The sequence below is a fragment of the Mycobacterium sp. SMC-13 genome (genome assembly GCF_045311035.1).
GTDB lineage: Bacteria > Actinomycetota > Actinomycetes > Mycobacteriales > Mycobacteriaceae > Mycobacterium.
Map to the genome: position 1 here is coordinate 1 of NZ_JBJIAI010000012.1, position 201,834 is coordinate 201,834.

General features: G+C 66.7%; 173 protein-coding genes, 1 tRNA gene and 1 pseudogene. 92 read left to right on the forward strand and 83 right to left on the reverse strand.

Going from position 1 to position 201,834, the window contains the following annotated elements; all coding sequences use genetic code 11:
• Window positions 1–349 precede the first annotated feature (349 nt).
• The 6 genes from ACJH6I_RS18310 to ACJH6I_RS18335 all read left to right on the forward strand — a co-directional run bounded on the left by ACJH6I_RS18310 (window position 350) and on the right by ACJH6I_RS18335 (window position 8,326).
• Window positions 350–1,609 (forward strand): WcaI family glycosyltransferase, encoded by a 1,260-nt coding sequence (locus tag ACJH6I_RS18310; RefSeq protein ID WP_135357711.1) that lies wholly within the window; start codon window positions 350–352, stop codon window positions 1,607–1,609.
• A gap of 66 nt (window positions 1,610–1,675) precedes the next feature.
• Complete coding sequence (locus ACJH6I_RS18315; RefSeq protein ID WP_406784357.1) at window positions 1,676–3,190, forward strand: sugar transferase; 1,515 nt, start codon at window positions 1,676–1,678, stop codon at window positions 3,188–3,190.
• A gap of 617 nt (window positions 3,191–3,807) precedes the next feature.
• Window positions 3,808–5,022 carry an acyltransferase family protein gene (locus ACJH6I_RS18320; RefSeq protein WP_406784358.1) on the forward strand — a complete coding sequence of 405 codons (1,215 nt, stop codon included), beginning with the start codon at window positions 3,808–3,810 and terminating at the stop codon, window positions 5,020–5,022.
• Between the two features lie 216 nt (window positions 5,023–5,238).
• Window positions 5,239–6,453, forward strand: coding sequence for a putative sugar O-methyltransferase (locus ACJH6I_RS18325; protein WP_135357708.1), 1,215 nt, complete (start codon window positions 5,239–5,241; stop codon window positions 6,451–6,453).
• A gap of 66 nt (window positions 6,454–6,519) precedes the next feature.
• The gene (locus tag ACJH6I_RS18330) at window positions 6,520–7,263 is read left to right on the forward strand and encodes a methyltransferase domain-containing protein (protein WP_406784359.1); all 744 of its coding nucleotides are present in this window, start codon (window positions 6,520–6,522) and stop codon (window positions 7,261–7,263) included.
• A 97-nt stretch (window positions 7,264–7,360) separates the two neighbouring features.
• Complete coding sequence (locus tag ACJH6I_RS18335; RefSeq protein WP_135357706.1) at window positions 7,361–8,326, forward strand: NAD(P)-dependent oxidoreductase; 966 nt, start codon at window positions 7,361–7,363, stop codon at window positions 8,324–8,326.
• A 13-nt stretch (window positions 8,327–8,339) separates the two neighbouring features.
• Here ACJH6I_RS18335 and ACJH6I_RS18340 read toward each other — a convergent pair whose 3' ends face one another.
• Entirely contained in the window at window positions 8,340–9,254 is a 915-nt protein-coding gene (locus ACJH6I_RS18340) for a glycosyltransferase family 4 protein (RefSeq protein WP_406784360.1), read from the reverse strand.
• A 453-nt stretch (window positions 9,255–9,707) separates the two neighbouring features.
• Here ACJH6I_RS18340 and ACJH6I_RS18345 point away from each other — a divergent pair, with 453 nt between their 5' ends.
• From ACJH6I_RS18345 to ACJH6I_RS18390, 10 genes are all read left to right on the forward strand, one after another.
• Entirely contained in the window at window positions 9,708–10,508 is an 801-nt protein-coding gene (locus ACJH6I_RS18345; protein ID WP_209841184.1) for an FkbM family methyltransferase, read from the forward strand.
• Window positions 10,509–10,580: 72 nt separating this feature from the next.
• Window positions 10,581–12,101: a glycoside hydrolase family 71 protein gene (locus tag ACJH6I_RS18350; RefSeq protein WP_406784361.1), complete on the forward strand. Its 1,521-nt coding sequence runs from the start codon at window positions 10,581–10,583 to the stop codon at window positions 12,099–12,101.
• A 332-nt stretch (window positions 12,102–12,433) separates the two neighbouring features.
• Window positions 12,434–13,756, forward strand: coding sequence for an oligosaccharide repeat unit polymerase (locus ACJH6I_RS18355; RefSeq protein ID WP_406784362.1), 1,323 nt, complete (start codon window positions 12,434–12,436; stop codon window positions 13,754–13,756).
• The gene (locus ACJH6I_RS18360; RefSeq protein WP_406784363.1) at window positions 13,753–14,529 is read left to right on the forward strand and encodes an SGNH/GDSL hydrolase family protein; all 777 of its coding nucleotides are present in this window, start codon (window positions 13,753–13,755) and stop codon (window positions 14,527–14,529) included. Before ACJH6I_RS18355 ends, ACJH6I_RS18360 begins: the two co-directional genes overlap by 4 nt.
• 23 nt (window positions 14,530–14,552) lie before the next feature.
• Entirely contained in the window at window positions 14,553–15,914 is a 1,362-nt protein-coding gene (locus tag ACJH6I_RS18365; protein ID WP_135356787.1) for a hypothetical protein, read from the forward strand.
• Entirely contained in the window at window positions 15,911–17,230 is a 1,320-nt protein-coding gene (locus tag ACJH6I_RS18370; protein ID WP_406784364.1) for a Wzz/FepE/Etk N-terminal domain-containing protein, read from the forward strand. The genes ACJH6I_RS18365 and ACJH6I_RS18370 overlap by 4 nt, the downstream gene beginning before the upstream one ends.
• Window positions 17,231–17,272: 42 nt before the next feature.
• Entirely contained in the window at window positions 17,273–18,538 is a 1,266-nt protein-coding gene (locus tag ACJH6I_RS18375; RefSeq protein ID WP_406784365.1) for a hypothetical protein, read from the forward strand.
• A 125-nt stretch (window positions 18,539–18,663) separates the two neighbouring features.
• A complete protein-coding gene (locus tag ACJH6I_RS18380; RefSeq protein ID WP_406784366.1) occupies window positions 18,664–19,143 on the forward strand; it encodes a hypothetical protein in 480 nt (159 codons plus the stop codon).
• 48 nt (window positions 19,144–19,191) lie between these two features.
• The gene (locus ACJH6I_RS18385; protein ID WP_406784367.1) at window positions 19,192–20,034 is read left to right on the forward strand and encodes a class I SAM-dependent methyltransferase; all 843 of its coding nucleotides are present in this window, start codon (window positions 19,192–19,194) and stop codon (window positions 20,032–20,034) included.
• Between the two features lie 75 nt (window positions 20,035–20,109).
• Window positions 20,110–21,096 (forward strand): endonuclease/exonuclease/phosphatase family protein, encoded by a 987-nt coding sequence (locus ACJH6I_RS18390; protein ID WP_406784368.1) that lies wholly within the window; start codon window positions 20,110–20,112, stop codon window positions 21,094–21,096.
• A 74-nt stretch (window positions 21,097–21,170) separates the two neighbouring features.
• On the opposite strand, the gene ACJH6I_RS18395 is transcribed toward ACJH6I_RS18390, so the two are convergent.
• The 3 genes from ACJH6I_RS18395 to ACJH6I_RS18405 form a co-directional block, all read right to left on the reverse strand.
• On the reverse strand, window positions 21,171–22,862 hold the full coding sequence (locus ACJH6I_RS18395; protein ID WP_135356797.1) for a DUF4012 domain-containing protein: 1,692 nt from the start codon (window positions 22,860–22,862) through the stop codon (window positions 21,171–21,173).
• 212 nt (window positions 22,863–23,074) lie between these two features.
• Window positions 23,075–23,509, reverse strand: a complete 435-nt coding sequence (locus ACJH6I_RS18400; protein ID WP_244602299.1) for a hypothetical protein — start codon at window positions 23,507–23,509, stop codon at window positions 23,075–23,077.
• Window positions 23,510–23,667: 158 nt separating this feature from the next.
• Complete coding sequence (locus ACJH6I_RS18405; protein WP_406784369.1) at window positions 23,668–34,683, reverse strand: type I polyketide synthase; 11,016 nt, start codon at window positions 34,681–34,683, stop codon at window positions 23,668–23,670.
• A 343-nt stretch (window positions 34,684–35,026) separates the two neighbouring features.
• Here ACJH6I_RS18405 and ACJH6I_RS18410 point away from each other — a divergent pair, with 343 nt between their 5' ends.
• The 4 genes from ACJH6I_RS18410 to ACJH6I_RS18425 all read left to right on the forward strand — a co-directional run bounded on the left by ACJH6I_RS18410 (window position 35,027) and on the right by ACJH6I_RS18425 (window position 41,757).
• Window positions 35,027–36,436, forward strand: coding sequence for a condensation domain-containing protein (locus ACJH6I_RS18410; RefSeq protein WP_212807993.1), 1,410 nt, complete (start codon window positions 35,027–35,029; stop codon window positions 36,434–36,436).
• Between the two features lie 31 nt (window positions 36,437–36,467).
• Window positions 36,468–39,443, forward strand: coding sequence for an RND family transporter (locus tag ACJH6I_RS18415; RefSeq protein WP_212807994.1), 2,976 nt, complete (start codon window positions 36,468–36,470; stop codon window positions 39,441–39,443).
• A complete protein-coding gene (gene pe / locus ACJH6I_RS18420) occupies window positions 39,440–40,603 on the forward strand; it encodes an acyltransferase PE (protein ID WP_212807995.1) in 1,164 nt (387 codons plus the stop codon). The genes ACJH6I_RS18415 and pe overlap by 4 nt, the downstream gene beginning before the upstream one ends.
• A 257-nt stretch (window positions 40,604–40,860) precedes the next feature.
• Entirely contained in the window at window positions 40,861–41,757 is an 897-nt protein-coding gene (locus tag ACJH6I_RS18425; RefSeq protein ID WP_346415507.1) for a hypothetical protein, read from the forward strand.
• A gap of 115 nt (window positions 41,758–41,872) precedes the next feature.
• On the opposite strand, the gene ACJH6I_RS18430 is transcribed toward ACJH6I_RS18425, so the two are convergent.
• Both ACJH6I_RS18430 and ACJH6I_RS18435 read right to left on the reverse strand, forming a co-directional pair.
• Entirely contained in the window at window positions 41,873–42,514 is a 642-nt protein-coding gene (locus tag ACJH6I_RS18430) for a GAP family protein (RefSeq protein WP_346415506.1), read from the reverse strand.
• Window positions 42,515–42,523: 9 nt separating this feature from the next.
• Window positions 42,524–44,236: an AMP-binding protein gene (locus ACJH6I_RS18435; protein ID WP_346415505.1), complete on the reverse strand. Its 1,713-nt coding sequence runs from the start codon at window positions 44,234–44,236 to the stop codon at window positions 42,524–42,526.
• 263 nt (window positions 44,237–44,499) lie between these two features.
• On the opposite strand from ACJH6I_RS18435, the gene ACJH6I_RS18440 reads away from it, so the two are divergent.
• The 7 genes from ACJH6I_RS18440 to ACJH6I_RS18470 all read left to right on the forward strand — a co-directional run bounded on the left by ACJH6I_RS18440 (window position 44,500) and on the right by ACJH6I_RS18470 (window position 51,841).
• A complete protein-coding gene (locus ACJH6I_RS18440) occupies window positions 44,500–45,429 on the forward strand; it encodes a hypothetical protein (protein ID WP_346415504.1) in 930 nt (309 codons plus the stop codon).
• Window positions 45,430–45,495: 66 nt separating this feature from the next.
• A complete protein-coding gene (locus ACJH6I_RS18445) occupies window positions 45,496–46,368 on the forward strand; it encodes a CDP-diacylglycerol diphosphatase (RefSeq protein WP_346415503.1) in 873 nt (290 codons plus the stop codon).
• Window positions 46,369–46,446: 78 nt separating this feature from the next.
• Window positions 46,447–47,961: a serine/threonine-protein kinase gene (locus ACJH6I_RS18450; RefSeq protein ID WP_406784370.1), complete on the forward strand. Its 1,515-nt coding sequence runs from the start codon at window positions 46,447–46,449 to the stop codon at window positions 47,959–47,961.
• A 36-nt stretch (window positions 47,962–47,997) separates the two neighbouring features.
• Window positions 47,998–48,867, forward strand: a complete 870-nt coding sequence (rfbA, locus tag ACJH6I_RS18455; protein ID WP_406784371.1) for a glucose-1-phosphate thymidylyltransferase RfbA — start codon at window positions 47,998–48,000, stop codon at window positions 48,865–48,867.
• Complete coding sequence (gene rfbB, locus ACJH6I_RS18460) at window positions 48,867–49,865, forward strand: dTDP-glucose 4,6-dehydratase (RefSeq protein WP_406775414.1); 999 nt, start codon at window positions 48,867–48,869, stop codon at window positions 49,863–49,865. The genes rfbA and rfbB overlap by 1 nt, the downstream gene beginning before the upstream one ends.
• Before the next feature lie 14 nt (window positions 49,866–49,879).
• Complete coding sequence (locus ACJH6I_RS18465) at window positions 49,880–51,286, forward strand: sugar nucleotide-binding protein (protein WP_406784372.1); 1,407 nt, start codon at window positions 49,880–49,882, stop codon at window positions 51,284–51,286.
• Between the two features lie 69 nt (window positions 51,287–51,355).
• The gene (locus ACJH6I_RS18470) at window positions 51,356–51,841 is read left to right on the forward strand and encodes a flavin reductase family protein (protein ID WP_406784373.1); all 486 of its coding nucleotides are present in this window, start codon (window positions 51,356–51,358) and stop codon (window positions 51,839–51,841) included.
• A gap of 3 nt (window positions 51,842–51,844) precedes the next feature.
• Here ACJH6I_RS18470 and ACJH6I_RS18475 read toward each other — a convergent pair whose 3' ends face one another.
• The gene (locus ACJH6I_RS18475) at window positions 51,845–52,333 is read right to left on the reverse strand and encodes a CGNR zinc finger domain-containing protein (RefSeq protein WP_406775411.1); all 489 of its coding nucleotides are present in this window, start codon (window positions 52,331–52,333) and stop codon (window positions 51,845–51,847) included.
• Window positions 52,334–52,397: 64 nt separating this feature from the next.
• Between ACJH6I_RS18475 and ACJH6I_RS18480 the strand changes: the two genes are divergently transcribed.
• The gene (locus ACJH6I_RS18480) at window positions 52,398–53,795 is read left to right on the forward strand and encodes an MFS transporter (RefSeq protein WP_406775410.1); all 1,398 of its coding nucleotides are present in this window, start codon (window positions 52,398–52,400) and stop codon (window positions 53,793–53,795) included.
• A gap of 8 nt (window positions 53,796–53,803) precedes the next feature.
• Here the strand turns inward: ACJH6I_RS18480 and ACJH6I_RS18485 are convergent, their stop codons facing one another.
• From ACJH6I_RS18485 to ACJH6I_RS18505, 5 genes are all read right to left on the reverse strand, one after another.
• On the reverse strand, window positions 53,804–53,965 hold the full coding sequence (locus ACJH6I_RS18485; RefSeq protein ID WP_166427982.1) for a hypothetical protein: 162 nt from the start codon (window positions 53,963–53,965) through the stop codon (window positions 53,804–53,806).
• A gap of 77 nt (window positions 53,966–54,042) precedes the next feature.
• Entirely contained in the window at window positions 54,043–54,795 is a 753-nt protein-coding gene (locus tag ACJH6I_RS18490; protein WP_029121197.1) for a succinate dehydrogenase/fumarate reductase iron-sulfur subunit, read from the reverse strand.
• Window positions 54,792–56,702 carry a fumarate reductase/succinate dehydrogenase flavoprotein subunit gene (locus ACJH6I_RS18495; protein ID WP_406784374.1) on the reverse strand — a complete coding sequence of 637 codons (1,911 nt, stop codon included), beginning with the start codon at window positions 56,700–56,702 and terminating at the stop codon, window positions 54,792–54,794. The genes ACJH6I_RS18490 and ACJH6I_RS18495 overlap by 4 nt, the downstream gene beginning before the upstream one ends.
• Window positions 56,703–56,752: 50 nt before the next feature.
• On the reverse strand, window positions 56,753–57,580 hold the full coding sequence (locus ACJH6I_RS18500; protein ID WP_406784375.1) for a hypothetical protein: 828 nt from the start codon (window positions 57,578–57,580) through the stop codon (window positions 56,753–56,755).
• Window positions 57,581–57,674: 94 nt separating this feature from the next.
• Window positions 57,675–57,962 (reverse strand): hypothetical protein, encoded by a 288-nt coding sequence (locus ACJH6I_RS18505; protein WP_293015136.1) that lies wholly within the window; start codon window positions 57,960–57,962, stop codon window positions 57,675–57,677.
• Between the two features lie 145 nt (window positions 57,963–58,107).
• On the opposite strand from ACJH6I_RS18505, the gene ACJH6I_RS18510 reads away from it, so the two are divergent.
• From ACJH6I_RS18510 to nirD, 4 genes are all read left to right on the forward strand, one after another.
• Window positions 58,108–58,866, forward strand: a complete 759-nt coding sequence (locus tag ACJH6I_RS18510) for an isocitrate lyase/phosphoenolpyruvate mutase family protein (protein WP_406784376.1) — start codon at window positions 58,108–58,110, stop codon at window positions 58,864–58,866.
• Entirely contained in the window at window positions 58,857–59,267 is a 411-nt protein-coding gene (locus tag ACJH6I_RS18515) for a hypothetical protein (RefSeq protein WP_406784377.1), read from the forward strand. Before ACJH6I_RS18510 ends, ACJH6I_RS18515 begins: the two co-directional genes overlap by 10 nt.
• A 130-nt stretch (window positions 59,268–59,397) precedes the next feature.
• Window positions 59,398–61,914, forward strand: coding sequence for a nitrite reductase large subunit NirB (gene nirB, locus ACJH6I_RS18520; protein ID WP_318984750.1), 2,517 nt, complete (start codon window positions 59,398–59,400; stop codon window positions 61,912–61,914).
• 13 nt (window positions 61,915–61,927) lie between these two features.
• A complete protein-coding gene (gene nirD / locus ACJH6I_RS18525) occupies window positions 61,928–62,317 on the forward strand; it encodes a nitrite reductase small subunit NirD (RefSeq protein WP_212808008.1) in 390 nt (129 codons plus the stop codon).
• A gap of 13 nt (window positions 62,318–62,330) precedes the next feature.
• Here the strand turns inward: nirD and ACJH6I_RS18530 are convergent, their stop codons facing one another.
• The 8 genes from ACJH6I_RS18530 to ACJH6I_RS18565 all read right to left on the reverse strand — a co-directional run bounded on the left by ACJH6I_RS18530 (window position 62,331) and on the right by ACJH6I_RS18565 (window position 69,145).
• Complete coding sequence (locus ACJH6I_RS18530; protein WP_406784378.1) at window positions 62,331–63,143, reverse strand: hypothetical protein; 813 nt, start codon at window positions 63,141–63,143, stop codon at window positions 62,331–62,333.
• A gap of 65 nt (window positions 63,144–63,208) precedes the next feature.
• Window positions 63,209–63,892 carry a sirohydrochlorin chelatase gene (locus ACJH6I_RS18535; RefSeq protein WP_133425856.1) on the reverse strand — a complete coding sequence of 228 codons (684 nt, stop codon included), beginning with the start codon at window positions 63,890–63,892 and terminating at the stop codon, window positions 63,209–63,211.
• Window positions 63,889–65,037: a uroporphyrinogen-III synthase gene (locus ACJH6I_RS18540; protein WP_318984749.1), complete on the reverse strand. Its 1,149-nt coding sequence runs from the start codon at window positions 65,035–65,037 to the stop codon at window positions 63,889–63,891. The genes ACJH6I_RS18535 and ACJH6I_RS18540 overlap by 4 nt, the downstream gene beginning before the upstream one ends.
• A gap of 137 nt (window positions 65,038–65,174) precedes the next feature.
• On the reverse strand, window positions 65,175–65,741 hold the full coding sequence (locus tag ACJH6I_RS18545; RefSeq protein ID WP_133425858.1) for a GNAT family N-acetyltransferase: 567 nt from the start codon (window positions 65,739–65,741) through the stop codon (window positions 65,175–65,177).
• 49 nt (window positions 65,742–65,790) lie between these two features.
• On the reverse strand, window positions 65,791–66,684 hold the full coding sequence (locus tag ACJH6I_RS18550) for a 5-oxoprolinase/urea amidolyase family protein (protein ID WP_133425859.1): 894 nt from the start codon (window positions 66,682–66,684) through the stop codon (window positions 65,791–65,793).
• Between the two features lie 10 nt (window positions 66,685–66,694).
• On the reverse strand, window positions 66,695–67,357 hold the full coding sequence (locus tag ACJH6I_RS18555) for an allophanate hydrolase subunit 1 (protein ID WP_133425860.1): 663 nt from the start codon (window positions 67,355–67,357) through the stop codon (window positions 66,695–66,697).
• Window positions 67,358–67,431: 74 nt separating this feature from the next.
• Window positions 67,432–68,127 (reverse strand): queuosine precursor transporter, encoded by a 696-nt coding sequence (locus tag ACJH6I_RS18560; protein ID WP_133425861.1) that lies wholly within the window; start codon window positions 68,125–68,127, stop codon window positions 67,432–67,434.
• Between the two features lie 28 nt (window positions 68,128–68,155).
• Window positions 68,156–69,145: an ABC transporter substrate-binding protein gene (locus ACJH6I_RS18565; protein WP_406784379.1), complete on the reverse strand. Its 990-nt coding sequence runs from the start codon at window positions 69,143–69,145 to the stop codon at window positions 68,156–68,158.
• 477 nt (window positions 69,146–69,622) lie between these two features.
• On the opposite strand from ACJH6I_RS18565, the gene ACJH6I_RS18570 reads away from it, so the two are divergent.
• Together ACJH6I_RS18570 and ACJH6I_RS18575 are read left to right on the forward strand one after the other, a co-directional pair.
• Window positions 69,623–70,294, forward strand: a complete 672-nt coding sequence (locus ACJH6I_RS18570) for a hypothetical protein (RefSeq protein ID WP_133425863.1) — start codon at window positions 69,623–69,625, stop codon at window positions 70,292–70,294.
• A 163-nt stretch (window positions 70,295–70,457) separates the two neighbouring features.
• Window positions 70,458–70,874: a DUF732 domain-containing protein gene (locus ACJH6I_RS18575; protein ID WP_166427984.1), complete on the forward strand. Its 417-nt coding sequence runs from the start codon at window positions 70,458–70,460 to the stop codon at window positions 70,872–70,874.
• A 13-nt stretch (window positions 70,875–70,887) separates the two neighbouring features.
• On the opposite strand, the gene ACJH6I_RS18580 is transcribed toward ACJH6I_RS18575, so the two are convergent.
• Window positions 70,888–71,946, reverse strand: coding sequence for a patatin-like phospholipase family protein (locus ACJH6I_RS18580; RefSeq protein WP_406784380.1), 1,059 nt, complete (start codon window positions 71,944–71,946; stop codon window positions 70,888–70,890).
• Window positions 71,947–72,250: 304 nt separating this feature from the next.
• On the opposite strand from ACJH6I_RS18580, the pseudogene ACJH6I_RS18585 reads away from it, so the two are divergent.
• A pseudogene (locus tag ACJH6I_RS18585) lies at window positions 72,251–73,009 on the forward strand (L,D-transpeptidase); the annotation flags it as partial.
• Window positions 73,010–73,170: 161 nt separating this feature from the next.
• A complete protein-coding gene (locus tag ACJH6I_RS18590) occupies window positions 73,171–73,392 on the forward strand; it encodes a hypothetical protein (protein ID WP_346415499.1) in 222 nt (73 codons plus the stop codon).
• 386 nt (window positions 73,393–73,778) lie between these two features.
• Here the strand turns inward: ACJH6I_RS18590 and ACJH6I_RS18595 are convergent, their stop codons facing one another.
• Together ACJH6I_RS18595 and ACJH6I_RS18600 are read right to left on the reverse strand one after the other, a co-directional pair.
• Window positions 73,779–76,673: an RND family transporter gene (locus ACJH6I_RS18595; protein WP_133425867.1), complete on the reverse strand. Its 2,895-nt coding sequence runs from the start codon at window positions 76,671–76,673 to the stop codon at window positions 73,779–73,781.
• The gene (locus ACJH6I_RS18600; protein WP_133425868.1) at window positions 76,670–77,101 is read right to left on the reverse strand and encodes an MmpS family transport accessory protein; all 432 of its coding nucleotides are present in this window, start codon (window positions 77,099–77,101) and stop codon (window positions 76,670–76,672) included. Before ACJH6I_RS18600 ends, ACJH6I_RS18595 begins: the two co-directional genes overlap by 4 nt.
• A 304-nt stretch (window positions 77,102–77,405) precedes the next feature.
• On the opposite strand from ACJH6I_RS18600, the gene ACJH6I_RS18605 reads away from it, so the two are divergent.
• The gene (locus tag ACJH6I_RS18605; protein ID WP_166427985.1) at window positions 77,406–77,987 is read left to right on the forward strand and encodes a TetR/AcrR family transcriptional regulator; all 582 of its coding nucleotides are present in this window, start codon (window positions 77,406–77,408) and stop codon (window positions 77,985–77,987) included.
• Here ACJH6I_RS18605 and ACJH6I_RS18610 read toward each other — a convergent pair.
• Complete coding sequence (locus tag ACJH6I_RS18610; RefSeq protein ID WP_133425869.1) at window positions 77,974–78,393, reverse strand: nitroreductase family deazaflavin-dependent oxidoreductase; 420 nt, start codon at window positions 78,391–78,393, stop codon at window positions 77,974–77,976. The genes ACJH6I_RS18605 and ACJH6I_RS18610 overlap by 14 nt on opposite strands.
• Before the next feature lie 148 nt (window positions 78,394–78,541).
• Between ACJH6I_RS18610 and ACJH6I_RS18615 the strand changes: the two genes are divergently transcribed.
• Window positions 78,542–79,951, forward strand: coding sequence for a PPE family protein (locus tag ACJH6I_RS18615; RefSeq protein ID WP_318984745.1), 1,410 nt, complete (start codon window positions 78,542–78,544; stop codon window positions 79,949–79,951).
• Here the strand turns inward: ACJH6I_RS18615 and ACJH6I_RS18620 are convergent.
• The gene (locus ACJH6I_RS18620) at window positions 79,948–81,120 is read right to left on the reverse strand and encodes a hypothetical protein (protein WP_318984744.1); all 1,173 of its coding nucleotides are present in this window, start codon (window positions 81,118–81,120) and stop codon (window positions 79,948–79,950) included. The two genes, ACJH6I_RS18615 and ACJH6I_RS18620, sit on opposite strands and share 4 nt — an antisense overlap.
• A 427-nt stretch (window positions 81,121–81,547) precedes the next feature.
• Between ACJH6I_RS18620 and ACJH6I_RS18625 the strand changes: the two genes are divergently transcribed.
• Window positions 81,548–82,405, forward strand: coding sequence for a hypothetical protein (locus ACJH6I_RS18625; protein WP_318984743.1), 858 nt, complete (start codon window positions 81,548–81,550; stop codon window positions 82,403–82,405).
• Window positions 82,406–82,483: 78 nt separating this feature from the next.
• On the opposite strand, the gene ACJH6I_RS18630 is transcribed toward ACJH6I_RS18625, so the two are convergent.
• Complete coding sequence (locus ACJH6I_RS18630; RefSeq protein WP_318984742.1) at window positions 82,484–83,806, reverse strand: hypothetical protein; 1,323 nt, start codon at window positions 83,804–83,806, stop codon at window positions 82,484–82,486.
• Window positions 83,807–84,069: 263 nt separating this feature from the next.
• Between ACJH6I_RS18630 and ACJH6I_RS18635 the strand changes: the two genes are divergently transcribed.
• Window positions 84,070–84,636 (forward strand): hypothetical protein, encoded by a 567-nt coding sequence (locus ACJH6I_RS18635; protein ID WP_318984741.1) that lies wholly within the window; start codon window positions 84,070–84,072, stop codon window positions 84,634–84,636.
• Window positions 84,637–84,645: 9 nt separating this feature from the next.
• Here ACJH6I_RS18635 and ACJH6I_RS18640 read toward each other — a convergent pair whose 3' ends face one another.
• Complete coding sequence (locus ACJH6I_RS18640; protein WP_318984740.1) at window positions 84,646–85,047, reverse strand: MerR family transcriptional regulator; 402 nt, start codon at window positions 85,045–85,047, stop codon at window positions 84,646–84,648.
• 55 nt (window positions 85,048–85,102) lie between these two features.
• Here ACJH6I_RS18640 and ACJH6I_RS18645 point away from each other — a divergent pair, with 55 nt between their 5' ends.
• Complete coding sequence (locus ACJH6I_RS18645; protein ID WP_318984739.1) at window positions 85,103–85,564, forward strand: PPOX class F420-dependent oxidoreductase; 462 nt, start codon at window positions 85,103–85,105, stop codon at window positions 85,562–85,564.
• A 186-nt stretch (window positions 85,565–85,750) separates the two neighbouring features.
• Here ACJH6I_RS18645 and ACJH6I_RS18650 read toward each other — a convergent pair whose 3' ends face one another.
• Together ACJH6I_RS18650 and ligD are read right to left on the reverse strand one after the other, a co-directional pair.
• Window positions 85,751–86,221 carry an STAS domain-containing protein gene (locus tag ACJH6I_RS18650; RefSeq protein WP_073694664.1) on the reverse strand — a complete coding sequence of 157 codons (471 nt, stop codon included), beginning with the start codon at window positions 86,219–86,221 and terminating at the stop codon, window positions 85,751–85,753.
• Between the two features lie 165 nt (window positions 86,222–86,386).
• Window positions 86,387–87,625 carry a non-homologous end-joining DNA ligase gene (gene ligD, locus ACJH6I_RS18655; RefSeq protein WP_133425879.1) on the reverse strand — a complete coding sequence of 413 codons (1,239 nt, stop codon included), beginning with the start codon at window positions 87,623–87,625 and terminating at the stop codon, window positions 86,387–86,389.
• A 77-nt stretch (window positions 87,626–87,702) separates the two neighbouring features.
• On the opposite strand from ligD, the gene fadD2 reads away from it, so the two are divergent.
• On the forward strand, window positions 87,703–89,403 hold the full coding sequence (fadD2, locus tag ACJH6I_RS18660; RefSeq protein ID WP_318984738.1) for a long-chain-fatty-acid--CoA ligase FadD2: 1,701 nt from the start codon (window positions 87,703–87,705) through the stop codon (window positions 89,401–89,403).
• A gap of 4 nt (window positions 89,404–89,407) precedes the next feature.
• Here fadD2 and ACJH6I_RS18665 read toward each other — a convergent pair whose 3' ends face one another.
• The 5 genes from ACJH6I_RS18665 to ACJH6I_RS18685 form a co-directional block, all read right to left on the reverse strand.
• Window positions 89,408–89,701, reverse strand: a complete 294-nt coding sequence (locus ACJH6I_RS18665) for a hypothetical protein (RefSeq protein ID WP_318984737.1) — start codon at window positions 89,699–89,701, stop codon at window positions 89,408–89,410.
• A 125-nt stretch (window positions 89,702–89,826) separates the two neighbouring features.
• Window positions 89,827–92,007: an acyl-CoA dehydrogenase gene (locus ACJH6I_RS18670; protein ID WP_406784381.1), complete on the reverse strand. Its 2,181-nt coding sequence runs from the start codon at window positions 92,005–92,007 to the stop codon at window positions 89,827–89,829.
• Between the two features lie 93 nt (window positions 92,008–92,100).
• Window positions 92,101–93,084 carry a 2-hydroxyacid dehydrogenase gene (locus ACJH6I_RS18675; protein ID WP_406784382.1) on the reverse strand — a complete coding sequence of 328 codons (984 nt, stop codon included), beginning with the start codon at window positions 93,082–93,084 and terminating at the stop codon, window positions 92,101–92,103.
• Entirely contained in the window at window positions 93,060–94,199 is a 1,140-nt protein-coding gene (locus ACJH6I_RS18680; protein WP_406784383.1) for an alpha/beta hydrolase, read from the reverse strand. The genes ACJH6I_RS18675 and ACJH6I_RS18680 overlap by 25 nt, the downstream gene beginning before the upstream one ends.
• On the reverse strand, window positions 94,196–94,825 hold the full coding sequence (locus ACJH6I_RS18685; protein WP_226520444.1) for a TetR/AcrR family transcriptional regulator: 630 nt from the start codon (window positions 94,823–94,825) through the stop codon (window positions 94,196–94,198). Before ACJH6I_RS18685 ends, ACJH6I_RS18680 begins: the two co-directional genes overlap by 4 nt.
• A gap of 95 nt (window positions 94,826–94,920) precedes the next feature.
• On the opposite strand from ACJH6I_RS18685, the gene ACJH6I_RS18690 reads away from it, so the two are divergent.
• Entirely contained in the window at window positions 94,921–95,499 is a 579-nt protein-coding gene (locus tag ACJH6I_RS18690) for a VOC family protein (protein WP_138247732.1), read from the forward strand.
• 284 nt (window positions 95,500–95,783) lie between these two features.
• Here ACJH6I_RS18690 and ACJH6I_RS18695 read toward each other — a convergent pair whose 3' ends face one another.
• From ACJH6I_RS18695 to ACJH6I_RS18705, 3 genes are read right to left on the reverse strand one after another with little or no spacing between them, the layout of a single operon-like run.
• The gene (locus ACJH6I_RS18695) at window positions 95,784–96,605 is read right to left on the reverse strand and encodes an SAM-dependent methyltransferase (protein WP_064860570.1); all 822 of its coding nucleotides are present in this window, start codon (window positions 96,603–96,605) and stop codon (window positions 95,784–95,786) included.
• A gap of 58 nt (window positions 96,606–96,663) precedes the next feature.
• Window positions 96,664–97,473 carry a helix-turn-helix domain-containing protein gene (locus tag ACJH6I_RS18700; RefSeq protein WP_406784384.1) on the reverse strand — a complete coding sequence of 270 codons (810 nt, stop codon included), beginning with the start codon at window positions 97,471–97,473 and terminating at the stop codon, window positions 96,664–96,666.
• Entirely contained in the window at window positions 97,470–98,087 is a 618-nt protein-coding gene (locus ACJH6I_RS18705) for a TetR/AcrR family transcriptional regulator (RefSeq protein WP_406784385.1), read from the reverse strand. The genes ACJH6I_RS18700 and ACJH6I_RS18705 overlap by 4 nt, the downstream gene beginning before the upstream one ends.
• Before the next feature lie 77 nt (window positions 98,088–98,164).
• Here ACJH6I_RS18705 and ACJH6I_RS18710 point away from each other — a divergent pair, with 77 nt between their 5' ends.
• From ACJH6I_RS18710 to eccE, 13 genes are all read left to right on the forward strand, one after another.
• A complete protein-coding gene (locus ACJH6I_RS18710; RefSeq protein WP_061003145.1) occupies window positions 98,165–99,043 on the forward strand; it encodes an oxygenase MpaB family protein in 879 nt (292 codons plus the stop codon).
• A 46-nt stretch (window positions 99,044–99,089) separates the two neighbouring features.
• Window positions 99,090–99,977: a class I SAM-dependent methyltransferase gene (locus tag ACJH6I_RS18715; protein ID WP_061003143.1), complete on the forward strand. Its 888-nt coding sequence runs from the start codon at window positions 99,090–99,092 to the stop codon at window positions 99,975–99,977.
• 347 nt (window positions 99,978–100,324) lie between these two features.
• Complete coding sequence (eccA, locus tag ACJH6I_RS18720) at window positions 100,325–102,145, forward strand: type VII secretion AAA-ATPase EccA (protein WP_406784405.1); 1,821 nt, start codon at window positions 100,325–100,327, stop codon at window positions 102,143–102,145.
• Window positions 102,142–103,725, forward strand: coding sequence for a type VII secretion protein EccB (gene eccB / locus ACJH6I_RS18725; protein WP_406784386.1), 1,584 nt, complete (start codon window positions 102,142–102,144; stop codon window positions 103,723–103,725). The genes eccA and eccB overlap by 4 nt, the downstream gene beginning before the upstream one ends.
• Window positions 103,722–107,711 carry a type VII secretion protein EccCa gene (gene eccCa, locus ACJH6I_RS18730; protein WP_406775403.1) on the forward strand — a complete coding sequence of 1,330 codons (3,990 nt, stop codon included), beginning with the start codon at window positions 103,722–103,724 and terminating at the stop codon, window positions 107,709–107,711. Before eccB ends, eccCa begins: the two co-directional genes overlap by 4 nt.
• Entirely contained in the window at window positions 107,711–108,019 is a 309-nt protein-coding gene (locus ACJH6I_RS18735) for a PE family protein (protein ID WP_318984728.1), read from the forward strand. Before eccCa ends, ACJH6I_RS18735 begins: the two co-directional genes overlap by 1 nt.
• A 1-nt stretch (window position 108,020) precedes the next feature.
• On the forward strand, window positions 108,021–109,577 hold the full coding sequence (locus tag ACJH6I_RS18740) for a PPE family protein (protein WP_318984727.1): 1,557 nt from the start codon (window positions 108,021–108,023) through the stop codon (window positions 109,575–109,577).
• Window positions 109,578–109,638: 61 nt separating this feature from the next.
• Window positions 109,639–109,932: a WXG100 family type VII secretion target gene (locus tag ACJH6I_RS18745; RefSeq protein WP_212808036.1), complete on the forward strand. Its 294-nt coding sequence runs from the start codon at window positions 109,639–109,641 to the stop codon at window positions 109,930–109,932.
• Between the two features lie 42 nt (window positions 109,933–109,974).
• A complete protein-coding gene (locus tag ACJH6I_RS18750; RefSeq protein WP_020103897.1) occupies window positions 109,975–110,262 on the forward strand; it encodes a WXG100 family type VII secretion target in 288 nt (95 codons plus the stop codon).
• A 53-nt stretch (window positions 110,263–110,315) separates the two neighbouring features.
• Window positions 110,316–111,188 carry an ESX secretion-associated protein EspG gene (locus ACJH6I_RS18755; protein ID WP_406784406.1) on the forward strand — a complete coding sequence of 291 codons (873 nt, stop codon included), beginning with the start codon at window positions 110,316–110,318 and terminating at the stop codon, window positions 111,186–111,188.
• Window positions 111,166–112,587, forward strand: a complete 1,422-nt coding sequence (eccD, locus tag ACJH6I_RS18760) for a type VII secretion integral membrane protein EccD (protein ID WP_406784387.1) — start codon at window positions 111,166–111,168, stop codon at window positions 112,585–112,587. The genes ACJH6I_RS18755 and eccD overlap by 23 nt, the downstream gene beginning before the upstream one ends.
• Window positions 112,587–113,966, forward strand: coding sequence for a type VII secretion-associated serine protease mycosin (gene mycP, locus ACJH6I_RS18765; protein WP_406784388.1), 1,380 nt, complete (start codon window positions 112,587–112,589; stop codon window positions 113,964–113,966). The genes eccD and mycP overlap by 1 nt, the downstream gene beginning before the upstream one ends.
• The gene (gene eccE / locus ACJH6I_RS18770; protein WP_318984724.1) at window positions 113,963–114,868 is read left to right on the forward strand and encodes a type VII secretion protein EccE; all 906 of its coding nucleotides are present in this window, start codon (window positions 113,963–113,965) and stop codon (window positions 114,866–114,868) included. Before mycP ends, eccE begins: the two co-directional genes overlap by 4 nt.
• 20 nt (window positions 114,869–114,888) lie before the next feature.
• On the opposite strand, the gene ACJH6I_RS18775 is transcribed toward eccE, so the two are convergent.
• Together ACJH6I_RS18775 and ACJH6I_RS18780 are read right to left on the reverse strand one after the other, a co-directional pair.
• On the reverse strand, window positions 114,889–116,124 hold the full coding sequence (locus ACJH6I_RS18775; protein ID WP_318984723.1) for an alpha/beta fold hydrolase: 1,236 nt from the start codon (window positions 116,122–116,124) through the stop codon (window positions 114,889–114,891).
• A gap of 9 nt (window positions 116,125–116,133) precedes the next feature.
• Window positions 116,134–117,033, reverse strand: a complete 900-nt coding sequence (locus ACJH6I_RS18780) for an amidohydrolase family protein (protein WP_318984722.1) — start codon at window positions 117,031–117,033, stop codon at window positions 116,134–116,136.
• A 51-nt stretch (window positions 117,034–117,084) separates the two neighbouring features.
• On the opposite strand from ACJH6I_RS18780, the gene ACJH6I_RS18785 reads away from it, so the two are divergent.
• A complete protein-coding gene (locus tag ACJH6I_RS18785; RefSeq protein ID WP_318984721.1) occupies window positions 117,085–117,852 on the forward strand; it encodes a trans-aconitate 2-methyltransferase in 768 nt (255 codons plus the stop codon).
• Here ACJH6I_RS18785 and ACJH6I_RS18790 read toward each other — a convergent pair.
• The 8 genes from ACJH6I_RS18790 to ACJH6I_RS18825 form a co-directional block, all read right to left on the reverse strand.
• Window positions 117,846–118,052, reverse strand: a complete 207-nt coding sequence (locus tag ACJH6I_RS18790; protein ID WP_318984720.1) for a hypothetical protein — start codon at window positions 118,050–118,052, stop codon at window positions 117,846–117,848. The genes ACJH6I_RS18785 and ACJH6I_RS18790 overlap by 7 nt on opposite strands.
• 209 nt (window positions 118,053–118,261) lie before the next feature.
• A complete protein-coding gene (gene cysC / locus ACJH6I_RS18795; protein WP_318984719.1) occupies window positions 118,262–120,121 on the reverse strand; it encodes an adenylyl-sulfate kinase in 1,860 nt (619 codons plus the stop codon).
• Window positions 120,121–121,032 carry a sulfate adenylyltransferase subunit CysD gene (gene cysD, locus ACJH6I_RS18800; protein ID WP_064986140.1) on the reverse strand — a complete coding sequence of 304 codons (912 nt, stop codon included), beginning with the start codon at window positions 121,030–121,032 and terminating at the stop codon, window positions 120,121–120,123. The genes cysC and cysD overlap by 1 nt, the downstream gene beginning before the upstream one ends.
• The gene (gene stf0 / locus ACJH6I_RS18805; protein WP_020103908.1) at window positions 121,029–121,829 is read right to left on the reverse strand and encodes a trehalose 2-sulfotransferase; all 801 of its coding nucleotides are present in this window, start codon (window positions 121,827–121,829) and stop codon (window positions 121,029–121,031) included. The genes cysD and stf0 overlap by 4 nt, the downstream gene beginning before the upstream one ends.
• Window positions 121,830–121,891: 62 nt before the next feature.
• Window positions 121,892–123,265 (reverse strand): sulfatase, encoded by a 1,374-nt coding sequence (locus tag ACJH6I_RS18810; protein ID WP_318984718.1) that lies wholly within the window; start codon window positions 123,263–123,265, stop codon window positions 121,892–121,894.
• Window positions 123,266–123,365: 100 nt separating this feature from the next.
• Window positions 123,366–124,085 carry a CoA pyrophosphatase gene (locus tag ACJH6I_RS18815; protein WP_212808044.1) on the reverse strand — a complete coding sequence of 240 codons (720 nt, stop codon included), beginning with the start codon at window positions 124,083–124,085 and terminating at the stop codon, window positions 123,366–123,368.
• A 26-nt stretch (window positions 124,086–124,111) separates the two neighbouring features.
• Complete coding sequence (locus ACJH6I_RS18820; RefSeq protein ID WP_318984717.1) at window positions 124,112–124,597, reverse strand: hypothetical protein; 486 nt, start codon at window positions 124,595–124,597, stop codon at window positions 124,112–124,114.
• A 99-nt stretch (window positions 124,598–124,696) separates the two neighbouring features.
• Window positions 124,697–126,361 (reverse strand): hypothetical protein, encoded by a 1,665-nt coding sequence (locus ACJH6I_RS18825; protein ID WP_318984716.1) that lies wholly within the window; start codon window positions 126,359–126,361, stop codon window positions 124,697–124,699.
• A gap of 99 nt (window positions 126,362–126,460) precedes the next feature.
• On the opposite strand from ACJH6I_RS18825, the gene ACJH6I_RS18830 reads away from it, so the two are divergent.
• The 5 genes from ACJH6I_RS18830 to ACJH6I_RS18850 all read left to right on the forward strand — a co-directional run bounded on the left by ACJH6I_RS18830 (window position 126,461) and on the right by ACJH6I_RS18850 (window position 131,968).
• Window positions 126,461–127,120 carry a phosphatase PAP2 family protein gene (locus ACJH6I_RS18830; protein ID WP_318984715.1) on the forward strand — a complete coding sequence of 220 codons (660 nt, stop codon included), beginning with the start codon at window positions 126,461–126,463 and terminating at the stop codon, window positions 127,118–127,120.
• A gap of 47 nt (window positions 127,121–127,167) precedes the next feature.
• Window positions 127,168–127,818 (forward strand): L,D-transpeptidase family protein, encoded by a 651-nt coding sequence (locus ACJH6I_RS18835; RefSeq protein ID WP_318984714.1) that lies wholly within the window; start codon window positions 127,168–127,170, stop codon window positions 127,816–127,818.
• A gap of 239 nt (window positions 127,819–128,057) precedes the next feature.
• Complete coding sequence (locus ACJH6I_RS18840; protein WP_318984713.1) at window positions 128,058–129,992, forward strand: Hsp70 family protein; 1,935 nt, start codon at window positions 128,058–128,060, stop codon at window positions 129,990–129,992.
• Between the two features lie 380 nt (window positions 129,993–130,372).
• Window positions 130,373–130,849 (forward strand): PASTA domain-containing protein, encoded by a 477-nt coding sequence (locus ACJH6I_RS18845; RefSeq protein WP_244872704.1) that lies wholly within the window; start codon window positions 130,373–130,375, stop codon window positions 130,847–130,849.
• A gap of 270 nt (window positions 130,850–131,119) precedes the next feature.
• Window positions 131,120–131,968, forward strand: coding sequence for a family 16 glycosylhydrolase (locus ACJH6I_RS18850; protein WP_212808050.1), 849 nt, complete (start codon window positions 131,120–131,122; stop codon window positions 131,966–131,968).
• 45 nt (window positions 131,969–132,013) lie between these two features.
• Here the strand turns inward: ACJH6I_RS18850 and ACJH6I_RS18855 are convergent, their stop codons facing one another.
• Both ACJH6I_RS18855 and ACJH6I_RS18860 read right to left on the reverse strand, forming a co-directional pair.
• Entirely contained in the window at window positions 132,014–132,877 is an 864-nt protein-coding gene (locus ACJH6I_RS18855; RefSeq protein WP_212808051.1) for an MT-A70 family methyltransferase, read from the reverse strand.
• Window positions 132,878–132,956: 79 nt separating this feature from the next.
• A complete protein-coding gene (locus tag ACJH6I_RS18860; protein WP_212808052.1) occupies window positions 132,957–133,697 on the reverse strand; it encodes a BglII/BstYI family type II restriction endonuclease in 741 nt (246 codons plus the stop codon).
• Between the two features lie 120 nt (window positions 133,698–133,817).
• Between ACJH6I_RS18860 and ACJH6I_RS18865 the strand changes: the two genes are divergently transcribed.
• Window positions 133,818–134,660: an oxidoreductase gene (locus ACJH6I_RS18865; protein ID WP_318984711.1), complete on the forward strand. Its 843-nt coding sequence runs from the start codon at window positions 133,818–133,820 to the stop codon at window positions 134,658–134,660.
• The gene (locus ACJH6I_RS18870; protein WP_318984710.1) at window positions 134,650–135,261 is read left to right on the forward strand and encodes a TetR/AcrR family transcriptional regulator; all 612 of its coding nucleotides are present in this window, start codon (window positions 134,650–134,652) and stop codon (window positions 135,259–135,261) included. The genes ACJH6I_RS18865 and ACJH6I_RS18870 overlap by 11 nt, the downstream gene beginning before the upstream one ends.
• Window positions 135,262–135,270: 9 nt before the next feature.
• Here ACJH6I_RS18870 and ACJH6I_RS18875 read toward each other — a convergent pair whose 3' ends face one another.
• The gene (locus ACJH6I_RS18875) at window positions 135,271–135,714 is read right to left on the reverse strand and encodes an SRPBCC domain-containing protein (protein ID WP_318984709.1); all 444 of its coding nucleotides are present in this window, start codon (window positions 135,712–135,714) and stop codon (window positions 135,271–135,273) included.
• Window positions 135,711–136,043, reverse strand: coding sequence for a helix-turn-helix transcriptional regulator (locus ACJH6I_RS18880; protein WP_212808055.1), 333 nt, complete (start codon window positions 136,041–136,043; stop codon window positions 135,711–135,713). Before ACJH6I_RS18880 ends, ACJH6I_RS18875 begins: the two co-directional genes overlap by 4 nt.
• 86 nt (window positions 136,044–136,129) lie before the next feature.
• On the opposite strand from ACJH6I_RS18880, the gene ACJH6I_RS18885 reads away from it, so the two are divergent.
• Both ACJH6I_RS18885 and ACJH6I_RS18890 read left to right on the forward strand, forming a co-directional pair.
• Window positions 136,130–136,888 carry a DUF899 domain-containing protein gene (locus tag ACJH6I_RS18885; protein WP_318984708.1) on the forward strand — a complete coding sequence of 253 codons (759 nt, stop codon included), beginning with the start codon at window positions 136,130–136,132 and terminating at the stop codon, window positions 136,886–136,888.
• Window positions 136,878–137,534, forward strand: coding sequence for a maleylpyruvate isomerase N-terminal domain-containing protein (locus tag ACJH6I_RS18890; RefSeq protein WP_318984707.1), 657 nt, complete (start codon window positions 136,878–136,880; stop codon window positions 137,532–137,534). Before ACJH6I_RS18885 ends, ACJH6I_RS18890 begins: the two co-directional genes overlap by 11 nt.
• Here ACJH6I_RS18890 and ACJH6I_RS18895 read toward each other — a convergent pair whose 3' ends face one another.
• The 4 genes from ACJH6I_RS18895 to ACJH6I_RS18910 form a co-directional block, all read right to left on the reverse strand.
• Entirely contained in the window at window positions 137,535–138,224 is a 690-nt protein-coding gene (locus tag ACJH6I_RS18895; RefSeq protein ID WP_318984706.1) for a TetR/AcrR family transcriptional regulator, read from the reverse strand. It lies immediately after the preceding gene.
• Entirely contained in the window at window positions 138,217–139,308 is a 1,092-nt protein-coding gene (locus ACJH6I_RS18900; protein ID WP_318984705.1) for a TIGR03857 family LLM class F420-dependent oxidoreductase, read from the reverse strand. Before ACJH6I_RS18900 ends, ACJH6I_RS18895 begins: the two co-directional genes overlap by 8 nt.
• A 67-nt stretch (window positions 139,309–139,375) precedes the next feature.
• Window positions 139,376–139,639 carry a hypothetical protein gene (locus ACJH6I_RS18905; RefSeq protein ID WP_318984704.1) on the reverse strand — a complete coding sequence of 88 codons (264 nt, stop codon included), beginning with the start codon at window positions 139,637–139,639 and terminating at the stop codon, window positions 139,376–139,378.
• Window positions 139,640–139,707: 68 nt separating this feature from the next.
• Entirely contained in the window at window positions 139,708–140,265 is a 558-nt protein-coding gene (locus tag ACJH6I_RS18910) for a sugar O-acetyltransferase (RefSeq protein WP_318984703.1), read from the reverse strand.
• 62 nt (window positions 140,266–140,327) lie between these two features.
• Between ACJH6I_RS18910 and ACJH6I_RS18915 the strand changes: the two genes are divergently transcribed.
• Both ACJH6I_RS18915 and ACJH6I_RS18920 read left to right on the forward strand, forming a co-directional pair.
• The gene (locus tag ACJH6I_RS18915) at window positions 140,328–140,576 is read left to right on the forward strand and encodes a hypothetical protein (protein WP_073696691.1); all 249 of its coding nucleotides are present in this window, start codon (window positions 140,328–140,330) and stop codon (window positions 140,574–140,576) included.
• Window positions 140,577–140,620: 44 nt separating this feature from the next.
• On the forward strand, window positions 140,621–141,070 hold the full coding sequence (locus tag ACJH6I_RS18920) for a cupin domain-containing protein (RefSeq protein WP_318984702.1): 450 nt from the start codon (window positions 140,621–140,623) through the stop codon (window positions 141,068–141,070).
• Between the two features lie 2 nt (window positions 141,071–141,072).
• Here ACJH6I_RS18920 and ACJH6I_RS18925 read toward each other — a convergent pair whose 3' ends face one another.
• Together ACJH6I_RS18925 and ACJH6I_RS18930 are read right to left on the reverse strand one after the other, a co-directional pair.
• Window positions 141,073–141,618, reverse strand: a complete 546-nt coding sequence (locus ACJH6I_RS18925) for a pyridoxamine 5'-phosphate oxidase family protein (RefSeq protein WP_318984701.1) — start codon at window positions 141,616–141,618, stop codon at window positions 141,073–141,075.
• A gap of 76 nt (window positions 141,619–141,694) precedes the next feature.
• Window positions 141,695–142,315, reverse strand: a complete 621-nt coding sequence (locus ACJH6I_RS18930) for a TetR/AcrR family transcriptional regulator (RefSeq protein ID WP_318984700.1) — start codon at window positions 142,313–142,315, stop codon at window positions 141,695–141,697.
• Window positions 142,316–142,426: 111 nt separating this feature from the next.
• Here ACJH6I_RS18930 and ACJH6I_RS18935 point away from each other — a divergent pair, with 111 nt between their 5' ends.
• Together ACJH6I_RS18935 and ACJH6I_RS18940 are read left to right on the forward strand one after the other, a co-directional pair.
• Window positions 142,427–143,599 (forward strand): SRPBCC family protein, encoded by a 1,173-nt coding sequence (locus tag ACJH6I_RS18935; RefSeq protein WP_318984699.1) that lies wholly within the window; start codon window positions 142,427–142,429, stop codon window positions 143,597–143,599.
• 73 nt (window positions 143,600–143,672) lie between these two features.
• Window positions 143,673–145,406, forward strand: coding sequence for an acyl-CoA dehydrogenase family protein (locus ACJH6I_RS18940; RefSeq protein ID WP_318984698.1), 1,734 nt, complete (start codon window positions 143,673–143,675; stop codon window positions 145,404–145,406).
• A gap of 172 nt (window positions 145,407–145,578) precedes the next feature.
• Here ACJH6I_RS18940 and ACJH6I_RS18945 read toward each other — a convergent pair whose 3' ends face one another.
• From ACJH6I_RS18945 to ACJH6I_RS18960, 4 genes are all read right to left on the reverse strand, one after another.
• Window positions 145,579–146,091 carry a hypothetical protein gene (locus ACJH6I_RS18945; protein ID WP_212808069.1) on the reverse strand — a complete coding sequence of 171 codons (513 nt, stop codon included), beginning with the start codon at window positions 146,089–146,091 and terminating at the stop codon, window positions 145,579–145,581.
• A gap of 25 nt (window positions 146,092–146,116) precedes the next feature.
• Window positions 146,117–146,830, reverse strand: a complete 714-nt coding sequence (locus ACJH6I_RS18950) for a hypothetical protein (RefSeq protein ID WP_212808070.1) — start codon at window positions 146,828–146,830, stop codon at window positions 146,117–146,119.
• Between the two features lie 178 nt (window positions 146,831–147,008).
• A complete protein-coding gene (locus ACJH6I_RS18955; protein WP_212808072.1) occupies window positions 147,009–148,472 on the reverse strand; it encodes a bifunctional phosphatase PAP2/diacylglycerol kinase family protein in 1,464 nt (487 codons plus the stop codon).
• 40 nt (window positions 148,473–148,512) lie between these two features.
• A tRNA-Gly gene (locus tag ACJH6I_RS18960) sits at window positions 148,513–148,586 on the reverse strand.
• Between the two features lie 45 nt (window positions 148,587–148,631).
• Between ACJH6I_RS18960 and dcd the strand changes: the two genes are divergently transcribed.
• On the forward strand, window positions 148,632–149,201 hold the full coding sequence (gene dcd, locus ACJH6I_RS18965) for a dCTP deaminase (RefSeq protein ID WP_053854696.1): 570 nt from the start codon (window positions 148,632–148,634) through the stop codon (window positions 149,199–149,201).
• 234 nt (window positions 149,202–149,435) lie between these two features.
• Here dcd and ACJH6I_RS18970 read toward each other — a convergent pair whose 3' ends face one another.
• Window positions 149,436–150,281: a superoxide dismutase family protein gene (locus ACJH6I_RS18970; RefSeq protein WP_318984697.1), complete on the reverse strand. Its 846-nt coding sequence runs from the start codon at window positions 150,279–150,281 to the stop codon at window positions 149,436–149,438.
• A 166-nt stretch (window positions 150,282–150,447) separates the two neighbouring features.
• Here ACJH6I_RS18970 and ACJH6I_RS18975 point away from each other — a divergent pair, with 166 nt between their 5' ends.
• From ACJH6I_RS18975 to ACJH6I_RS19000, 6 genes are all read left to right on the forward strand, one after another.
• Window positions 150,448–151,758, forward strand: coding sequence for an ammonium transporter (locus tag ACJH6I_RS18975; RefSeq protein ID WP_318984696.1), 1,311 nt, complete (start codon window positions 150,448–150,450; stop codon window positions 151,756–151,758).
• 248 nt (window positions 151,759–152,006) lie between these two features.
• On the forward strand, window positions 152,007–153,545 hold the full coding sequence (locus tag ACJH6I_RS18980; protein WP_244872697.1) for a hypothetical protein: 1,539 nt from the start codon (window positions 152,007–152,009) through the stop codon (window positions 153,543–153,545).
• 95 nt (window positions 153,546–153,640) lie between these two features.
• A complete protein-coding gene (locus tag ACJH6I_RS18985) occupies window positions 153,641–154,969 on the forward strand; it encodes a UDP-glucose/GDP-mannose dehydrogenase family protein (protein ID WP_212808108.1) in 1,329 nt (442 codons plus the stop codon).
• A gap of 60 nt (window positions 154,970–155,029) precedes the next feature.
• A complete protein-coding gene (locus tag ACJH6I_RS18990; protein WP_212814994.1) occupies window positions 155,030–156,337 on the forward strand; it encodes a cytochrome P450 in 1,308 nt (435 codons plus the stop codon).
• A gap of 1 nt (window position 156,338) precedes the next feature.
• Window positions 156,339–157,088 carry a maleylpyruvate isomerase family mycothiol-dependent enzyme gene (locus ACJH6I_RS18995; RefSeq protein WP_212808109.1) on the forward strand — a complete coding sequence of 250 codons (750 nt, stop codon included), beginning with the start codon at window positions 156,339–156,341 and terminating at the stop codon, window positions 157,086–157,088.
• 20 nt (window positions 157,089–157,108) lie between these two features.
• Window positions 157,109–157,471 carry a nuclear transport factor 2 family protein gene (locus tag ACJH6I_RS19000; RefSeq protein WP_064859798.1) on the forward strand — a complete coding sequence of 121 codons (363 nt, stop codon included), beginning with the start codon at window positions 157,109–157,111 and terminating at the stop codon, window positions 157,469–157,471.
• Here ACJH6I_RS19000 and ACJH6I_RS19005 read toward each other — a convergent pair.
• The gene (locus ACJH6I_RS19005; RefSeq protein ID WP_318984695.1) at window positions 157,449–158,672 is read right to left on the reverse strand and encodes a YibE/F family protein; all 1,224 of its coding nucleotides are present in this window, start codon (window positions 158,670–158,672) and stop codon (window positions 157,449–157,451) included. The two genes, ACJH6I_RS19000 and ACJH6I_RS19005, sit on opposite strands and share 23 nt — an antisense overlap.
• Before the next feature lie 10 nt (window positions 158,673–158,682).
• The gene (locus ACJH6I_RS19010; RefSeq protein ID WP_406784389.1) at window positions 158,683–159,147 is read right to left on the reverse strand and encodes an SRPBCC family protein; all 465 of its coding nucleotides are present in this window, start codon (window positions 159,145–159,147) and stop codon (window positions 158,683–158,685) included.
• Window positions 159,148–159,183: 36 nt separating this feature from the next.
• Between ACJH6I_RS19010 and ACJH6I_RS19015 the strand changes: the two genes are divergently transcribed.
• Window positions 159,184–159,810 carry a TetR family transcriptional regulator gene (locus ACJH6I_RS19015; RefSeq protein ID WP_406784390.1) on the forward strand — a complete coding sequence of 209 codons (627 nt, stop codon included), beginning with the start codon at window positions 159,184–159,186 and terminating at the stop codon, window positions 159,808–159,810.
• Between the two features lie 55 nt (window positions 159,811–159,865).
• On the opposite strand, the gene ACJH6I_RS19020 is transcribed toward ACJH6I_RS19015, so the two are convergent.
• The 4 genes from ACJH6I_RS19020 to ACJH6I_RS19035 form a co-directional block, all read right to left on the reverse strand.
• On the reverse strand, window positions 159,866–161,149 hold the full coding sequence (locus ACJH6I_RS19020) for a pyridoxal phosphate-dependent aminotransferase (RefSeq protein ID WP_226520493.1): 1,284 nt from the start codon (window positions 161,147–161,149) through the stop codon (window positions 159,866–159,868).
• 115 nt (window positions 161,150–161,264) lie between these two features.
• Window positions 161,265–164,147, reverse strand: coding sequence for a heterodisulfide reductase-related iron-sulfur binding cluster (locus ACJH6I_RS19025; RefSeq protein ID WP_406784391.1), 2,883 nt, complete (start codon window positions 164,145–164,147; stop codon window positions 161,265–161,267).
• A gap of 212 nt (window positions 164,148–164,359) precedes the next feature.
• Window positions 164,360–166,852 (reverse strand): isoniazid response ATPase/transcriptional regulator IniR, encoded by a 2,493-nt coding sequence (iniR, locus tag ACJH6I_RS19030; RefSeq protein WP_406784392.1) that lies wholly within the window; start codon window positions 166,850–166,852, stop codon window positions 164,360–164,362.
• On the reverse strand, window positions 166,852–168,819 hold the full coding sequence (locus tag ACJH6I_RS19035) for an Hsp70 family protein (RefSeq protein WP_406784393.1): 1,968 nt from the start codon (window positions 168,817–168,819) through the stop codon (window positions 166,852–166,854). Before ACJH6I_RS19035 ends, iniR begins: the two co-directional genes overlap by 1 nt.
• 231 nt (window positions 168,820–169,050) lie before the next feature.
• Here ACJH6I_RS19035 and ACJH6I_RS19040 point away from each other — a divergent pair, with 231 nt between their 5' ends.
• From ACJH6I_RS19040 to ACJH6I_RS19065, 6 genes are all read left to right on the forward strand, one after another.
• Window positions 169,051–169,587 (forward strand): Rv0340 family IniB-related protein, encoded by a 537-nt coding sequence (locus ACJH6I_RS19040; protein WP_293011955.1) that lies wholly within the window; start codon window positions 169,051–169,053, stop codon window positions 169,585–169,587.
• A gap of 254 nt (window positions 169,588–169,841) precedes the next feature.
• Entirely contained in the window at window positions 169,842–170,954 is a 1,113-nt protein-coding gene (locus tag ACJH6I_RS19045; RefSeq protein WP_406784394.1) for an IniB N-terminal domain-containing protein, read from the forward strand.
• A 96-nt stretch (window positions 170,955–171,050) separates the two neighbouring features.
• Window positions 171,051–172,892, forward strand: coding sequence for a dynamin family protein (locus ACJH6I_RS19050; RefSeq protein WP_406784395.1), 1,842 nt, complete (start codon window positions 171,051–171,053; stop codon window positions 172,890–172,892).
• The gene (locus ACJH6I_RS19055) at window positions 172,889–174,403 is read left to right on the forward strand and encodes a dynamin-like GTPase family protein (RefSeq protein WP_135357228.1); all 1,515 of its coding nucleotides are present in this window, start codon (window positions 172,889–172,891) and stop codon (window positions 174,401–174,403) included. Before ACJH6I_RS19050 ends, ACJH6I_RS19055 begins: the two co-directional genes overlap by 4 nt.
• 51 nt (window positions 174,404–174,454) lie before the next feature.
• The gene (locus ACJH6I_RS19060; RefSeq protein ID WP_406784396.1) at window positions 174,455–175,138 is read left to right on the forward strand and encodes an Abi-alpha family protein; all 684 of its coding nucleotides are present in this window, start codon (window positions 174,455–174,457) and stop codon (window positions 175,136–175,138) included.
• Window positions 175,138–176,379, forward strand: coding sequence for a DUF445 domain-containing protein (locus ACJH6I_RS19065; RefSeq protein ID WP_064857548.1), 1,242 nt, complete (start codon window positions 175,138–175,140; stop codon window positions 176,377–176,379). The genes ACJH6I_RS19060 and ACJH6I_RS19065 overlap by 1 nt, the downstream gene beginning before the upstream one ends.
• Here the strand turns inward: ACJH6I_RS19065 and ACJH6I_RS19070 are convergent.
• From ACJH6I_RS19070 to ACJH6I_RS19080, 3 genes are read right to left on the reverse strand one after another with little or no spacing between them, the layout of a single operon-like run.
• Complete coding sequence (locus ACJH6I_RS19070; protein ID WP_064857505.1) at window positions 176,376–176,762, reverse strand: hypothetical protein; 387 nt, start codon at window positions 176,760–176,762, stop codon at window positions 176,376–176,378. The genes ACJH6I_RS19065 and ACJH6I_RS19070 overlap by 4 nt on opposite strands.
• A gap of 6 nt (window positions 176,763–176,768) precedes the next feature.
• Entirely contained in the window at window positions 176,769–177,698 is a 930-nt protein-coding gene (locus ACJH6I_RS19075; RefSeq protein ID WP_226520498.1) for an LLM class F420-dependent oxidoreductase, read from the reverse strand.
• Between the two features lie 18 nt (window positions 177,699–177,716).
• On the reverse strand, window positions 177,717–178,262 hold the full coding sequence (locus ACJH6I_RS19080) for a hypothetical protein (RefSeq protein ID WP_406784397.1): 546 nt from the start codon (window positions 178,260–178,262) through the stop codon (window positions 177,717–177,719).
• Window positions 178,263–178,363: 101 nt separating this feature from the next.
• On the opposite strand from ACJH6I_RS19080, the gene ACJH6I_RS19085 reads away from it, so the two are divergent.
• A complete protein-coding gene (locus tag ACJH6I_RS19085; protein WP_406784398.1) occupies window positions 178,364–179,413 on the forward strand; it encodes a sulfate ABC transporter substrate-binding protein in 1,050 nt (349 codons plus the stop codon).
• A complete protein-coding gene (locus tag ACJH6I_RS19090; protein WP_406784399.1) occupies window positions 179,410–181,167 on the forward strand; it encodes a SulP family inorganic anion transporter in 1,758 nt (585 codons plus the stop codon). The genes ACJH6I_RS19085 and ACJH6I_RS19090 overlap by 4 nt, the downstream gene beginning before the upstream one ends.
• Window positions 181,168–181,172: 5 nt before the next feature.
• On the opposite strand, the gene ACJH6I_RS19095 is transcribed toward ACJH6I_RS19090, so the two are convergent.
• From ACJH6I_RS19095 to ACJH6I_RS19115, 5 genes are read right to left on the reverse strand one after another with little or no spacing between them, the layout of a single operon-like run.
• Window positions 181,173–181,469 (reverse strand): hypothetical protein, encoded by a 297-nt coding sequence (locus ACJH6I_RS19095; protein WP_020103971.1) that lies wholly within the window; start codon window positions 181,467–181,469, stop codon window positions 181,173–181,175.
• A 19-nt stretch (window positions 181,470–181,488) separates the two neighbouring features.
• On the reverse strand, window positions 181,489–181,755 hold the full coding sequence (locus ACJH6I_RS19100; protein WP_060999003.1) for a hypothetical protein: 267 nt from the start codon (window positions 181,753–181,755) through the stop codon (window positions 181,489–181,491).
• Window positions 181,756–181,788: 33 nt separating this feature from the next.
• The gene (locus ACJH6I_RS19105; RefSeq protein ID WP_226520500.1) at window positions 181,789–184,638 is read right to left on the reverse strand and encodes an AMP-binding protein; all 2,850 of its coding nucleotides are present in this window, start codon (window positions 184,636–184,638) and stop codon (window positions 181,789–181,791) included.
• Window positions 184,639–184,689: 51 nt separating this feature from the next.
• A complete protein-coding gene (locus ACJH6I_RS19110) occupies window positions 184,690–185,667 on the reverse strand; it encodes an alpha/beta hydrolase (RefSeq protein WP_318984682.1) in 978 nt (325 codons plus the stop codon).
• 14 nt (window positions 185,668–185,681) lie between these two features.
• Window positions 185,682–187,157, reverse strand: a complete 1,476-nt coding sequence (locus ACJH6I_RS19115; protein ID WP_318984681.1) for an NAD(P)/FAD-dependent oxidoreductase — start codon at window positions 187,155–187,157, stop codon at window positions 185,682–185,684.
• Between the two features lie 582 nt (window positions 187,158–187,739).
• Between ACJH6I_RS19115 and ACJH6I_RS19120 the strand changes: the two genes are divergently transcribed.
• Window positions 187,740–189,200, forward strand: a complete 1,461-nt coding sequence (locus ACJH6I_RS19120; protein ID WP_318984680.1) for a DUF222 domain-containing protein — start codon at window positions 187,740–187,742, stop codon at window positions 189,198–189,200.
• Here the strand turns inward: ACJH6I_RS19120 and ACJH6I_RS19125 are convergent.
• Together ACJH6I_RS19125 and ACJH6I_RS19130 are read right to left on the reverse strand one after the other, a co-directional pair.
• Entirely contained in the window at window positions 189,197–189,925 is a 729-nt protein-coding gene (locus tag ACJH6I_RS19125; protein ID WP_318984679.1) for an MBL fold metallo-hydrolase, read from the reverse strand. The two genes, ACJH6I_RS19120 and ACJH6I_RS19125, sit on opposite strands and share 4 nt — an antisense overlap.
• Window position 189,926: 1 nt before the next feature.
• Window positions 189,927–191,351, reverse strand: a complete 1,425-nt coding sequence (locus ACJH6I_RS19130) for a PLP-dependent aminotransferase family protein (protein ID WP_318984678.1) — start codon at window positions 191,349–191,351, stop codon at window positions 189,927–189,929.
• Window positions 191,352–191,428: 77 nt separating this feature from the next.
• On the opposite strand from ACJH6I_RS19130, the gene ACJH6I_RS19135 reads away from it, so the two are divergent.
• From ACJH6I_RS19135 to ACJH6I_RS19155, 5 genes are all read left to right on the forward strand, one after another.
• Window positions 191,429–192,076, forward strand: coding sequence for a pyridoxamine 5'-phosphate oxidase family protein (locus ACJH6I_RS19135; RefSeq protein ID WP_226520506.1), 648 nt, complete (start codon window positions 191,429–191,431; stop codon window positions 192,074–192,076).
• 191 nt (window positions 192,077–192,267) lie between these two features.
• Window positions 192,268–194,130 (forward strand): molecular chaperone DnaK, encoded by a 1,863-nt coding sequence (gene dnaK, locus ACJH6I_RS19140; RefSeq protein WP_226520507.1) that lies wholly within the window; start codon window positions 192,268–192,270, stop codon window positions 194,128–194,130.
• Complete coding sequence (grpE, locus tag ACJH6I_RS19145; protein ID WP_133428482.1) at window positions 194,127–194,774, forward strand: nucleotide exchange factor GrpE; 648 nt, start codon at window positions 194,127–194,129, stop codon at window positions 194,772–194,774. Before dnaK ends, grpE begins: the two co-directional genes overlap by 4 nt.
• Before the next feature lie 28 nt (window positions 194,775–194,802).
• A complete protein-coding gene (gene dnaJ / locus ACJH6I_RS19150) occupies window positions 194,803–195,987 on the forward strand; it encodes a molecular chaperone DnaJ (RefSeq protein WP_133428483.1) in 1,185 nt (394 codons plus the stop codon).
• On the forward strand, window positions 195,984–196,355 hold the full coding sequence (locus tag ACJH6I_RS19155; protein WP_226520508.1) for a heat shock protein transcriptional repressor HspR: 372 nt from the start codon (window positions 195,984–195,986) through the stop codon (window positions 196,353–196,355). Before dnaJ ends, ACJH6I_RS19155 begins: the two co-directional genes overlap by 4 nt.
• An 11-nt stretch (window positions 196,356–196,366) precedes the next feature.
• Here the strand turns inward: ACJH6I_RS19155 and ACJH6I_RS19160 are convergent, their stop codons facing one another.
• The 5 genes from ACJH6I_RS19160 to ACJH6I_RS19180 all read right to left on the reverse strand — a co-directional run.
• Window positions 196,367–197,113 carry a hypothetical protein gene (locus ACJH6I_RS19160; RefSeq protein ID WP_406784400.1) on the reverse strand — a complete coding sequence of 249 codons (747 nt, stop codon included), beginning with the start codon at window positions 197,111–197,113 and terminating at the stop codon, window positions 196,367–196,369.
• Complete coding sequence (locus ACJH6I_RS19165) at window positions 197,110–197,928, reverse strand: secretion protein EccK (protein WP_406784401.1); 819 nt, start codon at window positions 197,926–197,928, stop codon at window positions 197,110–197,112. Before ACJH6I_RS19165 ends, ACJH6I_RS19160 begins: the two co-directional genes overlap by 4 nt.
• Window positions 197,929–199,479: 1,551 nt before the next feature.
• Window positions 199,480–200,637 (reverse strand): hypothetical protein, encoded by a 1,158-nt coding sequence (locus ACJH6I_RS19170; RefSeq protein WP_406784402.1) that lies wholly within the window; start codon window positions 200,635–200,637, stop codon window positions 199,480–199,482.
• Complete coding sequence (locus ACJH6I_RS19175) at window positions 200,634–201,482, reverse strand: hypothetical protein (protein WP_406784403.1); 849 nt, start codon at window positions 201,480–201,482, stop codon at window positions 200,634–200,636. Before ACJH6I_RS19175 ends, ACJH6I_RS19170 begins: the two co-directional genes overlap by 4 nt.
• Before the next feature lie 72 nt (window positions 201,483–201,554).
• Window positions 201,555–201,834, reverse strand: a 280-nt coding sequence (locus tag ACJH6I_RS19180; RefSeq protein ID WP_406784404.1) for a WXG100 family type VII secretion target, incomplete at its 5' end; no start/stop codon positions are given.

Consider the following 201,834-nt stretch of genomic DNA (forward strand, 5'->3'; position numbering starts at 1 on the left):
GAATTCGAAGCAATCATGACCACACCGGCCAGTCAGGCCGCGTGACCGAAACTGTCACCTGATCGTGCAGCAGACCCCAACGCCGGCCAGTGACGGTGGCTTGTGAGTAGCATGCAAGCCCAGCGGAAATCACTGCCGAGATGTAAGTGACGCTTTCGATGTTCACGCTCACGCGGCATCCGCGTTCGCGCACAGCGTGACACTCGTTTTCGTTCATCGAGTGGTGGTTGGTTGCCGTGGCAACGGTGTTCGAGCAAACGGGTGTTCAGTGGTGAGAGCTACTGCAACACTGCGTGTTACAGATGCGTGTTGATTTCTGTGGTGTTATGACGCTCCGAAAGCGGCTCCTATGAAGATTCTCATTGTTGGTCTCAACTACTGGCCCGAAACGACCGGCATCGCGCCGTATACCACGGGTTTGGCAGAGGGATTGGCAGCCAGAGGCCATGACGTGAAGGTGTTGACGGGGTTGCCGCACTATCCAGCGTGGCGGGTCGCCGACGAGTACCGGGGTAGCCGCGGCGAAACAGCCATCATCCGCAATGTCGCGGTCCAACGTGTGCCGCACTACGTGCCTGGCCAGCTGACTCCCGGCGCGCGGGTACGCATGGAATTGTCATTTTCTCGAATGGTCATGGCGAATCATTGGGACCGCCCGAATGTCGTTATCGCGGTGAGTCCCGCGTTGCTGTCCGCGGCCGCTGTTGTCGCCAAGGCACGTGCGGCCCGGATCCCGGCGGGAGTGATCGTCCAGGACATCTATAGCCACGCTGTCGTCGAAACAGCTCAGATGGGTGGCCGTGGAGCCAAGCTCACGACACAACTTGAAGCTGCCGTGCTGCGAAACGCCAATGGTGTCAGTGTGATTCATGACCGGTTCGCTCAGTCGGTACAAAAGTTGGGTATCAGCGGGGAGAAGACTACGGTTATCCGTAACTGGAGTCATGTGGACAACAACGTCACCGCCCATCGTGCTGCCGATATCCGGCGCGAATTCGGCTGGCGCGACGACGACGTCATCGTCATGCACGCGGGGAACATGGGTGTTAAGCAGGGTTTGGAGTCGGTGATATCGGCCGGTCGCCTGGTGCATCAGCAAGCGGCGCACCGGTCGCCCCATTTTGTCCTTGTCGGCGACGGTAATCGTCGGGCGGCGTTGCAGGAGATGGCTTGCGACGTGCCCACGGTGCAGTTCATCCCGCCGGTGTCTGATGAGAAATTTGGCGCGATGTTGAGCGCGGCAGATATCCTGTTGGTCAACGAACTGCCGGGCATTGCCGAGATGGCGGTGCCGAGCAAGCTGACATCGTATTTCGCTGCAGGCAAGCCGGTTCTGGCGGCCACAGCCGCGCGAAGCGCCACGGCATGCGAGGTGAAGTCGTCGTCGGGTGGCGTCGTGGTCAACGGGGGTGATCCCGAGGCTCTGGTACACGGAATCGAGATGCTCGCAGCGGACCCCGCGCTTCGCGCTCAACTCGGCGCGGCCGGCCAGGAGTTCGCCCGCCGCACTCTGCAGCCTGAAGCGGCGATCGATGCATATGAGTCGTGGTGCGGAGCACTGATGAGCGGACCGCGGCGTCACCGGCTCATCAGCGCCGCGGCTGGGTGAGGCGTAGTCCGTTCAACTTACTGCAGTACCACAGGGCATCGGGGAGTTGAATATGTGGAGTTGTCGATGACGCTCTCGACGTTCGCGCTCACGCGACTTCCGAATACGCGCACCCGCGTGCTGAATTCGACTCCACGACAAGTCAATTCACGCGCGGTGTGGCAGCCGTCTCTTGCCCGGCGCGTGCTAGTCACAGATACCGCGACGGTCGTCTTGGCCCTGTTCTTGGCGCAATGGGTCCGATTCGGGCGAGAGAGCCTTAACGCCCCGGTGACCGCGATGTATTTCACGGGTTACTCCGTGCTGTTGGCGGGCATCTGGCTCGGCGCCTTGAGCCTGTATCACGCCCGTTCGGCTCCCATTCTGGGACGAGGGATCGAAGAATATCGCCGAGTCGCTGCGGCGTCCTTCTGGACATTCGGTGCACTCGCGATTGTGTCCTTGCTCACGCGAGCGGAAATTGCGCGGGGTTATCTGGCTTTAGCCTTCCCGCTGGGTACGTGTGGACTGCTGGCAGGACGCCAGTTGTGGCGGCGACAGGTACGCGCCCGCCGACTGGCCGGCGATTGTCAGACTTCGGTTCTCGCGATCGGCGACAGGGAAGCGGTCGCGGTCCTGGCCGGCGCACTCATGAACGATCCCGGTGACGGCTACGTCGTGATCGGTGCCGGTATACCCGGCGACGCGGATGCGCGCGGCGATGTCATCACGATCGGCGACACTGTGATACCGGTTCTCGGTGACGAGAATGACGCGCTTGACGCGCTGGGCGACAACTGTCCTGCCGATACTGTCGCCCTTACCGACGCAGAACATTTCGGTTGCACCGGTATCCAGCGGCTCACCTGGCGTCTCGAGGCATCCGATGTCGACCTAGTAGTGTCTCCAGGGCTGCTCGATGTCGCCGGAGCGCGTCTTGCGATGGCGCCCGTGGCGGGTATGCCCCTGCTGCACGTCGAGAAACCGCAGTACCGCGGTGCCAAGCGTTTCCAGAAGAAGGCTTTTGATTTCGGGTTCGCCCTCGCAGCGTTGATCGGGACGTCGCCGGTCTTCTTGCTTGCCGCGCTTGCCATCAAGATGACGAGTAGGGGCCCGGTGTTCTACCGAGCGGAACGAATTGGCTTGGACGGTAAGCCTTTCACCATGATCAAGTTCCGCAGCATGGTGGTTGACGCAGACGCACGCCTGGAGGAGTACCTGTCATCGAACGAAATCGATGGCGGTGTGATGTTCAAGATGCGACAGGATCCCCGTGTCACATCGGTGGGACGGGTACTGCGTCGCTACAGCATCGACGAACTTCCACAATTCCTCAATGTGCTGAAGCAGGACATGAGCGTCGTCGGGCCCAGGCCACCGCTGCGCCGCGAGGTCGAGACCTACAACGGAGATGTCAGGAGGAAGCTTCTGGTCAAACCGGGAGTGACTGGCCTCTGGCAGATCAGCGGCCGGTCGAACCTCTCCTGGGACAAGTCAGTACGGCTCGATCTGTCATACGTCGACAACTGGTCGATGGTCACCGATCTCGGGATCATCCTCAAGACCATCACCGCCGTGGCACGTGGCGAGGGTGCGTATTGATGCGGCAAGCGGATTCCGCTGGCGCTTAACATCTTCGGAGCTATCGGGTGAGTTCATGGCGATCGGGGTAAACCGGTGAAACCCGCCGGGACACAACCGAGCCTCCACTGTCGAGTGGTACCGCCAGAACCTGCAGCAACTGCGCGCTTGAGTACCGGCTATGTCCGTCGAGCGTGAACACGAGCAGTGCATACGGCACGCGAATGTCCTCACTCAAAACCGGCCAAGACAACCGCAATGACGTTATGGTAAATACCACCAGTGACCACGACGGATGTGCCCTGGGGCCGGCTCTAGCTCCAGGTGCATTCAGGAGGAAGGTAGGGGCTGCATCGGAGGCAGTTAAAGGTGGAGATCCTGATGCGCTGGTTGACCGGGTCAGATTGCTGGCTGCCGATCGCAGGTTATGTGCGCGACAGTGCAGCCCCGAGCAGCAATTCATGCCTGCGAATCTTGGTGCATCGGGATGGCCCGCGGGCGGCGCACACCTCGGATCGCAGCTCGGCTCACGACCGTCACCGCCAGATGGCGCCTGTGAGTCGTTCGGCGGTAGAGGTCATCGATACGCGGGATGAACGATCCCTGGCTGTCGATGACCTTCTATTTCAACGGATTCCATGCCAGCATTTGCTGGACTCAGCACCTGGGGGGCGATGGCCGTGGTTACGATTCACGAACCGACCAAAGTGACCCGACCACCAATAATCGAATCTCTGGTTGGCATTCGTGGTTTCGCCGCGGCGTGGGTGCTGATCGAGCACTTTCGATTTGCAATTTACGGGTTGTTTCCGGGTGTGATGCCACTCGACTGGTGGATTGCAGGCGGCAGCCTTGGCATTGAGATCTTCTTTCCATTGAGCGGCTTCATCATCAGTTACATGTACGCTGAGCGGCTTCGGACCGGTGGCAGTTACGCCGACTATCTGCTCAAACGGTTTGCCCGCATCTACCCGGTGTACATAACGACGTTTCTGGCCATGGCGGCCCTCGTCAGCGCAGCCGCCGTGGCGAAGGTGCAACTGAACTCCGCGACCAACTACACACCGTTTACTTTCTTCGGCAACTTGTTGCTCCTTCAGGCGGCGCCTGGCATCCCGGCATGGAATCCGCCCGCCTGGTCCGTGTCCGCCGAGGCATTGGCCTACGTGACGTTTCCGCTTACCGCCGGGCTGCTGGCACGATTGACACGCGTGCGTTCTGCGTTGTTCGCGACGACCGCGTGGCTCGTTGTTGGCACCGCTGCCATGGTGGCGAATCATTTCGTTAACCCTCTGATGACATCGCCGACGATGGCGCTGCTGCGCATCGCGACCGAATTCGTCGCCGGCGCCATGCTATGGAAGGCCTGGTCGTTGGCGGGCGAACCTCGATCGCTGGGCTGGGATGCCTTGGCCTTCAGCATCGTCGTACTGATCGTCGTGGGTTTATGGCTTCTGCCTCACCGCAGTAGCCTGATGCTGCTGTTGGCCCCGATGGCGGCCTTACTCGTCGTGGCCTGCGCAAGCGCGCGAGGCCCCGTCGCTTGGCTGTTGTCGACGCGACCGGTCGTCTTCGGCGGGAAAATCTCATACTCGCTCTACATGGTGCATTTCGTCGTGTTCGCCGCGGTTAGTAAGGCCTTTCGCTGGGATGCCTATGCCGGAGATTCGCTGGTGACCCGGCTCGGTCTGCTTGGCTTCTACCTCGTCACGTGTTTTGTGCTCGCCATTGCGGCCTACTATCTTGTCGAAGAACCCGCCCGACGAGCGATTGCCCGATTCGTGGAGCGTCGGAGATTGAAGCGGGCGACTCGGCTTTTGCCGGAGGCAGCCACCATTGGCCGTGACCTATAACCGCTCATTGGGGCGCACCGTGACTCTTGTCCATTGCGTCCGTCGCGGCAAATTCGACAAGTTATCGAGTTCTTTGTTTGCTGCGTGTAACGAAGCCGGCAAGCGTTCCGGCCGGAGGGATGGCCCTGAGTGGGAACGTGAATCTCGGACTTTCCTGAGCGGTGGTCCGGTATTTCTGCTAGGAATTCCTGATGTGCCTTGGGATCGGAAGAATAGATGAATCGTATTGATCACTACCGCAAAAAGATACGCGCTGCGCGGGCCAATGGATCATTGACGACGCGGACCAGACGCTTTCTGGTGATCAGCGTCATGCGCCCGATTGAGACGCTAGTGGGGTACGCCCGGCTGTCACGCGAAGATCAGCGACTGAACGTCGGCGACGGATTTGCCGACCACCGTGGCAATCCGCGCGAACACCGCGCCGATCCGGACCACCTCAAGCGAATAGTGGCGGCCTACAGGGCGGCGAAGTCTGCACAGGGTGACGCGGATGAACCATTCGCGGTGCGAGGTATTTGGGCCGAATGGATATCCGTTCACTACGAGAAGCTCATAGAGGCACTTCAGGATGACGATCTGGGTGCACTCAGTGAGCTCCTCGAAAATGTCTTCCGAGAACGTTGCACGGCCGGCATCGGCGGTTACGACACTTACGTCCGCTATCGGTCGCCGCTAGGGCCTATGTACATCAAGTACGTTTGGTCGCGATATCGAAACATGTTGGCGAACTTGGGATTCGATCCGCAGAACGTTGAATTCCCCAACATCGGCAACCAGGTGGGCGTCCTGGTTGGTGACCGTGTGATCTCGATTGACACGCTTCGTCACGCCTACCACGCCGTGGAAATGCGTGATCTGCTGACAGATGTGAGTAACGCAGTCTGCGTAGAGATTGGCGCAGGCGTCGGCGGGCAGCCCTACCAAGCCGTTCGGATAGGTGGCGATTCGATAGCGAAGTACCTTGTGTTCGACATCCCCGAGGTCGCAGTGCTAAGCGGGTACTTCCTGCTCGCTGCACTGCCGGACCGCCGGGTGCGCCTGTACGGCGAGGGACCGGTATCTGTCGCTGAGGACGAAGAGTACGATATCGCCGTTTTTCCACATTTCGCCGTCAGTCAATTACCGGATTCGTCGATTGACCTGTTCTACAATTCGTGCAGCTTTTCGGAGATGGATGGGACGTCGTCGCGCGCATATCTATCCGTGATCGAACGCACGTGCCGCAAGTACTTTCTCCATGACAATCACGACATCGTGTTTACATTCACGAATCCGGACGGCTCCACTTCGACGAACATTATCGGATCTGAACTTGTACCGAACCCAGCTAAATTCAAACGAGTATTCAAGAAACCACGAGTACACGGCTTACCAGAAGATCGTGCCTTCACCCAGTACCAGTATCTTTACCAAAGAATCGCGACGTGAAGCCGTACCGTATCTGCTGCTTAATCTCGCTCTGCCAGCGCGGTCGATGATAAGAGGAGTAAATCAATGGATAACAACTCACTTATTCGCAGATTTTACCCCGAGTCTAGAATAAGTGGATTCAGTCATGTCGATGGCACCGTGGCGTTCTTTACTCAGATCGCATCGGTCCTGCGCCCTACCGATAACGTGCTAGATTTCGGGGCCGGCCGAGGAGAACTTCTGGTCGATGACGATAACGACTTCCGACGGGGTCTTGCCACCTTCAAAGGACGATGCGCACACGTTGAGGGATGCGATGTCGATAGGGCTGTGCTCGACAATCCGTACCTGGACCACGCCGAAGTCGTGGAACCCGGCGCCGACCTGCCGTACCCGAATGATTGGTTCGACGTCGTCGTCTCGCGATACGTCTTCGAACACATCGACAATCCCGAACATGTCGCCAGGGAATTGCTGCGTGTTGTGAAACCGGGCGGTCTAATAGCCGCCACGACGCCAAACCGCTACGGCTACATTGCAATCGGCGCGACGCTGATGCCCAATCGCACGCATGTCAGAGCTCTTACCAGTATCCAGCCATGGCGAAAGGCCGAAGACGTCTTTCCCACCCGGTACCGCATGAATACGTCACGAGCACTTCACAAGCTGTTCGCCGAGAATGCAGCCGTCACCGTGACCTCCTGGTCGGCCGAACCGGCGTACCACCTCGGGAATCCAGTCGTTTATGCGGCCATCAAATGGTTGAACAAACACCTTCCTGCGGCACTTCAGCCGACGCTGCACGTCTACATCACAAAGACGATGTAGCGGCCTTGAACACCGCTCCCCGCGAACGCCGTCGGTGTCACCTGGAACATGCCTGAGGTCGCGCCTCAACGGTGCTAGCTTGCTGTAGCGTCGCGGCATGCGAACACTTGTCACGGGTGCATCTGGATTCATCGGGACCAATATCGTAGAGGCCTTCCTGCAGCAAGGGCGTCCCGTGCTCGGTATCGACATCGCGGCGCCCAAGATTGACACACATCGCGACGTCTACCGAAACGTCGACATCATGGATAGCAATGCTCTTGGCAGGGTGTTCGATGATTTTCGCCCCGAAGCGGTTCTGCATTTCGCTGCCCACGCCGAGCTAGAAGAACGCAAAGGCTTAGCGCACTTTGATGCGAACATCGCCGGCGTCCAGAACGTCATCAATGCGGTGCGAGTCACAGGAGGGGTGAAACGTAGCATTTTTGCGTCCACCCGCTTGGTGTTCGATATCGGCTACGTGCCTCGGAGTGAGACCGATTACCACGCGTCTACTCTTTACGGTGTTAGCAAGGCCAAAGGCGAAGACCTTGTGCGCGCCGCGAGCGATGACCTAGGTACATGGACCATTGTTAGGCCGACGGGTATATGGGGGCCCTGGTTCGGCGAGCCCTACCGTAATTTCTTCGAAATGGTCGAACGGGGGTGGTACGTGAATCCATCCAGGCGTCCAGCGTTTAAGGGTTACGGCTACGTGGAAAACTCCGTATACCAGTTACAGAAGATGTTAGAGGCCCCGAAAGAGAACGTGCATGGTGAGACTTTCTGGCTTGCGGACTACGAGCCGGTGCTCGTCGCCGATTGGGCGGCGCGCATCGCGGATGAGTGGGGATCAGGACCGATTCGCGACGTACCGTTCCCCTTGCTGCGTGCCGCCAGTGTCCTAGGGGATGGGCTGGCGAGAATCGGAGTCCGCTTCCCCATGACGAGTTTCCGGCTGAATAACCTCACGACGGACATGACCTTCGACATGTCCGCCACGGAGGCGGTGGCGGGCCCGCTCCCGTTCTCGCTCGAGGAGGGAACGAGCAGAACGATCGATTGGCTTCGATCGCAGCGGTGATAGTAGAGGGAAATCAGCCCCGGCCAGGACGGCTGGCGAGTTGGCTGATAAGCGATTCGCGCTGAGCCGTCGATATGGCGCACTGATTCCGCATCCATTCTTTGATGGCGGCTGCCCGGCCCGCTCGCGCTTCCTCCGTCCAGCTTTCGCTGTTCAGATAGGTGAGGACGCATTCGGCGAAAGGACCGTCGCGCTCGCATACTGCGCCGCCGAACTCGGGGACGATTTCGGCAATCAAGCCCCGATCGGTTGCGATCACCGCTGTGCCTGCCGCAAGCGCCTCGTAGATGACGAGAGGAGCGGCCTCCTGCTTGAAGGCGGTAGGGAAGACGAAGAGATCGATATTGCGATAGAAGTCGAGCTTGGCTTGGCCGGCGAGTTCCCCCCGATACCGCACCGCTTCGCCGTGCTCCGCCACCAATGCATCGATTCTCTCTTGTACTGCCTGCTCGAGAATCGGCCCCGCTAGCTCGAGAGTGGCGTCGAAGCCCGCCGCGCGCACTGCATCGAATGTGTCTGCGGCGACGAAGAATCCCTTATCAGCACAGAGGTTGCTCAAGTGACCGATCCGTATTGGACCGCCGAGTCGGGGCCCCGATGAGCGCACGGCTTCCGCGGTCACGAATCCCGCATTCGTCACAACGCGAAACGCAATGTCTCCGTACTGACGTCGAAATGCTTCTGCCATTCCGTCGGTGAGGAATACATGAGTCGCAATGTCCCTCGCGACTGTCGTCACTGCCGCGATCGCGCTGTCGTACTCCTCGATATAGCGGCAGGAGTGGTGATGAATGACGACAGCGCCGAATCGTCGGGCTGCGGCGGTCATGTGTGCGCGGGTGTACCAAGCACCCAGTCCGGCATCCGGAACGATGTACAACGTCGTGTCGCGGGTTGCCAACTTACGCGCACGAATGAGGCCGAGCATGTTCCGCAACGCTCGCCGGGCGTGGTACGCCAGTCCGCGGCTGTGCGCCAAGGACGGACCAGCTAGATCCACTCGCGCTACCCCCGCGCCAACGGCCATCAAGTCGTCGTGTACACGCGCATTGATGAGTGCTGCTCCACCGACGGGGGGCGGGAAAGCACCCATCATCACTACCTGAACATGGCTCATGAGTCTGCTTACGGTTCGACGAGGGGGCTGCGTCATGACACGGCCGGGCGGGCTGCCCGGTGTTGATCACTGTGCCGACCGCACCTTACCGCCGATTCCGGCCTGCGGCCGCGGAAACCGCGGCGATTCTCGTACCACCCGTCGTGCTAACCCGTATGTTGGCTTCTGCGAGGGCAGGACTGGCCTCGACGGCATAGACAGAAAGACACCCATGCGCTTCGGGACCCACCCAATAGACTGTGGGGCATCGCCACACTGTGCGCGTTGTTTAACCGGCATCTCGTGTGCCACAACGTCGGTCTGGAACGTTCGATGAGTTCGGCGAGCGGGGTGAGCGGCAGAATCCGGGAGGCAGCCCGCAAGGCGCGCAAGCTCGGCGCCCTATCGTCGCAGGCGGAATGGCGACGCGGCCTTCGGTCTGCCGTTGCCGCCACGGTTGAGCACGATGCTCTGCCCTTACGCCGTGACACGCGAACGGTGTTAGACGTGGGCGCGAATCGCGGACAGTTCGCGCTGTACTCCCTGTCAAGGTTTCCCCGTGCGAAAATCCTTGCGTTCGAGCCGCTCCCCGACGCCAGGCGAGACATGGTGAAGCTCTTTGGCGGAACGGATCGGGTGGAAGTATCTGAGTTCGCGCTCGGTGACGCCGAGAGCGAGATCGACATCCACGTCAGTGCTCGGGCCGACTCTTCCTCGCTCCTTCCTATCGGTGGACTCCAAGTCGAAATGTTTCCCGGTACAGAGGAAGTCGGCACTATCCGTGCCTCGGTGCGGACGCTCGACAGTGTTCTCGCCGCCCGTGAGCTGGCTCGCCCGGCATTGCTGAAAATCGATGTACAAGGGTATGAGCTACCGGTACTTCACGGCGCAGAGAACACCCTTCGATCCCTCGATCAGGTACTCGTCGAGGCCTCATTCGTGGAGTTGTACGAGGGCCAGGCGCTCTTTCCGGAGGTCTCGCAATATCTCGAGGGTCGCGGGTTCCGCCTGATATCTGGCCGGATATCCACAACGGATGGGTCTGGGCGCTGGCTGCAGGGTGATTTTCTTTACGAGCGCGTGTAATCCGACGAGAGTGTTCGACGGGAGTTTCGGTGCAAGGCCGTGGATTGCAGCACTGGGCCATGATGTTGCGCGATGAGTGAGGGCCGAGCGCGAATATTCTCGAAGTTCGACGTTGTCTGCGCCATCGTCTGCATTGTGGTCGTGGTCGGGGTATCGGGCGTGGTCGATACCAGCAGTCGGCTGCGGAACCGGGACACCGCACTGCCATTCGACGAATTAACTCAACAGGTCCTCAAAGCCTCGGACAAGAAAGTGTTCGCGGTGTATACGCCGGTCTTCCCCTTGTCGTTCGACAATCTCGACAGCGGTGTCGACTACTACACCGAGCAGTATCTGAACCTCAATGGTGAGAACAGTAATTACGCTCCCGAGGGCGCGCTGCTCCGGGAACGGCCGCTGCCTCGGGCCATCGACCCGTCTCCGGACTGGCAACTCAACGACATGAGGACCGAAGTCGAACGGGCGTCCAACGCTGGACTCGACGGATTCATTTACGACCTGCTCACGACAGATGGTGTTCTTTGGGACAGGCTGCACCTTCTTCTCGAGGCGGCGAAACTGGCCGACCCAAAATTCAAAATCATGTTGATGCCCGATGTGGGTGCCGGTCACCCGTCAACGGAAGATGTCGATAGACTGACCGCCAAGATCGCAAGTATCGCGAATGACGCGGCTCTGTTCAGGCTCCCCGATGGCCGGTTGGTCGTCTCCCCTTTCGCGCCCGAGATTCAAGGTGTGAACTGGTGGCAAAATTTCATCACGATTCTCGAGAGCGTATACCGCATTCCGGTCGCGTTTGTGCCGACGTTTCTGGACTACAAGGCCAATGCTACGGCTTTTGCTCCGCTAAGTTTTGGAATGTCGAATTGGGGTCCTCGCAGCAGCGCGGGTGGAAACCCCGGCATGAGGGCATCCGAGTTGGGTGGATTCCGCGACGACGCGCATAACAAGGGCAAAATCTGGATGCAGCCCGTTGCTGTCCAGGACAATCGCCCGAGCGCAGGGATCTACTGGGAGGCGAACAACACGGACAACCTTCGCGACACTTGGTCGGCAGCGATCGAGGGTGCGGACTGGGTCCAGATCGCGACGTGGAACGATTACACCGAGAATACCCAGATCAGCCCGTCCACCCATATCGGATGGAGCCCACTCGATATCAACTCGTACTACTTGACCCAATTCAAGCAAGGGTTTGCGCCATCTATAGTCCGAGATGTCCTCTACGTGTCGCACAGAGTGCAGCCGTTCGGCTTGATCCCGACGAACCAGACAAAGGTCATGACCCTAGGCCCGTTCTCGGCACCGGCGCGGGACGCCTTCGAGATCCTGTCCTTTCTGAAGGAGCCAGCGACAATAACCGTGGCTGTTGGCGACAATCATTACAGCTATGACGCGCCTGCCGGCGTCAGCGCGAGAACATTCCCCCTCGCATTCGGACACATCAACGCGCAGGCGCGCGTCGGTGACCGCGTGATAGCGCACGTCGTGAGTAAATTCCCCGTCGGGTCCAGGCGCGCGACTCAAGATCTTCAGTATTACTTCACCAGTAGTAGTCGAGATCATCCGGAACCTCCGGCGCATGTGCCTTGACTTTTGTTGGCGATGTTGTCAAGTGCCGGCGAGGGCGGTCGCGGTAACCCGCGCGCCGCAGATTCCAGAAAAAACCGACAACGGGATTGCTAGACTCCCGTGGAAACGTCATCCAAAGGGGGTCACGTGAGCTTGGCCTGCGGCCACGGCCATTGGCGTACTTGTAGCGATGATCGGGCTGCTTGGCGTCGTTCCGGTGGAGGCCACGGCTAGTGGTGCAGACTCCCGCAGCCGACCTCGTTAACCGCGGGAGTGGCTCTGCGGCAGATGGCTCCGACGGAGCTCAACAAACCGTCGGTTCGTGGACTCTGGCAGTATGGGGCGGCGTCGGAATGGTCGTTCTGTTGCCATTGATTCTGTCCGTAGTGACGCCGACTCCAGTCGGTTCATCGTGGCTTCTCGCATTGGTCGTCACCACCATCGCCGGCACCAGGTATATGTGGATCGTGGCCATGGGGCTACGGCGTCTGTACGAACTTACTTTTTGGGTGTTCGTCTATGTGTTTCTCGGCCTTGCCCCGCTAGTGCAACTGAGGACGCAGAGAACTCCGGGAACTGCCCCGCGGATCGACACCACGCTCAATCAGCCGGCAATGTTGCTCGTCATCTTGGGGATCGTCGTAACGCTGGCCGGACTCTCGGTTTCATTCGAGGGACGCGGCTCTCGGAGATTGGGCTTCACAGTTGACGGCGTGCATCCGCTGCGTACCATATTGTTTGCGCTATTCGCCTTAGTCGTGTGCGCTTATTACGTGGCCAAGGTTGGCCTCGGTACCTTCTTCACGAGTCGCTATGAGTGGCTCGACGCCGTGGCTGCGGTATGGGGCCAGGGTAGCTTCGCGCCGTTGGCCACACCACTGATCGCCGGCGGCGGTCTTCTTGTCGCGTTCATTGCGCTGATCAAGTGCAGGATGCAGGCCCAGCATCGGGGATGGCCGATATTGCTCCTGACGGTATGTGTCGCATTGTGCCTCGCGTTGACAATGCTGAATCCGTTCACTAGTCCGAGAACCTACTTTGGCGTAGCCGCGATGGCGATAGCTGCTGTATTCGGCGTGTTCGCTAGCCAGAAGCTCTTCCGCGTTACCGCAGTAATCTGGGTTCTTGCACTCATTTTCGTTTTCCCGCTTGCGGACTATTTTAGGACGCCGGATCCGGCCTTCAAATCCAGCACTCCGATCGAAGGTCTGATCACTCCGGATTTCTCGAGCTTCGCCGAAATCAATAACACTTTGCTTTACGTCAATAGATATGGAATCACCGATGGCAGGCAAGCCGCGGGCGTTGTGCTGTTCTGGTACCCGCGGAGATTTTGGCCCGATAAGCCGGTTGACACGACTGAACTCGTAGCTGCCAGTCGCGGATATACTTTCCAGAATCTTGGCGCACCCATCTGGTCGGAGTTATACATAAACGGTGGTTGGGCTCTGCTCGTCGTAGGGATGTTCATCCTGGGCGTGGCCATGCGATCTCTGGACAACCGGATTGAGATTAGCCTTCGCCGCGCTCGCGCACCCGGTGTGCTCGGCTGTATAGCACCCTTTTACTTCGGATTGCTGATCAGGGGCTCGTTACTCCAAGCGATGGGTTTTCTTTTCGTGCTGATCGCTTGTTCGGCCTTCGTGACCCGCTGGAGAAGGAGTGGCGTGCGGTGATTATTCAGCAGCGGAGAAAGCGGGCATTGCCCCTTCTGGTTATTGTGGCATTAGCTGTGGTGGTCGTGTTAGGTGTGTTGAATTGGGTCAAGTTGTCGCGAGCTGGCCATTCCGTTTCAGCGTTACATCGCGCGACAGACCGCACGGACATCCAGGCGCCAATGGAGACCTCGTCATGGCGGACTGCGCTGTTTGTCGGAGATGACTTCCTAGCGTGGGGGCGAGGGTACTACACATATCCTTATGTCGTGTGCGACACATTCAAATTGAATTGCAATGTCGATGCCCAAACTGGCACTGGATTTCTCAGCAATGGGCAGAATTACTCGAGCGCGAATCGGCCTTTGATCGACCGACTGCCGACAGACAAAGAAGTGTACAACGCCCCAGATATCGTCATAGTCGACGCGGGTCGAAATGATATTCCGGCCGAACCGGAGGTATTCGGCGGCGCGGTCGAATCGTACCTACGTGAGGTGAAACAATCCTGGCCCCAAGCCGAGATCGTGGTGATCGCTCCCTGGGTCATGGCGCCGGAACAGGATCCGACCTACGCCGCGACGGCATCCATCATCTGTGAGCGTACTGAAGTCGTTGGTGCCATGTGTATTGACCCGGTTGCTGAGGGATGGTTCACCGGTGTCGACGTATCTACGTCGTCCATGGACGACAATCGCCATCCGAATCAGTCCGGCCACACTTTCGTTGGCAGAAAGCTTGCTGAGTTCCTGCAATCGCATGGACGCATGGCTGGGGAGGCACCGCCGCAATGACTCCTTGGTCGTATGCCCTCTGGATGCTCAGGAACTGGGCGGTGATCGCGATCTTTACGTTGGTCGGCGTTGCGGTCGCCCTTGCGCTTTCGCTTTCTGCTAGGACAATGTTCACCGCCACATCGGAGTTGTTCTTGTCCACCCCGCGATTCGGTAATATCAGCCTTCCGCCAGACAGCCCCTTTCTCGCAGACGGCTTCGCACAGCAACGGGCTCGCAGCTATGTGCGGCTAGCGTCACGCGTCGATCTCGCTCGTCGTGTGGTGCAGAAGCTGGGGATCGATCTTGCGCCGGAGAAACTGGCCGCTGCCACTACCGCTTGGACTCCGCCGGATACGGTGATGATCGACCTTGCAGTGAGCGCGAGTTCGCCGGAAGACGCGAAAATTCTCACCGACGCCGTTACCGCCGAGCTGGCGGCCGACATTCGTTCTCTCGAGAGTCGTTCGGGACAGGTCATTCCCGTCGTGGAGCCTGTCGTGACCAACTCGGCGCAGACCCCGTCGAAGCCGAGTTCGCCCAACATCATCGTCTACCTGCTGTTCGGCACCTCGATGGGTTTCCTGGCGGGAGTGACTGCTGCGGCGTTCCTTCATTGGCGGCGGCTCGACACCAATGAGCTCGAACGGATCACACGCAGGCCCGTCCTGGGCGTGGTCGTCGTTGATCAGGGTTCCTCGGGTTCGCGTTCGGTGGACCCGTCTCCGACGAACAGCGCAAAATGGCAATGGACCGACGTATTGCGGAAACTGGCAGTCGAAACGGACCGGGCCGGCGATCGAGTTCTCGCCGTCACCTCCGAGAATGGTTCCGAGACAAGCTCTTTCGTGGCGGCGGGCTTAGCGTCCGCGTGCGCGAGGGCCGGTTCGCGGGCCGTCTTGGTGTTGGGTCGGCCGCTTGCGGGTGAGGAGTCGGGCAACAACCCCACACCGACGCGGTCGGTACACAGTAAGTCTTCAGAGATCGGGCTCGCGGACTTGATCGTTGGTACGTCTCCGGTAGACGACGCACTTTTACGCACGGACAATGACAATCTGTACTGTCTTCCCCGAGCCGACCTTGACAGTGTCGCCCCGATCGTGGCGTCCGAGCGATTTCAGACGATCGTTGGCGAACTGCGGGAGTCCTTCGATGTCGTCATTCTCGACGTACCACGATTGTTCGAGCTGATCCCGTGCACGCCGATATCAGGCTGCATTGACTCGGTTGTTCTCGTCGTACCTGAGACGGCATTGGCCAAGGGTGATATCGAATCCGGGCTGCGCGTCCTGCGGGACAAGAAGGTCAGACTGCTCGGATCGATATCGATCGCGAATTCGTTCAGAAGCGTTCACGCGCTCGATAGTGCTTCTGCTTTTCAATCACGTGAAGGGACCGGTCGGTGAAGGTGCGAGGACTTGCGCGACGGTGGTGGCCGATCGGCCTACTGGCAGTGATCGGTTTGGCCGGTGGCCTCGCTTTGGCGGCAGCGACACCGAAGGCCTATACAGCGACCGCGACCCTTTTCGTCGGGTCGGCGGTGAGTCCCGACTCTGCGGCCGCGTACAACCTCGATTTGTTCTCACAACAGCGCACATTGACGTATTCGCGGCTCATCCAGAATCGCGATATCGCGACCAGAACGATCAAGGACCTCGGTCTGGACATGTCGCCCGAGGAGTTGTCGGCCAAGATCTCCGCTACGCCGGTGCCCAAGACGGTTCTCATGAGGCTGTCGGCGACAGCTCGCACACCGTCGGGTGCAAGCGATATCGCGAATATGTTCACGAACGAGTTCGCGCTATACGTGAGTCAGCTGGAAACACCCAAGGGGGCGAAGTACCCGAGTGCGGTCGTCACCGTTGTCGAGAGGGCAGCGCCGCCGACGTCACCCACATCGCCGAATGCCACGCTGTACGGTCTCGCCGGTCTTGGGGTAGGTGTAGTCCTGGGCTTACTGGTCTCCTATGTGCTGCGATTCCTCGATCGTGGCGTACGAACTTCGAAAGAAGTCTCCGACGTGCTCAAGTCACCGGTCCTAGCCGAACTACCTCGTGAACCAAGTTCTGGCAACCGAAAGTTGAACGTCGCTGACACAGAAGCCACCGCGTACGGGGAGGCGATTCGCAAACTGCGGGCCAAACTCCTCTACGCGACCGTTGACTCGCCGCCGCGCGCGATCGCTCTTGTAGCGGCTGAGTCGACCATGGCGACCACAGCCACCGCAGCCAACCTGGCGGTAGTCATGGACCGAGTCGGACGCCAGGTGGTCCTTGTCGAAGGCGATATGCGCGAACCGCGCCTCGGCGGTTATCTCGGTGAGCTCACTTCGACCCGTTCCAGTGCCGGCAGCGAGGGCAGTAGTCTTTGCGCGGTGCTGACCGGTGACGTGTCCACGGCTGATGCACTGCTTCAGATTCCTGATACGGGTGTCGATGTGCTCTTGGCGGGAGCGCCGTCGAATTCGGGGAGCGACGCGCTGGCAACGGACGCACTGGCAAAACTGTTCACCGAGTTGCGAAGTAGCCACGACGTCGTGCTCTGCGATACTCCGGGGCTACTCAGTGTCGTGGATGCGATTGACATCGGGCGCGTATGTGATGGGGTCCTGTTTGTCGTGCCGCAGGGCAAAATACAAAAGGAACAGCTGTCCGCGGCCGCAGACGCCTTGCGTAGCGTCGGCGTTAACGTGATCGGAGCCGTGCTGACCGATGTGCGGTGAATCGATTCCGATGTGTCGTACCGCATTACACCGTGAGCCGACATGCCGGTCAAACCGGCGCGCGCCACGCGTGTGGCCGTAGTAGGTACGTTGCGGCTCGCTCGGGCGACCTCAGGTCGCAATCTCGTGACGAGGGCGGCGCAGCCGCTGTTTCTTGCTCAGGTTTTCTCGAGTGCCTCGGGCGCGCTGGGCATGGTCATGGCGGCATCGGCGATGCTGCCCGGCCAGTTCACGACCTTCTCGCTGCTCGTGCTTGCCCTGCAATTTTGTAGCGGTGCAACTCGGTCCTACCTCTTTCAACCTGCGTTGGTGGAAACACGCAACAATCCCGAGGCGCATATTCACGTCCGAATCGCCTTGATAGGCGCGCTCTGCGCAGGAACCGCATTCCTGATCGCCATCGCGGTGCTGGGTATTCACGACCGTGCTTGGCTGGCAACGCTTTCGGTCGCGACCTTGTTCCCGGTGATGACGGAATGGTTGCGCCTGCGCGGAATGGCACTGGACGAACGGCGGAGCGTCGCAAACGGAGACGCGATCAGGTTGGTGGTCACTCCGCTCGGCTATCCGATCCTGTGGTTCACGACCGACCCAAAGGTGTTCTACCTGTTCGTCTGCCTCACGTATGTGAGCACGGTCGCGTACTTGGCAGTTCGTCTTCCGCGGGTCGCCACGCATTTGTCACCACGGAGCTTCCGGCGATCGGCGTCATCACAGCTGGCTGATTTCGTGCTGGCGCAACTCGTATCGACGATCCCGCTACTAGTGCTGGGGGGCATGGGACATTCGGGCTTCATCGGCGGCATACGAATGGCGCAGTCTTTGCTCGGTCCGATAAACCTGGTGATCTGGGCGTCGGCGATGAACTTGATGGCGGATGGAGCAACACAGAAGTCCCATGCGAATCCTTCGGATTTGATTCGGCAAGCACGCAGGCTAGCTGCGATCCTCGCACTGTTCTGTTTGTTTACCATCGCAGTTGTTCTCGTTGCGCTGATTGCCACGGACTTCAGTTTCCGGGGCGCGGACAATCATTCGATGATGATTGGCGTACTGCTTGCTGGTAGCTATCTGTTGACAGCCGCTTGGACATACCCTGACACCATTGTCATGCGTCTGTTGGGACATCATTCGACTGCGACGTGGGGCCGGGCGGGTGTTGTCCTAGTAACCGCAGTCGGCTACGGACTGGGCTATCTGGTTGGCGGCCCAGACATGAGCTTGATTTTTGCGTTCATCGGTTCTGCGGTCGCAAATCTCGTGGCGTTCATGCTTCCGGCCGCCATCATCTATCGACGCTACCCGTGATTGCACGGACGAGCTGAACGGTAGGTTTCGCCGTTTCCGGCGCAGGGGGAGGCGAAAGGCGGTATGTTTCGCTGACACGCTGCGGGAGACAGTTTGGCACGGCTACGGACAGAGGGAATTGCAGGGTGAGATCCATTGTCCCAAATGTTTTCGCGCTCTCGGTTGCCGCGTTTCTCCTGACCGTGCCCGGAGTTGCGGGCGCAGATGATCCGCTTCAGGGTATGACGTACAAGGACGCATCCGCAGCGCTGGCCAAAGACAAAAACGCGAAGGTGGTCGTCTCTTCTGTTTCGGGCGATCGCTTAGCTCGAGACGAATGCCTCGTTGCACACTGGAAGAAAGCGGTGATGAAAGACGGAACCGGGAAGTACGTCGGGGTGCAGTACCAGCTCGATCTGAATTGTAATGGTCCACTCGCTGCGGCAGGAACGCCAGGGAACTCGTTGAACAGTGAAGTGGGGAAGGCGGAAAAGCAGCGGTTGGACACTATCGACGCGTTGAACGCGAACCCCGAATACTGCAATACCAGTGCGCAGATCCACGCCAACTGTGTGACCTTGTGCGAGAAGTACAAGGGTAAGTGCACTTTTCAGTTGACATCGTGAGTACCGAGTAGTTCCTGTCGCCGACTCGTCGGAGTAGGGGAGAACCAAGTGGCGGAAGGCGGCCAACAACGTGGCGTTGTCGAGCGTTCGCAGGATATCGCTCATGGGCATGGCCACGACTACACGATCGGCAGTCCTCACCTGAGACATGCAGCCCTTCGGAAACGAATCGATGAGCGAATCGAGGCTGTCGTCAGGCGGGTCGTACAGCGAAAAGGCACATGCGCGGTCCTGGAGATCGGAGCAGGACACGGTTCGTTTACTGACGTCGCTCTTGCAGCGGGTGGCGCGGTGACTGTGACCGAAATGTCGCGGGCTAGCTACGACTATCTTTCCGCGAAGTTCAGCGGTGTGGCGGATGTCAAGGTTGTCTACGACGCGGACGGCAACGCTCCTTTCGACGGACAGAGACAGTACGATGTCATTCTGTTGATCTCTGTGATCCACCACATCCCCGACTACTTCGGTGTCATTGAGAGGCTGTGCGACGAGGTCCTCCATCCCGGCGGGGTGATTGTCACCTTCCAGGACCCCGTCTGGTATCCACGCCAAACGCGCTGGGCGAGAGTGGCGTCGTCGGGCTCGTACCTCGCCTGGCGACTGACTCAAGGTGAGTTTCGCAGAGGCCTGAGGACCCGGTGGCGCCGGCTGCGGGGCGTTTACTCCGAGTCGGAGCCTTCAGACCTTGTCGAGTATCACGTTGTGCGCCAAGGCGTGGATGATAAGGCACTAGGCGATCTGCTCGGTGATCGATTCGAGTCGGTCGAGTTCGATACCTACTTCTCCACTCAGTCGTCGTATCTTCAGGCTATTGGCGAGAAGCTGCTTCCTCATAACACATTCGGTGTGGTCGCCAGTGGCTACCGCTCTTCCGCAATCAAGCCGGAGTGAGTTGGGACCGTCATTGAATGCTCGTCGGCGACTTCCGCGGTGCGTGTCGTCCGGCCAACGTGGCTCTCGAATTCGATGAGTCGTAGTGCAGTGCTGTCTGGCCTGGGGGTAATTGGGCTGCTGGTCGCCATCGTGAGTTTGATCGCGCGTTTTACTCCGATTGCTAACATCGCTCAACTCGTAGTGGCCATAGCCACGCCTTACACACCCCTGGTGCTGTTGTCGAGCCTCACGATCGCGGCGATCCACCGGCAGGTCCTGGCATCCGTAGCCTCCACTGTGGTACTGGCGTTGGCTCTCGCGATACAGGTGCCTTGGTACTGCCTTGGGCTTCCAGAAAGTGCTGGACGGCATACACAACTCAGGGTGCTGTCCTCGAATGTCCACGATGGCGACGCCGATGCGCCATTTCTGGTCAAGCTCGCGGCGGAGTCCGCCGATGTGATCTGTGTATCGGAACTGACACCCGAGGAACTCGTTCGGTTCCGTGCGGCGGGTATTGATGAGAACTTTCCATTCTCGGTCCTCAAACCGGCGCCGCTTGCCGAGGGTATCGGCCTCTGGAGTCGCTATCCGCTAAGCGAATTCGTGTGGGCGAACAGCCGCACCACCGGCGCGTCGGCGCGTATGCGGATCGCCGGCGTGCGCCAGGACGTGGTGGTCGCCAGCGTGCACGTGATTTCTCCGATCGCCTTTGGGCCCAGCTCGATTGGCGAATGGAGACGGCACATCGACGCCACGCGGGCTCAGCTCTCGCTGCTCGCTGGGAGTGCGGGCTCAGCTGCGGTGATCGTGGCGGGTGATTTCAACAGTACGGTAGACATGCGCCAGTTTCGTGACCTGCTTACAGACGGCTATCGTGACGCCGCCGAACAGACACGAGCCGGCTTCGCGCCGACCTTTCCTTCCAACCGTACGTGGATGCCCCCAGTGATCGAAATCGACCATGTGCTGACGCGCATGGCGCCTGCGGTCTCTTTCCGGACGGTGGATGTACCGGGTTCAGATCACCGAGCTCTGTTGGTCTCTGTCGCCGTTCCGGCGGAATCTACTGTGCCGTAGTGTTTCTGGTTCAGCTGGCAACTGTGGTCGTCGCTGGCGGCTTGTGCATTTGAGGCGCGTCACCCTCCCGAGAGCTAATGGCACTCGGGTACGCGCACTTCGGGTACGACTTGGTCGATAAGTGGCTGAATCGGAACCCTTGCGGCACCTGGGGTTGTCGGCTCGGACAGGTGAAAGGTCAGAACACCCGACTGCCTTGGGGGGATGACCACCTGGATCTCGAACGTCGGATGCCCGCGCTCCATGCCGGTGAAGACCGGTGCTAGTTGGCCATTCGCGAACACGGTTTGTATTTGCGCATCTTTCGTCGCGATCAGTCGGACGGAAGTCAGCATTGAACCCTTCGGTATCTTGAGGTTCACGTTGGGACTGAGACCGCCGGTACCTGCAACATAATCCGGCAGCAACGCGTCTGGTGCGCCATTAGTCAACTTCAAAGTAACGGTGGAGTTCCGAGTGGCCTCGCCGCATTGATCTGCCGTGTAGGTGATCTCTCTCTTCAGGTAGTAGTCCATCTTATTTCCGGCCAGGTTGTTGACAACGACTTCAGCGTAAGGGGCTGCGTCATCTGGAATCTCATGTGCCAGGGGAGTCTGCTCCAGCAGCTTTTGGGATGCCTCGGAGGCACTCCAGACAGCGATCCTGCGTTCGCCTACGGCTCTTCCTAGGGCAGTCAATAATTCATGAGGAGAGCGTATGGAATGGGTCATTTTCTTCACTATTTGCGCGGCAATGTCCTGCAGAAACTGTTTGCGAGCACGTTGGTCCAAAGGAAAGCGGCTATACGCGGTCGACTCAGTCAACTCGACGACGTTGTCTTTGGTGATTTCTTCACCATCCGGCATCGTGACGTTGCCGATAGCGCCGAGGATGTAACTCAGTGCGACGGGGTCGATGGCGATTGCGCCGTCGACGTTCGTACCCGATTTCTGTGCCCACATCGATCTCCATATCTGTGCCGCGTATGGAAAGTGTGAACTCAGATTGCTATTGCGAATATCGGTACTGGCGTTGGCCCAGGCATATCCAGCGGAGTACTCGGGCCCAAGGTCGATTGGCTCGAATCGGGCGGAAAGATCGTCGTCAGGGCCGAGAGTGCTGACGGTTGGCGCGCCGTTATCGAAATGCAAGATGCCAAAACCGCCCGTGATACCGCCTGTGCCGCGCGCCTCTGCATTCGTCTGGAAACCCATGAAATAGCTGATGGGCCCATCCGCACCCATCAGTTGCGGCGCTATCCGCGCAGCGAGCGCTGTAGTGTCCAGAATTTTAGCGACGCTGGAGATTTGAGTTTGTAACTTGGCCCGAGCGTCGGAAACTTCGGAGAGGTACGCGGGCTTCGGGATGGCTGCGGCCTCGGCGTCAAGTCGCTTGGCTTCGTCCGACAATTTCGTGAGTGCGGGTTCCTCGTTCCGAAGCATGTGCACGTCAAGGCGACTGCCACTGAACAACTTGTCTGGCGACAGTGCCAGTCCGATGCGCGCGGCAGGCCCCAAAACGTCGTCAGCGAATCCGAGGACCACCTTCGACATCTGCTGGCCGGCTTCGAAAGGACTGCCAAGCCACGGCAGCGTGGCAGCTAACGACCAAGGGATCGACTCGGTGGCATCGCTGGCTCTCTGGGCGTGAGAGTGCACGGCGTCGGCGTGGCGCACAGCTGCGTCTGCCTGGCCTTTTGACAGGGCTTCCTTTGCCTGCAACGCCTCTGAACGTGCTTGCTGCAAATCTTGTTTGGCCGAGAGGGCTTCGAATGCCAACCAACCCATGAGGCCTAGTAGCAAGCCGAGAGGTAACGCCGTCAGGATAAGGGCGCGACGATGTCGTCGTAACCAGTTCCTGTTTTCGGGTTCATTCGCGACATCCTCGACCGAGCGGTCAGCGTCGTCCGGCACTCAATGACGCTTTCCTCGGTGAAGTACCAACCAGTTGCCGCACGGCATCTTTGCCCGCGCTACCGTTGCTTAGCGATCCGCTGCGTCTAGCAGCCTCGAGTCAGCGAGAGAGTGATCGCACCATAGGGTCCGACCTTCAATCCAGCACCGAGGAAGCAGGCGGAGAAATTGATGTTGGCTGTCAGGCGCTTCCACGGGTCCTGGAGGAAACCGGGGATGATTGACAACGGGGTGAACGTCGCTACAAGAATGGGGGCAGGGTGCGATGGGTTGGACCCCGGCCCCAGCCACCACCAGGGATCGTTCTGCCACCAAGTGTTGACGTCCTGGGGCGCGAACACTAGAGGTGCTTGTGCCACATTGTCGAGGACGTGGGTGATCGGCGCGAGCGGAACCGGCGCGGCAATATCGGCCTGCGCCATTGCCGGAGTCAGAATCGCTGCACCGGCGACTGCACAGGCAGCTGCACCGGCCTGCACTTTTGCTTTGGCGTCTGAAACACGCGTCATGAGAACAGACATTGCGCTCAACCTTCCGCCGATGAGATCGATCCACATAGGAGCTTGACAGGTTTGCCAACGTACGTCAACTGCTCATTAGCGCCGCTGCTGTAGCTGTAGGCGGGTGAGTCGGGTGTGCCCGCGGTCGCATTAGACAGCGGGCACACCCGTCACAGTCGTCACTCCTGTGGGGCCGCTGCCTCGGGTTCTCCCTCGCCAGCAGCCTCGGCCGGCGCCGCTGCCGGTGCCTCCGCCGGTGCCGCGGCGGCAGCCGATTCCACAACCGCCACCTCCGGCGCATCCGACGGCGGCAACTGCGACGCCAGGTGCCCGGCGAGTTCGCCGAGGGTCGGGTAGTCGAAGATCGCCGTCGGGCTGATGTCGAACTTGCCGCCGAACTGACCGAACAACCGGTTGCGAAGCTCGACCGCCATCAGCGAGTCGGTGCCCAGATCGAGGAACCGACTCGTGGCCGCGGGCGGCTGTGCCAGGCGCAGGAAGCCCTGCACCTCCTTCTGCAGGAACTCGGTGATGAAGCCGGCGCGCTGGGCGTCCGGGATTTCCTGCAGCTGCCGCAGCAGCTCGCTGTCGCCGGTGGCCGCGGCGTCGCTGGTGGGCAACACCTGGTCGAGCAGCGGCGGACGGATGCCACCGAGCATCTTGGCGGCCCGCTGCCAGTTGGCCTTGAGGACGGTCGCCTGCGCGGCGCCGTGGCGGATCACCTCACCGAGGGCCGCCAGGGCGGCCGACGGCTCGAGCGGCATCATGCCCTGCGCACTCAGGTTTGCGGTGGCGGCCTGCGAGCTGGCCATGCCGCCCCGGCCCCACGGACCGAAGTTGACGGCCGTCGCCGGCAGGCCGAGGGCCCGGCGGTGCGCGACGAGGCCGTCGAGCAGCGCGTTGGCGGTGGCGTAGTTCGCCTGCGCCGGTGAACCCAGCACCGCGGAGGCCGACGAGTAGACGATGAAGAAGTCGAGATCGTCGTCCTGCGTCAGCTTGTGCAGGTGCAGCGCGCCGAAGGCCTTGGGGCCCAGGGTCTTCCGGAAGCGCTCCAGATCCTGCTGGGGCAGCAGCGCGTCGTCGAGCACACCCGCCAGGTGGGCCACGCCGGCCAGCGGCGGCAGTTCCGTGCGGATCCGGTCGAGCAACGCCGCAACCGAGGCCTCGTCACCGACGTCGCCGGAGAAGACATGCACCCGGCAGTGGAAGCGCTCCATCATGGCGTCGATGGCGCGCTGCGCGTCGGCATCCGGCTCGCGCCGGCTGGTCAGCACGATGTCGCCGGCACCCAGCTGGGCCAGGTACGCCGCGGTGTGCAGACCCAGCGCTCCGAGGCCACCGGTGACCAGGTAGGTCCGATCCCCGTGCGGCTGCAGCGGTTTCGGCATCTGCACCACGATCTTGCCGATGTGCCGCGCCTGCTGCATCCGGCGGAACGCCGTCTTGGCCTCGGTCAACGGGTAGACCTCGGCGGGCACCGGCGTCCACTCACCCTTGGCCAGTCCGTCGGCCACCTCTTCCATGAGGCGCTGGATGTGCGCGGGATCGGTCATCATCGTCACGTCCAGCGCGACGATCTCATAGTTGATGTCCGGCCGCGCCTCTGCCATGCGCTCGGGGGTCCAGATGTCGCGCTTGGCGATCTCGGCGAACCGGCCACCCTGGGCGGTCGCCCGCACCGTGGCCTCGACGAAGCCCTCGTTGGTCAGGCTGTTGAGCACCACGTCCACGCCCTCGCCGTTGGTGTCGGCGAGAATCTGGTCCGCGAAATCGGTTGTCCGCGAGTCGTAGACGTACTCCACACCCATCTTGCGCAGCGTCGCACGCTTGTAGGTGCTGGCGGTGGCGAAGACGGTCGCACCCTGCTGACGGGCCATCTGCACCGCCGCGAGTCCGACACCACCGCTGGCGGCGTGGATCAGCACGCGGTCGCCCGGCTTGAGCTGCGCCCAGTCGAACGCCAACCGGACCGTCAGTGCAGCCGCCGGCAGGGTCGCCGCATCGACGGGGCTGATGCCCTCGGGGACCACGGCGAGCAACTGCTCCGGCACGTTGAGCCGGCTGGAGAAGGCGCCCTGCATGGAGCCGAAGACGCGCTGCCCGACCTCGAATCGGGTGACCTCCGAACCCAATTCGGTGATGACACCACACAGGTCGCCACCGATGGGTCCCGGATCGCCGGGGTAGAGACCCAGCACGTTGAGCACATCGCGGAAGTTGAGGCCGGCGGCCTCGATCCGGACCTGCACCTCGTGCGGCGCCGGCGGCGTCACGTCCTTCTCGGTCAGCCGCAGGTTGTCGATCGCGCCGCGCTCGGTGGGGGCCAGCACGTAGTCGTCGGACCGTGGCATCGGCAGGTGGCCGCTGCGCGCCCAGTGCATGAGCCGCGGCACGAGGAACTTTCCTTGCCGCAGCGCGAATTCCGACTCGGTCACCGGAGTGCCCAGCACACCGGTCAGCCAGTTGGTGGCGTTGTCGTCGGCGCCGTCGAGGTCGACGAGCTTCAGCCGCAGCGTCGGCTGCTCGTTGATGACGGTGCGTCCCAGGCCCCACAGCGCGGCCTGCACGGGGTCGACGGGCTCACCGGGTTCGGTGGCCACCGCGCGCTCGGTGACGATCCAGAGGCCGCCCGTGAGGTTCAGCTTCTCCTCGGCGAGCGCGGTCTTTATCGCGCTGAGCACGGTGCCGACCTCGGTCTCCAGGCGTGCCGCGACGTCGGCGTCCTCGTAGCCTGAAGCGCGCCAGACGATTCCGGTGACGGGTGCGCCGCTTTCGGCGGCCGTCGTGATCGCCTGCTGCCAGGCGGCGGCGTCCAGCGTCTGGTCGAGCTTGACGGCGCCGGGGAGGCCGGCGGCCAACTCGTCGAAGCCGGCCACCAGCCAGGTGCCCGCGGGCTTGGCCTCGGCCTCGTCCGCCGCGGCCGGCGCGGCACCTTCCTGCCAGCCCAGCGTGTAGAGCAGGCGGGTGGTGTCGCCACCGAGTCCGCGCAGCAGCGCCTCACGGGGTGCCCGCTTCACGGTGAACTCGGTGATACCGCCGAGACGTTTGCCGTCGCGATCGAGGAAGTCGATGTCGAAGACCTGCGTCTCGTTGGTCAGCTCACTGGTGTGCCAGCGGGCCCGGGCGTAGAAGCGCCGTGGCATCTTCTCGCGCAACTCGACCTGGCCGTACCGCAGCGGCAGGAACAGGTCGTGCATGCCGTGTTCGGCGGCCAGCAGCGCCGGGAACGCCGGGAAGGCGACACCGGTGCAGAGGTCCAGCAGGACGGGGTGGATGGGCTCGCTGCTGAGGTGCTCGGCGAGCTCGTCGCCGACCGACACATCACCGATGGCCATGCCGTCGCGGACCCACAGCGACTTGAGCGACGTGGACCACGTTGGGCCCCAGGCCAGTTCCATGTCGTTGAAGGTCTCGAAGAGCTGCTGCGGGCGCAGCCGCTCCATGCGCTCGACGACGTCCTCCATCGAACCGGCGACGTTGTCGGACGCGTCGGCCTCGTCGGCGCCGGCCAGCAGGGTGCCGTCGGCGTTGAGCGACCACTCGGCTTCCCGCACGCCGTTCGGGCGGCTGTGGACCTGGAACTTCCAGCCTTCGCCGCCCTCGAGGGTGCGGATGGTCAGCTGGGTCTCACGAGACGCCTTGTCGGGCAGGATGATCGGCTCGTAGAAGAAGACTTCCTTCACCCGCGCCGGTGCGCCGACCGAGGCCAGCGCCATGGCCGCGTACGTCGCGCCCGGCACCACGACGGTGCCGTAGATGACGTGGTGCGACAGCCACGGCTGCGTCTTGACCGACAGCACATTGCTGTAGATCGTGTCGCCGGTGGCCAGATCCTTGGCACTGCCCAGGATTCCGGACGTGGCGGCGGCCCCGCCGGAGCTCATTCCCACGACGTTGGCGGTCTTGGGCCAGAAGCGGCGCCGCTGGAACGGGTACGTCGGCAGCTCGACACGGTGTCCGCGGTTCTTGACCGAGAAGTCCGGCCGGTGCCCGCAGATGTACGTCGTGGCAAGCGCTTCGGTGATCTGACGCTGCGCGTTGGCACCCTTGCGCAGGGACACGATGGCGCGCGGGGTCTCGGCGCCCTCGGGCCAGCACTGCAGCGCGGCCGCGGTCAGGATCGGCTGCGGCCCGATCTCCATCAGCACCGAGCACCCCAGCGCGGCGACGGTCTTGACGCTCTCGGTGAACTGCACGGGCTGACGTGAATGCCGCCGCCAGTACTGCGCGTCGATCGGCGTCTCGGCGTTGAGGACGGCGCCGGTGCGGTTGCAGATCAGCGGCAGCGTGGGCGTCGCGAACTGGAACTGCGTTGCGAAGGACTCGAATTCGTCGAGCACCGGGTCCAGCAGCTCCGAGTGGAACGCGTGGCTGGTCTCGAGCCAGGTGCAGCGCGTGGCGTCCTCGCTGCAGGCGGCGACGATCTGCTCCAGATCCTCAGCCGGACCCGACAACACGGTGTTGCGGCCGTTGTAGGCGCCGACCGACACCCGCGGAAACGCCTCGGCGGCGTGCTCGACGTATTCGGGATCGGCGAACACCGCCACCATGCGCCCACCGGCGGGCAGGCTGGCGAACAACCGGCCGCGCTCGGCAATCAGCCGGGCGCCGTCCTCGAGGCTGAACACCCCGGCCACACAGGCCGCCGCGTACTGACCGACGCTGTGGCCCAGCACCGCGTCGGGCTCGATGCCCCACGACTGCCACAACCGGGCCAGGCCCATCTCGACGGCGAAGATCGCGGGTTGCGCGAACGCGGTGTTGCGCAACGTTTCTGCTGCCTCGCGGTCGTTGCCGAACATGACCTCCAGCAGCGGCCGCGGCAGGATCGGGTCGACGGCCTGTGCGCACCGGCGCACCACGTCGGCGAAAACCGGCTCGGTCTCGAACAATTCGCGCGCCATGCCCGGGTACTGGCTGCCCTGGCCGGGGAAGAACCACGCGGTGGTCGGCGGGTCGGTGCACTCACCCTTGAGCACGCCCGGCCGCAGCTTGTTCGCCACCAGGTCTTCCAGCAGGTTCTTGGCGTCGTGGACGGTGTTCGCGACCACCGCGGCGCGGTGCTCGAAGTGCGAACGTCCCGAACCGGCGGTGAAGCAGACGTCGGCGATCGACGCGTCGGGGTGCTCGTCGAGCCAGTCGCGGTACTTCTGCGCCAGCGCCGTCAGACCCTGAGCCGAGCGGGCTGAGAGCGGCAGCACACTGATGGGTTCGGAGACAGGCGTTTCCGGAGCTGCGTCGTCCGCGGCGTCCTCGTCGGCGACGAGGATCGGGGCCTCTTCCAACAGCACGTGCGCGTTGGTGCCGGTGAAGCCGAAGGAGCTGACGCCGGCGCGGCGCGGACGGCCATCGGTGTGCCACGGCGTCGGCTTGTCCACCACCTGCACGGGCAGCGAATCCCACGGGATGTGTGGCGACGGCTTGTGGAAATGCAGGGTCTGCGGGAGCATCTCGTGCTCCAGCGACAACACGACCTTGACCAGACCGGCGACGCCGGCCGCGGACTCCAGGTGCCCGATGTTGGTCTTCGCGGTGCCCATCAGCAGCGGCCGGTTCGGGTCGCGGCCCGCGCCGTACGCGGCCGCCGCGGCCTGGACCTCGATCGGGTCACCCAGCGGGGTGCCGGTGCCGTGCGCCTCCAGGTAGTCGACGTCGCCGCCGGTGAGGCCGGCCCGGCTGAGGGCGGTGTTGATAAGGCGTTGCTGCGCACCACCATTCGGTACGGTCAGGCCGCTGGACGCGCCGTCCTGGTTGACGGCGCTGCTGCGGATGACCGCCGCGATGCGGTCGCCATCGCGCTGCGCATCGCTGAGCCGCTTGAGCACCAGGACACCGCAGCCCTCACCACGGACGTAGCCGTCGGCAGCGGCATCGAAGGTCTTGCAGCGGCCGTCGGGCGCCAGCATGCGGGCACGGGACGCGGCGACGATGGACGCGGGGCTCAGCAGCACGTTGACGCCACCGGCCAGGGCCATGTCGCAGTCACCCGAGTGCAGGGCCTGCGTGGCCTGGTGCACCGCCACCAGCGACGAGCTGCAGGCAGTGTCGACCGCCATGGCCGGGCCCTCCAGGCCCAGCGTGAACGACACGCGGCCGGCGATGGCGTTGAGTGCGTTACCGGTGATGAAGTGCGGTTCAAGGTTCTCGACTGAGCCGCCCGACAACAGGTGCGAGTACTCGTTGGCGCCGACGCCGATGAACACGCCGGTGCGGCTGCCACGCAGAGATGCCGGCGCGTAGCCCGCCCTTTCCAAGCCCTCCCAGGCGATTTCGAGCATCAGGCGCTGCTGCGGGTCGATCCACACGGCCTCGCGCGGCGAGATGCCGAAGAATTCCGGATCGAAGGTGTCAACGCTCTCGAGATAACCACCCGAGCGGGTGTAGATCTTGCCCGGCGTCATGGCGTCGGGGTCGTAGAACTCGTCGACGTCGAAGCGGTCCTCGGGGATTTCGCTGATCGCGTCGACACCCTGGGACAGCACCCGCCAGAACGCATCCGGGTCGGGCGAGCCGGGGAAGCGGCACGCCACCGCGATGATGGCGATGGGCTCGTCGGCCGCGGCGAGCGACTTGACCTCGGTGACAGCCTTGGCGCCGGCCTTCTCGCTGAGGTTCAGGATGTCGCTGAGCAGGTAGTCCGCAACATCGGTGAGCCGCGGGTGGTCCATGGCGAGGGTCGCCGGAAGTTCCTTGCCGACACCCTGTTCCAGGCGACGACGCAGTTCGACGGCCATCAGCGAGTCCATACCCAGGTCGAAGAATCCGGTCTCCTCGCGGATCTCGGAGGCCTCGATGCGCGTCACCTCGGCGACGGCGTCGCGCAGGTACTCCAGCACCAGCTTCTTGCGCTGCTGCACCGGCGCGGCGATCAGCTGCTCGACCAGGCGGGTGTTCCCGGACGCGCCGACGGCGCCGGCGGTCGCGGATTCGGGCACCTCGCGCGCGACCTCGGCGAGCAGGGCCCGGGACCCGGCCTGCGAGTAGATGGGCAGGAACTTGGCCCAATCCATGCGCGCGACAACGGCTTCCGCGGGGTTGCCGCCGGCCACCATGACGTCCGCCATGCCGGTGAGGGCATCGGCGGGGGACAGGGTGCGGACGCCGCGGCGCTCCAGCTGGGCGCGGGCATCGGGGTCGGCCATGCCGGCGGACCACGGGCCGAAGTTGACGCTCATGCCGGGCACGCCCTGCTCACGCAGGCGCCAGGTCAGGCCGTCCAGGAACGCGTTGGCCGCGCTGTAGGCGGTCTGGCCGTAGCTGCCCCACACCGCCGAGATCGACGAGGTCGACAGGAAGAAGTCGAGCTTCAGGTCGGCGACCGCTTCACTGAGATACCATGCGCCCCAGACCTTTCCGGAGAAGACGCGTTCCAGCTCGGCGTCTTCCAGCGTGGCCAGCGGGGTGGTGCTGTTCTCACCGGCGGCATGCACGACACCGGCCAGCGGCGGCAGCTCGGCGCGCAGGGTGGACATCAGGCGGGCGACGTCGTGCGGATTCGCGACGTCGGCGGTGATGACGCGGGTCTCACAGCCGTGCTGCTCGCGCAGTGCGTCAATGCGCTGCTGCGTGGCCTCATTCGGCGTGCGCCGGCTGGTCAGCACCAGGGTCCGGGCGCCGTGCGCGGCCAGGTAACCCGCGATCTCCAGGCCGAGCGAACCGAGGCCACCGGTCACCAGATACGTTACGTCAGCGCGCAATTCCAGCTGTGTGGGGTTCGGCTGCCCGGTACGACGGACCAGCCGCGGCACGTGTACACCCTCGGCGCGCAGCGCGATCTGGTCTTCGCCACGCGGCGCGGCGATCACCTGGGCGAGCAACCGCGACCATTCGTCGGTGCTGCCCTCGGCCAGGTCGGCCAGACCGCCCCACACCTGGGGGTACTCCAGCGCCGCCGAGCGGCCGAAGCCCCACAGGCCGGTCTGCTCCGGTGCGACGGTGTCGGTGTCGGTAACGCGTTGTGCGCCACGGGTGATCACCCAGATGGGTTCCCGCAGCTCGGCGGCGGCCGCCGAGCGGAACAGGCGCTGCGTGCCGCTGAGGACGCGGTGCTGCACCCGCAGCAAGGCCTGCATGGAAGCCCGGTCGGCGTCGAGTCCGGCGACGTGCAGGATGCGCAGCGTCGGCTCCTCCTCGACAGCCGCGCGCAGGTCGGCTTCCAGCTGCTGCTCATCGGCGTCGGACGCCGGCAACCCGAGGACCCGGTGCCGGTGGCCGGCGCGGGTCAGGGCGTCGGTCAGGGGCTCGGGTACCGCGTCACCGATGAGGACCCACGCGGCGCCTTCGCCGAGTTCCGCAGCAGGCTGGGCCGTCGCTTTCTCCCAGCGGATTTCGTACCGGGCATCGGAGACGGACTGTGCGGTGCGCTGCCGGTTGTGTTGCGCGGCAAGCTTGTTCAGTACGTCGGTGGTCGCCTGATCGCTGCCGCCCAGCAAGGTGGCGAGCTCATCGATGCGGCCGTCTTCCAGCAGCCGGACGGCTTCGGTGGTCGCGCCGCCGCCCTGGTGCGCCAGCGCGGACGGTGCCACCCGCTCGTCGCGGAACCAGTAGGCCTTGCGCTGGAACGGGTAGGTCGGCAGGTCGAACGTGTGGGTGGAGCCGGGACGGACCGCCGCGAAGTCCGGCAGGTGGCCGGCCGTGTAGGTGGTGGCGAGCGCCTCGGTGATCTGGCGGTGGTCAGCGCCCTTGCGGCGCAACGACGCAATGGCCCGCGGCGCGGTGGCCGGGTCGGGCCAGGCGCGCAGGGCCGCGGCGGTCAGGATGGGCTGCGTGCCGACTTCGAGCAGCACTGCGCAACCGAGCTTGGCCAGGGTCTCCACACCCTTGGAGAACTCGACGGGCTGGCGCGCGTGCCGGCGCCAGTACTGCCCGTCCAGCTTGGCGGTGCGGCCCAGGGTGTCGCCGGTGCGGTTGCACACCAGGATCCGCTGCGGCGCGTTGAACGTGAATTGGTTTGCGTACGTCTCGAATTCGTCGAGTGCAGGGTCCAGCAGTGCCGAGTGGAAGGCGTGGCTGGTCTCCAGCCAGTCGCAGCGGACACCGTCGCCGGTCAGCCCCGCGACGGCCTTTTCGAGGTCGGCGCCCGGACCGGAGAGCACGGTGTTGGCGCCGTTGTATGCCGCGACCGACAGGCTCGGGTATTCATCGGTGAGTCGTTCGACGCGCTCGGGCGCGGCGAAGATCGCCGCCATCCGGCCGCCCGCGGGCAGGTTCCCGAACAGGCGGCCGCGCTCAGCGAGCAGGCGCATGCCGTCTTCCAGACTGAACACCCCGGCGACACAGGCCGCCGTGTACTGGCCGACGCTGTGGCCCAGCACGACGTCGGGCTCGAAGCCCCACGACTGCCACAGCCGCGCCAGGCCCATCTCGACGGCGAAGATCGCCGGCTGGGCGTAGCTGGTCTGCCGCAGCGCGTCATCCGGACCATCGAAAATGACGTCCAGCAACGGCTTTTCGAGCATATCGGCGACCGCGGCAGCACACTGCTTCACCGTCTCGGCGAACACCGGCTCGGTCTCGAACAGCTCCTTGGCCATGCCGGCGAACTGGCTGCCCTGTCCGGGAAACAGCCACGCGGTCTTGGGCTTGTCGGCGGACGTGCCGCGCACCAGGCCGGGTGCCGGACGGTCGTCGGCCAGCGCACCGAGCAATTCGCGCGCGGAATCCAGAGAATTCACCACCAGCGCGGCGCGGTGCTCGAAGTGGGCGCGGCCCGCGCCCGCGGTGATGCAGACGTCGGACAGCGTGGCTTCGGGGTGCGCGGCCAGCCAGGCGCGGTAGTCCTCGGCGGACTGCAGCAGCGCGGCCGGGGTCCGGGCTGACAGCGGCAGGACCATGAAGCGGCGGTCGTCGGGCTCCTCGGCCGGAGCCTCCGCGGGCAGGACGGCAGGTGCTTCTTCAAGCAGCACATGGGCATTGGTGCCGGAGAAGCCGAATGAGCTGATGCCCGCGACGCGCGGCCGGTCGCCGCGTTCCCAGGTGGTGGCCTCGTCGACGACCTTCACCGGGATGCGGTCCCACGGGATGTGCGGCGACGGATTCTTGAAGTGCAGGTGCTTCGGCAGTTCCTGATGCTCGAGCGACAGGATCACCTTGATGATCCCGGCGACGCCGGCGGCGGCCTCCAGGTGGCCGATGTTGGTCTTCACCGAGCCGATCAGCAGCGGATCGGTCGCATCGCGTCCGGTGCCGTAGGCCGCGGCCGCGGCCTGCACCTCGATCGGGTCACCCAGCGACGTGCCGGTGCCGTGCGCCTCCAGGTACCCGACGTCATTCGGCGTCAGCCCCGCGCGCTCCAGCGCTTCAGCGATAACACGTTGTTGCGCAACACCATTGGGGACCGTCAGGCCACCCGAGGCGCCGTCCTGGTTGATGGCGCTGCCGCGGATGACGGCCCGGATCCGGTCGCCGTCGCGCACCGCGTCTTCGAGTCGCTTCACGACGATGACGCCACAGCCCTCGCCGCGCACATAACCGTCGGCGGCGGCATCGAACGTCTTGCACTTGCCGTCCGGCGCCAACATGCGCGACTGCGAGAAGGTGATCATGGTCGCCGGGCTCAGGATGACGTTCGCGCCACCGGCCAGCGCGAGATCGCACTCGCCGAGCTGCAGGGCCTGGCACGCCTGGTGGATGGCCACCAGCGACGAGCTGCAGGCGGTGTCGACGGTGACGGCCGGACCCTGCAGGCCCAGGCGGTAGCTGATGCGGCCCGCTGCCGCGGCGCCCGAGGTACCGATGGCCATGTAGGCCTCGATCTCCGGGTAGGTCAGTTCGCCCGAGGCCATGCCCAGGTAGTCGTGCGTGGCCAGGCCGATGAACACACCGGTCTGCGTGTTGGCCAGGGCGGACGGTGCGGTACCCGAGTGTTCGACGGCGCGCCACGCCATCTCCAGCAGCAGCCGCTGCTGCGGGTCCATCATCTTGGCTTCGCGGGTGGACACTCCGAAGAAGGGGGCGTCGAACCCGACGGCGTCATCGAGGAAGCCGGCGCGGCGCGTGATGATCTTGCCGCGGGCGTCCGGGTCGGCATCGAAGAACTCGTCGACGTCCCACCGGTCTTGTGGCACCTCGGATACGGCGTCCCGGCCTTCGCGCAGCATCTCCCAGAAGGATTCGGCGTCGGTGGCTCCGGGGAAGCGCGCGGCGTACCCGACGATCGCGAAGCTGGACGTTTCCGGACCTTCGATCGTTGCCATGAAAAAGCTGTCCTCCCGCGTTTGCCGGTGACGTCCGATCCCACGCAGGAGACCGTGTTCAGCGCCAGATTTAATGTGCGAACGGCCGGCCTTGTCGGGTGCCCAGCAGACCCACCGAACGGCGTCGGCCAGTTGATCTTCCGAACGGCCACGGCCAGCTCATCTTCTGCGGGCCAGTATTACATGTAGGTTGCTGAAGCACGAGGATTATGTGCCGCGGTGGTAGTTGGTCATCGACGACCGCGCCACCAGGCGTAACGGTGCCGGCAAAGGTTGCCGGGGTATGTTGATGACGCCAACAGTGTGCCGGGCCTCTGTGTGCCCAAACCTGGGAGGAAAGTAATTGCGAATCGGGAAGATCACGATCGGAAAGATCGATGATTGGACGCCGATCCCAGGAGTCCTGACGTCTTGGCATCCGACCGAAACGGCAAGGGAAGTGGCGCGGCAGGCGCCCGTCAGCCCGGTGCCGGTCAGCTACATGCAGGGCCAGCACATCCGGGGTGTCGTCGAGCGCACCGGCTCGGGCCTCGAGTACTCCCGGCAGATCATCGCGACATGCGAAGTGCCTGGTCAGTGCGACATCGCGGCCATGAACGAGGCGCTCAACTCCTATCTGCGCAGGCACGACACCTACCGCAGCTGGTTCGAGTACACCGACGACGGCGAGATTCTCCGGCACACCCTCAGCAACCCCGACGACCTCGAATTCGAGCCCGTCAACCATGGCGAGCTGGCGGTCGAGGACGTCCGCAAGCACCTCGTCGACATCCCGACGCCGCTGGAGTGGGGCTGCTTCTCCTTCGGCATCGTCCAGAGCGAAGACAGCTTCAACTTCTATGCGGCCATCGACCACGTCCACGGCGACGCGGCGCTCATCGGCATCACCATGCTGGAGGCTCATGGCCGGTACACAGCATTGACAACAGGGGGCTCAGCGTTTGCTCTGCCCGACGCCGGAAGCTTCGACGAATGGTGCGTCCAGGAGCACGAGCGCACCTCGGCGCTGACCGTCGATTCCCCCGAGGTCCAGGCCTGGATCGAGTTTGCCGAGAACAACAACAACAGCATGCCGGAGTTCCCGTTGCCGCTGGGGAACGCCATGGAGCCCTCGGTCGGCGACATGGTCGGCGAATCGCTCCTCGATCCGGACCAGACGGCGCGGTTCGAGGCCGCTTGTGAGGCGGCCGGCGCGCGCTTCGTCGGTGGCCTGTTCGCCTGCATGGCCCAGGTTGAGCACGAATTGACCGGTGCGGCAACGTATTACGGCCTCACCCCGCGCGACACCCGGCGGACGTCGGACAACTTCATGACGCAGGGCTGGTTCACCGGACTGGTGCCCATCACCGTGCCGATCGCCGCGGCGACCTTCAACGAAGCCGCCTGGGCGGCGCAGGAGTCGTTCGACGGCAACCTCAACATGGCGCGGGTCCCGTACTACCGCGTCCTGGAACTCGCGCCGTGGCTGGACTGGCCGCGGCCCAACTTCCCGGTGTCGAACTTCCTGCACGGCGGCGCGGCGCCGCTCAACACCATCCTCGCGGCCACCGAGATGGGGTACGCCAACAACATCGGCATCTACTCCGACGGCCGGTACTCCTACCAGCTGACCATCTACGTCTTCCGCTACGAAGGCGGCACGGTCATGGAGGTCATGTACCCCGACAACCCCATCGCCAAGAAGTCCGTCACCCGGTACCTCGAGGCGATGAAGTCGGTCTGCACGCGGATCGCCGACGGCGGGAACTGGTGACCCGTCGGGTGGGGTCGGCAAGGGGCTTCAGTTGCGACGGCTAGCCGATTTCGTGGTGCGGTGGCCTTGGGCGGTGATCGGCCTGTGGATCACGCTGGCCGTGGCGCTGCCCCTGGCCGTGCCGAGCCTCAACGACATGGCCCAGAAGCATCCGCTGGCCATGCTGCCCGCCGATGCGCCGTCGAACGTCGCGGCCCGGCACATGACCGAGGCGTTCAAGGAACCCGGTACTGACGACCTGCTGCTCGTCGTCCTCATCAACGACCGCGGCCTGGATCGCAACGACGAAGCCACCTACCGCAAGTTGGTGGACGCCCTGCGCGACGACCCGCGCGACGTCGTCATGATGCAGGACTTCATCAGCACGCCGCCCCTGCGCAACTTCATGACCAGCAAGGACAAGAAGGCCTGGGTCCTGCCCGTCGGCCTCGCCGGCGCGCTGGGCACGCCGCAGTCGTACGCCGCCTACAACCGCGTGGCCGACATCGTCCGGCACAGCACCGCCGGCAGCCCGCTGAAGATCCACTTGTCCGGACCGGCGGCCACCGTCGCCGACCTCACCGTCGCCGGTGAGAAGGACCGGATGCCCATCGAGATCGCCATCGCGGTCCTCGTGCTCCTGGTGCTGCTGATCGTCTACCGCAATCCCGTCACCATGATGCTGCCGCTCGCCGGCATCGGCATGTCGCTGGTGATCGCGCAGGCGACGGTCGCCGGACTGTCCCAGCTGACCGGGCTGGGGGTGTCGAACCAGGCCATCATCCTGTTGAGCGCCATGATCTTCGGCGCCGGCACCGACTACGCGGTGTTCCTGATCAGCCGCTACCACGACTACGTGCGGCAGGGCCTGGACTCCACCGACGCCGTCCGGCGGGCGCTGGGCTCCGTCGGCAAGGTCATCACCGCGTCGGCCGCGACCGTCGGCGTCACCTTCCTCGGCATCAGCTTCGCCAAGATGGGCGTCTTCTCCACCGTCGGCGTCTCATCGGCCATCGGCATCCTCGTGGCGTTCCTCGCCGCGGTCACGCTGCTGCCCGCGATCATCACGCTCGTCGGGCCGAAGGGCTGGATCAAGCCGCGCAACGAGATCACCGCGCAGCTGTGGCGCCGGTCCGGCGCGCGCATCGTCCGCCGGCCGCGACTGCACCTGGTGGTCAGCCTGCTGGTGCTGCTCCTGCTGGCCAGCGCCGCGGTCTTCGCGAAGTTCAACTACGACGACCGCAAGGCCGTGGCGGCGTCGGCCCCGAGCTCCATCGGGTACGCCGCGCTCGAGAGCCACTTCAACGTCAACCAGTCGGTGCCCTCGTACGTCCTCGTCCAGTCGCCACGCGACCTGCGCTCCCCGCAGGCCCTCGCCGACCTCGAGCAGATGGCATCGCGCATCAGCCAACTGCCGGACGTCGCCATGGTCAGTGGCATCACCCGTCCGCTCGGCGAGGTGCCGCCCGAGTTCCGGGCCACCTTCCAGGCCGGTCTGGTCGGTGACCGGCTGACCGAGGGCGCCGGCATGATCGGCCAGCGCACCAACGACATCAACCGGCTCGCCAAGGGCGCCGACACGCTCGCGACCAACCTCGCCGACGTGCGCGGCCAGGTCGGCCAGATCGCCACCAGCCTCCAGACGACGCTGGATGCCTTCACCGCGATCCGCAGCCAGTACGGCGGCAACAAGCTCGTGCAGAACGTGGAAGTCGCGGCCAAGCTCGTCAACAGCGTCAGCAAGCTGGGCAACACCCTCGGGCTGAATTACACGGCGGCCAAAGACATGTTCGGCTGGGTCGGTCCGGTGCTCGCGGCGCTGCAGAACAACGCGGTGTGCGACCTCGACGTGTCGTGCGCCGAAACCCGCGGCCATTTCCAGCGGCTCGAACAAGCGCGCCAGGACGGCACCATCGACGAGATCAACAAGCTCGCCGGGCAGCTGCAGACCATGCAGGACCAGAAGACGCTCAACGCGTCGGTGCAGCAGCTCCAGAGTGCGATGACCAACCTGACCAAGGTGATGCGCAGCATGGGCATGGACAGCCCCGCCGGCGCGCAGGCCAACCTGACCAAACTGCGCCAGGGCGCCGATCGGTCGGCGACCGGCAGCCGGGAGGTCGCCAACGGGGTCGACGAGGTCGTCGAGCAGATCAAGCTGATGCGTTCAGGCCTCGACCAGGCCGGGGCCTTCCTGCTGTCGATGAAACAGAACGCGGCCGGCCCGACCCAGGCGGGCTTCAACATCCCGCCCGAGGTGCTGCAGCTCGAGGCCTTCAAGTCGGCGTCCAAGATGTTCATCTCGCCCGACGGCCACTCGGTGCGCTACCTCGTGCTCACCAAACTCGACCCGTTCAGCGCCGCAGCGATGGACCAGGTCAACACCATCCGCGACACCGCGCGCGGCGCTCAGCCGAACACGTCGCTGTCGGATGCCACGGTCTCGATGGGTGGATATCCCGTGGCGCTCAAGGACACTCGCGATTACTACCAGAACGACATCCGGTTCATCATCATCGTCACCGTCGCGGTGGTGCTGCTGATCCTGATGCTGTTGCTGCGGTCGCTGATCGCGCCGCTGTATCTGGTCGGCTCCGTGGTGCTTTCGTACTTCGCGGCGCTCGGCATCGGCGTCGTGGTGTTCCAGTACCTGTTCCACCAGCCGCTGCACTGGACCGTGCCACCACTGGCATTCGTGGTGCTGGTCGCGGTGGGCGCCGACTACAACATGCTGTTCGTCTCGCGCATGCGTGACGAATCACCACATGGCATGCGCTACGGCATCATTCGCACACTGTCGTCGACCGGTGGCGTGATCACCGCGGCCGGCCTGATCTTCGCGGCCTCGATGTGGGGTCTGCTGTTCTCCAGCATCGGTACCGTTATCCAGGGCGGCTTCGTCATCGGCGCCGGCATCCTGCTGGACACCTTCCTGGTGCGGACCATCACCGTGCCCGCCATGGCCACGCTCGTCGGAGAAGCGAACTGGTGGCCGTCCCGACCGAAACCGCAAGGGAGCGAAGTATGAACAAGCGACTTGCCAGCTCGTTGGCGATTGCCGCCACGCTGTTGACGGTCGGTGCCTCTGGGCCCCTTGCGGATTGGATCGCGACGGCCGACGAACCCTGGGCCGGGTCCGGTTCGGGCTCCGGCGCGGGCGGGCCCATCGTGCCCGCCATCCCGCCGATCGGTACCCCCGGCCGCGGCTACGCGCTCGGTGGTGCGCACGTCATGGGTATTCCGTACGACGAGTACATCCGTCGCACCGGCGCCGACTGGTTCCCCGGCCTCAATCGCGAGATCGTCGACTACCCCGCCGGCCAGGTGCAGGGCCACGTCCTCAGCTTCATCCCGGGCGTTGACGAACTGCACCAGAAGATGCCCGAGATCGGGTTGAACGGCCCGAGCATCGGCGAATCCGTCGAGGTCGGCAAGAACAACGTCATCAACCGCGTCCGCGAGGGCGGCCCCGGCACCGTGATCGGCCTGTCCGAGGGCGCCATGGTCGTGCACGCCGTGCAGGACCGGCTGGCCTACGACCCGGCCGCGCCGCCACCGAACGAGCTGTCGTTCGCCACCTACGGCGACCCGCTCGCCATCAACCCGTGGACGCAGAGCTTCCTGCGGCAGACGTATCCCGTCGGCAGCACGGTGCCCGCGCTCGACTTCCTGATGCCGCCGGTGGTCGACAGTCAGTACGACACTTACCAATTCATCTCGGCCTACGACAGCATCGCCGACTGGCCCGACCGCCCGGACAACCTGATGGCGCTCGCGAACGCGGTCGTCGGCCTGGCCACCGGCCACACCGCGGTGGCGTTCACCAACCCGAAGAACGTGCCGCCGCAGAACGTCATCAAGACCGTGAACTCCCGTGGCGCGACGACCACGACGTACATGATCCCCGAGCAGCACCTGCCGCTCGTCGTGCCGTTCAAGTACCTCGGCATGTCCGAAGCGGACATGAATCACCTTGACGCCGTGATGAAACCCATGGTGGATGCGGGATATTCGCGCAACGACGACCCGGCGACCGCGCCCGTCACCGTCGATCCCGTCAACGGCTACGACCCCGCTGCCGCCACCGCCCCGGCCACGCAGGCCGCCTTCGGTGGTGCCGCCGACCCGGTGTCCCAGCTGATGTCGGGTATCAACTACGTGCTCAGCCACGGGCCGAGCGCGCACTAGGGGTTGCGCGTCCTCGCTCGGTCCGCGAGTGTGCGTTCAGATCGCGGATCCGGCGTGTGGGGCGCGCTGGCTGCACATTCGCGGCTTTGTCTCCCTTGGTGATTCCGCGAGTGTGCGTGTAGATCGCGAGAATCGCGTTTGGGGCGCGCTGGCTGCACTTTCGCGGAACTGAGCGGGCTATCCACAGTGCGCGATCCATCCACAGATCGTGCCTTCGCGGTTCCCGCGATACCTGCGATGCCGCAATGTGAGTGCTTGTGCAGACCCCGTTCATCGGTAGCGAGGCGGTTGCCGCCGGGCGAGTGCGGAAGCATCAATTGCGCTCCCGGTACATCGCGATGTTCCCCGACGTCTACACCGACAAGTCGGGTGACGACCTCACGATCTACCACCGAGCCACGGCGGCCTGGTTGTGGTCACGGCGCGGTGGGGTGATTGCCGGCCTTACCGCCTCGCGCCTGCATGGCGCCGATTACATCGAAGATCGCCTCCCGATCGAACTGGCCTGGTCGGGCCGCCGGCCACCAGCTGGAATCGTCACGCACAAGGTTCAGTTGGCGGCAGACGACGTCGTTGTTCGCGGCGGACTTCCCTTCACCAGCGTTGAGCGGACGGCCTTCGACATCGGCCGCCGCGGCACCCTCGATGAGTCGATCGCTCGGCTCGACGCACTCGGCAACGCAACCGGTTGCACGGCGGATGCCGTCCGCCGGCTTGCGCTCGAACATCACGGCGCGCGCGGCATGCGGCAATTGGTCGCCGCCCTCGACCTCTATGACGCGGGTGCCGAGTCGCCACCCGAGACCTGGTTACGGCTATTGCTCATTCGAGCCGGGTACCCGAGACCGGCCACGCAAATTCCGGTGCGGAGCGCCGACGGCAAGCGGCAGTACTACCTCGACATGGGGTGGGGGGATTACAAGCTGGCGGTCGAGTACGACGGTGACCATCACCGCAACGACCCGCGCCAGTTCGCTCACGACATCCTTCGGTCAGAAGACCTCGATGAGTTGGGCTGGACCCGGATACGTGTCGTCAAGCGGCACGCCGAAAGTGATGTGCTGGCCCGGGTGGCTCGAGCCTGGGCCGCAACTGGTGAACCCGCACCGGCATCCCTCGTCGAGCGTGCATACAGATCGTGGAATATTGCGTAGGGATGCGCTGTCTGCACATTCGCGACGATGCGCGGCCCGGCGGTTCGCGAGCGTGCACACAGATCGCGGATCCGGGGTTCGGGAAGCGCTGGCTGCACGCTCGCGCAACGGCGCTCTAGATCCCCACCGCACCCGCGGCGACGAGCACAACACCCACCGCCGCCAGCAGGCCCGCGACCTCGTGGCGCTGCCGCGCGCGAATCCAGTTGTGCAGGTTACTCATTGCGGTGCGCGTGCGTTGCGGTGCGATGAGGTAGGCCAGCAGCGGGATTTCGACCAGCGAGAACGCCACCACGTTGAAGGTCACCAGCGCACCCATTCGCACCCCGGCATCGAGGTGCGCGGCGGCGATCACGGCCAGCGCCGCGAGATAGTCGACCGAGGGCAGCGCGATGCCCAGGCCCGCCACGCCGGCGACCCACAGCGACCGGCCGGTGAGCAGCCGGGTCAGCCAGTCCGGGACGGTCCGCTCGCGCCCCTTCGTCACGGCCAGCAGCACCGCGGCCGCCAACGCCAATACGCCGATCACGATCTGGACCGTCGGCAGGTTGAAATGCGCTGAGGCCCAAGCGGGTAGCCGGGCCTCGAGGACGAACAGCACCACCGCGCCGACGGACAGGCCCATCAGGAAACCGCCGCACAGGAATGCCGCCAGCTGCAGGTGCGGGCGCGGCCGGTTCAGCATGACAACGGACATGCCGATGCGGAACGGCTCCAGGCTGACCGCGACCGCCATCACCAACAGGGTGATCCACATGCGGTGCGGTTACGCGTCCAACCGGATGAACTGTCCCTGCCGATACTGCTCGACACACGCCGACCGCCGCATCTTGCCGCTCGTGGTGGTCGGGATGGACCCGGCTTCCACCAGAACGACGTCGGCGACCTGCAACCCGTGTGCCCGCGAAATCGCCGCCACCACATCGTTTTTCAGCCCGTCGAGCGTCGCGGCGTCGGCGCGCGCCTTGAGCTCGATGATCGTGACGAGCTGGTCGGTGTGGTCGTCGGTCACGGCGATCGCCGCCACCCGTCCCCGGCTGATCTTCTGTACCGTCGCTTCGATGTCGTCGGAGTAGTGGTTGCGGCCGCGCACGATCAGCATGTCCTTGATGCGGCCGACGATGAACAGGTCGCCATCTGAGATGAAGCCCTGGTCTCCGGTGCGCAGCCAGCCGGTCTCGGGGGTGCCCTCGGGGGCGTTCACCAGCGTCGCGTCGAAGGCGGACCCGGTCTGCTCCGGCTTGCGCCAGTACCCGGCGGACACGTTGTCGCCACGGACCCAGATTTCGCCGACGACGCCGTCGGGGCATACCTGGCAGGTGTCGGCATCGACGATCTCGAGGAGCGGCGAGGGCGCCCGCCCGTACCGCATGAGCGGCGTCCCACCGGGTTTGCGCAAGGCGATGCCCTGCGTCAGTTCTTCGGCGGCGAACTCGACGACCTCGGGCGGTCGGCCGTGCGCACCGCTGGCCACATAGAGCGTGGCCTCGGCCAGGCCGTAGGACGGCACCATCATCTCGGGCCGGAAGCCGACGGCCGCGAAACGCTCGTCGAACTTGATCAGGGTGGGCGGGTGGATGCGCTCGGCGCCGTTGTTGATGCCGATGACGCCGCTGAGGTCGAGCTCGGCCATCTCTTCGTCGGTGACGCGGCGCGTAGCGAGATCGAACGCGAAGTTCGGCGCCGCCGACCACGCCGGGTTGTTTCGCGACAGCGCCTGCAGCCAGCGGACCGGGCGCGTCAGGAAGGCGATCGGACTCATGAGGTCGGCCTTGTGGCCGGAGAAGATGGGCACTGCGATCCCGAGCACCAGGCCCATGTCGTGGTAGAAGGGTAGCCACGAGACCAGCGTCGACCCCGGCGGCAGCTCGCCGCCGTGCTGCGACAGCAGATCGGCGAGCAACTGCTCGATGTTCGTCCGCAGGTTCTTGTGCGAGATCATCACGCCGGCCGGCAACCGCGTCGACCCCGACGTGTACTGCAGGTAGGCGATGTCCGGGCCGGCCGGCACTTCTTCATCGAAGTCCCGCTCGGCATCCAGATCGAGGGTGTCGACGGCGATCACGGCGACCATCGAGGCACCGTCGTCCACGTTCTGCGCGGCGATGTCGAACGCGGCCGCGGTGGTCAGTACGACGGTCGGCGACGTGTCGGTGATGACGGCGCTCACCCGCTCGTCGTGCGAACCCGGTAGCGGGACCGACAGCGGCACCGCGATGAAACCCGCCTGCATGGCGCCCAGGAACCCGACGATGTAGGCCAGCCCCTGCGGCGCGATGATCAGCGCGCGGTCGCCGGGGACGCCGTGCATGCGGAGCTCGTGCGCCACGTTGAGGGTGCGACGGTACAGCTGGGCCCAGGTCAGGCTCTCGGTGACGCCGTCCCAGTCGTGGTCGTAGTCGGTGAAGGTGTAGGCCACGTCGTCGGGAGTCGCGCCGGCGCGCTCGCGCAGCACGGACAGGATCGACGCATCGGACATGGCGCCAGGTTACTCAACTCACATGTGACCGGTGGTACCTGGTTTGCCGGTCAGGTGCTGCATGCGATGCGCGGTGCTACGACGAGTGTGCAGGTTTGGCCCGCAAAACCGCGAAATCTCAATCCGAACATGCACATTCGCTGTAGCAACGCGGTCCGGATGGTTGTGGAGACCGGCAGCGCCAGGGGGCAACAGCTCCTGCCCTGTGGATAACCACTGGTCGAAGAATCGGATCTGTCGGTGGTCACAGCGATGCTCGCCGCATGAACAGACCGTTTCTCGGCAGCGCCGCCGTGCAGACCGGACTCCTGACCAGACAAGCGCTCCGCACCGGCTACCGTGCCGTCTACCGGGGTGTCTACCTTGCGAACGAGGTGGCATTGACGGCGAGGCTGCGCGCCGAGGCGGCGTGGTTGTTCGCCGGGCCGGATGCGGTGTTGTGCGGGTTGTCAGCGGCGGCCGTCCACGGGACCGAGTGGCTCGATGCGGACGCGCCGGCAGAGGTCGTGCGGTCCAACCGGCACTCGCCGGCCGGACTCACGGTGCATTCATATGCGCTCGCTCCCGACGACGTCTGCATGGCCGGCGGCATGCGGGTGACATCTGCGGCGCGGACGGCATTCGATCTGGGCCGGCTCCTACCCGAAAACCAGGCGATACCGACGCTGGATGCATTGTTGAACGTGACCGGCTTGGACCCGGCACACGTGTGGGCGCTGGCCGAAGCCAATCGGGGTATTCGGGGTGTGGACCGACTGCGGATTGCGCTGGCGCAGGCCGATGGCGGTTCAGAGTCTCCGTTGCAGACGCAGACCCGGCTGTTGCTGCGCCGCACGGGCATTCCAGGACTGCGAACGCAGATCCCGTTCTACGACGAGTGGGGATTGGTCTGCACTCGGGCGGCATTGGGTTGGCCGCGGTGGCAGGTAGCCGTCGAGTGTGACGAGGACGCCGATATGCCGGGATATCGCGAATGGGTGCACAGCCACACCGCCGAGCTCGAATCGCGGGGATGGAGCGTCATCTGGGTGACGAAGTCGACGGCGGAGGGTCGAGGAAGCCCCGGACTCGTGGTGCTGCGGGCACAGGAGAAGTTGTGGGCCGCCCAGCGGCGGCGAGCGAGCCGAGCGGTGCGTGTCCCCCGATCGGGGGACGCCGATTTCGTCCGGTCGAGGGCCCGATCAGCGGACTGACCTGGGCCGTCGGTTCCGCGAAGGTTGTTTCAACGCCAAAACGGCCCACAACCTTCAGGAGACGATATGACCACCACGACCGTGACCACCCGCTCCCGCTTCACCCGCCGCATCGCGGCCGCCGCCGCCCTGGTGGCAGCGCCGGCGCTGGCGTTCGGTCTCTCGCCCGCCGCCCACGCCGAGACGGGCACGCAGCATTTCATGGAGTGCGACCTCACCCACAAGGACGACAAGATCTGGGACGGCGTGAAGCCGCCGGCGCACGGCGTGGGAGAGCACTCGCCGAAGAACCCGGGTCACAACTTGCAGGTCCAGTGGCCGGGCAATGACTCGACCCGTGGCTTCGCTGTGCACCCGGGCAAGCACGACATCAAGGCGGTCCAGGATCTGCTGGTGGTGCCGACGGTCCGGGAGACCGGGATCGAATGCCCCAACCTGCTGCGCTCGGACGCCCCCAACTACTTCAAGGACGCCTACGACTCGATCCACTTCGGGAGCTCGCCGGACTGGGCCCTCGGCATCAACTCGCAGGACGGCCGCGGATACGACCAACTGCACATCCACCTGACCCGGCTCTACGGCCCCGCCCGCGAAGACATCGACCGGGCCGTCAAGGCCGGCAAGGTCAGCAAGGACGAGCACAAGTGGGTCGACCAGGTCATCGAGGTCACCGACCACGACAAGACCTTCGTCCAGAACAGCAAGCATCAGTACCGGGCCTGGAACGCGAACGGCATCGACACCAACTTCTTCGCCAAGCTGAACGAGGACGTCGTCACGCCGCTCTACAACCACGGCAACAAGCACGCCGCGATGGCGCACGAGACCATGCTGGTCACGCTCAACCACGAGGGCAACGGGCTCATCGTCCTGGCCAGCGATACGAACAGCGGCATCCACGGTGTCGACCAGATCGAGGGCATCATGGACAAGCGGTAAGGCGATGCGTCGGCCGGCGGCCACTCGGGCGAGTCTCGAGTGGCCGCCGATTCGCGTTCTGGCAGTTACGATCCGACCATGTCGCTGCCCGATGGATCGGTTTTCGCCGGTTTCACCGTGGTCAGGAAATTGGGTGCCGGCGGCATGGGTGAGGTGTATCTGGTCCAGCATCCGCGGCTGCCCCGCACCGACGCGCTGAAGGTTCTGCCGGCCTCCCTGTCCGCCGATGCCGAATACCGGCGGCGCTTCGAACGCGAGGCCGACGCCGCGGCGACGTTGTGGCATCAGCACATCGTCGGAGTGCACGACCGCGGCGAATACGACGGGCGCCTGTGGATCTCGATGGACTACGTCGAGGGCTCCGACGCCGGCAACGTGCTCCGGACGCAGTGCCCCGGCGGGATGCCGCGGGACCAGGTGATCGCGATCGTCACCGCGATCGCCGACGCGCTGGATCATGCGCACAGCCGAGGACTGCTGCACCGCGACGTCAAACCCGCGAACATCCTGTTGGGCGCGGGCGGCCCGGGTCGCGGGCGGGTACTGCTCGCCGATTTCGGGATCGCCCGGCGCGTCGACGATTTCGACGGCCTGACGTCGACGAACATGACGCTCGGCACGCCGAACTATGCCGCGCCGGAGCAGTTGCTCGGTGAGCCGCTTGACGGTCGATCCGACCAATACGCTTTGGCCGCCACCGCTTTTCAGTTGCTGACCGGCCAGCCCCCAGGCGGCGATTCGACGCCTGTCGTGCTCATCAGCCAGCGTGTCAGTGGTGTGGTGCTACGACTGGCCGACGTCCGCCCGGACCTCGCCGACCTGGACCCCGTGATGGCCATTGCGATGGCCCGCCGGCCCGCTGACCGCTTCCGTTCGTGCGGGGATTTCGCCGCGGCGCTGGCGCGTGGTGCGGCGGCGACGCTGCCCCCGGTCGCCGCCGCACACGCGGTACCCGGTGTGCCGACTGTCGCATCCGCGCCGCCGCCCGCACCCATGGGCCTTGTGCGCCAAGCAGATCCGTCGCCGACGCCGCGGTCCGGAATGAGTCCCACGGCCTGGGCGCTGATCGGTGTGGGCATCCTGCTGGTGGTGGCGTTGGTCTTCGTCGGCGTCGTGCTGATGCGCGGACATGACGGACGCAGCGGCCCAACGACTTCGGCGGAGGCCACGACGACCATGTCCGAGCCGACGGGCGTGACCGTGACGTCGGTCGATTCCACCGAGCCGGAGCCCCCGACCTCACTGGTGCCCACCACCGCGCGAATGGTGCTGCCCGACGCCGACACCCGCGGCTTCACCACCTACAACGGCGCCGCCCGGTGCACGGGAGCCGACGAGGCCGCGATGATCCTGCGCACCGCGCAGTCGGCGGTCGTGATCTGCCGCAGCAGCGTCGGGGTGCTGTATTACCTGGGCTATCGAATCTCCGACGGTGCGACGATCCGCTTGGGCACCGTGAACGAGTCCGGCGACGGCTTCGTCGCCTTCAACGATCCCGATGCCGCCGAGTACCACGTCTCGTCGTCAGGCCTCGAAATCGTGCAGAACGGCAAGACGCTGGCATCCGAGCCTGCGGTTGAGTCTGCTCGGTGAGCACCTGACGCGGTGCGCGTATGTCAGGATGGCCGGGTGAAAGGCATCATCCTGGCCGGGGGCGCGGGCACGCGACTACACCCCGTCACCGCCGGGGTGTCCAAGCAGCTGATCCCGGTCTACGACAAGCCGATGATCTATTACCCGCTGTCCACGTTGATGCTGGCGGGGATCACCGACATCCTCGTGATTACGACGCCGCTCGACGCGCCGAGTTTCGAACGGCTGCTCGGCGACGGTTCGCAGTACGGCATCTCGATCAGCTATGCCCAGCAGCCGTCGCCCGATGGGCTGGCGCAGGCCTTCACCATCGGCGCGGACTTCCTCGGCGGCGACAGCGTGGCGCTCGTCCTCGGCGACAACCTGCTGTACGGCCCAGGCCTGGGCACGCAGCTGCAGCGGTTCAACAACGTCGACGGCGGCGCGATCTTCGGCTACTGGGTCGCCGAACCGTCGGCCTACGGCGTCATCGAATTCGACGATGCCGGGCAGGCGGTTTCGCTCGAGGAAAAGCCCGCGGTGCCGAAGAGCAACTACGCCGTGCCGGGGCTGTACTTCTACAGCAACGACGTGGTGTCGATCGCCCGTGAGTTGAAGCCCAGTGCCCGCGGCGAGTACGAGATCACCGACATCAACCGAACGTATCTGGCGCAGAACCGATTACGTGTGCAGGTGCTGCCGCGCGGCACGGCGTGGCTCGACACCGGGACGTTCGATCAGATGACCGACGCCGCCGAGTTCGTGCGGACCATCGAGCGCCGCACCGGTCTGAAAATCGGGGTGCCCGAGGAAATCGCTTGGCGGCGTGGCTATCTCAGCAGCGATGAGCTGCGCGAGCGCGCCGAGCCGTTGGTGAAGTCCGGCTACGGCACATACCTGCTGGACCTGCTGAGCAGGGGGTACTGATGGCACGGCTGCTGGTCACCGGCGGCGCCGGATTCATCGGCGCCAACTTCGTCCGATACGTCCTGGCCCACACCGACCATCACGTCACGGTGCTGGACAAGCTGACCTACGCGGGCAACCGGGAATCCCTTGCCGGCCTGCCCGAACAGCGGATGACGTTCGTCCTGGGTGACGTGGCCGACGCCGCGCTGGTCGACGAGCTGATGGCGACGACGGACATCGTGGTGCACTTCGCCGCCGAATCGCACAACGACAACTCGCTGCGCGATCCGGAACCGTTCCTGCACACCAATGTGGTCGGGACGTTCACGCTGCTGGAGTCGGTCCGCAAGCACGGCACCCGACTGCACCACATCTCGACCGACGAGGTCTACGGCGACCTCGAACTCGACGACCCCGCCAAGTTCACCGAACGCACGGCCTACAACCCGTCGTCGCCCTATTCGTCGACCAAGGCCGGCAGTGACCTGCTGGTCCGGGCCTGGGTGCGCTCGTTCGGTGTCCGCGCCACAATCTCCAACTGCTCCAACAACTATGGGTCCTACCAGCACGTCGAGAAGTTCATTCCGCGGCAGATCACCAACGTGCTGTGCGGTATCCGGCCGAAGCTGTACGGCGCGGGCCGCAATGTGCGGGACTGGATCCACGTGGACGACCACTCGTCCGCCGTGCTGACGATCATCGAGAAGGGCCGCCTCGGCGAGACCTATCTGATCGGCGCCAACGGCGAAAAGGACAACAAGACCGTCATCGAGATGATCCTGACGCAGATGGGCCGGCCGTCCGACGGCTACGACCACGTGACGGACCGCGCCGGACACGACCTGCGTTACGCCATCGATTCGACCAAGCTGCGCACCGAACTCGGTTGGCGGCCAAAATATGTCGACTTCGCCGACGGGCTGAGCGCCACCATCGCCTGGTATCGCGACAACGAGGCATGGTGGCGTCCGGTCAAGGACGCCACCGAAGCGCGCTACGCGAGCCAGGGTCAGTGAGCGATGGGCAACCCGTGACCGAATACGGAAAACCGTTGTCCGCCAATGCCACACCGATTCCGGGCCTGACCGTCTGGGACCTGCCCGTGCACGGCGACAACCGCGGCTGGTTCAAGGAGAACTGGCAGCGCGAGAAGATGACGGCACTCGGGCTGCCGGATTTCGGACCCGTGCAGAACAACATCTCCTTCAACGACGCGGCGGGCACGACCCGCGGCATCCACGCCGAACCGTGGGACAAGTTCGTCTCGGTGGCGACGGGCCGGATCTTCGGCGCCTGGGTCGACCTGCGCGACGGCCCGACGTTCGGGGCGGTGTTCACGGCCGAGCTGGACCCGTCGCGGGCGGTGTTCGTGCCCCGTGGGGTCGGCAACGCGTTCCAGACCCTTGCGCCCGACACCGCGTACGTCTACCTCGTCAACGACCACTATTCGCCTGACGCGCAGTATGTTTCGGTGAACCTGGCCGACGAGACGCTGGCCATCGACTGGCCGATTCCGCTCGAACGCGCCGAGCTCTCGGCCAAGGACCGGACGCATCCGCCGCTGGCGGACATCCAGCCGGTCGCACCGCGAAAGACCTTGGTACTGGGCGCCGATGGCCAAGTCGGCCGGGCCCTGCGCGCCGAATACGGTGACGACCCCAGCGTCGAGTTCGTCACCCGCGAGCAGGTGGACCTGGCCGGTGACCTCGAGTCGGTGCTGCGGTGGCAGGACTACGACACCGTCATCAACGCCGCCGCGTACACCGCCGTGGACGCGGCCGAGACCCCGAGCGGGCGAGCCGACGCCTGGGCCGTCAACGTCACCGGCGTTGCGGCGTTGGCCCGTGTCGCGACCGCCCGCGGCCTCACGCTGGTGCATCTCTCCAGTGACTACGTGTTCGACGGCACCTCCGACTCGCCCTACCGGGAGGACGACCCGATCGCCCCGCTCGGCGTGTACGGCCAGACCAAGGCGGCCGGCGACCAGATCATCGCGACGGTGCCGCGGCACTACATCCTGCGGACGTCGTGGGTGATCGGGGACGGCCGCAACTTCGTGCGGACCATGGCGTCGCTGGCCGGGCGCGGCGTCGACCCGTCCGTGGTCGACGATCAGGTCGGGCGGCTGACGTTCACCCCCGAGCTGGCCCGGGCGATCCGGCACCTGACCACGACCGGCGCGCCGTACGGGACGTACAACGTCACCGGTTCGGGTCCGGCGATGTCGTGGGCGGACATCGCCCGCCGGGTGTTCGAGCTCTCCGGCCACGATCCGGCGCGGGTGACAGGCGTCAGCACCGAGGCCTACTTCGCCTCGGCGACCGGCGCGGTGGCCCCGCGGCCGCGCAACAGCGTGCTCGACACGCAGAAGCTGGAATCAACGGGATTCATACCCGAGGCGGCCGAAGACTCGCTGGCGCGCTACCTCGGCCGGTAGCAGGGCGTTCCCGCCAAGCGGACGCTTGCTCGGGTGCCTCGGGGAGTGCCATGTGAAGATGGACGGACTATGAGCTCTACAGATCTCAGCCCGGCATCCCTGCGCGCGGCGTTCGGCCACTTCCCGATCGGTGTCGTCGCCATCGCAGCCCACGTCAACGGCGAGAAGATCGGCCTGGCCGCCAGCACCTTCGTGCCCGTGTCGCTGGAGCCGCCGCTGGTGTCGTTCTGTGTGCAGAACACGTCGACCACCTGGCCGAAGCTCAAGGACCTGCCGGCCCTGGGTATCAGCGTGCTGGGCCAGCAGCACGACGCCGCGGCGCGCACCCTGGCCGCCAAGACCGGCGACCGCTTCGCGGGCATGGAAACCGAGGCGCGCGACAACGGTGCGCTGTTCATCCACGGCACCAGCGTGTGGCTCGAGACGTCGATCGATCAGCTGGTTCCCGCGGGCGATCACACCATCGTGGTCCTGGCGATCAGTGACATCGTCATCAACCCCGACGTCGAGCCGATGGTCTTCCACCGCAGCGCATTCCGCCGCTTGGAGGCCTGAGACTCAACCACTGCGCCGTGATGATGCCCGATGCCGCCGCACGGCGTCGCGGTTGGCGCAAGGGTGGCTGCAGTATTTCTGCGTCCCCGGTCGAGTGAAGTCGACGAAGGCGTTCGAGCAGCCGGCCCGTGCACATCTGCGTATCCGGTGCAGGCCCCGGTCAGTGAGGTACTGGGCCGCAGCGGCGCTGGTAGCGCCGGCCAGGGTGGCGGCGAATCCAGCGTCGGGAGCGCGGTAGTGCAGGTGCCAGCCGCTGCCGTCGTGATTGGTGATCGACGGACTGGTCGTATAGCGGTCCAGCAGTTCATTGAGAACGCTCACCCGGTCTTCATCGGTGCGTGCCTCGACCAGCTTTTCCCACTGCTGTAAGAACTCTCGCACGTGACGCAGGTCTTCGGCCGTCGCATCTTGGTCGGTCGGCATCGCCCGGGCGGTCCATCGATCCTGGAGCTCGGCGGGCGTGGATGCGGGCCGGTTGAGCAGGTCGGTCACGTTCTGCAACAGTGGCGCGGTGTAAGGGTTTACACGCACAAGGGCATTACATCAACGTGGCACTGTGCCGTCAACATCCTCCGCATCGAAGTCCAGTCAACGTATCGCCGTGGTCAACCGGCCGGCAGACCGACGCCCGCTGTTGGCATGTTGCGCCGCAACGTTTCTTCTCCTCGTCTACACCACGGTGGTAACGGTCAGTGCCACCACCATCGCTGACGACTTCGGGACCGGATTCACTGTCGCGCAGTGGATCGTCGACGTCTACACGCTCGCCCTCGCCGCCCTGGTCTTGGCCATGGGAACTCTGGGTGACCGGATCGGGCACCGCCGGCTGTTCCTGCTCGCCTTGGCCGCATTTGGCGCCGCGTCATCGGTCTGCGCGCTCGCGGGCTCCGGCGGTCAATTGGTTGCCGCCCGTGCCGCCCAAGGTGTCGGCGGCGCAGCGATATTCGCGACTGCAGTGCCGCTGCTGGCACAGTGCTATGCCGGGCGCGCCCGCGGAATCGCGTTTGCAGTATGGGGCGCGGTGGCCGGCGCGGGCAGCACGGTCGGCACCCTCGCCGGGGGTGCCGTCACCGAATTCGTCAGCTGGCGTTGGTTGTTCGCCGCCGCAGTGCCCGTGTGTGGCATCGCGTTACTCCTCGGCGTTGTCTCACTACCGCGTGAGCACCACCGCGGTGGCCGAGTGGACCTCGCAGGCGCAGCGCTGATCACGGTGGCGATGACCGGGCTCACCTACGCCATGATCAACGCCGGAGAACACGGATGGACCTCGACCGGCACGGCCGCCGGCGCTGCGACAGGTCTGGTGTCTGCCGGCGTGTTCGTCGTGGTTCAACGCCGCGTTGCCAATCCGGTCTTGCCTGCCGGCCTCTTCGCCACCCGCGGCTTCACCGGCGCGCTCGCCGCCTCGTTTGCGTACTATTTCGCCGGTTTCGCGGTATTGCCCGCGCTGTCTCGCTGGCTGCAGGGCACCGCAGGCATGAGCGCACTGCAGGCGGCGCTCATCCTGACCATTCAGCTGGTGGCCTTCATCGCGGTATCGCTAGCCCTCAGCGCCCGTCTGCACGACGCCCCGCCAAGTTGGGTGCTCGGAGGCGGCACGGTCCTGACCGGACTGGCATGTCTGTCGGGCGGCGCCGTCGTCACCCGGCCGGAGTGGACGACGTTCATCGGCGCGCTGGTGGTGTCCGGCGTCGGAGCGGGGATCGTGTCACCCGTGCTGCCCGCCGTCGCCGCAACCTCGGTACCACCGGTTCGTGCCGGAACCGCGGCCGCCGCGGTCAACGCGGCTCGTCAGCTCGGTCTGACCATCGGCGTTGCGCTGTGCGGCGCGCTGGCCGCAACCGGTGACCCGGCCGCCGGCATCTCGACACCTGGCCTGAGCGCGGCGTTCATCGTCGCGGGGCTGGTTGCGATCTGTGGTGGAGCAGTGAGCTTCGGATTGCTCTCCGCCTAGCGCCCGCGTCAGGGCCGGGAGGCCAGCTCCTGGCGATACCCCGCGACCCGCGCCTCGAGTTCGGCGGCGTCGTCAGGCCGCCCTTCCTTCCGAGCCAGTTCGGCGCGCAAGGAAAGCTCGCGGATCGCGGTCCGAATGTCGTTGACGCTGTGCGTTTCTGATTGGCCCATCTGGCTGCCTTTCGTCACGGATTGGCTGCCCTTCCGAGCCTACGCCGAAACATCGCCGGCCCCGCCGGATCGGCAACCTACCGCCGGAAGAGCTTGTTCCCCAGCCAGACGATCGGGTCGTACTTGCGGTCGGCGACGCGCTCCTTCATCGGGATCAGCGCGTTGTCGGTGATCTTGATGTGCTCGGGGCAGACCTCGGTGCAGCACTTGGTGATATTGCAGTAGCCCAGGCCGAACTCGTCCTGCGCCATGTCCTTGCGGTCGAGGGTGTCCAGAGGATGCATGTCCAGCTCGGCCACCCGCATCAGGAAGCGCGGCCCGGCGAACGCCTGCTTGTTCTCCTCGTGGTCGCGCACGACGTGGCAGGTGTTCTGGCACAGGAAGCACTCGATGCACTTGCGGAACTCCTGCGACCGCTCGACGTCTTCCTGCTGCATCCGGTACTCGCCGGGCTTGAGGTCCTTCGGCGGCGCGAAAGACGGGATCTGGCGCGCCTTTTCGTAGTTGAACGACACGTCGGTAACCAGATCGCGCATGATCGGGAACGCCCGCAGCGGGGTGATGGTGACGGTCTCGGCCGGATCGAACGTCGACATCCGCGTCATGCACATCAGCCGGGGCCGGCCGTTGACCTCCGCCGAACACGACCCGCACTTGCCGGCCTTGCAGTTCCACCGCACCGCCAGGTCCGGGGCCTGCGTGGCCTGGATGCGGTGGATGATGTCGAGCACCACCTCACCGTCGTTGACCTCGACCTTGAAGTCGTCGAGGCCGCCGCCGGTGTCGTCCCCACGCCAGACCCGCAGATTGGCTTGGTAGCTGTTGCTCATCGCTGGCTCCGTTCCGGATGGGCGGCCAATTCGGCGTCGGTGTAGTACTTCTCCAGCTCGGACAGCTCGAAGCAGGCGAGCAGTTCGGCCGGCATGGGCACCTGCTGCTCCGGGGTGACGGTGACGTCGGGGACGATCGGGTCGCCGCCGCCGGCACTGCACACCAGCAGGATGTTGCGCCAGTCGGCGCTCATCTCGGGGTAGTCGTCACGGGTGTGGCCGCCACGGCTCTCGGTGCGGGCCAGCGCGGCCTTGGCGACGCACTCGCTGACCAGCAGCATGTTGCGCATGTCGATGGCCAGGTGCCAACCGGGGTTGAACTGCCGGTGGCCCTCGACGGTGACGTTGTGCATCCGGCGCTTGAGGTCATCGAGCTTGAGCAGCGCCTGCTCGATCTCTTCCTTGGTGCGGATGATGCCGACGAGGTCGTTCATGGACTGCTGCAACTCGGTGTGCAGGGTGTACGGGTTCTCGGCGCCGACGTGCTCGTCGAACGGCTCCAGCGCCTCCCGCGCGGCGGTGGTCAGCGCCTCATCGGAGACGACCGGCCGCGCGGGCAGCGCCTTCACGTACTGGGCGGCACCGAGGCCGGCCCGGCGGCCGAACACCAGCAGGTCGCTCAGGGAGTTACCGCCGAGCCGGTTGGAGCCGTGCATGCCGCCCGAGCACTCGCCCGCGGCGAACAGGCCGGGCGTCCGGGCCGCGCCGGTGTCGGGGTCGACCTCGATGCCACCCATGACGTAGTGACAGGTCGGGCCGACCTCCATCTCGTCCTTGGTGATGTCGACCTCGGCCAGCTCCATGAACTGGTGGTACATCGACGGCAGGCGCTTCTTGATCTCCTCGGTGGGGATACGCGAGGCGATGTCGAGGTAGACGCCGCCGTGCGGGGTGCCGCGCCCGGCCTTGACCTCGGAGTTGATGGCGCGCGCCACCTCGTCGCGCGGCAGCAGGTCAGGGGTGCGTCGCGCGGAGTCGTTGTCCTTGAGCCACTGGTCGGCTTCTTCCTCGGTCTCGGCGTACTGGCCTTTGAACACCGAGGGGATGTAGTCGAACATGAAGCGCTTGCCCTCGGAGTTCTTGAGCACTCCGCCGTCGCCGCGCACACCCTCGGTGACGAGGATGCCCTTCACCGATGGCGGCCAGATCATGCCCGTCGGGTGGAACTGGATGAACTCCATGTTGATGAGCGTCGCGCCGGCCCGCAGCGCCAGGGCGTGCCCGTCGCCGGTGTACTCCCAGGAGTTCGACGACACCTTGAACGACTTGCCGATGCCGCCGGTGGCCAGCACCACGGCGGGCGCCTCGAACAGCACGAATCGGCCCGACTCGCGCCAGTAGCCGAACGCGCCGGCGATCCGGTCACCATCTTTGACCAGCTCCGTGATGGTGCATTCGTGGAAGACCTTGATACGGGCCTCGTAGTCACCGGTCTCTTTGAAGTCCTCCTGCTGCAGCGAGACGATCTTCTGCTGCATGGTGCGGATGATCTCCAGGCCGGTGCGGTCACCGACGTGTGCCAGGCGCGGGTAGGTGTGGCCACCGAAGTTGCGCTGGCTGATCCGGCCGTCTTTGGTCCGATCGAACAGCGCGCCGTAGGTCTCCAGCTCCCACACGCGGTCCGGTGCTTCCCGGGCATGCAGCTCGGCCATGCGCCAGTTGTTCAGGAACTTGCCGCCGCGCATGGTGTCTCCGAAGTGCACCTGCCAGCTGTCCTTGGAGTTCGCGTTGCGCATCGAGGCGGCGCACCCGCCCTCGGCCATGACGGTGTGGGCCTTGCCGAACAACGACTTACACACCACCGCGACCCGCAGGCCCTGCTCGCGGGCCTCGATGACCGCACGCAACCCCGCCCCGCCGGCTCCGATTACGACGACGTCGTATTCGTGCCGTTCGAGTTCAGCCATGAAATAACTCCAAATTGTCGTGAATAGCGTTGAAAATCAGAACGTTTGACTCAGCCCACAAAGCGCAGGTCGTTGAACCACCCGGCCGACACCGCCATCACGTAGAAGTCCGTGAACATCAGGGTGCCGAGAGTGATCCACGCGTACAGCTTGTGGCGGGTGTTCAGCTTGCTGACCTGGGTCCAGATCCAGTAGCGCACAGGGTGTTTCGAGAAGTGCTTGAGCCGGCCGCCGGTGACGTGCCGGCAGGAGTGGCAGGACACCGTGTAAACCCACAGCATGATGACGTTGCCCAGCAGGATGATGTTGCCGAGCCCGAAGCCGAAACCGCTGGGCGAGTGGAACGCGACGATGGCGTCATAGGTGTTGATCACCGAGATGATGACCGCGATGTAGAAGAAGTACCGGTGGGTGTTCTGGATGATCAGCGGGAACCGCGTCTCACCGGTGTACTTGGCGTGCGGTTCGGCGACGGCGCAGGCCGTCGGGGACTGCCACACCGTGCGGTAGTAGGCGCCGCGGTAGTAGTAGCACGTCAGCCGGAACAGCAGCAGGAACGGCAGGGACAGCGCCGCAAAGGGAATCAGCGACAGCGGTCCGTCGGCCGGCAGGATCTGGGGCCAGAACTCGCTGGCCGCACCGCACTTGACGCTCAGACACGGTGAGTAGAACGGCGTCAGGTAGTGATAGTCCGCGACGTAGAAGTTGGCCCGCTGGAAGGCGCGCACCGTCGCGTAGATGACGAACGCGGCGAAACCCAGGTCGATGAGAATCGGGGATTTGAGCCAGTTATCGGTCCGCAGGGTGCGCTGCGGTATCTGCGCACGCGTGGGGGAGAAGACGCCGGTCCCGGGACGGTTGGCGGCGGGTGCGCTCACGAAAGCATCCTCGATTTCGGTTGGGGGCAGGGTCTACCTATGAAGTTGTGAGACGAGCCGGTGTTGGGCACGACGACGGTCGTGCCCATGTCGGTCAGCCGCCGACGCCACCGTCGTGGTCGTTCCAGAATTCGCTGGAGTAGTCGTGGTCTGGGATCACGATCTTTTCCTTGGCCGGGCCCTGCTGCTTGATGCCGCGGCTGAATTCCAGCTCTTCGATGTCGATGTCCAGCCGCTCGATGTCGACGGCCAGGCGCTCGGCGTCATTCGCGATGCGGCGGGTGGCGGGGGAGTCCCCGTATTTGGCGGCCAGCGAGCTGACGGACCGGCGCAAACTGCCGATCAACTCGTGCAGTTCGGTGAGCTCAGTGGTGGTGGACATCGGGCGACCTCCTTGGGCTGAAGGGTGTCATAAATCACAGTACGACACCGGATGCTAGTCAGATCCGGAGATGAAAGTGAGACAGGTCACGTTTGTCGCGACGGTGTCGGCATGTCCCGGCAGTGGCTGTCGGTACGGTATGACCATGTCCGACGCGGTTCTGGCGCAGCGCGCCGAAGCACTATTGGCCCTGCACCAGCCGGGAAATCCGGTCGTCCTCCCGACTGTGTGGGACGCCTGGTCGGCGAAGCTCGCGGTGTCGGCCGGGTTCGTCGCACTGACGGTCGGTAGCCACCCCGTCGCCGACTCGGTGGGCAAGCCCGACGGCGAAGGCATGTCGTTCGACGACCTCACCACGCGCGTCAGCCAGATCACCGCGGCCGTCGACGTGCCGGTGTCGGTCGACATCGAATCCGGTTACGGCGAGGCCCCGAGCCGCCTCATCTCCGGGCTGCTCGCCGCGGGCGCGGTGGGTCTGAACATCGAGGACACCGTGCACAAGGACGGCGGCCGCATCCGCGACGCGCAGGAGCACGCCGACCTGGTCGGCGAATTGCGCAGGACGGCAGACGCTTCCGGGGTCCACGTCGTGATCAACGCGCGCACCGACCTGTTCCTGCGCCAGATCGGTGACGAGGCCGACCGGTACGAGCGCGCGGTGCAGCGGTTGCAGCTGTGCGCGGCGGCCGGCGCGGATTCCCTGTACCCGGTGGGCCGCCACGATGACGACACCTATCGCCGCCTTTCCGCCGACCTGCCGTTGCCCATCAACGCCATCGCGATCCCGGAGTCCGACGATCCCGCGTCCTTCGGTCCGCTGGGCGTCGGCCGCATCAGCTTCGGGCCGTTCCTGCAGCGCGCTCTGGGTACGGTGGCCGCCGATATTCTGGCGCGGTGGCAGTGAGCGAGCCCGACGGCGCCGAGGAGAACTACGGGTTGTGGTGGGCCGCAGGCGTTGCCGCCGCGATCCTGCTGATCATCCTGATCTACCAGGTGATCCAGACCTCCGAGGAGTCCGAGCAGCCGTCCGGTCCCGTCGGTGACTCCACGGTCTTGACGACGTATCCGACCACCACCAAGCGGACGACGACCCGGACCACCACGACGACGACCACCACCACGACCACAACGACGACCACGACGACGGAAAGCACGTCGGAAACGTCGACGACGGACGACACGACGACGTCCACCAGCACCTACACGCCGTCGAGCACCTCCGGTTACGGGACGACGACCACCACGACCACGATCTACAACCCGTACACCACCCCGACCACCGTCCCGCCTGCCGGCGTCGGGTAGCTCGGAAGCCCAGGTCTGTGACCGGGGCCACTCACTTCACCGGCGTTTGCCGAGGCCTGTGAGAAGAGCGTGACGGTCGATTCACACGCGGCAACACAATCCGCAATATCGGCTTCCTACCTTTTGGGGCATGGACGCGAAGAACCTTGTGGTCGTCGGCCACGGAATGGTCGGGCATCGCCTGGTCGAGGCGCTGCGCTCGCGGGATACCGCGGGTCAATGGCGCATCACCGTGCTGTCCGAAGAAGCGGACGCGGCATATGACCGCGTCGGGCTGACGGGTTACACCGAGCACTGGGACCGGTCGAAGCTGGCGTTGCCGGGCAACGGGTATGACGGCGACGGGCTGGTCGACCTCGTGCTGGCCGACAAGGTCGGCGGTATCGACCGCGCCACCAAGACGGTGGTGACCGAGTCGGGCCGCGGCATCTCGTACGACAAGTTGGTCCTCGCCACGGGCTCTTACGCTTTCGTGCCGCCGGTGCCCGGCCACCAGCTCGACGGCTGCTTCGTCTACCGCACCCTGGACGACCTGGACGGCATCCGCGCCGCCATGCAGCGGTCGGCCGAACACGGCAACAACACCGGCGTGGTCATCGGTGGTGGTCTGCTCGGTCTGGAAGCGGCGAATGCGTTGCGCCAGTTCGGCATGCAGGCCCACATCGTCGAGCGGGCGCCCCGTCCGATGAACCAGCAGCTCGACGACGCCGGCGGTGCGCTGCTGGCCCGCATGATCGGCAAGCTGGGCATCTCGGTGCACCTGGATGTCGGCACCGACGCCATCGAGCCGCTCGACGAGGGCGTGCGCGTGCTGCTCAGCGACGGCACCCTGATCGACGCCGGCCTGGTCATCTTCGCCGCCGGTGTGCGTCCGCGAGACGAACTGGCCCGCGACGCCGGTCTGGACATGGCCGAGCGCGGCGGCGTCCTGACGGACCTGTCGTGCGTGACAAGCGATCCGGACATCTACGCCGTCGGTGAGGTGGCCGCGGTCGAGGGCCGGTGCTACGGCCTGGTCGGTCCCGGTTACACCACGGCAGAGGTGGTCGCCGACCGCCTGCTCGGGGGTGCCGCAGAGTTCCCCGAGGCCGACATGTCGACCAAGCTGAAGCTGCTCGGCGTCGACGTCGCGAGTTTCGGTGACGCGCAGGGCGTTACGCCCGACTGCCTGCAGGTCGTGGTCAACGACCCGGTGAAGCAGACCTACGCCAAGCTGGTGCTGTCCGACGATGCCAAGACCCTGCTGGGTGGCATCCTGGTCGGCGATGCCTCGGCGTACGGCGTGCTGCGCCCGATGGTCGGCGAGGAGCTGCCCGGTGACCCGCTGGCGCTCATCGCCCCCGCCGGATCCGGTGACGGCGCAAGCGCTCTCGGTGTGGGCGCCCTGCCGGACGCCGCGCAGATCTGCTCGTGCAACAACGTCACCAAGGGCGACCTCTGCGGTGCGATCGAAGGCGGCTGCAGCGACGTCGCCGGCCTCAAGGCCTGCACCAAGGCCGGCACCTCCTGCGGCTCCTGCGTCCCGCTGCTCAAGCAGCTGCTGGAAGCCCAGGGCGTCGAGCAGTCCAAGGCGCTGTGCGAGCACTTCCCGCAGTCGCGCGCCGAGCTCTTCGAGATCATCTCGGCCACCGAGATCCGGAAGTTCTCCGGGCTGATCGAGAAGTTCGGCACCGGAAAGGGTTGCGACATCTGCAAACCCGCCATCGCCTCGATCCTGGCGTCGACCAGCAGTGGCCACATTCTCGACGGCGAACAGGCCGCCCTGCAGGACTCCAACGACCACTTCCTGGCCAACATCCAGAAGAACGGCAGCTACTCGGTGGTGCCGCGCGTCCCGGGTGGTGACATCACGCCGGAGCAGTTGATCCTGATCGGTGAGATCGCCAGGGACTTCGGGCTTTACACCAAGATCACCGGTGGTCAGCGGATCGACATGTTCGGTGCGCGGGTGGACCAGCTGCCGGAAATCTGGCGGCGCCTGGTCGACGGCGGCATGGAGTCCGGGCAGGCGTACGGCAAGTCGCTGCGCACCGTCAAGAGCTGCGTCGGCAGCGACTGGTGCCGCTACGGACAACAGGATTCGGTGCAGATGGCCATCGATCTGGAGCTGCGCTACCGCGGACTGCGGTCGCCGCACAAGATCAAGATGGGTGTTTCCGGCTGCGCCCGGGAGTGCGCCGAGGCCCGCGGCAAGGACGTCGGCGTCATCGCCACCGAGACCGGCTGGAACCTGTACGTCGGCGGCAACGGCGGCATGACGCCCGCCCACGCGCAGCTGCTGGCCGGTGATCTCGACGATGAGACCCTGGTCCGCTACATCGACCGGTTCCTGATGTTCTACATCCGCACCGCGGACCGGCTGCAGCGCACGGCGCCGTGGGTCGACCAGATGGGTCTCGACCACGTCCGCGACGTCGTGTGCAACGACTCTCTCGGCCTGGCAAGCGAATTCGAAGCCGCCATGGAACGGCACGTCGACGGCTACTCCTGTGAGTGGAAGGGCGTGCTGGACGACAAGGCCAAGCTGACCCAGTTCGTCTCGTTCGTCAACGCGCCTGACGTCGCCGACCCGACCATCGCGTTCACCGAACGCAACGGCCGCAAGGTGCCGATCGGCATGCCCACCGTCCCGCCCGCCAAGAGTTGATCAGGAGGCCACGATGACGCTCAACGACCTTTCCGAAGTTGCTCAGTACCAGGACCGTTCGGAGTGGACCGCGGTCTGCTCGTACCACCGGCTGGTGCCCGGCCGCGGTGCCGGCGTGCTGCTGCCCGACGGCTCGCAGGCCGCGCTGTTCCGCCTGCACGACGGATCGCTGTACGCCGTCGGCAACATCGACCCGTTCTCCGGTGCGGCCGTGATGTCCCGTGGGCTCGTCGGTGACCGGGCCGGCCGGGTCTGCGTGCAGAGCCCCATCAAGAAGCAGGCCTTCGCCCTGGATGACGGTGTCTGCCTTGATGATCCCTCGGTGCGCCTGCCCGTCTACCCGATCCGGGTGTGGGCCGGGCTGGTCGAGATCGGCCCGCTGGGCGTCGACGTAGCGGCCTGATTGCCGCTGGGCGTCAGTGCGAGCAGCTGTTGTCCTCGATGGTCTGCAACACCCAGTACGCCGTGAACTCCATGATCAGCGCGATCTCGGCGATCAGCACGGCATGATTGAAGCCGTCGAGACTCAGGTGCAGCACCACCGCGGTCAGCAAGCTGGCGGCCATCAACAGTGAGATCGTCTGGTACGCGCCACGGTAACGACTTCCACACGCCGGCGCGGTGCCGAAAGCCGAGCTGAACACCGTCAGCACGATGGCGCCGAACATGACGGCCGCGGCAATGCCGTGGGCGTTGATCCGGAACCAGTCCGGGGCCACGATCAGCACCACGACGCCGGTCCCGAGCACCGCGCGCTGCAGCCACCTCGCGGCGGCACCCAGCACGGTGCCGGGCCGCTTGGGCCGGAACAACAACCACGACGCGGCGCGTGAACCGGCGAGCACCACCGTGACCGTCCAGGCGTTGAACAGTACGGCCGACCCCGTCTGCACTGCCACGGGATCAGCTGTGCCGCACTGCAGTACCGGCCGCGTGGTGGGGACGACGGCGATCACGAAGGCCAACACCCCGGCCAGGTTGAGCAGCGTGTTCTCGGTGTCGCTGGCGCCCTGGTAAACGATCAGCATGGCGCCGATGGCGAACAGCACGCCCACGAACACGGCATGCGCGGTGGTGAAGTAGTAGGCGCTGATCGACGTCTGCCAGCACGTGGCGTGCGCGCGCTCGACGGCCAGCGCGGCACCCAACAGCACGGCCATGACCACCATGCCGCCACGGAGAAACCGGTAGGTGTCCAGCGCTACGTCATTGCCCGTCCGCTTGGCCATGTCTCCAGTATGGGCCGCGATATCCCCCACAAATGGGCGGTACCCCTTGCGTTTCCGCCGAAAACCTAGGCGGCCAGCGACAACCGGGCCGTCCGGAACCGGTGTGCCACCAGCTTGGCGACGCCCGGGTGCCGGCCCAGCGGGTCGGTCACCACGTCGGCTCCGCAGGTGTACAGCCGGTCCTGGAAGAGTCCGTCGGCCAAGAGGTATGACGCGACGGCGACGCGTTCGGCGCCGTGCTTCCGCAGCCGGGCCACCACGTCGCCCACCCAGTGCGTGCCACTGATCGCGAATGCGAGCTCGACGCGGCTGCCCAGCGTCGCCGACAGCATGGCGCAAGTCCGGCGCAGGTCACCGGCAGCACGCGGGTCCGAGGTTCCGGCAGCCGCCAGCACCACGGAATCCGATGGGCGCCAGCCCGATTCGATCAGCCGGTCGGCGAGCACCCGGACCATTGCGGTCGAGGGCCCGAGTGCCGGCGTCACCGTGACGTCCCGGTGGCCACTTTCGGCGATGCCGGCGGGGATGTCCTTGTGGACGTGGTAGCCCGACGACAAGAAGGCCGGGACGACGACGGCGGGGCCGGGCGGCAGCGTCGACAGCACCTCGGCCGGTGTGGGCCCGAGGACGTCGACGAACGCGGTGTGCACGCGACGGTCCAGCAGTCCGCTCACCTGCTCGGCCAGCTCGCCGATCATCGCGACGCCCGAGCCCTTGCGGGTGCCGTGGGCGACCAGGACGGGGTTCATCGTGCACCTACCGAGTAGTCGTCGACCGCCAGCCGGTAGCCGCGCTTCACCACGGTCGCGACGATCTCCTTGTCGCCCAATGTGGTTCGTAGCCGCAGCACCGCGGTCTCGACGGCATGGGTGTCCGAACCGCTACCCGGCAACGCGGCCAGCAGTTCCTGCCGCGACACCACCGCACCGGGCCGCAGCGCCAGCGCCCGCACGATGGACATCCCGGCCGGGGAGAGGTCTTTGACCACCCCGTCGACCACGACGCAGGTACCGCGGATCTCGAGATCGTGTCCGGCGGCCCGCAGCTTTCGGGTCTGCAGCACGGGGAGCTCATCGGCGATGTGGCGCGCGAGCGCACCCAGGCGCATGCGCTCGGGGGCTGATGTCGGCACCCCGAGCCGGGCCAGCGGCCGCGCTGTCACCGGCCCGACGCACATGGCGTGCACCGGGCCCCGAAATGCTTCCAGCACTTGGTCATTGATGCCGAGCTCGGTCGCGCGCATCAGGGTCGCCGCCACCGCGGGCGCCGAGGTGAAGCTGACGGCATCGAGCCGGCGCTCGGCGATATCGCTGACCAGCGAGTCGAACGCACCGCCGGACGGCACCGGCTGCCACCGGTACACCCGGATCGGGACGACGTCTGCACCCGCCCGACGCAGCTCGTCGAGGAACTCGGGGAACGGGTCCCACTCATCGGTGGCGCCGTGCAGCTGCACGGCGATCCGCATGCCGGCGATACCGCCCTGCAGCAGGTAGCCCAGCACCTCGCGGGACGACTCGGAATCGGGTGACCACTCCTCGGGCAGGCCTGCCGCCCGCAGCGCACCGGTGGCCTTGGGGCCGCGGGAGACGATCCGGGCGCGGCTGAGGGCATCGGTCAGCTCGCCCGACACGCCCCAGTCGTCGGCGGCGGACATCCAGCCGCGGAAGCCGATGCCGGTCGTGGCGATCAGGACGTCGGGCGGCACTTCGAGCAGCGCCTGGGTGTTGGTGCGGAGCTCGTCGTCGTCGGGCAGCGGGACCATCGAGATGGCGGGGGCAGCGATCACCGTCGCGCCGCGGCGGCGCAGCAGGGTGCACAGCTCATCGGCACGTCGTGCGGAGGTCACCGCCACCCGAAATCCGGTGAGCGGGGCCCGTTCGGGATCACTCATGCGTTCAGTGAAGGGACAGCGTGTTTCCGGCTGGTTACCCGGCCATTGCTCAGCGGTGTCGGCGCCCCGGAAACGGTGACGTTTATGTCACATGCGGTGCTGAACTGGGCTTTTGCGGGCAAAAACCTCACAAGGCCTCACCAGACGTCGCCCTCGCGCCAGTCACAGGTGATGTCGGCGGTGGTGTCGACCTCAACCGAGACCGGCAGCACGAACAGCGAATGGTCGTCTTCGGGCGTGCGATTGACACCGGCGGGCGCCAGCACGGACGTCGTGCCCCGCCACGGCAGCCAGCCGCGTGCGGTGTAGATCGGCCGTCCCGCATCCGAGGAACTGAGCGCCCCGATCTCGTAGGCGCCGCGGATCACCTGCTCGACGGCGTCGAGCACCGCCGTGGCCAGGCCCTGGCCCCGCCAGTCCTCGCGAACCGCAACGGCTTCGACGTAGCCACACCGCAGCGCGGTGTTGCGGTACATCAGCCGGCGTTGGACGACCGCACCGTGCGCGATGATCGCGCCGTGGCGGCAGACCAGCGCATGCATGCCGCCCAGTGAGTGCTCCCAGTCGGCATCCGAGAAATCGCCGTCGTAGGCGTCGATGACCATCTGCCGTGCGCCCTCGCGGGTCTCGGCATCCAGATCAGCGGTGTGGACCAGTCGCGCCGTGTGAACGTTGTGGACGCGGGAGAGATCCGTGGGGTGCACCCCCTCGTTCTACCAGGATTGCGCAGCCTGCGCTGGTGCCTGTGCGGGTTCAGGCGCCAAACGGATGACGCGGCCTGGACCAGTGCATGCGCACGTGCTGACCGGGCCGGATCTGCCCCACTTTGTCGATGTCGTGGTCGGCGACGACACCGATCACCGGGTACCCGCCGGTGACCGGATGGTCGGGGCCGAGGATCACCGGTAAACCGTTGGGCGGCACCTGAATTGCGCCCCGTGTCGCGCCCTCGCTGGGCAGCTGGCGGTCCGGCCAGCGGTGCTGCAGGGGCCGGCCGTTCAGCCGCATGCCGACGCGGTCGCTGCGATCGGTGACGATCCACTCCGTGTGCACCAGGGCGTCGGGGTCGACGAACCAGTCATCACGCGGGCCGGGCACCACCAGCAGCTCCAGCAGGTCCTCGGCGATGGCCGCCACGGGCGCCTGATCCAGCTCCGGGAACTCCGCGGTGTGCGCACCGATGGTCAGCATGTCGCCGACCTGCAGCGGCCGCGGGCCGATCGCGGACATCACGTCGTAGCTGCGGGAGCCGAGCACGGGGTCGACGACGAAGCCGCCGCGGACCGCGACGTAACTGCGCAGACCGGTGTGGGGCGCACCCAGGGAGATCACTTCGCCGTCGTGCGCGTAGTGGATGCTGTTGGTGCCGAACGGGATTCCGTTCGCGGAGGGATCGGCGTCGGCGCCGGTGACGGCCACCGCCACGCCCTCTTTCCCGCCGCCATGGACCCGGGCAGAAAAGCCACCGAACGTCACCTCGATGGTGGCGCGGTCGTTGGGGTTGGCCACCAGCCGGTTGGCCAGCGTGTGTGAGCGGCGATCGGCCGCGCCCGAGCGGCTGACGCCCATGTGGGCCAGGCCGGGCCGGCCCAGGTCCTCGACGAGCGCGAGCGGGCCGGTCTTGAGGATTTCGAGTGTTGCGGTCATGGTCGCGCTCCTAACCGATAGCCCGGAACTGCACGTGCATGCCCGGAATCAGCAACGCCGGCTGCTCCCGTTCGAGGTCCCACAACGTGGCGTCGGTACGGCCGATCAACTGCCAGCCGCCCGGGGTCTCGCGCGGGTAGACGCCGCCGAACTCACCGGCGAGGGCCACCGAGCCCGCCGGTACGCGCGTGCGCGGCTCGCTGCGGCGCGGCACCTGGAGTCGCTCGTCGCCACCGACCAGATAGGCGAAGCCCGGCGTGAACCCGCCGAATGCGACGCGCCACAGCGACCCGGTATGGGCGGCGATCACCTCGTCGGCGGTCAGCCCGGTCAGCTTGGCGACCTCGTCGAGATCGGTGCCGTCGTACACGACGTCGATGGTCACGTCGGCCTGCTGCGGGGCGCTGGCCTCGGTGTTGTCGATTTCGCCGAGGCGGAGCTTGGACAGCCGCTGTGCGGTGGGAATCTGATATCGCGGTGCGGCGAGCTTGATCAGGATGGTCCGCGACGCCGGCACGATGTCGAGCACGCCGGGCAAACCCGCTGCGCGCAGCGTGTCGGTCCACGCCAGGACCTCGGCGGTGCTGTTGAATTCCAGGAGCAGCGCCTGGTCGCCATAGTCGCGGACGGTGCCGAGCATCGTCATGTCAACTTTGTCCACTGTGACGGTCATCACTCCAACCTATCCGCGAGTAGCCGGTAATTAACGCGTCCTTACGCACTCGCCAGAAGAGCCTTAACAACCGCTCAGACAGCAAATTCGTACGTCGGTTCGTGCCGCTTGATGTAGCTGATCACCCGGTACGTCACCGGCAGGAAGATCACCTCGACGGCGGTCTTGTACAGCCAGCCCTGGCCGGTGTAGACGACGAAGTCGTGGAGCGTGCTGATGCCGATGGCGTTGGCGGCGATGGCGCAGAACACCAGCGTGTCACCGAGCTGCCCGGCGAACGTCGAGCCGACCAGGCGCGCCCACAGGTGCTTCTCCTTGGTGCGTTCCTTGATAGCCACCACGACCCACGCATTGATCGTCTGCCCGACGATGAAGCCGGCGAGCCCGGCAATGATCAGCTGCGTATAGGAGTGCACGACGTTCTCGAAGTGCGCTTGGTTCGGGTAGAAGTCCGCGGCCGGCAGGTAGATCGTCGCCCAGAAGGTCAGGGCGGCAAGGATGTTCATGGCGAAGCCGAGATAGATCGCCCGCCGCGCGGCCTTGAAGCCGTAGACCTCGGACAGCACGTCACCGATGATGTAGGTGAGCGGAAAGACGATGAAGCCGCCGTCGGTGATGATCGGCCCAAAGGCCACGCCCTTGGTGGCGGTGACGTTCGAAATGATCACCAGGGCCGTGAACACCGCGATCAGGATCGGATAGTAGGCCGATCCGACCTGCGCGAAGCGGGCGTGCTGGTCGGGGCGCTCGGCGACGGTCACGTCGAACATCTTGGCAGGCAGAGCTGCGAGTGCAACCTCAGGCCAGCGCGGCGGTCAGCAGGGGTGGCAGCTGATCGGCCACGGCGGGGTAGGACAGCACCGAGGCGAATGTGATGGCCGCGGACAAATCCTTGTTGGGGAAGACGATCCGGTTGGACTTGGCCTGGCTCAGTTGTGCGATGGCCGGGTCGGCCAGCACCGCGGGCCGCTGTTCGTCGGCGTCGAGCGTCCAGATCAGCACGTCGGCGTCGCGGAACGCCGTGGCGATCTGGTCGCGGGGCACGAAGGCGTGTTGCCCCTTGGTGAACGAGTCGAGTCCGCCCGGCAGGGCGATGCCCATCTCGGTGAGGAAGTCGGTGCGCCAGCCTGCCGGTGTGATCTCGACGCCGTCCGCAGTCGGAAGACCGTTGACGATCAACATCTTTCGGCCACCGAGCCGCGGGTTGGCCTGCCCTGCGCCGGCGAACTTCGCATCGACGCCGTCGATGAGTCGCTTCATGTCGTCGGCCTTGAAGACGGCCTGCCCGATGACGGTGGCCTGTTCTTTCCAGGGCTCGAAGAAGGCGTCCTGGCCGGACTGGGCGATAGTCGGGGCGACCGCCGAGAGCTTCTTGTAGGTGTCGGCGTCCAGTCCCGCGTTGGTGGCGATGATGAGGTCGGGCTTCAGCGCGGAGATCTTGTCCACCTGGATGCCGTCGTTGAGGTTCAGGACGACCGGCTGGGCCGGGCCGAGCGCGGGCTGCGCCCACGGCCACACGGCGAATGGCTGATTCCCGAACCACTCGGTCACCGCGATCGGGACGACGCCGACGGCCAGCAGTTCGTCCTGCCCGGTGAGGCCCGCGCACACGACACTCTTCGGCGGCGCCGGAATGCGGGTGGATCCGAACGCGTGATTGATCGTCACCGACCCGTCGCCGGCGACGGTGCCCGAGGCCGGCGGCTTGGAGCATGCGGCGACCATCGCGGCACCGGCCGCACCGACGGCCAGTGCCAGGAAATTACGGCGCGAGCGGTTCGGGTACACGTCGTGAGTCTTGCATCTGCCTCGCGGAATGGCTCTGCTAACACGCGAACGCACCCGGGGCGGCTCGTGTGTGACGCGCCAGGATGCCGTTACCGACCGAATTCCCGGGATGGTTTGCCGACAACGTAAATATCGATGGCGGGGAAGCTGCGTGCCGATGGGGAAGGGTAAACATACCCTAGGTATGTACCTTATTGGACTATTAGCTGGACGCGCGTGTGCCGTGGCCCGCCAAACTTTCGGTGGCCAGGTGCTTTCGCGGGCGGGTATCCCAAAAATGGCAGGTAAATGCCGATATGTAACACACGTTTCCCCTGGGGCAGGTGGTCCAGTCGTTACCCGTGGTTTGGCGCATTGGGTTAGCGAGAACCGCGCAATGTCAGTCGTTTGACGTATCGTCGGGCCGCCTGTGGTCATGCTCTAATGGGAACGGACGTCGTTCTTCGGCGGACAAGAGGAATTTGCTGGGAGGCTGCTATGACGATCGATTCGAGCGGGCTGCGCGGCTCGCGGCGACATAGTCGGGCCGAGGTGCGTCAGGGGCTCGGTTCGAAGCGACCGGAGCGCGTCGTCACCCGGCATCTCCCCGAATTGCTCATCGGTATGCGGTGGTTGTTCGACACGGCCCAACCGGACGGCGCGATGGTGAGCGCGGGCGGTCAGATCGTGCGTTCCGGCCGTCGGACGTTGCGGTTCCGGCCGGTCGACTGGCAGGGCCACGCCGTGATCGAGATCGTCGGCCCGGCCGCCGCCGGCGACCCGTCGCCGCGCGCCGAGTTGGAGGCGTACGTCCAGGCCCTCGACGACATGGGTGAAGACGTGGTGGCCAGTTGGATCGGGCGCCGCGGCCAGGTGCGCAGCATCGCTTTGGCCCGTCCCGTGCATCCGACGCTTCGTGCCGCGGTCGACCGTTATGTGGCCGGCTGCGCCGAGCATCCCGGCCAGCAGTGCGCGTGTGGCCGCAGGGCCCGTGACTGCAGTGTGTCGCTGCGCGCGGTGGAGCGGGCGGTGGGCCGTCATCAGGTGGAGTTCGACGCCCTCGCCGGGCCGTGGCCCGATGCGCTGGACCCGTCGGGAGAGCTCGGTCTGGTCGCCGCCGGAATGGTGCCGCAGGTCGCCGAACAAAAAGTGGCCGGAAGCGCCGTCTGACCGTTTCGCCGGTATTACGGCCATAGGTCGTTAAAGCTTCATTTCCCGTTCGGTTATCGCAATGCCCGAACAATCTTTATTATTCCGTTACGGACACTGCGGGGGCGGTGCCCGGCATTAATTGACGGAAGCGTCTTATATGGCGGCGGGAGGTGTCGTTGCGATGACTGCGCGTGTGATCACCGGTCAGTTGTTGGCGGCTCTGGCGGTGGCTGCGTCAGGCATTTCTGCCCCCGCATCGGCTGACGTCGGAACGGGCCAGATGGCGGCCTGCGCCGAACGCGGCAACCCGCTCGACTGCGTGCCGACGAATGCCGCCGCCAACGCAGCGGAGCTCGCCTATCTCACCGAGCTGCACGGCCGCATGCAGAGCAGCGACGCCGATCTGCTCAAAACCGGGCGCCTGACCTGCAACATGTTCGTGTACGCCGGTCAGCCGACCGGCGACGCCGTCAACGACATCTCCAAGTCCCTGAAGGTGAACAAGGCCTCCGCGACTTTCGTGATGGATATGGCGATGGTGCATCTGTGCCCCGGTTTGAACATCGGTGCCGACGGAGTGCCGCGCCCTCGCTATTGAGATGGCAGTGAATTCACGCCGAACCGGCGTGAAATCGATGTAGGTAAGCGGGCCAGTCCCAGGTATTCAGGAATTCGTTTGCGGCGGAGTAGCCGTTGTCATATAGCCGCTTCCGGTCGGCCTGGGAAATGTCGAAATTCAGGTATCCGATGCCGGCGGCGTCGACCACTATCGTGCGCGCCGCGACGGATGGCTGCCGGAGATAAGTCTGGTCGTGACCGAGCAATGCGGTGTTGATGAGGTTCTCCAGGAGATGCGGGGCTCCGGGCAGATCGATCACCGGTGCCAGACCCGGGCTCGGGTCGCCGTCACCCTGGGCGGGTCGCTGTGCCGTCACAGTGATGCCGAAGCTGGGCCAGCGCGGGACCTTGCCGTCGGTGCGATCCAGCGAGTACATCGGAAAGTTCGACAGCAGCCCGCCGTCGATCAGCGTCGACGTCGTCCCCGTGGCGCTCGTGATCGTCACCGGCCGGAAGAAGAACGGGATGGCCATGGACGCGCTGACAGCGTCCGCGACGGACTGTTCGTCGGGGTCGAGGCCGTACATCCGGCGGTAGTCCCACGGCAGCCGGACCAGCGTGCCGCGGGTGATGTCGGCGACCGTGACGACCAGGCGGTAGCGCTGCTCCGGCGGCAGCTCGCGGTCGTCGAGCGCCAGATCGCCGAAGGTCCGTACGCCCAGATTGCGCAGCTCGCCGTCGACCCAGTCGTGAATGGCGTCGCCGCGGTACATCCCCTGGCCGCGGAAAGCCGTCCAGTACTTGCCGAGCACCGGGATTCGGCTGGTGCCAACGGGATCCAGGAATTTGCGATAGGGCAGGGACATCGCCAGTTCCCGGAGTTGGGCACCGGTGAGTTGGCACCCGGCCGGCTGATGACGGTTCGCGGCGGCGATGACGGCCCCCACGAGGGAGCCGGCCGACGTCCCGGACACCCGGCCGACGCGGTAGCCCGCGTCGCCCAGAGCGACGACGGCCCCGACCAAGCCGATTGCCTTGACGCCGCCACCCGACAGCACCAGATCGGCGGTCTTGACCGGGACCGCAGGGGAGTCGTCGGGCCTGTGCTCCATCGATGACGATGCTAGGTGAACGCCCGCGGTTCGCCTTGGACGGCAACGGATTGTGACGGCGGAGCGGGCGCTCGTGGCGGTGTGGCGGGCGTTACTCGGCCACTCAGCCGATTCTTAGGCGCAGACTAAGCCGCCCTCAGTACCCGTCCCTAATGTTGCTGGCACAACGAGGGATTCACCGGAGAGGGGGTGGCGAATGGAGCATCGGTACTGTGACCGCATGTTGGCGGCACGCGCGTTTGTATTGGCAATGTCCACGATTCTTCTCGTCCCCACCGCGGTGGCATCCGCAGACGACGATGTGCCCCCGCCCGGGCCACCGCCGGTCTCGTTCACGATGACCTCCGGGGCACCGATTCGGGACGGCGCCACCTACGGCGTCGGCACGGTGATCGTCGCGCACTTCGCCGCTCCGGTCGATGAGGCCGCTGCCGCGCGAGACTTGGTGGTGACCGCGAACCCGCCGGTGACCGGGTCGTGGCACTGGGTGAACAACACCACCGCGCACTGGCGCCCGCCGCAGTACTGGGCGCCGGGCACCGTGGTGTCGGTGGCCGGGGGCCCGACGTTCAACATCGGCGCGTCCCACGTGTCGATCGCCGATGACAAGACCAAGAAGGTCACCGTCTACGACGGCGGCGCACTGGTGAAGACCATGCCGACCTCGATGGGGCGCGGCGGCACCGAAACCGTCAACGGCAAGACGCTGAGTTTCTGGACCCAGCCGGGGGTTTACACCGTGCTCGACAAGAGCAATCCGGTGGTCATGGATTCGTCGACGTACGGCCTGCCGATCAACAACCACCTCGGGTACAAGGAGACCATCCCGTACGCCGTGCGCGTCAGCACCGATGGTGTGTACCTGCATCAGCTCGACGCGACGGTGTGGGCCCAGGGCAACACCAACACCAGTCACGGTTGTCTGAACCTGAACCATGACAACGCGCAGTGGTTCTACAACTTCTCCGTACCCGGCGACGTGGTCGAGGTGCGGAACACCGGCGGCAAGCCTTTGGAGCTGTGGCAGAACGGCGACTGGAGTGTGCCGTGGGACCAGTGGTGATAACGATGCGATCAAAGTTGAATCTCGGTCGCGTCGTTGTGACGCACGCCACAACGCATTAGGTACACTGGTCAGTGTCACGGCAAAAGGCCTAGTCACGACCGGTACTTAGCCGATAAAATTAGATAGCTGGAAATATCAGTTTGAGGTCAGGAGTGGTCGTGGGAGCAGTAGCGCATTTGCCGAACCAGTTCGAGTCGGCGCAGCCGGCGGCGGACGCATCGTTGATGGAACTGCTGTCGACGTGTTCGGGCATCATCGAGTCGACCTTCGCCGACCGCATCCGCGAACTCGGTGGCACGGAAGCCGAAATCCACCAGCTGTCGGGTTCGGCGGCCTACGCGGTGTTCGCGTGGTCCACGGGCCGCGGCTTCGGCGCCTGATTCCGTAGCCCGGCAGCGCCGCGGTGCTGCCAGGGCCCGGCCGGCCCGCCATTCCAACCCCTACTCACGCTTGTGCCCGTCTCCGAGCGACAACCTCGTCGCGCGGAGGCGGGCATTTTGCGTGCCCGGGTCCGTGGCGCTGCTCCCGTACCGGCCGGCCTCGCGAATGAGTGCGTGAGTGCAATCGTGACGGCGATCTGACGCGGCGATCGAACCCAGGGACCGTCGGCGGCCCGAGAAAGTCCCTGGCTTCAGTCGGGATGGCCGTCGGTGCCTCGTGACTGAAACGACGTATCTCGCTGTTGGACGCGGCGGGCGAATTGTCCGCAGAACAAAAGCGCCGCGCTGAGAGGCGATCTCAGCGCGGCGCTTTTCGGTACGACGGGTCAGACGGTCGCGTCGACCTTCTCGGCGGGGGTCGGCCACGGCACCGGCTTCGGCCGCTGACGCACGATCTGCGGCCACCAGAACCACTTGCCCATGAGGGCGGCGATCGACGGCATCATGAACGACCGGACGACCAGGGTGTCGAACAGCAGGCCCAGGCCGATCGTGGTGCCCACCTGGCCGATGATGCGCAGCTCGCTGATGATCATCGACGACATGGTGAAGGCGAAGACCAGGCCGGCGTTGGTGACCACGGAGCCGGTGCTGCCCATCGCGCGGATGATGCCGGTGTTGAGGCCGGCCTGAATCTCTTCCTTGAAGCGGGCGACCAGTAGCAGGTTGTAGTCCGCGCCGACGGCCAACAGGATGATCACCGACATCGGGATCACCATCCAGTGCAGCGGTAGCCCGATGAGGTACTGCCAGATGAGGATCGACATACCCAGCGACGCGCCGAGCGAGATCGCCACCGTCGCCACGATCACCGCCGCCGCCACCACCGCCCGGGTGATGAGCAGCATGATGACGAAAATCAGTGCGAGAGCGGAGATTCCGGCGATCATCAGGTCGTAGTCGGAACCCTCGGCCATGTCACGGAAGGTCGCCGCGCTGCCGGCCAGGTAGATCTTCGAGCCCTCGAGCGGGGTGCCCTTGATCGCTTCCTTGGCGGCCAGCTTGATGGCGTCGATGTGCGAGATGCCTTCGGGCGTAAGCGGATTGCCCTCGTGCTGCACGATGAACCGCACCGACTTGCCGTCCGGCGAGATGAAGTTCTTCATGCCGCGCTTGAAGTCGGCGCTGTCGAAGGCCTCCGGCGGCAGGTAGAACGAGTCGTCGTTCTTCGACTTGTCGAAGGCCTCACCCATGGCGCTGGAGTTCTTCTGGCCCTCGGCCTGCTGATCCAGCTGCCCCTTCTGGGTGGCGTACATCATCTGCATGTACTTCTTCATGTTCTTCATGGTCTCGATCTGCGGAGGCATGACCGTGACCATCTGCTTCGTCAGCGCGGACATCTTGTCCATGTCCGGGATGACGGACTGGAAGTCATCCGTCATGGTGTCGATGCCGTCGAGGGTGTCGAACACCGACCGCATGGACCAGCAGACCGGGATGTCGTAGCAGTGCGGTTCCCAGTACAGGTAGTTGCGGATCGGCCGGAAGAAGTCGTCGAAATCGGAGATGTGGTTTCGCAGATCTTCGATGTCGTACAACATGCCGTGCATCTTGCCGACCATGCTGTCCATGACGGTCGACATCTGGACCGTGATGCCCTGCATCTTGGTCATGGTGTCGATGCTCACCTGGATGTCACCGATCTGCTTCTGCATATCGTTCATCATGTCCTGCTGGTACTTCTGGTTCATGACCTGCGTGGTGCTCTGCATGCCCAACTGGAACGGGATGGTCGAGTGCTCGATCGGCGTGCCCTCGGGCCGCGTGATGGCCTGCACCTGAGCGATACCGGGAACGGCCACAATGGCTTTCGCGATCTTGTTGATCACGAGGAAGTCCGCCGGGTTGCGCAGGTCGTGGTCGGTCTGGACCAGCAGTAGGTCGGGATTCATGCGGGCCGGGGAGAAGTGCCGGGTGGCGGCCGCATAACCCTCGTTGGACGTGAGGTCCGCGGGCATGTACTGACGGTCGTCGTAGCTCGTCTTGTAGCCGGGGATCGCCACCAGGCCGACCAGCGCCACCGCGATGGTGGCGACGAGGATCGGGCCCGGCCAGCGGGTGATCGCCGCACCGATCTTGCGCCAGCCCCGCACTCGCATCGCGCGCTTGGGTTCGAGCGTCTTGCCCCACTTGGTGACCACGGTGATGAGCGCCGGGCCGAGGGACAGCGCGGCGAACACCACGGTGACCATGCCGATGGCCAGGGGGATGCCCAGTGTCTGGAAGTACGGCAGTCGAGTGAAGTGCAGGCAGTACGTCGCGCCGGCGATCGTCAGACCCGAACCGAGAATGACGTGCGCGGTGCCGTGATACATGTCGTAGTAGGCGTCCTCTTTGGACATGCCCGCGGTGCGCGCTTCCTGATACCGGCCGATCAGGAAGATGGCGTAGTCGGTCGCCGCCGCGATGGCCAGCATCGGCAGCAGGTTGGTGGCGAACGTCGAGAGGCCGATGATCTTGTAGTAGCCGAGCACGGCCACCAGGCCGCGTGCCGCGCCCACCAGCACCATGACGATGAACAGCTCGATCAGCACCGTGATGATCGACCGGTACACCAGCAACAGCATGATGATGATGACCGCGAACGAGACGGCCTCCATGATCTTCAGGCTGCGGTCGCCGGCGACGTTCATGTCGGACGCCTGGGCGGCCGCGCCGGTGACGTAGCTCTTGACGCCCGGCGGCGCGGGGACGCTCTTGAGGATCTTGTCGACGGTCTCGACGGACTCGTTGGCGAGCGATTCGCCCTGATTACCGCGCAGGTAGACCTGCACGTATGCGGACTTGCCGTCGGCGCTCTGCGAGCCCGACGCGGTCAGCGGGTCGCTCCAGAAATCCTGGACGTGCTCGACGTGCGCGGTGTCGGCCTGGAGCTTGGCGACGATCTGGTCGTAGTACGCGTGGGCGGCGGCGTCCAGCGGCTGCTCGCCCTCGAGCACCACCATGGCCGAGCTGTCGGAGTCGAATTCCTTGAAGTCGGAACCGATCTGCTTCATGGCGATCATCGACGGCGCGTCGTGCGGCGACATGGAGACCGAGCGCATCTTGCCGACCTCGTCGAGCGGCGGGACGATCGTGCTCAGCACCACGACGATGCCGATCCAGGCCAGGATGACCGGGACGGCAAGCGTGCGGATGACCCGCGGGATCAGCGGCCGGTGCGGTGCCTGCCCGGCCTTGGGAAACGAGTCGGTCGGGGTATCGAGGCTGTGGTTGCTCATGCAGATTTCACCAGGCAGAAGGTCTGGGCGTGCACGCCCGTGGAGGTGCGGGTGTCTTTGAGTTCGTCGTCGACGTGGACGGTGCAGGTGATGGAGTCACCGTCGCCCTGGGCGACGATGTTCGGCGACGCTGCCGGTGCGGTGGTGGACAGGGTGAGCTTCCAGGGCAGCGGCGCGTGGTCGATGCGCTGGGGCTTGGCGTCCAGGTCGAGGTAGTTGATGTCGGCGTAGCTGCCGGTGCCGGTGATCTCGTAGGTGACGACCTTGGGCTTGAACGGTTTGGCATCGTCGGCGAAGTTGCGCGGGGTGACGATGACGGGGTTCTGGCCGAAGTAGGTGCGTACGCGCTGCACGGTGAAGCCGGCGACGAGGGCCACGGCGAGGATGAGCAACGGGATCCACGCCTTCTTGAGCGCATTGCCGATCACGCTGCGATCTCCTTGGTCACGCTGACCTCCCCGTCCTTGTTGCTCGACATGCCTTGGCGGACTGTGTGAGCTGGGGCGTTGCGCACCGCTTGTGCGGCACCTCCAGCTGTGTCACATTTCAATCTGCCGATCGGCAGACTCAGCGTATCCACCACGGTAAACTTAGACAAGTTAAGCGAATCAATTGATGCAGGTCGGTGCCCACATCGGGGTTTCCCGTGTGACGCAGGTGACGTCGCCGCAACAGCGGTGACCGCCGCTACACGACGACCGGTTCGGGTCGGCGTTGAACAGGGAGCGAGGATTGGCCAAATCGGTGGGGCCACGCGGATCGGCGCGGGCACGGGTGATCGAAGCCGCCCTGGCGTTGTTTGCGGACCACGGCGTGAACGGCACATCGCTGCAGATGATCGCCGATCACCTCGGGGTCAGCAAGGCTTCCGTGTACTACCAGTTCCACTCGAAGGACGACATCGTGCTCGCCGTGATCCGTCCGGTGTTCGCCGAACTTGATCAGCTGGCCACGGCGATCGAGGCCGCGGAGAGCGCGGCGGCGCGCCAGGAGGCCGCGATCACGGGTTTCGTCGAGCTCGCGGTCCGGCACCGGCGCGTGACGGCAGTCTTCTATCGCGACCCGGCCATCGACACCCTGGTCAAAACCCACGAGGAGTGCAGTGCCATCAACCAGCGCCTGCGCAAGGTGCTGGGCATGGACAGTGCGGATACCGAGACCCGGGTGACCATGTCGCTGGTCACCTCGGGCGTCTACGGCAGCGCGATGGATCCCGACTTGCAGGACATCCCCGACGACGAACTCCACCGCATCTTGTTGCAGTCCGCGCGGCGGCTGCTTGCGGTGGAGGAGCGGGACGCTATTCGGCGATGAAGACCGGGATCAGCCGGTCGGTCTTGGTCTGGTACTCGGCGTAGGGCGGGTAGGCCTCGACGGCCCGGTCCCACCATTCCTGGCGTTCCTCACCCTCGAGCTCACGTGTCGTCAGCTCGTAGACCTTGTCGCCGTCCTGCGCGGTGATCTGCGGGTGGGCCTTGACGTTGTGGTACCACGACGGGTGCTCGGGGGCGCCGCCCTTGGATGCCACGAGGGCGTAGCGGCCGTTGTGCTCGACGCGCATCAACGGCACGAGACGCTTCTTGCCGGACTTGGCTCCGGTGGTGGTGAACAGGACCACCGGCCGATCGAGGATCTGCACACCATCGGTGGTGCCCTGCGCGAGAATCTGTTCGGTCTGCTTGCGCACCCAGTCGGTGGGGCTCAGTTCATGTTCGGTCACGTCGATTCCCAACGGATTGAGGAAGCCGGGTTATTCCGGTCACGACCGATTCTTCCCGGTCGGCGGGCATCGGGGGAGTCCTCGGCCGAAATCCTTGGCCGCTGACGTAGCCAACCTCGATATCGTTACTTAGGTTAGCCTAAGTTGCGTGTCGACGATATGGGAGACGCTGCCGCCGGAGGTGAGCTCGGCACTGCTCTCGACTGGGCCGGGGCCAGGCTCGTTGTTGGCGGCGGGCGCGGCATGGCGGGCGTTGGCTGCCCAATATGCCGACGCTGCAACGCAATTGGCAGGCATCCTGGCGACGGTCCAGGGTGGGGCGTGGGAAGGTCCGACCGCCCTGCAGTATGTGGCCGCGCACGGGCCGTTCCTCGACTGGCTCACCTCGATGAGCGCCGTCGCCGAGATGATCGCCCAGCGGCACGACACCGTCGTCGCCGCCTATTCGGCGGCCGTCGCGGCGATGCCGACGTTGGCCGAACTCGCCGCCAACCATGCCGTGCACACCGGCCTGCTCGCGACAAATTTCCTTGGCATCAACACCATCCCGCTAGCGCTGAATGAGGCCGACTACGGCCGGATGTGGCTGCAGGCGGCTGCGACCATGCGGGTCTACGAGGGCGTGTCCACCGTGAGTGTCGAGTCGGCGCCGACCGCATCGCCGGCGCCGGCCATCACGTCGGCGGAAGCCGGTGTCTCCGCCCGGGCAGCCTCGCCGGGCCCCGGTCAATTCACGTTCCGCGATCCCGCGGGCATCGTCGTCGAACAGATACGAAAGCTCGTCAACGGGCTGGCCGAGTGGGCCCGCGAGCTACCGGAACCGTTGCGCAGCATGGTGACTCAGGTGTTGGACGGCGCGGCGGCGGCGGTGAACGCCAAACTGTTCAGCATCCTGACCTACTCGGTGCTGGATCCACTCATCTACTTCGGCCCGTTCGCCGCGATACCCGCACCCGCGGCCGCTGCCGCGGCGGCCGCGGCAGCGAGCGCCGCAGCCCCGGCCGAGCCGGCTCCGGAGCTGACGGCGGGTCCAGTTGCCGAATCAATTGCTCTGGGCGACAACCATGTTCAGGATCACAGCGAATTGCCGACGCCAGGAGCGCCTGCCCCGACGGCCGCGGCGCCCGCACCGGCGCCGCAATCGGGTTCGGCGCCGATGCCGTCGTCGCCCGCCGCACCGATGGTTCCTGTCGCCGACGTGCCGTACCTGTACGCCGTCGGTGTCGGCCCGGGCGGGGAAGGTTCCGCGCCGACCGTGCGCGATTCGGCCGGCCAGGCGGTGTCCACCCCGGTTCAGGAGCCGGTGGCGGCAAGCGCGGCCGTGGCCGAGCGCCGCGCGGCCCGCCGGCGCCGGAAAACGCGGCAATACCGGCATGAATCGATGGCAGCCGACGGTCGGGTGACGCTGCCCGGCACACCTGCCGAACCCGAGGTCAGTGCTTCTGGCAGCCGTGCCGGACTCGACGCCACAGCACGTGGTCTGGTGGGTTCACGTGCGACGGTGCCGAGCGATGTGGTGCGGAAGCCGATGCTGCCGTCGACCTGGGCCAGGACCTAGTTGACGAATCGCTGGGCGCGAGCGGGTGCCGACGAGGTGGCGCGCGCCTGCCGGTAGCCGACCAACCCGCCGGCGGCGGTGAGCGTGATGATGCCGGCGAATCCGGGGACGGCGACCGCCGCCACCTCGCTGAGGCCGGCGGCCCGCAGGTAGTCCGGATAACCCGGCCGGAAGTCCTTCGACGCGACGAGGTGCGACTCGGCAGCGAAGACGCTCCGGGGCTGGACCGGCGGGACCGGCTTGTCGGTGGTGCCCGGAGCGCCCGGCGAGATGTCGCGTGGCAACGAATCAGTGCTTGCGGCAAAGGTTTTCGGCAGCTGGGGCGCGCTCTGCGGGAAGGACCGGCTGTCCGGTGGCAACTGGATGGCGGGCATGCCCGGCGTGTATTGCAGGAACGGCAGGTTGGACGCGGCCGTCGCCAACTCGCGGACGGTGGTCTCGATGGGGTTGATCAGGGCGTCGGCGAAGACGGGTAGTGCCGCGAGACCCGGAATCGGGACCGCGTCGACGACCGTCGGGATGGTGGTCTTGACGAGGTCGAGTGCGGTCAACGGAACCTGGGCCGCGGCCAGCGGCAGCTGCGCCAGCGGGGGCTTGGACTCGGTCGCGGGGCCGGTGTCCTGGCTGTTCTTCGTCGGTTCCGGCGTCAGAGCCGCCGACGGCTGCGGTGCCCCGGTGTTCGCCGGCGCGGGCGCGGAGAACGTCGACGAGCCGCCGGGGGTGAGCAGCGGAGCGTTCTGACCGGGCTTGGGCTTGACGCCCGGCACGAGGCCCGTCAGCGGTGCACCGCCGATGACGCTGGTCGGGTGCTGGATGATGCGGGTGAACTGGCCGACCATGCCGCCCAAGGTGGTTTGCAGGTTCGGTGACGAGCTGCCGCCGGTCGTGGAGCCGGTGGTGGTCGACGATCCCGTGGTCGTGGAGCCGGTAGTGGTGCTGCCACCGGTCGTCGACGAGGTGTCCGAGCCGGTGGTGGTGCCGCCGGTGGTCGTGCCCGTCGTGGTGCCTGTGGTGCCCGTGGTGCCGCCGGTGGTCGAGCCGCCCGAGGTCCCTGTGCTGGAGCTGCCGCTGTCGGTGTCGGCCAATGCCACGACGGCTGCGGGGCCCAGCGCCAGCAAACCCGCTGTTACGAGGCTGGAGGCGGCGAGCAGCCGCGCGTGGGGCATCACGCGGAGATCACCTCCCCTTTTCTGACCAAAGTGCAGTATGTCACACGCGTCTGACCATTACCTATGAACAAAGTAAGGCCTACTCCGGCGTCAATTGATGCGGGGTTTTCTCGACGTCCGACGGCGGGTCGAGTTGGTGATGACAGGGCTCGAAACGGCCGATCTTCGGCCAGGTATTGACGCCACATTCAATTTGTGTCAAAAGGTGCAAATGGGGCGAATGTGACTAATGGTGTTATTGAGTTGAAGCTCCGGTAAGAAAAGGAGACAGAATTTCAGCCCGGTCTCAGAGATCAAGGTAGCGAAACGCATAGGGTTCGAACGGTTATCGGTCCGTGTTGTTTTTGTGACTTTTGTAGCCCACCGTTACCGAAGTGAAACCAGGGCCCAGTGTGGCGCCGAGCACTCAGGAACAGGGAGCGTGCTGATGACCGCAACTACTGAAGTGACGTACCGCAGACGACCGGTGGCCGCCCGCCCGGGCCGGCCGAAGACCGGAAGGACCCAGGTCGGCTCGGTGGATGTCATCGCGACGTCCGCCGCGGTGCTGCGACCTGTCGTGGTGGCCGGCGCCATCGTGGCCGCCGCCCTCATGTGGGGACCGCGCGCGCAGGCCGACGTCGTCCATGACGCGCTCAATGATGTCGGCATCGGCAACAACGGACCCGTCAGCAATGCGATCGCCGAGGTGGGTACCTCGATCTGCCCGCTGCTGGTGCAGCCGGGTAGTCAGATGGCCAGCACGGCAACCCAGATGAGCGGCAACGGCGGCATCGCCCCGCCGCTGGCCGGGTTCGCCACGCAGGTCGCGATCCAGACTCAGTGCCCCGCATTCATGACGGCGCTCGCCAACGGCAACATCCCGGCCCTGATGAACGGCGGCCTGCCGGTGACGCCGCCGGGGCTGCCCTCTGTGCCGTCGGTCGGCCTGCCGAACCTGTCGGGCGCGACGGCCGCGGTTCCGGGCACGCTGGGCGCGGCGACGACCCCGGTGTCGAGCGTCGTGGGCGCGGCGACGGCCCCGCTGCCGGGCACCTTGGGGGCCGCGACGGCACCACTGCCGGGCACGCTGGGCGCTGTTACGGCACCCCTGCCGGGCACGCTGGGGGCCGCGACGGCTCCGGTCTCCGGTGCGCTCGGTGCGGCGAGCGCCCCGGTGGCTTCGGCGCCGGGCCTCACCGCCCCGGCGGTAACGGTGCCCACACCGGGTCTGCTGGCTCCCGCGACGCAGGCGCCGCTGCAGCTGGCGTCCTCGCCGGTCGTTCCGGCGATACCCGGCTACTGAGTCTGACCCCGCCTACGGGAACGCATTGAGGGCTGTGGCTTCGAAAAGCCACAGCCCTCAATGTTGTTGCGCTAGTTGTCAGCTGTCGTGGCTGCTGCTGCTGCTGCTCGACGCGTGCGACGCGCTGCCGCCCTCGGGGGCGCGGTGCTTGCCGCCGGTCGAACCCGCGGGAACGGAGACCGAACCGCTCGCGCCCTCGGGAGCGCTGTGCTTGCCGCCCTTCGCGGACTTGTCGGTCTTCTTGGACTTGCCCGAGGTGGCCTTCGCGGACTTGTCGTCGGTCGACTTGTCGGCACCGGCCTTGTCGTCGGACTTGCTGTCGGACTTGGTGTCCGGCTTGTCGGCGCCCTTGGTCTCGGTGTCCTTGGCGCCCGAGTCCTTGGCATCGGTGCCCTTGGTCTCGGTGCCCTTGGTGTCGGTCGACTTGGTGTCGGTGCCCTTGGTCTCGGCCTTCTCGTCGGTCTTGCCGGCGGTCTTGCTGGTGTCCTTGGCGTCCGTCTGGCTGTCCGTGGGGGTGCCGGCGGTTTCCGTCGTCTTACCGGTGTCGGTGCTCGTGGGCGTCGTGCCCGGTGTGCCGGATTCGGGCGACGTCGCACCGGTGGCCTTCGGCGTCTCCGCCTCGGCGGCGGCGGGCTTGGCCGTCAGCGACAGCGTCTGGGTGGTCGGCAGCGTCGTGGTCGAGGCCAGCGTCTTCAGCGACGTGGTGGCGGCCAACGGCGTTGCGGCCAACGGGAATCCGGACAGGATGGCGCCCGGCAGCGCCTGCAGTCCGGCGATGAGGGCACCCGGCAAGGCGCTGATCCCCTTGATGATGGTGGCCGGCAGCGTGCTGAGGTTCTGCAACGCGGCGATCGCGGTGTTGATCGCGGTGGTGATGAGCACCGGGATCTTCGCGGTCGTGCCGTTGAAGAAGGTGGCGTTGATCGCGTTGATGCCCTTGATGATGGCGTTCGGCGCCGCGATCAGGGTGTTGACGATCGGCAGGAGCGTCTGGTTGTAGATCGCCTTGTTGATGGTGTTCAGGCCGGTGATGATGGCGTTCGGGCCCTGGATCAACTGCGCGACGAACGGCCCGACGGTCTGGTTGTAGATCGCGGCGTTGAGCGTGTTGATGGCCTTGATGAACTCATTCGGGCCGGCGATGAGGTTGTTCAGGAACGTCTGGTATGCCGTGAACGGCAGCGAGATCAGCTGGAGCAGATCGGCCGGGAAGGCGGTCAGGTAGTACTTCTCCGCGTAGGTGGACACGTGGGACACGGTGGCCACAGCGGAATGTGCCGCCTGCAGGGAGTGCGGCGCGGGCAGCGGTGCCGCGGCTCCTACCGAGGCGACGACGCACACCGAGCACATGCCGGCAACGAGAGACGAAGGCAGTGCGTTGTGCCGAACAGCGATTTGCATGATGGACCCCGGATTCAGTGAGGCAGAGCGGAATTAGGCGGTCTGAAAGTAGCGGAAAGACGGAGGTGCCTCTAGCCGAGCAAAAAGCCCCATCGGCCGCCTGACCAGGCAATACGTGCACTATTTCCCTGCCCGGGTAAATAAATCAAGCTGAAGTTTTCCAAGAATTCATCCAGGCCCGGCCGCTGTGACGGCCACATCATTTGCCGGCGGTGCGGTGTGGGCGCTCGCCGAACCGGTCAGGGTGTGATGTGGTGGTGACGATGTCCGACTTCAGATTCCGTGCTGCGGGGCTGGCTGCCGCGACGCTGACGGGTGCGGTGTTGGCGCTGGCCGGAAGCCCGTTGGTGGTGGCCGAGCCCGCGACGGACGCCCAGGGGTTCCTCGACTCGACGGCGCGGTGTCCGACGGGCGATACCGCGGTCGCGTTCGGCAGTACCGCATCGTCACGGGTCGCCATCTGCAGGAGCGCCGGCGGAGAGTACCAATATCGCGGCGTCCGGATCAGCGACGGCGCGAAGCTGATCGTCGCCGCGAGCGCGGACGGCCGCGGCGGCTACACCGCGACGAGCGATGGCATCACCTATACCGTCAGCGCGAAATCACTTGATATCAGCGCGGGTTCGCAGTCCATCCGGTCCGAGCCCATGACCTTCTTCCGCAGCGGCGGGCCCCTGCCCGGAGCCGCGGCCGCCACGCCTGCGCCGGCTGCGTCACCGGTGGGTGCGCCGCCCACACCGGTCACCGGAGCTCCCGCGCCCGTACCGACCACGCCGCTGCCGCCGCCGTTGCCGGCGGAGGTCGGCGGTTCCCGCGCGGGCGGGCACTGACAGCAGGCCTCAGGCCGTCCGGGCGTCCCCGGGCTTGGCGGGGTGAATACCGCAGCTGCACGCGCTGATCGATGGACAGGTGCACTGCATGCCCCATTCGACGACCGCGCGCGCGAGGTGCAGTTCGGCGATCTTGGCGTCGATCTCGGCAAGCTTGGTCTCCGCCAATGCGCGGCTGGCCGGGCGCCCGGGCGCGTCGTCGGCGAACAGCAGTTGGATCTCATCGAGAGAGAACCCCGCCGTCTTGCACACCCGGATGACGTTGAGGCGATCGATGACGGTGTCGTCGTAGCGGCGCTGCCCCCCGGTGCGTGCCGGCGCCGGGATGAGGCCGATCTGTTCGTAGTAGCGCAGCGTCGTCGCGGCGACGTCGGTGCGCGCCGACACTTCGCCGATGGTGAACGTGGCCATGACACTCCTGGTTCGGCCTTGACTTGAAGCCAACTCTAAGTCGTTGACTGTCTGCATGGCTACCAACACACAGCGATCAGACATCAGTGAATTGGGCACGACCCGCTACGCAATGCTCCGGAGCTACCGACGCGACGGCGAGCCGGTCGATACGCCGATCTGGTTCGCCGTCGAGCAGGATTCGATCGTGTTCCGGACCAAGCGCGGTCCGAAAACCGCACGGCTGCGCGCACATCCGCAAGTCGAACTGACGGCGTGCGACTACCGCGGCCGAAAGCGCAGCGGCGCAACCGTATTCACTGGCACGGCGACGATCCTCGAGGATGGGGCCGCAGCCGAGGCCAACCGGGTGTTGCACCGGCGCTACGGGTGGCAGTGGAATCTGGTGCCGCTGATCAGGATTCCGGGAGTGACCCAGGTGCACGCCGGGCTGCCGTGGCGGGAAAAGTGGCAGAAGGCGCGGAACCGCGGTGTCTGGGACGACAGCGCGATCGTGCGCATCGACTTCGGCGCCTGACGTTCGATCCTGTGCCCAGGCAGGAGGCGACACCGACAAAAAGCACGGTGCCGACACCAGATTGGTGTCGGCACCGTGTTGGAGGTCGAAGTGGTCAGAAGGCCGGCGTCGCCATCTGCGTCTTACGACGGTGGTGGAGCAGGGCACTCAGCCAGCGGAGATCGATCAACATATTCAGTTCCTGTCTTACGCGGACTTCTTGGTGAGGAACGGCAGCAACCGGCGACGCTCGTACATGCTGTCCGAGAAGTGGTGCAGCGCTTCCGAGACGGAGGTTGCGGTCGGGAAGGCGGACTCTGCGCCGCAGGCCAGCAGTGCGGTCGAAACCGGCTGGGATGCGATGAGAGACCACTCGTTGCCTGCTGCGATGCAGCTGTCGTTGACCTTGTCGAGCAGTTCGACGCAGGACACTGCGAACGAGGTGACCCCGCTCAGGTCCAGGATGAACGGCTTCTCTGGGAGTACGCAGCGCCGTGCCTGCGCTGCAACCAGGTCCACATCGGTTTCGTCGATGACTCCGGTGACGGTGAGCACCGTCGCCAGTTGACGGCACTGGGCGCGCACCTCGGCGTCGCCGCAGGCGACCGCCGGATTGCCATAGCGGAAAGCGGCAGACGTTGTTGCGTCGCCGGTGGCCTTGCCTGTCACTACAGCCATGTGATGCCTCCCTTCGATGTTGCCGGACGCCCGACAGCTGTGTCGTTTCTCCGGCTCGAGATCGAAGTTATGTGGCCAAGTTAAGGTACCGGGGAGTAAGTCCTAAATCATCGCTAAGAAGTGTGATTGCTCCAGCTAGCAAACATGGTCTCAGCGGGGTAACGGTCACGGACGGCGCATCTGATGGCCGTGGTACCCGACCCACGGCGAATAGTCGGCGATGAGAGGCTCCTGCGGCGGCCGCAATTCCTCCGGCACGTGCTGCAAATTGATCCTGATGCGGTACCAGATCGAGCTGGGACCGCGCATGCCGTCGACCAGAACATCTATGGCTTCCAGCGCAGATGCCGCTTCCGGATGCTTCGCCCGCCATTCGTCGAGCGCGGCCATCGCCTCGTCGCGCGTCTTTGTCCGGGCCACCTCGATGAGCGGCATCTGCGACGCCCGGCGTCCGTCGGCCGACGTGCTGCCCCCGGATTTCTCGGTTTTGGGCATCGGACCCAGTTCTTCGGCCAGCGCCAGCAACCCCTCCAGACCGCCGGCGGCGTCGTCCATCCCGGCCCAGGGGTCACCGAATTGCGCGTACCGGCCGGGCACCGTCGCCACGGTGAACTCCTCGGGACGGCAGCCCGGGACCTCGTCCCAGAACAGCGGTGTCGAGACGCGGGCGTCGGGCCGCGACCGCACCGAGTAGGCCGACGCCACCGTCCGGTCCTTGGCGTTCTGGTTGAAGTCGACGAACACGCCCTGGCGTTCCTCTTTCCACCAGCGACTCGTCGCCAGGTCGGGTGCCCGTCGCTCCACCTCACGGGCCACGGTCTGGGCCGCCAGCCGCACCTGCTTGTACGGCCAGTTCCGCTCGATCCGGGCGTAGATGTGGAAGCCCCGCGAGCCGGACGTCTTGGGCCAGGCCGTCAGCCCGTAGTCGGTGAGCACGTCGCGGACGACGGCTGCGACGTCGAGGATCTGCGGCCACTCGACACCCGGCATCGGATCGAGATCGACGCGCAGCTCGTCGGGGTGTTCCAGGTCGTCGGCCCGGACCGGGTGGGGATTGAAGTCGATGCAGCCCAGGCCGACGGCCCACACCAGCCCGGCGGCCTCGTCGATGACGGCTTCCTTCGCGGAGGTGCCCGACGCGTATTTCAGCTCGGCGACGTCGATCCAGTCCGGCCGCTTCTCCGGTGCCCGCTTCTGAAAGATCGCTTCCTGGGCAATGCCTTTCACGAACCGCTTCAGAATCATGGGCCGCCGGGCCACGCCGCGCAGCGCGCCGTCGGCGACGGCGAGGTAGTAGTTGACCAGGTCGAGCTTGGTCACGCCCGGTTCGGGAAAGATCACCTTGCCGGGGTTGCTCACGACAACCTCGCGCCCACCCACCTCGAGGGACCGCGAGTCACCCATGAAGTCATCGTAATTGGCCCGAGAATTGGGGCCGGAGTTCTGGCCGCGTTACCCGCGGTGTCACCTATGGTTGGCTCATGGCGAAGCTGACCGACCTCCCGTCACAGGTGGCAAACAAGGTTCAGGAAACTTTGGAGAAGTCGGTCGGTAAATATGTCGACCGCGGCGCCGCCGAATTGCACTACGCCCGGAAGATGTTCGAAGCGGGTGCGCTCAAACTCGAATCGCCACAGCACATCGCGGCGATGCTGGCCGACATCGTCCGCTGGGGTGAGATCGGCATGGTCCCGGCGCTCAACGCGCGCCGCACCCCGCACCGCACCGCCGTCATCGACGACGACGGCGACATCACCTTCCAGGAGTTCGACGACGCCGTGAACGCGACGGCCAACGCGTTGCGCGCCAAGGGTGTTCAGGCCGGCGAAGGTGTGGCCATCCTGGCCCGCAACCATCGGTGGTTCCTGATCTCGGTGTACGGCGCGGCGCGGGTCGGCGCGCGAATCATCCTCATGAACACCGAATTCTCGGGTCCGCAGATCAAGGAGGTCTCCGAACGCGAGGGCGCGCAGCTCATCATCTACGACGACGAGTACGCCGACGCCGTCGCGCTGTCCGAGCCGCCGCTGGGCAAGCTGCGGGCCCTGGGACACAACCCCGACAAGGCGGAACCGTCGGGCAGCCTCGATGAATCCCTGGCCGACGTCATCGCCCGGACCAGCAGCCTCGCGCCGCCGAAGGTCGCGAAGCCCGCGTCCATCATCATCCTGACCAGCGGCACCACGGGAACGCCCAAGGGCGCCAACCGAAGTGCCCCGCCGTCGCTGGCCCCGGTGGGTGGCGTGCTGTCGTCGGTGCCGTTCAAATCGGGTGAGGTCACCAGCCTGCCCGCGCCGATGTTCCACGCGCTGGGCTACCTGCATTCGACCATCGCCATGCTGCTGGGCAGCACGTTGGTGTTGCGGCGCCGGTTCAAGCCGGCGACCGTACTCGCCGACATCGAGCGGCACCGGGTCACCGCCATGGTCGTCGTGCCGGTGATGCTGTCGCGCATCCTCGACGAACTGGACAAGACGTCACCGAAGCCGAACCTATCGAGTCTGCGCATCGTGTTCGTGTCGGGGTCGCAGCTGGGATCCGAATTGGCGACGCGCGCGCTCAAGGATCTGGGCCCGGTGATCTACAACCTGTACGGGTCAACCGAGATCTCGTTCGCCACCATCGCGCGTCCGCAGGACCTGTCGATCAACCCGGCGACGGTCGGCCCGGTGGTCAAGGGCGTCCGCGTGAAGATCTTCGACGACAACGGCAAGGAAGTGCCGCAGGGCAGCGTCGGTCGCATCTTCGTCGGCACCACGTTCCCGTTCGAGGGGTACACCGGCGGCGGTGGCAAGGAGATCATCGACGGGATGTTGTCGTCGGGCGACGTCGGCTACTTCGACGAGCGCGGACTCCTGTACGTCAGCGGCCGTGACGACGAGATGATCGTCTCCGGCGGCGAGAACGTGTTCCCCGCCGAGGTCGAGGACCTGATCAGCGGACACCCCGACGTGGTGGAGGCGACCGCGATCGGCGTCGACGACAAGGACTTCGGCGCGCGGCTGCGGGCCTTCGTCGTCAAGGTCGACGGGGCGACGGTCACCGAGGACGACATCAAGGCCTACGTGCGAGATCACCTGGCGCGCTACAAGGTTCCGCGCGAGGTCATCTTCCTCGACGAGTTGCCGCGGAACCCCACGGGCAAGATCCTCAAGCGCGCGCTGCGCGACATGGACGTCTAGTCGCCTAGTTGTTGACGTACCAGGACAGGCAACCGGGCTTGTCGTGGCACGCGATGATGGCGCCCGCGTCGGGAGCCGCGCCGCGCACCTTGGGGGTGTTGCGCGCCGGCAGGTTGCAGTTCACGACGTAGGGGTTCCACGGGACGACACCGTCGACGCACGGTTCCCCGGTCGCATGCAGCGTGACGGTCGGGTTGCGCAGCGCCGTCGGCAGGATCGTGAACGCGATCGCGACGGCGCCGATGAACACCAGTCGCAGCGCGCGCGACGCTCGTGTCGCCAGTACTCGTGTGGTCATGATCATCACCACCAAAAATGTTTCCGTCTACGTCAACGGTACACCTGGGTGGATGCCCGCAGACAGTAGGGAAAACCCCCATTTCTGCACTGAAATGGGGGTTTTCGACCGTCGGCAAGTGCCGGCTACGGATCGCGGGGCAGGCCCAGCAGCCGCTCGGCGATGATGTTCAGCTGCACCTCGGAGGTGCCGCCGTAGATGGTCGTCGCGCGGCCGGCCAACAGGTATTCGTCCCACCGGCCGGAGGGCTGCTGCGGGTCACCGACGACGGCGTCGCTGCCGAATGACGCGACCCCGAATTCGGCGTAGCCCTGGCCGGTCTTCATGGACAGCAGCTTGGAGATCGCGGCGGCCGGCATCGGATCGCCACCGGCGAGGGTCAGCAGCGTCGAGCGCATGTTGAGCAGCTTGGCGGCGTGCCCCTCGGCGATCAGCTTGCCCGCTTCGTGGCGCTGCAGTTCGTCGAATTCGCCGTCCCGCAGGAACTCCACGAACTGGTCCAGGCTGGCCAGGAACGGCGGCTCGCTGCTGCCGATCGACACCCGCTCGTTGGTCAGGGTGTTGCGGCTGACCTCCCAGCCGCGGTTCACCTCGCCGAGCACCATGTCGTCGGGGACGAAGACGTCGTCGATGAACACGGTGTTGAACATCGCGTTGCCGGTGAGCTCACGCAGCGGCTTGACCTCGACCCCGGGGCTCTTCATGTCGAGCAGGAAGTACGTGATGCCTTGATGTTTCGGCGCATCGGGGTCGGTGCGGGCCAGCAGCGCACCCCACGCGGAGAACTGCGCGCCGGTGGTCCAGATCTTCTGGCCGGTGATGCGCCAGCCGCCGTCGACCTTGACGGCCTTGGTGGTCAGGCTGGCGAGGTCGCTGCCGGCACCGGGCTCGGAGAACAGCTGGCACCAGATCATGTCGCCGCGGAACGTCGGCGGCAGGAAGTCCTGCTGCTGCTTGTCGGTGCCGAACGCCACGATCGACGGGATGATCCACGCCGCGATGCCCATCTGCGGCCTGCGCACCTTTCCGGTGCTGAACTCCTGGGCGATGATGATCTGCTCGATCGGCTCCGCGGCCCGGCCCCACGGCGTCGGCAGGTGCGGCTGCACCCAGCCGCCTTCGGCGATCGCGGTGTTGCGCTCCGGTCCGCTCGGAAGTGCTTTCAGCGCAGCCACTTCCGCCCGGATCTCGGCGCGCAGCTTCTCGGTGTCCGGGTCCAGGTCGATGTCGATGGACCGCATGCCCGAGGTTGTGGCGAGGTCCACGACCTGGCGCGGGTGGTCGGCGGCCCGGCCGAATCCGGCGACCAGCGCGATGGCGTGCCGGTAGTACACGTTGGTGTCGTGTTCCCAGGTGAAGCCGATGCCGCCGTGCACCTGGATGCAGTCCTGCGCACAGTGCTGCGCGGCGACGGGCGCCAGGGTGGCGGCCACCGCGGCGGCGAACAGGTAGTCGGAGCCGGCGTCACCGGAAGCGTGCTCGTCGAGGGCGCGGGCGGCATCCCAGACGGCGCCCGTGGCCCGCTCGGTCTCGGCAATCATGTTGGCGCACTTGTGCTTGATGGCCTGGAACTGGCCGATGGGCCGGCCGAACTGTTCGCGGATCTTGGCGTACGCGGCGGCGGTGTCGGTGGCCCACCGCGCGACGCCGACGCATGCGGCCGCCAGCAGTGTCGTGATCAGGGCCCGGGCGTGCGACTGGTCCAGGCCGGTGAGGATGCGATCGGCGGCGACCGGCACGGCGTCGGCGCGGACGTGGGCGACGGGGTGCAGTGGGTCGACGCTCTGCACCGGGTCGATCTGCAGGCTTGCGGTGTCGAGGGCCACCCACCGGCCGTCGACGGGCACCACCAGAAGCTCGGCTTGCGCGGCCGCGGGGACGGCGCGGATCTCACCGCTGACGACGAGTCCATCGCCCTGGGTGGTGGCGGTCAGGCCCGAGTTCAAGGCGTACGCGGCGATGATCTCGCCGGAGGCCAGGCCGGGTAGCAGGGCTGACTTGGGGTCGTGCGCGGCGATCAGCGCACTGGCGATGGCCGACGGGACGAACGGGCCGGGGACGGCGCCGTAGCCGAACTCGGCCAGGGTGATCGCGAGTTCGAGGATGCCGAAGCCTTGTCCGCCAACGGCTTCCGACAGGTGCAGGCCCTGCAGGCCTTGGTCGGCGGCCGCGGCCCAATACGGCGGCGGGTTGCTGATCGGGGTCTCGAGGGCCTCGTGCAAGACCTCGGACGGCGCGACCCGCGCCACCAGGGATCGGACCGAATCGGCCAGATCGTTGTGCTCGGACGTGATCGCGATGGGCATCGTTGCCTCCTGTGACCGGCTGTGGGCTGTGCAGGGCGCACCCAACCAAATAACTGGTCGGTTGGTTCCGAGAGTAACCCACTTGACGGGTGTTTAGAGGTTCACTTCGTTCACTACGTTGGCCAGCTGCTGTCCAGCGGCGAGTCGCTCGCAGTTACCGACCGCTTCGGCCAGGTAGCGGTGCATGGTGTCGGCGGTGTACCACGTGGTGTGCGGGCTGGCGACGACGTTGTCGAGCTTGAGCAGTGGATTGGCGGCGTCGACGGGCTCGGTGGCGAAGACGTCGAGGCCCGCGGCCTGTAGGGGCCCGTGCTGTAGTGCGGAGACCAGCGCGGGTTCGTCGATGACGGCGCCGCGTGAGGTGTTGACCAGGACCGCACCGGGTTTCATGAGGCCCAGCGCCTCGGTGTCGAGCAGCCCTTCGGTGTGTTCGGTGAGCGGCAGGTGCAGCGAGACGACGTCGCTGGCGGCGAGCAGGTCGGGGAGCGTCCGCCAGCCGGGGTGGCCCTGCGCGCCACGGGTATTGGTGTGCACGACGGTGGCGCCCATGGCGGTGACGATGGTCTCGACCCGCTTGGCGATGTTGCCGTACCCGATGAGGCCGACGGTGCAGCTGCCGATGTCCCGGACCGTTTCGCCGAGTGTCGGGTCGGTGGGCCAGCCGGCGCCGGCGCGCGTGGCGCGGTCGAGTTCCGGCAGCCGTCGCAACGCGGCCAGCATCAGCATGACGGCGCCCTCGGCGACCGACGGCGCGTTGGCGCCCGGCATGTTGGCGACCGCGATCCCGAGCCGCGTCGCGGCGGCGACCTCGATGGTGTTGACGCCCGCGCCCATCTTGTGGACCAGCTTGAGGCGCCCGCCCGATTCCAGATCCGCGGCGCTGACCGGCCGCAGGACGTGCCACAGCACCTCGGCGTCCGGCAGCTCCCGGTAGAACGTCGTGTCGTCGTCCGCCGCGCAGAACCGCACATCGACCAGATCCTCCAGCGGAGCAAGGAATTCGATGACCCGCGGGCCGGGCGTGAAATGCGCCAACACCCGCACGGGCCGGCTCACCGCCACCGCTTGGCGATCCATTTGGCGATCAGATCGGCCTGCTCGCTGCGGGCGCCCGGGGTGGTGAAGTAGTGGTCGGAGTCGATGGCGTGCAGCGTCTTGTCGGTGGTGGCCAGCGCGTCGTAGATGCGTTGCGCGTCAGAGGGATACACGCCCGAATCCTGTTCGGCGTTGATCACCAGCGCCGGGTTGTCGATGAGGGCCAGGTGCGGCTCGGCGCGGGTCTGGGCGTGCCGCAGGCTCCACATCGTCAGCCAGCTGCGCAGTGTGCAGGCCGCGGCGATGCCGTTGGCCGAGCGGTTGGCCTGGACGGGGGTACCCGCATAGCACTGATTGGCCGGGCGCTTGGTGGGTTCGAGCGTGGGGTCGATCATGCGCAGGTCGGCCCAGGTGCGCATGACGGTGAACGGGCGGTCCCGGAAGCCCGCGGCGCGGACGCGCGCGTATTCGGCCTCCACCCAGTCGGTGATCGCGTGGTTTCGGGCGACCTGCGCGTCGCGGTACCGCTGGACGAATTCCGGCGCGAAGGGCGGGCCGTTGTGCTCGGCGAACGGGTCGAGATCGGGATCGGTTGCCAGTGCGTCGGATTCGTCGGTCACCGAGCCGTCCATCCAATTGGTGAGCACATCAGGTCGGCCGGGGTGGGCGGCGCTGGAGACGTAGCCGTCCGCCGGCAGCAGGTCGTAGACGCCGGCCGCCGGGCGCATCCCTTCCAGCGGCGTGATGTGCGGTGACAGCGCCTGGGCCTGATAGGCGGCCATCAGCGAGCCGCCACCCGAATTGCCAAGCAGAATAACGGTTTCCACGCCGGCGACCTCGCGCAGCCAGCGCACCCCGACGCCGATGTCCACGAGCGCGTGATCGAGCAGGAAGCTGGATTCGTAACCGCGGAATCGGGTGTTCCAGCCGAGGAACCCGATACCGCGGGTTGCCATGTAGTCGGCGAGATAGTGTTCGGCGAAGTCGATCTGGTAGTGCGTGGCGATCATCGCCACCTTGGGTTTCCGGCCCATGCCGCGGTAGTAGATGCCCTGGCAGGGGTGACCACCGGACCCGGCACGCAGCGCGGTCGGCGAGTCCATCCCGATGAACTCTCGGGTGACTCCCGCGGCGGACGAACTTCCGGGTTTGTTCATGTACGCGGATTCCCCTCGTGGTAGATGGTCCGGTAGAAGATGTTGGCCAGGGTGGTGACGCAGGCGTCGTCGTCTGCGGTGGTGGCGCCATCGCCTGACAATTGGGTATAGCAGAACTGGTTCAGCATCGATACCAATGCCACGGCAACGAGTCGTGGATTGTCGTCCGGGCAGAAGCCTTGCTGCTGAGCGTGTTTGACCATCGACACGATCAGCGAGATGGGCAGCTCGCAGATTTCGGACCAATACTGGGCGAAATCGTCGTTGATCATGGCCAACTGGGAAATGGCGATGACCTCGGCAAGCCGGTGCCGGTAGGTCTCCCAGTGTGCGGCGGCTGCCTGGTGGGAGCGTTCCCAGTTGGTCAGCTCGGCGCTGATGGCCGGGAGCGCCCGCTCGCGGGCTTCGTCGCGGAAGCGTTGTGCCCATTCATGGACCATCGCCTCCTTGGAGTCGTAGTAGTTGTAGAACGACGCGGTGGAGCGGCCGGCCTCGGCCGCGATGTCCGAAATGGTGGTCGCCAGAATGCCTTTGCGGGCTATGACGGCGCGAGCGGCGCTGTCGATCGCCGCTTGCGTCTGGCGCCCCCGCACGGTGGGCAGCTGCTCGCGGGGCGCGACGGTCACAGTGGCGTCCTTTCGAGGTGTCATTGATCAAACCTGAACCTGATGTTAGATTCAGATTAGGTGATTGACCAGACCCTGTCGTCAGGAGTGGCACGATGATCAAGCCCGACAACCGCAACGCCGAATTCGAGCTGGGCGGCATCAACCACGTCGCCCTGGTCTGTGCGGACATGGCGCGGACCGTCGACTTCTACTCGGGCGTGCTGGGCATGCCGCTGGTGAAGTCGCTGGACCTGCCAGGCGGCATGGGGCAGCACTTCTTCTTCGACGCCGGCAACGGCGACTGCGTGGCGTTCTTCTGGTTCGCCCAGGCTCCCGACGGAGCGCCCGGTATCTCGCAACCGGCGGCATTGCCCGGTATCGGGGAGTTCATGAGCGCCGTCGGGTCGTTGAACCACTTGGCCTTTCATGTGCCCGCTGAGAAGTTCGACGAGTACCGCAAGCGGCTCAAGGAAAAGGGCGTGCGCGTCGGGCCGGTGCTCAACCACGACGAGAGCCCCATGCAGGCGTCGCCGACGGTGCACCCCGGCGTGTACGTACGGTCGTTCTACTTCCAGGACCCCGACGGCATCACACTGGAGTTCGCCTGCTGGACCAAGGAATTCACCGAGGCCGACACCGTGACGGAACCGCGGACCGCGGCGGACCGGCGGCCGGCGGTGGCTCCCGCCTGACGGCTGGAATGCCGGGTTTGTCTCGACCGTGCAATCAGACCGCTTGAATCTGCCGCGAAATCGACGATCTGGTGGCACGGTCGCGAGCCTCCGCGTGCTGGGCACTTGACAAGCAAATGTCTTGCGGACGTCGACCCTGCGCTGACGCTCACAAAGCTCGAGTCATGGGGACCCGGGCTGCAGGATCAACGTGAGACCGTCATTGATTCCGCGGCTACGGCGCAAAAAGCTGAGTGCGCGAGACCATGAGTGCAGGATCAGTACCCGCCACGCTCGGCGCCAACCTATTTCGTCGCTTCGACGAAGTAACCGCGCGGGACGTCGGGCACATCCATCGGCACCGCGGGGGCGAACCAACGGCCCCACTCATTTCCCGGCACGGCGACGTCGGTGACCACCGCAGACCAGCCGTGGCGCTCCGCGAGTTCAGCGGGCTGGTCGGTGCCGAACAGCCACGGTGCCCCGTTGCGCGCCATCGACTGGCGCACCGCCGCCAACAGTTGCGCGTCGAGCAGCGTCTTGCCGACGACGTCGTACAGCAGCACCGAACCAGTCGCGGAAAGGGCGTCGACGCGCTCGAAGACCGTGCCGACCGCGGCTTCGTCGAGGTACTGCAGTAGTCCCTCGGCCAACCACGCCGTAGGTCGGCGGTCGTCAAAGCCGTTGGCGCGCAAAGCTGCTGTCCAGTCGCCGGTGAGGTCGACGCCGACCGCCACCCGCGTGCACAACGCCTGCTCGCCCTCCAGCGCCGCGGCCTTGGCGGCGATCACCTCGGGCTGGTCCAATTCGTACACCGTGGTGCCGTCCGGCCAGGACAGCCGGTAGGCGCGGGCATCCATACCCGCGGCGAGAATCACGACCTGGCGGACGGACCGGGTGGCGCGCAGCAGGGCCTCGTCCCAGAACCGGGTGCGCACCACGATCTGCCGGGTCGGCCGGTCCCCGGCTTCGGCGACGGCTTCGGCGAGCAGCCGGCGGCCCGTCTCTCCGGCAAGGCGGTCGGCGAACGGATCGGTGAAAAGGCGGTCAGGGCGGCGTGATTCGTCGGCGCGGATGGCGGCGACCAGAAGGCCGGTGTTCGCGACGGCCTGTGCTCCTTGGTGCATGCCCCCATGGTGCCGGTCTGATGCGCGCGACGCTTGGATATTTTTGCCCGTTGACTGATTACCCCGGCAGCCCCACATGGCTGGGCAGCGCGCTGCGCCGCTGGGCATATTGGGTCGGCGTGACCGAGGTGAAGCCGCGGAACTCGCGCACGAAGTGCGGTTGATCGAAGTACCCGAGAGTGGCCGCGACGTCGGCGCCGTCGCGGCTGCCGGCATCGAGCAGACGCAGTGCCGCCTGGAGCCGTCGCACGCGCAGATAGGCCTTCGGGGTGAGTCCGATCTCGTTGCGGAACGTCGCGATCAAGCGCTTGGGGGACAGGCCCGTCAGCTCGGCGGCCTCGGAAACCCGGAGTGACGGTTGGCGTTCGGCGGTGTGCAGTACCGGCATGAGGGTGTGGGAAATCGGCCGCAACCGGGCGATGAGGAAGTCCTCGACGATCTCGATGCGTCGGGGCCAGTCCGGTGTCGCGATCAGTTGCTCGCGCAGCAGGGTGGCTCCGGCGCCCCAGAGGTCGGTGAGGTTGGCGCAGGAATTCTCCAGGTCCGCCAACGGAATTCCGAAGAATGGCAGTGCGCCGCCGGGCCGGAAATGAATGGTGAGCACCGCTTCGCCCGGATCGATCCGGGTGACGTACGACAGCGTGCCCGGCCCGGTGAGGAATGCCGGCTCCACCGGCATCCGGGTGGCGCCGTCGGCGGAGAAGATGTCGACGCGATCCCGGCCGCCCACGTCGATGACCACGGTCGCGGCGCCGCGCGGCAGTGCTCGGCTCCGGTCGGTGGCCACGCCACCGTGCGCCCAATAGCCGAAGAAGTCGATGTGCTGGTGCAGCGGCGACCGGGGCCGGCGCAACCGGGGTCCGTTCACCGGCGGACGGCCCGCTTGCCGAGCGTGTCCAGCAGCAACGCCAGATGATCGATCAATTCGTCTGGGGTGAAAGTGATTTCGCCCGACAGCCAGGCGCTCAGCGTCTGTCCGACGCCGCCGACCGCGAAATGGGTGCTGGCCCGGCGACGATCGCCGGCGGGTAGTTGAAGGGCGTCGCCCGCGTGCTGGCCGAGCAGCATGGCGAAGAAGACGGTCGATTCGTTGCGCTTGCGTGCCACCACTTCGTTGGACAGCTGCGCGCTGAACAGCAGCCGGCCGACCCTGGGGTCGTCGGCGATGGCGTGCACGATGTTGGCCATACCGGCGCGGCTCTGCTCATCGAGCGGCGCGGCGGCGACCGCCGCCTGCGTCGTGGTGGCCAGGCCGGCGATCACGTGGTCGAACACCGCCTCGACGAAAACGTCCTTGTCGGAGAAGCTTTCGTAGAAGTAGCGCATCGCCACGCCGGCTCCGCCGCAGATGGTCCGCACCGTGAGTTCCGGTGCCGGCGGCGCGCCACCCAGAATCTCCAGTCCGGCGTCGATCAGCCGGGCCCGTCGTTGGGCCAGGCGTTCTGCCGCGTCGATCCCGCGGTACGGGCGTACCTGAGGCACCCCGCCATCTTGACACCCGCACCGTGCCGCGGGCAATATCAGGAATCAATCGTTCTCACTTTTGCTAGGAGTGACCAATGACGGTCGATCTCGTCGAGATGCCGGTCAACGCATGCGCGCCCGGCCGTCGGGTGCGTCGTGATGTCCAGTACGCCGACGGATTGGTTGGTGCGGCACTACTGGCGGGCCCGGCCAACGTGATCATGCAGCTGGCGCGTCCGGGCGTCGGCTACGGCGTCGTCGAGAGCCGGGTGGAAAGTGGCCGCACCGACCTGCACCCGATCAAGCGCGCCCGGACCACGTTCACGTACCTCGCGGTCGCAATCCTGGGATCCGACGAACAGAAGGCGGCGTACCGCAGCGCGGTGAACACGGCGCACCGGCAGGTGTACTCCACCGCCGACAGCCCGGTGAAGTACAGCGCCATGGACAAGAACCTGCAGCTCTGGGTGGCGGCGTGCCTGTTCAAGGGCGCGCTCGACGTGTACCGCCTGGTGGTCGGCGAGTTGGATGACGAGACTGCCGAGGAGTTCTATCGGCAGGGCATGACGATGGGCACCACCTTGCAGGTGACGCCGGAGATGTGGCCGGCCGACCGGGCTGCCTTCGACAAGTACTGGCAAGAGTCGCTGGACCAGGTGCACATCGACGACACGGTGCGCGAGTACCTGTTTCCGATTGCGGCGGCGCGGTTGAAGGGGCTGCAGCTTCCTGGCCCGCTGCAGCGCTGGTCCGAGGCGTTTGCCTTGCTGCTCACCACCGGCTTCCTGCCGCAGCGCTTCCGCGACGAGATGCAGCTGCCGTGGGATACCAAGCGGCAGAAGCGCTTCAACGCGGTGATGAAACTCGTGAAAGCGGTCAACCGCGTGCTGCCCGGGCCGCTGCGGCGGTTCCCCTTCAATTGGATGCTCATGGATCTGAACTGGCGCATCCGCACCGGGCGCCCGCTGGTCTGAGGCTCGTCCCAGTCGGCGTCCACGTTGTCGGCGTACCCTCGCGCGGGTGCGGACCGACAATGACAGCTGGGACATCAACTCGAGTGTTGGATCGACTGCGGTGATGGTTGCCGCGGCGCGGGCATTGGAAGCGGCCAAGCCCAATCCGCTTGCGGTGGACCGATATGCGGAGGTGTTCACCCGCGCGGTCGGCGGTGTCTGGGCCGACGTGTTGGACGGTGAGGCGCCGGAACATCCGTTGGCGACGCCCGAATTCGGCGAACCGTTCATCAACTTTCAGGCCTCGCGGACCAAATACTTCGACACCTACTTCCAGCGCGCCGCGGCGGCCGGTGTGCGCCAGATCGTGCTACTGGCCGCAGGGCTCGACTCGCGCGCCTACCGCCTGGACTGGCCCGACGGCACCGTCATCTACGAGCTCGATCAACCGCAGGTGCTCGAGTTCAAGCGGGAAGTGCTGGCCGGCAACGAAGCCGAACCGAAGGTCGAGCGCCGGGAGATCGCCGTCGACCTGCGCGACGACTGGCGGACGGCACTCACGGCCGCCGGTTTCGATCCCTCCCGCCCGTCGGCGTGGATCGCCGAGGGGCTGCTGATCTATCTGCCCGCGACGGCACAGGACGATTTGTTCACCGGAATCGATGCCCTGGCGGCACCTGGCAGTTGGGTGGCGGTCGAAGAGGGCAAGCCCATGCCGGCTGAGGTGTTCGCGGCCAAGCGTGCCGCCGGGGACGACATGGCGGAAGGCTTCTTCAAGCTGATCTACAACGAGCAGATCGCCCCGGCGGCGGACTGGTTCGGCGCGCGCGGTTGGCGGGCGGAGGCCACGGGGCTGGCCGACTACTTCCGCTCGGTGGGCCGTCCGGTGCCGACGAATCCGGAAGCCGCGACCATGATCGCCTCGAACACCCTGGTCACTGCCGTTAAGGAGTGAGCGTCGTCACCTGCTCCGACGGAGGGGTGCGTCTCGACAACTTAAGTTATGCAATGCTAACTTCGCAGGGGTTAGCTTAGGCATACTTAAGGAGATATGCGGGGACTCTAATATCCCGCGAACATCGACATGGGCACTGACACATTTGCGGTATCCGCCGCGGCGCACTTCCAGCAAGGCGCGCCCGCGCGGCGGCACAGTGCCCGTTCCTCGGCCCGTCGGGAACCAACCCGTTCCGGATGCCGACTCCTTCTTAGGGCGGCCGCCAGATGAGCGGTGGTTCGTCCTCTGGCGTGTCGACGACGGAAAGGACCCACGTGCGACCGAGCACCGCGGGCAGTAACACAGTGGTCGCCGATGTTGATGCGGCGCAGCGGGTATCGCGGGTCGACCGTGATGTGCTGACCCGGTTCGCCACCGGCTGCCTGGCGCTCGGCCTGAGCGTCGACGGTCGTCGTCGCCCGGCCGACCTCGACGCCGCCCTGGGCGGCTTCCTGACTTTGACGCGCATCGCCGGCGAGCACTGCGACGCCTGGACCGGGTTGGCCGCCGCTGGTGCTACAACGCCCGACGTGGTGGAGGCGATCTGGCGGACGGTGGCTTCGGCCGGCGTGTTGCAGCGGGCGCTCGACCTCGCCGACGGCGACCTGGGCTTCACCTACGACAGTGGTCTGTACCTGCAGTTCCGCGCCGCCGACCGGGACGGCTTCCAACTCGCTTACGCCGCAACACTCGCCGGTGCCGGGGCGTACGAAGAGGCCGATCAGCTGGTGGGCGAGCTGCTCGACCGCAAGCCGGGCTGGCTGCCGGCGCGCTGGGTGCGAGTGGCCATGCACCACCGCACCCGCCGTTGGTCCGACGTGGTCCGGCAGCTGACCCCGATCGTCAACGACCCCAACCTGGATCCGAACTACGCGCACGCCGCGCGGGTCGCGCTGGGTATCGCCCTGGCACACCTGGGGATGTTCGCGCCGGCGCTGTCGCACCTCGAGGACCCCGAGGGACCGGTCGCGGTCGCCGCCGTGGACGGCACGTTCGTCAAGGCGTTGTCGCTGCGGGCGCAGGGCGAGGACGACGAGGCCACCGACGTGCTGGCCGAGCTGTACGCCGCCCACCCCGACAACACTGACGCCGAGCATGCGTTGACCGACACCAGCTTCGGCCTCGATCCGACGACCGCGGCCCGGATCGAGGCCCGGCACAATCCGTGGGATCCCGAGACCGAGCCGACCGAGGCCGACTTCGTCGACCCGGATGCCAAGTCGCGCAAGGCTCATCTGCTCGTCGAAGCGGAGGCCGAGCTGGCCGAGTTCATCGGCCTGGAAGAGGTCAAGTACCAGGTGGCCCGGCTGAAAAGCTCTGTGGCGATGTCGATTCGGCGCCAGGAGCGCGGCCTGGCCGTGGCCCAGCGCACCAATCACCTGGTCTTCGCCGGACCTCCCGGAACCGGTAAGACGACCATCGCCCGCGTTGTCGCCAAGATCTACTGCGGCCTCGGCCTGCTGCGCAAAGAGACGGTGCGCGAAGTGCATCGTGCCGACCTGATCGGCCAGCACATCGGTGAAACCGAAGCCAAGACCAACGCGATCATCGACAGCGCGCTCGACGGCGTGCTGTTCCTCGACGAGGCCTACGCGCTGGTGTCCACCGGCGCAAAGAACGACTTCGGTCTGGTCGCCATCGACACTCTGTTGGCCCGCATGGAGAACGACCGCAGCCGTCTGGTCGTGATCATCGCCGGCTACCGCAAAGACCTGGACATGTTCCTGGACACCAACGAAGGTCTGCGCTCGCGCTTCACCCGCAGCATCGACTTCCCGTCCTACTCGGCGACCGAACTCACCGAGATCGCGATGCGCATGGCCGAAAAACGCGACAGCGTCTTCGAACCCGCTGCGCAGCAGGAGATGGAGCAGCTGTTCGGACACCTCGCGACGGCGACGACGCCCGACGCGGCGGGTGTCGCGCGCCGCAGCCTGGACATCGCGGGTAACGGCCGCTTCGTCCGAAATCTGGTGGAGCGCTCCGAAGAAGAACGTGAGTACCGGCTGGATCACCTTGCCGCGCACGACTTCACCGACGACGAACTCATGACGATCACCGCGAGTGACGTCAGCAACTCTGCCGCCCCACTGCTGCGGGGCCTTGGACTGGTGGTGCCCCAGTGACCGACCGTAAGAGCTTCAGTTCGCGTACCCCGGTCAACGAGAACCCGGATCAGATCCACTACCGCCGCGGATTCGTCACGCGGCACCAGGTGTCGGGTTGGCGATTCCTCATGCGCCGCATCGCATCTGGTGTGGCCATGCACGATACCCGGATGCTGGTCGACCCGTTGCGGACGCAGAGCCGCTCCGTTCTGGTCGGTGGCCTGGTGCTCGTCACCGCGCTGGCGGGCTGCTTCGTCTTCTCCCTGATCCGGCCCGCCGGCGTCGCGGGTAACGACGTGATCCTGGCCGACCGCGAGACCTCCGCGCTGTATGCCCGGGTGGGCGACCAGCTGCACCCCGTCCTGAACCTGACGTCGGCCCGGCTCATCGCCGGGCGGCCCGACAACCCGACCCTGGTTCCGAGCGCGGAGCTGGACAAGTTCGCGCGCGGCAGCCTCATCGGTATCCCGGGTGCACCGGAACGTATGGTGCCCAACACTTCTCGTGACGCCGACTGGACCGTGTGTGACGCGGCCACGGGCGAGGTCGTGGGGGCCACCCTGATCACCGGCCCGCTCGCCGAAGGCGGATCCCGCGCGGCCGCGCTGGGTGCCAACGATGCCGTGCTGGTGCGCAACGACGGTGTCGGGTCCGCCGGCGTCAACGGCGGCAGCTGGCTGCTGTGGAACGGCAAGCGCAGCGCGGTCGACCTCAACAACCGCGCGGTGACGGCAGCACTCGGCCTGGGCGCCAACGGAACTGCCCTGCCCGCGCCCCGTGCCATCGCCGACGGCCTGTTCAACGCGATCCCCGAGTCGGCCCCGCTGGCCGCACCGGTGATCGTCAACGCGGGCCAGCCGACGCCGTACCCCATGCCGGTCGCGGCACCCGTCGGCGCCGTGGTCACCGCCGTCACCACCGAGGCCGCCACCGACAACGCGGTGCGGTACTACGCGGTCCTCGACGATGGCCTGCAACCGATTTCACAGGTCGTCGCCGCGATTCTGCGCAACACCGACTCGTACGGTCTGGAGCAGCCGCCGCGGCTGAGCGCCGACCAGGTCGCTCGCATCCCGGTCTCCACCGCGATCAACACCGCGGCGTACCCGGAGCGCCCGCTGACCGTCGTCGACGCCACCAAGGCACCGCTGACCTGCGCCCGCTGGACCAAACACGATGGTGCCACGACGAATTCGCTCACCCTCCTGGCGGGAGCGACGCTGCCACTGCCCGCCGATGCACACACCGTGGCCCTGGCGGGCCCGGCCGGCACCGCGCAGCGCGTCGCGGTGACTCCGGGCACCGGTTACTTCGTCCAGGCCACCGGCCAGGGGGGAACCCCGGCGCTGTCGGGCTACTGGATCAGCGACACCGGCGTCCGCTACGGCATCTCCACCGAGGGTGACGCCACCAATGCCAACCGGAAAACCCCTGCCGCGCTGGGACTGACCGCATCACCGCTGCCGGTGCCGTGGTCGATCCTCAGCCAGTTCACGCCCGGCCCGACGTTGTCGCGCAGTGAGGCGTTGCAGGTCCCGGCGCTCGTACCTACCCGGACGAGCCCGGCAGTCGAAATCGCCGTGAGGGAGAACCCGTGAGCCGTCTGATCTTCGAAGCGCGGCGCCGGCTGCCCATCCCGGCAACCCGCGCGAGCGTCATCACCATCGAGCCGCCGCCGGAGCTGCCGCGGCTGGTGCCGCCGTCGTTGTTGCGCCGGGTGCTGCCCTACCTGATCGTCATCCTGATCGTCGGGATGATCGTGGCCCTGGTGGCCACCGGCATGCGCGTCATCTCGCCGCAGACGCTGTTCTTCCCATTCGTACTCCTGTTGGCGGCCACCGCGTTCTACCGCGGCTCGGACAACAAGACCCGGACCGAGGAGGTCGACGCCGAACGCGCCGACTACCTGCGCTACCTGTCGGTGGTGCGGGACAACGTGCGGGCGCAGGCGGCCGAGCAGCGCGCTGCCCGCGAGTGGTCCCACCCGGCGCCCGACCAGCTGGCCGCAGTCGCCGGCACCCGTCGCCAGTGGGAGCGCGACCCGCACGACGCCGACTACCTGGTGGTGCGTGCCGGTCTGCACGACGCCCGCCTGGAGACGGTGCTGCAGGTCAAGGACACCGCGGCCGAGATCGATCTGGAACCGGTGTCGCACAGCGCACTACGCGGACTGCTCGACGTGCAGCGGACGGTGCCCGCGGTGCCCGGCGGTATCGACCTGGCCAAGGTTTCGCGGATCACCGTGCTCGGTGATGCCGATGAGGTGCGCGGCGCGCTGCGGGCCTGGATCGCGCAAGCGGTGACGTGGCACGACCCGGCCCTGCTGGGGATCGCCCTGGCCGCGGCGGACGCCGAGGCGCTGGAATCGGAATCGTGGTCGTGGCTGAAGTGGCTGCCGCACAGTGACATCCCGGGCCAGATCGACGGTGTCGGCCCGGCTCGCTACCTCGCCGCCGGCGTCCCCGAGCTCGCCGCCCTCATGTCCGGTGAGCTCGCCGACCGGCAACCGTTCGGCGGCGCCGACAGCACGCCGCTGCGGCACCTGCTGATCGTCGTGGACGACCCGGACGCCGACCTCGGTGAGCTGCTGCCGCGGACCGGCCTGGCCGGTGTCACGGTGCTGCAGCGCGGCACCGAACAGCCCGAGTACCCGGACCCCGACCGCCCGGTGCTGCGCGTGTCCGGTGGCCGCATCGAGCGGTGGGCCGCGTCCGGCTGGCAGCCGTACTTCGATGTCGCCGACGACTTTTCGCCGCACGCCGCGGCGCACCTGGCCCGCGGCCTCGCGCGCTGGGACTCCAACCCGAACCGGGCCCGGAGCACGGGCGCCGGCCTGGCCACCTTCGGCACCCTGCTGGGCATCCCGGATGCGGCAGCGCTCGACGTCGCCGGCCTGTGGGCGCCGCGCTCGCGGGCCGAGGAGCTGCGCGTGCCCATCGGTGTCACCGCCACCGGTGAACCGCTGATGTTCGACCTGAAGGACGAGGCCGAAGGCGGCATGGGTCCGCACGGTCTGATGATCGGTATGACGGGCTCGGGCAAGTCGCAGACCCTGATGTCGATCCTGTTGTCGCTGTTGACGACTCACTCGGCCGACCGCCTCATCGTCATCTACGCCGACTTCAAGGGCGAGGCTGGCGCCGACATCTTCCGGGACTTCCCGCAGGTGGTGGCCGTCATCTCGAACATGGCCGAGAAGCGCTCGCTGGCCGACCGGTTCGCGGACACCCTCCGCGGTGAGGTGGCCCGGCGTGAGCAGTTGCTGATGGAGGCCGGTCGCCGCGTGCAGGGCAGCGCCTTCAACTCGGTGCTGGAGTACGAGGCGGCGCAGGCAGCCGGACACGACCTGCCGCCGATCCCGACGCTGCTGGTCGTCGCCGACGAGTTCTCCCTGATGCTCGCCGACCATCCCGAGTACGCCGAGCTGTTCGACTACGTTGCCCGCAAGGGCCGTTCGTTCCGCATCCACATCCTGTTCGCGTCGCAGACGCTGGACGTGGGCCGGATCAAGGACATCGACAAGAACACCTCCTACCGCATCGGTCTGAAGGTCGCGAGCCCGTCGATCAGCCGGCAGATCATCGGCGTCGAGGACGCGTACCACATCGAGGCCGGTCCGGAACACAAGGGCGAGGGCTTCCTGGTCCCCACCCCGGGCGCGGTGCCGGTGAAGTTCCGCAGCACCTACGTGGACGGCATCTATGACCCGCCACGTGCCGAGAAAGCGGTTGTGGTGCATGCGGTTCCGCAGCCGCAGCTCTTCCCGGCGGGTCATGTCACGCCGGCTCCCGACACGGTGATCGTCACCGACACGGCACCGGATCTGCGTCCGCCCCGCAAGCTGGTCGCCACCATCGGCGAGCAGTTGGCGCAGTACGGTCCGCAGGCGCCGCGCCTGTGGCTGGCTCCGCTGGACGAGCCGATCGCGCTGCCGGAGCTGTTGGCCGGTACCGAGATTCCCGCGGGCCACGGCCGGTGGCCGCTGGGCGAGATCGACCGGCCGTTCCAGATGCGCCGCGACCCGCTGGTCTTCGATGCCACGTCGGCGGCCGCCAACCTGGTCATCCACGGTGGGCCGAAGTCCGGCAAATCGACTGCGCTGCAGACGTTCATCCTGTCGGCGGCCGCGACCCACTCGCCGCGTGCGGTCACGTTCTACTGCCTCGACTACGGCGGCGGCGGACTGCGCTCGCTCAAGCCGCTGGCCCACGTCGGCAGCGTCGCGTCACCGCTGGAACCCGAGCGCATCCGTCGGACCTTCGGCGAGCTGGAGCAGCTGCTGGCGTCCCGCCAGGCCCGCGCCGCCGCCGGTGACGGCGACCTGCGTGATGACGGCTACGGCGACGTGTTCCTGGTGATCGACAACCTGTACGCGTTCAGCCGCGACAACACCGACACGTTCAACACCCGGAACCCGTTGCTGTCCAAGGTGACCGAACTGGTCAACACCGGCATGGCCTACGGCATCCACGTGGTGATCACGACGCCCAACTGGCTCGAGGTGCCGCTGGCGATGCGCGACGGCCTGGGCCTGCGGCTCGAGCTCAAGCTGGCCGACTCGCGCGACAGCAATGTGCGGTCCGCGGGTAATCCGGGAGTGGCGGCCCTGTCCCGCCCCGCCGACGGCGTCCCGGCCGACCAGCCGGGCCGCGGCCTGACCATGGCAGCCGAGCACTTCCTGTTCGCCGAACCGGATCTCGGTGCCATCGCCGCCATCAACGACCGGTACCCGGGGCAGACGGCGCCGCCCGTGCGCCTGCTGCCGACGGACCTGGCCCCGGAAACCCTTGCGCCGCTGTACCACAGCCCCGAGACGATCGTCATCGGTCAGCGCGAGCAGGACCTGGCCCCGGTCACGGTCGACTTCGCGGCGAACCCGCTGCTGATGGTGCTGGGCGACGCCAAGTCCGGCAAGACCACGCTGCTGCGGCACGTGATCCGTACGGTCCGCGACAACGCCACGCCGGAGTCGGTCGCGTTCACCGTGATCGATCGCCGGCTGCACCTGGTGGACGAGCCGTTGTTCCCGGACAACGAGTACACGCCCAATATCGACCGCGTGACCCCGGCGATGCTCGGTCTGGCCGCGCTGCTCGAAAAGCGCAGGCCCCCAGCGGGTCTGACGGCCGCCGAGCTGAGCGGCTGGACATACCGGAACGGGCAGGGCAACCACCTGCACTACCTGATCATCGACGACGTCGACCAGATCCCGGATGCCCCCGCGGTCAGTGGTCCGTTCGTCGGCCAGCGGCCCTGGACGGCGCTGCTGGGGCTGCTGTCCCAGGCGTCCGAACTGGGTCTGCGGGTGATCGTCACCGCCCGGGCCGCCGGCTCCGCCCACGCGGTGATGACGGCTCCGTTGCTGCGCAGGCTCAACGAGCTGCAGGCCACCACCGTGATGCTGTCCGGCAACCCGCAGGACAGCGGCCGCATCCGCGGCCACCGGTTCAACCGGCTGCCGGCCGGTCGGGCCATGGTGCTCGGCGACAGCGACGAGGCCACGTATGTCCAGTTGATCAATCCGCTGGTGGCAGACCCGATCACCGGGCGGCCCACCGGAACACAACGAGGGGAGTTCCACTGATGACCTTGCGCGTCGTTCCCGAAGGACTGACCGCAGCCGGTGCCGCCGTCGAGGCGCTCACCGCTCGGCTCGCCGCCGCCCACGCCGCGGCCGCTCCCGCGGTCACCGCGGTGATCCCGCCCGCCGCGGATCCGGTTTCGCTGCAGACGGCGATCAGCCTCAGCGCCCACGGCGCACAGCACGAGGCGGTCGCGACGCAGGGCGTCACCGAACTCGGCCGCGCCGGCGGCGGTGTCACCGAAGCCGGAATCAGCTACGCGACGGGCGACGCCGAAGCCGCCGCCACCTACGTCACGGTCCTGGGCTGACATGACCGCCCCCATCTGGATGGCGTTGCCGCCGGAGGTCCATTCGACGCTGCTGTCCAGTGGGCCCGGTCCGGGCTCCCTGCTGGCCGCGGCGGCTGCGTGGCAGTCGCTGAGCGCCGAATATGCCTCGGCCGCAGCTGAACTCACCGCGTTGCTGGGTGAGGTCCAGGCGGGGGCCTGGGAGGGGCCGAGCGCCGAGCAGTACATCGCCTCCCACGCGCCGTATCTGACGTGGCTGGCACAGGCCAGTGCCAACAGCGCCGCCAACGCGGTCCAGCACGAGACCGCCGCGGCGGCCTACACCACCGCCCTGGCCGCGATGCCGACGCTTCCCGAACTGGCCCTCAACCACGTCGTGAACGCCGCGCTGATCGCGACGAACTTCTTCGGTATCAACACGATTCCGATCGCGCTCAACGAAGCCGACTACGCCCGCATGTGGCTGCAGGCCGCGACCGTGATGAGCACCTACCAGGCGGTGTCGGGCGCGGCGGTGGCGGCGGCCCCGACGACGACGCCGGCACCGATGATGCTGGCGGCGGGCATCGGTGAGGCCGGCACCGCGTCGGCGAGCGCGACGCAGGCGGGCGCCCAACTACAGGCAGCGGATGCCGGTACGTCGCTGGACACGTCGAACGCGATCACCGACTACCTGTACAACTACATCAAGACGCTGCCCGGCGGCGATCTGATCTGGAAGTTCCTGCAGGATCCGCTGGGCCAGATCCAGCAGATGATCTTCGACTTCCTGACCAACCCCTCGCAGGCGTTGGTCACCTGGGGGCCACTGCTTTTCGCGCTCGGCTATCAGGCGTTCTTCCAGCCCGTGGGCTGGGGCACCTGGGGCGCGATGCTGTCGGCACCGCTGTGGGGGCCGGCGCTGATCGCCGTCGGCCTGTCGAGCCTCGGGTTGTTGGCCCTGCTGGAACCCGACTACGTGCCGGATCCCGAAGTCGCCGACGCGTTCCCGCCGCCGCCGCAATTGCAGGCCGTCGACCACCAGATGCCGGTCGTCAGCGTCGCCCCGACGGTGCCGGCCACCCCCGCCTCCCCGGCGAGTGCGCCCGCACCCGCTCCGGCCGCGTCGGCAGCGGCTCCCGCGCCGGCAGCGCCGGCACCGCTGATGGCATACGCGGTGGCCGTCGACGATCCGGGACCGGGCTTCACCCCGACCGTGCGGGACGGCGCCACCGCGCCGGCACCGGCGTCCGGCATCGCTGCCGCCGCAGCAGCAGCCGCGGCAGCAGCAGCGGCCGAGCGTCGCCGCGCCCGTCGCCGCCGCGCAGCGAAAGAGCGCGGTGTCCGCGACGAGTACATGGACATGAACTCGGAGGTCGATCCGGACTTCGGGGATGACGCCGGTTCAGACCGGGCTCCCCGTGCCGATGTTCTCGCTTCGGCCCGCGGTGCCGGACCGATCGGTTTCAGCGGCACGGTGACCCGCCAGGACCAGCAGGCAACAGGCCTGAACCGCCTGACCGGCAACGGTTACGGGGGCGGTGTCACCGAACCCATGCTGCCCGGCAGCTGGGACACGGAAGGCGGTGCCAACCGCTGATCCTGCGGACGAAAAGACTTGACCACCAACAGAATCCGGACGAATCCCGAGAGGAATCACTATGAGCATGCTCGACGCACACATCCCCCAGCTGGTCGCTTCCGAGTCGGCCTTCTCCGCCAAGGCCGCACTGATGCGCAGCACCATCGCCCAGGCGGAGCAGGCCGCGCAGTCGGCCCAGGGCTTCCACCAGGGTGACTCGGCCGTCGCGTTCCAGGCCGCACACGTCCGCTTCATGGCGGTCGCCGCCAAGGTCAACGCCCTGCTCGACATCGCGCAGGCCAACCTCGGCGACGCGGCCGGCACCTACGTCGCGCAGGACACCGCCGCGGCCGGCACCTACACCTCGGTCTGACCGCCGCACCCACACCCAGACACCTAGCAGCGAGGAGATCTCATGTCCCAGATCATGTACAACTACCCGGCGATGCTGGCCCACGCCGGTGAGATGACCGGTTACGCCGGTGCCCTGCACGCCGTCGGACTCGACATCGCCAGCGAGCAGGCCGCGCTGGCCGGCGCCTGGCAGGGTGACACCGGAACCAGCTACCAGGCGTGGCAGGCCCAGTGGAACACCGCGATGGAAGAACTCGTCCACGCCTACCGGGCGATGGCGAGCACCCACGAGACGAACACGCTGTCGATGAGCGCACGCGACAGCGCCGAAGGCGCCAAGTGGGTTTAGGTCCAACGGTTTCGGCGCGCTCCGGGTCACTCGGTGACCCGGAACGCGCCGGAATCCCGGTCTCCGCGGTCGAACTCACCGCGGAGCAAGCTTGGTTCCTCGCGGACCGTCTCGGCGCCGGGGGCTTTCCGTGGGTGCTGGCCATCACGCAGCCCTACAGCGACCCCGCCGCCAAGGACGGCTTCGACGCCGACCAGGTCACCGCGCTGACGCGGATGGGGGTGCTGTCCGCCGATGGCTCCGTGCATCCCGCTGTCGCGCAATGGATTCGGGCCGTATGCCGGCCCCGGCGCTGGCTGGAACTGCGATGGGTGTCCGGAGCCGGCGCCATGCTGCGCGGCATCCTCGTGCGCAACGGCGACCTGACCGTGGCGGTCTTGCGCAGCGAGCACCTGATGACCTGCACCGAACTGACCGTCGCGTCGCCGGATGCACTGGTACCGGTGCTCACGGCAGGATTGTCCGGCCGGGCGCCGGCCCGGTTCGACGAATTCGCGATGCCCGCCCACATCGGGGCCAAGGCCGACGAACGACTGCGCCGCGGCGACTCGCTGGACGACGTGATGGAGCACCTCGGCATCCCGGTGTCCGCGCATGCTGTCGTACGGGCCGCCTTCGCACCCGGCCGCAGCTACGTGGAGATCGTCGCGGGGGACCACCGAGACGGACACCGGATCAGCACCGACGTCGGCGTCAGCATCGTCGACACCGCCGCCGGCCGCGTCGTCGTCGCACCGATGAAAGCCGCTGACGGCACCTGGATTTCAAACTTCACCCCGGGCACCGACCTCGCCGTCACCGCTGCGGTGCAGCGGCTGACCGCGACACTGCCCGACGGTCCCTGGTTCCCCACGGCGAACCTGACCCGAGACTTCGAGACCTCGACTGGAGAACGGAAAGAACATGTCCCCCAACACGTCTGGTAGTACCGCGATGCCGATTGTGCGGGTCGCGGTGCTCGCCGCGGGCGACGAGCAGGGTGGTCGCGGGCGACTCACCGACGTCGCCCTGCCGGCCGGCCTGCCCCTGCGCGAGATCGTGCCTGCCGTGCGGCGCATCGTCGGAGTCAACGGGGCACCCGACTCCGCAGCCCCCGCCGAGCTGTCACTCGCGCCGCTGGGCGGTGCGGCGTACAGCCTCGACGCCACCCTCGACACAGTCGGTGTGGTCGACGGTGACCTGCTGGCGCTGCAGCCCGTGCCTGCCGGTCCGCCGGCGCCGCGCATCGTCGAGGACATCGCCGATGCCGCCGCGATCTTCTCCGCTGCCCGCGAAAACCCCTGGGGTAACGCGCATATCCGGCGTTTCGCGGCGTGGGCCGTCGTGGCCCTGACGGTGCTCGCCACCGCGCTGGCGACGCTGGTGCGTGTGCGTACCGGCCAGCCGGCCGGGCTGTTCACCGTCATCGGCGTGGCGGTGCTGACCGTCGCGGCTGCGCTGTTGACCCGTCCGGCCATGCCGCGGCTCGCGACCGCCCTGAGCCTGGCGGCACTGCTGCCGGTCGGTGCCGCCTTCGCGCTGGCGGTCCCCGGCCCGACCGGTCCGGCCGCCCTGCTCCTCGGTGCGGCGGCGGTCGCGGCCTGGTCGATCGTCAGCATCACCGTCGGCGGCCAGGCCATCGCGGCCTTCACCGCCACGACCGTCCTCGGTATCGCGGGCGTGATCGTCGGTGGCGCTGCGTCGATCTGGCAGTTGGGCAACGCCGTGATCGGTGCTGTGCTCATCGTTTTCGCGCTGCTGGTCATGGTCCAGGCCGCGCAGCTGTCGACGCTGTGGGCGCGCTTCCCGGTGCCGAACATCCCGGCACCGGGCGACCCGACGCCGTCGGCCCTGCCGCGGTCGGTGCTGGCTGATCTGCCGCGCCGGGTCCGCGTGTGTGACGCACACCAGACGGGCTTCCTCGCCGGTGCCGTGCTGACCATGACCACGGGCTCGGTGGTCCTGGTGGCCGGGGCCCACCCGTCGCCGTGGGCGTGGTACGTGGTCGTGGCCGCGGCACTGGCGACGGCGCTGCGGGCCCGCATCTGGGACTCGGTGCCGTGCAAGGTGTGGCTGCTCGGCCAGCCGTATCTCGTTGCGGCCGTGCTTCTCACGATGTTCGCGATCGGTGGCCACTACGCCAACGCATGGTGGTCGCTGGGCGTGCTCGCGGTGCTCGTCGCGGTCGGCGTGGTGGCCGCACTGAACCCCCAGGTCGCCGACCCGCAGACCTATTCGCTGCCGATGCGTCGCCTGGTCGGCTTCGCGGCGACGGCCTTGGACGCTTCGCTGATCCCGGTGCTGGCCTACCTGGTGGGTCTGTTCGCCTGGGTCATCAACCGGTGATGGTGGCCATCCGGCGCGGAATCTCCGTCCTGACAGCCGCTTTCGCCGCCACCGCCGCAGTGGTGCCGACGGCGCTGGTGCCGACCGCCGGTGCCGTCGTGCCGCCGCACGTCGACGAACACGCGGCGCCGCCATCGGGCAGCGTCGGCCCCGTCGCGGCGATGGGGCAGCGCGGACAGTGCGTCACCGCCGGCGTGCTGCCCGGCACCGATCCGGGCGCACCGGGTCCGGGCCACACCCTGCTCAATGTGCCGGGTGCCTGGGCCTTCAGCCGCGGTGACGGACAGACGGTGGCGGTCATCGACACCGGCGTGCATCCCGGTCCGCGGTTGCCCAATGTGGACGCCGGCGGCGACTATGTGGAGAACACCGACGGGCTCACCGATTGCGATGGCCACGGCACGCTCGTGGCCGGACTGATCGCCGGTCAGCCGGGCGCGGACGGGTTCTCCGGCGTCGCGCCGGGCGCCCGCATCCTGGCCATCCGTCAGACGTCGGAGCGGTACGCGCCCCGCGGTAACGGGGGAGATCCGGCCGCGGCGTATGCGACCATCGCGGTCGCGTCACTGGCCCGGGCCGTGGTGCATGCCGCCGACCGCGGCGCCAAGGTCATCGCCATCACGGCGGTCACCTGCCTGCCCGCCGACCGGCCTGTCGATCAGACCGAACTGGGCGCGGCCCTGAAATACGCTGCGCAGGAAAAGGATGCGGTGATCGTCGCCGCCGCAGGCAATGATCGGGCCGGCCTGGCCGGTGGCCCGTCCTGCGAGGCCAACCCCCTGGACAATCCCGGGAACACGGCCGACCCGCGCAACTGGGCCGGCGTCAAGTCGGTGTCCATCCCGTCCTGGTGGCAGCCGTACGTGCTGTCGGTCGGGTCGCTCGACGCCACCGGACAACCGTCGGACTTCACCACACCCGGGCCGTGGGTCGGCATCTCGGCACCAGGGGAGAACGTCGCGTCGACCGGCGTGAACGGCCTGGCCAACGCACTGCCCAACGAACGCGGTGACCTGTTCCCGTTGCGCAGCAGCAGCTACGCCGCCGCGTACGTCGCCGGCGTCGCGGCCCTGGTGCGCAGTCGATTTCCCGCACTCAACGCGGCGGATGTGACGCACCGGCTGACCGCCACCGCGCACGGTGCCGCGCGCATGCCGTCGAACCTGGTGGGCGCCGGCGTCGTCGACCCCGTTGCGGCACTGACCTGGGACCTGCCGGCGACAGCCCCGGCACCGAAATCTGTTGCGGTGGCGATGCCGCCGGAGCCGGCGCCGAAGGACACCACGCCCCGGACCATCGCGTTCACCGGTGCGGCAGTGCTGGCCGTCGCCGCACTGATCGCCCTGGTCGCGTACCGAAGAAAGGACGACGCCCGATGACGGCCCGAATCACGTTGGCACTGCTGGTGATAATCCCGGCGGTTATGACGTACCCGTGGCACACGACGCCGCACAAGTGGATCCTGGGTGTCGCGGTCGCCGTGGTGCTGCTGGTGTTCGCCTGGTGGCGCGGCATGTTCCTGACCACGATGGTGGCCCGGCGGTTCGCGGTGTGGCGCCGGAACCGGCGCGGTGCCGCGCGGCCGCCGGCCGGCCAGGTCACTGTCGTGCTGGAAGCCGACGAATTCCCTTACGACGCATTGCCTCTCGTCGCGTCCTACGTCGACCGGTACGGCGTGCGGTGTGACTCGGTGCGCGTCACCGAACGCCGATTGGACGGCACGCGCAGCGCATGGGTCAGCGTGACCGTGACGGCCGCATCCAATCTGGCTGCGCTGCAGGCGCGCTCGTCGGAGCTGCCGCTCGCGGACACCGCGGAGAAGGTGGCCCGACGGCTGGCCGACCAGCTGCGCGAAGCCGGCGTCCCGGTCGCGGTCACCGAGGCCGCCCCCGCGCCCCGGTCAGACGGCGCGCGCGAGACGTGGCGTGCGGTCCGTGACGAGGACGGCTACCTGACGGCATACGGGCTGCCCGCCGATCAGCGGCTGCCCGGTTGTCTGGCCGAGCTGGCCTCGACGACCGAACTCTGGACCGTGCTCGAGTTCGCGCCCGGCGCAACCATTTCCGCAGCCTGCGCGGTACGCACGGCCAACGCTCCCGCCGCGGCGGCTGTCGCGGGCCTGGCGCGCGAGTCGGGCCGGCAGGGGCCGCTGCTCGCGGCGATGGCCCCGGCGTCGGCCGGCGGCCTCGGCACGCGGCCGGGTGCGCTGACGAGCGAGTTACTCGCGGAGCTGTCGGGGCGCGGCGCTGACACTGCCGTTGCGCCTGCGGCGCGGGCGTAACGCCGAGTCGGACTCCAGGGTCAACGGGCCGAACGGGCCCGGTCGGCTTGACGGTCGCTGCCGTCGAACATGAACGGGCTCATGAACTTGGTCATGCGGCGCAGGTAGTCGGGCTGGCTGACATGCAGGATGTGGTTGCCGGGGAACCAGTGGAACGCGCAGCGATCCCAGTGTTCCCACAGCAGTTCGGCCTGCTGCGGCGGCGCCAGGCGGTCACCCAGACCCGCGATGATCAGCCGGCGGTCGCGCGGCACCAGCGGCCGGTAGTTCAGCGGTGAGTGGTACTGCCCGGCGGTGGCGATCAGGTCGTCGTCGGTGTGCGCCAACCGGTTGCTCAGCTTGACCAGCAGATTGGCCGGGAACCATTCGTCGACCGTGCGGTCCGGTGTCACCACCGGGACGTTAGGGATGACGGCCTGGATGCGGTCGTCGACCGAGGCGATCAGCGACGAGGTGTAGCCGCCCAGCGACATTCCGGTCAGGGCAACGCGGTCGACCCCGGTGTGCTCCAGATAGTCGAGCACGGAACGGAAGTCGTGCACCGCTTGCGCCATGGCCTCGGCGAAGCCGGGGACGCCGTCCATGAAGAAGCCGTAGCCGCTGTACGGAGAGCCCTTCTCGGCCCGCGGCCCGTGGAACGGCAGGGTGTACAGCAGGACGTCGTACCCGGAGCGGAAGAACCACGGCAGCGAGAAGAACAAGCCGTTGAACAGGTAGGGCGAGCCCATGAACCCGTGGATCACGCACAGTGTGGGACGCGGACCGTCGTCGTGCCGCCAATGCTGGGCATGCACCACGTTGTTGCGCGCATAGCCGCGTCGCCGGTCCCGCATGCCGGGATACACGGCGTCGTAACTGCTCTGGAACCAGATGTTCTGCACCTGGCCGCGCGCGACCCACTGCGCGATGGCGCCGGCGGGGCGCGTGGACACCTGCGGCGGACCGCTGGGCGCCGGGAAACACTGCCCGGGGTCCTTGGTGGCGGCGAGTTCGGCATAGAACCGCAGGGCGTCGGGGTCGTCGCCGGCCCGGTTGCGCACCGCCGACGCTGCCATCCGCGGAAACATGCCGGCGCCGATCACCGAGGCCAGCGCCGTACGAAGGCCCAGGTCAGCCACGGCCGAGGAGTCGACGATCAGCTTCTGTTGCCACGTCAGGTCGGACCGGCGCGGCAGTCCGCGGGCGGTGGCGTCCGCGCCCGGTACGTCTGGGACCGGGACGGGTGGGTTGAACGCATCGCCGTGCGGATTGTTCACGTTCGGATGCTAACCCCGGTTCTCGGCGCCCGTCAGCCGATCTTCGAGATCGAACAGCCTGGCGGCGTTGTGGTACAGCACTTTTCGCAGCCAGTCGTCGTCCGGGGCCACCTTGCTGAGCACCTCGAGGGACTCGCCGTACCGGTACGGGATGTTGGGGAAATCGCTGCCGAACAGGACGCGGTCACCGAGCGCAGCCAGGCGCGGCAATTCGGCAGGCGGGAACGGCATGGACTCCTCGATGAACGGGGTGAACGCCATGGTGGTGTCCAGGTGTACGCCGTCGAATCGTTCGCAGAGGTCCAGGAAGTCGGTGTATTCGGGCATGCCCAGGTGCGCGATGATCAGCTTCAGACCCGGATGCCGGTCCAGCACGGTGCGGATCTGGCCTGGGCCGGTGTGCGCGCCGGGCGTCGGGCCGGAACCACAGTGGATGATCACCGGGACGCCGGCCTCGTCGATGGCGGCCCACACGTCGTCGAGCAGCGGGTCGGCGGGGTGATAGGCGCCGACCTGGACGTGCGCCTTGAAAACCTCGGCGCCGCCGGCGATGGCCTCGGCCACGTAGTCGGCTGCGCCGGGCTCCGGGAAGAACGTCGCCGTCGACAGACAGTCGGGGGTCTGCGCGGCGAACTGCGCGGCCCACTGGTTCAGCCAGGCGGCCATGTCGGGCTTGTGCGGATAGACCAGCGACGTGAACGCCAGCACCCCGAAACCACGCAGCGTCTCCAGCCGGTGCTGCTCCTCGGTGCGGTAGGTGATGGGCCAGGTGCGGCCCGTGAGCGGCCCGGCGCTGTCGAAGTACTTCCACACTTTGTCCATCACGTTCTTGGGCATGAAATGGGTGTGCACGTCGATCAGGCCGGGAAGGCCCAGCGACTGCCAGAAGTCGCGTACTGAATCGTCCATCACTCAACAGAATGGCAGGCGCGCGCCAGGACCCGGCGGCAGGATGGGGATGTGTGGAATCCGGACACCTACCTCGCCTTCGCCGACCACCGCGGCCGGCCCTTCTACGACCTGCTCGCGCGCGTCGGTGCCCAGGCACCCCGGCGCGTGGCGGACGTGGGCTGCGGCCCCGGGAATCTGACTGCGACGCTGTCGGAGCGCTGGCCCGGCGCGGTGATCGAAGCGGTGGACAACTCACCGGAGATGGTCGAGGCGGCCCAGGCACGCGGCGTCGACGCCCGGGTGGTGGCGGCCGCCGACTGGGCGCCTGCGGCGGACACCGATGTGATGGTGAGTAACGCTGTGCTGCAATGGGTTCCGGAGCACCGCGACCTGTTGCGACGGTGGGCCGCCGAACTGCCGAAGGGTGCCTGGCTGGCCTTTCAGGTGCCCGGCAACTTCGACTCGCCGTCACATCAGGCGGTGCGGGAGGTGGCCCGGTATCCGGAGTTCGCCGAAGCGCTGGCCGACATCCGGTTCCGCGAGACGAACGTGGTCGACGACCCGGCGGGCTACGCCGCGCTGCTGACCGGCGCGGGGTGCACCGTCGACGCCTGGGAGACGACGTATCTGCATCAATTGACCGGTGCCACACCGGTGCTGGACTGGATCACCGGAACCGCGCTGACCGACGTCCGCTCCCGGCTGACCGACGACGCCTGGGAGCGGTACCGACAGGCGATCATCCCGCTGCTGGCACAGGCGTATCCACCCCAGCCCGACGGCACGACGTTCTTCCCGTTCCGCCGGATCTTCGTGGTCGGCCAGACGAATCAGTGAATCTGCTGGTACTGGTGCTGAATCGGGGTCCCCGGCTGGGGCGCGTTGTTCTGGTGCGCGAACACCTGGTGCACTGAGCTCGAGGTGGTGGACGGCGCGGCGTGAGCGGACGTGGCCAGGCCGATCGCGATGAGGCCGGGCGCGACGGTCAGACCGATGACGATGATGAAGTAGCTGACCCAGCGGGTGACGATGCTCATCTGAATTCTCCTGCTGCTGTGGGCTTTTGATGTCGTATCCGGGGTGATCCGGTGTTGACTCAAGAGTCGCGCAGCGGGGCCCGGCCGTCTGTCCACCAGCCGGGCCCTCAACAGGATGAATTCACTGTCCCCCGATCGGGGGACACCGCCACGGGGATTTGTGCACGTTTTTCCGCGCCGACCGCGGAAAAACGTGCACAAATCCCTGGTCAGCGGAGGGGGTTGAGAGCGCCCAGCACCTGGGCGACCAGGGTGTCGATGTCGGCGCCGGTGGTATCGACGACGAGATCCGGGTTCTCCGGCGGCTCGTAGGGGGCGTCGACGCCGGTCAGGCCGCGCAGCTCACCGGCCTTGGCGCGGGCGTACAGGCCCTTGGGGTCGCGGCGCTCGCACTCGCTGCGCGGGGTGGACACGTAGACCTCGATGAACGGCAACTTGGCGACGGTGCTCAGCTCGCGTGCGGTGTCGCGGTCCGACTTCAGCGGCGACACCAGCGAGGCCAGCGCCACCACACCCGAGTCGGCCAGCAGCCGGGCCAGGTGACCCACCCGGCGGATGTTCTCGGCCCGGTCACCGGCCGAGAATCCCAGGTCGTCGGACAGCCCGTGCCGGATGTTGTCGCCGTCGAGCAGATAGGCCACCTGCCCGCTTTCGACCAGCGCCCGCTCGACCGCGACGGCCAGCGTCGACTTCCCCGATGCCGGCAGCCCGGTGAACCAGATGGTCGCGCCCCGCTGCCCGGTCCGCGCCCACCGGTAGGACCGGTCCAATGACGAATGGTGCCAACGGATGTCGCTGCGCGAGTGGGTGCCGAGCTTCACCTCGCGCGGCTCGGTGATGGTGCCGGCGCCGACGGTGTCGTTGGACGTCTCGTCGATCAGGATGAACGCGCCGCTCTCCCGGTTGTCGCGGTACGGGTCGGCGATGACGGTCGAACTGGTCCGCAGCGTGACGGCGCCGATGTCGTTGAGTACCAACTCGACCGGCTGATCGATGTCGTCCAGCGTCTCGGGGTCGAGCCGCGTGTGCAGCGCCTGCACCGTGGCGCGGACGGTGCGGGTGCCCTGCTTGAGCGCCAGTCGGTCACCGGCCCGCAGCGGGGTCTCGGCGAACCAGCACACCGTCGCGTCGAGTTCGCGGGCCAGCACTGGGACCGACGCGTTCTCGGCACTGCTGACGAGCACGTCGCCGCGGCCGACGTCGATGTCGTCGGCCAGCTCGATCGAAACCGACAGTGGGGCAACGGCTGTGGTGCGGTCGTCATCGAGCGTGTCCACAGCCGTGACGGTCGAGCTGGTGCCGGCCGGCAGGCTGAGCACGGTGTCGCCGACCTTCAGGGTGCCGGCGGTCAGCCGGCCGGTGTAGCGACGGCGCAGCTCGGCGGTGGGGCGGGACACCCACTGGATGGGCAGCCGCAGCTTCGCCGGTTCGGGTTGTGGCGCACTGAGTTCGATGCCCTCGAGGTACTCCAGCAGCGTCGGTCCCTCGTACCACGGGGCGTTCTCCGAACGGTGCACGACGTTGTCGCCGAGCTTGGCCGCGAGCGGAATCACGGTCAGGTCCACCGCGCCCAGCCGGGCCGCGACCTTGCCGAGCTCGTCGTGTACCGCGTCGAACCGGGCCTGGTCGAAGTCGACGAGGTCGATCTTGTTGACCGCCGCCGCGAAATGCTTGATGCCCAACAGCTTTGCGATCCGGGCGTGGCGCAGGGTCTGGCGCAGCACGCCGGCGCGGGCGTCGACCAGCAGGATCGCCACGTGCGCGTTGGAGGCGCCGGTGAACATGTTGCGGGTGTAGCGCTCATGGCCCGGGGTGTCGGCCAGGATGTAGCTGCGGGACTCGGTGGAGAAGAAGCGGTAGGCCACGTCGATGGTGATGCCCTGTTCGCGTTCGGCGCGCAGGCCGTCGGAAAGGGCTGCCAGGTCGGCCACACCGTCGTCGTCGGTGACGGCGTCGAGGTGGTCGAGCGGCAGGCTGTCGGTGTCGTGCAGCAGCCGGCCGATCAGGGTGCTCTTGCCGTCGTCGACCGAGCCCGCGGTGGCAATGCGCAGAAGTTGCCTGGTGCTCATCAGAAGTAGCCCTCTCGCTTACGGTCTTCCATCGCCGCCACCGACGTGCGGTCGTCGGCCCGGGTCTCGCCGCGTTCCGACACGGTCGCAGCGGAGATCTCGGTGATCACGCTCGCGATGTCGACGGCTTTCGACCGCACCGCGCCGGTGATGGTGAGGTCGCCGACGGTGCGGTAGCGCACCCACTCGACTGCCGCCGATTCGCCGGGACCGGGTTGGGTGTACTCCGACACGGCGAGCAGGATGCCGTCGCGCTCGAACACCTCGCGTTCATGTGCGAAGTAGATCGACGGCAGCTCAAGGTTTTCCAGCTCGATGTAGCGCCAGATGTCGAGCTCGGTCCAGTTGGACAGCGGGAACACGCGGACCTGCTCGCCCTTGCGGATGCGGCCGTTGTACAGCGACCAGGGCTCGGGCCGCTGGGCCCGCGGGTCCCACTGGCCGAACTCGTCGCGGAAGCTCAGGATGCGTTCCTTGGCGCGGGCGCGTTCCTCGTCGCGGCGGGCGCCGCCGAATGCGGCGTCGAAGCCGCCGGCCTCCAGCGCATCCAGCAGCGTGCGGGTCTGCTGCCGGTTGCGCGAGGCACCCGGTCCCGGATCGGCCACCCGGCCGGTGTCGATGCTCTCCTGCACCGACCCGACGATCAGCTTGTGCCCCTGGCCCGTCGTACGGCGATCCCGGAAGTCGATGACCTCCGGGAAGTTGTGGCCGGTGTCGACGTGCAGCACCGGGAACGGCAGCGGACCGGGCCGAAATGCCTTCTCCGCCAGGCGAAGCAGGACGATCGAGTCCTTGCCCGCGGAGAACAGCAGCACCGGGCGTTCCAGCTCGGCCACGACCTCGCGGATGATGTGCACGGCCTCGGCTTCGAGCAGCCGGAGTTCGTCGACCTGGGTATCTGTGGTGCTCATACCGGCAGCCCCTCCTTTTCGGCTTCGGCGCGGTAGCGCTCCACCCATTCGTCTGAACGCTGATCGGCCTGACGTTCCAGCACCGGTTTCGGTGCGAGCCTGCGGTCCTGGCCGAGCGCCTCCAGCACATCGCCGACGACCTCGGTCAGGTTGCGCCACAACACCGGATACGGCACTTCGATCCGGTTCACGTTCTCCTCGGCGAACCAGTTCTGCCAGCCCTCTTCCTGGGCCCGCAGCATCTTCACGACGTGGGCGATGGCACCGGCGTGGTACTCGGCGCGGGCGTCGCGCACCGGGTCCGGGCGGCCCCGCCACACCCGCGTCTGCACCGCGCGCCAGAACGAAACCGCCTGGGACACAACGTCGGGCCGGTGGATGTGGATGAGCACCGGATCGGAGCCGATGACGTCGCGGATGGCGGCCAGCAGCCCGTCACCGGAACGGTCCGGCAGGTCCTTGGCTCGTCGTTGCAGCTGCGCGGTCTGGTTCCACATGAGCTTGCCGCCCCAGATCCCGTTGGGTGTGCGGCCGGCGGTCTGGATGTAGTCCCGCCAGATGGTCGCAGGCGCCAGTTCGGGCCTGCCGTCGATCAGCGGGTCGAGGAGCCGCAGGATCGACTCGTCCTCGGTGTCGGCGAACCACTCGCGCGGCTGCGGCGACATGCTGCTGTGTGGCAGGTACTGGAAGAACTCCTGCGGTTCGCCGGCCACACCGGTGGCGCGCAGCGACTCGACCAGAAGCGTGCTGCCGCTGCGCTGTGATGCGAGGACCAGATAGGCCGTCGGTGCTGTCATGGCGCAAGAGCCTAGCCTGCACCGAAATCCCTTGCAGAAGGGGATTTTTCGCACAATGAGTATTAGTCTTGCGACGTCGAATCCGCGTTGATTCCGCGGTCGGAGGCCGCCGCCGAGCGGCTCCGTGCGGGGCGTCCGTGGATGCTCAGATACGTCCCGGTGTAGCGGTCCGAGATCTGAGTCCCGGTGAAATCCGAGGGTATGACATCGCCCGTCTGCTGTCGCCACGTGTTGAGCTTGAGGGCCAATTGCGCTGCCACCGCGTGATATTCGGGCTGCACGTCGAGGAGCAGATTGTGCCGCTCAGTGGGGTCGGCGTGCAGGTCGTACAGTTCGCGGGCGGGGCGCGGGTCGCCGATGGCCGACTGCACCGCGCGGCCCGGTGGACTGTCGGCGATGTCCCACGGCAGGTCCAGCAACGGGCGCGAGGCATAGTTCTCGATGTAACTGAAGTCTTTTGTTCGCACTGCGCGAATGGGGTCGAACGAGTCGTGATAGGTCTTGGCGGTGTAGACCTCCTCGCGTACCACGGGCTGGGCCCCGGCCCCGGTCAGCGCCTCCGCATGCGACAGCCCCTCGACGGCGGCCGGAACGGGTACCCCGAGCAAGTCCAGCAGCGTCGGCAGCAGATCCACCCCGCTGAACAGTTCGTCGTAAACCCGTGGCTCGATGCCGGTATCGCGCGGTGGCCGCACGATCACGGCGATGCCGGTCCCGGCGTCGTACAGCGTCGACTTGGCCCGCGGCAGCGCCGGACCGTGATCGGTGAGGAACACCACCCACGTGTTGCGATCCAGTCCGCCGGCCTCGAGTGCGTCGAGCAGCTGCCCCACCGCCGCGTCGGCGACGGCGATGGACCCGTAGAACTCCGCCAGGTCGTCCCGCACACTGTCGGTGTCGGGCAGGTAGTCCGGGACGCTGACGGTGTCGCTGGCCGCGGGTTCGTAGCGTTCCCGCGGGTACGGCCGGTGCGTCTCGAAGAACCCGGTGGTGAGCAGGAACGGCTTCTGTGGTGGTTCCTCGAGCCATTGCACCGCCCGTTCGACGACGTACTCGCAGAAGGAGTTCGACACGTCGAACTCGTCGAACCCCAGCCGGGACGGGAACGACGTCTCGTGTTGCATTCCGAACAGTGCTGTGTGCCAACCGTATTCGGACAGCAGTTGGGGTAGCGTCTGGACGCCCGCGTAGTACTCCCACCCGTGGTGCGCGAGCCCGACGAGCCCGTTGCTCTGCGGGTAGCGCCCGGTGAAGATCGAACCGCGCGACGGTGAACACAGCGGGGCGGTGGCGTGGGCCCGGGTGAAGCGGATGCCTTCGGCGGCCAGTTGGTCCAGCCGCGGGCTGCTGACGTCGTGGTGACCGTACGCCCCGAGGTAGCGCCCGAGGTCGTGCCAGTGCACGAACAGCACGTTCTGGCCCGGCGTGTGGGGCATGGGTCGGCTACCTCCTGGCGATCATGGTCACGAAATCAGCCATGAAACCGCGAATTGCTTTACTGTTCAACGGTTTCGTGCGGCATGATTCGTGCCCGCCTCAGCGCCACGCGAACACCGGCTGCTCCAGCTCGTCGACCGGGTCCGGCCGGCCTTCCAGCCCGAGCCAGCGCATCTGCAGCAGGACCGCGCCCGTGGGCGCGTGGATGAGGTCGTTGCCCAGCGGAATCTGGACCACCGGACGGTCGCTCTCGGGAATGGAGATGAACCGCGGCGAGTCCGGCCGCTGCAACTGGTGCAGCCCGACGCGGTACACGGCCAGCACCTCGTCGGGTGACGGCTGCGGGTCCAGCCGGCCGCCGCCCCACACCACCACGGGCGTGATGACGTATCCGGAGCGCGTCGCGTAGTCGTCGAGCAGCCCCAGCACGGATTCCTCCGCCAGCTTGATGCCGACCTCTTCGTGCAGCTCGCGCAGTGCGGCGTCCACGACCGTCTCGCCGGGATCGAGGCGCCCGCCGGGCAGCGCCCACTGCGCGGAATGCGAGTTCAGCCGGGACGTCCTGCGGCACAACAGGAACGCCGCGCCGCCGGCGACGTCGACCATGCGGCCGTCCAGATTCTGGTCGGGCAGCGGCCGGCCACCGATCCATTCGTCGACCGGGGCGGGGTCGATCCGGTCCTCACCGCGCTCGGAGTCCACCAGCACGATGGCCACCGCGGCGTGGCGCTTGGTGGGGTCGTCGACCACCCGCCGGCGGTGGCCGGCCAGGTGCGTCCCGATCTGCTCGCGCAGTGCGTCGTCGTACCGGATCGTCATCGGCCCGACGCTACGCGCCGGCTGATTCAGGTGGTGGGCGGCATCCCACAGGCCAGGTACACGTATTTGTTGGGCACGTCGAATGTGAATGCCCGGGCCGGCAGCGCGGCCAGCAGGTCGGCGGGTAGCGGCGTCTTGTAGCGCAGCGACATCGAACCCTCGAAACTCGGGTCGACCGCGGAGAGATCGGGGGCGTCCAGCAGCAGACCGGACTCGTCCAGCTCGGCACGGACCATGGTGCCGGCGGGCGCGTCCCACAGGTGGTTGACGGTCTTGGCGCCCTTCTTCGGCACCGACGACAGCGTGCCGAGCAGCCGCTTCTCGGTGATCACCAATGCGCCCACCAGGCTGCGGAGGGTGCTCTTGGCGACCTTGCCGGGGACGTGGCCGGAGAACCGGAACGTCACCGGGACGAACTCGGCCACGTGCAGCAGCCCCTCGGCCTGGAGCTGCTCACGGATGTCATCGGGCAGATTGCCGATGCCGAGCAGCTTGCGCAGCAGTACAGCCATGCCTTCAGCGTAGGCCCCGGGGGTGAATGCACCACGAGAAACGGCGCCGAGCGTGGACGTGTTGTCTCACACTCGGCGCCGCGTCGGTGGTGACGGCCGTCAGTTCTGCGCGGGCAGGACGTGCTCTCCGGTCTTGTCCGTGGCCAGGCACAGCGAGCAGATGTAGCCGCCCTCGGCCGAGGCCAGCATGTCGGGCCGCTCGTACTCGTGGTGGCACTTCTGGCACAGCAGGTGCGCGTCGGACGGGTTGCCGTGCTCGTCGTACATCGGCAGGTCGATGCCGTCGTCGGTGCGGCGCAGGTAGTACTTGCCCTTGGTGGCGATGGCGATGATCGGCGGCAGCACCACACCGAGCCCGATCGCCACCAGCGGCGAGTAGGGCGTCAGCGCGGAGCCGAGTCCACCGAAGAACGCCACCACCGACAGGCCCGCCGCGATCAGCATCGAGCCGAAGCCCACCGGATTGAAGGCGCACAGCATGCCGCGACGGAACTCGGGCTCCTTGGGCGACAGCTTCAGCAGGTACTTGTTGAAGACGATGTCGCTGGCCACCACCACAACCCAGGCCATGCCGCAGTTGGCGTAGAAGCCGAGGATGGTGCTGAGGAAGTCGAACATGTTGGCTTCCATCAGGATCAGCGCGATCAGCAGATTCACGCCGAGGAACACCAGGCGGCCGGGGTAGTGGTTGGTGATGCGGGTGTAGGAGTTGGTCCAGGCCAGCGAGCCCGAGTAGGCGTTGGTGACGTTGATCTTGATCTGGCTGATCACCACGAGCACCACGGCCAGGGTCATGGCGAGCCAGCCCGGCAGGAAGTTTTCGTAGATCGACAGGAACTGGTGCACCGGCTGGTTGGCGATGCCCGCGCTGTCGGCGACATTGGCGATCAGGTAGACGGCGAGGAACAGGCCGACGACCTGCTTGATGGCGCCGAAGAACACCCAGCCCGGGCCGGCCAGGAACATCCAGGTCCACCAGGAGCGCTTGTTCTCCGGGGTCTTCGGCGGCATGAACCGCAGGTAGTCGTTCTGCTCGGCGATCTGCGCGATCAGCGACAGACACACACCGGCGGCCAGCAGCGTCGAGCCCATGTCGAAGCCCTGGATGTGGTCCTTGCCCTGGTAGGCGAAGAACTGCCCGACCGATTCGGGGTGGCTGATCAGCAGGTAGACGAACGGCGCGACCATCAGGATCAGCCACAGCGGGGTGGTCCAGACCTGCAGCGTCGAGAGCACCTTCATGCCGTAGATGACCAGCGGGAAGATGATCAGCGTCGACACCGCGTAGCCGAGCCACAACGGCAGGCCCAGACCCAATTTGAGGCCCTGGGCCATGATCGACCCCTCCAGCGCGAAGAAGATGAAGGTGAACGTCGCGAAGATGACGTTCGTGACCACCGAGCCGTAGTAGCCGAAGCCACTGCCGCGCGTCACCAGATCGAGGTCGATGTTGTAGCGGGCCGAGTAGTAGGCCACCGGGAACCCGGTCAGCAGGATGACGACCGCGAAGATCGCGATGCCCGCCAGTGCATTGGTGGTGCCGTACGAGATGCCGATGTTGGCGCCGATCGCGAAGTCGGCCAGGTAGGCGATACCGCCCAGTGCCGAGATGCCGACCACGCGCGTCGACCATTTCCGGTAACTGCGCGGCGCAAAGCGGAGGGTGTAGTCCTCCAAGGTTTCGCGTGTCGCGGTCAACCGGTCCTGATCGACGTCCGGTACAGCGGCAGGCGACAGCGGCTCCTGGCTGAGGTCTTGGGTCATGGTTAGCGAAGCTATGGTCAGTTTGTTTCGTGCCCGTGACAGTTATGTTCCGGGCGGTAGCGAATTTCCGGCGCGCGAGCGCATCCGAAAGGAGACCGGGTGACGAACCGCAACCGCTGGCTGATCGGGACCGCGGCCGTGATCGGTTACGCCCTGCTGTGGGTGGGCTGGGCAGCGTCATGGCCCTGGGTGACGGCTTTCGACACGTCGCTGCTCGCGCCCTTGCACCGGTACGGTGCGGCGCATCCCGGCTGGGTGGTCGGCTGGCAGTGGTTCTCCTTCATCTTCGGACCCTGGACCTTCCGGATCATCGGGGTGGTGGTCGCGTTCGTCGCGCTCGCACGACGACAGCGCCGCACCGCGCTCTTCCTCTTGATCGGCGTCGCCGCGACCGGTCTGGTCACCGAGCTCGCCAAGGACATCGCCCAACGGGCGCGGCCGCTGACGGCGCTGGCGCACGAACCCTCGTGGTCGTTCCCCTCGGGGCACGCGCTGGGCACCATGGCCGGTGCGCTGGGGCTGTGTGCGGTGTTCCGGCTGTGGGGGGTCGCGCGGCAGCGGCTGATCGAGGTGCTCTGTGCCGTCATCGTCGTGACCGTCGGGGCGAGCCGGGTGGTACTCAACGTGCACAACCCGACCGACGTCCTGGCGGGGTGGTTGCTGGGTGCGTTGTGGTTCCTGATCTGCGTGCCCTTGCTCGCGCCAGTGCCTGCGTCGGCCGGGTCTCAAAGCCGAAGCCCTATCGTGCCCAAACCTTGACCCGCCCTGGCTTGACCTTCCAGAGGGCGGTTCTTGACCATGGACGGGTGCGCCGACTGTTCGCTTTGCTGTGTGCTGCCGCGCTGGCGGTGGCACTGGCGCCCGTCGGCAACGCGGTGGTCACTCCGTGGTTCGCCAACTCGGTGGGATCGGCCACGCAGGTGATTTCGATTGTGGGCGTTGGTGGTTCGTCGGCCAAGATGGACGTGTATCAGCGAGGGCCCGCAGGGTGGGACGCCGTCGCGGTCGGGATTCCGGCGCACGTCGGTTCCCGGGGCATGGTCCCGCAGAGCCACGACGGCAACCTGCAGACCCCGATGGGCATCTTCACGCTGCCGTTCGCGTTCGGCACCGCCGCCAATCCCGGTACGGGTCTGCAATACGTCCAGACCACACCCGATCACTGGTGGGACGGCGACATGAAGAGCCCCACCTACAACACCATGCAGGTGTGCAAGAAGGCGCAGTGCCGCTTCGACACCGATCCCGCGAGTGGCACCGAGAACCTCGACATCGCACCCTACAAGTACGCCGTGGTCATGGGCGTCAACCCGCAACGGACGCCCGGCAACGGCGGCGCCTTCTTCGTCCACATCGGTGACGGCCCGACGGCCGGATGTGTGGCGATCGACGAGGGCACCCTGGTGAAGATCATGCGATGGCTGCAACCGGGAGCGCTGATCGCCGTTGCCAAGTAATCAGATATGAAGGGCAGCACCGAGTTTCGGCTTGAGCGGCATCGTCGCGTCGTGAGTGCGGTCGTGGCTGTGGATTTCGTCGATGCCGCCCCTGTCGGGCGTTGCAGCACACCGGGCGCACAGGCTCGGCAGGTTTCGTCCACAGGGCGGACACAGCGGACGAAAAGCAATCTGCGAGAACGCCGTTCGCACGTGTCCCGAGCTGCGGCAATGCGTTCGCACGTTAGGGTGGTGGGGTTATGAGCCACCAGCTGGGGTTGTCGATCGGGACGACCAACCTGGTCGCAGCGCGCGTCGGTGAACCGCCCATGGTGCGGCGCGCGGTGCTGCGCCTGTACCGTGACCGCGCGCCCCAGATCGGGTTGGCCGCGGATGCCGTCGACGACGGCGTGACACTCACCGGCTTCGTCGAACGCGTCGGTGACCCGGTGCCGATGGTGGCGCCCGACGGCACGGCGTATCACGCCGACCAGTTGGTGGCCGAGGCGTTGGACGCCCTGATCGAGGCCGCGGGCGGCGAGCCGCCGACAGGACAGCTGGCGATATCCGTTCCGGCGCATTGGGATACCGCGACGCTGCGGGCGATGCGGACCGTCATGCGATCCAATCCCAGCCTGGCGCCCAACGGGGTTCCGGCGCGGCTGGTGTCCGACGCGGTCGCGGCACTGACCGCACTGCACGCCAATCCGGGTCTGCCCGCCACCGGCACCGCGGCGCTGCTCGATTTCGGCGGTGGTGGCACCAGCATCACGCTGGCTGCCGCGGACACGTCGTTCGAGCCCATCGAGACCGTGCGGTACACCGAATTCTCCGGGGAGGCCGTCGACCAGGCGCTGCTGGCGCACGTGCTCGACCGCGTCGGTGGTGCCGGGGGAGTGGACACCGCAGGCACCGCGGCTGTGAGTTCACTGGAGAAACTCCGTGAATCCTGCTGTGCGGCAAAGGAAGCACTGTCGGAGGCCGAGACGGCGACGGTGCCGGTGGACATTCCGGGCCACCAGGGCGATGTCGAGGTCACCCGCGCCGAGTTGGCCGAACTGCTCGACGAACCGCTGACCGGGGTGCTGGCGGAGCTCGATGAGCTGTTGCAGCGCAACAACATTGCGTGGCGATCCGTCAGCTCGCTGGTTGCGGTCGGTGGTGGCGCGCGGATCCCCGTGATCAGTACGCGGCTCGCCGCACATCTCGAGGCACGTGGCGCCGCGGGCATTCTCGTCACGACCCCGCAGCCGGCGCTCGATGCCGCGGTGGGTGCGGCACTGTTCGCGGTGTACGGCGCCGACGCCGACGCCAAGACCGGCATGGCGCCGGCCGCATTGCTGGGCACCGCACCGACCGCGGCGGTCGACGGCGGCCCTGCCACCGCGCCCGCGGCCATCCCCGAACTCGACGTGCTCACCGACACCGCGGCCGCCCGGGTGGTCAAAACCACCGGACCGTCCCTGGCCTGGTCCGAGGACTCCGACGGCGGCGGTGACCTGCTGCCCTACACCGGCGACGACGTCTTCGGTGACACCACGACCACTCGCGCCATCGCGCAGTACGTGCCGCCGGCCGCGGCGGTGGCCACCGAGCCGTCCAAGGCCTGGCAGCGGCTCCCGCTGGTGGTGTTCGGCGTCGCGATCTTCGCCGCGATCGCGGCCGTCGGTGGCGTGACGATCGCGCTCACCGGTGACCGCAAACCCGTCGCGCCGCCGACCACCCCGCCGCCGTCGCTGAGCGAATCTCCGACGCCACCCCCGGCGCCGCCGGCCGAACCGGCGCCGCCCAGCACTGTCACCGTCACCAACGAGGTCCCCGCACCGCCACCCCCGCAGCCCAGCCCGACGTACCAACCGCCGGTCACCCACGCACCGGCGCCGACGCACACCACCACGACGCACGCGCAGACGACGACTCCACCGCCGGCGACCACCACCGCCACCACCACGAGCGAGCCGCCGCCTCCGCCGCCACCCCCGCCGACATCGGAGACGCCGACCTCGACGACGCCGACCATGACGACGAGCTACATCCGGCTGCCGTTCGTGCCGGTGCCGATCCCGATTCAGGTCCCCAAAGGCCCGGACCAACCGGTCGAATCCCAGCCGCCGGCCAATCCGTACTACCCGGGACAGCAGCAGTACCCGTACGGGCAGTACCCACAGCAGTATCCGCAGCAATACCCCTATTGATGGGCGGAATTGCATCGGGTCTCGCTGATTTGAATCCCGTATTGACTATTGACGCAGGCGTCGGAACGTCAGTGTGAACAGGAAATTTACTTGCCCGCATACCACAGATGCGGCAATCTTGTTCTATGAATTCGACAAGAACACGCGTCGGGTTGGCGGCCGCTGCGGCCATGGTTGCGCTGGGCACTCTGGGTGCGATCTCCGCTGGAGTGACCGATGGAGGCGCCGTCGCCGGCTCCGACCACGCCCCGACCAACAGCGTTTTCAACAGCCCGGAAGTCCCGGAATTCAACAACGGGGCCACCCAAACCTGGTCTCCGGCGGCATCAACTGCTTCAACGATGAGCGCAGCGCCGGGAGTTAAGGCAGGATAGGGCCCCATGAAGACTGCATGGGGTGTTGCTGCGGCAACTTCGCTGGGTGCTGTGGCCTTGATGTGTAGTGGTGTGGCGTCCGCCGGTTCTGCGCCCAATGTGGTCGGCCAGAAGTTCAGCGACGCGCGGTCGGCGCTGTCCAGTGCTGGATTCAAGCCGCTGGTCTCGACGACGGTGGGCGACCAGCTGCAGTGGCCGAACTGCGTTGTGACCAACCAGGTTGCCCGCACGGTGGCAGCGCCGGCGAACAGCGGTGGTTCGAGCAGCAGTCAGGTTTTGCTGTCGCTGAACTGTGAGGCGGCGTTCGCCACCGCGGGTAGCCCCGGTAACTCGCTGGGTAGCCCGGCGGGTTCGCAGGCTTACGCCTCGGCGTCGGCATCGGCCGCAGCGGCTGCCTCGTCGGCGTCCGCCGCAGCCGCGGCTGAGGCGGCAGCGGCCGGCGAAGCGGGCCAGGTCTGGGAGGGCCAGAACTCCGACCGCTGAACCTGAACCGGTATTGCTGGACGGTTTCGGTTTCTCGGTGGTGCCGAATGCGCGGCTGTCTGCACACCTGCGCGTGCGGTATTGCTGTTCTCAATGCTCGGGTAGGGATTCGCTGGCTGGCATAGAGATTTGGACAAGCGTACGTTTTGCTGACTGCTGGTTAGCGCTCCTGCGCCCGTGATGAGAATGCCGCTCTGACAGGTGATTTCAAGCGTGTCGTAAGTTGCGCCAAGTCTGTCTGAGCGGCTTGTATATCCCCTTGTGCCGGAAATGGATCGTCGAAACATGATGCGCGCGTCGGGGCTTGGCCTGCTGGCCGCCGCCGCGATGCCGTCCCCCGCCGCTCTGGCGGATCCCCAACCGGGCAGTTCGCCCACTGCGCCGCTGGCCCCGCAGCCCGCCGCGCAAACGCCCACCTACATCTTCCACGATGAGTTCGACGGCCCCGCCGGGTCGCGGCCCGACCCGGCCAAGTGGAACATCTCGCCGCGGCGCGAGACCATCAAGAACCCGGTGTTCTGGGACCGCCCGGAGAACATGGGTCAGTACCGCGACGACCGGGAGCACGTCTTCCTCGACGGCAAGGGCAACCTCGTCATCCGCGCCACGCGCGATGCCAACGGGAAATACACCAGCGGCAAGGTCTTCGGCACTTTCTGGGGTGGCATCAACACCACCTGGGAAGCCCGGATCAAGTTCAACTGCCTGACCAACGGCTGCTGGCCGGCCTGGTGGCTGTCCAACGACCACCCCGTCGTCGGCGGCGAGATCGACCTGGCCGAGTGGTACGGCAATGGTGAGTGGCCGTCGGGCACCACGGTGCACGCCCGGTCGGACGGCACGTCGTTCGACACGCACCCGCACCCGATCGACGGTGGCTGGCACACCTGGCGCGTCACCTGGAACGACGCCGGTATGTCGTTCTGGCAGGACTACACCGAAGGCATGCAGCCGTACTTCTACGTGCCGGCGAACTCTCTGGACGACTGGCCGTTCAACCTGCCCGGCTACTCGGTGTTCCCGGTTCTGAACCTGGCGGTGTCCGGTTCCGGTGGCGGCGACCCCAAGGGTGGCAGCTACCCGGCCGAGATGCTCGTCGACTACGTGCGCGTCTGGTAAACCTCCGACAACTGTCGATGGGCCCCGCTTCGGCGGGGCCCATTCTCATTGGGGGCCGCGACCGCGGAACGTGGTGCCGGCCCGCTCCAGCAGTCCGCGTACGCGGGTGATTCCGTAGCCGGTCTCCTCGGCGAGCTGGCGGATGCTCTCGCCGTTCTCGTAGCGGATGCGCAGTTCCTTGCCGATGCGTTCGGCCGTCGTCGGGTCCAGCCGGACGTGCTTGGTCACCGGCGGCACGTCGATGGCGCCCCCGGCGTAACCCTTGTGGACCTGGCCGCGCGGCGTGACATCGGCGGCGGACTCGTCGCCCCACGCCGTCCAACCCGGCTGCGGATGCCGGGCAAACAGCTCCAGATACGGGCCGGGCGAGCAGGCCTCGATGAATCCGTACTGCTCGTCGGGCTTGCGGGAATGCTCCCGCTTGCGGGTCTCGATCATGTTGACCTGGCTGCGGGCGTGCGGCAGCGTGCGCATGCTGCCGCGCACGCCGAACAGGATGATCTCGGTGACGTTGCGGAAATAGAAGCCGACACCGCGGCCGTCGGGCCCGCCGTCCTTGCGCCGCTTGGCCCAGATGACGTTGGAGACGTAGCGGTAGCCCCACGCCTCCATGACGCGCAGCCCCTCGGGCAGCAGCGCGTTGGGCACCCACAGGTACAGGTGCGAGTCACGCGCGGCGACGGTGGACACCGGGATGTCGCAGATGGCCTCGAGATCGAGCGTGGAGTACCGGTCAAGGCGCCGGTGCTCCGGTGCCACCTTGCCGGTTCGATTGGTGAAACGCCAAGGCGGATCGGCCAATACGGTCTTCCAGCCGCCATCGATGGTGGGCAGCGGCGGCGGCGCGGCGATATCGCGCAGGGGGGCGGCCTTCGACTCGGCGCCGGCCTGATCGCTGCGTTTCGCCACGTTGTCACTCCTACCTTCGAATTAGATCTTTTCGAACGGAGAAGATCTTCACGAAATCGTAGGCGATGGCACCGACAGGTCAGGCTTCCCAGAGGCCGATGTCGTCTGCGGGTTGCCGGTCGTCTCGAACCGGGGCGTGGTCGGCCCAGGTGCGGGCGCAGATCGCGACGGCCAGCAGCGGGCAGCCGCCGCTGTCGCCGCGCTGCATGCGGGGCCGCAGCTTCTCGGTGTTGGTGGTGGTCGTGGTGGCCAGGATGCGGCGGGCGCGCTCGTCGTCCATGCCGGCCTCGATGCCCAGGCGGTAGCCGAGCGTGCGCAGGTCGGTCTGCGTGCGGGTGATGATGACGGCGACGTCGATCAGCGCCGCGTCATACAGCGCGCGGTACGCGCTCAGGTCGCGATCGAGGTTGCCGTCCTTGGCATTCCACTCCACATCGAGGGCCAGCCGGTCGACGAAGTTGTCGACCTTGTAGCCCTCGTTGAAGACCTCGGTGTCTTCCAGCGTGGGGTGCATCTCGCCCGCCGGCTTGTGCGGCATCTTGCGCAGTTCCAAGCGGATTCGGGTGTCCACGCGTGCCTCACGCCAGCCCTTGTTGCGGAAGGCGGTGTTGAGGCGGGCGGCGAGTTCGGTCTCCTGGCCGCCGGGCTGGACGAGATCGTCGGTACGGAGCTGGAATTCGTGCAGGGCGGTGAGGAGCTCGTCGAACCGCTGCGGGTTGGTGGCGGCGAGGATCGCGGCGGCGTTGCGGGTTTCGATGAACTCGTACCGGTCGCGGATGTGCGGCGGCAGCACGCGGGTGTACGAGTCCGTCAGATCCACGGGGCGACGGTAGCAGTGCGCCGGGCGGTGGAATAACCCGCGGAAGTCCGCCGTTGCATCGTGCGTCCATCAAAACTAAACTGATCGTACAGTTCAGTTGAACCTCGGAGAGGTCACATCATGAGCGTTTGGTTCGTCACCGGAGCGTCCCGCGGATTCGGCCTGGAGATCGCCCGCGAAGCGCTGTCGCGCGGGCACGATGTCGTCGCCACGGCCCGTGATGCCGCGGCCGTCACCGCGGCGCTGCCCGACGCCGGCGATCATCTGCTGGCTGTCCCGCTGGATGTCACCGACGAGGCGCAGGCGCGTGCCGCCGCACAGGCCGCGGTCGAGCGGTTCGGCCGCATCGATGTGTTGATCAACAACGCCGGCCGCGGGCTGCTGGGTGCGGTCGAGGAAGCCGGCGACGCCGAGGTGCGCGCGGTGTACGAGACCAACGTTTTCGGGTTGCTCACCGTGACCCGTGCGGTGACGCCGGTGCTGCGGGCACAGCGCTCTGGCACGATCGTCAACATCTCGTCGGTCGGCGGCTTCGTCAGCTCGCCCGGCTGGGGCGTCTACGCCTCGACCAAGTTCGCCGTCGAGGCGCTGTCGGAAGCGCTGCATGCCGAACTGAAACCCCTTGGCGTGCATGCCATGGTCGTCGAGCCCGGCTACTTCCGCACCGATTTCCTGGACTCGTCGAGCCTGCACACGCAGCAGCACGTCATCGACGACTACGCCGACGGCCCCGCCGGCCAGATGCGCATCACCGCCGGGGAGCGCAACCACGACCAGCCCGGCGACCCGGTGAAGGCCGCGAACGCGATCATCGACGTCGTCGAGTCGGAGCAGCCGCCGGTGCGGCTGCAGCTGGGTCGCGACACCATTGCCGCCGTGGAGGCCAAAATCGCCCACGTGCAGGCTGAACTGGCGCAGTGGCGCGCCGTCGCCGAGTCCACCGACCACGACGATGTCGCCTGAAACCCGTTCCGGGGCGGACGAAGTCACCTTCGCCCGCCCCACCGGTGCGCGCAGCGACCGTATCCATCAGGCCATCCTCGACGCGACATCGGAGCTGCTCGACGAGGGCGGCTTCCCTGCCGCGACGGTCGACGCCATCGCCGCTCGGTCCGGTGCCAGCAAGGCCACCATCTACAAGCACTGGCCGTCGCGGACCGCGGTGGCCGCCGAGGCGTTCGGCACCATGATGGCGCAGGCCCTGCCGCTGCCTGATACCGGCGGCGCGGCAGGCGATCTCACCGAACAGGTCGTGCGCGTCTCGGCGTTCTATGCCAGCGCGCGCGGCGAGGTGTTCGCCCAACTGCTCGCGGCATGCGTCGACGATCCCGCCGGCGCGACGTATTTCCGGGAGTACTTCCTCAGCGGCCGGCGAGCGGCCATCACCACGCTGTGGCAGCGGGCCGCGGATCGTGGCGAGGTCGATGCGACAGTGGACATCAACGATGTCATCGACATCCTGTTCGGGCCCTTGATCTTTCGTCGCATGACCGGGCACTACACGCTGACCGAGGAACACGCCCGGCGGCTGGCTGCGACGGCGTTGCGGGGACTTCTGACCTAGCCGTCCCGGTCAGCGCTTACGCAGCACGACCTCCAACTGCTCGGCGGTGCGCGCCCAGCCGTTGTGGAAGTTGCCGTACTCGTGCGAGGGCAGCAGAGAGTGTTCGATCTTCATCAGCGTCTCGCCCTCGCCGTGGGGTTCGAAGGTGACGTTGACGACGCTGGCCATCGTCGGGTCGGGCCAGTTCGAATTGCTCCACGTGAAACGCAGCAGTCGCGGGCGGTCGATCTCCAGGAAGTGGCCGATGATCAGGACGATGGTGCCCGTGGCGTCGTGGTCGACGTCGAACCGCAGCTTGCCGCCGACATGGGGTTCGACGGTGATGGCGACGCACCGGGACGGGCGTGGGCACATCCAGTCCATCAGCGACTCGACATCGAGCCACTCGCCGAACACCACGTCGGGGACTGCCGGCATGACGCGCTGCACGCGCACGGTGACGGGTTCTGTCATTGACCGTTTCCTTTGCGTCGCAAGCGGTCTGCGAGGGCATCCGCCCGCACCGACCAGAAGTTGGATTGTTCGTTGATCCACTGCTGCGCCATGGTCAGCCCCTCGGGGCGCAGGGACACCCAGCGTTCGCGGCCGCGGACATCGCGTTGTACCAGGCCCGCCGATTCCAGCACGCCGATATGCCGGGAGACGCCGGCGAACGTCATCGGCAGCGGGGCGGCCAGGTCGGTGATGCGCGCATCGCCTTGCCGCAGCGTCTCCAATAGCCGGCGGCGCGTCGGATCTGCCAGGGCGGCGTAGGCCCGGTCTAGCAGCTGATCTTCAACCATCTTGTTGACTATAGCGGCGGATCGTGCTCTCCTGGAACGGTGACGTTCAACAAGTTTGTTTAATGATTCTGTGGAGGAGAGACGCCGTGCAGAAACCCGACATCGTGTCCGCGGCCGAATGGGACGCCGCGCTGGAGAAGATGCTCGTCGCCGAGAAGGAATGGACCCGCCAGCGGGACCAGTTGGCGGCGATGCGCCGCCGCATGCCGTGGACGCCGGTCACCAAGGACTACACCTTCGTCGGTCCGGACGGCGAGCTCAGCCTGGCCGACTTGTTCAGTGGGCGAAGGCAACTCGTGATCTACCGGGCGTTCTTCGAGGAGGGCGTACAGGGCTGGCCCGAGCACGCCTGCCGGGGTTGTTCGATGATCGCCGACAACGTCGGCCATGTGGCCCACCTGAACGCGCGCGACACGACGCTGGCGTTCGCCTCACGCGCGCCGCAGCCCGACATCGCGCGGATGACGGCCCGGATGGGCTGGAAGATGCCCTGGTACACAATCACCGACGACTTCGACGTCGACTTCGGCGTACACGAGTGGCACGGCACCAACGCCTTCATCCGCGACGGTGACGCCATCTACCGCACCTACTTCATCAACAACCGCGGCGACGAGGCGCTCGGCACCTCGTGGAGCTATCTCGACATGACGGCGCTCGGCCGGCAGGAGACCTGGGAGGACTCGCCGCCCGGATACCCGCAGGACCCACCCTACGAATGGTGGGACTGGCATGACACCTACGGCGAGCATCAACCCTCGCGATGGTTCGGCGACCCCGATCCCAGCAAGCCCGACGATCCCCGCCCGCCCCGCACGGAAGGGTGCGCCTCCTGTGAGCGATGAAGCCCATCTCGCGGATCTCTACCAGCAGGCCATGGACCGCATCGTCGAGTTGGTCAGTGCGCCAGATGTTTCCGTCGATACTGCGGTCGCTGCCTGTCCCGGCTGGTCGGTGCGGGATGTGCTGGCACACATGGCCGGCGTCGCGCAGGACTGGGCCGCGGGGCGCCGGGTCGCCCCACCCAACGATGCCCAGACGGCAGCGCAAGTGGCTCGGTTCGATGGCTGCGGCCGCGACGACATCCTGCGGGCCTGGGGCGATGCGGCCGCCGAGCTGCCGCGGCTCGCACGGGAGGGCATCGCGCCGCCGCTCGGCGACATCGTCGTCCACGAACATGACATCCGGGATGCGATCGGCCGACCGGGCGCGCGTGATTCCGCTGCCCTGCAGCAGGTTTCGGATCAGCTCCTGCGTATGCTGGTCACGCCGGTGCCGATGCGTGTGTTCGTCGAGGATGGTGAGTACCGGTGCGGTCCGGACGCGGAACCTGCGGTCGATCTGAAGACGACGCGATTCGAAGCGGTGCGCTGGCGCACCGGGCGGCGCAGCCGTCGTCAGATGGCGGCCATGGCGTGGTCCGGGGACGCGGCGCCGGTGCTCGATCACCTGTACCTGTTCGGACCCGCGACCGCCGATCTCGTTGAGTGACTACGGCCGCGGCGGGGTCAGCAACGCGACGACGGCATCGGTCAGCGCCGCGCGGGCGACATCGAGATCCGACGTGAACCCGATCTGCCGTTCGTTGCTGAGACCGCGGATCGCCGCGGGAAGCAGGCACCGCACCCGGTGCAACTGATGCGGGTCGACGTCGAGCCCTTCCATCAGATAATCGAAACCCTGAATCCAGTCGAGTTCGCGGGCCGCGAAAGCCGCTGCGGTGCGCGGGTATTCGGCGGCGATGTCAGAGCGTCGCGCGGGCAGTGACGTGCGCAGCGCGGTGAGGGCGCGGCCCTCGGTGGTGTCCAGGTAGCGCCACACGGATTCGATGGCGCCCTCCACCCGTTCGCGCAGGGTGCCGCTGCGCGGCGTCTCCGGGCCCGAGGCCCAACTGCGGGAGTGGATTTCGGTGATGACCGCGACCCAGAGCCCGTCCAGGTCGGCGAACTGGTGTTGCACCGTGCCCCAGGTGACGCCCGCATCCTTGGCGATGCGGTTCGCCGACACCGGCTCGCCACCGCTGTCGGCCAGACAGCGGATGGCGACGTCGAGCAGGCGGGCCCGGGTTTCCAGCCCGCGCTTGTTCAGCTTGGTGCCGGCGCCCGACTCCGTGACGACAGCCTGCCACTGCTCGCGGGCGAGGGCCGCCTGCGGGGAGTCGCGGGCCGGACGGTCAGGCAAATCGGCCCGGATTCGCCGCGACGGCCCGGTGCAGCGTCGGCCGGTTGGCCCGGTAGGCCTCGACGACGGGCGCCAGTTCGTGCGGACTGGCCCCGTGCATGATCACCGAATGCACGCCCAGATCATACTGGCGAGCAATGGTTTTCGCGCAGTCCTGCGGCGAGCCCTTGGCGACGGCGTCCAGCCACTCGGTAGGGATCAGCTCGGCGATCCGCTGCAGCGTCTCGAACGACGCGCTGGCATCGATCGGTCCGGCGGTCGCCGCATCCGTGAACAGGTCGGACTGCCGGATGCGATCCCACGTCGCCCGGTCCCAGCCGTTGGCCGAGACCAGGACATCTGGGTACGCCTGCAGGTACGTCGCGAGCCGTCCGACGCCACGCCGGATCTGGTCGTCCTCGGACAACGCATCGGGGACCGTCGCCAAGCAGGCCCAGATGCGGACACTGTCCGGATCCCGGCCGGCCTTCTCCGCGCCGCGGCGTACCGCGGCGACAGACTTCTCCGTCGCCTCGTCGGAGAAGAACGTATGCAGCACAACGAAATCCGCAATCTCGCCGGCCAGTTCCATGGTCTTCGGGCCAACCGCCACCAGGCCGATCGGCGGCCCGTCTTCCAGGCCGTTCACGTGGCGCAGCATGGGCCACTTCCCGGCTGGGCCGTCGTGATCGAGGATCATCTCGCCGGCCCAGAGGCGGCGCAGGATGCCGAAGAAATCGCGCAGCCGCGCCTCGGTCACGACCGGCAGGCCGATCGCCTGCCAGTAGGGCCCCATCCCGCGGCCGAAGGCCATGGCGAACCGGCCCTCGGTCAGGGCATGCATCGTCGACCCGATGGTCGCGGTGACCGTGGGGTGCCGGGTGTGGTGATTGGTCGACGGCGCGATGCCCAGCGTCGTGCTGGCGCCTGCCACCGCGCCGCTGAGGACGCCCGCGTCCTTCACGGTGAAGCGCTCACCGATGTGGCAGGAGCCCAACCCGAGCGCCTCGGCATCCCGAGCTTCGGGTAGCACCACGCGGGTGTCCGCGGGATGCCGGGTGACGGCGTAGTAGCCGAGCTCGTTGAGCTGGTCCTGCGTGCTCATGGTGCGCCTTTCATCGGAGACGCTTAGCACTGTTAACCATCTAGTGGGTAATTGTCAATGAGGGTTCTCAATAACTTGGAGCGTCTGCCGATGTACCCGCCGCGTCGATGCTCGGGAACCGGGCATGCAATCGGTCGATCAGGAACCTGGCCTCGTCGAGGTCGCGCCGCAGCTCTCGGGCGCGCCGGCGCATCGATCGCGCCCGCTCTGACCAGGCCGTCGCATCGGGCAGGGACTCGACCCGGGCCAGCCTGGATGCGAGGTCCCAGGCATGCCTACGCAGCTCGGCGCGCAATGCCCGAGCTTGTGCCACATCGGCATCTTCAGTCACGCCGCCATATTTACATGACGGTCAATTGGCCGCATGGTCAAATGATTAGATTGACTTTGAATCGTGGTCTACAGCGGGCGCACCACCCGGGCCGGCGACCCGACGGCCAGCACACGCGGCGGCAGGTCGCGGGTGACGACCGAACCGGCACCCACGACGGTGCCGGCACCGATCGTGACGCCGGGGCACACGATGACGCCGCCGCCGAGCCACACGTTGTCACCGATCGTGATGGGCTCGGCTGCTTCCCACTTGTCTCTCCGGGGCCCCGGCTCGAGCGGGTGAGTGGCCGTCAACAGCTGCACGTTGGGTCCGATCTGGACGTCGTCGCCGATGCTGATCCGCGCGACATCGAGCAGGATGAGCCCCCAGTTCGCGAAAGTGCGTGCACCGATGGTCGTTTGGTAGCCGTAGTCGCACTGCAGCGGCGGCCGGATCTCACTGCCGTCCCCGAAAGCGCCGAGGAGTTCTCGGAGTAGACGGTTGCGTTCCTCGAGGTCGGTGGGATCGAGCGCGTTGATCCGGTGGGTGAGCCGCTGTGCGTGTTTGGACTCGCGGATCAATTCGGGATCATCGGCGAGGTACAGGTCACCAGCGAGCATGCGGTCGCGCATCGAACGAGCCATGACTCCACGTTAGGTGCGCCCAGCCGGGTGAACCTTTTTGACGGCTGATTCGTTCAATTGATATGAGCATCATCGACTTCCGCCGTCGGCGCCCCGCCGCGCCGACCTTCGTGGTGGTCGACCGTCTGCACGGCCGGCGTGCCGAAGAGGTGCCCGGAGAACAGATCGCCGCCACCGTGTCGTCGTGGCTGGCCGAACTGGGGGTGGACAGCCCTCTCATCGATGCACTGGAATCGGCCGCGCAGAACCAGGACTGGCCGACCGTCTACGCCCTCGGGGAGCGGCTGTCGGTCGACGTCATGGTCGCGTAGCCGAAACCCGCACGCGGTCGTCGGACATCGCGCACAGTGGGTGCATGACAAAGTTGCGCGTTGGGAATGCCTGTGCCGCACTCGGCTTGGTCATGTTGTCGGCGCCCGTCGCAGCGGCGACGCCGCCCGAGGGTGACGTCGTGCGGACCGACCTGGCGCGCGGCGACACCACGGCTCCGGTGGACATCGACACCGGGGGCGCGCCGTCGACCCTCATCATTCAGGGACTGAAGTTGGCGCCGGGCGCCAGCAGCGGCTGGCACACGCACCCCGGCACCGAATATTCGGTGATCAACACCGGTGGGGTCGTGCTGCAGACCGCGGGCGATTGCGCGGGAACTGAGTTTGGCAGTGGCCAAGCGGTTTTCATTCCCGCTGGGGTACCGCACCGGGTTGCCAACGAGAACACCGGTGCCGCCGACGTCGTCGTCACCTATACGGTGCCCGTCGATGTCCCGCTGCGGGTCGATGCCCCCGACGCCTGCGCCGGCTGAGCTCAGCCCAGCGCCAGCTTGGTCGGCGCGCCGTCCATGCTCGACAGGTTCTTCTGCTGCCAGTAGTCGGCGACACCCTCCGGCCCCTTCTTCTCGGCCCAGGTGTCGAGCAGCACGCGCTCGGACTCGACCGACATGAGCGGCACGCCGAAACCACATGAGGTCTGGACGATGTCCACGCTCAGGTCATAGATCTGACGGGCACTGATGTGCGGCGGGAACTGGCTGTAGAGCTCATCCCAGTCCGCGTCGCCGGGCGCGACCTCACGGGCGGTGCCATACAGCCGCAGGATCATCGGCTCACGCTCGAACGAGCAGAACATCAACGTCATTCGCGGGTTGTCGAGCAGGTGCGCCGAGGTCTCGTTGCCGCTGCCGGTCAGATTGAGCCAGGCCACCCGATGTGGCCCGAGGACGCGAAGCGAGTCCAAGCCCTTCGGCGACAGGTTGACCCGGCCGTCGCGCGCTGCGGTCGCCACGAAGTAGATGCTCTGCGCGGCGATGAACGTGCGGAACCGGTCGTTGATCTCCGGGAACTGCTTGGCCATGTGGGCATGCTTGCACGCGGGACAGGCCGGGGGCGAGCGAGTTTCAGATGCCGGGATGGGTCGCCCGTCCGCGCGGCTACGGAGCTGCGTGGGTGGCTGTGTCGTGATGCAGCTGGACGGCGGGCGCGACCCAACGACGGAGGAACGCGCGTAACTCCTTGCCGTGGCGGTCAGGGCCGCCGGGATCCAGGATGAACGACTGCAGTGTGCGCAGCATGAACTCGACGAGCTCATCGAGTTGCCGGCCACTGAATCCGGCTGCAGGCCAATCGACTTGGAAACGTTCGAGGATGGAGCGGCCGAAGGAAATCGCCGTCTCGGAGGTGACGCCCGCGGCGAACGCACTCGCCCTGCCGGGATGCATGACCAGGCTCAGGTACCGGTCGTTGGGGAGCTGTTCCAAGGTGTAGGCGATGCCTTCGATCACGGCGTCGGTGGGGTCGGTGATCGACTGCAGGTCGTCGGCCAAGCGGTCCAGAAAGCCTTCGACGGCCGACAGCGCGGTGCCCGCCATCAGCGCGTCGAGCGTCGGGAAATAGCGGTACACGGTCTGCCGGGTGATCCCGAGTTCGGTGGCCACATCGGACACGCTCACCGAACCACGCGCGTCGATCGACGAGCGGGCCGCGCTGACAATGCGGCGAACCGCCTCCGCGTCGTCGACGGGAATGTCACCAGACCAGCCGTGTCTGCGCATCACCGCATACTTCCATCCCGCCGCTCATCGCTGAACGTCACCGACTCTTGACCATACATAGTGCCACTGATGTATGGTCCGAATATTGCCGAACGTGAAATGAGGTCAGCAATGACGGCGATCACCGAAGGACCGGTCAGCAATCAGGACGAGGCACTGACCAGGCGCGCCTTGCGTCATGCGGTCGACAAGACGACGGACATGGCTGACCGTGAACTCCGGGTGCCGTTGCACTACTACCGAGATCCGAAGATCACGGAAATCGAGGAGTCGCAGGTGCTGCGCCGGGTGCCGCTGGCGATCGTGCCGTCGGCCCAGATTCCCAACGTCAACGACTACGTCGTGCGCTCGGTGTTGGGCGACTCGCTCCTGGTGACCCGCGACCGTGACGGTGTCAGTCACGTCTTGCTGAACTACTGCCGGCATCGCGGCGCGAAGCCGGCCTGCGGCGCCGGTAACGCCGCCCGGTTCACGTGCCCGTACCACGCGTGGAGCTACAAGAACACCGGCGAGCTGTTCACGGTTCCCGGCAGGGCGGGGTTCGATTCGATGGACAAGGCCGATTACGGACTTGTTGAGCTGCCGAGCCAGGAGCGACATGGCTTCATCTGGGCCGTGCTGACTGCCGGCGCCGACATCGACGTCGATGGCCATCTCGGGTCCATCGGGCCGGAACTCGAACTAATGAACTATGCCGCATACGGCTACCACACGGAGAAGGAGTTCCAGTCCCAAGTGTCGTGGAAGGGCGCCCTGGAAGCGTTCGCCGAGGGGTATCACTTCCCATTTGTCCACGGCGAGAGCGTGATTGGGCAGAACACCCTGCCCAACACCGGGGTTTACGACGAGTACGGCAAGCACCATCGCATCGGCTTTCCCTTCACCTGGGTTGCCACCCTGGCCGAGGACCCGTCGGGGTCGTGGGACCCGCATCAGAACATGGGCGTCATCTACTGGATCTATCCCAATCTGATCCTGGCGAACAGCCCGGTCGGCGTCGAGATCATCGACATCCTGCCGGCCGGCGAACCGACCCGGTGCACGGTCCGGCACAGCTGGATGGGACGCGTGCCGGCCACCACTGATGAGATGCGCGCGGTCTACGACCAGGTGTACGACAACGTCCACGCCGCGGTCGTCGACGAGGACTTCGCCATGCTGCCCCAGTGCGGGGAAGGCGTCAGGCACGGCCAGCACGACCACATGATCATCGGCCGCAACGAGATTGGCGTGCAGCACATGATCAGGGTGTTCGCCGAGGAGCTCGGCGTGGCCCTCGGGTAAGTACGCGCAATCCGCGGTCCCACGAGCGTCCGGGCGCTAGATTCGTGCCAAACCCGGACCGAAGAAGGTACCCATGCCGAACTCTCGCGGCCTGTTGCTCAACCCGAACGATTTCGACCCTCAGCAATTCGATCCCGAGACGCGGCGTCAGTTGCGAGCGCTGATCGATTGGTTCGAGGATCGCGGCAAGGCGCGGTTGCTGCAGGACGATCTGGACGCGACCTGGGTCGCCGACTTTCTCGAATTCATCAAGCGGGAGCGCGTTTTCGCGACGTTCCTGACGCCGTCGGAGTTCGCCGACGGTGATCCGAACAAGCGCTGGGACACCTCGCGCAATGCCGTGCTCAGCGAGATCCTCGGGTTCTACGGGCTCGCGTACTGGTACGCGGAACAGGTCACCATCCTCGGCCTCGGCCCGATCTGGCAGAGCGACAACATCAAGGCCAAGGAGCGGGCCGCCGCCCAGCTCGAGGCGGGCGGGGTCATGGCGTTCGCGCTGTCCGAACGCGAGCACGGCGCCGACATCTACAACACCGACATGCTGCTGACGCCGACGTCCGACGAGGGCGTCGTGTTCCGGGCGTCGGGGGAGAAGTACTACATCGGCAACGGCAACGTCGCGGGCATGGTGTCGGTGTTCTCGCGCCGCACCGACGTCGACGGGCCCGACGGCTACGTGTGGTTCGTCGCGGACAGCGGCCATCAGGACTATCAACTGATCGACAACGTCGTGCACGGCCAGATGTTCGTCAGTACGTTCCGGCTCAACGACTATCCGGTGCACGAGGAGGACATCCTGTGCACCGGGCCGGAGGCGTTCTCGGCGGCGCTCAACACCGTCAACGTCGGCAAGTTCAACCTGTGCAGCGGCTCGATCGGTATGTGCGAGCACGCCTTCTACGAGGCGATCACGCACGCCAACAACCGGATCCTCTATGGCAACCCGGTGACCGACTTCCCGCACGTGCGTGCGTCATTCGTCGACGTCTACGCCCGGTTGATCGCGATGAAGCTGTTCAGCGATCGCGCCATCGACTACTTCCGCAGCGCCGGTCTCGACGACCGTCGCTACCTGCTGTTCAACCCCGTCACCAAGTCCAAGGTCACCTCCGAGGGTGAGCGCGTCATCACCCTGCTTTGGGATGTGCTGGCCGCCAAGGGATTCGAGAAGAACACCTACTTCAACGAGGTCAACCGCCTCATCGGTGCGCTGCCCCGGCTCGAGGGCACGGTGCACGTCAACGTCGCGCAGATCCTGAAGTTCATGCCGAACTACATGTTCAACCCGGCGAGCTACCCGGAGATCGGCACCCGCGACGACGCGGCCGATGACGTGTTCTTCTGGGCGCAGGGGCCCGCGCGCGGTGCCTCCAAGGTGCAGTTCGCGGACTGGGCGCCGGTGTACGAGCGGAACCTCGCGGTGCCGAACGTGGCCCGCTTCTACGAGCAGGTGCAGGCCTTCAAGGACCTGCTGCTGACCGCGGCGCCCGACGCCGACCAGCAGCGCGACCTCGACTTCGTTCTGGTCGTCGGGCATCTGTTCACGCTCGTCGTCTACGGGCAGTTGATCCTGGAACAGGCCGAACTGACCGGTCTCGACCACGACCTGCTGGATCAGATCTTCGACTTCCAGATCCGTGACTTCTCGTCGTATGCCGTTGCGCTGCACGGCAAGCCGAGTTCAACGGTGGCGCAACAGGAGTGGGCCTTGGCGGCGATCCGCAAACCGATTGCCGATGTGGGTCGTTTCGACCGGGTCTGGGAACAGGTGGCGGCGTACGACGGTGCGTACGAGATGCGGCCCTAGGGGCCTCTCAGGGGCGGAACTGGTCGGCCAGCCGCCGGACGCAAATGCCTTGCGCGCGTTGGCTTGACAACGGAGTCGGTGTCCGTAATTGCTGGTCGACCCATTGTTGGACTGTGCATTCGGACTTGACTGGTGCTCGGGAGACCCACAAGCCCGATGGAGGCTGACTCCGCTAGAAGAGCGTTGGCGGCCCGCTACTCCTGTGGGGATTGCGATCACCAGGCTGCTGACGTCCGTCGCGGATCTTTCCGATTGCCGCGTCAATGTTGATGTAGCGGAGTGACGTGCGGGTCGCGCCCAGTATCATCGGCCCTTGTCGCTGATGGATCTCCTCAATCTTGCGCCAATGGGGCATGAGAATCTCCAACTGTTCCCATGGAGCGACCGCCTCCTTGCCTGACAACGTGACCAGCCTCAGTCCGTACTCCTTGACGAGCTGCAGCAAACTCAGATGCGTTTGAATATCGGCATCCCGTGTGATTGCGACCCAACCACGTTCGGCGACCGCAGGGATCCATTCGCGATCTTTAGCGCGCTGAGGAATTTCGCACGGCGGACGTGCGTGTCGTTTGATCGTCCGCCCTGGGTCGGCAGGATAAGTGCAGTCCGCGCGGAGTCGGCAGACGACGTGCGCCAGCCCGAGGATATCTGCGTCGAAATAGAAGCGGACTTCAGCATTCTTCACGGGCAAATGGCTCTTTGTTAGTCGCCTATGCCGACTTGACTTCAAGCTCGTACGCGACGGCAAGTTCCACATCGCGAATATCTAGATTGAACTCCTCAGCGATCTCGTCATAGCCGTAACCGTCGTCGGAGTACTCCTTGATGATCGATGTGCTGATGCCATTTACGGACGGACGACCAAACCGCGAATCGGGGTCAATGACCACAGGAGAATCCGTGCCCGCGGGCCGCCATAAGACGGCTTCATCGCTTTCGAAGGTCACTCGATCAAGAAAGCTCTGAGCGGCCGGAGTCCGTAGGAGGAGCTGACCATCGGTCGGCGCGTAGAGCCAGTACTCCGGGGGGAGCTCGCTTTCCTGTTGAGCCTCCACCAAAAGGCGCCCGTTCAGAGCCCACGGACGCTCGGACGCTAGAGGGTAGGGGTGACCCGTTTTCTCACGTAGGACGGCGATGAAACGACGGACCTCGTCGAGGTCAACGTTTCGCTGGCGGTACTGACTGAGTAGTCCAGCCTCAACAAACTCTGCCCATGTCACCGTCCGCCGCTTCGTTGGTTCGGGGCGGATCACGGGCTGATATATGTGACCGTCTCGGGTGGTCTTGCCTTCCAACCAGTAGTGCAATGTCCCCTGTGCGACCCGCAGTAGGCGAGCAGCTTCGGCCTCCGAATACATCTCTCGGTCTAATACCGATAGTGGGGGAGCCATGCCGAGATTGTGGCAGACATCGGTATCTGCCACCCCAAGACCGTTGAAGCTGTCTCTATTCTGCACTTCTATCGATACCTCACCCCGAACCTGCTGTTGGAGGCGCTGCGGCTACGTCTTCGATCATACATTCGAATGCGATGGGTGTGTGGAACCAGTTGGTTGGCTTTGCATGGCGCAACCGTCCATGAGTTGCCGTGCGCGCCAATGGTCAGTGCAGAGGACGAAACACCGGCAGCGCCCGGTACCGCACGGTGAAGCTGGCCTCGCTCAGCGCTTCTCCCACCTCGCCGTCGTAGGCGACGGTGGTGGGTCCGTCGACCGCGACGAACCGGAACTCCGGCACCTGCAGTTCGTGATACAGCGGACTGCGTTCCAGCCGGCCCAACAGAACCGCCGTCGCGATGCGCAGCCGGCTGAACCGGCGCCCGGTTTCCAGGATTCGGACGTCGATCAGGCCGTCATCGAGGCGCGGCCGCACCGACGGGGCGAAGCCGGACGGGAAGTACGTCGAGTTGCCCAGGAAGAACAGTTCGGTCTCAAGTGTCTTGTCGTCGTAGCTGATTCGTACCGGGGCTTCCTTGCGCAGCGTCAGGTACAACGCGTACATGCCGGCCAGGCGTTTGCCCATCCGCCGTTCGAGCTTCTCGCGCGTGCGCACGTAGTTCGGGTAGGCGCCGATGCTGGCGGTGTTGATCACCATGCGTTTCTCGTTGAGGCACACCAGATCCACGTAGGCCGCGGAGCCTTCGGCGATGGCCTCCACGGTGCGGGCCACCGAATCGCAACCGATGTCCTTGGCGAAGTGGTTGAACGTGCCGCCCGGGAACACCGCCAGCGGCACGCCGGCCTCGACGGCGATGCCCGCCGCGCATGCCACCGTCCCGTCGCCGCCACCGACCGCGAGCACCTCGGTGCGTGCGGCCGTCTCCCGCAACACTTTCTCGATGTCGTTGTCTTTTTGGAGCTCCACGATTTCCATGCGCGGTAAGGCTTTTCGGGCTTCATCGATGACCCGCTTGCCCGTCCCGTCGCCGGACGCCGGGTTGATCACCAGTGCCACGCCTTCGCCCTCCGGCCTGGGCTCGGTGCGGAACCGCAATGGCTCCGACGTCGGCAGGGTGGTGGCCGGAATGGTCGGGACGATGCGCGCGCCCAGGACCGCGATGGCGGCGCCGATGCCGAAGCCGGCGAACACGTCACCGGGATAGTGCGCGCCGGTGGCCACCCGCGACAGTCCGACCAGGCCGGCGAGCAGTGCCAGCGGCAGACCGGCCGGCGCGGATTCGAGGCCGACGCCCACCGCGAACGCCGCGGCGCTCGCGGAGTGCCCTGATGGCAGGGAATTGGAGGTGGGCACACGCTTGCTCCGCCGGACCAGCGGGATAAGGGTGCGGTCCGGGCGCGGCCGGACCCAGATTCGTTTGGCGAGCTGGTTGGTCACCAGGCTGGTCACCGCGAGGCTGACGACGCCGCGTGCGGCGCCACGTCGCACCGACTGGCTGCCGAACGCGCCCATACCGGCCGCGATGGCGAACCACAGCTTGGAATGGTCGGCGGCCCTGGTCAGGCGGGGCATAGTGGCGTCCAGGAGTGGGCTCGGCGACTCGGCTACTGCTTCGAAGACCTCACGGTCCAAGCTGCCCAGGCCCTTGCCGATCGCGCGCACATCCATGGGGCACAAAGTATCCGTTGTGACGGAGATTCAACCTTCGTGGAGCCGATGACGGGAATCGAACCCGCGTATTCAGCTTGGGAAGCTGATGTTCTGCCATTGAACTACATCGGCATGGTGCCGCTGCAGGATATCAACCCAGCCCGATAGGCTCCCCGCGTGCTCCTCTCAGATCGCGATCTTCGGGCTGAAATCGCTGCTGGACGTCTCGGCATCGACCCGTTCGATGACGCCATGGTGCAACCCTCCAGCGTCGACGTCCGGTTGGACAGCCTGTTCCGGGTCTTCAATAACACCCGCTACACGCACATCGACCCGGCGCAGCAGCAGGACGAGTTGACCACCCTGGTCGAGCCCGCCGAAGGCGAACCCTTCGTGCTGCACCCGGGCGAGTTCGTACTCGGCTCGACACTCGAAACCTGCACGCTGCCACACGATCTGGCGGGCCGTCTCGAAGGCAAGAGCTCACTGGGCCGACTCGGTCTGCTGACGCACTCCACCGCGGGCTTCATCGATCCGGGCTTCTCCGGGCACATCACGCTGGAGCTGTCGAACGTAGCCAATCTGCCGATCACCCTGTGGCCAGGTATGAAGATCGGTCAGCTCTGCCTGCTCCGCCTGACCAGCCCCGCCGAGCACCCCTACGGCAGCGACAAGGTCGGCTCCAAGTACCAGGGTCAGCGTGGCCCGACGCCTTCGCGGTCGTACCTGAACTTCGTCAAGCCCTAGCTTCGTTGACTGCGAACTGACGCAGAACTTTTGCGAGTAGCAGGCTGCCTCGATTCGCAGTCAACGCCACCTGAGTGCTGAGTCCGCGGTGAGGGTGCTCGCTCGTCGGCGTTTCACGCCGTAGGCACAGGCTCAACGCGCAGGGGCCGCCTAAGTGCCGTTGACCCTGTAACCAGGCCAGGGCCTACTCGTACTTCTGCGCCCTCACGTCAGGGTCAACGAAAACCCCAGAACTCAGCCACCCGGCATCGGGTTCACCGGCGCGACCGGGCTGGTGGGAATCGTCGTGGTCGTGGTCGGCACCGTCGAGGAAGTAGTGGTCGTGGTCGACGGAGTAGTAGACGTCGGGGAAGTGGACGTCGAAGTCGCGCTCGATGACGTCACCGGCGGCGCCACCGGCACGCCCGTCGTCTCGGTGACGGTCGCGGTCGACGTCGAAGTAGACGGCGACGAAGACGAAGTAGAACCAGCGGGGGCAAGCACCGCACACGCCACGCGTCCGCCGGCATCGCCCGTCGCCAACGTCTCAGCGTCCGGCCCAGGTGTGCCGCTGTGCGTGTAGCGCGGCGGGATGTTGGCGAAGTTGTCCGGCCCCTGGTGGATGATCAGCGCACTGCCTTCGGGCCCCTTCAGACCCGCTTCGGTGAAGGCGTCGGTCGTGGCGACGACCTTGCCGGTGCCGTCACCGCGGATGTTCAGCGGCGTCAGGTCACCGCTCGCCGGATGCCCGGTATGCCCGGCGACCTGCAGATGGCCGCCGGCTGAGGTGAAGTCGCCCTCGCACTTGCCGACGGAGTGAATGTGCATGCCGTGGCTACCGGGGGCGAGGATGCCGCCGCCGGTGGTCTCCACGGTCACGGTGGCGTAGCCGTCGGTGAAGTCGATCGAGGCATTGGCGACGGGTCTGCCGTCGGATGTCTTCAGCACGACGTTCAGCGCGGACGGATTGGCCTGGGTCCAGGTCGTGGGCGGCGCCGAGGTCGATGATTTCGACGTGTTCTGGTTGGAGGAGTTGCAGGCGGCCAGCACAAAAACGGGTGCAGTGAGCAGGGCGGCAGCTGCAGTTGTGCGCTTCAACATGAACACCCTGATACCCGGAACCACCAGCGTCTAACCGCCACTTGTTTCACGGGGAACCACGGCCCAAACACCCATGTGAGGCTGGTGTAACACGTCGGAAACGCAGTCGCCGCGCGCCGGAAACGCCGCCGATACATCCTCGTCAAGATTGTCGAAGGAGTCTCACGTGCAAGGCATCGATCCCGCCGCCACCGCTTGGCTGCTCGCCAGCACCGCTCTCGTCCTGCTGATGACGCCGGGCCTGGCCATCTTCTACGGCGGCATGGTCCGCACGACCGGCGTGCTCAACATGATCATGATGAGCTTCATCTCGATTCCGCTGGTCACGGTGGCGTGGCTGGTGCTCGGGTACACGCTGGCCTTCTCCGACGGCGACGGTTTCCTCGGCAACCTCGAACACTTCGGCATGCTCGGCATCAGCCCCAGCACCACGCACGGCGCCGTCCCGGAGCTGCTGTTCGCCACCTTCCAGCTGACATTCGCCGTCATCACCGCCGCCCTGATCAGCGGCGCCATTGCCGACCGCGCCAAGTTCTCGGCGTGGATGGTCTTCGTGCCGATCTGGGCGATCGTCGTCTACAGCGTCATCGCGCACTGGGTCTGGGGTCCGGACGGCTGGCTCGCCAAGATGGGCGCGCTGGACTACGCGGGCGGCCTGGTCGTCGAGATCGCGTCGGGCGCCTCGGCGCTGGCGCTCGCCATCGTCCTGGGCCCGCGCATCGGCTTCAAGCAGGACGCCATGCGCCCGCACAACCTGCCGTTCGTTCTGCTCGGTGTCGGTCTGCTGTGGTTCGGCTGGTTCGGATTCAATGCGGGCTCGGCGCTGGCCGCGAACGGCACCGCCGCCGCGATCTTCCTCAACACCCTGGTCGCCGGCTGTCTCGGCATGCTGGGCTGGCTCACCGTCGAGCAGGTGCGTGACGGTAAGCCGACGACGTTCGGCGCGGCGTCCGGCGTCGTCGCCGGCCTGGTCGCGATCACCCCGTCGTGCGGTACGGTCAACACGCTGGGCGCGCTCATCGTCGGCCTGCTGGCCGGTGTGGTCTGCTCGTTCGCGGTCGGCCTCAAGTTCAAGCTCAATTACGACGACTCGCTCGACGTCGTCGGCGTGCACTTCGTCGGCGGTGTCGTCGGCGTCGTGCTGATCGGCCTGCTGGCGACGGATGTCATGACCGGCGGCGTCCGCGGCCTCTTCTACGGCGGCGGATTCGCCCAGCTCGGTAAGCAGTTGCTCGCGATGGCCGTCGTCGCGGCGTATGCCTTCACGGCGACGTTCGTCCTCGGCAAGATCATCGACAGGGTCATGGGTTTCCGGCTCAGCGCCGAGGACGAGACCGCCGGCGTCGACTTCACCCAGCACGCCGAAACGGCCTACGCGGAGGGCGTGCACGGCCACCTGGGCACCCGCCGGCCGACGGGTTCCAGCTCGCTGACCGATCTGTTGAAGCAGCCTCGCCCGGACGCCGAGGACGCCTGAAACTGCTTAGGTCATCTACGCCGAACGCGGGTAGGGTTGAACCACCGGCATTGGCGGGACCATGTGAGCCAGCGCCGCGGCAAGAACTGCATCGTGGCTCCATGAGCTGGGGGAATCGGTAACGACTCCGCCGTTCGCTGCGATGAAGTATCTGGTTGTGGCCTGCGCGGCAGGGGATTCTCGGTGTCGGCCTAGATAGCGTAGCGAACACTATTGGAGGGTCAGTGGACATCGTTCTGGGTGTGTCTATGACGCCAACCACGGTGCGTATGGCGCTGGTTGAGGGTGAAAAGGCCGACGGCGAGATCGTCGACCACGATATTTTCGAAACGCAGACGGCCGACGGTTCAGCAACGCCGGTTGAGCAGGTTGTCAGCGCGATCCTGGGGACCCGGGAGAGCGCCGAGGAAGGCGGCCACCACCTGAAATCGGTGGGCGTCGCCTGGAGTGACCACGACGCCGCCGCGCAGTTGCGCGACGCATTGGACGCCGCCGGCGTCAAGGACGTCATGATGGTCTCGGAGCTGCACGCCGCGGGGTCGCTGGCACAGGCTGCGGGCCGGGCGGTCGGCTACTCGAGCACCGGTCTGCTGTTCGTGGACCGTGACACCGCCACCATGTCCGTCGTCGATGCCGACGGTGCCATCTCGAAGGTGCTGAGCCGCAGCCTGCACAGCACCGACGCCATGGCCGTCCTCGGCGACATGGCAGCCGCCGTCGCCACTGCCGACACCCCGCCGCAGGGCATGTTCGTCGTCGGATCCGGCGTCGACGTCACCGCGGTGCAGGCGCACCTGGCCGAGCTGCTCGACATCCCGGTGAACGCCCCGGGTGACGCCGACCTGGCGCTGGCTCGCGGTGCCGCCCTCGCCTCGGCCAGCGCGCCGATGTTCGACGCGGCCACCGCCGGCCTGGCCTACTCGGCCGCACCGGGTGGTGTCGCTGCCGCGGCTCCGCTGGCGGCGCCGCTGTTGACGGCCGACGAGTTCGGTTTCGACGAGCTGGGCGACGCCCCCGTGGTCGCCGATCAGGGCCGCAAGCCCTTCCTGCTGGTCGGTAGCGCGCTCACCTCGATCTTCGTTGTCGGCGTTGTGGCCCTTGCCATTTCGCTTGCGGTGAGCATCCGGCCGACGGTCGATCAACGGCCCGCGCCCGCACAGGCCGCCATCGTGCCCAGCGCTCCGGTCGTCGCTCCCGCGCCGCCGCCGGCCGCCGTCCCGCCGCCCGCCCCGGCACCGGCAGCTGCCCCCGAGCCGGCGCCCGAGGCGCAGGTTCAGGCTCCGCGCCACGTCGACGCGCCGCAGGTCGTCAAGGAATCCGCGCCGCAGGTGCACGTCTCCGCGCCCGCACCGGAAGCCCCCGCTCCGGCTCCGGCACCCGTCCCGGTGTCGATGCCCGACGTGCCGGCCGCTCCCGTCGAGCCCCCGCCCGCGGCGGTTCCGGCCCCGGCTCCGGCAGTGCTGCCGCCGCCGGTCTACGTGATGCCCGGTCAGCAGCCGCCGGCCTGGAATCCGTGGGTGCCGCGTCCGCAGCAGCCGCAGTGGATCCCGGGCAACAATTACCCGGACTACCCGAGTCGCGGCGGCCGCGGTCACGACGAGGACTACCCCGGCAACTACCCGGGCAATGGCTACCCGGGAAACCAGTACCCCGGCAACGGGTACCCGGGCAACCAGTACCCGGGCGGCTCGAACGGGTACCCGGGCGACTACCCCGGTGACTCCGGCAAGAAGCCGAAGCAGCCCAAGCAGACCTGCTTCCTGATCTTCTGCCAGAAGAACAACTGACGTCCGTCAGGCCGGCGGCTGTTTGTCATCTGCCGTTGGCCTGACGCTCAGTGTCACTTCGCGCCGCGCTCATCACGGCTGCCTATCAAGGCACTATGAGATGCACCGTGTTCGGTACCGGCTACCTCGGGGCGACGCACGCCGCCGGCATGGCGGAGCTCGGCCATGAGGTCCTCGGCGTCGATGTAGACCCCGGCAAGATCGCGAAGCTGGCGGCCGGTGACATCCCGTTCTACGAGCCCGGGCTGCGGAAGATGCTGCGCGACAACATCGAAGCCGGGCGGCTGCACTTCACCACCGACTATGACGAGGCTGCCGAGTTCGGTGACGTGCACTTCCTCGGCGTGGGCACCCCACAGAAGAAGGGGGAGTACGCCGCCGACCTGCGGTACGTGCAGTCCGTCATCGACACGCTGGTGCCGCGGCTGCGCCGGTCCGCGGTGATCGTCGGCAAGTCCACCGTGCCGGTGGGTACCGCCGCCGAACTCGGGGCCCGGGCCCGCGAGCTGGCGCCGGCGGGCATCGACGTCGAGGTGGCGTGGAACCCGGAGTTCCTGCGCGAAGGATTCGCCGTCAAGGACACCCTGCACCCGGACCGCATCGTGCTTGGCGTGCAAGCGGATTCGCAGCGCGCCGAAGCGGCGATCCGGGAGCTGTACGCCCGGATCCTGGAGCGCGGCGTGCCGTTCCTGCTGACCGACCTGCAGACCGCCGAACTGGTCAAGGTCTCCGCGAACGCCTTTCTGGCCACCAAGATTTCCTTCATCAACGCCATCGCCGAGGTGTGTGAAGCGACCAACGCCGACGTCACCGTGCTGGCCGACGCACTGGGCTACGACCCCCGGATCGGGCGGCGATTCCTCAACGCGGGCTTGGGTTTCGGTGGTGGTTGCCTGCCCAAGGACATCCGCGCCTTCATGGCCCGCGCCGGTGAACTCGGCGCCGACCCCGCGCTGACGTTCCTGCGCGAAGTGGACAGCATCAACATGCGCCGGCGTACCCGCATGGTGGAGCTGACCACCAAGGCGTGCGGTGGCACGCTGCTGGGCGCCAACATCGCGGTGCTGGGTGCGGCGTTCAAGCCCGAGTCCGACGACGTGCGTGACTCGCCCGCCCTCAACGTGGCCGGCATGCTGCAGCTCAACGGCGCGGCCGTCAACGTCTACGACCCCAAGGCCATGGACAACTCCCGCCGGGTCTTCCCGACGCTGAACTACTCCACTTCCGTCCTCGAGGCCTGCGACCGCGCCGACGCCGTGCTGGTCCTGACCGAATGGCAGGAGTTCCTGGACCTGGACCCCGAACAGCTGGCGGCCACCGTCCGGGTGAAAGTGGTTGTCGACGGCCGCAATTGCCTCGACGTCGGAAAATGGCAGGCTGCGGGCTGGCGGGTGCACGCCCTGGGCCGCAATCTGACGCCCTGATTTCCGACTGCAGTATGTAGCCCGACGGCGACGGGCGTGCCTAAGCTCGGCTCCATGACGCTGAGGCAACGGCTCAACTGGTTCGCGCTGCACGCCGTCATCCGCAAGCTCGCCGCATACGGCGCGCGGCACGGCGACCTCCAGGGCCGGCTCATCGCCGACCCGGCGGTGCGGACCGACCCCGGCGCGTTCGCCGACGAACTGCGCAGCCGCGGCCGGATGTACCGCGGCCGGGCGGCCTGGATCACCGCGGATCATGCTCTCGTGCACCAGATTCTGCGTTCGGATGACTTCACCGTCACGCAGATCGGCGGGACGCTGCCCGGCGTCCTCGGCTGGCTGGAGAACAAGACCACCGTCAAGGGCCGGCTGCATCCGCTGCTGCCGCCGTCGCTGCTGTCGGTCGACGGCGAGCAGCACACGCGCTACCGCAAGACCGTCTCGGCGGTGTTCACCACGCGGGCCGTCGCGGCATTGCGGGAACGGGTGCAGGAGGCCGCGACCGGACTGATCGACGAGCTCGCGGCGGGGGCCACCGTGGACATCGTGGACAGCTACTGCTCGCAGCTGCCCGTCACGGTGATCGCGGACATCCTCGGGGTGCCCGAGCATGACCGGTCGCGCATCCTCGAATTCGGTGAACTGGCCGCGCCCAGCCTGGACATCGGGCTGACCTGGCAGCAGTACCTCAGCGTCGAGGACGGGTTGGACGGCTTCAACACCTGGCTGGCCACGCACCTCCGCGAGCTCCGGGCCAATCCCGGCGACAACCTCATGAGCCAGCTCATCGCCGCCAGCGACGGGGGCGCCCGGCTCAACGACGAAGAACTCCGGGCCACCGCGGGCCTCGTGCTGGCCGCCGGGTTCGAGACCACGGTGAATCTGCTGGGCAACGGCATCCGAATGTTGTTGCAGCATCCCGATCAACTGGCCCTGCTGCAGGCGCAGCCCGACCTCTGGCCCACCGCCGTCGAAGAGATCCTGCGGCTCGACTCGCCGGTCCAGCTGTCGGCCCGCATCGCCAGGGTGGACGTCGACATCGCCGGGTACCACGTGGGCGCCGGTGAGCCCGTCGTCGTCTACCTGGCCGGCGCCAACCGGGACCCGGCCGTTTTCCCTGACCCGCACCGCTTCGACGTCACCCGCGCCAACGCGGGCAAGCACCATTCGTTCTCGGGCGGACGGCACTTCTGCCTCGGTGCGGCGCTGGCCCGTTCCGAAGGAGAAGTGGGACTGCGGACGTTCTTCGAGCGGTTCCCCGACGCGCAACTCGCGGGCCCCGGTACCCGGCGCGACACCCGCGTGCTCCGTGGCTGGGCGGCATTGCCGATCGCACTCGGGCAGGCGCGTGCAGCGGTACCGTCGTGAAATGGCCTTCCGCACAGCCCTGATCGAGGAAACCGCCGCATTCGGCGACATCATCCGCAAAGCCGACCTGGATACGCCGGTACCCAACTGCCCGGGCTGGTCCCTCAAGCAGCTGTTCAAACACGTCGGCCGTGGCAACCGCTGGTGCGCGCAGATCGTCGCCGAGCACCGCAAGGAGGCACTCGATCCCCGCGAGGTTCGGGACGGGAAACCGCCGGAGGACCTCGACGCTGCCATCGACTGGCTGAATGCCAGTGCGCAGGCCCTGGTCGACGCCGTCGAACACGTCGGGTCGGATGCGAAGGTGTGGACGTTCCTCGGGCCGAAGCCCGCCGGATGGTGGATCCGGCGTCGCGTGCACGAGCAGACCGTGCACCGCGCCGATGCCGCTCTGGCGCTGGGCCTCCCGTTCGTGCTCGATCCCGAGCTGGCCGCCGACGGGGTGACCGAGACGCTGGAGCGCGTGGCGCTGATGGCGCCCGCCGGGGATCCGCCGCTGGAGCGTGGGCGGTCGCTGCACCTGCATGCCGCGGAATCCGAACTCGGCCCCACCGGCGAGTGGCTGGTGGTCAACGACGAGGACGGGTTCGGCTGGTCGCATCAGCACGCCAAAGGTGATGCGGCAGTGCGGGGTCCGGTGACCGGGCTGCTGCTGGCCGTCAACCGCCGGCAGACGGTCGAGGAGGCCGGCCTGGAGGTGATCGGCGACGCCGCCGTGTGGCAGCGCTGGGTCGACCACTCGGCGTTCTGAGGTCAGGTAGGTTCGCAGACATGACGACTTCCGAGATCGCGACGGTTCTCGCCTGGATCGACGCCCTCAACGACCGCGACCTGGACACCCTGGACAAGCTGTCGAGCGGTGACATCGAGATCGGTGACGCGAACGGCGCCACCCAGGGGCGGAATGCGTTGCGGGCCTGGGCAACCGACCTCGACGAGAAGTCGACGGTCGGCCGGATGTTCGTGCACGACGGCGTCGTGGTCGTCGAGCAGACCATCACCGGCGGCGGTGCCGACCGAGAGGCCGCGACCGCGTTCCGTGTCGTGCACGACCACGTCACCTCGGCGTTCCGGCACGACGACCTGGCCTCGGCGCTCGCGGCGACCGAGCTCATCGAGTCGGACGCGGTGTAGCGAGCACCGCCGCGATGGCGGTGGTCAGCGGTACCGACAACGCCAGCGCGATGCCGCCGACTGCCGACCGGGCGATCTCGATCGCCACGCTCTCGCTGGTCAGCACGTCGCCCAACGACCGGTTGGCGACGCTGAACAGCAGCAGCAGCGGCAGTGCGCTGCCGGCGTACGCGAGCACCAGCGTGTAGACGGTGCTGGCGATGTGGTCGCGACCCACCCGCATGGCGCCGGTGAAGATGGCCCGCCGGGACGCGCCGTGTTCGGCCAGTTCGAAGGCTGTCGACGCCTGCGTGACGGTGACGTCGTTGAGCACACCCAGCGAGCCGATGATGAAGCCGGCGAGCAACAGCCCGGTGATCGACACGGACCCCATGTAGGCCGCGATCTCGTTGTTCTGGTCTTCCGACAACCCGGTCAGGTGCGCCAATTCGATTGCACCCCAGGACAACACCGCCGACAACAGCAGCGAGCTCAGAGTGCCGAGCAGGGCGGCGCTGGTGCGCAGGCTGACGCCGTGCGCCAGGTAGATCACGGCGTACAGGATCACCGACGACGCGACGAGCGCGACCGGGATGGCCGAGCCGCCGTCCCGCAGCGCCGGGAGCAGGAAGACCGTCAGCACCACGAACGCGACGGCGATACCGACCAGCGCCCGCAATCCGCGCCAGCGGGCCACCGCGACCACCACCACGGCGAAGACGGCAGCCAGCGCGACGAGCGGCCAGGTGCGCTCGAAGTCGAAGAAGGCGTAGGTGGTGGTGCCGGAGTCGTCGACCTGGCGGGTCACCCGGATGTGGTCGCCGGCGGCGAGGTGCGGCTGGCCGGGGCCGGTGCTGAACTCGAGCAGGGTGTTGGCGCCGGAGTTCGGCCCGGAGTCGATGCCGATCAATGACTGCACGCAACTCCCGGCGCCCGGCGGGGCGGTGACCGGGGCGGAGGTCAGCACCGCGCCGACCGACGGGCTGCCGCAGTTGTTCATGCCCGTCGACACGACGTGCCCGGCCTCGGTGCTCACGGCGCCGCCGTGGGCGTTCTGGAACGGCAGCGGGATGTCGACGGCCTTGCCGTGCGGCCACAGCACGACGGCGCCGATCACGGTCGCCAGCCCGATCACCGCCAGAAGGCCGACGACGATCTTCGCGGCCAGCGGGCTGAGCGGCGCCGGGCCGGAACTGTGCGAGTGGGTATGCGAGTGCGCCACCCGAGTCAGCCTAGGGGGTCGGCCTGAGAGCTTCCCGACGCTCCGCCTCGATCACCAGCTTGGCGGACAGCGTCGTCAGCACGTACTTGACCACGGCCCGGTAACCCAGACCGACGATGCGCCAAGGACTTTCGAAGGTCCCGTGCCAGTCGATGCGGGTACCGTCGGGCTCGGGCGTGAAGGTCACCTGCGCCTGGTAGTTCCGCACCGGGGTCTTCGAGATGATGGTGTAGCCGTGCCGCCTCCCGGGCTCATGGATCGTCGTCTGCTCCCGCGCGGGAAACCGTGGCGTACCGACGGCGCGGATGGCCCCGACGCCGCCGTCGTCGGCGGGCCCGCGGGTCTCCCAGGCCGAGTAGTTGATCAGGGGCCGTGCCCACTCGGACCAGCGCGACCCGTCTGCCACCACGTCGAACAGCGTGCTCGGCGTGGCCCGCGCATGGCGGGTGACCAGTACTTCGTAGTGGTGTGTCATGTTGACCAAATTAACGGAACAGTGTTCCATTAAGCAATGGATCTGCCGGATTCCCCAGCGGCGCTGTCGTTCGCACGCGCTCGCAGCCCGCAGCAGCGGGAGGACCGGTTACGCCGTCTGACCGCGGTCACCCGGGCGCTGTTGGACGACGCCCGAGCCAGTGAGCTGACACTGGGGGAGATCGCCGCCGCGGCGGGCCTGGCCAAATCGGGCGTGCTCCGTTACGCCGGTTCGCGGGAGGCATTGCTGCTCTCGGTGATGTACCACGAGCACCTGGGTTGGCTGGCGGACCTGCGGACGCAGCTGCAAGACGAACGACGCACGCCGGCAAAGGCTTTGGCGCACACCCTGGCGCACCGCCCGGTGCTCTGTGACCTGATCAGCGCCGCGCCGGTGCTGATGAATCGGCTGACGCCCGAAGCGGCCGAGACCGTGCGTACTCAGGCACGCGATGTCGAGGACCGGCTACGCGAGACCCTCAAGCCCCGGCTGGCGCTGGACCGGCAGCACCTGGTGCTGCTGACCGCCGCGCTCCACGCCTTCGCCGGCGCGGTATGGGGCTGGGCGGCAATCGATTCCGTCAAGCAGCCCGAACCCGGCACCGAGCTCGAGAACACCCTCGCCGCGCTGCTGCGGACCTTCATCGCCGGCCTGGACCAGTGATTTGTGCACGATTTTCCGCGACTGCCGCGGAAAATCGTGCACAAATCCCGAGAGATTACTGGCGGTAACTCGCCAGGAAGTTGCCGAGGCGCTCGATCGCGGCGGCCAGGTCCCGCGCCCACGGCAGCGTCACGATGCGCAGGTGATCCGGTGTGGGCCAATTGAATCCGGTGCCCTGCGTCAGCAGGATCTTCTCCTGCAGCAGCAGGTCGAGGACCAGCTGCTCGTCGTCCCGGATCTCGTGCACCTCGGGGTCCAGCCGCGGGAACGCGTACAGCGCACCCTCGGGCTTGACGCAGGAGACGCCGGGAATCTCGTTGAGCTTCTGCCACGCGACGTCACGCTGCTCGAGCAGCCGACCGCCGGGCAGGATCAGGTCCTCGATGCTCTGGTGCCCGCCGAGTGCGACCTGAATGGCATGCTGCGCAGGCACATTCGGGCACAGTCGCATGTTGGACAGCAGGCTGATGCCCTCGATGAAGCTGGTCGCATGTTCCTTGGGGCCGGTGATGACCAGCCAGCCGGAGCGGTAGCCGGCCACGCGGTAGGCCTTGGACAGCCCGTTGAACGTCAGGCACAGCATGTCCGGGGCCACTGAGGCCATCGGGATGTGCTTGGCGTCGTCGTAGAGGATCTTGTCGTAGATCTCGTCGGCCAGCAGCAGCAGCTGATGCTTGCGCGCCAGGTTCGCGATCGACTCCAGGGTCTCGCGGCTGTAGACCGCGCCGGTGGGGTTGTTCGGGTTGATCACGACGATCGCCTTGGTGCGGTCGGTGATCTTCGACTCCAGGTCGGCGATGTCGGGGTTCCAGCCCTGCGTCTCGTCGCACAGATAGTGCACCGGGGTGCCGCCGGCCAGCGCCGTCGACGCCGTCCACAGCGGGTAGTCCGGCGCCGGGATCAGCACCTGGTCGCCGTTGTCGAGCAGCGCCTGCAGCGTCATGGTGATGAGCTCGGAGACGCCGTTGCCCAGGAACACGTCATCGATGTCGAACTTCGGGAACCCGTCGACCAGCTCGTAGCGGGTGAACACCGCACGGCGCGCGGACACGATGCCCTTGGAATCGGAGTAGCCCTGGGCGTGGGGGAGGGCGGCGATCATGTCGCGCATGATCACGTCCGGCGCCTCGAAGCCGAACGGCGCCGGGTTACCGATGTTGAGCTTGAGGATGCGGTGACCCTCGGCCTCGAGCCGGGAGGCCTGCTCGTGTACCGGGCCACGGATCTCGTAGAGGACGTCCTGCAGCTTGGTCGACTGCGCAAACGTCCGCTGGCTACGAGGGTGGCCGCTATGCCATGTGCGGTCAGCGGGTACCTGGTGGGTGGTCACGGTTTCCATGCTCTCATCGGTGTCGAATTCTTTTGCCCATCTGCGATCAGGGCCACATATGCCAATGGCCAGCTACGACGCTCCTGGTGGCGGGTCGTAGCTGGCCATTGCGGTGTACTTCGCGTTACCGCTTACCGGGGCGCTTTGCGCCCGGGCGCATGCCCAGTCCGACGACCGGCGGTTCCGGCTTGGCCTCTGCCGCCGGAGCAGCAGGTGCCTCGGCTGCCGGTGCCTCGGCTGCCGGCTCAGCAGCCGGAGCCTCAGCAGCCGGAGCGGCGGGCGCCGCCGGTGCCGCTGGAGCCGCAGCCTTCTTGGCGCCGGGGCGACGCGCGCCCGCAGCCAGGCCCAGACCCTTCACCGGAGCCTCGGGAGCGGCCGGTGCGGCGGGAGCCTCGGCTTCAGCAGCGGGAGCAGCCTCGGCGGCCGGAGCCGCGGCGGCAGCCGGAGCCGCAGCCTTCTTGGCACCCGGACGCTTGGCGCCCGCAGCCAGACCCAGGCCCTTGGCCGGGGCGGCAGCAGCAGGAGCCTCAGCAGCGGGAGCAGCCTCGGCGGCCGGAGCCGCTGCAGCCGGGGCGGCAGCCTTCTTGGCACCCGGACGCTTGGCAGCCATGCCCAGACCGGTGACCGGCTTGGCGGCGGCCGGAGCAGCAGCAGGTGCCTCAGCGGCCGGAGCGGCCTCAGCAGCAGGCGCAGGAGCCGGAGCAGGCTTCGGCGCCTCCTTGGCCTTCTTCTCCGCGAGTGCCGCGGAAGCCTTTGCCGCCGTGCCCTTTTCGGGCAGCGTCACCTTGCTGGTGTCCAGCGAGTTCAGCAGCAGCTGCGCGACGTCGAGCACCTCGGTCTTGTCGATGCTGCGGGTCGCGGCGACGTCGTCGACGCCGTCGCTCATCATCACGCGGCAGAACGGGCAGCCCGTCGCGATCGCCGAGGCGCCGGTGTCGACGGCCTCCTCGGCACGCTCGGTGTTGATGCGCTTACCGATGTGCTCTTCCATCCACATGCGGGCACCACCGGCACCACAGCACAGGCCGCGATCGGCGTGGCGGGGCATCTCGGTGAGCTTCGCGCCGGCAGCACCGACCAGCTCACGCGGGGCCTCGTACTCCTTGTTGTGGCGACCGAGGAAGCAGGGGTCGTGGTAGGTGACCTCTTGGCTCGCCGACGACACCGGGATCAGCTTCTTGTCCCGCACCAGGCGGTTCAGCAGCTGCGTGTGGTGCACGACGGTGTAGTTGGCGCCGAGCTGTGGGTACTCGCGGCCGATGGTGTTGAAGCAGTGCGGGCAGGTGACGACGATCTTGCGCTTGTCGGGGTCGACGCCCTCGAACAGCTCGTTGATGGTCTCGACGTTCTGCGCGGCGAGCTGCTGGAACAGGAACTCGTTGCCGGCGCGGCGTGCCGAGTCACCGGTACAGGTCTCGCCGGTGCCCAGCACCAGGAACTTCACGCCCGCGGTGGCGAGCAGTTCGGCGACGGCCTTGGTGGTCTTCTTGGCGCGGTCCTCGTAGGCGCCGGCGCAGCCGACCCAGAACAGGTACTCGAAGCCGTCGAAGCTCTCGACGTCCTGGCCGTAGACCGGGATGTCGAAGTCCAGCTCGTCGATCCAGGTGGTGCGTTCCTTGGCGTTCTGGCCCCAGGGGTTGCCCTTGAGTTCCAGGTTCTTGAACAGCACGCCGAGTTCGCCGGGGAACTCGGACTCGACCATGACCTGGTAGCGGCGCATGTCGACGATGTGGTCGATGTGCTCGATGTCCACCGGGCACTGCTCGACGCAGGCGCCACAGTTGGTGCAGGACCACAGCACGTCAGGGTCGATGACGCCGCCCTGCTCAGCGGTGCCCACCAGCGGCCGCAGCGCCTGCTCGGGGCCGGAGCCCTCGATGCGGGCGAAGCCGTCCTCGGGGACGCCGTGTCCGTGCAGGCTGTTGCCCAGCGCGGCGAAGTCGACCGCACCCTCTTCGGGCATCGGCTTGCCCTCGATGATGTACGGCGCCTTGGCGAACAGGTGGTCGCGCAGGTTCATCATGACGAGCTTGGGGGACAACGGCTTTCCGGTGTTCCACGCCGGGCACTGCGACTGGCAACGACCGCACTCGGTGCAGGTCGCCATGTCGAGGTTGGCCTTCCACGTGAAGTCCTCGATCTTGCCGCGGCCGAACACCGCGTCCTCGGCCGGATCGTCGAAGTCGATCGGCTCGCCCTTGTACTCCATCGGCAGCAGCGGGCCGAGGCCGTCGGGCAGTCGCTTGAAGGTGACGTTGATGGGGGCCAGACCGATGTGCAGGTGCTTGGAGTGCAGCACGATCAGCAGGAAGACCAGCATGATGCCGATGTGCGCCAGCAGTGCGATGGTCTCGATCCACACATTGGCGGTGTGGCCCAGCGGGGCCAGCAGGGCGGCCATGCCGTCGGAGAAGAACGCGCCGTTCTGGTACGGGAAGTGCTCGCCGAGAACGTTGACGGCGGCACCGCGGAACACCGCGTAGGACGCGATGACCAGGAAGATCATGATGAGGATCTCCCACGCGCCGCCGTTGTGCGATCCGTAGAACCGGGACTCACGGCCGATGTTGTCGGGGTTCTTGGTCAGACGGATGATCGCGAAGACGATGATGCCGGCCAGCACGGCCAGGGCGAAGAAGTCCTGCAGGAAGCCCAGGACGGCCCAGTGTCCGACGAAGGGGATGGCGAACTTCGGATCGAACAGGACGCCATAGGCTTCCAGGTAGACCGATGCCAGGACGAAGAAGCCCCACATGGTGAAGAAGTGCGCAATGCCGGGGATCGACCACTTGAGGAGCTTCGACTGGGCGAAGACTTCCTTGTTCTGGTTCAGGAAGCGGCGGACCAGATCGTCCTTGCGCCCACGTTCGTCGCCGAGCTTCTGCCCGGAGCTGATCAGCTTGGTCAGCCACAGGATGCGCTTGGCGGCGAACCCCAGGACGATGACCGTTGCCAACAGCCCGATGACCAATCTGGCCACGTCGAGCGTGTGTTCGAGATTCTCCACCGCGCCTCTCCCAGTTATGTAGCTACCGGCTGGTAACTTATTGAGGTTACCAACGGGTAACTTAAGCTAGATGCCTGCTCATAGTCGCATCCTGGGCAGAACGCACGCTAGCAAGGCTGTCCTAACTTGAGCTGCGACTACGCGCTCGCTTCATTACCCAGAATCGGCCTCGTTCAAGCGCTGGCCACGCGCTTCCTTATATATGGACGGCGTCAGGCTTTCTCGACGAGCAGCGCCCGCAGCATCGACAACATCTCTGACCGTGATTCGGCCCCCAACCTGCGGCGAATGCGGGCGACGTGGTGTTCGACGGTCTTCGCTGAGATGAGCAGCCGGGCCCCGATATCGCGGTACGGCATGCCCTGCAGCACCAGTTCGGCGACCTCGCGCTCGCGGTCGGACAGCCGTGTCCAGGCGGGCGTTGCGGCAGCTGTGGCCCGAGCGTCACCCGAGGCAGGAGGTGGTGTGGTGTTGCGCACATCTGCGCCCGCAACGGGCTCACGCGGAATAGCCGGGGCCGCGGGCTCGATGGGATCGGCCGCGGCCTCGAGGGCCGCGTCCTGCTTGAGGTCGCGCGCCAGCTGCAGCATCGCACCGGAGATGCGGCCGTCCGCCGAATGCAACGCGGCCTGACTGGCCAGGCGCGTGGCATCCCACGTCAGCCCGAATCGCGCCAGCCCGCGGGCGGCCGCCGTCACCTCCGCGGCGTCGACGCCGTCGGCCAGGACCCGCAGCCACGCGCGGCCGGCGGCGGCGAGCGCGGTGGCGTAGGCGCCGTGTGCGCCCTCGGCCCGGCTGGCGGCGGCCAGCGCCTGCCCGTGCGGGGCGACGGCCTCGGGCGCGTTGGCCAGGATGCCGGCGTGCACGCCCGCCCAGTGCAGCGGCACCGCCCAGAGCGCCGGATTGCCGGCGGCCCGTAGCAGTCCGAACGCCTCGGCCAGCGGTTGGCGCAGCTGGTCGAGCTGCTGCAACCGCGCTGCAGCGACCCACAACTCGCCGAGCGGCAGCAGTGCGAACAGGTCCAGGGAGTATTCGGCCAGCACTTCCATGGCCGCGTACCAGTGCTTCTGCAGGGCGCCGGTGTCGCCGCTGCGCCGTGCGACCGCGGTCTGCAGCGCGGTGAACCACAGCGCGTCGCGCCGGTGCAGGTCGGCGATCTCCGGGGCGCCCAAAGCCGGCACCGCCGAATCGAGTTGGCCGTCGAGCATGCGGATCCAGCCGAGCAGCAGCCGGTGGCGCAGACCGGTGAAACCCGCATCGCCGCCACCGGTTCGGATGGCCCGGCCGATGACGCTGCGCGCGCGGACAGCGTCGCCGCCGTGCAGGGCGACGAGGCTCAGCAGTGCCGCGGGGCTGTCCGGTGCGACCGAGTGGACGCCGTTGGCGGACCCGAGGGCCTGCGTGAGGCGTGCCATCGCGACGGCGAACGGCTGGTCGAGCGTCAGCAGCATGCCCTCTGCCATACCGCGCGCCGCACGCGCGGAAGACGTTGGCGGATTTGAGTTCTCGGCCTGCAGACAGGCCCGGGCCAGGTCCGCGTCGGCCGTGGCGACACCGACCACGGCGCCCGCGGCGGCCACGAACGGATCGGCATCGGGGCCGAGCCACCGGAACAGATCCGCGGCGTGCGCGGCAGCGCCGTCGTGCATGGCGACACTGGCCGCGATACGCACGGCCTGCGCGCGGACGGCGACGTCGTCGGCGGTGAGCAGTTCGTCGGCCAGGGCGCCGGCCGTCGTGCAGTCGCCGGTGACGGCGAGAGCGTCGGCGAGGTGGACGTCGGCCGGAGCGGTGCCGGCGCGGGCCGCGGCGCGGTACAGGCGCGCTGCCTGACGCGGCGCGGCGGATCCGGCGCGGTGGATCAGGTCGGCCGCCAGCAGGTCATCGACGGTGCCGTGCTCGGCCAGCTTCAGCGCCAATTCGGTTGACAGGGTGACAGATTCGATCTGCGAACGCAGTAACCGGCATTCGGTCTCGCGGTGCCGCGCGGCACCGACCAGTCGGGTGAGGCACCGGTGCAAGGTGTCGATGAACCGGGGGTGCAACGAGGCGGACAGCAGGCCACTGGCGCGGGCCCGGTCCATCAGGACGGCCGCGTCGTTGCCGGGCAGTTGCAGGGCGGCGGCGATGTCGTCGGGTCCCAGTTCGGGGCTGAGCGAACACAACAACAACGTGTCCAGCAGGTGCTCGTCCAGCCTGCGCAGCCGCTCGCTCAACGCGACGGACGCGGCCCGGATCGGATCGGCGCCCGAGGCCAGGGCCGACAGCGCCGAGTACACCAGCAGCGGGATGCCACCGGTGCCGGCGATCAGGGCGGGCACCTGGGTGCCGGGGACGCCGGCGCGGCCCAGCGCCTCATTGATCTCACGGGGCGTCATCGGCGCCAGCTGGATCGGCGGGTGCTGCCGGCTCAGCGTGGTGGTGAGGGCGTTGAGCGCGGGCTCGTGTGCCAACGGCTCGGCGCTGACCACCACGGTGCGGGCCGGGTCGCCGGCCAGCTCGGTCAGCGCGTCCAGCTCTGCCGGGGACAGCAGCTGGGCGTCGTCGATGACGATTGCCGCCTCCGGTGCCTCACCGGGCTTAGGGACCCGCGCGAGCATCGTCGTGCCGTTGGCCCGCAACGTCTTTCGCACCGCTTCCAGCGCGGTGGTCTTGCCGCTGCCGATACCGCCGAGCACCAGCGACGTGCCGGCCGCTGCGGTCATCAGCTGGTCGATGCCGAGGGGACAGAGGTGACAGGCGCCGACGCCGCGGGTGCCGACGCGGCGGGTGCTGACGCCGATGCCAACGACGCCGTCTTGGGCTGCTCGGCCGTGTGCTCTGAGCTGGGCGCCTGGGTCGACGGCGCCGCCGTCGGCGTCTGCGTGCTGGGCGGCTGCGTCGTCGGCGGCTTCGTCGTGGTCGGCGGCGGCTGCGTGGTGGTGGGCGGCTGCGTCGTCGTCGGCGGTTGCGTCGTCGTGGGCGGCTGGGTGGTGGTCGTGGTGGGCGGCGTCGTCGTGGTCGTGGTCGTCGTCGACGGGGTTGTTGTCGTCGTGGTGGTGGTCGTGGTCGTCGTCGAGCTGGTGGTCGAGCTCGTGGTCGACGGATCGGTGGTGGTCGTGGTGGTGGTCGGCGCGTCCGTGGTGGTGGTGACCGGGTTGGTCACCGTCGAGGTCTCCACCTGGCCGTTCGGATTCGTCTGTGTCACAACGGACTTGGTGGCCTTATAGGTGCTCGTGGTGATGGAGCCGTCGGGGCCGGTGATGGTGGTGGTGACGTCGACGGTCACCGGGCCGGACGGGGTGTCGTTGCTGGTGAGCCCGACCGCGGCCCAGCTGCCGCCGGCGACCAGGAACGCCGCGGCGGCCGCGCCGAAGATCAGCGGTGGGCGCCGGTACCAGGGCACCGGCGCCACGTCGGGCAGGTTGTCCTCTTCTTCGTGGGCGAAGTCCATCGCCGGCCGGGCGGTGGTCTCGCCGAAGGGCGCCGCCTCGGCATAGCCGGTCGCAAAATCAGCGGGGCCGACGGCCGCGCCGGGTTCCTCGTCGTCAGACCAGGCCAGCGACGGCCCGACGGTCGAAGAGGGGTTCGCGTCCACGGGCGGTACCGGGGCAGCCATGGTCTCGGGGCCGCCTGCCCAGCCTGCCGGGCCCGCGGCCCAGCCCATGGTGGGGGCCATGCCCGTCGGGGCGTCGGCGCTCATGGTGCGCTGATCGACCAGCGGGGCGCCGCCGGCGGCGGTGAGCGCCGGCTGCGGCGAGGTCACGACCGGAACCCGGAAGTGCTCGGAAAGTCGTTGCGTGACAATCGGAATCGATGCACCGCCACCGGCAGTGGCCACGGCGGTCAGGACGCCGGCCGGAATCTGGTTGCGCTGCAGGGTTTCCTGCAGGACGGCGAGCAGCCCCGCCAGCGCAGGTTCGAGCAGCCGCTCCAGCTCAGGGCGGGTGATGCGCAGCGCCGACGCGAAGCCTGGCAGATTGGCGTTGACCGACGTTGCCGTCTCCGACGAGAGGCGCTCCTTGGCCTGCCGGCACTGGTCGCGCAGCTGGGACAGCGAGCCGACGGCCGCGGTGCCGGCCGGATCCGCGTCGGACGAGTCGCTGATGCCGGCGATGACGTGGTTCAGCAGGGCCTGGTCCACCAGGTCTCCGGAGAACTCCGGATAACGCACGGTCTCGCCGATCTGGCTCAGCGTCGCGGCGTCGGCGATGGTCACGCTGGTGCCGCTGCCACCGAAATCGCAGAGTGCCACCACGCCGTGGTCGGGCAGTCCGGACCCGGCCTTGAGGCCGGCCAGGGCCGCGGCCGCATCGGAGACCACGGGTGCGGCGGCCAGGCCCGGCTTGCCGCGCAGCGCCGCGGAGAGTGCGCCGATGGTGGACATGCCCCAGTGCGCGGGGGCGGCGATGACGATCGGGGCGCCGCCACCCGCGGTGCGGGCCATGGAGTCGAGGGCCTCGGCCAGGACGGCTTCGCCGCGATGCGCCGAACCGTCCGGGGCGATCAGGGGGATCGGGTCGCCGACGCGCTCCACGAACCCGGTCAGCACGAGGCCGCCCGGCTGGGTGGGGATGCCGACTTCGGCGGGCCGGTCCGGGTACAGGGCCAGGATCGCGCGACGGCTCAGCGGCGGTCGCCCGGCCGGCACGGCCACCAGATTGGTCTGGCCGATCGACAAACCGAGGCTCATAAACGTCCACTCCTTTGACGCGCTATCGAACTTGCATGTAGTCGGACTGGGGCCACCCTATGCGCTGGCGGCCTGGGGGTGGGACACAATCCCCTAACGATTGGTGAATCCCTAACGGGAGTGCCCCTAACGGGTGACGTCGGGTGCTGGGGTCAGCACCGATCTCCAGGAGCTTTATCGGCGATAGCATCGAAATAGTTATCAACGGGTCCCCAGAAAGGAGCAGGTGCCATGGCAAATCCGCTACTGGATTTCGTCATGTCGGTCGTCCGTGACCCCGACGTGGCTGCCCACTACGCCGCCGACCCTGCCGGTGCCATCGCCGACGCCAACCTCAGTGGCGTCACCACGGCGGATGTCGCGCACCTGATCCCGGTCGTGTCCGAATCCCTGGGCACGGTGTCCTCCGTGGCGGGTGGCGTGCCGACCGCCGGATTCGACGATCCCGGCGTCAACGTCTGGACCAGCGGTGCCGCCACCGCGGCGTTCGATGCGTTCGACGCCTTCGACACACATGTGCCGACGGTGGTGTCGCCGCAGGTGATTTCTGACCCTGACCTCGGCGGATTCGACAGCGGCCCGGTCCTGCCGGCCCACGAGGCCGTGCCGGACCTGGCGGTGTCCGACGATCTGGGCCTGCACGGCGACGTCCCGGTCGTCGATGCCGGGCAGCTCTCCGATCCGGGTGTGCTCGACTGGCACCCCGTCGACACCGCAGACCCGTCGGCCGGTGTCGAGCATCATCAGGACTTCGACTTCTTCAGCTGACCAGCTCATCCCCGAAACGCCGGTGGCCGCCATGGCCACCGGCGTTTTGTGTTCTCCCACCGCACATTCAGCAAACACCCTAGCCATCCCCTAATCCCCTAATAGGGGGAGCGTGGATACCCCACTAAGTTTCGTTGGGGGTAGGGGTGGTTGCCCCGTTTGCACGGCCCTTGACGGCCCCTAACGTTGTTCTCAGTTCGCCGGACAGCGGCGAGAGAACTTCCACAGAGCAACACCCAACGAAAGGGACTCCAATGACCAGCCTGATCGAATTCATCATCGACCTGTTCCGCTTCCCGACCGTCGCGAGCTCGTTCGTCGCGAACCCCGAGCAGACCATGCGCGACGCCGGCCTCGCCGGTGTCACCTCCGCGCAGCTCGCCTCGGTCGCCGCGAGCGCCGTTCCCGCCGGCGTCGTGCTCGGTGGCGGCGACCCGGTCGTCGGCCTGCAGAACGCGGTCTCGGACTACTACAGCATGTCCTCGCCGTTCTCCCCGCAGACCGGCTTCGTCTCGCAGCCGACCTTCGCTCCCAACACCGACTTCGCGAGCAACAACAACGTGCCGGTGGCCAGCGGCAACAACATCCCGGTGCTGAGCCCCGACCAGCACGCCGGCGCCAACGCCCAGCAGGGTGCGTTCAACCTGGGCTTCGGTGACATCACCCTCGGTGGCAGCCACGTCCAGCAGGGCGACGGCGGCGTCAACATCGCGGGCAACAACCACGGTGACATCGCCAGCGGCAAGGGCGCCGTGCAGGGCGACGGCAACACCGTCACCAACGGCGACATCCTGACCGGCAGCCACTCCCCGGTGATCGTCGGGACCGGCAACCACGCGACCGACAACTCGCAGACCGCGGGCGGCCACATCATCCAGGGCAACTCGGGTCCGGTGGTCAACGACGTCAACACCGGTGGCGGCAACGGCGGCGGCGCCAGCGCCGGCGGCGGCCTGATCGGTGGCGGCCACGCCAGCGGTGGCAGCGGGGGCAGCGGCGGCAACATCGTCATCAACGACGGCAACACCTCGTCGACGCACGTCGGTGGCAACCAGACCACCGTCGGTGGCGACCTGGGCAGCGGCAACAAGAGCGTCATCGACGACTCGTCGCACTCCTCGACGGTGAACACCAGCCTGAACAGCGGGAACACGGCCAACACCAGCATCGGTAGCGGCAACAGCACCCACACCAACATCGGCAGCGGGAACACCACCCACACCGACCTGAGCGCCGACAACTCGGTGCACAGCACGGTTGCCGACAGCTCGGTGCACGAGGCCAGCATGAACACCTACGCACCGACCGAAACCCACACCACGACCGATTTCAGCCACACCACCCACGTCGATCCGCACATGCACTGATCGATCGCGACAAACCGTCCGGCGGGGCCACCTACAGGCCCCGCCGGATGTTTGCGCATACCGTTAGACAGTGAGAATGCAGTCGAGGAGAGCCCAGTGACGCAGCCGAACGAGGCGAACCCGCGCCCGGTCGCGGTGATCGTCGAGTTGATCGACCACACCAGCCGGATCGCAGGCCTCAACGACCGCGAAGACCTGGCGCAGCGGTTGCTGGCGGCCAAGACCCGGATCAGCGATCCGCAGATCCGGGTGGTCATCGCCGGACAGCTCAAGCAGGGCAAGAGCCAGTTGCTGAACTCGTTGCTGAACATGCCGGTCGCCCGCGTCGGCGATGACGAGAGCACGGTGCTCACCACCGTCGTCCACTACGGGGACGCGGCGGCCGCCGAACTGGTGCTGGCCCCCGCTCAGGAAGGCGCCGATCCGTCCGTCGTCGCCATTCCGCCCAACCAACTGTCGACCGATCTGCGTCACGCCCCGCAGGCCCAAGGTCGTCAGGTGCTGCGCGTCGAGGTGGCGGCGCCGAGCCCGATGCTCAAAGGCGGCCTCACCTTTGTCGACACCCCCGGTGTAGGCGGGCTGGGGCAGCCGCACCTGTCGGCCACTCTCGGGCTGCTGCCCGACGCCGACGCCCTCCTGATGGTCAGTGACACCAGCCAGGAGTTCACCGAGCCGGAGCTCACGTTCATCCGGCAGGCCGTCGAAATCTGCCCGGTGGCAACGATTGTCGCCACCAAGACCGACCTGTACCCGCACTGGCGCGAGATCGTCGCGGCCAACGCCGCGCATCTGCAGCGCGCGCGGCTCAACGTCCCCGTGGCTCCGGTTTCTTCCGCGCTGCGCACCCACGCGCTGGCGCTGAACGACAAAGAGCTCAACGACGAGTCCAACTTCCCGGCGATCATCAAGTTCCTCACCGAGAAGGTGCTCAGTCGCGAGAACGACCGCATCAAGGATCAGGTGGTCACCGAAATCCACGCGGCCGCCGAACATCTCACCCTGGCCGTGTCCACCGAACTCGCGGCGATCAACGACCCCGAGAAGATCGAGCGCATCAAGGCCGAGTTGGAGCAGAAGAAGGAAGACGCCCAGAATGCGTTGCAGCAGACCGCACTCTGGCAGCAGGTGCTCAACGACGGCATCGCCGACCTGACCGCCGACGTCGACCACGACCTGCGCAACCGGTTCCGCAACATCACCGCGCACACCGAGCGCGTCATCGACGGCTGCGATCCCACCCAGCACTGGGCCGAGATCGGCGCCGAGTTGGAGAACGTCGTCGCGACCGCCGTCGGCGACAACTTCGTCTGGGCGCACCAGCGCGCCGAGGCATTGGCCGCGGAGGTGGCCCGCACGTTCGTCGAGGCCGGGCTGGATTCGGTCGAACTGGCCGAGGTCAGGGCCCGCGACATGGGCGCCGGCCTGGGCGAGTTCAACCCGGTGGCGCGACTGGAGTCCGAGCCGATCCGGGCCGGGCACAAGGTGATCACCGGGATGCGCGGGTCCTACGGTGGTGTGCTGATGTTCGGCATGCTGACCTCGTTCGCCGGGCTCGGCATGTTCAACCCGCTGTCGCTGGGCGCCGGACTTGTGCTGGGCCGCAAGGCCTACAAGGAAGACATGGAGAACCGCATGCTGCGGGTGCGCGGCGAGGCGAAGATGAACGTCCGCCGGTTCGTCGACGACGTGTCGTTCGCCGTCGGCAAGGAGTCGCGGGACCGGCTGCGAAACATCCAGCGCCACTTGCGCGATCACTACCGGGGCATCGCCAATCAGACCACCCGCTCGCTCAACGAGTCGCTGCAGGCGACCCTCGCCGCGGCGCAGATCGAAGCCGGCGAGCGCGACAACCGCGTGCGGGAACTGGAGCGGCAGTTGAACATTCTGCGCCAGGTCATCGACAACGCGGTGAAACTGACTCCGGCCCTGGCGCAGTGAGCACGAGCGCACGCGTCCGCGCCATCCTGGGCGGCGTCATCTCGGCCTACCGGTCCGATCCCGTCTACCAGCACCGGCCGCAGGCCCTGGCCGAACTGGACTGGATCGGCCGCCGGCTCGATCAGCCGATCCGCATCGCCCTGGCCGGCACCCTCAAGGCCGGCAAGTCGACGCTCGTGAATGCGCTTGTGGGCGAGGAGATTGCGCCCACTGACGCCACCGAGGCCACCCGCCTGGTCACCTGGTTCCGCCATGGCATGACGCCCCGCGTCACCGCCAACCATCGGGACGGCCGCCGTACCGACGTGCCGATCACCCGCGGTGACGGCCTGACCTTCGACCTGGCGCGCTATTCCGGCGCGCAGGGCGCGGCCAATGTGGGGGACATCGTCGACCTCGATGTGCAGTGGCCCGCAGCCGAATTGGAACAGACGACCATCATCGACACACCGGGGACGTCGTCGCTGTCGCGTGATGTCTCCGACCGCACACTCCAACTCCTGGTGCCACGAGACGGCGTGCCGCGGGTGGACGCCGTGGTCTTCCTGCTGCGCACCCTCAACGCGCCGGACATCGCGCTGCTCAAGCAGATCGGGGAACTCGTCGGCAGTGGCTCGGGTGCCCTCGGCGTCATCGGGGTCGCATCTCGCGCCGACGAGATCGGGGCCGGACGCATCGACGCGATGATGTCGGCCCGTGAGGTGGCCACCCGGTTCACCGCGGAGCTGGACCGGACCGGCGTCTGCCAGGCCGTCGTCCCGGTATCGGGGCTGCTGGCGCTGACCGCGCGCACCTTGCAGCAGAGTGAGTTCACGGCCCTGCAGAAGCTCGCGGCCCTGGACGGTGACGGCGCCACCGCCTTGACCAAGGCCATGTTGTCGGCGGATCGCTTTGCCCGGCAGGATGATTCGCTGCCGGTGGACGCCATCACCCGGGCCGCGCTGCTGGACCGGTTCGGCATGTTCGGCATCCGGATCGCGATCGCGGTGCTGCGCGCCGGCGTGACCGACTCTCAGGGGCTGGCCGACGAACTGCTGGACCGCAGCGGGTTGGTGGCCCTGCGCGACGTCATCGATCAGCAATTCGCGCAGCGCGCCGACATGCTCAAGGCGCACACCGCGTTGCGCTCGCTGCGGCGCTTCGTGGAGGCCAATCCCATCTACGCGACGCCGTTCATCCTGGCGGACATCGATCCGCTGCTGGCCGACACGCACGCGTTCGAAGAACTGCGACTGCTCGGTCAATTGCGGTCCCGGCCAACCACATTGAACGACGACGAGATGGCCTCCCTGCGCCGCATCATCGGCGGCTCCGGAACTGATGCGGCGAGCCGGCTGGGGCTGAGCAACGACGCGCCGTACGACGGCCCGCGGGCGGCCTTCGCGGCGGTACAGCGGTGGCGCCGGCGGGCCGATCACCCGCTCAACGACCCCTTCACCGCGCGCGCCTGCCGGGCCGCCGTGCGCAGCGCCGAGGCCCTGGTGGCCGACTACGCGGCGCAGGGAAGGTGAGATATTCGAGATCGTTGGCAATTTGGTGCCCCGCGCGGCTACCGTTTGCGGGTGGCTCAATCGTTTGATCCCTTCGGCCTGGTAGGACGCGCGGTGGACGCCGCTCGACTCGGCCTGGACGTCTACAGCTGGACCGAGCAGCAGATCGTCGGCGCCCTGCGCAAAGGCCTCAACGAACTGGAACCCGAGGACGGTGCCGACGACGTCGTCGCGGCCGCCGACGCGCCGAAACCGGCCCCCGGCGACGAGTCGCTCAACTCCAAGATGAGCCAGCTGCTCAACCGGGCGCTCGACCAGAACACCGCGGGCAGTCAGACCGAGCTGTACCACCATCTGCTCGATCAGCTGGTGGCCGATGAGGCCCGCATCGTCGGCGCCCTGTCCGACGGCTCCGTCTCACCCTTGGTCAACGTGTACGACCGGACTCGCAAGGCGGTGCTGGAGAACGCGGCGCTGGTCGGCCGGACGGCGAACGTCGCCCTGCCGTCGATGACGCCGCAGTACGTCGGGCATTTGCTGGCGCTGCGCCTCGTGGAGATCGGCCCGGAGGATTCCGCGCTGAAAACCGAGTACGAGGTGTTGATGGCTGAGACCATCGTCCTCAACGCGATCAAGGCCGCGTCGAAGGGTCCGCTACCCGCCAAGGTGGAGAAGCTGACGTTGACGCTGTCGCCGCTCGGCCGATCGCTGTGGGCCGCCGCCACCGCGGAGGACGACCAAGACGGGTGGCGCTGATGTCATTGACCGAGATCCTCGTCGACTTTCGCGCGCACTGGATCATCTACTTCTCCATGCCGCTCGTGGCGGCGTTCGTGGGCTGGAGCACCAAGATCGTCGCGATGGAGATGATCTACCGGCCGCTGGAGTTCAAGGGCATCGGCCCGATCGGCTGGCAGGGCATCATCCCGCGCCGGGCCGGCAAGGTCGGCTCCACCACGATCGAGCTGCTCACCGCGAATCTGCTCAAACCCGAGGAACTGTTGTCCCGGATCGACGCCAAAGAGGCTGTCGAGGTGCTGCGCGAACCGTTGTCGGCGTCGATCAACGACATCGCCCGCGACGTCGCGGAGGAGATTCGGCCGGGCCTGTGGGATTCCCTGCCGGAGGCCGGGCGCCAGGCCATCCTCAATCGCATCCACTCGCAGGCGCCGCGCATCACCGAGAAGATGCTGAACGAGATGCAGTCGGACCTGAGCCGATTCGTCGACCTCCAGTTCCTCGCGGTCACCACGCTGGTGCGCAACAAGGAGAAGCTCAACAAGCTGATGCGCGGCCTGTCCGACGACGCCATGGCGTTCGTGCGGCGCAGCGGCATCTACTTCGGTCTGATCATCGGTACGGCCCAGATGTTCGTCTGGGCCATCTTCAAACTGCCGTGGATCATGCCGGCGTTCGGTTTCGGCATCGGTCTGGTCAGCGACTACATCGCGCTCAACATGCTGTTCCGGCCCGTCAAGCCGACAAAGTACCTGGGCTTCATCAAGTTCCAGGGGCTGCTGCACGCCCAGCGCGAGAAGATCACCGCGGACTACGCCCGCATCCTTTCCGAGGACCTGTTCGCGCCGGACATCCTGTATGACGGCATTCTCAAGGGTCCGGGTGCCGACAAGCTGTTCGCGATGATCGCGCGCGAAGTCGAGGCCGCCATCGACAGCGAGATCGGTGGCTTCACGGGCACGGTCGTCAAGTTCGCGGTCGGTACGTCGAAGTACAACGCGCTGAAGGACAGGATCGTCGACCTGGTGGTGGAGCGGTTGCCGGCCACGCTGCTGGACGCCCAGGACTACGCCATGAGCAAGATCGACCTCGAGCGCACGATCATCGACAAGATGAATCAGCTCACCAACGAGGAATACGAGTCGATTCTGCGGCCCGTGTTCAAGGACGACGAGCCGTTGATGATCGCCATCGGCGCCATCCTCGGTGGCTGCGTCGGTGAGCTGCAGGTGCTGATGATCGAGTTCTTCACGCACTAGTGCGGGCGCGGTCCCGGCGGGTGCGTGCGCCGGGACTGGGTGATGGACGTCGACGTCGTGGTGCGGCTGGTGGTCGTGCTGTCGCCCCGCGGGGTGGACGTCTCGGACGTGGTGTCCGTCGTCTCCGTCGTGGGCGGCATGTCGATGTCCGTCGTGGACGGGGTGACCGACGAGTAGCTGGTGGACGTCGTGGTGGTGACGACTGTTGTCGACGACGAGTGGACCGGGTCGGTCACGATGACAGGCACCGGCGGTGGCTGCGGCTGGTTGTAGTGCCGCGTCAACCACGTCCCGGCGAAGTACAGCAACGCGATGGCCGCGAGCGCGGCGATGCTGGCACCCACGAGGTGAGGGGTGCGCTCATGCCACGGCCGCTCGGTCATGGCCGGTCAGCGTAGCTGGGGAATGATCTCCCTGCTGAAGAAGTCGATGTGGTCGAGATCGGCCATGTCCAGCACCTGCAGGTAGATGCGCTCGACCCCGGCCGCGATGAACGGCGCGAGCTTGTCGACGATCTCGGCCGGTGTGCCGACAGTGGGGGAGTTGCCGCGCATCTCGTCGACCTCGCGGCCGATGGCGGCGGCCCGGCGGGCGATCTCCGCCTCGTCCTTACCCGCGCACAGTACGAAAGCCGCCGAGTACGTGATGCTTTCGGGCGCCCGGCCCGCTGCGTCGACGGCTGCCCGCACCCGGCCGAACTGAGTGGTCAGGGTGTCGATGTCGACGAACGGAATGTTGAACTCGGCGGCGAACTTGGCGGCCAGCGCCGGGGTCCGCTTGGCGCCGCCGCCGCCGATGATCACCGGCGGGTGGGCCTGCGCCGGCTTGGGCAGGGCCGGGGAGTTCTTGACGGTGTAGTGCTTGCCCGCGAAGTCGAAGTGCTCGCCGACCGGCGTGTCCCAGAAGCCCGTGATGATCTGCAGTTGTTCTTCGAGCCGGTCGAAGCGCTCGCCCAGGGCCGGGAACGGGATGGCGTAGGCCTCGTGCTCCTCGGCGAACCACCCGGCGCCGAGCCCCAATTCCACACGGCCACCGCTCATTTCGTCGACCTGCGCGACGGCGATGGCAAGTGGTCCGGGGTACCGGAACGTCGCCGAGGTGACCATGGTGCCGAGCCGGATGGTGCTGGTCTCGCGGGCGATACCGCCGAGCGTCACCCACGAGTCGGTGGGCCCGGGCAGCCCGTCGCCGGCCATGGCCAGGTAATGGTCGGATCGGAAAAACGCTGAGTAACCGAGCCTTTCGGCGGCCTGAGCGACGGCGAGCTGGTCGGCGTAGGTGGCACCCTGCTGCGGTTCGACGAATACCCGGAAGTCCATGACGCCCAGCCTAATGAATCAGAACGCCTTCACGCCCGCCGTCGAGACGAACATCCCGTGGCCGGTGCCGGCATTGGTGAAGCGCGTGCCCTCGGCACCGGCGAGGATCGTCCAACCCACCGCCGAGTACGTCTGGTAGTCGATCGTCACGGTCGGGATGGCACCGAGATTGCCCAGCCCCCAAGACAATTTGCCGTCGGCGGTGACCCGGACTCCGCGCGCGGTCTCCCCGTTGACCTGCGGCGCGTTGGCGAAGTTCGACTCGCAGTCGACAGCGGTCGCGTTGAGCTGGCACCGCGTCTGGCCGGACTTCGTCGCGATGAAGACGTAGCCGTTCTGCGGGGCGAGGGCCTGCGCGGTCGGCGGCACGGCGCTCGGTACCGGGATGGGGCTGACCGGAACCGGGCGGACCGCCTTCTCACTCGGCGTCGGTGTGCTCGCCGCAGACGTTTCTCCACTGGGCAGCCCCGACTTCGGGCTTCCGGGGGTGGTGCTGTCGCAGCCGGCGAGCAGCACGGCCGCGAGCGCGGCGGTGGCAGACATGGTGAGCCGTGTGTGGTTCATCGGCCATCAGGCTACGGGAGATCCGATCGCGCTGATCCAGACCGCTGCCCCGGCGTGCCGCGCTGCCTAACGTCGATCCTCCGTAGCGAACAGAGGTGACGATGAGCAGAAAACACATATCCCCGCTCGGTGTGGTCGGCGTCGTCGCCATCGCGGCCGCCGGAGTTCTGATCGGGTTCAAGAACATTCACGGTCCGTCGCCGGATGCACTGCTCAACGTGTCGTACGACCCGACACGCGAGCTGTATGCCGCGCTGGACCCGCAATTCGTCGCGCAGTACCGCAAGCAGAACGGAGTCACCGTAGACATCAGTCAGTCGCACGGCGGGTCCGGCCGACAGGCGCGCAACGTCATCGACGGGACGTCGAAAGCCGGTGTGGTCTCACTGGCCTTGGTCAGCGACGTCGACAAGCTGGCCAAGCGCGGGCTGATCGCCAAGGACTGGCAGCACCGGCTGCCCAACAACTCGGTCCCCTACACGTCGACCATCGTGTTCGTGGTCCGCAAGGACAACCCGAAGAACATCCATGACTGGCCGGACCTGGTCAAGGACGATGTCTCGGTGGTGACCCCGGACCCGCGGACGTCGGGCAACGGCAAGCTCAGCGTGCTGGCCGGATGGGGATCGGTGACGACCCGCGGGGGCTCCGAGGCAGCGGCCCACGACTATCTGACGGCGTTGTTCGAGCACGTCGCCGTCGCCGACGAGGGCGCGCGCGGCGCGGCCACCAGCTTCGCCGTGCAGAAGATCGGCGATGTGCACCTGACGTGGGAGAACGAAGCCATCCGGGAGGTGGCCGCGGCACCGGGCGAGCTGCAGATCGTGTATCCGCCGGTGAGCATCAAGGCTGAGCCCGCAGTGGCCTGGGTCGATGCGAACGTGGCCGGGAAGAAGACCGAGGCCTACGCGAAGGCCTACCTGAACTACCTGTTCACCGACCCGGCTCAGGACGTGATCGCGAAGTACGGGTACCGCTCGATCAACCCACAGATCCAGGCCAGGTACCAGGCTCAGTTGCCGGACATCGCGCTGTTCCCGGTGTCCGCGATCGCCAAGGACTGGGACGACGCCGCCGAAAAGTTCTTCGGCGACAACGGAATCGTCGACACCATTCATCTTCCTGCGCAGCGAACGGTGGTGGGATCGTGAGCCTGCTTTCGAACCTGAACCTCAACTACGACCGCACCCTCGCTCGGCGTGATCTCATCGCCGGTCTCACGGTGGCCGCCATCGCGCTGCCGCAAGGCATGGCCTACGCGCTCATTGCCGGCGTCGACCCCAAATACGGTGTCTTCTCTGCCATCGTGGTGACGCTCATCGCTTCGATATTCGGTTCGTCATCACACCTGATCAACGGACCCACCAGTGCCATCTCGCTGTTGGTTTTCAGCTCCTTGGCGTTCATCGATCCGGAGAACCGCACCGAACTGTTCGAGGCGCTGTTCGTGCTCGGCGTGCTGGTGGGCACCATTCAGATCCTGATCTCGGTGTTCAAACTGGGCGATCTGACCCGCTACATCTCGGAGTCGGTGATCGTCGGGTTCATGGCGGCAGCCGCGTTCCTCCTTGCTTTGGGCCAGTTGGGAAATGCGGTCGGGGTCAAGGACCGCGGCAACGGCAACATGCAGGTGCTGTACCGCACCTACCTCACGCTGTTCCACGGCGACGCGATCAACTACCGAGCCGTCGTCCTGAGCGTCACCGCTGTCGTCGCGGCAGTGGTGCTCCGAAAGTTGGTGCAGCGCTACGGCTGGCCGCAGCTCGACATGCTTGCCGTGTTGGTGCTTGCCGCTCTGATCGCCTACTTCTCGGGTTGGTCGACGCCCGGCCACGGGGGCAAGACCGCGGTGTCGATCACCGGGAAGATTCCCGCCAGCCTGCCCGACTTCCACATTCCGGTGGTGCATTGGGACTGGCTGCCGCACCTGTCGGAGGGCGCGTTGGCGGTCGCATTCATCGGCTTGATCGAGGCGCTGTCGATTGCGAAAGCCATTGCGCACCAGACGCAGCAGAAGATCGATTACAACCGGCAGATCGTGGCGGAAGGGCTGGCCAACCTCACCGGCGGCTTCTTCCAGAGCCTGCCCGGTTCGGGTTCGCTGTCGCGGTCTGCGATCAACTTCCAGGCGGGCGCGGCCACCCGGTTCTCCGGCGTCATCGCGTCGGTGGCAGTGGCCGGCGCACTGCTGCTGTTCGCGCCGCTGCTGAGTTACATCCCGAAGGCGGCACTGGCGGGCTTGCTGCTCGTCACCGCAGTGCGTCTGGTCGACTTCCATCGACTTGTGCGCACGGTCAAAGCGTCTCGCTACGACGCCGGTCTGGTGATCGTCACGGCGATCACCGGTGTGGTCATCGACCTGGACAAGGCAGTGCTGCTCGGCGTCGCGTTGTCGATCCTGCTGTTCGTGCCGCGGGCCTCGAAGCTAAAGATCGCCGAGTTGGTGGTCACGCCCGAACGCGTGGTCCGGGAACGGGTCGGCGATGAGCCCGACAACCCGTCGGTGCTCATCTACGACCTCGAAGGAGAGTTGTTCTTCGGTGCAGCACCGGAAATCGAGCGTGCACTGGACGCGCTCACCGAGCGGGTCAAGGCCGAAGGCACCCAGTTCGTCGTGCTCCGTCTCAAACGGGCCCGCAACCCCGACGCGGTCGGCATCGAGCGGGTCGAGCGGTTCCTGCATGACCTCGCCGAGTTGGGTGTCACCGTCCTGCTGGCCGGGGTTCGGCCCGACACCCTGGACCTCCTCAGCAACGTCGGGCTGCGCACGTGGTTCCCGGACGAGCGCATCTTCCCGGAAGAGGACAAGGAGTTCTCGGCAACGCTCAAGGCGGTCCGCTACGCGGAGTCACGGCTGGTTCCCGGTGGCGCCAGCAGCAGCGACGAGCTGTACTACCTCGTCTGAGGCGACTACTGCGGCAGCAGCGGCGGCCGGCAGATGTTGTTGATCGGGTCCCACCACGCGCCGTCGCGGCAGTCGAGCGGCGTCGTCGACACCGGCGGACGGCAGCTGTTGATGTTCGGGTCCCACCAGCCGCCGGGGCAGTTCTGCACCAGTGGGGCCTGGCAGCGGTTCTGCACCGGGTCCCACCAGGTGCCGTTGTCGCAGTCGGCGTTGCTCACGGCCGGAGCGATCGCGGCAGTGATGGCCATGGGCGCCAAGGCGGCCGCGGCGATGACGGCGGCACGCTGCAGTGACTTGTGCATGCCGCCAGCCTAAAGGGGCTCAGTTACAAGGCAAGTCACCCGGCGTGTAGTAGGGCACCCCGGCCGGGGTGTAGCACGGCGGCCGGCCGGCGGCGGCCTGGGCGGCCGCGTCCTCGGGAGCCGCCGCGGCCACCGCCGCGTCGCCCGCGACGTTCGTGCACCCACCGGCACTGACGTGGCGACCGCCGACGCTGCCGCACACATCGGCGTGCGCGGCCGGGGCGCCGACGGCCGGGACGGCCGCGGACGCCAGCAGGAACAGCACTGCAGCAACGGATTTCTTCATGGGAAGAGTATTGACGACTCTGTCAGTCCGGCGTCAGCTTTCCTTGTAACTGCCGTCGTCTGTCCGGGTGAAGTAACGGCCGGGCGGGGGCAGCGGATCGCGGCGCAGCGGACCGGCGACGGGGCGGTGCCACGGCGTCATCGGCACCTCGTCGACGACGCGGACGAACGCGGGCCGTTGCTCGGCAGGCAGGCTCGCGAGCGCCTCGTCCAGGTCGGCGGCGGAGACGTCCTGCCCGTCCACCAGTGAAAGTGCCGCGACCGCCACTTCGGCGTCGTCGGTGGCGACGCCGAAGGTGTGTACCAGGTCGACGGCCGGCAGCTTGCCGATGGCCGCGGTGATGGGCAGGGACGCCACCACGTCGTCGGCGGTGCGGATCTGGGTGTCGACGGAGTCGATCAGCCAGTAGTCACCGTCGGCGTCCCGGTTGACCAGGCTGCCGCTGGAGAACCAGGCGTCGCCGGCCTCGAACAGATTGCGTAACGGCGGCGCCGACGCGGTGGTGGCGGAACTGATCTTCACCAGCAGCAGACCGGTCTCGTCGGGGGCGCACCGGATGGCGTACCCGTCGGCGCCCGAAATGACTTGCTGCGCTTCGGGATCCCATCGCACGACCTCGACGGTCGCGCTGCCCGGGAGCGGCCGGCCCAGCGACCCGGGCTTGGCCGGGTTGACGTTGGCCAGGATGGCCTCGCCCTCACTGGTGGACCAGAAGTCGAGGACACCGGCCGGGGCGAACCGGTCCAGCACCCGGCGCCACAGGCCGCGCGGCATACCGGAGCCGACGAACAGCCGCACCGAGTGATTGCGTTCGGCGGGCTGCGGGGCGGCGTTGACCAGCGGCCGCAACTGCGCCCACGTGTAGCAGACGATGGTCACGCCGTACCGGCGGACTTCGGTCCAGAATGTGGTCGGGTCCAGATCGGTGGCCATCGCCAGTCGGCTACCACCCGCGACCGCACCGCCGATCCCGGTCAGGAGGCCGGAGGTGTGGTAGATCGGGTTGATGCAGTAGACGGTGTCGGAGTTGTTGAGCGTCGCCGACGTCGCGGTGCCGTAGGCCGACAAACCGAAGCGGCCGTTGGTGACTCGGATGGGACGCGGGTCGTCATCGGGACCGCCGAAGAAGATGAACGCGAGCTCACCGGCGCGGCCCGGGTTGGGGCGGTACCAATCGGGGATGCGCACGGCATTGGTCTCGCCGATCTCGAGAGCCGTCAGGGTGCGGTCCCGATTGAGGTACGGGGTGTCCAACAGGAATGTGTGCAGCGGACGGCCGGCGAAGTCTGCCTCGGAATGTTCGGGGTCGGCGATGACGCGGTTGACCCTGCCGAGCTCGACCTCACGCGCGGTATCGGCGCCGGGACGCAGCATCACGGCCACCGCACCGATGCGGTTGAGTGCCGTCACCACCGCCAGCGCCGACGGGCGCGTGCCCATCAACACGCCGACGTGCTCACCGGCGCGCACGCCCGCGGCGAGCAGGCCGCGCACCACCGCGTCGATGCGGACCTTGTTCTCGCCGTAGGTGTAGCTGCGGTCCTCGTACATGAAGCTGACGTCGTTGGGCGCCTGCTGCGCCTGCTCATCGAACAAGAGCGCCAACGAGATTCGGGTGTTCGCATCCAATTTCCGGATGCGCGCCAGACGCGGCATCTGGCGCGACACCGTGCCGAACATGCCCCGCACGTCGCCGACCGAACGTGCGACGGAACCGGCGACCATGCGACCGGCGTCGATCAGGGTCTGGACTCCCTCGCCCTGTCCCGCCGGCGCCGCTTCGGCGGCCGCGGACGTGGTGTCGACTTTCGTGACGTGCTCCGGCTGCGGACCCTTGCCCTCGGCATACCGCATCCAGTCAGCGACGAGAGGCCAGGTGTGCGACGTCGCGGTACTTCCCACGACCAACCCGAAATGCCCTGCGTGCAAAGTACTTTCGTAGATGTCCGCGCGCGGTGCCGCGCCCAGGATCCCGCGCACCGAGGCCGGCGGGGCGATCTCGTCGACATCGCCGACGAACGCCAGAATCGGCGACGTGATGTCGGCGAGCGTGACCGGCCGTCCGGCGATGCTGAATCCGCCCCGCAGCATCCGGTTGTGAACCAGGAACTGCTGCAGGAACTCGGCGAGCGCCGGGCCGGGCCACGCCACCCAGCCGTCGTTCATCAGGTAGCGGCGTTGCCCTTCCCGGGGCAGCAGGGCATCGCGGTCGTGTAGTGCGGCCAGGAACTGCAATTGGCCCGTCACCGCTTTCACGGGGTCGAGCAACTGGAACCCGAGCCGCGTCGCCCAGCCCGGCACGGACCGGCCCCGCAGCACGTTCTCCATGACGAACCCCATGCCGGGGATGGCGATTTCTGCCGGGACGCCCATCGGTGCGGTTTTGCTGAGATCGACCGGGCTGCCGAAGGTGATGACGCTGGCGATGCCGACGCTGCGCCGGTACGCCGACGTCTGGTAGCAGAACATGCCGCCCTGCGAGTAGCCGGCAAGGTGGACGTCGCCGCCCGTCAAGGTGCGCATCTCATCGATGGCCGCATCGACCGCCAGCACGTGATCACCCAGGTTGCGCTCCAGGCCGCCGGCTTCCTTCTCCGGTGAGCCGAAGTCGATGACCCACGGGTCGATGCCGTTCTCGATCAGGGTGCGGACGCCGCTGGCCTGCGGCGATACGTCGAACACATCGGCGGTGAGCATCAGCGGCGGCACCAGCAGCACCTGGGGGCGGCCCGCCTCACCGGTGGTGCGGTAGCGCCGCAGCTTGTGGATGCGGCCCTGGGCGACGACGTCGTACGGTGACGGCTCCTCGCCCGTCTCCAACCCGCCGTAGCGGGCGACTTCCAGCCAGTTACGCGTCGTCGCCACAACCCTGTCGAAGATCACGGTCCGCCCTTTCGCTCAACACTCGGTGAGGATCATGCCAAGCGGATGCGTTCACCACGGCAGTTTGACCGCCAGTCGCGGCGCCGGCGGGTTGGTCGACCGCAAATGCACGTCGGTCGAGCGGATCGGATCGAGGACGCGGGTCAGGAACGTCAGCTCGTCGGCGAGGGCCGCCTCATGGCAGGGGCCGTCGTAGAAATCGAAATGGTCGGCGGGGTACTCGACCAGATGGGCCAGGTACCCGGCCTTTTTCGCGGCGCGGCGAGCGGCATCCGGCGGTGCGATGCGGTCATTGGTGCCGACCTGCACCAGCAGCGGGCATTCCAGCTGGCTGGCGTGGACGGTCGGCCGGTTGAACGCCATCTCGAGCACCGTGCGGGCCGCGAACTCGTTGCGCCAGGTGGGTCCGGCCATGGCCAGGTAGGCCTCTTCCGCGCCCGGCGTGGTGAGTGCCGCGGTGTCGCCGTGCTGCCCGGTGACGGGCACGTAGTGCGGCCGGCGCCCGAGGCGTGCCCCCGCGGCGTCGAACAGGCCGTGCGCGACCAAGCGGGCCAGCGGCCCGGGCCCAGCCTGTTTGTACCCCTGCATCAGCGCGGCCAGGCCATCGGTCGCGGGACACAGGGATACGACTGCGGCGACCCGCTGGTCCGCGGCAGCGACGGCGATGACGTGCCCGCCCGAATACGACGTGCCCCACAGCGCGATGCGGTCGCGGTCGACACCCGGCAGGTTCCGCGCCGCGTCGATGGCGGCGTGGTAGTCCTGACGCTGCTTCTTGACCGAAACATCCTGGCGCGGTTCACCTTCGGAATCGCCGAAGCCCCGGTAGTCGAACAGCACCACGTCCATCCCGGCGGCCGCGAACGGCTCGGCGAACGCCATCAGGCCGGAGTCGCGGGTGCCGCCGAAGCCGTGGGCCATGACCACACACGGCCGACCGCTCTGTCCGGTCAGCGCGTCATTGTCTGCGGTCAGATGCCAGGCGGCGCAACGCTCGCCGTGGCTGATGAAATAGAACTCGGTTGTCATGATCGCTCCTTCGGTCAGACCACGGACAGCGGTGCGGCGGCGGGCGTGAAGACGAGCGCTGGATCCTCGATGGGCCCGTTGCGCAGCCGCTCCTGGTCCATTTCGTAGGCATGCTTGAACGCCCATGGGCCGTAGGTACCGCCGCGGGGGAACTTCGCGACGGCTCGCTGGACGTACCCGGAGGTCATGTCCAACAACGGAACTCGCTCCATGGTTCCGTCTTCCAGAACCGGGACCACCTTGCCGTAGCCGTGCTCGTCCATGTAGTCGAGCATGCGGCAGAAGTGCTCGCACACCAGGTCGACCTTGAGCGTCCAGGCGATGTTGGTGTAGCCGACGGCGAACGCGAAATTGGGCACGCCGGACAGCATCATGGCCTTGTAGACGGTGAGGTCGGGGAGATGCAGCAGATGCCCGTCGACGCTCAGCTCGATCTTGCCGAAGGGGATCATGTTCAATCCGGTCGCCGAGATGATGATGTCGGCGGCCAGCTCCTGCCCGGATTTCAGCAGGATGCCGTGCTTGGTGAACCGCTCGATATGGTCGGTGACGATCGAGGCCTTGCCCGACGAGACCATCTTGAACAGGTCGCCGTCGGGCACCATGGCCAGGCGCTGCTGCCACGGGTTGTACTTGGGGGTGAAATGCGTGTCGACGTCGAAATTCTTGGGTAACTGCCGAGCAACGTTGGCGATCAGCAGCTTTCGCATCACCTTCGGGTAGCGCATGCACATCTTGAACAGTCCGCGGTTCAGCGAGATGTTCTTGCGTCGCACGATCTTGTACGCCCGCTCATGGCCCAGCACCTTGTTGAGCACGTTGGCGATCGGGTCGGACGCCGGTATCGAGAACACGTAACTCGGCGACCGCTGCAGCATGGTGACGTGCGCGGCCTTGTCGGCCATGTTCGGGATCAGCGTGACGGCGGTGGCGCCGCTGCCGATGACGACGACGTTCTTACCCGTGTAGTCGAGATCCTTCGGCCACAGTTGAGGGTGGATCACCGGACCCTCGAAATCATCGCGGCCGGGGAAGTCGGGGATATACGGGTTCTCGTAGTCGTAGTACCCGGTGCCCAGGAACAGGAAGCGCGAGGTGAAGGTCTTGGGGTGCCCGTCGTGGGTGGTGTTGACGGTCCAAAGTCCTTGTTGCGAATCGAAATTCGCCGAGTCCACGTGGTAGCCGAACCGGATGTGGCCGGCCAGGTCGTTCTCCTCGACGGTCTGCTGCAGGTAGTCGAGGATGATGTGGCCGTCGGCGATGGACTTGCGGTGCGTCCATGGCTTGAAGCCGAAGCCGAAGGTCGGCATGTCCGAGTCGGACCGGATGCCCGGGTACTGATGCAGGCTCCACGTACCGCCGATCGCGTCTCGTCCCTCCAGCACCGCGAATGACGTGCCCGGGCGAAAAGTCTTGAGGTGATACGCCATTCCGATGCCGGAGATCCCGGCGCCGATGACCAGGACGTCGATGGGAGCGGTGGTTGTCATGGGCACTCCTTTGCCGGTCCGGCGGGTGTACCTGCGACGTTAGTAGTGCGATGCGGCGTCCACGCCAGGTTTTGCAGACTTGTCGCGCTTACCGCGTGCACTGTGAGTCCCGGGCCTGGCCGGTGTCACCGGGCGGGCCCGCTGTCCATGGATACAGATACGGATCGTCGACGGTTAGGTGGGCTCGGTAGTTCGTGCCGAGCCCATCCCGACTCGGGCTGTCGGGTCTCTGGTCCGCGCTGCGATCCTCGACGATTAGGTGGGCTCGGTAGTTCGTGCCAACCCGGCCCCCGACTCGGACCCCGATACCCGCCGTCCGCGCTGCGATCCTCGACGGTTAGGTCGCCTAAGCGGTGTGAGGCGCCAGCCGCGCGGCTCGCCGCCTTCTGCGCGCCGTTGTCTCGTCCTCATCACTCGGCGCGTTGGATGGCTAGTTGAGCTAACCGTAGACGATCCCCGGCCGTGCCGGTCGCGGGACCCCAATCGTGCTGCAGCGCTTGTGTTTAGGTGCCCTAACCGTCAACGATGCCCGACCGCCGCAACCAACCCTTCGTGTCGGTGGGCGGGTCTACATTCGAACGTATGAGCGAATCGAATGGTGATCCCCACGCCGCGGCCGCGGCGGTCGACGCGATCACCCTGGCCACCCGCGAAGAGAACGCCGCCGGCGCCCGCCGACTCTCGGCGATCGGCGACCTGTGGGCACTGCGGGCCCCCGACGACGACATCGAAAAACGGTACTGGGCGATCGACGGCTATGCCGGCCTAGTGGTCGAGGTCGCCGCCGCACTCGGGGTGTCCCGCAAACGAGCCCAGGCCCAGGTGGACCGGGCGGTGATGCTGCGCACCCGGCTACCCAAAGTCGCGGCCGTCTATGCGAAAGGGCTGATCGATGCGGTGCTGGTCGCGATGATCGTCGCCCGCACCGACCTGATCATCGACGACGACGTCGCCGGACAGGTCGACGCCGACCTCGCCGCCAAGATCGTGGCGTGGGGCCGGTTGTCGAAACCGAAAATGGAACAACGCATCGACGCCATCATCGCCGCCTCCGACCAAGCCGGCGTGCACCCGCCCACACCCCCCTCACAAGCCCGCTACCTCGACATCCGCACCTGCGGCCCCGGCGCGGCGAGCATCTGCGGAACGGTCGACGCCGCAACCGCCGCGGTACTCGACGCCGCAATCGACGACCTCGCCAAGAGTGTGTGCCGCAACGATCCGCGCAGCCATGATCAACGCCGTGCCGCGGCCATCGACGCCCTCGCCCGCGGCGGCCGGTTGCGGTGCGAGTGCGGACAGGACGACTGCCCCGCCGCCGCCGCGGCCGCGGCCGAACCGCTGGGCCCGACCGTCGGCCCCCGCCCGGTCATCCACGTCATCGCCACACCCGAGGCGCTCGACGGGCAGGCCCCGGGATTTCTGCCCGGCTACGGACAGATCCCCGCCGAGCAGGTCGCCCGCCTCGCCGACGGCGCGACCATCCGCCACGTGGACCTGCCGCCCGATGCGGCCGAACCCCGGTACCGGCCCTCGGCCAAACTGGCCGAGTTCGTGCGGTGCCGGGACCTGACCTGCCGCTTCCCCGGCTGTGACCGGCCCGCGCAGGCCTGCGACCTCGACCACACCGTCCCCTACCCGGCCGGCCCGACGCACCCCTCGGACCTCAAATGCCTCTGCCGGTTCCACCATTTGCTCAAAACGTTCCACGGCTGGACCGACCACCAATACCCCGACGGCACCGTCGTGTGGGTCGCCCCCACCGGGCACACCTACATCACCAAACCCGAAGGCGCCCACTGGTACCCACAACTGGCCACCCCCACCGGAACACCCACCATCACCGAACAACCGCCACGCACACCAGCCCGCGGCCGCTGCATGCCCAAACGCAAACACACCCGCGCCCAGCAACGCCAACAACTCATCAACCAAGCACGCACGGCCAACGAAGAACGCATCGCAGACGAACAATTGCGCCGCATCGAAGTCGAAAAGGTCCGGGCAGCAGAAGAAGGCTGGAATGAACCCGCGCCGTTCTAGGGAGCGCCTGCCATTGCGGCGTACCCATCGGCGAGGGCTCGGAGCTGCGCCGCACCGTCGCCGGTGTAGGACGAGCCGTGCATGAGCGCGAGTGTCGTGGGATTCAGCCCGGCGAGCTGCTCGAGCGTCGGTGCGAGGTTCGTCGTCAGTCCGGTGGCGTGGAAGATCGCTTCCGCCTCGAGCGCCGGTGCCACGCAATCGGATTCGGTCAGCGCCGGGCAGTGTCCGGTGTGGGTGAAGAGGTCACCGGCGAGCAGGGTGGAGGTCGTCTCGTCGAACCACAGTCCCGCCTCCCAATTGTGCGGAACGTGCGGTGTGGCAATGAATCTGAGCCGGTGCCCGCCGATGTCCAGTGCCGTGTCCGGGGCGGGGACGGGAGGTCGGTCGCACATATCGACCAACGACAGCATCAGAGCCAGACCGCCGTGGACGACCTCGGCATGTGGTGCGGCGGCCAGCATGAGGTTCATCGCGCCGCATTCGTCGGCTTCGAGGTGTCCGAACGAGATCCAGCGCAACGTGGGCAGTGGGATGACCCGGCTGATGGCGTCCGAGACGAGGGGGAACAGTTGTCGTTGGCCGCAATGGAAGAGGAAGGGCTCGTCGCCGGTCAGGAGGAACTGGTTAAACGTGAAGCCGTTCTCGGTGATGTCCGGAATCCACGTGGAGAGCCGGTAGATGTCGGGGGCAATCTCGTCGACTGCCGTATGGGGGTCGGCATTCATCTCACCATGGTGCGCCCTGCGCGAGAGCTGCAGCAGTGCATTCGGCGAAGCGCCTGGCGGTCGAGCGGTCGATCTGCGCGAAATTGACTGCGATGCCGTTTATTTCGGAGCCGGGGTGCTGAGGAAGAGTCGAAAGCGGCGAGACCAGCAGGCCCTCGACCGCAAGCTTGTCGGCAATGTCGCGGTCGCGGTGGTGGGCGGGCAGCAGGATGGCGACGTGCAGCCCCGCCTGGACGCCGAGAACTTCCAGGTCGGGGCAGCATGCCTCGAGTTCGGTGATGAGAATGTCTCGGCGGCAACGGTATTCGCGACTTGCTCGCGCCAGGTGCCGCTGCAACTCACCGCCGGTGATCAAGGCGGTGAGGGCCGTGCGCGTGACGGTGGAGACCGCGATGCGGTGCTCGCGAAGGTAAGTCTGGACCGCGTCGTGCAGGGGCAGTGGCGGTACCAGCCAGGCGGCGCCCAGGCTCGGCGCCAGCATCTTGGAGGCGGTACCGACGTAGGCGACGTGTTCTCCGGCGCCGGGAATCGACCGGATGGCGGGAAGTGGCGCAACGCCGTAGCGGAACTCGCCGTCGTAGTCGTCCTCGATGACGATCGACCCGGTCCGTTTGGCCCACGCGACCAACGCGGCGCGCCGATTCACCGAGAGCCGGTGTCCGAGCGGGTACTGGTGAGCCGGTGTGGTGTAGACGATGCCGGGGTCGTCACCGAGCCTGTCGACGCAGAGCCCATCGTGGTCGACGGGGACGAAAACCAGATCCAAGCCGGCGCGGCTGAATTCGTCGGCGGCGGCGGGGTAGCAGGGCGATTCGAGATAACAGCGGGTGAGGCCACTTACGGCCGCCAGTGTCTGAAATGCCGCGGTCGATCCGGGGACGTCGAAGACCGTGTCGGTATCGACACCCCGGTTGGTGCGCAGGTGGCGCGACATGGCGGCGGTGAAGGCATCGTCGGTGTCCTGCCACGGCGAGAGCGTCGTCGGTCGGGTCGACGCCGCGGCCCGCCACGCGCGGGTCCATGCCCGCATGTCGATGAGACCGGTGTCCGGGGAGCCTGGGCGCAGGTCGACGGCATCGGTTCGGTGCGCCGCGGCATGCGCGGCGGGCGCAGAGGGCGTCTTCTCCAGGCGCGGGGCGCGGCTGGACAGTCCGGCACGGGCGGCTGCCGTGGCGCCGACGGTTGTCCGGGTTCCGGCGCCGGGCACCCCCTCGAGAAATCCGGCGGCGACCAGTTCGTCGTAGGCGGACGCGACCATCGTCCGCGAGGTGCCGAGTTCGTGGGCGAGCGCGCGAGTCGACGGCAGCCAGTCGCCGTCGCCGACCTGCCCGGCGGCGATCAACCCCACCAGCTGGCTCGCGATGGCCCTGGCGCTGAGGTCGGTGAGATCGAGGGGCAGATGTACCGCCCGCGTGTGCCGCGCCACTCAGCCAGAATACTGGCCTGCCAAAAGCGGTATTTCTGGCTATTTCGATGAGGCCGCAATCATGGTGATCTGGACTCATGGAAAAGGTCACCCGTAAGTACGGTCGTCAGTCCACGGCGCGCGCCGCTCTCGAGGAGTTCCTCGATGGGCAGTGGTGGGGCGTGCTCAGTGTCGGCGATGTGGCCCGTCCGAACGGCAAGGTCCGGCCGCTCGCGGTGCCGACGCTGTACGTCCGGCACGGCGACCGGATTCTCATCCACGGCTCGACCGGTGCGGGCACGCTGGGTACCAAGGGCACAGGGAAGCAGGTTGCCTTCTGTGTGACGGCCATGGATGCACTTGTGGTGGCGCACAGCACTTTTGACTCTTCGGTGCACTACCGATCCGCGGTGCTGTACGGCGAGGTGGAACCCGCTCGCCGGGAGGATCGGGCGGCTCTGCTCGAGCGCTTCAGTGAGCTGCTGATCCCGGGCCGCACCGCCGAGGTGCGCGCGATGCTGCCGAAGGAAGTCGCGGCGACCAACGTCATCTCGTTGCCGATCGTCGACGGCGACTGGGTCTACAAGGTCAACGGCGGCCCGGTCGCGGAGCCCGACGAGGAAACCGATGCGTGGGCGGGCGTCGTGCCGTTCTCCGTCACGTACGGAGAGCCCCGGCGGGCGGAGTGGTCGACGGCCGAATTGCCGGACTCGGTGCGGGCAATGGTCGCTGCTGGAGGTGCCTGACCAGCGTTGATGGCCCCGGATGGACATTTTTGGGGAATCGGGAATAGATCGCGAACTGCCCAGGTTGGACTCACCGACAACAAGTTGAGTGCAACAGACTCAAGTTCGGCTTGACAGACGGCCTCGTCCGATAGCAAGCTTGAGCGCAGTTCGCTCAGATCACCCAACAATGTCTATCAGGAGGCATCACTATGGCTCGTGCGGTCGGTATCGACCTCGGGACCACCAACTCTTGCGTCTCGGTGCTGGAGGGCGGCGACCCCGTCGTCGTAGCCAACTCTGAGGGCTCCCGGACCACCCCGTCGGTCGTCGCGTTCGCGCGTAACGGCGAGGTGCTGGTCGGCCAGCCCGCGAAGAACCAGGCAGTGACCAACGTCGACCGGACCATCCGTTCGGTGAAGCGGCACATCGGTACTGACTGGACCATCGACATCGACGGCAAGAAGTACACCTCGCAGGAGATCAGCGCGCGCACGCTGCAGAAGCTGAAGCGCGACGCGGAGGCGTACCTCGGTGAGGACATCACCGACGCCGTCATCACCGTCCCGGCGTACTTCAACGACGCTCAGCGTCAGGCCACCAAGGAAGCCGGCCAGATCGCCGGCCTGAACGTGCTCCGCATCGTCAACGAGCCGACCGCGGCCGCCCTGGCCTACGGCCTGGACAAGGGCGAGAAGGAACAGACCATCCTGGTCTTCGACCTCGGTGGCGGCACCTTCGACGTCTCGCTGCTGGAAATCGGCGAGGGCGTCGTCGAGGTCAAGGCGACCTCCGGTGACAACCACCTCGGTGGTGACGACTGGGACCAGCGCATCGTCGACTGGCTCGTGGAGAAGTTCAAGGGCACCAGCGGCATCGACCTGACCAAGGACAAGATGGCCATGCAGCGTCTGCGTGAGGCTGCCGAGAAGGCCAAGATCGAACTGAGCTCGAGCCAGAGCACCTCGATCAACCTGCCGTACATCACGGTCGACGCCGACAAGAACCCGCTGTTCCTCGACGAGCAGCTGACACGCTCGGAGTTCCAGCGCATCACCCAGGATCTGCTGGACCGCACCCGTAAGCCGTTCCAGCAGGTCATCAAGGACGCCGGCATCTCGGTCTCCGACATCGACCACGTGGTCCTCGTCGGTGGCTCGACCCGTATGCCCGCCGTCACCGAGCTGGTCAAGGAACTGACCGGTGGCAAGGAGCCCAACAAGGGCGTCAACCCGGACGAGGTCGTCGCCGTCGGCGCCGCGCTGCAGGCCGGTGTGCTCAAGGGTGAGGTGAAAGACGTTCTGCTGCTTGACGTCACCCCGCTGTCCCTCGGTATCGAGACCAAGGGTGGCGTGATGACCAAGCTGATCGAGCGCAACACCACCATCCCGACCAAGCGGTCCGAGACCTTCACCACGGCCGACGACAACCAGCCGTCGGTGCAGATTCAGGTCTTCCAGGGCGAGCGTGAGATCGCCGCGCACAACAAGCTGCTCGGCAGCTTCGAGCTGACCGGCATCCCGCCGGCCCCGCGCGGTGTGCCGCAGATCGAGGTCACCTTCGACATCGACGTCAACGGCATCGTGCACGTGACCGCCAAGGACAAGGGCACGGGCAAGGAGAACACGATCAAGATCCAGGAAGGCTCCGGCCTGTCCCAGGAGGAGATCGACCGGATGATCAAGGACGCCGAGGCGCACGCCGAAGAGGACAAGAAGCGTCGCGAAGAGGCCGACGTCCGCAACCAGGCCGAGTCGCTCGTCTACCAGACGGAGAAGTTCGTCAAGGACCAGCGTGAAGCCGAGGGCGGCTCGAAGGTCCCCGAGGAGACGCTGACCAAGGTCGACGGTGCCATCGCCGAGGCCAAGACCGCGCTCGCCGGTACCGACATCGCCGCCATCAAGACGGCCATGGAGAAGCTGGGCGTCGAGAGCCAGGCCCTGGGCCAGGCGATCTACGAGGCCACTCAGGCCGAGCAGGCCGCCGGCGCCGGTGCGGGTGCTCCGGGTGGCGCCGCCGCAGATGACAACGTCGTGGACGCCGAGGTTGTCGAGGACGATCAGGAGAACAAGTGAGCCAGGACGATTCGCACGAGCCGGTGACCATCACCGACAAGCGGCGCATCGATCCGGAAACCGGCGAACCGCGTGAGGGCGCTCCGGCGTCGGCCCCTGAGGGGTCGGCGCCGGGCTCCCCGGCCACTGGTCAAGGTGGCGAGGCCGCGGAGGCTCCGGTGACCGACGAAGCCGCCGAGCTGAAAGCAGACCTGCAGCGGCTCAAGGCCGAGTACGACAACTACCGCAAGCGGTCGGTCCGTCAGGAGCAGGCCGCGGCCGAGCGGGCCAAAGCGGTTGTCGTGCACCAGTTCTTGCCGGTGCTCGACGACCTCGAGCGGGCCCGCGCCCACGGCGATCTGGAGTCCGGACCGCTGAAGTCGGTGGCGGACAAGCTTTCCGGTGCGCTGGAGGGCCTGGGGCTGACGTCGTTCGGCGCCGAGGGCGACGCGTTCGACCCGTCGCTGCACGAGGCTGTTCAGCACGAGGGCGACGGCTCCAACCCGGTGTTGGGCACTGTCATGCGTCGCGGCTACAAGCTCGGTGAGCAGGTGCTGCGGCACGCGTTGGTCGGTGTCGTCGACGCCGAACCCGCAGCTGACGCGCCCGACACGCCCGCCAATACCGACGCTGCGACCGAACAGAAATCAGAATCAAACGAGTAACCGAGCGACGCTGAGGAGGTGACGCGACATGGCTCAACGTGAATGGGTCGAGAAGGACTTCTACAAGGAACTCGGCGTCACCTCTGACGCCACCAAGGATGAGATCAAGCGCGCCGCGCGCAAGGTGCTGGCCGACAACCATCCGGACCGCAATCCGAACAATCCCGCGGCCGAGGAACGCTACAAAGCGGCGACCGAGGCCAAGGAGATCCTGACCGACGACACCAAGCGTGCCGAATACGACGAAACCCGGCGGCTTTTCGCCAACGGTGGATTCGGCCGCCGGTTCAGCGGCGGCGGAGGCGGCTTCGGAGGTTTCAGCGGCGACGCGTCGGAGTTCAACCTGGGCGACCTGTTCGACCAGGCTGGGCAAACCGGCGGCGCCAACATCGGTGACCTTTTCGGCGGCCTGTTCGGCCGGGGCGCGCAGCAGCCGCGCCCCAGCCGGCCGCGCCGCGGCAACGACCTGGAAACCGAAACCGAGCTGAGCTTCCTGGAAGCGACCAAGGGCGTGGCCATGCCGCTGCGCCTGACCAGCCCGGCACCCTGCACCAACTGCCACGGCAGTGGCGCGCGCCCGGGCACCAGCCCGAAGGTGTGCCCCAACTGCAACGGCGCCGGCGTCATCAACCGCAACCAAGGTGCGTTCGGCTTCTCGGAGCCGTGCACCGAATGCCGCGGCACGGGCTCGATCATCGAGCACCCGTGTGACGAGTGCAAAGGCACCGGCGTCTCCACCCGGACGCGCACCATCAACGTGCGCATCCCTCCGGGTGTCACCGACGGTCAGCGCATCCGGCTGGCCGGGCAGGGCGAAGCGGGTCTACGCGGGGCGCCCTCGGGCGACCTGTACGTCACCGTGCACGTCCGGCCCGACAAGGTGTTCGGCCGTGACGGCGACGATCTCACCGTCACCGTTCCGGTGAGCTTCCATGAATTGGCATTGGGGACAACGCTTTCCGTGCCGACGCTGGAAGGCAAGGTTGGCGTCAGGGTGCCCAAGGGCACGTCCGACGGCCGCATCCTGCGCGTGCGTGGGCGCGGTGTGCCCAAGCGCGGCAGCGACGGCGGTCATGGCGACCTGCTGGTCACCGTCAAGGTGGCTGTGCCGCCGAACCTCGAGGGTGAAGCGGCGGAGGCGCTTGAGGCGTACGCAAAAGCAGAGCGGGCCAGTGGATTTGATCCGCGGGCCGGTTGGGCGGGGTCGCTATGAGTGCCCGGCGTAAGACAGAGGAAGCGCGGACCTTCCTGATTTCGGTGGCCGCCGAGCTGGCCGGTATGCACGCACAGACGTTGCGGACATACGACCGGCTCGGCCTGGTCAGCCCCCAACGCACCTCGGGCGGCGGTCGGCGCTATTCGCAGCACGACGTCGACCTGCTGCGCGAGGTGCAGCGCCTGTCCCAGGACGAAGGCGTCAACCTGGCCGGCATCAAGCGCATCATCGAGCTGACGAATCAGGTCGAGGCGCTGCAGGCCAGGCTCGCCGAGGTGACCGCCGAACTCGAACGCGTCCGCAAGCCCAGCACGGCGCTGGTGCTGTGGGAACCGCGGCGGCGGGGGAATTCGCAGCGGAGCTGAACCCCAGCGGTTCAACGGGTTTGGCGGTCCACCTCGTCAGGGGTGCAGAAGAACTCGCGGTCGTCTTCGCGGTCGTCGAACATGCCGGTTTGTTCCAAAAGTTGGAAAAACTCTCGATAGAGCCGACGGTAAATCACGAGTTCTTGATCGATAAGTGCTGCCACCCACGGGTTGTGCTCGGGTGTGGCAGCTAGCCCGCCGACGCGATCGAGTTGCACCCGAAGCGGAACCTGGTCGCGGTGGGTTGTGAAAATTTCGCCAGCGGCAAGCAATACCCCATAGAACGGGTCGTTCGACAGCGGTGGGATAGGGCCAAAGTCGACGTCCAAGAACGCAAATGTGGCGCGTCTGATGCAGTCGGCAGACGCCAGGATGACGCGGTTCAGTTCACTATCGCCAGCCCTGGCGACGGCGTCGACGGTTACGTTGAACCAGGACCGCTGCCGCCGCCAATGATCGAGGATGCGCTGGACCCATTCTCCGATATCTGGCGCACCGCGCTCGAATAGCTTTACTGCGTGCCGGTCGATCGACGCGATTGTGGCGTCCGCGTCGATGTTCAGAACCCATGGTTCACGTAGATGCGCGATTCGCTCAACTACCTCACGACTGCCAGCACCAATCACGGCTGCGTGACTGGCGTCATCGCCGCTGGCGATCGCCGACTGCAGTTGCGTGTCCATGTGCCGATAGAGCTCGGGGAAGACTTCGAACGGCTGGACGGCAGTGCGCTCCCACCCGTCACCTTGGTCGCTCACGCTTGAACACTGCCAAGGACAGGATTCGTGGCGTCCTGGCAGATCGACGAAACATGTTGCCAGTAAATCCAGTCCGACATTGCTTCGCGCTGTGCGGCCACATGTGGGGCGGTGTAAGCCTTATATAGCTCGATGCTCTGCATGTGGTCGGCGTAAGCGATGAGCTTGGTCAGATGATCGACCGGACCGTTGGTACCGGTGGTGCGCAGTAGCGGCTTGATGGTCTCCACCCAGAGTTTCATCGTCTGCTTGGCGTCGGGTGGGGCATCCTGCACCGGTCGAGGCGGCAGCGCCTCGTACAGCGTGACGTCAGACCATTCCTCCAGTCGCGCAGCTGCTTCCGGCGCGATCACCTGCAGCCGTGACCGACCCTGCATGGTGCCATCGGCGGGAATGTCATCAGGTGCCAACTCTTCGGCATGCATGCTCGACTTGTAGGGCTTCACCTCGTCAGGCGTGCCGATGATCGCGCGAAGCGTCTTGCCGTGGAACTGCGCCCAGCCTTGTAATGCGAGGAACGGAACATTCACCCAGCGGCCTCGCTCAGCCGGCGAGATTGCCTCATCCGCACTGACCAGCGTCACCTGCCCCGGGAGCTTCACCCCGTCAGGGATGTAGCCGATCCCGTACGAGTTGGCCGCCAGTATCTGCCCCTCGGACGTGACACCGACTGCCCACACAAACTGATAGCTGGCCGCCGGAATAGACGGCGGCGCATGCAATGCCGCGGAAATGCGCCGCGCGATTTCGATATCTGCGTCGGTGTTTCCCGCCGACTTACGTTGCAGCAGGCCGGCTTTGGCGGCCGCTGCCATGGCGTCGCGCTCTGCGCGCGCCGGGCTGACCGGGATCGGCGCGGCCGCGGCAGCAGCTTGCTGGTTACTCGTACCGGCCGCGGCGACACCTGGACCTGTTGGTCCGACAGGGCCGCCCTGTCCGGGTTGTGAAACCGGTGCCGCCGGAGAAGGCGTCGGAGCAGGGCCCAACGGTGCTGCCGGCGCGGCCGGTGTTGCAGCCGCTGGCCCGCCGACGGAACCGCCACCGCCCGCCGCCGACGCGGCGCCGACGGGAGCGGCACTCGTCCCGGACGTGCCGCCAGCTGCGCCAGTCGGGGTTGCCGGGGGCGGCGGCGTAGTGGGTTGTTGCGTCGCCGGTTGGGCTGCCGCCAGCGGTTGTGAAGTGTTACCCGCGCCGCTCTGCAGACCCTGGCCGAACTGCTGCAGCCCTTGCTGCAGAGGGTTGTTCGGTTGGCCGCCCGGCTGCTGCGCTGCGGTCGGCTGGCCGGTCGGGCTTCCTGACTGGGGCGTGCCGGATCCACCAGTGGTGCCGCCGAGGCCACCCGCAGAAGTGCCGCTTCCGGCGCCCGTGGTCGTGGTCGTGCCACCGCCTGTGGAGGTGGAGTTTGCAGGCCTAACCCCGGGCTGCAGTGGCCCCGTGACCGTGCCACCGCCCGAGACATTGCCGGGAGTAGGTGCGCTGGCGCCCGGAGCAGGCGATGGTGGCAGAGGAGCATCCATGCCTGGCTGTATCGCCGAAGCCGGATTGCCAGGAGCTTCACGAACGGCGGGAGTGCCAGGGTGCGCAGCCGCTGGCGGAGGGGTAACAGTGGTAAGCGGTTTGGTCTCTGGCTGTTGGGTATCCGATTGCGGCCCTCCGTCGGTATCGCGACCGCTGCTCGACGGTGCAGTTGGCCCGGTTCCTGGTGCAGGGCTGCCAGGGGCATTCGGCTTTGTTTCCGGCTGTTGGGTCCCAGAGGCTGGTCCACCGCCGTCGCGCCCGACCGTTGGCGGTGATGCGGACGCTGGTGGTTGTGAGGCCGATGGAAGTGGCGGCAGTCCGTTTGTGAGGAGGTCGTGCTCGCTCATAGCAGGTTTATAGGCAGCCGGCGCCACGATACCTGCCGCAGCATCCGCGACAATACTCAAATTCTCTTTATAGCACTGCTTTTTCCTATTGCTGACAAGCGTGTCATAGTCTGGGTCGTCGCTTGCCAAGCTATTGATGTACGAAATTGCGGCACCGACGTTGTTGATAATTTTTGATTTTGCGCCGGCGATGGCGCTAGCGATATCGTAATTCCAGTTCGCGGCATTGGTCAGCGCATGCTGCATTTCCGTGAATTGGCCGAGAAGCTTGCTTCCTTTTTCGCCGGCAGCCCCCGCCGTATCGCCCGACCAAATCCCGCCTCCGTTGCGGAAGGTATCACGCTGTTTGGCATCCCACGGCCGTGATGCGTTGTTAACGAGATTTTGAAGCGTATTGACGCAATCCTGCGCAACTTGCTGAAACCGACTCTCGCTAGCCTCGGGCCAAGCACCGGGTTCCAACATGTCGTCAGCGCCAGTCGGCTTCGGTTGGTCACCCATCTAATTTGCCCCTGCAGCCTCACATGCGGCGCTCACGGCACCGGGTGTCTTGCGGAAAACCGTGTATAAGTACTGATCTGCTTGGGTGTAAGTGGGGAGGGCCGTAATGTATGCCCGCCCATATTGAGCAGCCAATACGCCAAAATCTTCCATCACAGCGTTTGAGCTCTGCCGGCCAAGTCTTTCATAGGTGTCAGCGAATCTACCGAGTACCGGCTTGACTGCATCGTTCTCAGCAAGATATTGGGGCGGCCAACTGCTTGCCGGTAGGTTGGGATCTTCTTTTATCCATGCGGCGAAAGCTGGGTCAGCGGTCAGTTGGTCGACTGCTTCCTTCCATTCTGTGCACGTCTCGTTATGTTCTTCAATAAAGCGTGTCGGCTTGTCGATTTCGCCAAGCATAGGGGTGTTTTGCGGTTCCTTCGCGCTGGGCACTAGCGGCCCGCGAGCTGCGGCAGAGCCAAACGTTATAGACTGGCAAATGCCGCTAATGACAGAACCAAGTGTAGCGCCAGCAACAATCAGATTATTGTCCGCAATCGTGTACGTTGGTATGCGGTCTGCGAACGCGCGTGAATAGGCGACATACTGCTGAAAGAGCTCACGCATTACTCTATGGGTTGTCAGCTTAATCAGGGGTACAGTCTGATCTGCTGCGTTACGTATCGCCGTTCCCACAGTTTGATAGAGCGTTTGCATCTCGGGGCTCCACGCGGTTGAAGAGATTGACGGATCGCGCTTGTCCCATCCGTTTTTCTCGATGTTTGCGACTGTGTCATTAATCGGACCCCACGGCGCACACGACGGGTCCTCGGTTATCACCGAAACAGGTCCAGTGTCGTTAGCGCTAGCGATGTCGGATTTCGAACCCGGTGATGGTGTACCGCCGCCGTTCCCATTGTTGGAACCATTGCCACCCGCGCATGACACCGCCACCACGGCGGTGACCGCGATGACAGCGATCAGGGCAATAGCACCGAGGACCCACTTCAGCGGGCCCTTCTTCTGAGGAGCAGGAGCTGGATTCGGCCACTGCTGTAGCGGGTTCCACTGCCCCTGCGGACCCGGCCCATGTTGTCCACCGGGGTAGCCCTGCCAGTTTCCGGGCTGCTGCGGGGGCTGAGCACCCCACGGGCCGGACTGCGGTGGCTGGGTCACAGTTGTTCCTCCACATTGGGTCGGGTCGGTGCGGCGTGTCGTGGTGCAGACGAAGACGGGGGGACGGGGGGAGCGCTTGAACCGTGGATCGGCGCTGCAGCATGCTTGCCCTCGACCGGAGCCTTCGGCTGCGCTTTCTCGGACTGCGCCTGCGACTTGTCTTTGTCGTCTGCCGACTTCTTTTCTTCGTCGGCTTTCTTGTCGTCAGTAGCTTTCTGCGCAGCGTCTTCTGGCTTGTCCTTGTCGGACTCGCCCTTCTTGCCAGCCATTTGGCCGATCTGCTGGCCCACTTGCTGGGCCATCTGCATCGCCGCTTGCGGGATTGCTCCCGCTGCCTGGGCCATCTGCATAGGCATCTGCAGCATCTGGCCGCCCATCTGGCCAAGTTGGCTCAGCTGACTCATCGGATCCCCGCCGGCACTTGTCGCGCCCGATGCGGTCGCGGACGTTGCGCCAGCTTTGGCCGAATTGGCGGCGCCGCCGGGTGAGCCCGCCCCGCCGCCACCGCCTGGCACGCCACCGCCGCCGCCAGACCCTTGGCCTGCCGGATCATCGAGCTTTTGTTTCAGCACGTCTGCCGCGGCCTGTTGATCAGTCGTCGCGTACGTGGACGCCGCGTCCTTGACGTTCGCTGCATAGGCCGCGGTCTCGGTTTTCAGCTTGGGCAAGCCGGTCGTTATCGGGTCCGCGAACTTTGGGGCATTGGTCGCCGCGGCAGACGACAGCGCATCTGCAGCGGGCGGAATGTAGAAAGCCGGAGCAGCCGGCACCGCGTCCGACGCTGCTTGAAACGCTTGACCGGCAGCCGCGAGTTGGGCTGTATCAACCTTCAACGTAGGCGTCATCTGCTGCCCGCCCTGCGATGCGCCCCCAGCGGACGGTGACTACTCGACACCGAATTCCCCTCCCTGAGTCGGTCAGCCGAACTTGCCCTTGAGCTTCCCCTCGGCGGATTCCATCGAATCATGACCGCCCTGGATGGCGCCGATCAGCTTGTTCAAGGCTTCCAGCGCAGCGTCGGCCTTCTCACCCCACGAACGCTCGGCAGCTTGCCACCCCTCACGAGCGGTGCCGTGCCAGATGTCGCTGCTGACCATCTGAATCCGAGCGCGCTCCTCGGGAGGAATTGTCAATACCTGTGGATCGGCTTGTTTCAGGCGACCTCCGTTCCAGTTGATTCGGTCGGTGCCGAGTCCG

What these genes read in the sequence shown, in the direction of transcription:
- ACJH6I_RS18310 (WP_135357711.1), top strand. Translation starts at nt 350, where the DNA reads ATGAAGATTCTCATTGTTGGTCTCAACTACTGGCCCGAAACGACCGGC.
- ACJH6I_RS18315 (WP_406784357.1), top strand. Translation starts at nt 1,676, where the DNA reads ATGACGCTCTCGACGTTCGCGCTCACGCGACTTCCGAATACGCGCACC.
- ACJH6I_RS18320 (WP_406784358.1), top strand. Translation starts at nt 3,808, where the DNA reads ATGCCAGCATTTGCTGGACTCAGCACCTGGGGGGCGATGGCCGTGGTT.
- ACJH6I_RS18325 (WP_135357708.1), top strand. Translation starts at nt 5,239, where the DNA reads ATGAATCGTATTGATCACTACCGCAAAAAGATACGCGCTGCGCGGGCC.
- ACJH6I_RS18330 (WP_406784359.1), top strand. Translation starts at nt 6,520, where the DNA reads ATGGATAACAACTCACTTATTCGCAGATTTTACCCCGAGTCTAGAATA.
- ACJH6I_RS18335 (WP_135357706.1), top strand. Translation starts at nt 7,361, where the DNA reads ATGCGAACACTTGTCACGGGTGCATCTGGATTCATCGGGACCAATATC.
- ACJH6I_RS18340 (WP_406784360.1), bottom strand. Translation starts at nt 9,254, where the DNA reads ATGCTCGGCCTCATTCGTGCGCGTAAGTTGGCAACCCGCGACACGACG.
- ACJH6I_RS18350 (WP_406784361.1), top strand. Translation starts at nt 10,581, where the DNA reads ATGAGTGAGGGCCGAGCGCGAATATTCTCGAAGTTCGACGTTGTCTGC.
- ACJH6I_RS18355 (WP_406784362.1), top strand. Translation starts at nt 12,434, where the DNA reads ATGGTCGTTCTGTTGCCATTGATTCTGTCCGTAGTGACGCCGACTCCA.
- ACJH6I_RS18365 (WP_135356787.1), top strand. Translation starts at nt 14,553, where the DNA reads ATGCTCAGGAACTGGGCGGTGATCGCGATCTTTACGTTGGTCGGCGTT.
- ACJH6I_RS18375 (WP_406784365.1), top strand. Translation starts at nt 17,273, where the DNA reads ATGCCGGTCAAACCGGCGCGCGCCACGCGTGTGGCCGTAGTAGGTACG.
- ACJH6I_RS18390 (WP_406784368.1), top strand. Translation starts at nt 20,110, where the DNA reads ATGAGTCGTAGTGCAGTGCTGTCTGGCCTGGGGGTAATTGGGCTGCTG.
- ACJH6I_RS18395 (WP_135356797.1), bottom strand. Translation starts at nt 22,862, where the DNA reads ATGGGTTGGTTGGCATTCGAAGCCCTCTCGGCCAAACAAGATTTGCAG.
- ACJH6I_RS18400 (WP_244602299.1), bottom strand. Translation starts at nt 23,509, where the DNA reads ATGTCTGTTCTCATGACGCGTGTTTCAGACGCCAAAGCAAAAGTGCAG.
- ACJH6I_RS18405 (WP_406784369.1), bottom strand. Translation starts at nt 34,683, where the DNA reads ATGGCAACGATCGAAGGTCCGGAAACGTCCAGCTTCGCGATCGTCGGG.
- pe (WP_212807995.1), top strand. Translation starts at nt 39,440, where the DNA reads ATGAACAAGCGACTTGCCAGCTCGTTGGCGATTGCCGCCACGCTGTTG.
- ACJH6I_RS18430 (WP_346415506.1), bottom strand. Translation starts at nt 42,514, where the DNA reads ATGTGGATCACCCTGTTGGTGATGGCGGTCGCGGTCAGCCTGGAGCCG.
- ACJH6I_RS18435 (WP_346415505.1), bottom strand. Translation starts at nt 44,236, where the DNA reads ATGTCCGATGCGTCGATCCTGTCCGTGCTGCGCGAGCGCGCCGGCGCG.
- ACJH6I_RS18440 (WP_346415504.1), top strand. Translation starts at nt 44,500, where the DNA reads ATGAACAGACCGTTTCTCGGCAGCGCCGCCGTGCAGACCGGACTCCTG.
- ACJH6I_RS18445 (WP_346415503.1), top strand. Translation starts at nt 45,496, where the DNA reads ATGACCACCACGACCGTGACCACCCGCTCCCGCTTCACCCGCCGCATC.
- ACJH6I_RS18450 (WP_406784370.1), top strand. Translation starts at nt 46,447, where the DNA reads ATGTCGCTGCCCGATGGATCGGTTTTCGCCGGTTTCACCGTGGTCAGG.
- rfbB (WP_406775414.1), top strand. Translation starts at nt 48,867, where the DNA reads ATGGCACGGCTGCTGGTCACCGGCGGCGCCGGATTCATCGGCGCCAAC.
- ACJH6I_RS18470 (WP_406784373.1), top strand. Translation starts at nt 51,356, where the DNA reads ATGAGCTCTACAGATCTCAGCCCGGCATCCCTGCGCGCGGCGTTCGGC.
- ACJH6I_RS18485 (WP_166427982.1), bottom strand. Translation starts at nt 53,965, where the DNA reads ATGGGCCAATCAGAAACGCACAGCGTCAACGACATTCGGACCGCGATC.
- ACJH6I_RS18490 (WP_029121197.1), bottom strand. Translation starts at nt 54,795, where the DNA reads ATGAGCAACAGCTACCAAGCCAATCTGCGGGTCTGGCGTGGGGACGAC.
- ACJH6I_RS18495 (WP_406784374.1), bottom strand. Translation starts at nt 56,702, where the DNA reads ATGGCTGAACTCGAACGGCACGAATACGACGTCGTCGTAATCGGAGCC.
- ACJH6I_RS18505 (WP_293015136.1), bottom strand. Translation starts at nt 57,962, where the DNA reads ATGTCCACCACCACTGAGCTCACCGAACTGCACGAGTTGATCGGCAGT.
- ACJH6I_RS18510 (WP_406784376.1), top strand. Translation starts at nt 58,108, where the DNA reads ATGTCCGACGCGGTTCTGGCGCAGCGCGCCGAAGCACTATTGGCCCTG.
- nirB (WP_318984750.1), top strand. Translation starts at nt 59,398, where the DNA reads ATGGACGCGAAGAACCTTGTGGTCGTCGGCCACGGAATGGTCGGGCAT.
- nirD (WP_212808008.1), top strand. Translation starts at nt 61,928, where the DNA reads ATGACGCTCAACGACCTTTCCGAAGTTGCTCAGTACCAGGACCGTTCG.
- ACJH6I_RS18530 (WP_406784378.1), bottom strand. Translation starts at nt 63,143, where the DNA reads ATGGCCAAGCGGACGGGCAATGACGTAGCGCTGGACACCTACCGGTTT.
- ACJH6I_RS18535 (WP_133425856.1), bottom strand. Translation starts at nt 63,892, where the DNA reads ATGAACCCCGTCCTGGTCGCCCACGGCACCCGCAAGGGCTCGGGCGTC.
- ACJH6I_RS18540 (WP_318984749.1), bottom strand. Translation starts at nt 65,037, where the DNA reads ATGAGTGATCCCGAACGGGCCCCGCTCACCGGATTTCGGGTGGCGGTG.
- ACJH6I_RS18550 (WP_133425859.1), bottom strand. Translation starts at nt 66,684, where the DNA reads ATGACCGCAACACTCGAAATCCTCAAGACCGGCCCGCTCGCGCTCGTC.
- ACJH6I_RS18555 (WP_133425860.1), bottom strand. Translation starts at nt 67,357, where the DNA reads ATGACCGTCACAGTGGACAAAGTTGACATGACGATGCTCGGCACCGTC.
- ACJH6I_RS18560 (WP_133425861.1), bottom strand. Translation starts at nt 68,127, where the DNA reads ATGTTCGACGTGACCGTCGCCGAGCGCCCCGACCAGCACGCCCGCTTC.
- ACJH6I_RS18570 (WP_133425863.1), top strand. Translation starts at nt 69,623, where the DNA reads ATGACGATCGATTCGAGCGGGCTGCGCGGCTCGCGGCGACATAGTCGG.
- ACJH6I_RS18575 (WP_166427984.1), top strand. Translation starts at nt 70,458, where the DNA reads ATGACTGCGCGTGTGATCACCGGTCAGTTGTTGGCGGCTCTGGCGGTG.
- ACJH6I_RS18580 (WP_406784380.1), bottom strand. Translation starts at nt 71,946, where the DNA reads ATGGAGCACAGGCCCGACGACTCCCCTGCGGTCCCGGTCAAGACCGCC.
- ACJH6I_RS18595 (WP_133425867.1), bottom strand. Translation starts at nt 76,673, where the DNA reads ATGAGCAACCACAGCCTCGATACCCCGACCGACTCGTTTCCCAAGGCC.
- ACJH6I_RS18625 (WP_318984743.1), top strand. Translation starts at nt 81,548, where the DNA reads ATGACCGCAACTACTGAAGTGACGTACCGCAGACGACCGGTGGCCGCC.
- ACJH6I_RS18630 (WP_318984742.1), bottom strand. Translation starts at nt 83,806, where the DNA reads ATGCAAATCGCTGTTCGGCACAACGCACTGCCTTCGTCTCTCGTTGCC.
- ACJH6I_RS18635 (WP_318984741.1), top strand. Translation starts at nt 84,070, where the DNA reads ATGTCCGACTTCAGATTCCGTGCTGCGGGGCTGGCTGCCGCGACGCTG.
- ACJH6I_RS18640 (WP_318984740.1), bottom strand. Translation starts at nt 85,047, where the DNA reads ATGGCCACGTTCACCATCGGCGAAGTGTCGGCGCGCACCGACGTCGCC.
- ACJH6I_RS18645 (WP_318984739.1), top strand. Translation starts at nt 85,103, where the DNA reads ATGGCTACCAACACACAGCGATCAGACATCAGTGAATTGGGCACGACC.
- ACJH6I_RS18650 (WP_073694664.1), bottom strand. Translation starts at nt 86,221, where the DNA reads ATGGCTGTAGTGACAGGCAAGGCCACCGGCGACGCAACAACGTCTGCC.
- ligD (WP_133425879.1), bottom strand. Translation starts at nt 87,625, where the DNA reads ATGGGTGACTCGCGGTCCCTCGAGGTGGGTGGGCGCGAGGTTGTCGTG.
- fadD2 (WP_318984738.1), top strand. Translation starts at nt 87,703, where the DNA reads ATGGCGAAGCTGACCGACCTCCCGTCACAGGTGGCAAACAAGGTTCAG.
- ACJH6I_RS18665 (WP_318984737.1), bottom strand. Translation starts at nt 89,701, where the DNA reads ATGACCACACGAGTACTGGCGACACGAGCGTCGCGCGCGCTGCGACTG.
- ACJH6I_RS18670 (WP_406784381.1), bottom strand. Translation starts at nt 92,007, where the DNA reads ATGCCCATCGCGATCACGTCCGAGCACAACGATCTGGCCGATTCGGTC.
- ACJH6I_RS18675 (WP_406784382.1), bottom strand. Translation starts at nt 93,084, where the DNA reads ATGGATCGCCAAGCGGTGGCGGTGAGCCGGCCCGTGCGGGTGTTGGCG.
- ACJH6I_RS18680 (WP_406784383.1), bottom strand. Translation starts at nt 94,199, where the DNA reads ATGAACAAACCCGGAAGTTCGTCCGCCGCGGGAGTCACCCGAGAGTTC.
- ACJH6I_RS18690 (WP_138247732.1), top strand. Translation starts at nt 94,921, where the DNA reads ATGATCAAGCCCGACAACCGCAACGCCGAATTCGAGCTGGGCGGCATC.
- ACJH6I_RS18695 (WP_064860570.1), bottom strand. Translation starts at nt 96,605, where the DNA reads ATGCACCAAGGAGCACAGGCCGTCGCGAACACCGGCCTTCTGGTCGCC.
- ACJH6I_RS18710 (WP_061003145.1), top strand. Translation starts at nt 98,165, where the DNA reads ATGACGGTCGATCTCGTCGAGATGCCGGTCAACGCATGCGCGCCCGGC.
- ACJH6I_RS18735 (WP_318984728.1), top strand. Translation starts at nt 107,711, where the DNA reads ATGACCTTGCGCGTCGTTCCCGAAGGACTGACCGCAGCCGGTGCCGCC.
- ACJH6I_RS18740 (WP_318984727.1), top strand. Translation starts at nt 108,021, where the DNA reads ATGACCGCCCCCATCTGGATGGCGTTGCCGCCGGAGGTCCATTCGACG.
- ACJH6I_RS18745 (WP_212808036.1), top strand. Translation starts at nt 109,639, where the DNA reads ATGAGCATGCTCGACGCACACATCCCCCAGCTGGTCGCTTCCGAGTCG.
- ACJH6I_RS18750 (WP_020103897.1), top strand. Translation starts at nt 109,975, where the DNA reads ATGTCCCAGATCATGTACAACTACCCGGCGATGCTGGCCCACGCCGGT.
- eccD (WP_406784387.1), top strand. Translation starts at nt 111,166, where the DNA reads ATGTCCCCCAACACGTCTGGTAGTACCGCGATGCCGATTGTGCGGGTC.
- mycP (WP_406784388.1), top strand. Translation starts at nt 112,587, where the DNA reads ATGGTGGCCATCCGGCGCGGAATCTCCGTCCTGACAGCCGCTTTCGCC.
- eccE (WP_318984724.1), top strand. Translation starts at nt 113,963, where the DNA reads ATGACGGCCCGAATCACGTTGGCACTGCTGGTGATAATCCCGGCGGTT.
- ACJH6I_RS18780 (WP_318984722.1), bottom strand. Translation starts at nt 117,033, where the DNA reads ATGGACGATTCAGTACGCGACTTCTGGCAGTCGCTGGGCCTTCCCGGC.
- ACJH6I_RS18790 (WP_318984720.1), bottom strand. Translation starts at nt 118,052, where the DNA reads ATGAGCATCGTCACCCGCTGGGTCAGCTACTTCATCATCGTCATCGGT.
- cysC (WP_318984719.1), bottom strand. Translation starts at nt 120,121, where the DNA reads ATGAGCACCAGGCAACTTCTGCGCATTGCCACCGCGGGCTCGGTCGAC.
- cysD (WP_064986140.1), bottom strand. Translation starts at nt 121,032, where the DNA reads ATGAGCACCACAGATACCCAGGTCGACGAACTCCGGCTGCTCGAAGCC.
- stf0 (WP_020103908.1), bottom strand. Translation starts at nt 121,829, where the DNA reads ATGACAGCACCGACGGCCTATCTGGTCCTCGCATCACAGCGCAGCGGC.
- ACJH6I_RS18810 (WP_318984718.1), bottom strand. Translation starts at nt 123,265, where the DNA reads ATGCCCCACACGCCGGGCCAGAACGTGCTGTTCGTGCACTGGCACGAC.
- ACJH6I_RS18815 (WP_212808044.1), bottom strand. Translation starts at nt 124,085, where the DNA reads ATGACGATCCGGTACGACGACGCACTGCGCGAGCAGATCGGGACGCAC.
- ACJH6I_RS18820 (WP_318984717.1), bottom strand. Translation starts at nt 124,597, where the DNA reads ATGGCTGTACTGCTGCGCAAGCTGCTCGGCATCGGCAATCTGCCCGAT.
- ACJH6I_RS18825 (WP_318984716.1), bottom strand. Translation starts at nt 126,361, where the DNA reads ATGACCCAAGACCTCAGCCAGGAGCCGCTGTCGCCTGCCGCTGTACCG.
- ACJH6I_RS18840 (WP_318984713.1), top strand. Translation starts at nt 128,058, where the DNA reads ATGAGCCACCAGCTGGGGTTGTCGATCGGGACGACCAACCTGGTCGCA.
- ACJH6I_RS18845 (WP_244872704.1), top strand. Translation starts at nt 130,373, where the DNA reads ATGAAGACTGCATGGGGTGTTGCTGCGGCAACTTCGCTGGGTGCTGTG.
- ACJH6I_RS18850 (WP_212808050.1), top strand. Translation starts at nt 131,120, where the DNA reads ATGGATCGTCGAAACATGATGCGCGCGTCGGGGCTTGGCCTGCTGGCC.
- ACJH6I_RS18865 (WP_318984711.1), top strand. Translation starts at nt 133,818, where the DNA reads ATGAGCGTTTGGTTCGTCACCGGAGCGTCCCGCGGATTCGGCCTGGAG.
- ACJH6I_RS18870 (WP_318984710.1), top strand. Translation starts at nt 134,650, where the DNA reads ATGTCGCCTGAAACCCGTTCCGGGGCGGACGAAGTCACCTTCGCCCGC.
- ACJH6I_RS18875 (WP_318984709.1), bottom strand. Translation starts at nt 135,714, where the DNA reads ATGACAGAACCCGTCACCGTGCGCGTGCAGCGCGTCATGCCGGCAGTC.
- ACJH6I_RS18880 (WP_212808055.1), bottom strand. Translation starts at nt 136,043, where the DNA reads ATGGTTGAAGATCAGCTGCTAGACCGGGCCTACGCCGCCCTGGCAGAT.
- ACJH6I_RS18900 (WP_318984705.1), bottom strand. Translation starts at nt 139,308, where the DNA reads ATGAGCACGCAGGACCAGCTCAACGAGCTCGGCTACTACGCCGTCACC.
- ACJH6I_RS18910 (WP_318984703.1), bottom strand. Translation starts at nt 140,265, where the DNA reads ATGGCTCGTTCGATGCGCGACCGCATGCTCGCTGGTGACCTGTACCTC.
- ACJH6I_RS18915 (WP_073696691.1), top strand. Translation starts at nt 140,328, where the DNA reads ATGAGCATCATCGACTTCCGCCGTCGGCGCCCCGCCGCGCCGACCTTC.
- ACJH6I_RS18920 (WP_318984702.1), top strand. Translation starts at nt 140,621, where the DNA reads ATGACAAAGTTGCGCGTTGGGAATGCCTGTGCCGCACTCGGCTTGGTC.
- ACJH6I_RS18925 (WP_318984701.1), bottom strand. Translation starts at nt 141,618, where the DNA reads ATGGCCAAGCAGTTCCCGGAGATCAACGACCGGTTCCGCACGTTCATC.
- ACJH6I_RS18930 (WP_318984700.1), bottom strand. Translation starts at nt 142,315, where the DNA reads ATGCGCAGACACGGCTGGTCTGGTGACATTCCCGTCGACGACGCGGAG.
- ACJH6I_RS18935 (WP_318984699.1), top strand. Translation starts at nt 142,427, where the DNA reads ATGACGGCGATCACCGAAGGACCGGTCAGCAATCAGGACGAGGCACTG.
- ACJH6I_RS18940 (WP_318984698.1), top strand. Translation starts at nt 143,673, where the DNA reads ATGCCGAACTCTCGCGGCCTGTTGCTCAACCCGAACGATTTCGACCCT.
- ACJH6I_RS18955 (WP_212808072.1), bottom strand. Translation starts at nt 148,472, where the DNA reads ATGGATGTGCGCGCGATCGGCAAGGGCCTGGGCAGCTTGGACCGTGAG.
- ACJH6I_RS18970 (WP_318984697.1), bottom strand. Translation starts at nt 150,281, where the DNA reads ATGTTGAAGCGCACAACTGCAGCTGCCGCCCTGCTCACTGCACCCGTT.
- ACJH6I_RS18980 (WP_244872697.1), top strand. Translation starts at nt 152,007, where the DNA reads ATGACGCCAACCACGGTGCGTATGGCGCTGGTTGAGGGTGAAAAGGCC.
- ACJH6I_RS18985 (WP_212808108.1), top strand. Translation starts at nt 153,641, where the DNA reads ATGAGATGCACCGTGTTCGGTACCGGCTACCTCGGGGCGACGCACGCC.
- ACJH6I_RS18995 (WP_212808109.1), top strand. Translation starts at nt 156,339, where the DNA reads ATGGCCTTCCGCACAGCCCTGATCGAGGAAACCGCCGCATTCGGCGAC.
- ACJH6I_RS19000 (WP_064859798.1), top strand. Translation starts at nt 157,109, where the DNA reads ATGACGACTTCCGAGATCGCGACGGTTCTCGCCTGGATCGACGCCCTC.
- ACJH6I_RS19010 (WP_406784389.1), bottom strand. Translation starts at nt 159,147, where the DNA reads ATGACACACCACTACGAAGTACTGGTCACCCGCCATGCGCGGGCCACG.
- ACJH6I_RS19015 (WP_406784390.1), top strand. Translation starts at nt 159,184, where the DNA reads ATGGATCTGCCGGATTCCCCAGCGGCGCTGTCGTTCGCACGCGCTCGC.
- ACJH6I_RS19020 (WP_226520493.1), bottom strand. Translation starts at nt 161,149, where the DNA reads ATGGAAACCGTGACCACCCACCAGGTACCCGCTGACCGCACATGGCAT.
- iniR (WP_406784392.1), bottom strand. Translation starts at nt 166,852, where the DNA reads ATGACCGCAGCGGCCGGCACGTCGCTGGTGCTCGGCGGTATCGGCAGC.
- ACJH6I_RS19035 (WP_406784393.1), bottom strand. Translation starts at nt 168,819, where the DNA reads ATGAGCCTCGGTTTGTCGATCGGCCAGACCAATCTGGTGGCCGTGCCG.
- ACJH6I_RS19040 (WP_293011955.1), top strand. Translation starts at nt 169,051, where the DNA reads ATGGCAAATCCGCTACTGGATTTCGTCATGTCGGTCGTCCGTGACCCC.
- ACJH6I_RS19045 (WP_406784394.1), top strand. Translation starts at nt 169,842, where the DNA reads ATGACCAGCCTGATCGAATTCATCATCGACCTGTTCCGCTTCCCGACC.
- ACJH6I_RS19065 (WP_064857548.1), top strand. Translation starts at nt 175,138, where the DNA reads ATGTCATTGACCGAGATCCTCGTCGACTTTCGCGCGCACTGGATCATC.
- ACJH6I_RS19070 (WP_064857505.1), bottom strand. Translation starts at nt 176,762, where the DNA reads ATGACCGAGCGGCCGTGGCATGAGCGCACCCCTCACCTCGTGGGTGCC.
- ACJH6I_RS19075 (WP_226520498.1), bottom strand. Translation starts at nt 177,698, where the DNA reads ATGGACTTCCGGGTATTCGTCGAACCGCAGCAGGGTGCCACCTACGCC.
- ACJH6I_RS19080 (WP_406784397.1), bottom strand. Translation starts at nt 178,262, where the DNA reads ATGAACCACACACGGCTCACCATGTCTGCCACCGCCGCGCTCGCGGCC.
- ACJH6I_RS19085 (WP_406784398.1), top strand. Translation starts at nt 178,364, where the DNA reads ATGAGCAGAAAACACATATCCCCGCTCGGTGTGGTCGGCGTCGTCGCC.
- ACJH6I_RS19095 (WP_020103971.1), bottom strand. Translation starts at nt 181,469, where the DNA reads ATGCACAAGTCACTGCAGCGTGCCGCCGTCATCGCCGCGGCCGCCTTG.
- ACJH6I_RS19100 (WP_060999003.1), bottom strand. Translation starts at nt 181,755, where the DNA reads ATGAAGAAATCCGTTGCTGCAGTGCTGTTCCTGCTGGCGTCCGCGGCC.
- ACJH6I_RS19110 (WP_318984682.1), bottom strand. Translation starts at nt 185,667, where the DNA reads ATGACAACCGAGTTCTATTTCATCAGCCACGGCGAGCGTTGCGCCGCC.
- ACJH6I_RS19115 (WP_318984681.1), bottom strand. Translation starts at nt 187,157, where the DNA reads ATGACAACCACCGCTCCCATCGACGTCCTGGTCATCGGCGCCGGGATC.
- ACJH6I_RS19120 (WP_318984680.1), top strand. Translation starts at nt 187,740, where the DNA reads ATGAGCGAATCGAATGGTGATCCCCACGCCGCGGCCGCGGCGGTCGAC.
- ACJH6I_RS19125 (WP_318984679.1), bottom strand. Translation starts at nt 189,925, where the DNA reads ATGAATGCCGACCCCCATACGGCAGTCGACGAGATTGCCCCCGACATC.
- ACJH6I_RS19135 (WP_226520506.1), top strand. Translation starts at nt 191,429, where the DNA reads ATGGAAAAGGTCACCCGTAAGTACGGTCGTCAGTCCACGGCGCGCGCC.
- dnaK (WP_226520507.1), top strand. Translation starts at nt 192,268, where the DNA reads ATGGCTCGTGCGGTCGGTATCGACCTCGGGACCACCAACTCTTGCGTC.
- dnaJ (WP_133428483.1), top strand. Translation starts at nt 194,803, where the DNA reads ATGGCTCAACGTGAATGGGTCGAGAAGGACTTCTACAAGGAACTCGGC.
- ACJH6I_RS19155 (WP_226520508.1), top strand. Translation starts at nt 195,984, where the DNA reads ATGAGTGCCCGGCGTAAGACAGAGGAAGCGCGGACCTTCCTGATTTCG.
- ACJH6I_RS19165 (WP_406784401.1), bottom strand. Translation starts at nt 197,928, where the DNA reads ATGGCAGCGGCCGCCAAAGCCGGCCTGCTGCAACGTAAGTCGGCGGGA.
- ACJH6I_RS19175 (WP_406784403.1), bottom strand. Translation starts at nt 201,482, where the DNA reads ATGACGCCTACGTTGAAGGTTGATACAGCCCAACTCGCGGCTGCCGGT.